Source organism: Mucilaginibacter sp. dw_454 (assembly GCF_018449775.1).
Classification (GTDB): domain Bacteria; phylum Bacteroidota; class Bacteroidia; order Sphingobacteriales; family Sphingobacteriaceae; genus Mucilaginibacter.
The window spans coordinates 1-230686 of sequence record NZ_JAAVVB010000006.1 but is presented as its reverse complement, the minus strand read 5'-3'; the positions used below and the strand labels follow the sequence as shown (position 1 = coordinate 230686).

Genomic DNA, 230686 nt, shown 5'->3' with positions numbered 1-230686 from the left:
GACAGCTGGCCAAACAGCATAGACGAAACCTATGCGCAAAAAGACTGGGGCTGGAAACAGAAATTTGACCTGGCAAGCATGACGGCTGATATGCTGGAGAATTTGAAGAAATAAGTCGCCGATATACGAAAAGATGAACAATTGTTCATCTTTTCGTATATTTGAATATGACCAAGCAAGCCATCATAGAACATACTATTGAGGTGATTAATCAATTACCTGAAGATAAGGCTGTGGAAATTGCCGAATTTGCCGATCTTTTAATTAAAGTAGCTAATAGAGAAGATAAAGCTATTGAACGTATGAAGAGAATACGTGAATTAAAAGAAGAATTAACGTTCGATAGCGATGTTCAGAGTTTAGCATCTGGTCAATCTTTTGATTTTTTAAAAGATGAGGAAGATCTTTATACCATAGCCGATCTAAAAGAAGTTTATGCCAAAAGGTGATATTATATTGGTTGCCTTCCCATTTACTGATTTATCTGCTACCAAAGTACGCCCTGCAGTTATCCTTACTGAAACAGACATAGATATAACGGCAAATTTTATCACCACCCAAGTGAAATGGCAGGAAAGCAAAGATTTATTGTTAGAAGTTTCACAAACTAATGGGCTTAAAAAACCATCATTAATTATTACAGGAAAAATCGCCACATTAAACAATTCTTTAATTTTAGGCCTTTTAGGTAAATTGACAAATGATGAGATCGACAAGCTTAATCAGAAACTCAAAATCGTATTACAGCTTGACTAGGCTCCCATTAATTCAATTCCTAACTAAAACATAAACATTATATTTGTACCTCAAAATCCTGCCTAAATAGGATTCATTAAGCATACTATGGGAAGAGCATTCGAATTCCGTAAAGAAAGAAAATTTAAACGTTGGGCCAAGATGGCCGTGCAGTTTACCCGTTTGGGTAAAGAGATAGTGATGGCTGTTAAAGCAGGTGGTGGAGATATAAACACCAACTCGCGCTTGCGTACTGCCGTACAAAACTCAAAGGCAGTTAACATGCCTAAGGACCGTGTGGAAGCCGCTATTAAGCGCGCCACCAGTCGCGATGAAAAAGATTACGAAGAGCTGGTTTATGAAGGCTATGCCGCACATGGTGTTGCCGTATTAGTTGAAACCGCTACCGACAATATTAACCGTACCGTTGCTAACGTACGCAGCTACTTTACTAAATACAACGGCGCGTTGGGTAAAACCGGGTCGCTTGATTTTATCTTTACCCGTAAGGCCGTATTTACTTTTGAGCCCGGCGACCGTGATCTGGAAGAATTGGAGTTTGAATTGATTGACGCCGGTTTAGAAGATTTGTTTGTTGAGGCTGATGAAGAAGGAAAAGACATCGGCGTACTGCATACTGCTTTCGAGGATTTTGGTAAAATGCAAAAAGCTTTGGAGGAAATGGGCTTAGAGGTAAAATCGGCAAAGTTAGAGCGTATTCCGCAATCTTTTAAAGACGTTACCGAAGAGCAAGCTGTTGATGTATTGAAGTTGATTGACCGTTTAGAGGAAGACGACGACGTACAGGCGGTTTACCATAATATGGCCGAGTAAAACATTATAACTGTCATTGCGAGGAACGAAGCGCAAGGACGCAAATAAATATAATATTCGCGATTGCCACGCTACGCTCGCAATGACAAAAAATTAATATATGCCACTATTCACCACACGCAAGCAAGAGAAAAAAGCTAAAGTTACTTTTAGTGATGGTTTGCTGTTGGTTGAGTTTGATGGCGGCAAATCGCAAGTGTTTCCATTGGAATGGTTCCCGGCGCTAAAAGCAGCCAGCGACGAGGAACGCGAGGACTGGGAACAAACAGACAAAGGCATACGGTTTAACAAATTAGATCTGGACATTACTATTTAGTAGAGACAGGAAACAAGAGTCAAGAAACAAGATATATGTTAGATATATTTAAGTCTTGACTCTTAATTCTTATATCTTACAAACAATGACTTTCGAAGAGTTTTTTAAAAAGAAGCGAATTGACCTGGCAGCCTTTCAACAAGGCGAGCCGGCGCTGTTTGCCGAATTTAAATTGCACTTTGAGCAAATGGGCGAAAAAAGTTTCGACCATACCAAGAAATACTGGTTCAATAAACTGCGCAGGCAATTCCATCTGGCGCCTGAAGAAAAACCCGAAAAGGCTAAAATCGAGAACCAACTGGCCGAACAAACGATAACCGAAGAGCTAAGTGAATTAAGTACACCTGCACCAAAAGTAGGATTTACACCACGCTTCAAGGCTGCTGTTAAGCCTGTCGAAGATAAGCCTGAAACTCCCGTAGCAGCAAATCCGGCGGCAGCCGAAACAGAGAAACCAAAAGTTGGCTTTACGCCTCGGTTCAAAGCCGGAGTAACTAAACCTGAGGAGGCTGCTGAAACTTCTGAAGGAAAAAAAGAAGAAACGCCTGTTGCTGAAGACAAACCCAAGATCGGGTTTACGCCACGTTTTAAGGCAGGCGTAACTAAACCTGCGGAAACCACTGCAACTGAAAATCCCGAGGAAAAGAACGAGGAGACTCCAACGGCCGACGACAAACCCAAGATCGGTTTCACACCTCGCTTCAAAACAGGTGTCACTAAAGCTGCTGAAACTCCTGCCGAAACAAAACCAGAAGAACCAATAGCATCAGAAGAAAAAACTGTTGAAGAAAAACCAAAAATCGGCTTCACCCCACGTTTTAAAGCTGGAGTTACTAAACAGACACCTCCCCCAACTCAAGAGTAAAATTTTGTTGTAACAATTCTGCTTATCCGGGATCTAAGTTTTAGAAAAAACTTAGCGTCATGAATTGGAAACTAAATTTTAAAAGGAATCCCAAAACAGAAAAAGCCAAAAAGTCAAAAACCCGCGAATGGGTTGATGCCATAGTTTTTGCCGTAGTGGTAGCAACTTTTGTGCGCGGCCTGCTGTTCTCGGCATATGCCATCCCTTCAGGCTCTATGGAAGGCACCGAACTTACCGGCGATTATTTGTTTGTAAGCAAGATCAATTATGGCCCGCGTGTGGCTAACACACCACTGGCTATTCCGTTTACCGAGCCTGTTATGTATGGTATAAAAACCTATTGGGACGCCCTGCAATTACCGTATTTGAGACTACCAGGCTTTGGCCACATCAAAAACCGTGATATCGTAGTTTTCAATAAACCTGATGAAGCGGGCCCTGAATATAATATCCCGGTTGATGAACGTACCACATTGATTAAACGCTGCCAGGCGATCCCCGGCGATCTGTTGGCCATAGTTAACGGACAAGTTTTCATCAACGGCAAAGAAGCACCAAACGCGCCTAAACAGCAAACATCGTACACCGTGGTGACTACGGGATTAAATATTAATCCTGATGTAATGCAGGATCTCAATATTTCTATCCGACAGCAATTAGCGCCGGATACTTTCGAAATGATCATGCCGGAGTCCGCAGCAACTACATTGAAAGGATATTCAAACATCAAAAGCATCACTCCGGTTATTGCACCCGCGGGTACGTACGATGCGGAGATCTTCCCGCATAATGAAAAGTTTAAATGGAATTTGGATAACTACGGCCCTATCCGTCTGCCCAAAAAAGGCTGGACAACGCCGCTGAATGATTCTACGCTCACTTTATATCGCCGTGCTATAGAAGTTTACGAAAACAATAAAGTGGCTGTAAATGGCAAAGAAATCCTGATCAACGGCAAAAAGGCCGACAGCTATACTTTTAAAATGGATTACTATTGGATGATGGGCGATAACCGCCATGACTCGTTAGATTCAAGATTTTGGGGTTACGTGCCAGAAGATCATGTTGTGGGTAAAGCCATGATAACTTTCTTTAGCACAGATTCTACGCAAAACATTTTTAACCGTATCCGTTGGAACAGGGTTTTAAGGCCGATTAATTAACATCTTTGTCATTGCGCGGCCGGAACGACGAAGCAATCGCACGCTGCAAAGTTCGCAATTGCCACGCTCCGCTCGCAATGACATATTGGATGGCTAGTTTAGCTTCTGCAATTTCAAAGAGCCGCGATTTTCTTTGAAGTAAGCATATGATCTTTTAATGTAGCTAATAATATCATAATCGCTCCAAATGCGGATATCTTCTACGTTAGGAGTGAAATTGAACATAAAGTCTTCCAGATCTTCGTCGGGCATATTGGTGATGTTTTTCACCAACACCTTATTGTAGCGTTTGGCAATTTCTATGTGCTCCATTTCTTCTTTAGAGTATTGCCTGAATTTACGTGCCTGCCCCGGGGCTTTACCAAACAATTCATACAAACCCGTTAGCGGCGAAGTTATAACAGACATTACACCCGGGTCGAGATTATAGTACTGCCCCTTTTTCTTATAGTTATCAAGCGCGTCGTTTAATTCCTGTTTCTTACTAACGTCTTTTACCGTAACCTCGTTCAGATGAATGATCTGCTGCAGGTAAATCGATTGGCTCGAGTAATTTTGCAGCACAATAATTTGTGCCGTATAATCAGTTTTTCTAAAAAGTAAGCTATCGCCAATGGCTGCCTGGATATGGAAACTGCCTAATTCATCGCTCAATGTTTCCGGAATGTTTTTGCGACTTAGATTACTAACAGCAGCATAGGAAATAGTAATGGGCGAGTTCTTTTTAAAGATTACTCCTTTTACCATTACAACTTGCTGTGCAAATACGCTAAGCGTTAAACAAATACAAAAAGCAGTTAAAATGCTAAGCCGGCGGTATGTGTGTGGGTTATTCAAGGATACAAAACTAAACATTGTATTTAAACGCGGTTGTAAAAAAATGTTAATTTTTAGCGCTTAATTAGGCTTATTTAACGGACTTACAGCTGTTTTAATATCCCGTTTACGGCTACTAAAGAAAAAAAACTATCTTTGCGCATGATAAAATCCATGACAGGATATGGAATTGCCAGTTTCGACTCAGGTAATACAAAATACACCGTCGAAATCAAATCCCTGAACAGCAAGTTTCTCGAACTGTCTTTGCGCCTGCCCAAAATCTTCTCCGAAAAAGAGTTCCAACTACGCACTGATTGCAGCAAGCAAATTGAACGTGGCAAGGTAAACTTATCCTTTAATGTGGAGCAAGCCAACACAGCACCCGTAAAAGCTGCCGGTATTGATACCGTACTTTTAAAAAACTATTACGAACAATTGAAAGCGGTTAGTATTGAACTGAACGAGCCAGCGGGCAACCTGCTGCAACTGGCCCTGGGTTTACCTGAGGTGGTGAAATACGACGAGGAAACGCTATCTGAAGATGAATGGAAAATTGCAGAGAAAACCTTTAACCAGGCCATGGCCGCTTTCCAGCAGTTTAGAAGTGATGAAGGCGGTGTACTGGAACAGGATCTGAGATTCCGCATTGACATAATTGCCCAAAATTTGAAACTAGTTGAGGTTGAAGAACCAAAACGCGTTCCCATTATCCGCGAAAGACTGAACCAATTCTTGTTAGAGGCTGCCGGTCGTGAAGCAATTGATCAAAACCGTTTCGAACAAGAGCTGATCTATTACATCGATAAGTTGGATATCACCGAAGAAAAAGTACGCCTAAAAACGCATTTAGATTATTTTTTGGAGACATTAAAGAACGCTGATGCTAATGGCAAAAAGCTTGGATTTATCTCTCAGGAAATAGGCCGCGAAATAAATACCCTGGGCTCAAAAGCTAATGATGCCAACATCCAGAAACTGGTAGTAGGTATGAAAGAAGAGCTGGAGAAAATTAAAGAACAACTATTAAACGTATTATAGAGTTCATAGTTGATGGTTTATAGTTCATAGCTGAACTTTAAGCCGGGACACCATGAACCATGAGCTATTAACCATGAGCCGAAACGGGAAACTCGTCATATTTTCTGCACCGTCAGGAGCCGGTAAAACTACCATAGTTAAGCACTTGCTTACCAAATTTCCTGAGCTGGAGTTTTCCATATCGGCCACCACCCGCCCGCCACGCGGCGATGAACAGGCCGACAAATCATATTACTTTATCAGCAAAGAAGAATTTTTACACCGCATAGCCAAAAAACAATTTGTCGAGTTTGAAGAAGTATACTCGGGCACCTTTTATGGCACCTTGCGTACGGAGATTGAACGGATCTGGAAAAGAGGCAAAACCGTAATATTTGATATCGACGTTGAAGGTGGCCTTCACCTTAAACGTAAGTACGATGGACAGGCCCTGGGCATATTTGTTCAGCCGCCATCATTAGAAGTATTGAAGCAACGTTTAACCGGCCGCGGTACTGATAGTGAGGATAAATTGAAGGAACGTTTTGCCAAAGCTGAAAAAGAGCTGAATTACGCGCCCAAATTTGATATTATCCTCAAAAATCACGATCTTCAGACGGCATGTGCAGAAGCTGAGCAGTTGGTGAAGAATTTCTTAGCGAAATAATTTGCAGTCTGCATCTTCAGGATCATATTTCCTGCTGATGTTGTTTAAAATTGCTTGATAAGCTATTAACTCCCCGGAAATTGACACCGGTTAAATTTGTCAATAGGTAACCCTCGACTGCAAAAATTGAAATGAAAATCGGATTACTTTTTGGTTCATTTAATCCCATCCATATCGGCCACCTTATCATAGCTAATTACCTGGCCAATCATACCGCGCTGGATAAAGTATGGCTGGTAGTGTCGCCCCAAAATCCGCTTAAAAAATATAGTGATCTAATCAATACTTACGATCGTCTTGAAATGGCGCGGCTGGCTACAGATAACGCCCAAAATATTGAAGTAAGCGACGTAGAGCTTAAATTACCGCAGCCATCATACACTATTGATACGCTTACCCATTTAAAAGAAAAATATCCACAGCACGAGTTTGCGCTCATTATGGGTTCTGACAATTTGGTGAGCTTACCAAAATGGAAAAACTATAAACTCATTCTGCGCGACTACCAGATCTTTGTTTATCCACGCCCCGGCTATGAAAATGCCGAACTGGCATCGCACCCGGCGGTAACCATTACCATGACACCGCAGATGGAGCTATCGGCAACTTTTATCCGTAAATCTATCGCCGAGAAAAAGAATGTACAATTTTTTGTGCCAGACCCGGTTTTGAAATTTATTGAGAGTAAGAGTTTGTATAAGTCGTAATCATTCACAAGTTGTCATTGCGAGGAGGAACGACGAAGCAATCGCACGCGTTCAAACTTTCTCCTTGCGATTGCCACGCTACGCTCGCAATGACAAATAATAAAGTATCCTTTACGGACTAACCTTTATCTTTGCCCCGTGAGCGAAAAAACCATCTTAAAACTGCAGCTACCTACCGACCCAACCTGGGTAAAGAATGTAGTGGAAAGCAATATCGAAGAGCTATTGATAGACCACGCCTATTGCGAACAGAAGGCGGCTACTAACGGCATAACCCTCATTGTGCAAAATCCAAACTTGAGCGACTTGGTAGCGCAAATGATCGACCTGGTGCAGGAAGAGATGGATCATTTTAAACGCGTGCATGAGATTATCCTGAAACGCGGTTTTGTATTGGGCAAAGAGCGTAAGGATGACTATGTGAATGAGCTACGCAAATTTATCATCATAGGTGGCGGCCGCGAGGCGCAATTGGTTGACCGTTTATTATTTTCGGCAATGATTGAAGCGCGCAGTTGTGAGCGGTTTAAGGTGCTGTCAGAAAATATAAATGACAAAGAACTTTCTGAGTTTTATCATGAGCTAATGATCAGTGAGGCTACGCACTACGCCATGTTTATTAACCTGGCTAAAAAACATGCGGTTACTATTGATGTAGACAAACGCTGGAAAGAGTTTTTAGCCTATGAGGCTGATGTAGTGAAGAACTACGGCAAATCTGAAACCATTCACGGTTAGAAGCGCTATATAGCGGCTTTAGCAAGCCCTACAACATTATTCAGGTAGTTATCCATTATCTCAATATCTACTACGTCATTAATTAAACCGATATGCATATCGGGCCGTACAATCAAGGCTTTCATTTTACCCCCGGTGATTTCAAATTGTTGAAACACGTGATTGTTTTTAGCTGATGGCGGCAGGTAAAAAAAGTTAAGCGTGCCGGTATAATTTTGTGTGATCCATTTGGCCAGCGTAAACAGGTCGAGCTCTTTTAGCTTCCCTAATACAATTAGTGTAAAGCCGGGCTTACTGCACCATTCGTGCAAATCGGTTTCTACTTCTTTCTTTTCGTCGAAGACTTTCAGGTAAGGTAGTCTATCGCCGGCTTTGATATTTTTCGCGCTGCTTAAATGTAAGTTTATTTTGCTGTCGCGATAAGAGATACCGATCTGCGATAACCGCTTAAAGAACACAGCGCGCAGGGTATCATTCTTCCAAAAGAATTTTAGTCCCCACGGCATTATCCATTTATTAAAGAACACCCAGAACCAGTTGGCTGATATAATAGTCTTAAAAAGTCGATCGGTAGTAGCTAACAACTCTTTGGCGACAGGCATACGTTCGGCAGCGTAGCTGTTTAAAATAGTTTCCTTTAGCTGGCCATTTACCACACCCGCCAGTTTCCAACCTAAATTATAAGCGTCCTGCAGGCCGGTATTCATACCCTGGCCGCCAACCGGCGAATGGATATGCGCTGCATCACCTATTAAAAAACAATTCTGCAATCTAAACTTATCGGCCATGCGATGATGCAGTTTATAGGTGGTGAACCAATGCTCATGCACTACCTTGATATCTATCCCGGTTATGGCTTTTAAATGCGGTAACACCTCTTCAAGTTGCAGATTGAACTTCCCTTCCTTGTCTTTAGTGAGGTTTCCTATGACGCGATAACCGTTATGTTCAGGCAAGGGAAAGAATGCCGACATGGCTCCCCTAGCCCGATACAATTGTACCTGCGTGTCTGTTAACTCCTCATTATCCAATTCCAGGTCGGCAAGGAAAAACTCGTTTGCATAAGTATCTCCGGTAAAAGGAATATTTAATTGCTTGCGTACAGTGCTGTGTGCGCCATCGGCACCAACTACATAGTCGCAGTTAAAGGTGGTGATATCAGTGCCCGATTGCAATTCTACCTCTACCTGTTGTCCGTTTTGTTTTAACGATACCAGTGTAGTGTCCCAATAAACCGGGCAACAGTTCAGTGTCAGAAAATCAAGCAGCAATCGCTCATTTTTGCTTTGCTGATATAGAAAAACGAATGGGAAAAGTGTTCGCCGCTCGCCCTCATCTATCAATGAAAGTGACGCTACTTCTTTACCGTCCTGATTAAGTACCATGCCGCCTGCCCGCTTACCGTCATGTAACGCGCGGTCGACAATACCCAACTGCCTGTATATTTCCAGCGAGCGGGCTTGTACCGCCAGCGCCTTCGACTGGTTGGTTGGCCCTTGTTTAATATCAATAATTACAGGCTGCACACCATTACGCAATAATTGTGCCGCCATCATAAGCCCCGAAGGCCCTGCACCGACAATTAAAACCTGGGTATGCTGCTGACTGATCACCTATAAAGAACGCGATAACAAGAAAATAGTTGGCTTTTTATGCAGATCAGGTACCTGTGTGCGCCACTCGGCTATGGTTTTGGTTTGCACAAACTCATCCGCCGAGGTAAGATTGCTGGCTATACAAAGTTTGGTTTTATTATCCCCGGTTTTCAAGATCTCTTCCAACAAAGGGTTATTACGAAAAGGTGTTTCGATAAATATCTGGGTTTGATTCAATCTGTCTGACAGGCCTTCCAGTTCCCGAATACGTTTGCTTCTATCCGCTTTATCGATAGGCAAATAGCCCTGAAAGGCAAAACTCTGTCCGTTAAACCCGGATGCCATCAGCGCCAGCAAAATAGAGTTAGGGCCAACTAAGGGTACTACTTTTATCCCACGCTTGTGCGCTTCGGCTACAATATCTGCTCCGGGATCGGCTATGCCCGGGCAGCCGGCCTCGCTCATTAGCCCGACATCTTTACCAGACTGTAAACCAACAAAAAACGGTTTGAGGCTATTAGTACGATTATGTTTACCGTAGTCATGCATAACCAATTCGCTTTGCGGGGTTTTCAATCCAGCTTCTTTCAGGAAACGGCGGGCAGTTTTCTCGTTCTCAACGATATATTCTTTGATATGATTAATGGTATCAACCAAATATGGAGTAAATGTTTTGGCCGCGGCATCTTCTGCAAGCGGTACGGGTATTAAAAAAAGAGTTCCTAAAGGCATGTTACAAAAGTGCGTTTTTTTTGTCTAACTTATAATTACCTTGAAACTTACATCATGACAACCTATAGGTCAAAAATCGGACTTGTAATCATTTTACCCGCACTGCCAATATTTCTGGGCATTTGTGCGCTTGACATTATAAATGATGATTGGTTTGCATTGTTCATTATTTTACTGATCGCCGGTTTTACAACGTATCTGTTTCGTACCACTTATTACACCATAAACGGCAATATGCTTAATGTGCGCTCGGGCTTTTTTGTTAATACGGACATTGATATTGCTAAAATAAAATCTGTAGCCGAAACAAACACCATGTGGAGTGCCCCTGCTTGGTCTATGGACAGAATTGAAATATTTTATAACACTTACGATAGTGTAGTGATCTCGCCACCCAATAAGGCCCAATTTATTGTTGACCTGCAAGTTATTAATCCCAATATCACGGTGTCATTAAACAATAAAAAATAACGAAAAAGCTTCGTGGGTATTGAATATTAAATATTTTAGTATACCTTGCAGTAATTTAATTCAATATTTTTTTATAATGGCAACAGGAACAGTAAAATTTTTTAATGACTCTAAAGGCTTCGGCTTCATCAAAACTGAAAGTGGCGAAGAGATCTTTGTACACGTATCAGGTTTAATCGACAAAGTTCGCGAGAACGACGAAGTGACTTACGAGCCACAACAAGGCAGAAAAGGCCTTAACGCGGTAAATGTAAAATTAGCTTAACACTAGATATATTAAGCGTATTGAAGCCCGGCTGTAACAACAGTCGGGCTTTTGTTTTTGTATATGAAATAACAAACGTCATCGCTAACGTGACATCTCTTCACCACCCCGCACGTCATCGTGAGCGAGGTACGAGTGTGACGATCTCTGAACGAGCGATTAAATCAGCGAGCCGGAGACTGCCACACTCGTACCTCGTTCGCAATGACGTGGTTAATAATATTGCAGAAAATTAAAAGGAATTAAATACCCAGCGCCTCGCAGGCTTTCTCGGCGGCAAGTTTTTCGGCGTTCTTTTTACTGAACTCCTTGCCCAGGCCCATGATCTGACCGTCTACACTGGCTTGTACGGTGAAAAGCTTGGTATTTTCGCCGTCGCCATTATCCACCAGGTCGAACGTTATATCCTTACTGTGGCGTTGGCACCACTCTATGAGTTTACTCTTAAAGTTAGTTTCGGTTTGCTCAAGTGTATGGATATCGATATGAGCTTTAATGATGTTGTTTACCAGGAAATGCCTGGTAAAATCATAACCCTTGTCCAAATACACCGCACCTATTAACGCCTCAAAAGCATCGCCCAACAAAGATCCCTGGCGGGTTGGGCCCAAAGCACGGTTATCGTACTCTATCAGCTGTTCAAAGCCAAGTTTGCGTGCTAATTGATTAAGGTTTACCCGGCTTACGATTTTTGAGCGCAATTCGGTCAGAAAGCCCTCATCTTCATAAGGATACAATTTAAAAAGCACTTCGGCCACTACGCTGCCTAAAACAGCATCACCTAAAAATTCCAGGCGCTCATTACTGTTCTTTACGCCTTTTTTTACGTTTTGCGCAGCAGATTTATGACGAAATGCCAACCGGTATAAAGACAAATTGCCCGGCACGAAACCGAGCAAATTCTTTAAAACCTTGACGTATTTTCTTTGAGGTGAAAAATAAAGCTTATATAACCGTCCAACAGGCATCCACTACTATTCTTCGTATTTTTTAAATATTACAGAAGCATTGTGACCGCCGAAGCCGAAACCGTTGCTTTGTACAATTCTAACATCGCGTTTTTGAGCCTTGTTAAACGTAAAGTTTATTTTAGGATCAAAGGTTGGGTCGTCAGTGAAATGGTTAATGGTAGGTGGGATAATGCCGTGGTTTAGCGCCAATATTGAAGCAATAGCCTCAATAGCGCCCGCAGCACCTAATAAGTGACCGGTCATTGATTTGGTTGAGCTGATGTTTATACGATAAGCATCTGCACCAAATACATCCTGTATAGCCTTAATTTCCTGCGGATCGCCAATTGGAGTTGACGTGCCGTGAACATTTACGTAATCAATATCAGCTGGTGTTACACCGGCATCCTCCTGGGCAAAGCGCATTACAGAGGCAGCGCCCAAACCATCAGGATGCGGAGCAGTCATGTGGTAAGCGTCAGCACTCATACCGCCGCCAATCATCTCAGCATATATTTTTGCTCCACGAGCTTTAGCATGTTCCAGTTCTTCCAGAATGATGGTACCAGCGCCCTCGCCTGCCACGAAACCATCGCGGTCAAGGTCAAACGGACGTGAAGCCGTTGCCGGGTCATCGTTACGTACAGACAATGCGTGCATAGCATTAAATCCGCCTATACCGGCTTCATTAATAATAGCTTCAGAACCACCACTGATAAACATATTAGCTTTACCCAAACGGATATAGTTAAAAGAGTCGATCAATGAATTGTTTGAAGATGCGCAAGCAGAAACTGTAGAGAAGTTTGGTCCACGCAGACCGTATTTAATAGAAATATGGCCCGGAGCAATATCGGCAATCATTTTAGGAATAAAGAACGGATTGAACCGTGGTGTACCGTCGCCTTTGGCAAAGTTGGTCACCTCGTCTAAAAATGTCTTTAAACCGCCGATGCCCGATCCCCAGATCACGCCTATACGGCTAACATCTAATTTCGAAAAATCTAAACCAGCATCTTTTACTGCTTCTTCGGTGCTATACAGGGCATATTGCACAAAAGGATCGAGCTTGCGCGCATCCTTTCTTCCTAAAAAAGCGTCCGCATCAAAGCCTTTAACTTCGCATGCAAATTTTGTTTTGAACAAGGTCGTATCAAAACTCTTGATCAAAGCTGCGCCACTTACTCCATTGATCAATGAGTTCCAATATTCTGGAACGGTATTGCCAATTGGAGTAAGTGCCCCAAGCCCGGTTACTACAACTCGTTTAAACTCCATCTAAATGAATTAAGGAGAGTTTATTTAACGTTTTTTTCAAGGTAAGCTACGGCTTGACCTACTGTGCCAATAGTTTCAGCCTGATCGTCAGGTATAGCCACGTTAAATTCTTTTTCAAACTCCATGATAAGTTCCACGGTGTCTAAAGAGTCAGCACCAAGGTCATTGGTGAAGCTAGCCTCAGGTGTAACTTCACTTTCGTCAACACCTAGTTTTTCTACGATTATAGCTTTTACTCTTGAAGCGATATCAGACATAGTTTTATTGTTTAATGATTAATAATTTCAGTGCAAAGAAAAATAAAATCTGTTAAATATCAAATCTAAAACTTTTTACTTTGATAGCTAACAAATTTTGAAAGCAAAAGGTTTCAATTTGTATTTTTGCCGGGCGCAAATGTAATCATAATTGAACAAGAAATTTTTAAAGTTTGAGATTGATCTGGATTTTGTTCTCATTGCAGTAACAACATCGTTAAAAGATTACCGCATTTGTTACCTTATTAACAAGTGTTTAAATTTTAATTTTATCAAAACTGATGACCTGGCGGTTGATATTCATGCCGGCGCGCCACAGGTATATTTTTCATTATATACCTATAACTGGGAGGCCAGCGAGACTGATTTCTTTTTTATAGCTAACAAAGGCACCGACGGTTACCTGATACCGGAGATGAAAAAGGCCGATTATTTTATGATGATTAAAAATTATATTGATGATAAGGACCTCGAAAATATAATTTCGACCCTAAACCGCATACCTGAAATTGTTGCGGCAGTAAAGATTGATCCTAAAAAAATAAAATCGCGCGAAAATCTCTTATTTTAACTTATTTTAGCGCCGAAATTTAAAAGTACCATAACGCATAAACATGCGTCATCCATTAAAGACAACCCCAAGAAAAAACTATGAATATACCGTATAACCGTACCAAGATTGTTGCCACCATGGGGCCTGCAAGCTCTAAAAAAGAAACTTTGCTGGCGATGATTAAGGCGGGCGTAAATGTTTGCCGTCTTAATTTTTCGCATGGAAAGCCCGAAGATCACAAGAAATTTGTTGACCTGATCAGAGAAATTAACGAACAGCATAAAACCAACGTTGCCATATTAGCCGATTTACAAGGACCAAAAATTCGTATAGGCCTGGTAAAAGACGGCGGCATACACCTAGTTAACGGTACTCATATTAATATTACTACTAAAGAGTGCATTGGCGACGACAACCAGATCTACATCACTTACGAAGCTTTCCCGAAGGATGTTCAGGCTAACGAAATTATTTTGTTGGATGATGGAAAGATCCAGATGCGCGTTATTGAAACCAATAAAATTGATACTGTAGTTTGCGAGATTGTACACGGTGGTATCCTGACATCGCGTAAGGGCGTTAACCTGCCAAATACCAAAGTATCTATCCCAAGCTTAACAGAAGAGGATTTAGTGAATCTGCAATATGCTTTAGAGTGGGATTTGGATTGGATAGGCCTTTCATTTGTGCGTAATGCCGAGGACATTATCGAATTGAAACAAGTTATAGCCCGCAGCGGTAAATCGGCTAAAGTTATTGCCAAAATTGAAAAGCCTGAGGCTATAGAAAATATCGACGCTATTGTTGCTGCTACTGATGGCCTGATGGTTGCCCGTGGCGACCTGGGTGTTGAATTACCTTTAGAGGAAGTGCCATTATTGCAAAAAATGATTGCCCGTAAAGGTCGTGCTGCATCAAAACCGGTTATTGTGGCTACACAAATGCTGGAGTCAATGATCACCACCCCGCGCCCAACCCGTGCTGAGGTGAATGACGTTGCCAATTCTGTATTAGACGGTGCAGACGCGGTGATGCTAAGCGGCGAAACTTCAGTTGGCGAATTCCCGCTGATAGTTATTGAGACTATGGCTAAGATCGTTCGTAACGTAGAAGAGCTAGGTTATCCATTTAACGCCGAAAGAGCAATTAACCCTGAAGGCAACGGTGCAAGCTACTTAAGCGACGCCGTTTGCGAATCGGCCGCCCACCTGGCTTCTCATACCAACGCCGTAGGTGTAGTATCAATGACTACCTCTGGTTATACCGCTTACCAGATATCCAGTTATCGCCCTAAAGCTCACACCTTCATATTTACGTCTAACAAACAACTGGTAAATGCATTAAGCCTGGTTTGGGGTGTACGTACTTTCTATTATGATAAAGTTGAAAGCACAGATCAAACTATTGCCGATGTAAATAACTTGCTGAAAGCTGAAGGATTAGTTAAACAGGGTGACGTAGTAATTAACACTGCTGCCATCCCTATTGTAAATCATGGCAAAACCAACATGTTAAAAGTAACCGTTATTGAGTAATCTGTTAACGGATTAGATACAAAAAGGGCTTAAAGATCAATCTTTAAGCCCTTTTTATTTTTAGTAAATACCTGCCTGGCAAACTAAATCTGATATTTTAGCCTTTCCGCTAAAATAAAAATCGAAGTATACGCGCACTATCCTCATGACTTTAATTTTAAATGTTGTTCCTATCTGTGACTATAGAAGTTCTTTAAGGTTTAAACTTAATTTTTTAACCTTTTATTATCACTAAGTTAACTTGTTTTAGATAAAAACGTATCGTTTTTGTTACAACATAGTTTTATTTACCCCAATGCTTATCCGGATTTGCCAAATCTCCCTTATAACACAAACCATCTTAACGCACCAAGGCACTTTTAAAGACACCTGCTTTATTTATAACAAAATACGACGCAATCCCATCTCCCTCAAAAAAAATCGCCCAGCGAGCTTCTATCCCGCATGATTGCCCCCCCCTTGCAATCCCGAAGAATATCGATGGGTTAAATCAATTATGACGGTCTTATAATAACAACCCTATTAACGCAAAAAGCGGGTTCGATAAAATCGACCCGCTTTTGTATTTTATATGATGATTAAATTCTTAGTGATCTAATCTGCCTTCGATTGCATCAACTGATGTGATACCAGCTTCTGGCAAACTACGGTGCGGACGGGTTAAGAAAGGTGACTCTTTAACAAAGATACCTTTGACTAATAAAGCCGCGCCCAATAAAACGTGTGGTAACCAAACCTGGCCGCAGAAAGCGTAAGTTAAAGGTAAAGCGAACAGGAATGAACCCATTAATACATCAACACAAGCTTGCATTTGTATAGGGAAAACATTCAGCTGTCTGAAACCAATTGGATTTTGGCTAAATATTGCCATGATCAGTTGTAACCATCCCATAATTATTGGCATAAATAAAGCCGCTGCAATGGTAACGTGCGAAAATCCGAATGCCCATGGCGATGCAATAAGTAATAGGGCCACTGCGTAGTTGATAAATCCGTAAGCTGATTTTGAAATGAATGGTTTCATTATATGTCGATATAAATATTTGTCTTACGGCAAAATTAATAATTTATGTATAACATCATTTGTTTAATTAAAAAAAATGATGTGTTAGGCTTCTGCCTCTTTTCTGTCGGTCAATTTTGAGGCCACAAATGAAAATAATCCTAAAACTAACCCAAACAAAATACCAAATGCCGGCCCAAAAAGCAGCATCATTTCGCGCGGATGCGTCCCCTTATACATGGTAACCATATCATGATGATGCGCGGCGTAGCTGTCATAAAAATAGCAATGCACAGCGGTTATCCATACGCAATTTACCAGGCTAACTAAAAAGCCATGTAAAAAGTACCTGCCCGGCGCACCCCGTGCTATCACAATGGCGCAAAACACAAAAATTATAATCCAAAAGCCAGGTTCGGCACGTTCAGATATCAATGACACGGTAGCAAAGGCCATAATCAGCCCAAATACAGAGAGTTGAAATATCAGTTTCCAGTTCATAATAGTTTAATTTGGTTATATAAATATAACTAATTAAAATCAATCAATTATATACAAAAAAGCCTGCGACCATTAAATGGCGGGCTTTTGATATTTAGGAATGAGGCTAAATCATATTACTATTACTTTGATTGAGCTGCCGGTAATTTAAATTCTACCGGTAAGTTATAAGAAACTCTGACAGCCATTCCATCGTTCATTACGCCCGGCTTCCACTTAGGCGATGTCTTCATCAACCGGATAGCCTCGGCCTTCATGGCTTCTGACGGTCCTTCTGTAGCTTTTATATGCGTCAAAGATCCATCTGGTTCAACTATAAGCGATAGCATAACTTTTCCGGTTAATCCTTTGTCCAAATCGTCTTTTGGATACCTGATATTTTCGCTGATAAAATCGCCCAATGCTTCGGCACCACCGGGAAACTCTACCTGACGAAACGGGTTGTCAAAAACTTTATTCTGATCTGTCTCTGTATTGAAACTCTGGTAAGCAAATTTTAACGGTATGGTATATATTGCTCTTACCGCTTGCCCGTCTTTTACGCCGGGTTGCCATTTAGTCGCACTCAATACCGTTACCACCCGCACAGCTTCCTGCTTTAAAGCCTCACTCGGCCCGCGTACAGCTTTTATATTTGACAGTGCGCCATCTGGCTCTACTACAAAGGTTACTATAACCGTGCCCTGGATGCCCCTATCCCTATCCTCCCTTGGATAACGAACAATCTGGCCTACCAGTTTGTAAAACGCCCCAATACCTCCGGGATACTCAGGCTGCGTATCAACTTGCGTATAAACAGTATCAACAATAGCGACGTGATTAGCTGGGCTAACCGCTTTGGCCGCGGTTGATGACCCTATAAATATCAAGCCAAATAATACGATTAACAAGCTACACGTAGCCGCTAAGTTTCGAGGTAAAGTTTTTTTAGCGTAATGGTGCATGCTGTAAGTTTCAAAGGTTTAGGTTATAAACTTAACCATTGTTATTCATCCAACAAAAAAAGCCTGCAACAACAGTCGCAGGCTTTTAATTATGAAGGGTTTTTTAGGTTATTGCTTTTTCTTAGAAGTAATGATGATTACACCATTTTTACCACGGTCGCCATATAATTTGATCGCTTTATCATCTCTCAAAACCTCCATCGACGCTATATTTTCTTGTTTAATTTCCGGTATGGCTTTACCGGGACCATATTCTACGCCATCAATTACATAAAGCGGAGAATTAGCCTTTGAATGAGCCTTTTTAAGCAGCGAGTCTACCCTGACACCTGATTTAGGGGCATTGTCCGACTCTTCACTAAGTGTAAAATTAATTGGCACAGTATAAGACACTCTTACCGACTGCCCATTGTCAAGTTTACCGGGAATCCATTTAGGCGACATGCTCAATACCCTGACAGCCTCGGCTCCCATTCTTTCAGAAGGGCCTCGTACAACTCTAATATCTGACAATGAACCATCTTTCTCAACCACGAAGGTTGCAATAACTCTTCCTGATACGCCGTTTTCTCTATCTTCTTTAGGGAAACGAATGTAATTGCTGAGAAACTTGCCAAAATTCTCAATGCCGCCCGGGAACTGGGGTTGTTTAGCTACTACGTTGTAAATTTTTTCGCCCGTTGGCGGCGTTGTCTCGTTATCGGTTGGGGTCAAAGTAAAGTTAACCGGCACCGCGTACGATACGCGCACTACCCGCCCGTTTTGAACGCCGGGCCGCCACTTAGGCGATTGTAAGAGCGCGGCAACAGCGGCTTGTTTCAATGTCTCACTCGGGCCACGTAAAGCTTTTATGGTAGATAAGGTACCGTCTTTTTCTACTACAAAAGTGCAGATAACTTTACCTTGTACTTTATTTTCTCTGTCTACCTGTGGGTAATGTACAGCTTTACTTAAAAACTGACCAAAGGCTACCATTCCACCCGGAAACTGAGGCGCTTTTTCTACTTGCGAAAAAACGTTATTTCCGGCGGGCACCGTGTCTGTCTGGTTAATATCGACGGCCACCGCTTTGACCGGTTTATTTTTATTTGATTCGATCTTATTTTCCACCGGAGCTTCCGAACGACTAGTCATGTCGTTAATTACGCTGGTAGCAGGAATTTGCAAAGCTTTTTCTGTTTTTTTGTTGATGACCTTAATAACCTTGCTATTACTTACCGTTGCCGACGATAAGATCAGCATCAAAATAAATAATGGAGCCGACAGGCCATATTTAGCCAGCATCATTCGGTTTGATTTATTTTTCTGTAGCATTTTAATACGTTCTTTTAAAAGCGAGTGATTGTAAAAAGGTGTAACCAGGTTGTGCTGATCTGTCTGAAAAGTTTGGCTCAGTAACAGCATGGCATAATCTACTTTGTCGGTACCCTGCTCTATTACCTGTCTGTCGGCTATAAACTCATGGATATATTTTATAGCAAAGCGATACAGGTACACCACCGGGTTGAACCAATTGATGATCATTACCAATTCGATGATCATAACGTCGACCGAATGCCATTGCCCGGCATGCACCTCTTCATGCTCGGCTATTACAGACGATTCAGAAACATTCTTGCCCAGGCTAATCTTCTTAAAGAAAGAGTACGCCGCCGATGGCGCGGGTTGGTCCATAGATCTCTTCAGGACAAATAGCTGCCAAAATAAGCGCAATACCAGAAATACCGTCACCGCAATATAAATAGCGTTAAATATCTGGCCCAGAGTTAAAGAGTTTTGCGCCGATACATTTGGTTTAACTGTAAAATTGTACACTGCGGCAGCCATGTTTCCGCCATAAATGGTGTCCTGTACCTGCTGCGTAATAAACAGATTCTTTACCCAGTTGGCCTGTATAATAGGGATACAGAACGACAGTATCGCCGCCGCCACCAGGTAAATGCGATTAAGTTGGAAAAATGTTTCCTTACGCAATAAAAACGCGTAAAAGCCGAAGAACAATACCAGGTAAAAGTTTACCAGTATTAAGTAATGCCACCAGGTCATAAGGTTTTGGTTTTAGGTTATTGTTTTTTAAGTTTCTCAATCAATTTCATGATCTCGTCGGCCTCCTTTAAATCAATCTTTTCTTTTTTAACGAAGTAAGAGAACATGTGTTGAACAGAATTATCAAAATACCCGGTCATCAACTTATCGGTTGCAAAGCTTTGGTATGTCTCTTTGCTGATGATAGGATAATACTCATGGCTTTTTCCATGTGCTGTGTAAGCTACAAAGCCTTTAGCCTCTAGTATGCGTATAATGGTTGATACCGTATTGTACGCCGGTTTAGGTTCTGGCAGGTGCTCCAACACATCTTTTACAAAGCCTTTTTCAATTTGCCAAAGTATTTGCATTAATTGTTCTTCGGCGCGGGTTAACTCTTTAATTTCCATGGATTTTTTATTTAATTATGCTAGGGGATTATAATCTTAAACGAAGTTATTAGTTATAAATGATATTTACAACTAATTTTTTAGTTTATTTTATATTGAATATTTTTTCAGCATCTTCGTTGTCTACTCTTTCAACCTGTATAAACTATAAATGGACATAACTTTTCACGGCGCCGCCCGTAATGTAACCGGCAGCAAGCACCTGGTACACCTGCAAGACGGCACCAGCATTTTACTGGATTGCGGTATGTTTCAGGGCATGGGCGAGAACACCGAAGGCCTGAACGAACACTTTGGCTTTAACCCTAAGAAACTGGATTACATGATCCTGTCGCATGCGCATATAGATCATTGCGGCTTGATACCGCGCCTGGTTGCCGAAGGATTTAACGGTACGATTTTCTGTACATCGGCCACATTAGACCTTACCCGTATTCTGCTGCTTGACTCGGCCAAGATCCAAATGAGTGACGCGGAATACAGCAACAAGCATCGGGCAAAAAAGGGCTTACCACTTGAAGAGCCTTTATATACTGATGAGCAGGCAACCGAGGCTTTGCGTTTGTTCAAGATTGTTGAGTATCATGAAGAACATGCCATTACCCCAGATGTTAAATTTCATTTTAGCGATGCAGGGCATATCCTGGGCAGTTGCGCAGTACACCTAACCGTGACCGAAAATGGCAAGCAAACCCATATTACTTTTAGTGGCGATGTTGGCCGCTATGGCGACCTGCTATTGAAAAGCCCGCAACGTTTCCCACAGGCTGATTATATCCTGTTGGAGTCAACCTATGGCGATTCTTTACATAAAGAGCTGGAGCCTATTGAGAATGCTTTACTGGAGGTGATCAAGCAAACTTGCCTGGTTAAAAAGGGAAAGGTTATCATCCCGGCATTTAGCGTGGGGCGTACGCAGGAGTTGCTGTATGCCTTGAATGGATTAGAGCTAAAAGGTATTCTGCCAGATGTGCCTTATTATGTAGACAGCCCATTATCAGACAAAGCAACACAGGTATTGAAAGACCATCCTGAGGTATATAATGATGGCGTAAAACGCGTTTTAAAAATTGACGAAGATCCGTTTGATTTTAAAGGCTTACGTTTTGTGCAATCAACCGAAGAATCCATTGCTTTGAATGACGACCCGCGACCTTGTGTGATCATATCATCATCAGGTATGGCAGAAGCCGGGCGGGTTAAGCATCATATTAAAAACAACATCGATAATCCTAAAACCACCATTTTGATTGTGGGCTATTGCGAGCCAAGCTCGTTAGGCGGGCACCTGATGCGCGGCGACCATGAGGTTTATATTTTTGGCGATAAGTATGAGGTGAAAGCCGAGGTGCGCTCCATCAAATCAATGAGCGCCCATGGCGATTATGAGGACCTGCTGCATTTCTTAAAATGCCAGGACCCGAAAAAGGTTAAAAAGATCTTCCTGGTGCATGGTGAGTATGAGGTACAGCAGCACTTTGCCAACACGCTAAAGGAGCATGGTTTCCATAATGTGGAGATACCGTATCAGCATCAGAAGATTGGGTTGGAATAATTAGAGATTTGCTTTAATCCCGGCAGTAAATGACTGGTTACCAAGTTGACGGCTCGCGCGGCTAGCTTATCGCTTTTATAACGCTCTTGGCCGCTAAGGCCCATTACTTTTTCCTTGATGAAAAAGTAACAAAAAATCAAGTCATACGCAAGGCTTCTTGGCTCAGGGCATTTGCGCTGCAAGCCGATAAAACCTGGGCAGAGGCCTGTTGCCGCCTGTTGTCGCACAAGCCTGCGCTTCAGGCAACATTCCTAACAGCCCTGCCGCGCACTTGGCCACCATTGTTTTATCAGCTTCGCCTGAAGCTCTGCGTCTGACGTCTCGTTTCATTGAAGATTCTACAAATTATGTGGAATCAAAAAAAGCGCGCGATGGCCTGTCAGCAAACCGGGCCTGGGAGTTTTGCCTGTGGGGGGAAGGTTTTTGCTGACTTGATTTTTTGGTTCTTTTTCATCTAAGGAAAAAGAACTAGGCCTTAGCGGCCATGAGCGCTATAAAAGCGACAAGTAAAGATCATATAAGCGCTATTTCTAGCAATGCGGGGTTAAATCTCTGACTTAATTCACCAGCAATTTATACCCCTTACCATGCACATTGATAATCTCCACAGTCGGGTCATCCTTTAAGTACTTGCGGATCTTGCTCAGAAAAACATCCATACTGCGGCCGTTAAAGTAGTTGTCGTCATGCCAGATGTGTAGTAGGGCTTCTTCGCGGGTAAGCACCTCGTTGCGTTTCAGGCAAAGCAATCGAAGCAGCTCGGCTTCTTTGGTTGATAATTTTTGTTGGGTTCCGTTTATGGTGATAATTTGGGTAGTATAATCAAACCCATATTTACCAATTTCAAACTTGCTGGGCTGAGCATCTTCTTTTTTGCCGGTTTGTTCCGTACGTTTCAATAGGGCATTAATGCGCAGCAGCAACTCCTCTATACGGAAAGGTTTGGTAATATAATCGTCGCCGCCCAGGGTAAAGGCCTCGGTTTTATCTTCGATCATGCCTTTGGCAGTAGCAAAGATAATGGGCACATGCGGGTTGATCTTGCGTACGTCCTTACCCAGCGTAAAGCCATCTTTTTTTGGCATCATCACGTCCAGTATCAGCAAATCATAGCTTTGTTTGGTAAAAGCCTGCAAACCTTCCTCGCCGTCTGTACATAAAACAACTTCAAATTTTCCTTTTAACTGCAGATAGTCTTGAAGCAATAAACCCAGGTTTGGGTCGTCTTCAACCAATAGAATTTTTTTCATGGCAGGCAGGTGTTGTGTGGTTTATGTATTATTAACGGCAAATGCTATGCAGGTGTTATGCACCCTGAAACTTCAGCTCAAATTCAGACCCTTTGTCTTTTTCTGAGCGCACATTTATAGTACCATTTAATCTTTTTACTATCGTGTTAACATAACTTAATCCCAAGCCAAAACCCTTTACGTTATGCACATTACCTGTCGGGATACGATAAAACTGTTCAAATATTTTAGCCTGCTGATCGCGGCTCATGCCTATACCTTTATCGGCCACCTTAATAACCACCTGCCCATTCTTATTAGAGCTGGCTATAGTAATATGCGGCCTGTCGGTACTGTATTTTATGGCGTTGTCTATCAGGTTATATAACACGTTCGAAAAGTGCAGCTCGTCGGCATTGATCACCGCGTTTTCGGCATCCAGCTCCATCACTACCTCGGCATCGCATTTTTGTAGCTTAAGCTGCATGCTGTCAACTACAATCCCAATCATTTCGTTAACATCAAGCGGCTTTTTTTCCAGCTTAAAGTCGTTCTTATCAATCTTAGCAATATTCAGTACCCTTTCAATATGGCTGCCCAGGCGCTCATTCTCTTCATAGATAATATTGGCCAGACGCGAGATGCGGCTTCTATCTACCGCCATTTCATTATCCTTTAAAGCCTCGGCAGCTATCATGATGGTTGATACCGGAGTTTTAAATTCGTGAGTCATGTTGTTGATAAAATCGGTCCGCATTTCAGAGATTTTTTTTTGGCGGATGATGGCGAATATGGTAAAGCCAAAGCAAAATATCAGTACCAGCAACAGGCCTCCGGTAACACCCATAGTCGCAGTCATGCGGCCCAATATAAGTGAATTTTTTTGCGGGAAGGACAACCTGATCATCCCGGGATCGTTGATCACTTCCTCTTTAAAGATCTGCGAACTGTAACTGTCAGACACATTAAATATGGGCCTGGCTCCCGTCTTATCCATTGCGGTCGAAAAGATTACTGAATCATTCTTGGCGGTAGATATCTCATAATTGAACGGCAACGGAATACCCTGGTTCTGCAATTCCATCCGGAGTAGCGTATCTACAAAAAACGGATTGTTGATCCGTTTGCGTAAAGGCTCATTCGTACGTTGATATTCTTCTAACACATTTTGTATCGCGTTATGATGGTTGCTTACCTGGGCGGTCTGCAATGAGTCGATTGCCAGTATTTTTTTTACCCGGTTAAGCTGGTCTTGCTTCTGCTTACGTTGCTGATCCTCAACCCAAAGCGGATTGATTGTTTTTTTGGTGATCAGCTGCTCACCGAGCTGAGGGTCAATATAGGCGAAGTGTTGAACGATGTATTTTTCTATTTTTTGATGCTTATTTACCGCATGTGGATCAGGCACCTTAATAACCGGTGTAAACCGGCCAACAGGCTCGCCATTTTCATCGGTATACGCTTCAAAATGTAGTTGGATATTGCTTTCCAGCTCGTCCAGGCGCTGGCTCATCAGCATATGTTTCAAACTATCGCGCAGCATGGCCAGTTTATGTTTACGGCGCAATTGTTTTTTGATGGCATCCTTATCGCCTGATAAAAAATGAACAACCGAATTGCCCTTATCAGAGATCTCGATAGTTTGTCCTTGTGGTACAGGCTTATCAGTTCCTGCCATTCGGCGGGCCTTGTCCATCAAAAAATTATTGGCATCCTGCTTTTTTAACTTTTCTACAACATTGCTCAGCGCCTCGTTAACCGAACGGTCAAAGAGTGTAGATTGCAGGTTGTAAGATTGCACCAGAAAGTATAGCTGCATAGCAATTACCCCTAAAAGCGCAAAGCCCATCAAGCCTATAATTATACGTATGCTACTCTTTTTCAACCTGCTTAAATTTCAGTAATAACAAAAATATCTTAAATATACCTACAAAGGGGCCTTTTAACAATTTTTAACATCTGTTGGAAAGGCGGGGACTCACCCCGACTTCGCTACGCTTGTCGACCCTCTCTTCCGCAAGCGGGAAAGAGGGTTATGTTATTTGATATCGAATAATGAATGCTGAATTTCTAAACCCTCTTTCCGCCAAAGGCGAAGAGAGGGTGGCCCGGCGAAGCGTCGGCCGGGTGAGTCCCCGCCGCCCCTAAACAACAAAATCCCGCTTCCGCGGGATTTTGTAATCGTTAAATGCTCTATAACAGTCTCTGCGACTAATTAAAATGGCAAATCGTCATCTTCTGGAGCCGAGCTGATATCAGCAGGAGCTGCGTATTCTGGTGCCGGGCTGCTGCCTGCGCCGCTAAGTACGTTTACTTTCCATAGTTGCATAGAGTTAAAATAGCTCTTTTTGCCGGTTTTGTCTGTCCATGGGCGGCCTCTTAAATTGAAGAAAACTTCAACATCATCGCCTACTTTAAGGGCGTCTATCAGGTTGCAGCGATCTTGTATAGCTTCAAATTTCAAGTACTCCGGGTATTGCGGATTCTCTACGTATTCAACTATTAGCTCTCTTTTCTTCAGTGCTTCGGTAACTTGCAGTGTCGGGAATATCTCGTGTACTTTGCCCTTAATTTCCATAAATTTCAAAATTAAAAACGTAAAGTTAACAGATAAAGATGTGTAAATTCACACATTATTGCGTAAGTTTTCCACACTAAATTAAGCAGTATTAATACCAATACTTTTTTAGAATAAAATGCAGATAATCAGTGTAATTAGCCGTAAAAATTCAATCAGAAGTTTATCGCTTTGCGTGGTATTAATGGTGGTAGGGTTGATGGCCTTCTGTAAAAAAGAAGCAGTAAAAGCGGTTGATGAAAGGCCCAATATCATTTTTATCTTAACCGACGATCAACGTTTTGACGCTTTAGGCGCCAGGGGAAACTCAATTATCCAGACACCCAATATGGATAAACTGGCCAAAGCCGGCATATTATTCAGGAACGCGTATGTTACCACCTCTATTTGCTGCGTTAGCCGTGCCAGTATCCTGACCGGGCAATACGAATCCCGCCATAACATCAATGATTTTAATACCGATCTTTCTGCACAGGCGCTGTCTCAAACCTATCCGGCTTTATTAAAGCACGCCGGTTATAAAATGGGTTTTATAGGCAAATTTGGTGTTGGTACAAGGCCACCCGGCCGTTTGTTTAATTATTGGGTAAATACTGAAGCAGGCGACAAGCTGCAACCCGATTATATCACGATAGGTAAAAATGGGCAACCTATCCATGATACCGATACCATTGGCCATGCTATACAAGAATTTTTAGGCGAATATGGCAGTAAGCAGCCATTTTGCCTTTCGGTAAGTTTTAAGGCCCCGCATGAGCAAGACGGCGATCCGCCTACTTATGTTGTGCAGCCACGTTATCAGCATTTGTATGATAATATAACCATACCCACGCCACTAACAGCAGCGCCAGAGTATTGGAACAAATTTCCGGATTTTTTTAGAACCGAAGAAAACTTTGGCCGCCTACGCTGGCACGGACTTTTTGGAACGCCCGAGCTGTTCCAGGAGAACGTTAAAAATTATTACCGGTTAATTACAGGCGTTGATGACGTACTTGGAGAGATGACCCAAAAACTGGAACAATTGGGCATCGACAAAAAAACCATCATTATATTAATGGGCGATAACGGCATGTTTTTAGGCGAACACGGTATGGAAGGCAAGTGGTATGGCTATGAAGAATCTATCAGGGTGCCGATGTTTATTTATGACCCGACAGCGCCAGGAAAACTGCAGGGTTATACATCCAACCAGATTGCGCTGAATATTGATATTGCACCCACTATTTTGGCTATGGCCGGTTTGAAAGCCCCATACGGCATGCAGGGCGTAAACCTGGAGGATATGCTGCAGGGCAAACTGCCCGCGCGCGAAGACTTTTTTTACCAGCATTATTATCTGGGTAGCCCCAGCATCCCTAAAGAAGAAGGTATAGTTACCAAAAGGTTTAAATACATGAAGTTTATTGAGCACAATTACGAGGAATTGTATGACATCCCGAATGATCCACATGAAACTACCAATTTGGCGAAGGACCCGAAATATATAGCTATACTTACTGATTTGCGGCAACGACTAAAGGATAGAAAAAAAGCTTCGTTCTAAGATTATGCTTGTATAAACAGATGCCTCACTGCGTATTTGCTTTTTATACGTACTTTTGCCGCCTATGTCAGTTTTCCAAACAGAGAGTAAAATCATCATCACCTGTAACAAAAGGTTGGCCCCATACCTGCAACAAGAAGTTGAAGAACTGGGCTTTACCCCTACCCGTGTTTTCCAAACCGGTATTGAACTACAGGCTACAGTTACAGAAACCATTAGTCTTAACTTAAACCTGCGCTGCGCCAGCCAGATCTTATACTCGTTGCACAGCTTTACCGCCGCCGGCCCGCAAGAGCTATATGACGAACTGGTTAAAATAGAATGGGAAACGTTGATTGACTTTAGCGGCTATTTCTCTGTGACATCAAACGTAAATAACGAGCATATTTTAACGCCATTGTTTGCCAATGTGAAGGTAAAGGATGCTATAGTCGACCGGATTAAATCTGTAAAAGGCATTCGCCCAAATTCAGGATCTGATGCTAATAAAACCGTAATACACCTTTACTGGCAAGACGACAAGGCTGAGATATTCCTGGATACATCAGGCGAAACCCTGGCTAAACACAGCTATCGCAAAATACCGGGTAAAGCACCTATGCTGGAAGCTCTGGCTACATCAACCATCATGGCTACCAACTGGGATAGGAAAAGCACATTTATTAATCCGATGTGCGGTTCGGGGACTTTGGCTATCGAGGCCGCTTTAATGGCTACCGATAAGCATCCCGGGCTGTTTCGTATGAACTATGGCTTTATGCACATTATGGGTTACGACGAGCAAATATTTTTTGCCGAGCGCCGTATTTTAAAAGATAAATCAAAGAAAGATATTGGTTTCAGGATCATCGCTACAGATATCTCTCAGGACGCAGTTGAAGTGTCTGAAAAAAATGCCCGCACGGCCGGTGTAGAACATTTGATAGAATTTAGTGTTTGTGACTTTGAAGAAACCCCGGTGCCCGAGGAACCCGGCGTAGTAATGTTTAACCCCGAGTATGGCGAGCGTTTAGGCGTACACACCAAACTGGAGGCTACCTACAAACGCATAGGCGACTTCATGAAGAAAAAATGCCTGGACTATCGCGGTTACATTTTTACCGGCAACCCCGACCTGGCTAAAAAGATAGGTTTACGTGCCGCAAGGCGCATTGAGTTTTATAACGGCAAACTGGATTGCCGTTTATTAGAATATGAATTATACCAGGGCAGCAAGCGCGAGCCCAGAGAGGATATTTAGTATGAAAAAGCTATTATTAGTTGCCACGATATTATTGACTGGTTTTTTTGCCCGGGCGCAAGAGACGCTTGCCTTTCCGTTTCAGGGTGGTAAGGATGTGATGAGCAAGTTTTTTAAAGACAGCGTAATCGTATCGCCCCAGTTAATTAGCCGCAGGGCCACCGGCACCGCGGTTTTTAAATTTACTGCCGATGAGAGCGGCGTTATCAAAAAAATCATCATTTATTATGCGGATGATATCACGCTCACGCAACCATTAATTGCAGCGTTAAAAAAATCAAATAAAAAATGGATCATTCCTGATCATGAAAAGGCGCATGATTTTATTATTCCTTTTAACATAACTTTCGTTCCTCCGGCTACGCCGCCAAACGGGCTGGCAAAGGCTGTTTATAATTTTTACACCCACCGCAAACCGGTAATTTCTTTTGACCAGGTTCCGCTTGACATGGCAACTTTATTGCCTACTGTAAGTATAAATTACGAACTGGGACAATAAAATTATTTTTTTTGTTAAAAAAATAAATCCAGACGCTTAAAACTTTCGTAGTTAGGGGTAACAACCCCTAAACACAACATGAGTAATAAGCTAAATGTAAAAATTAAAGCCATAGCGGCTATTATTAGAAAGAAACGCGAAGAAAGAAATTATACACAGGAATACCTGGCTTATAAGTTAAATATCTCGCAAAATGCGTATAGTAAAATTGAGCTGGGTTATACCAAAATCACTGTCGAAAGATTATTTCAGATAGCAGAGGTTTTGGAGATAAATGCGGCCGATTTATTAAATCCAGATCCAACAGAAAAGGCAACTTTACGTAACGGTACCGATTAGAGATTCTATATTTGCAGCACATTTGCAAATATGGAACACGCTACCATAATCAACAATACCATACAATTTGTTAAAGACACGCTAAAAAACGCCGAAGGCGGGCATGACTGGTGGCACATACACCGGGTTTGGACAAATGCTAAACACATAGCCCAGACTGAAAAAGTTGACCTGCTAACGGTAGAGCTTGCCGCCCTGCTACATGACATTGCCGACAGCAAATTCCACAACGGCGATGAAGAAATAGGCCCAACCACTGCGGGCAACTATTTAACCGGCATCAACATCGCCCCTACAACTACCTTGCACGTACAAAACATTATCAGGTACATGTCTTTTAAATCGGGCTTTGATAAACCTGTATTTCACTCGCCCGAACTGGCCGTAGTGCAGGATGCCGACAGACTGGATGCCATTGGCGCTATTGGTATAGCACGCGCCTTCAGCTACGGTGGATTTAAAGGTCGTGAGCTTTACAATCCCGAAATAAAACCTGACCCTAATCAAAGCAAAGTAGCTTATAAAAACTCTACTGCGCCCACCATCAACCATTTTTACGAAAAGCTATTACTGCTCAAAGACAAAATGAATACCGACACAGGTAAGCACCTGGCAGCGCAACGCCATGAGTTTATGGAAACCTACTTAAAGCAATTTTATACTGAATGTGATTTTAATTTTTAGACTTATCTAAAAAAATGATTAGCTTTGTCTAATTAATTAATTTATGAAAAAGTATTTACTCGCAATAAATCTATTTCTCGCTACTGCTTTATTAGCATCGGCGCAGGACACGCTTAAGAAAGAACGCTTCAGTTTTCATTTTCAGCAAACCATTATCACACAATACAAGCCTGCATTTGGCGCAAAATATACCGGCGACAATAGTTTGCAGACAGGCACAGAAACACAAAGCTCCATCACCTCTACCCTGTATGGCGGTGCTCGCTTATGGAAAGGCGCGGAAGCTTATTTTAACCCCGAGATCTCGGGCGGTTCTGGGTTAAGCAAAACATTGGGCGTGGCAGGCTTTCCTAACGGGGAAACTTTTAGAGTGGGGAGCGCTTCGCCATCTATTTATATCGGCCGCTTATATTTAAAGCAAACCTTTGGTTGGGGTAATGAAGTGGATACGCTACAACCCGATCTAAATCAATTAGGCGGGGTGCGCAGCAAGCGTTATCTATCAATCACCGCAGGTAAATTTGGCATGGCCGATTATTTTGACGGGAACGAGTTTAGCCATGACCCACGCACGCAGTTCATGAACTGGTCGCTGATGGATAATGGCGCCTGGGATTACCCGGCCAATACGCGTGGCTATGTGCTGGGCGCAGTGGCCGAGCTAGGCATGCCCGACTGGTCGCTAAGGTTTGCCTTTACGGCGTCTACAACGCAAGCCAACGGCGCAATTTGGGACCAACAGATTGGCAAAGCCAATACGCAGACTCTAGAGTTTGAGAAACGCTATACCATCAATGGCTTTAAAGGTACCACCCGTGTGCTGGGCTTTTTAAACAACGGCAAAATGGGCAATTACAATCAGGCATTGGCTTTGAATCCAACTGCGCCGAATGTAGATACAACACAGGCTTATGGCCGTCATAAATATGGGTTCGGCATTAGTGCCGATCAATACCTGAGCAAGAACTTCGGTGTATTTGCCAAAGTGAGTTATAACGATGGTCATACCCAAACCTGGTATTTTACAGAGATTGACCGCTCTGTAAGTTTTGGAGCCACACTTAAAGGCGCAGGATGGAATCGCAAAGATGATGAGTTAGCGCTTGCCTTCATTGGCAATGGCTTATCGACACCGCATCGCGATTACCTCGCTGCCGGTGGTTATGGTTTTTTGATTGGCGACGGCAAACTAAACTATGCTCCTGAAATGATTGCCGAGCTTTACTACAAAATCAATGCTTATCAGAATAAATTCTTTCTGTCGCCAGATTACCAGTTTATTGTAAACCCGGCTTACAATAAAGACCGCGGGCCGGTAAACGTTTTCTCTATCAGGGCTCACGTAGAGTTTTAAAGAGAGGGTAAGGCCTGTGCGATTCCCCTCTTGAGAGGGGTGGGAGGTGTCCTTTCGCACGTTTAACACACCCCTGCAGCCGCACTACCTAGCGCCCCCTCTCAAGAGGGGAATTTTAAATTATCAGCATTTAACCTGCTTTGGTACTGTTAATGTAAAAAAAGCGGGATAAAGTACCACCGCCACCACAATCATCGTTAATTCGCAATATGAAACGAATCGTCGCACTAGTAATACCCTTGTTAGTTTTAATTAATGTCGCGTTAGCGCAAAAAAGCAATATCTTAAAATCTGATGTTAAATTTCAGCTTAAAAATCTGGGCGTAAATACCGGCGGTACTTTTAAAACACTGCAGGCTACTATTAATTTCGATGCTGATAAACCGGAGACGGGTACCATTGAAGCTACGCTGGATGTAAACTCGGTAAACACCGATAACGACCTGCGCGACAATCACCTGCGCAGCGACGAATTTTTTGATGCTACCAAGTATCCGTCCATCGTAATGAAATCCATCTCCATCAAACATAAAGGCGGCGACAAATATGTGGGCCAGTTTAACCTCACCATAAAGAATCAAACCAAGCAATTTGAGATGCCTTTTACTTATGACACTGATGCAACCAGCGCAACCTTTAAAGGCGGGCTGAAATTAAACCGTTTAGATTTTGGCGTAGGTGGTAAAAGTTTGGTGATGAGTAATGAGGTGTCGGTGAGTATTGAGGTGCAGGTAGCGAAATAGCTTGATTATTTGCTTGCTTGTCGCTTGGTGACGCTCAATTGCCGCTAAGGCTGTGTCTTTTGTCTTGATACAAAAGTAACCAAAAACTAAGCGTAGCGACCTCATTCACACCATAAAAAAACAAACAACAAGTGGATAAATCAAGTCATACACAATGCTTCTTTGCGCTCTGGGCCTTTGCCCTGCAAATCAGGTAAAACCTGGGCAGGGGCCTGTTGCCGCCGTTTGTCGCACACAGCCCACGCTTCAGGCAACATTCCCGACAGCCCTGCAACCGCACTGGCCACCATTGTTTTACCTGCTTTCGCCCGAAGCTCTGCGTCTGACACTTCCCCCAATTTTATGCATACTGCTGCGTTAGGGATAGTAGCGGATACCGGCCTTGCGCTTAAGGCCTGTGGCGTATGAGCGGATAGCCCGGGCCGAAGGCAACGCCCTTATTAACCTCATAGTTATACAAGTCCTACTCAAAAATCATTATAACTTAATTAAATCAAAAACCAACCGCTAACCACTAATCACTAAAACCCGTATCTTCGTCAAAAACTTACATCAACATGAACGCATACAGCATCGTACAGCACCTGCACTCGGGTTTCAGGTACATTGTTCTCATTCTTTTTATTTACGCCATTGTGTCGGCCTTTGTGGGCTGGCTGGGTACCCGGCCTTATACTAATGGTAACAGATTGGTAAATTTGTTTGCCATGATCTCGGCGCATACTCAATTGTTAATTGGTATTGTGTTATACTTTTTAAGTCCGCTGGTGGCTTTTAACAGTACTACCATGAAAGATCCGACCACGCGTTACTTTACGGTTGAGCATTGGGTGATGATGATTATTGCCATAGCGGTAATCACCGTAGGGCATAGCAAATCTAAGAAATTGGTATTACCTGAGGCCAAGCACAGAATAATTGCGCTGTTTTATAGCCTTGCGCTGCTAATAATTATTGGCGCTTTAGCTGCCGGCAAAATTTCCATCTTTAAATAAGCGAAAAAAAAGTATAAAAAAAATTTGCTAATTCAATTTTCTTTATAAATTTGCGTCCACAATGATCAAAAAAGGAAATAACAAAAGCTGGTGGCACCATTTAATTGGCAGCCGGCTATCTTTTTGACCATTAGAGACTAATCAATTGTAAACCTAATACAAAGACCCGGCGACCCTCATTCGCCGGGTCTTTTGTTTTACAGCATTTTTTGATAACAACACAATGAAAAAATATAAGATTAATACCACTTACAAACAGCAGCTTGCCGACACTACTACCCCGGTAAGCGTATACTTGCGCTTAAGAGATGTTTTCCCTAACTCACTATTACTGGAGAGTTCTGATTACCACAGCCGCGAAAACAGCACCAGCTATGTATGCTGCGACCCAATTGCAAGCCTTACCCTGAACGACGGGCAGCTCAACAAACGTTTTCCAGATGGCAGTGAAGAAACTTTAGAGCCGGGAAACTTTGAGCTAATCTCGCAGATTACCGATTTTCTGGACAGTTTTGAAACCAATGCGCCGCCGGTAAAAATTACCGCCAACGGTTTATTTGGCTATTTCACGCATGAGGCTGTGGAACATTTTGAAACCATCCGCCTGAAAAAAAGTGATGATACTACCCGCAAGATTCCGGTGATGCAGTACAACATCTACCGTTATATCATAGCGATAGATCACTTTAAAAACGAGTTATACATCTTTCATAATCAGCCAGAGGGCGATAATGATACTGCAGGACTTGACAAGATCCATGACTTGATAAAGAATAAAAACTTCCCTGAATACTCTTTCCAAAGTAAATCAGAAGAAAAATCAAATCTGAAAGACGAGGATTTTATTGCGATTGTAGAGAAAATGAAAACGCATGTTTACCGTGGCGATGTTTTCCAGATTGTTCCATCAAGGGCTTTCTCCAAAGAGTTTACGGGTGACGAGTTTAATGTATATCGCGCTTTGCGCTCTATTAATCCTTCGCCCTATTTGTTTTATTTCGATTATGGTAATTTCAGGATCTTTGGATCATCGCCAGAAGCACAGATCACCATCAAGAATCGTCGCGCTACTATTTATCCAATTGCAGGAACCTTCAAACGTACCGGCGACGACGAGAAAGACGCAGAACTGGCTTACAGCTTAAAAAACGATCCGAAAGAGTCTGCCGAGCACGTGATGCTGGTGGACCTGGCCCGGAATGATCTGAGCCGCCATTGCGACCATGTAGAGGTGAAAGCTTTTAAAGAGGTGCAATACTATTCGCATTTAATTCACCTGGTATCCATGGTAAGTGGCGAGCTGCTGCCTGATGTACCTACTTTTAAAGTGGTAGCCGATACTTTCCCGGCTGGTACGTTAAGTGGTGCGCCAAAATACCGCGCTATGGAGCTCATAGACGCAAACGAGAACATTAAACGCAGCTTTTACAGCGGCGCCATAGGTTACTTAGGCTTTAATGGCGATTTTAATCACGCCATCATGATCCGCTCGTTTTTAAGTAAAAACAACACGCTGCATTACCAGGCAGGTGCCGGTATTGTAGCCGGATCTGTTGCAGAAAGCGAACTAAATGAGGTAAATAACAAAATTGCTGCCTTGCGCAGAGCTATAGAATTGGCAGAGACATTGTAATCGACCCAATTGTAACAAACTTGTAACAAAAGAATCTATAAGAACGTAATATCTATATCCCCTGTTAATTAAGCAGAAGGTGGAGGTGAAATATGGCAAATAAAATTTTAATTATCGACAACTACGATTCGTTCACGTACAATCTTGTACATCTTGTAAATGAAATTGGCCTGCAATGTGATGTTTGGAGAAACGACCAATTTAAATTAGAGGACGTTGACGCTTACGACAAGATCATCCTGTCACCTGGTCCGGGTATTCCTTCAGAAGCCGGTTTACTATTAAAAGTGATTGAAAGATACGCCCCAACCAAAAGCATTTTTGGGGTGTGCCTTGGTCAGCAAGCTATTGCCGAGGTGTTTGGCGGTACCTTATATAATTTAAAGCAGCCTATGCACGGCATTGCTACGCCAATTGCGGTAACTGACGATACCGAGCGCTTGTTTTTAGGCTTGCCACATGAGTTTAAAGTAGGCCGTTACCATTCATGGGTAGTTGATGAAAAATCAATGCCAGAGGTATTGACTGTGACCGCTATAGATGAAACAGATAATTCAGTGATGGCGCTACGTCATACTACTTACGATGTACGCGGGGTGCAGTTTCACCCGGAATCTATTTTGACCGAATTTGGCAAAGAAATGATGAAAAATTGGTTAGCTGGCGATGAATCAAAAAGTGGTAATTTAGCCGACGTTAATAAGATCGTATACAACTAAAAAAACACCCCACCGCCCGCGCGCTGTGGGCAGGCTTATGAATATCCTCGATAAAATTGTATTGAATAAAAGGGCCGAAGTTGCTTCGGCCAAAAGAGATACCAGTATAAAAGAGCTAGAGTCGTCGGCATTATTTTCTGTGCCGACGTACTCTTTTAAAGAATTTTTAACTGCGCCAAACCGTACCGGCATCATTGCCGAGTTCAAGCGTCGCTCGCCATCTAAAGGGATTATTAACGACCAGGTAGGTGTAGAAGCAGTAACCAGTGGTTATGCCGCTGCGGGCGCTTCGGCTTTGTCTGTATTAACGGACAAGGATTTCTTTATGGGTACTAAAACCGACTTGTTTAAAGCACGCCAGGCAAACCAGATCCCCATTTTGCGTAAGGATTTTATGATTGATGAGTTCCAGGTAGTTGAGGCCAAATCTTTAGGTGCCGATATTATTCTGTTAATCGCCGCCATACTCACTCCGCAGGAAATTGACACGCTGGCCAAACTGGCAAAAAGCTTGGGTCTGAATGTGTTGCTAGAGGTGCATAACCTAGAAGAGTTGGAGCGCAGTATCAATCCTAACCTGGATGCCATCGGCGTTAATAACCGCAACCTGGCAGATTTTACGGTATCTGTAGAAACTTCTTACAAATTGGCCGAACATATCCCGGCTGAGTTTATGAAAATTTCTGAAAGCGCTATTAGTAACCCTGACACGATTAAAGGATTGAAGAAGGCAGGCTTTAATGGATTTTTGATTGGCGAGAATTTCATGAAAGAGACTGACCCGGGTGCGGCGATGGCGGAGTTTGTGAAAGCATTGTAGCATTATTTGCCGCGCAATATTTAGGAGGCTCCGATGGAGCCTTTGCTATTATATGCTATTTCTACAAACACGTGGCTCCTATGGAGCCAGGTTGCTGATTAGAAAGCTCCGGAGGAGCATCCTGTTTGTAGATCGCAAAGATCTCAGAGCTTGACTCCTACGGAGTCTCCTTTTCAACAAATGCATTTGAATGTATTAACAATTTTATCTTTGTTGAACAACACATTAATATGAGCACCCAAATTCACGACGATCAAATTTTTGAAGATATTACCTTTGATAAAACGGTAGTCAGAAATGCGGAATACAATAACTGCACTTTCAAAAAATGTGATTTAAGTGAATGCGGATTTGCAGTAACTAAGTTTATAGACTGCCTTTTTGAAAACTGTAATTTGTCGATGATCAAGTTTGAGCGTACAACACTCAACAACGTAACGTTTAAGCATTGCAAATTACTGGGCGTTAATTTCAGCCCTTGCGAGGATTTTTTGTTTACCGTAAAGTTTGAGTCGTGCATATTGGATTACTCATCCTTCATGTTGAAGAAGATGCCAAAAACTTCTTTCATCAAGACCTCTTTAAGAGAGGCAACTTTTACTCAAGCTATTTTAACAGGATCGGCGTTTGATGACTGCAATCTTGCAGGAACCATTTTTAACAGAACCGATTTAACCGCGGTAAACTTTTCTACGGCACAGAACTACGTTATCGACCCCGAATTAAATACCATGAACAAAGCCATCTTCTCTGCTCATGGGCTGGAAGGCTTATTGTATAAGTATAACCTGAAGGTGGTGTAAATCCTTAATGCTTGATATTCTTATCTGCAAAGTCAAATACCTTTTGCATTAGCGGTGTAGAGCGCACACCCGGCAAGTTTTTACGAATCTGTAACTCCTGTACAGCAATCTCAATAAACAAACCATCAATAGCTTTTTGCGTGGCGTAGTTAGCAATATCCGGATTGATCTTTTTTACAAATGGGATTTTGTTGTAAGTAGATGCCAGCGTTGAGTAATACCTGGTAGCGTCAACCTTATCTAAGCTTACTTTAATAACCGGCTCAAATTTAGCGGATAGATCATTCGTCGTTGTCCGTTTAAAATATTGTGTGGCGGCATCTTGCTGGCCCAGTAAGATGTTGGTTACATCAGTCAGCGTCATGTGTTTTATTGCATCGACAAATATCGGCTTGGCTTGAATGGCCGCATCTTCTGCGGCGCGATTTAAGGATAATATCGCGTCATCGCACACTTTATTCAGACCCATTTTGCGTAAGGTTTTCTCTGCTTTTTGTGCCTCGGGAGGCAATAGGATCTTCACAGCCGCATTGCCAAAAAAACCATCGACAGCCGACAGCTGGGTAGCGCTCTTGATGGTCCCTTGTTCTAAAGCCTGCTTTAAGGCTGTACCAATTTCAAGATTACTAGGAATTATTTGGGCGATGGTTGACAACGTCAAACCGATAACCAACAACGGAAGGAGCAGCAATGATTTTTTCATGCTGCAAATTAGTAAAATCAGCTAAGATTAAACTCCGAAAACGCGTAGGAGAGCAAAAATTATTCCGGCTATAAGGGCCGAAATTGGGATGGTGATAATCCAGGCCCAAACCAGGTTAATGGTAACCCCCCAGCGCACTGCCGACACACGTTTGGTTAAACCCACACCAATAATTGAACCGGTGATAGTGTGCGTAGTTGAAACAGGGATACCAAAATGCTCTGTAAAACCCAAGGTAATAGCTGCAGCAGTTTCGGCGCTTACGCCTTCCAACGGGGTGATCTTAGTGATCTTGCTGCCCATGGTTTTAACGATCTTCCAACCGCCAGACATAGTGCCTAAAGCAATAGCCGAATAACAAGCCAGCGGAATCCATTCAGGCATTGCTGCGCCGGCGCCAATAATTTTGGATGATATTAAAGCCAGGTATAAAATACCCATAACCTTTTGCGCATCGTTAGTACCGTGGGCAAAGCTTAACAGGCCCGATGATATAAGCTGCAATGCTTTGAACCAACGCTCTGCAGCAGCAGGGCGGGCATTTTTACAGATATGCAGAATAATTATCGTAATAAGGTATGCGACAAACAAGCCAATAAACGGAGCAAGGACGATGTACAGGATGATAGGGATGATATAATGCATATTCACCGCCAGGAAGGCATTCGAACCCATGTACAACGCGTTGGTCATACCCGCGCCGGCGAAACCACCGATGAGTGTATGCGATGAACTTGAGGGGATACCAAACCACCAGGTAGTTAAGTTCCAGGTAATAGCAGCTACCAGGCCGGCCAGGATAACGTGTATATTCACAAAATCTGAAAAAACGATCTTGGAAACAAAGTTGGCTACCTTATGATCTTTCACTACAAAATACGCCAGGAAGTTGAAAGCAGCGGCCCAAACTACAGCCTGGAAAGGCGTTAAAACCTTAGTTGAAACAACCGTAGCAATCGAATTGGCTGCGTCATGAAAACCATTGGTGTAATCAAATATCAGCGCCAGCGCAACTACAAATACTAAAAGGGTAGTAACCATTTTATGTTTACAGGTTGATTAGGCGTTTTTAACTAAGATAGATTCCATAACATCTGCAGCATCTTCGCACATATCGGTAGCGGTTTCCAGGGCAGCGTAAATCTCTTTATATTTTATTAAACGGATAGCATCTTTCTCGTAAAGGAAAAGGTCGGCAACGGCGCGGTCAAATACATAGTCGGCCTGGTTTTCAACGCTGTTAATGCGGATACATGAATCGGCAATGGCGCGGACATTTTTCAGATCTTTCAGCTCTCGTACGGCTTTTTCCAGGTCGACACTGGCTTGTAATACTAACTCAGACAGCTTGCGGATATGCTCATTATAGTCTTCAATACGGTAAAGGTTCATGCGGTTAGCAGCACCCTGGATATAGTCGGCCACATCATCGATAGCGCTGGCTAACGAGTGAATGTCTTCACGATCAAACGGTGTGATAAAGTTCTTGCTCAGCTCCAGGTAAACCTGGTGAGTGATTTCGTCGCCACGATTTTCTAACTTGTCTATTTGCTTAAATAACTCTTCTCGGGTTGCCGGGTTGTTGCTGTTAACCGTCTCCACCAAAATAGTAGCCATGGCTACCACATTGTTTGATGCCTGCTCGAACAGAGGGAAAAATATCTTCTTATCTTTTGGTACAAAGTACTGGAAAATGCTGTTTAATGACATAACGTATATTAAATCTGTGTCAAAGGTATGTTTCCTATGTTAAGTTAATGTTAACTTTTCAATCCGGGGATGTGTGGGAACGGTATGTTTTGCTTTACTTTTTGCAGTGTAAAGCCAAAAGTTGAACCTACACCTTCGGTACTGCGCACATTAATAGTTTGCTGATGCGCCTCGACAATATGTTTAACAATAGCCAGCCCTAAACCTGAGCCACCTATTTGTCTTGAACGGCTGGTATCTGTACGGAAAAAACGTTCAAACAACCTCGGCAAGAATTTCTCTTCTATACCCATACCGTCGTCAGTCACTTCAATCAATACCTGGTCATGCAGATCGAACAAGGTAACCCAGGTATTGCCACCCTCTTTACCGTATTTAAAAGAGTTATCTATCAGGTTAACCAACACCTGTGTGATCTTTTGCCTGTCGGCGGTTACCTGTATCGGCTCGTCATATTTTTGTTTAAATATCAACTTAATATCGTGCTGTTGGCCTTTCAGCTCTAACGATTCGATGATCTCTTTAATCAAATCGTTGATCTTAAATTTGGTATAGTTAACCGGCAACTCGCCCGATTCTAGTTTAGAGATCTCATCCAGGTCGTTGATCAGATAACTCAAACGGTCAACATTTTTCGATGCTTTATCCAGAAATTGCCTGGCCATGTCCTTATCATCGAAGTCGTCGTCCTGCAAAGCTTCAATATAGCCCTGAATAGCAAAAAGCGGGGTCTTAAACTCATGCGAGATATTGGACAAAAAATCACGTCTGAATTTCTCCTGCGTGCGCAGCATGTCTATCTCCGTCTTCTTTTCGCGCGCCCATTCCTGCACCTCATGCTCCACGTCATTAATCGGGTCAGAACTCATGTGTTCGCCCAAGGCATCGCGGAGGTCGCGTCCCAGTTTAAGGTTGTGAATGAGCTTGTAGATCAGTTTAATTTTCGAGTAAACATACTTTTCAATCAGGTAGTAAAAAACAATAAAGCTGGATGTAATGGTGGCCACAAACGTAATGGCCATATCATAGAATTTATGCTGAAAATAGTAATTTACCGCCGAAATAGTGACAGCCACTGCCAGCGCATTTATAAAAACCAGTACCCGTAATTTCATAAAGTAAAGTTACAGATTTGTTATGATTAGCCACATTGGCAATATTGAGGGATTGTTAAGTTGAGGTTATGAAATTGGGGGTCGTTTGGTTGTCATTGCGAGCGAAGCGTGGCAATCGCGGACATTGCATCCTTGCGATTGCCACGCTACGCTCGCAATGACAAAGTTTACCAATCATCCCGCAAAACTAAACTTACCCATTAACACCTTCGGGTTATTGCCAATAACTAATGGTTCGCCTGCCAGTGCTTCATTACCCAGCAATGCAAAAAGTATAGCCTCTTTGGCATCGGGATTTATCCCCAGTTCGGCAGTGTCGGCAATATGAGCCTGGGCCAAATGAGTTTGCAGATATTGCATTACAAACGGGTTGCGTGCGCCACCGCCGCTTACAAAAACCTTCACACCTTCGGGCAGATATTTTTTTACAAAATCGACTATAGCTTTGCCGGTAAACGCGCTGAGTGTCGCTATAATACCCTGCGCACTGATATGGCTGGTGTCTGATCTTTCCTGGGCCTTGCGCACGTAATCTTCGCTGAACAGTTCAGGCCCGGTTGTTTTTGGTGCATCCTCGCCAAAGAAAGGATGTCTGAGTAACGAACTTAACAGCCCATCATCCACCGATCCGGAAAAAGCTATGGCCGAATCTTCGTCAAAAGCTTTATTAAAAAGACTGCGGCTAAAGGTATCTATCAAAGTATTTCCGGGGCCGATGTCCGAACAAAGCACTTTAGCCAGATCACCGTCGCCCGGCAAATAGGTTAAATTGGCTATACCGCCAATATTTAATAGTATTCTGTTCTCGCCCGCTTTGCTGCCTAACAAAACATCGCCATACAAAGCCAGCGGTGCGCCCTCACCCCCTGCCGCGATATGTTTCTGTCTGAAATCGCTTATCGTCAAGATGCCGGTTTTTACCGCGATGTGGTCACCATCGCCTATTTGTAATGTGGCGTTGGGGTAACCTTCCTGTCTATGCAAACGCTGCGGAGCATGGTATATGGTTTGCCCGTGACTGGCAATAAAATCAACTTCCGTGGGCTGGATGTTCCAATCTTTCAGTGCCTGCAGAATCAGATCAGCGTGATAATTACCAATAAAATCATTCAACAATACCACTTTCTCCAGGTCAACCTGCCGGCGCGAAAACACGGAGCGCACATCGTTTTTAAAATTATCCTGATATGGAACAGTGATAAACTGTAGCAACTCGCATTTAGTCTTTAAACCCGTTCCGGTAAATTTACAGAGCGCAATATCTAGTCCGTCTAATGATGTGCCTGACATTAAACCTATACCTATACGTTCGGTTTTTTGGGCTACTTGAACCAGGTGCTGTAAATTGCTGTTGAGTGCTGGCATAAACGTTTGATTAAGATGGGACGGGAGATGTCTCAAGATAAGAATTTAGCCATCATCATCCAAATAAAACCTTAACGTTCTATTCATACCGGCTCACTAAATTACGGGCATTAAACAAAACTTAAATTAATTATTAGCGATATTTGCCCCACCCATCCAACCTATTTATTATGGCCAGATTAAATTTATTAGAAGAAACCAGGTACGAAAAACTGCCGGTAACCGTATATCCAAACCCTACTGCAGGCGCTGTTGCTGTGGCACAACGCATAGCCAAATTAATTAAAGACAAGCAAACAAAAGGCGAGAAAGCGGTTCTTGGCCTGGCCACGGGCGTAACCCCGATTGCGGTTTATAATGAGCTGATCCGCCTGCATCAACAGGAAGGATTAAGTTTTAAAAACGTCATTACTTTTAACCTGGACGAGTATTATCCTATGCAGCCCACATCGGCACAAAGCTATGTGCTGTTTATGAACAAGCAATTGTTTGATCATGTGGATATCGACCGGGCCAATATCCATATCCCTGATGGTACTTTGGCCGAAGGCGATATTGCTGCTTTTTGCCTTAATTACGAAAAACAAATTGAAGAACTGGGCGGGCTTGATCTGCAAATATTAGGTATAGGCCGTACCGGCCATATTGGTTTTAACGAGCCGGGCTCGGCACCCAACTCGGGCACCCGCCTGGTTACCCTGGATGACCTGACCCGTACCGACGCCGCGCGCGATTTTGGTGGTAAAGAAGCAGTGCCTACCAAAGCTATCACCATGGGTGTAGGCACCATTTTCAAGGCTCGCGAGATTATTTTGATGGCCTGGAGTAAAAAGAAAGCGCCCATTATTAAGAAAGCAGTAGAAGGTGAATTATCTGGCGAGGTTCCGGCTACTTATTTACAACTGTCAGACCATGTAGAGTTTGTTTTAGACGAGCCTGCCGCATCAGAACTGACGCGGTTTGATACCCCTTGGTTAGTAAAAGATTGCGTTTGGAACAACGAGCTGAAAAAGAAAGCCGTGATCTGGCTCTCGCAAAAAACGGGCAAGCCTATCCTTAAACTTATAGAAGAAGATTACAACAGCAATGGCATGGCGCAACTGGCTACCGAACAGGGGCCGGTTTACGAGATCAACATCGACATTTTTAACCAAATTCAACACACTATAACCGGCTGGCCGGGCGGCAAGCCCGATGCCGACGACAGCCAGCGCCCGGAACGTGCGCTACCGGCTAAAAAACGATCTATTATATTCTCGCCTCACCCTGACGATGATGTAATATCGATGGGCGGCACATTTATCCGTTTGGTTGATCAGGGACATGATGTGCATGTGGCTTATCAAACATCTGGCAATACTGCGGTTTGGGATGATGATGTGTTGCGTTATATGGAATTTGCTATCGACTTTAACAAAAGTATTGGCGATGACATTAAAAAACTGCAGCACATTCATAATGATATGCGGGTTTTCTTTGAAACAAAACAGCCTAACCAAATAGATACACCTGAGGTACGTTCAGTAAAGGGCTTTATCCGCAAAAGCGAAGCCATTGCGGGTGCGCGCTATGCTGGCTTGCAGGATGATCATATTCATTTCATGTCGCTGCCGTTTTATGAAACAGGTAAGGTCACTAAAAATTCGGTAAGCCAGATAGATGTGCAAATGACCATCGACCTCTTACAACAAGTAAAACCACAGCAAATATTTGCCGCAGGCGATTTTGCAGACCCCCATGGTACCCACATTGTTTGTTTTAACATTATCCTTGCGGCATTGAATCAATTAAAGGCAACTGAAGATTGGGTTAAAGATTGCTGGCTGTGGATGTATCGCGGTGCCTGGTTTGAGTTTGCAACTTATGAGATCGAGATGGCGGTTCCGCTATCGCCTGATGAGGTGCTGCGTAAGCGTTACGCCATCTTCAAGCACCAGTCGCAAAAAGATCCGGCCGTATTCCCGGGCGAAGATGCCCGCGAGTTTTGGGTACGAGCTGAGGACCGCAATCGTGAAACCGCTGAAAATTACGATAAACTGGGCTTTGCGGAATATGCGGCCATGGAGGCTTTTAAGCGATATTATTTTTAGCGTTGTGGTTAGATCTTGTTTTATACGATTATATTTAGGCCATCAAAACCATCACAATGAAGTTACTAACTCGTCTGGTCCTATTTTTAATATGTTTCGTCTTATTTAATTCTTGCAAAAAACATGACGAAAATACACCACCAATTACAGCCAAGCTAAAGTATTTAACAAAGCAAATAAGTGTAGCAACCAGTATAATAGGCACAACTACCACTATCACTAATTATAATTATGATGATAACAAGAGGCTTGTTGCACAAGAAACCGGAACTACAGTTATCACTTATGCTTATGATAATAACGGAAATTTATCCTTAGTCACCTATAAAACCAACGACGAAATTGTATATACCCAGACATTTACCTACACGGATGGCAAAGTAAGCGCTGCAATTAGAAGGACTTATCAGAACGGGGTGGTGATGACTACGGATACTTATAGTTTTGTTTTTAGCGGTAATAATATAACAGAAATACATTCTGACGGCGATAATGGCCCTCAACTTTCTACTTACAGTTATGACACCAATAATGATATTGTCAGAGTAATTGCCAATACCCGAACAACTCTTTATACTTATGATGATAAAAAGAACCGATTTACCAATGTGCCGCCAACATTTAAAAATGTACTTATAGGTTCTGCCGAAATTTGCTCGCCTAATAACTTTACCAGTGTAGGTGACGGTTCAACCACTCAAATATATAATTACAACTATGATAGCGATGGTTATCCTACGGCTCGGTATTTGAATGCCGGATTTCAAACTTTCACATATTCCTATTTTTATACTGAGCTTTAGTTAAGAAACATTTAAATTAGGAGATTAGAAATCTCCTAATGACCAAAACGCAAAACAAAAGACTTTTATCCCTCGACATACTTCGCGGCATCACGGTAGCTGCCATGATCCTGGTGAATGATCCCGGCGATTGGGAGAACATCTATGCGCCGTTGGAGCATTCCAAGTGGAACGGTTGTACCCCTACTGATCTGATCTTCCCTACTTTTCTTTTTATAGTTGGGGTTTCCATCGTCTATTCTATGGAAACTAAAGCCGCCAATCCGGCTAATCATTTTAAAATGTTGCTAACGGCTTTAAGGCGCGGCATTGTTTTAATTGCCATAAGCCTGGGCATCCAATTAATTCTGCATCCGGGCTTTGAGCATCTTCGCTTTCCGGGCGTATTGCAGCGCATTGGGGTGGTGTTCTTTATCTGTGCGTTTTTGTATCTCAAAGCATCGCAACGCGTACGCGACTGGCTGTTTGTTATTCTACTGGTGGGCTATTATGTGTTGATGAATTTTGTGCCGGTGCCTGATACGCACGTGGCTAGCCTGGACCCGGAAACCAATATGGGCGCCTGGGTAGATAGGTTAGTATTTACCACCAACCATTTATGGAGCGAATCGCACACCTGGGACCCTGAGGGTTTGTTGGGGACGCTACCCGCTATCGCGACAGGCTTATTCGGCATCCGGGTAGGTACCTGGCTAAAACGTAAAGACCGCGACGATGCTGTAAAAGTTAGCTGGATGTTTTTGTATGGGGTACTTGCCATAGTGCTGGGCCTGGCCTGGGATCTGTTCTTCCCCATCAATAAAGCTTTATGGAGCAGCTCATTTGTACTATATGCCGGCGGCTGGTCAACCATTGCGTTAGCGGCTTCTTATTGGCTGATAGATGTGCAGGGCCGCACGCGTTTTACCACCTTCTTTTTACCATTTGGCGCCAACGCGATAACTGCTTACGTATTGTCAGACTTTGTTCCGCACTATTTTAATAAGATCAAGTTGGGCACCTCGTCGCTATACCAGATACTTTTTCAGCCTTATTTTTCGCCTAAAAATGCATCGGTAATTTTCGCTGTTTTCATGACTTTGTTAATCTGGATTTTGATGTGGATTTTATACAAACGAAAGATCGTTATCAAAGTATAAGCTCCTGCATTCATAAAGACGTAATATCCTGAGCTTCTATTAATAACATCCTGAAAATTAGAGAAGATAAACATCCCGATAATTTTTAACTATTCTCCGCGTTTTTGCATCTTAGCAGAAATAATATCCCAATCTTGAAATGAATTTTAAATCAACCTTTTTTTTAGCGGCTGCGGCATTGCTTTTTAGTACCGGTAATGTTGTTGCCCAGGTTAAAAAGAAAACTACTACTGCACATAAACCCGCGGCTACTGCAAGCGCCGCAAAACCAGGGGCAAAAACAAACGACCCAAATGTATTACCCATAGACCCTAATGTAATCATGGGTAAGTTGCCCAACGGGTTAACCTATTACATCCGCGGTAATGCGCAGCCAAAAGGTAAAGCGCAGTTGCTGCTGGTAAACAAAGTAGGTTCTGTTTTAGAAAGCGACGCACAACGCGGCATGGCTTTATTGGTAGAGCATATGGCTTTCCGCGGTACGCGCGATTTTTCAAAAAAACAGCTGGACAATTATTTAAGCAAACTAGGCGACAGATATGGCGCAGATACAAGCGCTTTCACCTCATTTGATGAAACCACTTACCAGTTAACCGTACCGACAGATACCGCTAAAGTATTTGCCGATGGGTTTAATATACTGGCTAACTGGGCCGCACACGTAAGCTTTGACCCAACTGCGCTAAACGAAGAAAAGAATATACTGATTGCACAAGCAGCAGCCGGTGGCAAAAGCCCGGAAGATAGATTGCAACAAGAAACTTTACCCACGCTATTAAATAATTCGCGCTATGGCTCAAGGTTGCCGGCGGGTACCGAAGCTACCTTAAAAGCAATTGATGTAAACGCGGCAAAAAGTTTTTACACCGACTGGTATCGCCCCAATCTGCAAGCTGTGATTGCCGTTGGCGATTTCGATCCAAAAAAGGTAGAAGAGATGATCAAATTTAGTTTTGCATCATTAAGAAACCCGGCCCCTGAAAAACCTCAGCCTCAATTTGCTGTACCGGCAACTCCGGGCACAACCATTAAATTGGCTACCGATAAAGGCTTTCCTTACACGTTTATACAAATCATTGTAAAACATCCGCAAGCAATTGTTAAAACACCGGCAGACGTTTTGCAAAACATACGTATTAACCTGTTTAACCAAATGATCAACAATCGTATAGCTGATCTGTCCAAAATACCGTCGCCTCCAATAAAATATGGACAGTCGGGCTACGCCGAATTTATAGGTAAACAGGACGCCTTCTCAACTATCGCGCTAGCCAAAACGCCGCAGGATTTAGAAAGTACCTTTAAAGCCGTTTTGGCAGAAACCGAACGCGCGCGCAAATTTGGCTTTACCTTGACCGAGCTGGAGCGCGCCAAGCAGAATGCTTTGGGCCAGGTCACTACAGCTTATTCGGCTAAAGACAGCTCGCCTTCTGCAAGTTTTGCCACCGAATATGACCGCAGCTTTTTAAGCAAGCAGGCCATCCCCGGTATTGATTATGAATACAGTTATTATGTAAACAACATCGGCAAAATATCAGTAGCCGAAATGAATGCACTGGCTGCCAGGCTAATTACTGATCAAAACCGCACTATACTTATCGAAGCCAACGATAGCGAAAAAGGCAACCTGCCTAACGAGCAAACCGTTTTAAAATGGATAGCCGATGCAGGCAGCAACCTTACCCCTTATGTTGATGATAGCGCTATGCCATTTATGGACAAAACACCTGCACCAGGTAAGGTTACAGATATAAAGGTAGATAGTACACTGCTGGTTGTTAACCTAACTTTGGCAAATGGCGCTAAAGTGATTTTAAAGCCCACTACGTTCGCCCAAAACCAGATCTTGATTGCGGCTTACGCTTTTGGCGGTACATCTTTAGCTGCTGATCAGGATTTCACCTCAGCTAACCTGGCCGGGCAGGTTGTGGGTAACAGCGGCGTTGCATCATTTACGCAGGCGCAGCTTGGTAAAATGATCGGCGATAAAAACTTTGCCCTAACACCTTACATTGGCGACATAACACAGGGTATTTCCGGTTATGCTTCATCTGATAATTTTGAGCCGGCCATGCAATTGCTTAATTTGTATTTTACCGCTCCCCGTAAAGATCCGCAGGTTTGGCAATCTTACATCGATGCAGCAAAGTCGGCAATAACTCGAACCGCTAATAATCCGGGTATGGTGTACCAGGATACCAGCATGGCTGTGTTAGGCGGTTACAATCAAAGAAGTATGCCCGCTACAGCCGACAAACTTAGCGCGGCCAGCCTTGACAAAGCGTTCGACTTTTACAAGGCCCGTTTTGCCGATGCCAGCAACTTTACTTTTACCATTACCGGCGACTTTACTGTTAAAGACATCATTCCATACGTTGCTACTTATTTAGGCAGCTTGCCAAGTACACATAGTAATGAGACATTTAAAAACCTGGGCATTCATCCGCTTGCGGGGCAAATCACTAAAACCGTTAACAAAGGCGCAAGTGATAAATCTACCGTACAACTGGTATTTAACGGCACTTATGAATACAACGATGCCGACAACCTGCAAATGGATGCACTGGAAGAAATCTTAAACATCCGTTTGGTTGATTCATTAAAAGATGGCACCGGTATTTACTCGCCAAGCGTACGCGCCAGTTATGTTAAAAATCCCGAGGGCAGATATAAATTGACGATCGGATTTTTAGCCGACGCCAACAATACAGATAAAGCCATAGCTTACGTACTCGCCGAAGTAAATAAGATTAAACAAAATGGACCTTTAGCTAGCGATACCAAACTGTTTGTTGATCGCGAAGCGCGTGCTGCACAATCGCAATACAAACAAAATGCTTACTGGCAAGCTGCACTAACCGCAGCTGCACAGAACCAACAAGATCCGGACAAAATTTTGAGCCGTATGCAGGCCCTGGAGCAGGTTAATTCGCAAATGCTTAAAGACGCTGCCAATAAATATTTAAACAGCAATAATTTAATTAAGCTGATATTACTACCTGAGAAAAAATAATCGGGCTGATTAAAAAATAAAAAGTCCTGCCCTTAAACGGAGCAGGACTTTTTTATTTACCCTCACAAAAGAATTAGTATTTTGTTAATTGAATGATGAGCTCCGGGCAAAAAGTTATACAGGAATGGTACCAGCAGAAAAACTGGCAGCAGTTTCCATTTCAGCGCGAAATGGAACGCGTTTACATGGCCGGCTTTTCGGGTTTGCTCAATGCGCCAACAGGCAGTGGTAAAACCTTCGCCCTCTTCCTGCCTTTCCTGGCTGATTTTATCAACAAACACCCCGACTATAAAACCCGGCAAAATAATGGCTTACAGATGCTTTGGATCACCCCTTTGCGCGCGCTCACCAACGATATCCGTAAAGCAATGCAGGAGGTTTGCGACGACCTGCAAATCCCCTGGAAAATAGCCACCCGCACCGGCGATACGCCCGCTGCCGAAAAAGCAGCCCTAAAGAAAAAACTACCGGAAGTATTACTCACTACCCCCGAAAGTTTACACCTGATGCTGGCCCAGAAAGAATATCCAAAGGTTTTTCAAAGTCTGCAGGTTTTGGTGACTGACGAGTGGCATGAGCTATTGGGTACTAAACGTGGCGTGCAGGTGGAGCTGGGATTGAGCAGGTTAAAACACCTCACCCCGGCCCTCTCCAAAGGAGAGGGAGTTGATTTGTTTGGTGGCGATGTTATTAGTACAAAACCAGATTTACCTGGATATTATACTACCGATGCGCTGAATTGGAATTCTAATATTGACAATGCAAAACAAAATCGACACAAGCCCACTGAAGCAGAGAATGTTTTATGGCAGATTTTACGTGGTAAGAAATTGGGCTGTAAATTCAGAAGACAACATCTTGTATTAGACTATATTCCCGATTTCATTTGCCTGGAGAAAAAATTAATTATAGAGGTTGATGGAAGATATCATAATGATCCCGAGCAACAACAATTGGATATATCTAGACAGAAGCACCTTGAACAACATGGTTACAAATTTTTAAGATTTACCAACAATGAAGTAATCTTTGACTCTGAAAACACAACCAGGAGAATACAGCAACAATTACTAATTGAGCCGGAATTAACTTCGCAAATTAGCTCCCTCCCCTTCGGGGAGGGCCGGGGTGGGGTCGCCGGCTTGCGTATCTGGGGCATCAGCGCAACCATAGGTAACCTTGATCAGGCTGCCGAGGTATTATTAGGTAACGATTTCCCGCCTGATAGGATTAAAATGGTGCGATCTAACCTGGACAAGAAGCTGGATATCCAGTCCATCATTCCTGAAAATATCGAGAATTATTCCTGGGCGGGGCATATTGGTTTAAAGCTGTTACCACAGGTAATGGAGATAGTCGCCCGGAGCAAAACTACCTTGATCTTCACCAATACCCGTTCACAGTCTGAGATTTGGTATCATGCTATTTTAGATAATTACCCCGAGTATGCCGGGGTGATGGCCATGCACCATGGATCGTTAGATAACGAGCTGCGCAACTGGGTAGAACAGGCCCTGCATGCCGAGGCTTTGAAGGTGGTAGTTTGTACGTCGAGTTTAGATTTGGGTGTCGATTTTCGGCCGGTAGATACGGTGATACAAATTGGCAGCCCTAAAGGCGTCGCCAGGTTTATGCAGCGGGCGGGCCGGAGCGGTCATCATCCCGGTGCAGTGTCACGCGCTTATTTTGTACCTACGCATTCGCTGGAGTTGCTCGAAGGCGCCGCATTAAAAGAAGCCATCAAACGCAAGATCTTTGAAAGCCGCGACCCGATGTTAATGGCCATGGACGTGCTGATTCAATATATGGTTACGCTGGCGGTGTCTGAGGGATTTAGGGCCGACGAACTTTTTCATGAAGTAAAAACCACTTATGCTTTTGCCGAGCTTACTCGCGGCGAGTTTAATCAACTACTGGACTTCATCACCAATGGTGGAAAAACATTGGCGCAATACGACGAATTTTTAAAGGTGGAAATTGAGAACGGTGTGTATAAAGTATTTAATCGCCGGGTAGCTATGCGGCATCGGCTCAGCATTGGCACCATTACCAGCGATATGAATATCCGTGTAAAGTGGTTAAGTGGCGGCAGCCTGGGTACGGTAGAAGAATCGTTTATATCGAAATTAAAACCCGGCAATACTTTTTGGTTTGCAGGCCGCAGCCTGGAGTTTGTTCGCATTAAAGAAATGACGGCCTACGTCAAAAAATCAAATGCTAAAAAAGGTATGATCCCGAGTTGGAACGGCGGGCGCATGCCGCTGTCATCGCAACTGGCAGCGGTTTTTAGAGACAAACTGGATGAAGTGGCGCATGGCATCGAAAAGGATATCGAGGTTAAAGTGCTTAAGCCGCTATTCAATTTGCAGCAAGAACTCTCGCACTTGCCACAAAGCCATGAGTTTTTGATCGAGTCGTTCAAATCGCGCGAAGGGCATCATTTACTGTTCTATCCTTTTGAGGGGCGGTTAGTGCATGAGGGCATGGCTTCGTTGCTGGCTTTCCGTATCTCGCGCGTTAGGCCCGCCAGCTTTTCCATCGCCATGAATGACTATGGATTTGAATTATTGACGGATGATGATGTAGCAATTGAAGAGATTTTAGAAGATGCCATTTTTTTTTCGATAGATAATTTACTGGAAGATATCCAACATAGCTTAAACGCTAACGAAATGGCGCGTCGCCGTTTTAGAGACATTGCCCATATTGGTGGGTTGGTGTTTACCGGCTATCCCGGTCAGCAGGTTAAGAATAAGCATTTGCAGGCATCCTCGTCTTTATTGTTCGATGTTTTCAGCGAGTATGAGCCGGATAACCTATTGGTGCGGCAAGCTTATAACGAGGCGCTGGCTTTTCAATTAGAAGAATTCAGGCTACGTGCGGCCCTGCAACGCATCCAAAAACAAAACATTATCCTAAAAACTGTAGAGCGCCCTACCCCATTTGCCTTCCCGATCATGGTGGATAGCCTGGGTCGCGAAAAGTTCACTACCGAGAGCCTGGAAGACCGCATAGCCAAAATGGCCCGTCAATACGGCGCCGAAGGTGTAGGCACAACCGAGAGTAAGAAAAAAGAGCGCAAACCGGGCATCATACGCAAAAAAGGACTTTAATAACCCACCTTCGCTATCGGTGGCGCATACATCATCCGGCGTTGAAAATATACATCCCAACTATGCTGCTGTTTATTGTCCAGTGAATGTTGGGTGTCCAGATCGTAATCTTTGTTTAATTGTTCGTATTTGGCATGAACGCGATCAAACAGTCTCGAAGCTTCTGCCTGGTAATTAGCGTCGAAACGTGTACGGGCGGCTTCTCTTAAAATCTCGGCCTGTTCCAGGCAAGCGATATTATAATGGCCCTGCTCATGTTTAAGCACACGCTCCATCATAGCAGGCGATATAATCCTGCTGTGATCGAGCCATGATTTATAGGGTTGCATGACCACCCGCACGTCGAAAGTTAGCTGATAGATATTGTTCTCGGCATGCACATGGTACCTAAACTCAACATCGCAGTTGGTATAGGCCACAGCATTGTCGCCTGCTGTGCGGGGTGCGCCTTTAAAATCGCTAACGCTTAATTGCCTGTAGCTTGACTGGGCAACGGCTAAATTATTGACGCACAAGCTTATGCCCAAGACGCACATCAATCCCACAAAATGACAGCTCATTAAATTAATAGTTTAAATATTTGCGTGTTGGACGACAACCAAACGCAAAGGTTTATTCTATTATTACAGCAATGAGCTAATTATTTTTTGATCTTATCTGATTGTAAAACGCTGAGACTCATCATCTCTTTCATGGTTTGTTGCATCTTGTCTGTCGAACCGTCCAGGAAGATCACATTGCCCTCTGAATTTTCTGCAAAGTGCTTGATAGATTCCGTCCACATGGTAAATAAAATTACCGAAGTATCCATGTGTGCAGACTCCATTTCTTTGGCAGCAACAGTCATACCCTTGGCCACTTCCTGGCGGAACAGCGCCACGCCCTGACCACGTAATTGCGATGCCTGACGCTCTGCCTCGGCCGAAATTTTAATAGCATTACCCTCGGCCTCGGCAGCTTTGGTTTTGGTGATCAGTAAAGCCTGGCCCTCATTTTCGGCAGCAGCTTTTAAGTTGTTTGATGCTACCACCTGGCTCATTGATTTCATGATCACGTCGTCGAAAGTAATATCATTCAATTGCAGATCCTGCAAATGGTAACCCCATGTTTCCAGGATTTGATCCAGTTGCTCTTTTACATGTTCTACAATGTCGCGGCGCAATATCAATACTTCTGATTGGCGCTTAGTAGCAACAAACGCACGAATTGAACCCTCAACGGTACGGATCAGCGCCTGCATCAGGTTACGCTCGTCCACAAACTTGAAGGCTACGTTTTTAATAGTTTCTTCCTGCTGATCTAACACAGAGTATAACAGCATTGCTTTAAAATAAACATTGGCCTGATCAAACGTCACAGCCTGAAACTCCAGTTCGACAGAGCGATTTTGGATGGATATTTTTGAATAGATAGCTTCTATCAGCGGCAGCTTAAAATTTAACCCCGGGGTTAAAATACGACGGTATTTGCCAAATACGGTAACAACCGCAATGGTACCTTGCTTAACCGTTACAAACGATGAAAAAACAACAATCAGTAAAATAAATATTAGAAAAAGCGAAACTATTTGACTTGTCATGACTTATAGATTTAGTTGGATAAATATAGAGTTATTTATTACTCGTTTTTAAAATAAACACTGCAATGAACGTTAAAAGAACATTTGGTACCATATTGACCATTTTAGGCATCATCGGGCTTATATATACCGGCGTTAGTATTATACAACACGATGGTAATTTTACTACGCTTACTGTAGTCGGCATTATAGCAATCCTTTTCTTTTTTACCGGGATAAGCCTTATTCGCAACACTAAAGACGAAGCTGCTTAATCTGATAGAAAAAAATCGCATTTGTTACAGTTGCACCCCATTTATTGTGGAAATGCGGGGATTATATCCCACGCAAAAAAGCTCTTTTTTGTGCTATTTTAATTTTTGAACTTAATTTTAAGAGTTATTACATTGGCGCTTGATTTGAATGATCTGTTATGATTAAACTTAAAAGCCATGCAATTAAAATCAAATTTAGGAATTGTACTAACTTTACTGGGCATTAACGGAATAACCTTTGCAATAGTAGGATTTTTCACGGCTTTTATAACCCGAGGCTTATTTGCAGGCACTACTTTATTATCCTGCTTTTTACTCCTGGCCGGCATTATGCTATTACGCGATCAGTTATCGCATCGTGTTGAACAATAAAAGATGAGTTAACACTTTGAGATATAATGCAGCACTTGCTGTATTAATAACCGTTTTAAAACTTTTAAACTTATAGTAGGTTGCTGTTTGTATACACACCGCATATTGGTGGAAAAATAGGCAACAAACGGTATTGATATTATATTATCTGATTACGATTTTTATCGAAATTTTCTGCCGATTTACTTTATCGAAAAAACGTAGCTTATAATTATGGAATCGAAATCCAGAACCAGCGCCAAATCAAAACTTATCGGAACAATATTAACATTGATAGGTGTGGCTGGCTTAGTTTATGCAGGTATGTGCCAGTTTATTGACGGAATGGATAAAAAGGCAGCCGCAGGTATTTTGTTATTATCTATCGTTCTTACTTTTATTGGCATAGGCCAACTCTATAAAAAGCATCCTGACGATTATTGATTCGACTATTATCTGTCGTATTTTTCCTCGTTTTTGATATCTGCAATTTACACCCTCTAAGATTTTATAGGCAAAAAAAATCCTCTCGCCAAACGACGAAAGGATAAATATCTGTTTCAGTTAATGTTTTAATTATTCGCCAGGATTCTCTTCGCCAATGGTTTCGGCTTCGCTGCTGGTACCCAACAATTCTTTTCTGAAGGCCGACAACACCCGGCCACCTTTATAAAAGTAGCGGCTGTAATAGTCGTCATCTAAACTGCTTACTGCAACACCTTTTGATGAAGCATGAGCAAAACGATTATTACCTAAATAAATGCCAACGTGCGAAATGCTGCGGCTGTGTATTTTGAAGAAAACCAGATCGCCTTCTTTTAATTCGTCTTTTTTAACCGGACTAACCATGCTAAAGATATCGCGCGAGTTGCGTTTGATATCAACATTAAATACCTGGCTGTACAAAGTTTTGGTAAAACCTGAACAATCAATACCTCTTTTAGTACCGCCACCAAAATGGTAAGGGGTGCCTATCCAATCGTACACAAAATTAAAAAGTTTCATGTTTGATGTTGCAGAAACCGCAACATGCATAATTTGAGAGAGATAATCTTTTGCTAAACTTTCCTGGTCGTCAGACTTGTCAGGTGTTGGGGTTGGAACACTTTTTGTTTGTGCCTGAGCCGCTAAAACGCTGAATAATAGGGCAATGGCCAGTACTGTTTTCTTCATTAATCGCTAGTTTTCGTTCTCTTTTACGGACAAATTGTCCTTTATGTTACACACTTTCGATTCGGTTGAATACAAAACTATCCATTTTTTCTAAAAGACCAAACAAAACCGGCATTTTATTAACATTTTTTATTTTTCCACCTTTGTCAACAACATCCGGCATAACAAGCGCCTATCAGTGTTAATATCAATGTACTGCCAATGTCATCATTTTATAATATTATTCAAACCCTCCGGCTCTTTGTCTGTATTAACAAGCACACCAATGTGCGTTGCGCCTTTATAAGTACATCTTTCTGCATAAAACTTCGCAACAAATACGTTGGGGTTTCGATAATTTGGAAGATATAATTAGATTTGCGCATTCTACAGCTAAATATAGATTGTTTAACAAATGAGTTCAATCGAAATAAACAAAGACACCTACTTAAAGTGGTATGAGTCTATGCTTTTGATGCGTAAGTTCGAGGAAAAAGCAGGACAGTTATACGGCCAGCAAAAAATAAGAGGCTTTTGCCACTTGTACATAGGCCAGGAGGCAGTTTTAGCCGGCGCGATGTCGGTACTGAAAAAGGGAGACAGCATGATCACCGCCTATCGCGACCATGCTCATGCTATAGCCCAAGGCGTAACGTCAAGCTCCATCATGGCCGAGCTTTATGGTAAAGCTACCGGATGCTCAAAAGGCAAAGGCGGCTCTATGCACATGTTTAGTAAAGAGCACCACTTTTACGGTGGCCACGGCATTGTAGGCGGGCAAATTCCGCTGGGTGCAGGTGTAGCTTTCGCTGAAAAATTTAAAGCTACCGACTTTGTTAACGTTACCTACATGGGCGACGGTGCCGTACGCCAGGGTGCCTTAAACGAAACCTTTAATATGGCTGCCTTGTGGAAACTGCCGGTAATATTTATCTGCGAAAACAACGGTTACGCCATGGGTACCTCGGTTGAGCGTACTACTATACAGACCGACATTTACAAATTAGGCTTGCCTTATGGTATCCCATCGTCGCCTGTTGATGGCATGGACCCTGTTGCGGTTCATAATGCGATGGACGAGGCGGTACAACGCGCACGTAACGGCGAAGGGCCAACCTTCCTGGAAATGCGTACCTACCGTTATAAAGGTCACTCGATGTCCGATCCTCAAAAATATCGCACCAAAGAAGAGTTGGAGAGCTATAAAGCAAAAGACCCTATAGAAGCGGTAAAAGTGGCGATCGAAAAAAACAAATACGCCGACGAACAATGGTTCGAGGAGATTGAAGCCAAAATTAAAGCTGAGGTTGACGCAGCAGTACAATTTGCTGAAGAGTCGCCATGGCCGGAAGCATCAGAATTATATACTGATGTTTACGCACAAAAAGATTATCCTTACATCAGGGACTAGTCTTTTAATTATTAAAATTTAAAATATCCTATTCATCCTATAAATATGGCCGAAGTAGTTAAAATGCCTAAGATGAGTGACACCATGACCGAAGGTGTTATTGCTAAATGGCATAAAAAAGTTGGTGACAAGGTAAAATCGGGCGATGTTTTGGCCGAGATCGAAACCGATAAAGCCACCATGGATTTTGAATCTTACCAGGATGGTGTTTTACTATACATCGGCATGGAAGAAGGCAAAGCCGCACCTGTTGACGCGGTAATTGCCGTATTAGGTAAAGAAGGCGAAGACTACAAAACGGCCTTAGAGGGCGCATCTGCCCCGGCTGCTGCACCTGTAACCGAAGAAAAAGCTGCCGTTGTTCCAGCCGCTGAAGCACCTGCAGCCCCTAAAGTTGATCTTTCAAGCATCCCGGCTACGGTTATCCGCATGCCTGCCTTGAGCGACACCATGACTGAAGGTGTTATTAATAAATGGAACTTTAAAGTTGGCGATAAAGTAAAATCTGACGACTCATTAGCTGATGTTGAAACCGACAAAGCTACCATGGAAGTTGTAGGTTACGAAGCCGGCACCTTATTATATATTGGCCCTAAAGAAGGCGAAGCTGCACCGGTTAACGGCATCATTGCTATTGTTGGTAAAGAAGGTACAGATATTACACCGTTGTTGCAAGATACCGGTGCTGCTGCGCCATCTGCCGCTCCGGCTGCTGCTGAAAGCACTCCGGCTGCTGCATCTGCGGCTCCTACCGAAGAAGAAAAAGAAATATCGCATAGCGATGGCCGCGTAAAGGCATCACCGCTGGCTCGTAAAATAGCTAAAGATAAAGGTATCGACATCAATGCTGTTAAAGGTACTGCCGAAGGTGGCCGTATTGTTAAAAAAGACATCGAAGACTTTAAACCTGGTGCCGCTGCTCCGGCTGCAAGTGCGCCTGCTGAAAGCGCTTCTGCACCAAGCGCTGCCCCGGCAAAAGCCGCTGCCGCGCCAATTGTGTTGCCAACCTTTACCGGCGAAGAGAAGTTTACAGAACGCCCGGTTACACAAATGCGTAAAGCAATATCACGCCGTCTGTCTGACAGTTTGTTTACCGCGCCGCATTTCTATGTGACGATGTCTATCGATATGGACCAGGCTATTGCTGCCCGTAACAAGATCAATGAAATTGCGCCGGTTAAAATATCATTTAATGATTTTGTGGTTAAAGCCTGTGCTATCGCTTTAAGACAACATCCTGCCATTAACTCGTCATTCCTGGGCGAGAAGATCCGCACCAACGAGCATGTACATATTGGCGTTGCGGTTGCGGTTGACGAAGGTTTGCTGGTACCGGTTGTTAAATTTGCCGATGGTAAATCATTAAGCCATATCTCTGTAGAAGTAAAAGAATTGGCCGGAAAATCAAAAGCCAAAAAATTACAACCTGCCGAAATGGAAGGCTCAACCTTTACCATATCAAACTTAGGTATGTTTGGTGTGGATGAGTTTACCGCTATTATTAACACGCCAAACGCTTGTATCCTTGCGGTTAGCGGTATCCAGGCTGTACCGGTTGTTAAAAATGGCGCAGTTGTGCCGGGTAATGTGATGAAAGTAACTTTAAGTGCCGACCACCGTGTGGTAGATGGCGCTGCTGCCGCTGCCTACCTGCAAACATTGAAGCAATTATTAGAAGAGCCGGTAAGGCTTTTAATATAATTTCGGATATCGGATTTTCGATTTCGGATTTAAAATTTAAAGCGATGGGTTTCAACCTGTCGCTTTTTTGTTTTATGGAGATTTTGGGTAATTTTATTAGATGGAGCCACCAGAAATAATAATCCGCAATGCTACAACGGCGGATATCCCGGCTATTCTCGAGATTTATAATGAGGTTATATTAAACACTACCGCCGTTTACAGCGAGAAGCCACATACCTTAGAGATGCGGCTAAACTGGTTTAACGAGCGTATAGCTGCAAATTTCCCGGTAATAGTGGCAATACAACAGGATACAATAGTTGGCTTTGGTAGTTACGGGCATTTCAGAATATGGCCATGCTACCGCTTCACTGCCGAGCATTCGGTTTATGTACATCAAGATCACCGGGGCAAAGGCATCAGTAAAATACTACTTACCCAATTAATAGCCCTGGCAAAAACCGCCGGCCTCCATGCGCTGATAGCGGGTGTAGATAGTAATAATGAGGTAAGTGTTAAGCTGCATCTTAAATTCGGTTTTACACAGGTGGCGCATTTTAAAGAAGTCGGTTTTAAATTTGGCAATTGGCTTGATCTGTTGTTTTTTGAATTGTTGTTGTGATGGGGTTTAAGCTTGAACCGTGTCATTGCGAGCGTAGCGTGGCAATCGCAAGCAGAAAAGCAAATGTACATGCATAGTTCGCGATTGCCACGCTTCGCCCGCAATGACAAATAGGAGATTTTTCTTATCTTTGCATCACAAATACTTCAATACCACACACCATGTGATTCTAACAGATAGACTATAGCTTATTTCCAGATCGAATACCATTCGGCTACAGTCATTCATTCCCTTTAAGAGATAATTAAAACCGCCGCCTTATTTTTGGCGGGTATGTTATAAAAATCAGGCATAGCCATAATTGTTGCTTTTTGTAACTTGGCACCCTGATTGATAAATCAATATTAATGAAACCAAAATTTTTTGATACTGCTGTGAAGCAGGAACGCGCAGTACTGGTTGGCGTAATTACCGCTAACGAGACAGACGAACGCGCAAAAGAATATTTAGAAGAACTGGCATTCCTGGTAGATACTGCCGGTGCTATTACCGAAAAGGTATTTACGCAAAAACTATCAAAACCTGACCGCGCTACGTTTGTAGGTTCCGGCCGCCTGGAGGATATTAAGGTATACGTGAAAGAAGAAGAGATAGATATGGTTGTTTTTGACGACGAGTTAACTCCTTCCCAACTGCGTAATATCGAGAACGAACTACAGGTTAAGATCTTGGATCGCAACAACCTGATCCTGGATATCTTCGCTAACCGCGCCCAAACCGCACAGGCTAAAACCCAGGTGGAGCTGGCCCAATTGCAATATTTGCTGCCGCGATTAACCCGTATGTGGACCCACTTAGAGCGTCAAAAGGGTGGTATCGGTATGCGCGGACCGGGTGAGTCGCAGATTGAGACTGACCGTCGTTTGATCTTGAATAAGATCTCGCTACTAAAAGAACGATTGAAACTTATCGACCGCCAAAATGAAACCCAGCGTAAAAATCGCACCCAAATGGTGCGCGTGGCCCTGGTAGGCTATACCAACGTAGGCAAGTCGACCATCATGAACATGATCTCGAAATCGGACGTGTTTGCAGAGAACAAGTTATTTGCTACGCTGGATACTACCGTGCGTAAGGTAGTGATTGAGAATGTGCCTTTCTTATTGTCAGACACAGTTGGATTTATCCGCAAGTTACCGCATGATTTGGTAGAGTGTTTTAAATCGACACTGGATGAAGTACGTGAAGCCGACCTGCTTGTACATGTAGTTGACGTCTCGCATCCAAGCTTTGAGGATCAGATCCGTGCTGTAAACGATACGTTGAAGGACTTAGGGGCAAGTGATAAACAGATGATCACGGTATTTAACAAGATAGACGCCTTCAAACCGATGCAAATGAACCCGGATGAAGAAGTGGAACCTGTTACGCTGGAAGATTTTAAACACAGCTGGATGGCCAAAAACAACAGTCCGGCTATATTTATATCGGCCACCGAAAAACAAAATATCGACGAATTCAGAGCGCTGCTATATGATTATATAAAGGATATTCATACAGACAGGTATCCTTATGATCATTTATTGTATTAAATTAAATGGTTTTTATAAAAGCTAGGGTGTCACCCTGAGCTCCGTCGAAGGGTGAGCGTAAAGGCCTACCCGCATGCTTCGAGAGCCTCAGCATGACACCTTTTTTATTTTTCGCCCTGTCATTTTGAGCATAGCGAAGAATCTTATACGCTTTGCTTATCGCTCATACAAGATTCTTCGCTATGCTCAGAATGACAAAAAGAATTTTATTAAGTCAGAAAAATATTGTGATTAATAGCCGGAATAATCTTTTTCTCCAAGGCCGTATCAAACAATAACCGTATCGCCTTGCGTCCCTCCTCGCCCAGATCGATGGAGTATTTGTTGACATATAAGTCAATATGCTTATACATTACCTCCTCACTCATTTCCTGCGCATGCTGGCGGATAAAATCTAATCCCGATTTTGGATTGGCAAAAGCAAACTCGACTGATTTACGTAATACGCGATTGATCTTATGTTGAATATCTTCGGGCAAATTGCGGTTAGCTACAATGCCGCCCAGTGGAATGGCGCAGCCGGTTTCTTTTTCCCAATAATCGCCCAGGTCGATGATCTTTTTCAGACCCTTTTCCTGGTAGGTAAAGCGGTTTTCGTGGATGATCAATCCGGCGTCTACACGCCCTTCTAAAACTGCGTTCTCAATATCAGAAAATACCAGTTCTATTTTGTTCGTTGCATCCGGGAAAGCTAATCCTAACAAGAAGTTAGCGGTAGTATATTTACCGGGGATACCGATTTTAACATTCGCTCCATCGGTTTTTAGTTTGGCTTCTAATACTGCTGGATCTTCCTTACAAATCAGCATCGGGCCAACGCCGAAACCCAGCGCGCTGCCGGCATCCAGCAATACATATTTATCTACTATATAGGCAAAGGCATGATAGCTTAGTTTGGTGATATCCAATTCGCCGCGAAAGGCTTTTTGGTTAAGCGTTTCCACATCGTCATAATGCACCTCGAAGTCCAGGCCCTCAGTGTCAATTTTATGGTGGATTAATGCGTCGAAAATAAAGGTATCGTTAGGGCAAGGCGAAAAGCCGAGAGTCAATTTCATGGCGGTGTGTTGTACGTTTTACGTTGGACGTTATACGTAAGAGCTATGCTAAGAAAACGTATAACGTATAACGCCCTACGTAAAACCTGCTGAAAACGTACAACGTAAAACGTCCCACGTAAAACCCCTTACAGCTCTTTCAATAAGTCCAGCGCAAATGTATTGAGATTTTTAACAGCAAGTCCTATCTGCCAGTTGTCGCGGTTACGTTTTTCGACATAATTTGACACTGCCCTGATTTGTACGCAAGGCACCTTCAATTCGCGGCAGGCATAGAAGAAAGCAGCACCTTCCATGCTCTCCAGTTGGGGCTTAACCCGGCTTGTTACTTCGGCTATGGTGCCCTCGTTGCCATGTACCGTATTAACCGTAATGGCCGACACTTTTTGTAAGCTTATCTTTTTAGTAAAATGCACTAAACTACTGGTTGGGTTAAAAATGCTGGCGCCTAAGCCCAATTGTTCTATATTAATGAAGCGAGTATCATCTTCGGCGCCTAGTTCGGCGAAGGTATCTTTGGTGATCTCTACCACATCGCCAAGTTTTATATTACGATCAAAGCTACCTGCAATGCCCAGGTTAATTACCAGGTTATATACGTTATGTGGTAAATGCTTGCCTAAGGCAAAAGCCGTTGGCACCATGCCTGCACCGGTAACCAGTACCGAGCAATTGGCTACCGACGCATGCCTTGGCACAAAAAGGTTATCCGCCTCGTCTGACTTTTGCATGCCGAAAGCTTGCATTAAAGGCTCAACTTCGGGCTGGGTGGCAACAACAATTAATATGCGCATGGTAGCTTGGTTTTTATGCTAATATAACTAATTTTTACCGGCAGTTTATGGATGCTAATGTCCTGCAAACTATAGGGTAACGTTATTTGTTACTTGCCTGTGGCAAACCGTATGCCGCAAAATAAAATTGCCAACTTAAAAGTTTTTATATTTGCGGCATTAAAATATGATGATACACATAACGCGCAAAGAACATTTTAATGCCGCACACCGCATGTACCGCGATGAATGGAGCGCTGAGAAAAATTTTGAGATGTTTGGCAAATGTGCCAACCCCAACTGGCATGGCCATAACTATAACCTGTTTGTAACCGTTAAGGGGCACATTACAGAGCAAACCGGTTACCTAATCGACTTAAAAGAGCTTAAAACTATCATTAACGATTATGTTATTGAGAAGCTTGACCATAAAAACATAAACCTGGATGTTGATTTTATGAAAGGCAAAATGGCATCGACCGAATTGCTTTGTATTGAGATCTTTAAACAACTGAAAGCACCAATTGAGGCTTACGAGGGTGTATTTTTGCATTCTGTAAGACTATTTGAAACTGAGAATAATTCGGCAGAATATTTTGGTGAATAAACCCTGACCATGATTAACGACAACAATATCCCCGACCGGGATGACGACATTTACGGTTACGAAAAGATTGACCGTTACAACCCCGAACTGATAGAAAACCTGTCTGTACATTATAAAGAAATTTTAAACCTGCTGGGCGAGCATCCGGGCCGCGAGGGGCTTTTAAAAACTCCTGAACGTGTAGCAAAGGCCATGCTATATTTAACGCAAGGTTATGATGCTAACCCAAAAGAGATCTTGAATTCGGCTTTATTTAAAGAAGAGTACAGCCAGATGGTAGTGGTTAAAGATATTGAGGTTTACTCGATGTGCGAGCACCACATGCTGCCATTTTTCGGCAAGGCGCACATTGCTTATATCCCTAACGGATACGTAGTGGGCTTAAGCAAAATACCACGTGTGGTTGACGCTTACTCGCGCCGTTTACAGGTGCAGGAACGTTTAACTAATGAGATCCGTGATTGTATCCAGGACGCGCTACAGCCGATAGGCGTGGGCGTAGTTATGGAGTGCCGCCACTTGTGCATGTGCATGCGTGGGGTACAAAAGCAAAACTCGGTTACTACAACCTCGGCCTTCTCAGGCGGATTTTTCCAGGAGAAAACCAGGTCAGAATTTTTACATTTGATATCGTCGAAATTGAGTTAGTGATCAGAGATTAGTTAATTAGAGATTGGGGCGTTAATTCACACAATCTTTTAGAAAAACTGTTATTAACTAATCTCTAACCGGCAACCAGATAAAAATCAACTAATCACTGATCAACCAATTACTAATCACCAACAATGAAAGCATACATTTTTCCAGGACAAGGCGCACAGTTTGTAGGTATGGGTAAGGACCTTTACGAGCAATCTGAACAAGCGCGTGAACTATTTGAACAAGCCAATGAGATCTTAGGTTTCCGTATTACAGATGTAATGTTTAATGGCACCGACGAGGATCTTAAACAAACCAATGTTACCCAGCCGGCTATCTTTTTACACTCAGTAATTTTAGCCAAAACGCTGGGCGATTTTGTACCAGATATGGCCGCAGGCCACTCATTGGGCGAATTTTCAGCTTTGACGGCTGCAGGAGCCTTATCATTCGAGGATGGTTTGCGTTTAGTTGCGGCGCGCGCTAATGCGATGCAAAAAGCTTGCGAGATCCAACCATCAACCATGGCCGCTATTTTAGGTTTGGATGATTTTACGGTTGAGGACATTTGTAAGCGCATCAGCGACGTAGTTGTTCCGGCTAATTATAACTGCCCGGGTCAACTGGTAATATCCGGCACTATTTCAGGCATCGACAAAGCCTGCGAGCTAATGACCGAAGCCGGCGCTAAAAGAGCGTTGAAATTAAACGTTGGCGGTGCGTTTCATTCGCCGTTAATGGAAGCTGCACGTGTTGAGTTGGAGCATGCTATTGTTCATACTACCATCAACAAGCCTGTTTGCCCTATTTACCAAAACATAGATGCCAAACCATATACCGATCCGGAAGAGATCAAAAAAAATCTGATAGCCCAGCTTACCGGTCCGGTTAGGTGGACACAAACTGTGGTTCGCATGATTGAGGACGGCGCTACTTCATTTACAGAAGTTGGCCCGGGTAATGTTTTACAGGGACTGGTTAAAAAGGTTGATCGCGCTATGCCTACCGCAAGTGCATCAATAGTATAAACATTTGCTCAATTACAACATAAATTTTTCAAAGCCGCAAACTAAAGCGGCTTTTTTTTATTTGTAAGTTTACCAACGTCTAAACATCTTATAACGCTTTTGAGTTACGCAGCAAAAATACGATTAATGCTGGCCCTGCTGGGCGCCAGTTTATTGCTAACGGCCTTAATAGTACGGTCGACGTATACTCCTGCTGTAAATTTATCTCAGACGGCTAAAATGCTCGAAAACGGTCTTCATCAAAAAGAAGATTATGTTAACAATGCCATCAACACACCTGCAGCACTAAATCGCTTTAAAGGCATCGCCAATAATTATGAAGACGGGCTAAAGTGTATCCAGGAGTTTACCGACGATCGCGGCATTTATGTCATCACCCTAAAAAACGATGAGGTTCAGTATTGGAGTGATATTGCCATTATTCCGCAAAATGTGGGTTTTATAAAAAATGGCTACTCGTTTATTAAGGGTCCTAACGGTTATTACGAGTCTATCAAGAAAAGCGACGGCAATTTTTCGGTAATGTTTCTCATCCCCGTAAAAACCAATTACGCCGTACAAAATCAATACCTGGAAAACGTTTTCGACAAGGATCTGCTCAAAGACAATAACATTGACATTGCAGATTTTACCGACAAGGATACCTATGCGGTACATAGCGTAGGTAAAACATACCTGTTCTCCGTTAAAGTAAAATCGAACGAGGTTAACTACCGCTTCTTTTATTTCGAGCTGGTGCTATGGCTCATGACCTTTGTGATCATTTGCTTGCTGGTGCAGAATATTTGCTCTTACTTCGTCAACAAGGGGCACTTATTCTTATCCTTTATTTTCCTGGCTTTGTTTGTTGTGGGGGTTAGATATCTTAACCTGCAATATAACTGGCCCAACTTTACCTACCGGCTTGACATTTTTAATCCGCAGTTATACTTCTCCAATAAACTATTTCCATCACTGGGCGATCTATGCATTAATATACTCCTGGTAAGCTGGCTGGTGGCTTTCATTTATCGCCAGCGTTTTAAACTCACTAAATATCTCCCCGGGAAAATTGGCGGATATGTTCTGGTAATATTCTGTATCGCCGTACTTATTGCCGTGGCTAATATAGCGATGAGATTGTTTTATGGCCTGGTTATGCGCTCAGACATCAATTTTGATGTCAACAACGTGCTTGGTCTGTCTGTGTACAGTTTGTGCGGCATATTAATGCTCTGTTTCAGTTTCTTCATTTTTTACTTGCTTGATGAAGTGTTTCAAACCATGTGCAGCCGGGTACCGGTGCCTGTAAAACATCAGCTTATTCTTTTAATAGCAGGCATGATTGCCGCTACCTGCTATTTTAGTATTAACAGGCATGAGTTTATAAGCTATTACATTTTTTGGGGGCTGATAGTCATTATACGGGGTTATGGCTATCACTACAACAACGGCCGCCCCACTACCTTTATGTTTGCCGGCGTATTGCTGCTTTGCGCTATGATTGCATCCATCAGCCTTAACCATTTCGATGATATAAAAGAAAAGGAAACCCGCAAAACACTGGTGCGAAAACTGGAGAACCCAACTGATTCAGTTGCCGACTATCTGTTTAAAAAAATAGAACGCCAGATAGTAAAAGACCCACTCATTACCAGCTACTTTAATGACACTTTACGCAATAACGATTACCTGCAAAATCGCTTACAAAAGCTTTATTTTGACGGGTATTTATCAAAATACGATTTTAAGGTACATGAGTATAGTGCCGACGAGAAACTATTATCATCTGACCAGGATTACCCGCTATCTGTTTATAAGGACATGGTGCTGTACAACTCGTTCAAGGTATCCAGCTATTTTTACCGCGCCAATCTGTCTTTTGGGTTTCAGAACTACTTTGCCATACTGCCGGTAACCCAGCAGGATAAGACTTTGGGTTCTATTGTAGTCGAGCTTAAATCAAAAGCGTTGCAAACGTCAGACTATTTCCCCGAACTGCTGGTTGATGGCCATTTGGAGGATAAAAACGATTTTAAAAATTACTCGTACGCTTTCTACTCAGACAATAATCTGGTGGCCCAAAGCGGCAATTATGTTTATAAAACCAGGCGTATCAATTACCAGTATCCGCTTAAAACATTTAATTATAAAACTACAACTAACGAGGGTAGTAACTGGTACCAAAAGTCGGTTACTTATAACCATCTTATCTATAAACCCTCAGAGCGTAATGTGATTGTGATCAGTAAAGAGGATACCGCTTTTATTGACGGCATCACTTCGGTTACTTTCTTTTTTATTATTCTGCTGTTGTTTAGCGTAATTGTGTTTGTGGCTAGCTGGGCCTGGCTGCGTATCAAGATCTTAACCATCACCAATAACAAAATTAAATGGGGTATCAAGATCACGCTGGATAAGATACTTTATAAGACACGTATCCAGTTCTCGATGGTGTTTGCAGTTGTGGTGACGCTGATTTTGGTGGGTATTGTTACCTACATATCTATCAGTTCGCAATACCAGGCGCAGCAGGACAAAATGATCCGCGACAGGATCATCAAGATTACCGATGTATTTGAAAATGGGCTGTTTGATAAATACATGACCCACATCAACGAGCAGAGCCAGCTTAGTTTCGACGCATTGGCAGCCTCTTATTCCTCAGACCTGGTATTATTTGACAGTCATGGTTCATTGCTGATCACTACCCAGCCCCGCATTTACGATTACGGGTTGATAGCCAAACGGATGAACGCACGTGCCTTCATCAATCTCTATAATGAGAAACGTTCTGACATTGTAAACGACGAAGTTATTGGTGGGCTGCATTATAAAACGGTGTATGCTTCTATCCGCAATATTAAAGGTCAAACTATTGCCTTTTTACAGTTGCCTTATTTCTCTAACCAGGCCGATTACCAGGAGCGCATAGGTTCGTTATTGAACATCATGATTGAAATTTACGCTATTATTTTTATAGCAATAGGTTTGTTTGCCGTAATCATTGCCAGGCAGATCACCAACCCACTCAGTTTTATTCAGCAAAGCTTGAGTAAAACCATTTATGGCAAAAAGAACGAACCCATTAAATGGGACAGCGATGACGAAATTGGCGCACTGGTGAAAGAATACAACAACATGATTGCCGCGCTGGAGGTAAGTGCTTCGCGGCTGGCGCAGTCTGAACGTGAAAGCGCCTGGCGCGAAATGGCCAAACAGGTAGCGCACGAGATCAAGAATCCGCTTACGCCTTTAAAGCTGGGCTTGCAGTTATTGGAAAAATCATGGCGCGAGAAAGATGCCAAGTTTGACCAGAAGTTTGAGCGTTTCAGCAAATCATTCGTAGAACAGATTGAAAGTTTATCGCAAATAGCCTCGGAATTTTCGGCTTTTGCCAAAATGCCGGATACACGGATGGAGCGTTTCAATGTATTTGAGGTAATTAACCAGGCGGTAACCATTTTTAAACAAACCGATAATTTTACCATCAATTACCAGGTACCCGAAACACCCTTTTTGGTATTGGCCGATAAGGACCAACTGTTACGCTGTTTTAATAACCTGTTAAAAAATGCTATCGAAGCGACACCGCCCGACAGAGCAGGCATACTGGATATTACTTATGAAACGGCGCAAAAACAAATCATGCTGGCCGTAAAAGACAACGGTAACGGTATACCAGAAGGTATGCACGAAAAAATATTCGAACCTAACTTTACCACTAAAAGCTCGGGCACCGGCCTTGGTCTGGCCTTTGTGAAAAACTCGGTCGAAAATGCGGGTGGCAAAGTGTGGTTTGAAACCGCTGCCGGCAAAGGCACCACGTTTTACCTAACCTTACCGGCATCAATTTAAATTTGACGATATATTTGTTAACCTGAAGACAAATACCTAAATTGGCAGTATAATAACTGCCTAAATATATCGTTATACTGGACTGTTAATTTAAACAAACAGATATTGATGAGATTTTTTCTTTTTTTAGCATTAAGCACGTTAAGCTTAACCGCGTCAGCGCAATTTTGGCAAAGTAACCCCAAACCTGTTCGTGAGCCTTTTTTATCCGCTGTACAATTCTCGTCATCGCAATCAATAAGCAATCAAATTCAAAAAGCTGTGTTACCGGCTGCGCTTGTTGCTATTCAGCTGCCTCGTTCTTCTTTTAATTTAGAGGCCGAAGAGGATGTAATTTTAAAACAGGCCAAGCATAACATGCGTTTCAGGGTTTATAACGATGCCAGCTATAACTTTACAGCGCTGGCAGTGCTTTATCTGCAGCAAAATCGTTTTTCTGAAGCCAAATGGTACCTGTTACAAAGTAACAATATAGCCAAACAGGGCACTGATACCCGCCACGTACTGGATAACCTGTATTTATTGGCCCAGATTAAAAGTGCTATTGGCGAACAGACTTTGGCCATGGCCGATTTACAGGAAGCGCGTGAGCTGGCCGTAGCAAAAGCTATGCAGCCAGACATTACCGTTATAGACAATAAAATAAAATTTCTTCAAACCAGTAAAGTTGCCGTGGTAAAAGCAGAACTACGCTATGCCGAGGCGGTAGAGCTGGAAAACAGCAAAGCAGCTGCTGCTGCCACCGCAAATAAGCACGCTTTATAACATTTACGTAAAATACTTAGCGCAATAACAAAACAGTAAAACATTATTGTAATATTGTTACTTGTTATTAGTCTTATATAAAGAGATGGTTAATTGACCATCTCTTTTTTTACATTAGCAATTTACAAATAGGCACAAGTATTGATGTACCATACAAGAACAACCGAATTAACGTTAGTAAAAGATATGTTTAAGAAATTTTATTTTGTGCTTGCCGTGGGCGCCGCTTTGGCTTGCCACGCTGCACCTACAGCCCCACCTAAAAAAGTACCCGGATCAAATAATTTAGAACCTACCGAGCAACAAAGCCTGGTATGTAAAACCGTAGCTAAATTTATAACGCAGTACAACTACAAAAAGGTTGATCTGAATGATTCACTGTCGGCAGTAATTTATGGCCGGTATATTAAAAGCCTTGACGAAACACATACCTACTTACTGGCTTCTGACATTCAGGATTTTGACAAATACAAAAACTCATTTAGCGATGATATCAAAAATGGCAATCTGAACGATGTTTTTTACATTTTCAATATTTTTCAGAAAAGATACCAGGAGCGTATTAAATACTCTATAGCCCAGTTAAGTAATGATTTTGATTTCAGTAAAAATGAATCATTCACTTACGATCGTACAGATCTGCCCTGGGTAGCCTCTCCGTCTGCAATGGATGCCGAGTGGACCAAACGTGTAAAATACGATCTGCTTAACTTAACCCTGGCTGATAAGGATGTCGCCAAAAACAAAGAGAAGCTTAAAAAACGCTATGAGGATCTGTTACTTCAAAATGGCAAGCTAAACGGTAATGACGTTTTTCAATTGTTTATGGATGATTTTACCGAAGCTATTGACCCACATACCAATTACTTTGATCCGTTTAATGCGGCTCAATTTAATATGGAGATGTCAAGATCTTTACAAGGTATTGGTGCTACGCTGCAAAGCAAGAACGAGTATGTAACTATTCAATCTATAGTTGTGGGCGGCCCGGCCGATAAAAGTCATCAACTTAACGTTGGCGACCGGATCCTGGCTGTAGCGCAAGGAAAAGACGGCGAGTTTCAGGATATCATCGGCTGGCGCTTAGATAACGCCATCAAACTAATTCGTGGCAATAAAGGCACCGTTGTTAAACTTAAAATACTGCCACAAAGCAAATCAGTTTCAGATCAGCCAAAAATTTTAGAATTAGTACGCGACAAAATTGTACTGAAAGATCAGCTGGTTAAGATAGAAGAGATTAAAACCTACAACAGCAACGGCAAAAACTTAAAAATAGGTATCATTAACGTGCCTGCTTTTTATGCCGACTTTAACGCTGCCCGTGCCGGCGATCCTAATTACCAAAGCACCACCCGCGACATGCGTTTAGTATTAGATACTTTGAAAAGTAAGGGCGTGGATGGTATTGTGGTGGATTTGCGCGAAAACGGCGGTGGCTCATTAAACGAAGCTATTTCATTAACCGGCTTGTTTATTAAAACCGGCCCGGTAGTACAGGTTAGAGATACGCAGGATCAAATTGACGTAAATAAAGACGAAGATCCATCGATAGCCTATTCAGGCCCTATGGCTGTTTTGGTAGATCGCTTTAGCGCGTCAGCCTCTGAGATCTTTGCCGGCGCTATTCAAGATTATGGTCGCGGTTTGATTATCGGTACGCAAACTTATGGTAAGGGTACCGTGCAAAACGAGATCGATCTTGATAAGGTGATCACCCCGTCAATTGCAGAAAAACTGGGCCTTACTGCGGGTGCTAAAAAACCGGAAGCAACAAGTGGCAGCACCAATCAATTTGGCCAGTTAAACTTAACCATTGCCAAGTTTTACCGCATCAGCGGAAATTCAACTCAGCATAAAGGCGTTATACCAGATGTTCAGTTCCCGTCATTAATTCCGTTAGATAAATATGGCGAGGATACCGATCCATCTGCCCTGCCTTTTGATATAATACCTAAAAGCGATTATGTTAAGGCAGGCGATTTGGCACCGGTAATTCCGACGTTAAATAAAATGCACACACAACGCATTGCAAACAGCGCAGCTTATAAAGCTTATGAGCAAACGGTTGCCGATTACAGAAAAAGCGAAAAAGAAAAATCTGTTACGCTTAATGAGCAGGACCTTAAAAAACAACGCGATGATGACGAGGCTAAAACCTTGGCTCGTGACAACAGCCTGCGCGTTGCCATGGGTTATAAAGCCTTAAAGAAAGGTGAAACCAAACCTAAAAACGAAGAGCTTGATCCGCTGAAAGTAGAAGCCGGCCAAATTTTGGTAGACTATATTAATTTGGATACCAAGGTTACTAAGGTTAATACGCCTGCTAAGACTTTTTAAGCAGCATTTAAAACAAATATTGAATCCCGGCCTACAAGCCGGGATTTTTGCTTTAATGCCAATTTGTATTCCTTTGTCCTTATTGGTGTTATCACCAACAAGTACCAAATTGCCAAACTCCATTATCCTACCCTCCACCCTCTCCGCCGCGTCATTGCGAGGAACGAAGCAATCTCTACAACAGACAGTCATTGTGTATAATCTCATTGGGCGACAGCCAACAACAATGACTTCTCATATTGATTAGCAAGTGTAGAGATTGCTTCGTTCCTCGCAATGACGGCTTTTAGAATAATTACTGCTCGTTGTTGGTGATGACACCAAAACGGCCAGTATCCTTGCCTTCAAAAGTTCTTAACCCTCTTTCAGCCAAAGGCGAAGAGGTACTGTCTAGCGAAGCATCGGCCGGGTGAGTAATCAGCGCGCGTTTTGCACTAAGGATTGCAGCGGATACCGGCCTTGCGCTTAAGGCCTGAAGGCGTATGATCCGCCTACAGGCGGACTGCCCGCTTCTATCAGCGGGAGCGCCATAATTACCTGACAGCGTCGACTCACCCCGACTACGCTTCGCTGGCCGACCCTCTTTTCCGCAAGCGGGAAAGAGGGTTGGCATTTTGCGTTAAAACCAATTCCCCTCCCGCTGGTTTACTTAAAATGGCTAAGAAACCCTTGCTTGAATTTACAGATAAAGGCATTTACTGCGATAAAGGCAGGTTTTACATTGACCCCTGGAAACCGGTAGATGATGCCGTAATTACTCACGCCCATGCCGACCACGCCTATTTTGGGCACAAGCATTACCTGGCGCACCACCTGTCGAGAGAGGTATTATATTATCGCCTCGGCGACATCCAATTGCAAACCGTTGAATATGGCGAAACCGTAGTCAAAAACGGCGTCAGCATTTCTTTATTTCCTGCGGGACATGTGATAGGCTCGGCGCAGATTCGGGTCGAATACCAGGGTGAGGTTTGGGTAGTGTCCGGCGATTACAAGACAGAGGACGACGGCATCTCCACGCCATTCGAGCCGGTTAAATGCCATCACTTTATATCAGAATGCACCTTCGGTATGCCGGTTTATCAATGGAAGCCACAGGTACAGATTTTTGACGAGGTAAATAACTGGTGGCGCAATAATGCTAATAATGGGGTGGCTACGGTTATTGTCGGTTACTCGTTAGGTAAGGCGCAGCGTATTTTACAAAATTTGGATTTGTCTATCGGCACAGTGTATACGCATGGGGTAATTGAGAATACCAACGAGGCTTTGCGCCGCAATGGTGTCATCCTAAATCCTACAGAAAGAATAACCTTAGATACCCCAAAAGAAGAAGTGCGCAACGGCATTATCATCGCCCCTCCATCATCGGTAGGCACACCCTGGATGCGCAAGTTTCAGCCTTATAGTTTTGGTTATTGTTCGGGCTGGATGGCTATCCGCGGCGCCAAGCGCCGTCGCGCTGCTGATCGCGGTTTTATACTCTCGGACCATGCCGATTGGGACGGACTGGTGAGCGCCATTGACGCTACCGGCTGCGAAAAGGTTTATTTGACGCACGGTTATACGGCTACTTTTACGCGTTATTTAAACGAGATTGGTTTTGACGCACATGAGGTACATACTTTATATGGTGATGATGAGGCGCTGGAATCGGTGCCATCTGAAGAACCGGTCGCCGATAGCTCCCTCTCCTTTGGAGAGGGCCGGGGAGAGGGAGAGGGGGTGAACTCATGAGAGCCTTCGCCCAACTTTTCCTCTCTTTAGACGAGACCAACAAAACCAACGAAAAGGTTAAGGTGTTAAAAGACTACTTTAACAGCGTACCCGATACCGATAAAATGCACATGCTGGCCCTGTTCACCGGCCGCAAACCTAAGCGCATTATCAATTCTACACAGGTGCGTACCTGGGCTACGGAGATCACCAATATACCTATCTGGCTATTTGAGGAGAGCTACCATGTGGTAGGCGACCTGGCAGAAACCATGGCCCTGCTGATGCCGCAAAATACCACGAGCATCAGCAACAAAACCCTGACGGACTGGATAGGCGAACTCAACGAATTAAGCGCCAAGACCGAAGAAGAACGCAAGCTCTGGCTTATTGACTCATGGGCGATACTGGACACGCAGGAACGTTTTGTGTTTAACAAATTACTCACCGGCAGCTTTCGCGTCGGGGTGTCTCAAAACCTGGTGATCAAGGCGCTGGCCGACATTACCAAGTTGGACGCAGCCACGCTTACCCACCGCATTATGGGCAACTGGGTGCCTGAAACATATACTTATGAGCAACTGATCCAGGAGCAAGGCGCTGCCGATGATATATCGCGCCCTTACCCTTTCTTTTTGGCTTACCCTATCCAGGAGACCTCGGAAGTGCATAAGTCGGCAGATGATTTAAAAAGTGCTTTAGGCGATGCCGCTGATTGGCAGGCCGAGTGGAAATGGGACGGTATTCGCGCACAGTTGATTAAGCGCGAAGGCAAGATCTTTATCTGGAGCCGCGGCGAGGATTTGGCGACGGAAAAGTTCCCGGAACTGCATCCCTTTCTAAACGATCTGCCCGATGGTACGGTGCTGGATGGCGAAATACTAAGTTTTCAAAACGGATTACCCATGCCATTTAATGTTTTGCAAACACGTATCGGTCGTAAGAATTTGAGTAAAAAGATCCTGGAAGAAAGCCCAGTAGCATTGATCGCCTACGACTGCCTGGAATACGCCGGCGAGGACATCCGCACCAAAACGCAAAGCGAACGCAGGCTCATTTTGGAGCAGTTACAATCGGCCACCAATTTCCCAGAGATCTTTAGGATCTCGGCATTGATTGATTTTGATAGTTGGGATGATCTGGCGACTGTCCGCACGCAATCAAGAGCGATGGTTGCCGAAGGCATTATGCTGAAACGCAAAAGCGCTACCTACCAGGTTGGCCGCAAGCGCGGCGACTGGTGGAAATGGAAGATCGATCCGCTGTCGGTCGATGCGGTAATGATCTACGCTCAAAAGGGTCACGGCCGCCGCGCCGATCTGTACACAGATTACACTTTTGCAGTTTGGGACGGAGATAAGCTGGTCCCTTTCGCCAAAGCCTACTCAGGTTTAACCGATGCTGAGATTAACAAGGTCGATTATTTTGTGAAGCGCAATACGCTGGAGAAATTCGGACCAGTACGCACGGTAAAACCGGAACTGGTTTTCGAAATAGGCTTTGAAGGCATTAACCGGTCTACCAGACATAAATCGGGCATCGCCCTCCGTTTCCCCCGCATCCTCCGCTGGCGCCACGACAAACCAAAAGAAGAAGCGGATACACTGGATAACTTAAAAGCTTTATTGGGCGATTAAAATGATTTAAAGCTTTTTTGGAGAAAATTAGTGCTTTATAGCGCTTTAAAAACATTCTTTTGTCATTGCGAGCGTAGCGTGGCAATCGCGAACATTGCATTCTCGCGCGCAATGACAAAAAATCTCAGTGAAACAAAAAATGACTTAAAAGTACTTTTTACTGTTTCATTTTGTTTCACTCAATTTTTACAATACATTGTATATCAATTAATTGATGCAAAAATCTGTTTCACTTGTTTCACCTATTGCACACACACGTGAAACAAAACAGTCGTCGCAGCTACTGCCACCCAAACCGTTCCAAACCAATGTCGCCACTAGCCCCACCCGCAATATAGATATGGTGATTGTATACCGCAGCACCTACGCCGTTCCGGGCTTTGTTTAGGCTTGGCGCGGGATGCCATTGGGTATCGGTTTCGGGATCAAGGTAGAATACGTCGGTTTGCGGTCCGTTGGGTTTGGTCCCGGTGGCGCGTTCGCCGCCTATATAAAAGATCTTGCCATCCAGGTTAACACAGTTGCCGCCGCCGGTGCCCATGGGTAGTTTGGCCGGTAACGTACTCCACTTACCCGTTTTAAAGTCGTAACAGTCCACGTCTAACACCACCTTATCAAAGAAAGACATGAAGTTGCCAGCATCGTGCAAACTGGTGTTGCGCCCGCCTATGGCATACAATTTATCTTTCACCACTACGGCCATGCTATGGTCGCGGATATGCGGCGCGTCGGGCAGGCTGGTCCAGGTATTGGCTTTGGGGTCGTACTCATCAAATAGGCCATTGGTGCCGTCGTGGTGCCCATGTAGAATACCGCATACCAAATACAGTTTGCCATTATGCACCGCGGCCCCCGCCCCGCCACGGCGGCGACCCTCAGGTAAACCTGCCAAAGCCTGCCAGTTATCGGTTTTGGTATCGTAAGCATACGCATTTGCCAATGGCACCTGGTTAGGGTAATTGCGATCTGAAAAGGCATCAAGCACATAAACCTTGTCGCCCAAACCAACCGCCTGGAAGTGGTGCATAATAGATGGGGCCATAGCCCCTTTAGTCCACGATGAGGTTGCCGGATCATAGATCCCGACCGGCTGTGCGGGTGCGTCGCCACCCACTAAATAGATCTTCCCTTTAACTGCGGCAAACCCACATTCATTGCGCGATGGCGGCGTATTGGTGGAAGGGATTAATGTCCAGGCACCGTTATCCATGGTACAAAATGCCACCATAACGAGTAATAGTAACGGCAGAGCTATGATCCGTTTTTTCATAATACAGGCTTATTGATATAAAGATCAACCTTTTATAGGGATATTGGTTTTGGCCAATAATCAAATTGCAATTCAGAGAGCAGATATCAGCTTAAGCCCGCGTATCATTACCATTATAAATACTCAGATAACTATCATAGCGCGATGGCTCGATCTCGCCGCGTTCTAAAGCAGCTACAACGGCACAGCCTGGCTCGTTAATATGCTGGCAGTTGTTGAATTTGCAATCGTGCATGCGCTCGCGCATTTCGGGGAAGAAGTGACTTAGCTCCTGCTTTTCTATATCGATAACACCTAGTTCCCGAATACCCGGTGTGTCTATAATAAAACCGCCCTGCGGCAGCTCAAACATTTCGGCAAAGGTAGTGGTGTGGGTGCCTTTGTCGCTCCATTCAGATACCTCGCTGGTTCGCAGATCTAACTTTGGTAATAAGGCATTGATCATACTTGACTTGCCTACGCCCGAGTGACCGGAGATCAACGTAACCTTATCGGCCAACAAAGCTTGCACCTGCTCAATATTGGTACCTTCAAGAGCAGATACCTCGTAACACGGATAGCCAATATTTTCGTAAACCGACTTGTAATCGGCCAAGATCGCTAAACCTTCATCGCTAAACAGATCAAGTTTATTAAAAACCAATTTAGCGGGGATATCATAAGCCTCGGCGGTAACCAGGAAACGATCTATAAACCCCAACGAGGTTCGCGGCGAAGCCAGCGTCACAATCAATAAAGCCTGATCAAGGTTGGCGGCAATGATCTGCCCTTGTTTAGACAGGTTGATAGACTTGCGGATGATATAGTTTTTGCGCTGATGCAGGTTGGTGATCACACCGGTTTGCTGCTCGGGTTCCAGTTCAAAATCTACCTCGTCGCCAACAGCCAACGGATTAGTCGTTACAATGCCCTTGGTTCTGAAGATCCCTTTTATCCGGCAGTCGTACCGCTGCTTATCAGGTGTTTGCACCTGGTACCAGCTTCCGGTTGATTTTATGACTAATCCCTGCATTTTGTGGTAAAGGTAAAAATTTAACCAAGCGCTGGGAAATTACCTGCGACATCTGCATAAAAATCCCGAACTTTAAGGCAATAACCCTTTCGCTTATGAAAATCGCGTTAGCAACACCTTCTTTTCCAAAATCAATAGCAGATGGATTGCAATGGCTTGAAAAACTAGCTAGCGAGGCGGCTATCCAAAAAGCAGAGATCGTTTGTTTTCCCGAATCGTTTATCCCCGGTTATCCGTATCCAGAATTTAATGTCGAAAAAGCCACAGCACGGCAATTAGAAACGGCTTTATCTACCGCGCGTCAGATAGCCGCCACTTATCAAATCGCCATCATATTGCCTATGGATTGGTACGCAGACGAAAGCTATCTAAACGTAGCCTGGGTAATATCCGCCAACGGCGAACTGCAAGGTTATCAAGCTAAAACTCAACTCGACCCCAGCGAGGATGACATCTGGAGGCCCGGCACCGAACGCAAACTATTTGAAATTAACGGGGTAAAATTCGGTATTGTGATCTGCCATGAAGGTTTCCGTTACCCGGAGCTGGTACGTTGGGCAGCGGTAAGAGGTGCGCAAATTGTATTTCACCCACACTGTGCGGGGAGTGATGAGGAAGGCAACTCACCTATTGAATGGGGCAGCATGGCTAACCCCTACTACGAAAAAGCTATGCTGATGCGGTCTATTGAAAACACCATTTACTTTGCCAGCACTAATTACAGTTTCCAATATCCCGATTCGGCAACATCGGTAATTAGCCCTTCGGGCGAGTGCCTTGCTTTTCAGCCTTATGGCGAACCGGGTATTTTAGTGGCCGACCTTGATTTAGCGCAGGCAACAGGACTGTTGGCAAATCGGTTTAAAGGTGATCTTTATCGTTAAAGCTGACAAAATCTGCAGAGTAGCTAAAAAATAAAATAATAATTCTTGTTTATTAGAAAATTAAGCATTTAATTTGCTGCCATAAGAAAATGATTATTACAAACATCACATCAACAACGATTACAACCACCGGCAATAGCCACGGAGGAAGATAATCGTATGGTGTAAAGACATAAAAAACACAACCACATGAGCGCCTTCCTCCACACAGAGGAAGGCGCTTTTGTTTTAAATAACCCCAATAATGAAGATTCTAAAATTTGGCGGAACATCCGTAGGTTCGGCTCAAAGTATTCAAGCCCTGTTAAACATTCTTAAACAGGAACACGAAAGTAACCAAGCCACTGCCGACAAACCGGTAGTTGTATTATCGGCCATGAGCGGCGTAACCAACCTGCTTATTGCCATGGCCGAGGAAGCATCCCATGGCAACGATTTTGCCAAGCAACTGGCTGAACTGGAAAAACGCCACTTTGAAGTGGTTAAAGCGCTGCTGGAAATTCGCGATCAAAACCCGGCCCTGACACGGTTAAAAATCAACTTTAACCAATTGGAAGAGCTATTGCAGGGAGTGTTGACCCTCCGCGAGCTAACCGCCAAAACCCGCGACCTGATTATCAGTTTCGGTGAGCGCTGTTCGACGCTGATGATTAGTAAGATTGCTGCACAGTATTTCCCGGCCGAGTTTGTGGATGCGTCGACAGTTATTAAAACAGACAGCTCTTTTGGTCAGGCTAAAGTGAACACCGGGTTAACTGAGCAATTGATCAAAGGCTTATATCAGGAAAATAAAGGTAAAACCTTGTTTGTTACCGGCTTTATAGCCAGTAATGACGAAGGGCAGATCACTACCCTGGGCCGTGGTGGCAGCGATTATACCGCAGCCATATTTGGCGCAGCGCTTAATGCCTCAGAGATCCAGATCTGGACCGACGTGAACGGTATGATGACCGCCGACCCGCGCATGGTGAAAAAAGCATTCTCTTTGCCCGAGCTTACTTATACCGAAGCCATGGAGCTATCCTACTTTGGCGCCAAGGTTATCTATCCGCCAACCATGATCCCGGCTTTTTTGAAAAAGATCCCCATCGTCATCAAAAACACTTTCGAACCCCAATTTGAAGGCACTGTTATTCAGCATCATTGCAGCCCCTCAAACCTGGCTATTAAAGGCATATCGTCCATCAATAACATTAGCATTTTAAATGTTGAAGGCAGCGGTATGGTGGGTAAATCAGGCTTTAGCGGCAGACTGTTTTCTTTGCTTGCCCGCGAGCAAATCAACGTGATATTGATTACCCAATCTTCATCAGAACATAGTATAACCTTTGCCGTTTCGCCGGGCGACACCGAGCGCGCAAGACAAGTCATAGAACATGAATTTGAATTGGAGTTACTGGCCAAAAAGCTGGAGCATGTGGAAATAGAAAAAGATTTAGCCATACTGGCGTGTGTAGGCGAGAACATGAAAGAGACCCCGGGTGTATCCGGAAAACTATTTCACTCGCTGGGCCGTAACGGGGTTAATGTACGCGCTATTGCACAGGGATCGTCAGAATATAATATTTCGGTTATTGTATCGTCGCACGATTTGGCTAAAGCTCTTAATGCAGTGCACGATGCTTTCTTTGTGCAGCTCACCAAGACCTTACACGCCTTTTGCCTGGGCACCGGCAACATAGGCAAGACATTATTCACCCAACTAAATGGCCATACCGCCTTCTTAGAAGAAAATAACGGCATCCAGGTAAAAGTGGTGGGCATAAGCAATACCCGTAAAATGATTTTCAATACCGATGGTGTTTCGCTAAGTAAATGGGAGGAAGAACTGGACCATTCAGGCGAGCAGGCTGATCTGTCGGCTTTCATAGCCAAAATGAAAAACATGAACCTGCCTAACTGTGTGTTTATTGACAACACCGCCAGCCCCAAACCCATTGAGTTTTATGAGGATGTTTTGAAGTCGACCATATCTATAGTTACCTGTAACAAGATCGGTAACTCGGCTTCGTATCAACAATATAAAATCTTCAGAGATACTGCACGCCAGCACGGGGTTGATTTCTTTTATGAAACTAATGTAGGTGCCGGTCTGCCTATTATTCGCACATTAAAAGATTTAATGAATAGCGGAGACCGGGTGCAAAAGATAGAAGCTATATTATCCGGCACTATATCCTTCCTATTTAACAACTTTAAAGGTGATGCTAACTTCCACGACACCGTAAAACTGGCGCAGGAAAAAGGCTATACCGAACCCGACCCACGCGACGACCTGCGCGGCACCGATTTTATGCGCAAAATGCTGATCCTTGCCCGCGATGCGGGTTACGCATTAGAAGCATCCGATGTATCTATACAAAGCATGCTACCACAGGCCAGTTTAGATGCAGCCTCAGTAGATGATTTTTACCAGACGCTGAAAGACGAAAACGCTTTTTTCGCCAACATCAAAGATCGCGCGGAAGCGGAAAATAAAGTACTCAGATATATTGGTAAGCTGGAAAATGGAAAAGCCTCCATTACTTTAGAAATGGTTGATGAACACCATCCATTCTATATGTTATCCGGCAGTGATAACATTATTTCTTTCACCACCGACCGTTATAAAGAGCGCCCATTAGTGGTAAAAGGTCCGGGTGCCGGCGCAGAGGTTACCGCTGCGGGTGTATTTGCAGATTTGATCAATGTGGGTGCTAATTAGTCGATTGAAATTTTTATGGAAAATAACATACAAGAAATGATAGCTACCGATAATTTAAAGGTAGGTGCCAGCATACAGGTTTTTGCTCCGGCTACTGTTGCTAACGTGGTTTGCGGTTTTGACGTTTTGGGTTTTGCCGTTAATGCGCCCGGCGATGAGGTTGTGATGCGTGTTACAAATAAACCGGGTATCACCATTAGTAAAATCACGGGGGATGACGGTCGCCTGCCGATGGACCCAGCTAAGAATACGGTGAGCGTAAGTGTTAAACATTATCTGGAAAGTATTGGTCGTACCGACTTAGGACTCGACATTGAGCTGCACAAAAAAATGCCGATTGGCAGTGGTTTGGGTTCAAGCTCAGCTAGTACGGTGGCGGGATTATTTGCCGCTAAAACTTTATTGGGCGATACAAGCGATCCGATCCATCAATTACCCTTTGCCATGAAAGGTGAAGAAATGGCCTGCGGACATGGGCATGCCGACAATGTGGCTCCGGCCCTGTTTGGTGGCTTTGTGCTTATCCGCAGTTATGAACCTTTAGACGTAGTGCGTTTGCCTCATCCAAAAGGTTTGTTTTGTGCGATTGTCTTTCCAGATGTAGATGTACCTACCCGCGAGGCCAGGCAGATCATCCGTACCAAAATCAATATGAAGGATGCGGTTACCCAGTGGGGCAATATTGCCGGCCTGGTAAGCGGCTTGTTTATGAATGATATTGACCTGATAGGCCGCAGTATGCAGGATGTGCTGGTAGAGCCGGTGCGCTCTATGCTGATCCCTGATTTTTATAAAATGCGCGAAATGGCTATGGAGCTGGGTGCAGTAAGTTTTGGTATTTCTGGTTCGGGGCCATCGGTATTTGCCTTTACCCGCGATGAGCAGACAGCTCATGCCATCACCCAAAAACTGCAGCAACATTTAACGGGCATTAAAATAGGATCAAACGGTTATGTATCGCCAATTAATGAGGCGGGGCCGAGGGTGTTGGGTTAAGTAAAAAGTCAAAATTAAAAAGTAAAAAAATGTCATTGCGAGGAACGAAGCAATCGCGCACTTTTCTCCTTGCGGTTGCGTCGTTCCTCGCAATGACAAATAAAATAAATCCGAAATCGAAATTTCGACATCCGATATTAAAAAATGAAATTCTACAGTACTAACAATACAGCATCACGCGTAAGTTTTAAAGACGCGGTTTTTAACAGTATGCCGCAGGATAAAGGGCTTTATATGCCGGTTTCTATACCGCGGCTGGATGATAAGTTTATCAATAACCTGGACAGCTATACGCTACCCGAAATTGCTTTTCATGTAGCTCAAAATTTATTAGGCGATGATATTCCGGCTGATGATTTGAAAGCGATCATTAATGACGCCATTAACTTTTATGCGCCGATAGTAAAGTTGGAAGACGATGTGTATGTGCTCGAACTTTTCCACGGACCATCATTAGCTTTTAAAGATTTTGGCGCACGCTTTATGAGTCGCGTCATGAGCTACTTTTTGGAGGAAGGCGAAAAGCAATTGGACGTTTTAGTAGCCACATCCGGCGATACAGGAGGTGCCGTTGCGCTAGGCTTTTTGGGCGTGCCCAATACCCGCGTAACCATTCTTTATCCCAAAGGGAAAGTAAGCGACATACAAGAGTTGCAGTTAACCACCAACGGGCAAAATATCCGCGCGCTCGAAATTGACGGCACTTTTGATGATTGCCAGGCGCTGGTAAAACAAGCCTTTACAGATCCGGAGTTGAATGCAAAATACCGTTTGACGTCAGCCAACTCCATTAATATTGCGCGGTTAATACCGCAGACTTTCTATTACTTTAACGCCTATGCACAAGCGCTAAAACAGGGTAAAAACAAGATTGTATTCTCGGTACCTAGCGGTAACTTTGGCAATATTGGTGCGGGGCTACTAGCCTGGAAAATGGGGCTGCCAGCGCAGCAGTTTATAGCGGCAACTAACGCTAATGATACCGTACCTCAATTTTTGAAATCAGGTGTTTACGAACCGAAGCAATCCGTGGCTACGCTGTCAAATGCTATGGATGTAGGCAATCCGAGTAACTGGATACGCATTGCCGATATGTTTAAAGAAGATCCTGCACAGCTCGGAGATTTAATTACCGGCTATAGTTTCAATGATGATGAAACACTAGCAGCCATCAAATCTATTTACGATCATTACAAATATGTAGTTTGCCCGCACACTGCAATAGCCTGGCAGGCGCTGAAAGATTATCAGCAAGACCAACATGTGGATGGTACAGCAGGTATTTTCCTTTCAACCGCGCATCCTTGTAAATTTCCTGATGTTTTCTCTGCGGAGATTGCAGAGCATATTGAAGTGCCGGAACAGGTAGCCTCTTTGCAGACTAAAGAAAAGCAGGCTGTTGCTTTAGGTAAAGACTTTGAAGTGTTTAAGGATTATTTGTTGAAGAATAGCTAAAAGAGAAAGGCTGCCAGATCTGGCAGCCTTTCTTTAAAATATGTCATTGCGAGCGTAGCGTGGCAATCGCGAATTAGCTTAACTTCCTTGTGATTACTTCGTCGTTCCAACCGCGCAATAACAAAAAAATACTACTTCCTCAACTTCTTAAACTCCGAGCCTTCTTTCCATTGCGGGAAAGTACTTTCAAAAGCCAGGCGTTTACCAAGTTGGAAAAACAGCTCGGTGTCTTCCAATCCGCCATCCAGATTCCAGGTACTGTCGTATTGATCGGCTGGTTGATGGTAGCGGGTAGCGGTGTACAAGTCGTCCATCTTCTTACCATATTCCTTACCTTTACCAATTACATCAATACCACCACCAATAGTAATTGACGGTACGCCAACTTTAGCAAAACTAAAATGATCTGACCTGAAATAATGACCCGCTTCAGGGTGCGTTTCGGGCGCCAGGTAACGGCCGGTTTTAGCTAATTCTGCTTTCAGATAGTCTTCCAGTTCTGACTCTCCGCTACCTGCAATGTTTACATCTTTTGTTTTGCCGATGTTGTTAATGCAATCTACATTGATGTTACCTACCGTTTTATCAACCGGATAAATTGGATTTTCGGCATAATATTCAGATCCCAACAAACCTTGCTCTTCTGCGGTTACAGAAAGAAAAACCACAGTTCTTTCCGGCGGAGTTTTCATTGCTTTAAATGCGCGGGCAACTTCTAAAATTGACGCCGTGCCGCTGGCATTATCTAAAGCGCCATTATAAATGGTGTCGCCTTTTGCATCTGGCTTGCCTACGCCCAGGTGATCCCAATGCGCGCTGTAAATAATATATTCATCCGGGCGTTTGGTGCCGGTAATTTTGGCAATTACATTATGTGATTTGTTGAACACAACCTTAGTAGTCAGCGTTTCGCTTAGTTTAACACCGGTATTAAACCCTTTAAACCCACGGTTATTGGCAGTATGCAGCACGCTGGTGTCTTTGCCGCCTGCCTGCAATATTTTAACAGCATTATCGTGCGTTATCCAACCCTGCAAAGCTAACTGGTAGTCATGGCTGGCTCTTTTATCTAAATGTAGCTTAACACCACCGTTTGAGGTTTGTACAACCTGGAACGGATATGACGCCGCGGCCGTATTATGCACAATGATACAACCCTTCGCTCCCTGACGCGCGGCTTCTTCAAATTTGTAGGTCCAGCGGCCATAATAGGTCATGGTTTTTCCTTTAAACATGGTAGTATCACCGGTTTCAAAACCAGGATCGTTTACCAGTACCATTACTATTTTGCCTTTAACATCGAGGCCCGCATAGTCGTCCCATTTATATTCCGGCGCTACTACACCAAAGCCGGCAAAAACAACATCGTCATTGTTAAAAGATTGTACAGTATCGGTACGCTCTGTCCACATCACAAAATCCTGGATATTTTTCAACTCAAAGCTGCCTTTAGCGGAGGTCACTTTAAGTGGCGATACAGATTTTGGGGTAATTTCTACCATGGGTACATCCTGCAGATAGCTGCTGCCATTACCCGGCTCCAGGCCAAATCTTTTGTAAGTACCTTGTAAATAGGCGATAGTTTTGGTTTCGCCTTCAGTGAAAGGGCGGCGGCCCTTATAATCATCGGCAGATATAGTGATGATATGACTGGCCAGACTGTCTTTGTTAAAAGCAGAGAGGCCATCTTGTTCGTCGACCACGGCTTTTTGGTGACACGAAAAAGCTGTTAAAGCCACACCCGCCACCAGCAAGTGTTGAATAGGTTTGATCATGTTAATTTTGATTTTAACGAATATATAAAATTACCCTTTGGCTTTAGTAGTTTTGCTTTGTAATTTAAGTGTGATGATCAAGAAGTTTTCTCTACAGATTTTTGTATTAACAACAGCAATTGCGGTAATAACCGGTTGTGGCAGCGGCAGTAAATTCGATCGTCAGAAATGGAGCTATGGTGACGGATTGGATTATCCTTTACGCAACGACATCTTGAATGATTTGCTGCAAAATCATCATATCAAAGGATTAAACTATCGCCAGGTAATTGATTCGCTGGGTAGCCCGCAGCGTCGTGATTCTTTGAAATTCAGTTACCAGATCTTAGATAACAGCTATGATTTCGCCCGTAAATCGCCTGCACATAGAAAAAGCCTGATTGTATATTTCAGTAAAGACTCGGTAGTTACACGCACCGAGGTTTATGAGCATACCGATAAAAAGTAAAATATTTTTAATCGAGCAGCTTCACTATTTTTTTAAGCCCATCTTCCTCGAACGGAGTCTTACGGATCTTGGCTATTAAAGACTTGTCGTCGTTATGATTTTTTTGAGCTAATAGTCCCAATTGGGCTTTGTAGGTGGGCACCTTCCGATCATCATCATAGCCTGCGTTAAAATAGTAAAACTTTAATTCCCGCAGGTCGCTATTCCTTTCAGTAATAAAATACCTGGTTTTTAAATCATCAGTTTGAGAAAAAAGACTAATGTTTTTTCCATGATATACTTCTTTTAAAAACAAAGTGGCCATGGCTGTAATCGTATCGAGTAAGGGCTCAATGTATGGGAATCGATTCTTATCCATACTGATGATTCCGTGATAACTTACATAATCAGCTTTACCGTTTATTTGAAAAGCCAACAATTGCTGGGCGCTATAGCTGAGATCACCTTCGGCCCGACTCGCTTTGAACTTGATATAAGTTGGTGTAAGATTTTTTTCAATAGAAATGTAACCCTCAAGCTTAGTACCATCTGATTTTGTAATACTGCCCGGCAAATATTCCTGGCAGAAACCAACAAAAGGCATCAATACAAATATCAGCAAATACAAATACTTCATTACGATAAGGTTTTAACTACAAGCTAATATATAAAATTTACCCGTAGTTTAAAATATCGCTTCTGCAATTCGTTTTGTTGGACCGGGATTGCCCATAGTATAAAAATGTAATACGGGTGCACCAACCTTAACTAGCTCTTTACATTGGTTGATCATCCACTCAATACCCACTTCTTTTACATCGGCTTCTGATTTGCAGGACTGTATGGCATCGCTCAAAGCATCCGGAATATCGATATGGAAGATCTTAGGCAAGCTAATCAATTGCTTTGATGAAGTAATTGGTTTCAAACCCGGAATAATTGGAGCTGTTATACCGGCTTCACGGCAGCTATTTACAAATTCAACGTACTTGTTGATATCGTAAAACATCTGGGTAACGATAAATTCGGCACCGTTATCCATTTTATGTTTCAGGTATTTAAAGTCGGTTTTCAAGTTGGGCGACTCAAAATGTTTTTCAGGATATCCGGCAACGCCGATACAAAAGTCAGCCTTAACCGCCTCATGCTCTTCGTGCAGGTATTTACCTTTGTTCATATTCACAACCTGCTCCAATAAATCAGTAGCGTAGCTATGACCGCCTACGGTTGGGATAAATGACGATTCAGTTTTACGGGCATCGCCACGCAATACCAGCACATTCTCAATCCCCAGGAACTGCAGATCAATCAACGCATACTCGGTCTCTTCTTTAGTAAACCCCCCACAAATTAAATGCGGAACTGCATCTACACCGTATTTATTCATGATAGCCGCGCAAACCGCAACCGTACCCGGGCGCTTGCGATAACTTACTTTTTCCAGTAAACCGTTAGCCTGCTCTTTGTAAACCGGTTCCTCGCGCGACGAAGTAACGTCAATAAACGGCGGTTTAAATTCCATCAACGGATCAATAGCGTTATAGATGCCTTGTATGCTTTGGCCTTTTATAGGCGGAAGAAGCTCAAAGGAAAATAAGGTTTTGCCATTAGCATTCTTAATATGTTCTGTAATCTTCATTTTGTGTGACAAGTATAATACTTTTCAAGCTCTTTTCCGTCCGTCATTGCGAGGAACGAAGCAATGACGCTTTACTATTTATTGATAATTAAGGTTTGGTCCCAGCCAACGTTCAACAGTTTCGATTGACATATTTTTACGTCGTGCATAATCCTCAATCTGATCTTTACTAATTTTATTCAGACCAAAATATCTTGATTGCGGGTGCGCAAAATAGAAGCCGCTTACCGATGCTGCCGGCATCATAGCCAGGCTTTCTGTTAATTGCATGTGTGCGTTATCTTCGGCTTTTAGCAGTTCGAACAAAGTGATCTTTTCGGTGTGCTCGGGGCAAGCCGGATAACCCGGTGCCGGGCGGATACCCTGGTATTCTTCTTTTACCAGTTCCTCTACCGTCAGCGCTTCACCGGCAGAATAGCCCCAGTACTCTTTACGTACCAGCTCATGCATTTTTTCGGCAAAGGCTTCTGCCAGTCTGTCGGCTAATGCTTTTGCCATGATGCTGTTATAGTCGTCGTACTCTTTTTCGTATTTAGCAACCAGTTCGTCGCATCCAATACCAGTGGTTACTGCAAATCCACCAAAGTAATCAGCCACACCGCTTTCTTTTGGAGCAACGAAATCTGACAAGGCGTAATAAGGTTCGCCTTTAACTTTCTCTGATTGCTGACGAAGCGTATGGATACGAGATAACAATTGTGCGCGACTTTCATCGGTATATAATTCAATATCATCGCCAACAGTATTAGCCGGCCAAAAACCAATTACACCGTTTGCTTGCAGCAAATTATTATCTACAATGTCTTTCAGTAACACTTGCGCATCGTCATATAATTTCTTAGCCTCAACGCCTACAAACTTATCGTCAAATATCTTTGGATAACTGCCGCGTAACTCCCAGGTATGAAAAAACGGCGTCCAGTCGATATAAGGCACCAGTTCGGCCAATGGATAGGCTTCAAAAACCTTTGTGCCGGTAAAGGCCGGTTTCGGTGCAACTTTGTCCAGGTCGATCTTGAATTTATCGGCACGGGCCTGCTCTAACGTCACAAAACGTTTGTCAGACTTTTTATTGGCATGGGCTTCGCGCGCTTTTTCGTATTCGTCTTTTATACCCTGGATGTAACTATTGCGAGTATCGCGGTTCATTAAGTTACTGCATACGGTAACACTTCTTGAAGCATCCAGTACATGGATAGCAGCGCCAGAATAATTAGGTGCTATCTTTACCGCAGCATGAATTCTCGAAGTAGTAGCACCGCCCACGATAAGTGGTATAGTAAATTCCTGGCGCTCCATCTCTTTGGCAAAATGCACCATCTCGTCTAATGACGGAGTGATCAATCCGCTCAGGCCTATAATGTCTACCTCTTGTTTTTTAGCTTCCTCGATAATACGTTGCGCCGGTACCATTACACCCAGGTCAATCACCTCGAAGTTATTACACGCCAGTACCACACCAACAATGTTTTTGCCGATGTCGTGTACGTCGCCTTTCACTGTGGCCATTAACACCTTACCGGCGTTGGCGCGGCTGCCGCTTGAATCTTCACCGGCATCAATAACGCGTTGTTTCTCCAGTTCGATAAACGGCAATAAATAAGCTACCGCTTTTTTCATCACCCGGGCAGATTTTACTACCTGCGGCAAGAACATTTTGCCCGCACCGAACAAATCGCCCACTATATTCATCCCGTCCATTAACGGGCCTTCAATCACTTCCAACGGTTTGGCATATTGCTGACGAGCTTCCTCTACGTCGGCATCCAGGTACTCTATAATACCTTTTACCAGTGCGTGCGACAATCGCTCTGCAACCGGCCCTTTGCGCCATTCTTCGTCGCGTACTATTTCTTTGCCTTTGCTTTTTACGGTGTCGGCATATTCTACCAAACGTTCAGTAGCGTCATCTCTTCGATTCAGCAATACATCTTCTACCAGCTCTAATAACTGTTTGTCAATCTCCTGGTAAACCTCCAGCATACCGGCATTAACAATACCCATATCCATACCAGCTTTAATAGCGTGATACAGAAACGCCGAGTGCATAGCTTCGCGCACCACATTGTTACCTCTGAAAGAGAACGAAATATTACTTACCCCACCACTTACTTTAGCGTATGGCAAGTTTTGTTTGATCCAGCGGGTAGCTTCAACAAAGTCTACCGCATAATTATTATGCTCCTCTAAGCCGGTAGCTACGGTTAAAATATTGGGGTCGAAAATGATATCCTGCGGAGGAAAACCAACTTCATTCACTAAAATATCATATGATCTTTTACAGATCTCAATACGGCGTTGCAGTGAGTCGGCCTGGCCCGTTTCATCAAAAGCCATTACTACTGTGGCGGCGCCGTAGCTTAATATCTTGCGGGCATATTCTTTAAATTTTTCTTCGCCTTCTTTTAACGAGATAGAGTTAACTATGCCCTTGCCTTGCACGCATTTCAATCCCGCTTCAATTACCGACCATTTTGACGAGTCGATCATGATAGGCAATTTAGAAATATCAGGTTCTGAGGCCACCAGGTTCAAAAACTTCACCATCACAGCTTCAGAGTCTATCATACCCTCGTCCATGTTAATATCGATCACCTGGGCACCGCCTTCAACCTGTTGTCGGGCAACGGTCAAAGCTTCCTCATAGTTTTCAGCCAGGATCAGCTTAGAAAACTTTGGCGACCCGGTGATATTGGTACGCTCGCCTACGTTGGCGAAGATACTTTCGGGGGTTAGCGTGATCGCTTCCAGGCCACTTAAGCGCATGTGCGGCTCAATCTCTGGAATCAAACGTGCAGGATATTTTTCGGCACGCTCTGCAATACACCTGATGTGATCGGGTGTCGTACCGCAGCATCCACCAACTATGTTTACCAAACCGGCTTTCATGAAATCGTCTACCTGGTGGGCTGTCTCGTGCGCGGTTTCGTCGTACTGACCAAACTCATTAGGCAAGCCAGCGTTAGGATAGGCTGAAATAAACACGTCAGCTTTTTCAGAAAGCTCCTGAATATGCGGGCGCATTTCTTTGGCACCTAACGCGCAATTCAAACCAACCGATAACAGGTTAGCATGACGCACCGAGTTCCAGAACGCCTCAACCGTTTGCCCCGATAGGGTACGGCCCGATGCATCGGTAATAGTGCCAGATATCATTACAGGTAAATGTTTACCGGTTTCGTTAGCATAACGATCTATAGCAAATAATGCCGCTTTGGCATTTAAAGTATCAAATATGGTTTCAACCAATAGCAGGTCAGATCCCCCGTCAACCAAACCGCGCACCTGGTCATAATAGGCATCGGCCAAATTATCAAAAGTAACCGCGCGATAACCCGGGTCATTCACATCTGGTGATAAAGAAGCAGTACGGTTAGTCGGGCCAACAGCGCCGGCTACAAAACGCGGCTTATGTGGTTCTTTGGCAGTAAACTCATCAGCAGCTTCTCTGGCTATCCGGGCGCCTTCATAGCTTAGCTCGTAAGCCAACTCTTCCATCTGGTAATCGGCCAGCGATATGATCTGGGTGCTGAAAGTATTGGTTTCAATGATATCTGCGCCTGCAGCTAAATACTCGCCATGAATGGCTTTAATAATATCCGGGCGGCTTATATTTAACAAGTCGTTATTTCCCTGCAAATCGGTCGGGTGATCTTTAAACCGCTCTCCACGAAAATCATCCTCAGACAATTGGTACCGTTGTATCATGGTACCCATTGCGCCGTCAATAATCAGTATACGTTTTTTTAATTCTTCTCTAATATCCATTTAAAGATGTGAGATTTGAGACGTGAGATTTGAGACTGAATTGCCGCAGATTGACGTCCTATCTAAATTGCTTTGATAAACGATCAATTGGATTAAAACCTGAGACTTATCTCAAATCTAATATCTCAAATCTCACGTCTAAAGTGGCTTACTTCGAAAAGTCGGGTGTTATGTTGACTTTCACTTATCTGTCCCATCTGCCAAGGGCAGCCTGAGTAGAATGTAGCACCTTGTAAAGTCACAGGTTGCTAAGACATCGCAGGGTCTAATCCCTCCGTCTTTCTCTATAAGCACAGCAAAGATGCGCAATAACTTGGTAATATACAAGTCACATTTCGGGCCAAAAATGCTTCTTTTTGATGAGTTAAGCAATTTGCTTAATTTGCTTGGTATTAGCAGTTTGCATAGCCAGATGGCCGTTATAAATACCACCCGTTTCAACCAGTAAAGTGCCGGTTTCAATATCGCCGGTTATCTTGCCGGTTCCCTTAATTTCAAGCGATTCTACCTTGATGTTGCCTTGTACGGTACCGTAAACAATCATTTCTTTGGTGTTTACACTGCCAACTATTAAGCCCTGTTCGCCTAATATTAAACCTTCGGTAACTTCTACATCGCCGTTAACACGGCCATCTATACGGGCTACTGCAGGTGCGGTTAAATTGCCGGCTACAATAGTGCCTTCGCTTATTAGCGTCGATATGGCTTGCAGATCAAGCGCCACCTTATCTTTTTTAGAAAAAACACCCATAGGTAGGTTACTTAGTTATTTAAGGTTAAAAATTTAACGGGATTAACAGGCTTGCCATCTTTACGCACTTCATAGTGTAAGTGATTTCCGGTTGAACGTCCGGTTGAACCAATTTCGCCTACTTTATCGCCAACAGAAAGCTGCTGACCAACTCTAACCGTAATCCGCGACAAGTGACCGTATAGCGTTTCGAAGCCATTTTCATGCGCCACACGCACACAATTTCCGTAGCCACCCATCCAACCGGTAGATACTACGCGGCCATTAGCAGTACAATGCGCTATATCACCACGATTACCTTTAAAATCAATACCGGGATGAAACTCGGCATGGCCAGAATCAAACGGGTCACTTCTAAAACCAAATCTTGAAGTCATTTCACTAATTCTGGGATAACCCATCGGCGTAAAAGCTACGCTATTAACCACGTGGGTCAGGTAGTCGTTATAAGCCATATACACTTCTTTATCAGTAAGCTTACCTGCAGCAGCATTGGCATCGCCACCTACCGCTTTGGTTGAAAACCCTTTTAGTCCGCGTTTTCTTAAATAATCATTAATGTTTTTCAGTTTACCCTCGATAGCCTGGATATAGCTTTGGGCAGAAACTTTTTCGCCTTGCTTTTGCATCTCTACCGGGATCTGTCCTTTAAGATTTACAATTTGCGTCAGCAATAGCTGTTTTTCATGCTCCTGCTGCTGTATGCTATTGCGCAGCAAAAATATCGATCCTACTAAAAGTGCTATTACTCCTACCAAACCCATTACATAATATTTTAGATGTGCGATGTGGCGGGTGCGTACTTGTATGGTTTTAGTTCCTTGCTTGTTTTTACTTAAAATAACAATGGTACTAACGTCTTTTGGCTTAATTTTCATTTACACGTATAAAAACTAGGGGCATGCAATTTATAAAAAGGCACTTATAAAACAACATTAATTTTAAACAAATTAACAACTTGATTGTATCGCCTTTGTCAACAAGATGTTATTATTACGTTTTTTAAACCATTGATGTTGCCGTTTTAGTATTTTTGTGAGCAATTAATTTGAAATAAGACACATTATGATGTACCCAGAATATTTAGTGACCCCAATGCGCGAAGAACTTACCCGCGTTGGCTTTCAAGAATTAAAAGATGCCGAAGAAGTAAAAAGCGCTATTGAAAGCGAAGGCACCGTATTTGTAATGGTAAACTCTGTTTGCGGTTGCGCTGCTGCTAATGCACGCCCGGCTGCACGCATGGCTGCTCAAAGCGAGAAACACCCAGACAAATTTGTAACCGTTTTTGCAGGTATGGAAAAAGAAGCTGTTGATACTGCGCGTAACTATATGCTGCCTTATCCTCCTTCATCGCCGGCCATGGCTTTGTTTAAAGATGGTAAATTAGTACACATGATTGAGCGCCACCAAATTGAAGGTCGCCCTGCACAAATGATTGCCGACAATCTGATTGGTGCGTTTGAGCAGTATTGCTAATTAGTGATTAGAGATTGGTTAATTAGAGATTAGTTAACCTTTGGAATATTTAAAGCCCGTTGTTTTGCAGCGGGCTTTTTGTTGATCACCCGGTAACAAATTCAAGCAGCCACAGTCTTACATTTTTAACTAAAAACTGTTACTTTCGCTTATTAACTGATAGAGTACCCTTTATGAAAAAAACCACATTGACCGGCCTGGTTGCCGGTATAGTTATTGCCGCAGGTTACCTTGCCCCGGCAATGGCGCAGACCCCGCAGGCCGAGAGCCCGGAAATGAAAATCTACCGTGCTACCCCACCCCGCATTAACGACCTTATCCACACTAAGCTGGACGTACGTTTCGACTACAAAAAACGCTATCTGTATGGAAAAGAATGGGTGACTTTAAGGCCGCACTTCTATGCTACCGACACACTGCGTTTAGACGCTAAAGGCATGGATATTAAAAACATATCCATCGTTAAAAATGGCCAAAACATTCCGCTTAAATACAAATACCAGGATAGCCTGAGCCTGGCCATTACGCTGGATAAAGTATATCACAATAACGATAGCTATACTGTATACATCGACTATACTTCAAAGCCTAATGAACTGCATGTAAAAGGGAGTGCGGCTATAAACGACGCCAAAGGTTTATACTTCATTAACCCTGACGGCACCGAGAAAAACAAGCCAACCCAGATCTGGACACAGGGCGAAACTGAAAGCTCTTCATGCTGGTTCCCTACTATCGACAAGTCTGAGCAAAAGACTACCGACGAGATAGCCATGACTGTGCCCGCTAAGTACGTAACGCTATCAAACGGGCGCCTGGCTTCTCAGAAAGTGAATGGCGATGGTACCCGCACCGACGTTTGGAAACAAGAGTTGCCACACTCGCCATACCTGTTTATGATGGCCGTGGGCGATTTCAAGATCTATAAAGACAAATGGCGCAACAAAGAGGTTAACTACTACCTGGAGCCAAAATACGCCCCCTACGCTAAAGAGATCTTCGGGCAGACTCCGGAGCTGATCGAGTTCTACTCAAAGACTTTAGGTGTCGACTTCCCATGGTACAAATACTCGCAGATCGTTGTTCGCGATTATGTGAGTGGCGCTATGGAGAACACCTCTGCTACCCTGCACGGCGAGTATGTACAGTTAACGCACCGCGAGTTGATTGATGCTAATTATGATGCCGGCCGCAGCACCATTGCGCATGAGCTGTTTCACCAGTGGTTTGGCGATTTGGTTACTGCCGAAAGCTGGAGCAACCTCACCGTCAATGAGTCGTTTGCTGATTTTAGCGAGATGCTTTGGGCCGAGCACAAATACGGCAAAGACGAAGCCGACGCGCATAGCCAAACCGCTTTGGTAGCCTACCTGTCTAACCCGGCTAACAAAACCAAGGACCTGGTACGCTTTCACTACAATGATAAAGAAGATGTGTTTGATTTGGTGACCTACCAGAAAGGCGGACGCATATTGAACATGCTGCGTAACTACTTAGGTTACGATGCCTTTTACAAGGGCCTGGGCATATACCTTAAAACCAACGCCTTCAAACCCGGCGAGGCACAACAGCTACGCTTAGCTTTAGAAGACGCCAGCGGCCGCGACCTTAACTGGTTCTTTAACCAATGGTACTACGGTCATGGCAACCCTAAGCTAAAGATCAGCTATAAATGGGATGACGCTGCTAAGAAAGAAACCGTTTACCTGGAGCAAACACAAGATGGTAACGCCTTTATCTTACCAATGGCTATTGATATCTACGCCGGTGGCAAGAAGGTACGTCATAACGTTTGGATGAATGATAAAGCTGACACCCTGACCTTTACATCAACTACGAAACCTGATTTGGTGAACGTTGACGGCGACAAGGTGCTATTAGCCGAGAAACGCGACACCAAGACACTTGCCGAGTACGTGTTCCAATACTTCAATGCGCCGTTATACCTTGACCGCTTTGAGGCTATAGACGCTGCTACGCCGGAGCAAGGCAGCGAAGGCGCCCGCAGGGTGATGCTGGCTGCACTGAAAGACAAATACTACGGCCTGCGCATTAAAGCCATCAAAGGGTTAAACATGAGTAATGACGATGTGCGCAATGCTGCCCAACCTATCCTGTTAACACTGGCCCAGTCAGACCCGAACACGCTGGTTCGTGCGGCGGCTATTTCGGTGTTGGGTAAGTTGAAAGCGTCGGGTATGTTGCCTGCGTTTACAGAGGCCTTGAAAAGCGAATCGTATGCGGTACAGGGCGCTGCTTTAAGCGCCATAGCACTGCAAGACCCGCAAGCTGCCCTGGCAGACGCCAAAGCTTTCGAGAAAGACAATAAAGGTGCCTTGACCCTGTCAATGATCCACGTATATGCAACCGCAGGCGGCGATGCCGAGTGGCCTTACGTATACAAGCAGTTCACAGAAAGCGAGATTCAGGGCAAATTCACTATGCTTAGAGAGTTTGCAGTCATGACCGCGGCAGTTAAAAACCCCGGGTATGCGCAACAAGGCATAGTCGCTATTAAAGACGCTGCCATTAAATACAAAGCATATGGCGTTGCAGGCCCTTTAAAACTGATGCTGCAAGATATCAAAACCAAACGCGCAGCCATGAACGACACGGCATCTGCCGACGCAGCCGACAAAGCTGTGGCCGACATTGACGCGAGTAAGTAAACCATAACGTTGCTATATAGAAAAGGGAGGCCGGTTGGTCTCCCTTTTTTGTTGGTGTTTAGGCGTTGTGATGGCGTTGCCTGCGGCCCGGGTTATCCGCTCATACTGCGCAGGCCTTAACCGCAGGGCCGGTATCCGCTTCTACCCCTAACGCGGGGACTCACCCCGACTACGCTGCGCTGGTCGACCCTCTCTTCGCCTTCGGCGGAAAGAGGGTTGTTTAATGCTTTATCATGTAGTTTACAACCCTCTTTCCCGCTTGCGGAAGAGAGGGTGATCGAGCGAAGCGATGATCTGGTGAGTTTACGTACGCTCAGTGACCCGTTGCTGTTTTGTTTCACGTGTGTATGTAACAGATGAAACAAGTGAAACAACATTTAAGTCCAATTATTTGATAATTAGATATTTATAAAAACAGAGTGAAACAAAATGAAACAGTAAAAAATACTTTTAAGTCATTTTTTGTTTCACGAGAGGTGGGGTGTTTTTGGCGTTTCCCCAGTTAAAATCGGGACCAGGCGAAAGGTTCGAAGGACACCTATGGGGTGTTTGAGTTTGCATCAGACAGCCGTTAAAACATTTAAAACGCTGCAAAAACAATTAAAAGCAGTTTGTTCTTTTTTTTAAAACGCGTTTAAAACGCTTAATTTTTTTACGGATTAAAACAGACCTCTTTACCACATTATGGAGCCTGGTCAGGTTAACCTTTACTAAGCTAACTAATATCAAAGATGCTACCGCAAGTGTCTCGCTTGTGGGTGAGGCGACGAGGCATTAAATACCCACAAGCGGGACGCTTGCGGTAGCTGGGGGTTTCCCTCCACTACGTCATTGCGAGGAACGAAGCAATCTCTACACACGCTAATCAACATACAAAATCTTAGTCCAACAACGAATCATATAAATCTTTCCATTCGGGATTCATCGAATTGATCAGTCGTTGTTGGTGTTTGCGGCTACTGCCTTTGAGTAGTTTTTCGGCGGCAATGGCTTCTTCGATGTGCGGGTAGAAAAAGTAATAGACCAACTTGTCGCAGTTGTACTTGGCGGTAAAGCTTTTGGGGGCTGTTTTGTTTTGTGATTATACACCCGGGCGGGTAATTCGGAGCTTACGCCGACGTATAAAACGCTGTGCATCTTATTGGTCATGATGTAGACGCAACCACCTCTTTGGAAAACCATGATGCAAAATAGTTAGTTTGTAAATATGCCAAAAACGGTTTTTGATGCTGAGCAATATTTTGATAGTTATTGCTGGCTGTCGCCAAATGAGATCTTTGCTTTTGACTTTCTGTTGTAGAGATTGCTTCGTACCTCGCAATGACGTGGTGGTTGGACTGGATGAAAAACCACTATTTTGCCACCTTGAAACTACTGCGCTTCGAAATAAAAAAATTTGGATGAAGTGATGCTAACATATCTTCTTTGTAGTTGGCACCTATTTTTAAGAAGAGATTGTTTTCCAAGATCACGTAATCGCCGTCAACCGAGTGGATCTTTGATTCGTTGACAAGATATGATTTATGAATGCGCAAAAATGATGTGTTCGATAACTTTTGCTCTAATTCTTTCATGGTTAGGTAAGTGACATACTTACTTTTTTCGAGGTAAATGGTCACATAGTTCTGGCAAGCCTCAACATAAAAAACATCATCATGATTCAGGCGGATCATCTTTCCTTTTGCTTCGCTTTGAATATAAAAATGCAGGGGCAGGTCATTGTGGAGCACTGGGTTTTTGCCCGATCTTACTTTATCTAAAGCGCGGTTTAACTGCGTTAAATTGATCGGGTTAATCAGAAAATCGACCGCCTTGTAGTTGAATGCCAGTACCGCATCTTCCGGGTTCCCGGATGTAATGATCAGTGAGGTATGATTCGTTATTAATTCGGGCAAATTGCGCTGATGGGCCGCGCACAATTCAATATTTACGATCACAGCATCCGGAAACTGATCTTTTTTAAGAATTTCTTCTAAGGCGATATTTGGATTTGCCTGACTGCCGACCAGTATAAAATCTGTATGATGATGTAAATAGTTGGCTATGTCATTCACTATCGCGCTTTCTTCGACCGCATACAATGAACGTGTTTCCGTTTTGGGAACGCGAGGTATCATATCTGTAAGATTGGTTTAAGTGTTAGTTTAGGTTTAAAACTAGTCAATTATACGAATATTATATGAACAAGGTTTGCTTAGCAGTTAAAATTTGTTCAAAAGCAAAGTGTTTATTATCAATAACTTACTAAATGTTTTTTATGCCATGCCAGCAATTTTGCACAAAGGCTGACAGGTGACCCCCATTTTTTGAGCGTTTGTGTATGCAAAAAGCTGTTTCGTCATGTCCAACCTTGCTTTTCATGTAATAAAACAAAAACGAATTTGCATTTTAGTTAATATTGAATAACCGAAAATTAAAAACATGAAAAACTTAAACACCACCACCAAAAAGGCTACTATGCCAAAACTGAGTCTGATTACTTTCGTAAACAGAACATTTCTTTACAGCTTATGCGCTGCATTATTTTTGCTTACCTGTTCACTATCAACCAGGGCTAAAAGCGTCAACTTACGCGTTTTTAAAGCAAACCCCTACACGCTGACCTCTTTAGGCCTGGGTGCTATCGCAGATTTCGAAAAATCTCACCGTGCCTTGCTTAACGGTACCAACAGCGGCTATGATTTTACTAACGCAAAAGACGAGCCTAATATTTTAGGTTTCACTTTACCAAACGTAACATCTATAAACAGTAGTGCGCAAACTGGTAGTTCTCCCTTTATTAATAATTTTGGAGATCCCTTTCATTCCGGTCCTGATGAGTGGTTTCACATCGTTGTAGCAGATGGCGGTTACTTAGACCTAACAGGTGGCACTGCTGATTTTGATAGCTTTTTCTATTTGTTAGCGTCTGATGGGACGACTGTGCTTACTACCGGTGATGATGGTGCTGGTTCGGGGATTGCTGGACACTCGTACTGCCAACCCAATATATCATATTACGTGAGTGCGGGTGATTATTATTTAGTAGTAGATGGTACCGACAAATTTGGTGCTGCAGTGAAGGGCGACATGAGTATTACCCTTCGTTTAACTCACTAATTAAGGTGAACTAAAAAAGATTGAATTTTTGATTATCCAAAAATAATTAAAGGCCGCCTCATAAGTTAATTATGGGGCGGCCTCTTTTGTTTTGATGCTTTGATTGATATTAACACACCACGCTGGCGCGAGTATGTAGCGCGGGAAATGAGCGCAGTGTACTTAGCAAACTATAAAGTCAGTATAGATACCCCGCAAGCGGGACGCTTGCGGTAGCTAGCGCTTGAGATCTACCCATCCCCCGCGTTAACGATGGCAGCGGATACCAGCCTGTGAATAAGGCCCTGCGCAGTATGAGCGAACAGAGTGGTCCGACTTCAGGCGGAAACGCCATTAATATTTCTACAGATCCTCCCCTCTATCAGCTTTCTTAACCGCATCCCCACAAAAAAATTATAAATTGCTGTAACCATTTTATTTTGCCGCAGTTTACAAGGCTATAATAACAAAACAAGGTCAATTACACATTGGACAACCTGAGCGATAATGCCATCATGATGAAAGTAAAAGCGGGCGACCTGGACGGTATGGGCTTGTTATTTGCAAGGTATCACCGCCAGTTATATGGCTTTCTTTTTCATATGACGTATCAGCGCGAAGCCAGTGAGGACATGGTGCAGCAGGTATTTTACCGGATGTTAAAATACCGTAACAGTTTTACCGGCAACGGCGAGTTTATTCACTGGATGTACAGCATTGCCCGCAACCTGTTAAAAGACCAGGGTAAACGTAAAATGCTGATCGTATCAAACACGGTAGATGAAATGGCCGACCTGTTGCCGGGGCATACCAATATTGAGGATGAGCTGCACCGCAAACAAGCCGCGCAGAATCTGCATAAGGCCATTGGGAAGTTGAGTGATGACCAACGCGAATTATTATCGCTAAGCCGTTTCCAGGAGTTAAAATACCAGGAGATAGCGCAGATACTGAACATAAGCGAGGGTGCGGTTAAAGTGCGGGTACACCGGGCAGTGTGCCAGTTAAAGGAGATTTACACAAAAATGGAATGTTAAACGGGATGGATATGGAATGTGAAAAATTAGAAGGGCTGTTTACAGGCTGGGCGGCCGGTAGCCTTACTAAAGCCGAAAAAGAGCAAATGGAGCGTCACCTGGATACCTGTGCCGGCTGCCGGGAAGAATTGGCAGGTATGCAGCTGTTATGGAGCACCATGGGCGATATGAAAGCGCCCGAACCGTCGGCAAATATGCAGGTTAAGTTTGAGGCGATGTTGAATACCTTTAAAGCAGACGCCGCCGAAAAACAGCGAAGGAGCCTTAAAGTGTGGCTTGGCCAACTATGGGCCAACCAGCCACGTTGGCCAATGTCCTACAATATTGCGGTAATACTGGTGAGTTTCTGCTGTGGATATTTTGTATTCATGGTAGGTAAAGGCGGCCAACAGACCGAACAGCTGCAGGCATTGAGCAGCCAGGTGCATGAACTAAAACAAACCATGACACTGGCTATGCTGGAGAATCCATCAGCATCCGAGCGGATAAAGGGCGTGAGTTATACTGCCGAAATGAAGCGCGTGGACCCACAAGTAATTGAAGCCCTGCTGACTACACTGGATAATGACCCTAATGTGAATGTACGCCTGAGTACCCTCGACGCTTTGACGCACCTGGTGAATTATCCGGATGTGCGCGCCGGGTTAATACGCTCCATAACCGAGCAAGACTCGCCGTTGGTGCAGGTAGCGATAGCCGATGTGATGCTGAAGCTGCAAGAGAAACAGTCGGTTGGCTCATTGAAAAAATTATTGAAACAAAAAGATCTGGACAATGGCGTCCGCGAAAAGATCAACGATACCATAAAGCATTTAATTTAAAACCATACACAATGAAAAAACTAATTTTGATCGCGCTACTGGCATGGTCGGGCCACAGTTTTGCCCAAAAACACGAATATACCACCCATATTAGCAAACAATTTAATGTTCAAAAAGGCGCGTCGGCCGGGGTGCTGTCGGTCTACAATGTATTCGGCGATGTAAAGATAGAGGGTTACAGCGGTAGCCAGGTAACAATGGATATAGACGAGACTATTGTGGCTGATAATGGTGCCGAGCTTGATCGCGCTAAAAAGGAATTTAAACTTGGTTTCGATCAAAGGGCCGATAGCATTTACGCCTACACCGCAGCGCCGTATGATAGTCGCCCGTACGTTTACCATCCGCATGATAGCGAGCATAATGAGCGCAAATACATTGTTAAATTGGCTTATACCATCAAAGTGCCTTATGATATAAATGTTATAGCCAGCACTGTAAATGATGGTGAAATAGATGTGAAAGATGTATACGGCAAACTGAAAGTGAATAATGTTAACGGCGGCATCAGTATCAAAAATGCCAAAGGCGTTACAGATGCCTATACGGTAAACGGACCGGTAACAGCTTACTACCTGGCGGTGCCATCGGCAGCTTCCAGCTATTATACAGTAAATGGCAAGGTAGAAGTGACTTTTCCGGCAGGACTATCGGGCGACATGCAATTCAAAAGTTTGAACGGAGAGTTCTATACTGATTTTACAGATATCGAAGCACTTCCAACCGAAGTGGTTAAGACCATAGCCAAGAAAAGTAACACTACAACCTATAAGCTAAATAAAAATACCGCCGTGCGGATTGGCAAAGGTGGCAAGCTTTTTAAATTTGAAACCCTGAACGGCGATGTTTACATTAAAAAAGCTTAATATATTTAAACACGTAACATGAAAAAAGTAAAATATATAGCGTTGATAGCAGCGTGCCTGCTGCTGTCTGCACGCATAATAATGGCGCAAACAAATAAAGAGCAACTGGTAGTACCCCTTAGCGACCCGGGCAAGCCTTACCAGATAAACGTAAGCCTGGTGCTGGGCAGCATCAAAGTGGTGGGTTACGACGGCAGGGATATTTTGATCAATGCAGAAAGCACGGCTACCGACGATAACGCCGTGAAGGGCGGCATGCATCGTATCACGCCGGCCAGAGTAGATGTTACTGCGCACGAAAAGGACAACGTGGTTGATGTAACTACCGGGAGGCCGCAAAGTCAGATCTCGTTAATCATCAAAATTCCGGCTAATGCTACCAGTATTAAGTTAAGTACGGTAAACGGCGGCACTGTCGAAGCCAGCAATATCAATGGAAAAATAGAGGTAAGTGATACCAATGGCAGTATAAAACTTATTAATGTTGGCGGCTCGGTTGTGGCCAATACCGTTAATGGCGATGTAGATGTAACCTTGCGCTACGCCGACCCTAAAGCGGCTATGGCCTTCACAACTTTAAACGGGCATATTGATGTTACCTTTCCCGCTTCATTTAAAGCCAACGCAAAACTACGCTCAGACCGCGGCGAACTGTACTCGGATTTTAATATGGTTACAGAAAAAAGCGTAGCAAAAACCACCAGGGACGCAAAAAATGGTTCATATCGTATAGCCATTGAAGATTGGGTAACTGGTAAGATAAACGGTGGCGGCCCCGAATTATTGATGAAGTCTTTCCTGGGTAATATCTTTCTGCGTAAGGGGAAATAAAATAAAGGCATCAACTATATTGACCCTGCCGGTTAGAGAATTAGGTTTAATTTAATATCGAACACCAAATGCCCAATGTCGAATAATGAAGAAAAATTTCGATGTTCGACGTTCAATATTCAGTGTTCGATATTATTGTTCTTAAACTGTTTTCGGTTTAAACTTATGCCCTATCAGCGCATAGAACAAAATCGCAGCGTAACAAGGCACCAGCACCCAATAGCCATGCGTGGCAGCTATACTTTTAGGCTGGCCGCTCAATACCAGTTTATCTACAATAAAGCCATATAACAACGGTATCAGTGCACCGCCGCAAATACCCATGATTAATAATGATGAGCCTATTTTGGTGAATTTACCTAGTCCGTTAATAGCCAGCGGCCATAACGCGGGCCACATTAATGCATTGGCAAGGCCCAATAAAGAAATGTATAAAACCGACTCATAGCCTGTTTTAAATATCGACATAACCGAAAACAATAAGCCAATAACGGCCGAAATGGTAAGCGCTTTCTCTTGCGTGATATATTTAGGGATGCAGATGATGCCAATGATATAGCCCAGGATCATGCCTACCAATGTACAGGTGGTAAAAAACTTAGCCAACGACAACTGGATACCCTGGCTTGCACCATAGCTGATCACCGAGTCGCCGGCCATAACTTCTACGCCCACGTATAAAAACAAAGTAACCACGCCCAGCAGCAAATGCGGAAACTGGAAAATGCTGGTTTGTTTAGTTATGGGTTGGGCCTTTTTTGGACTGTCGTCTTTTTCGGTGTCAATTTCGGGCAGGCCAGAATAATAGACCATTACTGCCAATACAGTCAGCATAACCAGTATTACCACGTAAGGTAATATAACACGATGCGCCAATTGGCTCAATATAGCTTCTTTAGCCGCTACGCTGAGCGTTAGGAGCTTTTGTTGTAGCTGGTCGGTATCTTTTAAAGTAATAGCGCCTAAAACAATTGGCGCTATGGAGCCGGCAACTTTATTGAAAATGCCCATAATACTGATGCGCCTGGCAGCACTCTCAATAGGGCCCAATATGGTAACGTAAGGATTTGAGGCGGTTTGCAAAATGGCTAAACCTGTGCCCTGTACAAACAGGCCGGTCAAAAACAAGCCGTAGATACGGGTTAACGCTGCCGGGATAAAAATCAATGCCCCCACGGCTATAATCAGTAAACCTACCGCCATGCCGTTTTTAAAGCCCGTTTTTTTGAGCACCAGGCCGGCCGGGATAGCCATAACCAGGTAGGCTATATAAAAGGCAAAGGCCACCAGGTACGACTCGAAGTTGTTAAGCTGGCAGGCTATCTTCAAATAAGGTATTAAAACCGAGTTAAGCCAGGTTATAAAACCAAATACAAAAAACAAGGCGGCAATGATGTAAATAGGGCTAATACCCGTGGCTTTTTCGGGGGTTGAGGTGGCGGCTTTGGCACTCATTACAGATCAGTCTTTTTAATTGAATTTCTGAATATAGGGAAAATCAGTTAAAGAAAATGAATTGGTGTAAAAATAACACTAAGTAATCATCTGATTGCTCATTTCCCTGTGCGAAATGAAATGATTGCTTATCGCTTTTATAGCGCTCATGGCCGCTAAGGCCTAGTTCTTTTTCCTTAGATGAAAAAGAACCAAATACTGAGCGTAGCGACCTCATTCACACAAAAAATAAACAACAGTGAATAAATCAAGTCAGCAAAAACCTTCCCCCCGCGGGGCCATACTCCCAGGCCCGGTTTGCTGACAGGCCATTGCGCGCTTTTTTTGATTCTTCAAAATCTGCAGATTCTGCAATAAGAGCAAAATCCGTCAGACGCAGAGCTTCGGGTGAAAGAGGCTAAAACAATGGTGGCTCTGTGCGGCTGCAGGGCTGTTAGGAATGTTGCCTGAAGCGAGGGACAATGCGCGACAACCGGCGGCAACAGGCCCCTGCCCAGGTTTTGCCCGATTTGCAGCGCAAAGGCCATGAGCGCAAAGAAGCATTGCGGGTGACTTGATTTTTGGTTACTTTTCATCAAGGAAAAGTAACAGCCTTAGCGGCAATTGAGCGCTACACGAGCGATAAGCTAAGCGAGCGATACGGAGATTGTCACGCTCGTACCTCGCTCACAATGACGGGGTGGTGAAATTATTTGACGGATATTCTCAACTAAAAATCTTTATTCAACAATTTCTCTAATTCAGCAAAGCTGATATTCATTTTAACACGGCCCTGTTTGGCATAAGAGATCTCGCCGGTTTCTTCGGAAATGATAATGGCTGAGGCTTCGTTGGCTTCGGTAACGCCTATGCCTGCCCGGTGGCGCAAACCAAATTGTGCAGGCAGGTCTACCTTATCTGTCAATGGCAAAATACAACTGGCAGATTTGATCTTATTCTCAGAAATTACCACAGCGCCATCATGCAGCGGACTGGTTTTTTGAAAGATACTTTCCAGCAGGCGTTTAGATATGCGGGCGTCCATTACCTCGCAGCTGTTCTGGTAAAACTGCTCATCGTAGTATTTGGTAAATACAATGAGCGCCCCGGTACGGGTTTGTTTAAGCGCTTTGCAGGCATCAATAATAGGTTTAATGCGCGCGTAGTTATTTTTTTCGGCCTGATTTTTACCGAAGAAATAGCGCCACCAGGCTTTGTTACGCTGCAGCGAGGCATTCTTACCCACCAACAGCAAAAAGCGCCGTATCTCTTGTTGAAACACGACTACGATGATGACTACAGCCACATCCCTAAAATAGCCCAATATATCGGTAAGTAACTGCATGTGCAGGAAACTCACCACAAAATACATCGCATAAATAACCCCCATGCCCAACAGAATGTTGACAGCAATGGTGCCGCGTATCAGGTTATATAACTGGTAAATTAAAAATGCTACCAACAATATATCCAAAACACTAAGCGGTGTTATTTTAAAAGGGCTAAGATCGAAAGCATGCATACTATGCTAAGGTAATATTTAGATATGAGATTTGAGATATTTGCTTAGCACTGAAATACCTCTTGACACCGATATGTTAATTAGGGAATATACGGCCCGCCAGGCACACCCCAGCCCCATTTAGGCATGGGTACATTAGGGTCCTCATCTGCCGAATCTAAATTGGAGTTAATAACGGCAATACGCGTACCCCACTCCAGGTAAGCCATAAAGGCCGAGCGAAATTCGGGATCGTCGGGCAGTTGCAGTTCATCGGCAGTTGCCAGTAATAGTTCCATCCAGCGTTTGCGGTGTTCTTGTGTCAGGTGTTTGGCCAGGTGTTTTTGGATCATCTGGAAATGGCTACCTTCAGCTTCACTGTAAAGTTTTGGTCCGCCTAAAACCTCGGCTACAAAATGAGCTACGTGTAAGCGGTGTTGTGCCGACATATGTTTGAAAACGGGTTCGAGGATATCGTCCATCAAAACCTTATCATAAAATTTATCGAATAGTGTAACGAAAGCAGGCATACCGCCGGCCCACTCGAATAATGACGGAACAGGTTTCTTGTCTTCCATTTTGTTAAGATTTTTGAACTTCGGCTTTCTTCGGAAAGAGCAATGACGCAACCATGCTGATCACCAGGATACCCAAAATAACCAATAGCGACCGGCCGGTAGTTAAACCTATCTCATCAACCCATTTAGCCAGCAACATTTTCAGGCCGATGAAAGCCAGTAATACCGCCAGGCCAACTTTAAGGTAATGGAACTTATCAATAATATTTACCAGCAGGAAAAACATAGAACGCAAGCCCATGATGGCAAAGATATTGGAGAAAAATACAATGTAAGGATCTTTAGTAACCGAGAATATCGCGGGGATAGAATCGACAGCGAAAACCAGGTCGGTAACCTCAATGATGAGCAGCACCAGGAATAGCGGGGTAATCAATTTCTTCTTGTCTATTTTGACAAAAAACTTGTCGCCCTCAAATTTAGGGTGCACCGAAAAATATTTGGAGGCCAGTTTTACTACTTTATGATTTTCAGGGTCAATGCTCTCTTCCTGGTTACGGTTCAGGAACATGGTAACGCCGGTATACACCAGAAATGCGCCGAAAAGGTACAAGATCCAATGAAACTGTTCGATCAAAGCAGCACCTACGAATATAAACAGGAAACGCATCAACACCGCGCCAATAATGCCCCATAACAATACCTTATGGTAATATTTAGGGTTAACGGCAAAGGCAGTAAATATCAGCACCATTACAAAAATATTATCTACCGATAGCGCATATTCAACCACATAACCGGTGATAAACTCAAGCCCCAGGTTTTTGCGGTATAGCGCTAAACTGCCCTCAAAATCATCCGGGTTTAATTTAAGCTGATGCAGGTGTTTAATATTGATGTCCTGCAGCGCAGCAAAGCTATCTATATGATGCAGCAGGTGGCCGTAGTTTAAAATCAGCACGTAAAAACCTAAAGCAAAAGCTACCCAAACGGCGCTCATAAATCCAGCCTGTTTCAGGCTAACGGGTTTATCAGACTTGCCAAAAAGGCCAAGATCTACCGCCATCATCAGGAAGATGAAAATCAGAAATCCGGCTATGAAATAAATTTCGTTTGTCACTATTTGTCGCGTTCTGTTGTAAATCTAACTAACTGTTCAAGGCCCCGTCGCGCATCCACATCCGGGAAGGTATTCAGGATCTCGAAAGCTTCGTCGCGGTATTTTTTCATTTGGGTTTCGGCATATTGCAGCCCCCCCGCCCGGTTAACGAAACTAATAATGAGCGCAATTTTTTCAGGCTCGTCATTATGGTTTTTCACCAGGTTAATCATCTGCTTTTTCTCATCGGCAGTGCAATTGTTTAGCGCATAAATAAGCGGCAAGGTTACTTTCTTTTCTTTAATGTCTATACCCAGCGGTTTACCTACATCATCTGTGCCAAAATCAAACATATCATCTTTGATCTGGAAAGCAATGCCAATTTTCTCGCCAAACGAACGCATTTTTTCTATGGTCGCCTCATCAGCACCTGCCGAGGCCGCGCCGCAAGCGCAACAAGCAGCTATCAATGAAGCAGTTTTTTGGCGGATAACATCATAATAAACCGGCTCGCCAATATCCATACGGCGTGCTTTTTCCATTTGTAACAGCTCGCCCTCGCTCATCTGCTTTACCGCTTCTGACACGATCTTGAGTAGCGTAAAATCGCCATTGTCTATAGAAAGCAGCAAACCTTTGGATAGCAGGTAATCGCCCACCAAAACAGCTATTTTATTTTTCCATAAAGCGTTGATAGAGAAAAATCCACGGCGCTGGTAAGAGTTATCCACCACGTCGTCATGCACCAGGGTGGCAGTATGCAGCAGCTCAACCAGGGCAGCGCCGCGGTGTGTCGACTCATTAATGCCGCCACAAAGGCTCGCCGAAAAAAATACAAACATGGGCCGGATTTGCTTGCCCTTACGTTTTACAATATAATGGGTAATACGATCAAGCAATGGTACTGAACTGCGCATGGAGTCTTTAAAGCGTTCTTCAAAGACGTCAATATCAGCAGCAATAGGTTGTTTGATCTCGTTAATGCTCAGCATTAAAATTCACAGGCTTTTTACGGACCAAACTGCCTGTTTGGCCAACGGTAACAAACATAAGCTAAAAAAATTTATCTGCATGAATACCCACATAAATTTTGACCGCAATTAAACCAATGCCGCTCAATTCCATCTATAATGATATACATGGACGTTACAGCGATATCGTAACTAAATGGTATTATAGTTTTTGGTTATTTTTTGTAAAAGCGGAGTGTTTAACAGGCACTTCGCTTTTTTTATGCGCTGCGATGCAGATTATTCTATCTTTGCGGACTTTGAATTAGTGGCCAGAGGTTGCTAATGAAAAATACGGAGAGGTGTCTGAGTGGTCGAAAGAGCACGCCTGGAAAGTGTGTATACGCCAAAAGTGTATCGAGGGTTCGAACCCCTCCCTCTCCGCCAGAAAAGCACAGTAGTACTCAATATTACTGTGCTTTTTTATTAGATTTTTTTAAGCACTATGATCAAATCCTAATGGTCATCAGCAAAAAGGATCAAACAATGGATCCTATGGCTTTACTTTCCAAAACCATCCAGTCACAATAACTTTTTTACTAACGTATTTAAGTAGCTATACTTTGCTATATTTAATATCTAAAGTAATTCACATTATATGACATTATTATCATCAAAGCCCTGGTTTGATTTTTTATTAAATATTAAAACAGCTAAGGAAGAACTGGGAAACCCTGATATAATCTGGTATAGAGGTGAGCAAGATGGGAGTAAGTATTTATTTCCAAGCATTATGAGATATGAAAATGGATTATCAATTGAACAATCGTCTTTTCATAAATTCAGGAGATTTGCAGACAAAATATTTCACACTAAAGAAAGTGAATGGGAAACGCTATTTGATATGCAACATTATAATATTCCTACGAGGTTGTTGGATTGGACAGAAAATTTTGGAATTGCCCTTTTCTTCGCAGCAAATTCATTTCGTCGGAAGCACAAGGAGGGTGCAGCAATGTATTTATTAAATCCATTAGAACTTAACAAACAGAGTGGCATAAACAAGATATATAAATTGCCATACGATGAAGCAGAATTCTCATATTCTGGAATATATTGGAATAAAAAACCTTTTAAAGCAACTGCACCAATTGCAATCGAACCCATTTTCAAAAATGATAGGATTTCAGCACAACGGGGAACATTTACGGTTCATAATGACATAGTTTATCATGATATATTATACTACAAACTTAATGAGAATATGCGAAAAGTGACTTTACCTGACGAAGCAATTAGTTCAGCAAAAGAGTTTTTATCATTAGCGAGTATCGATGAGTTTTCTGTTTTCCCTGATATGGCAGGGATTTCACAGTTTATAAATAAAACATCCCATTTGCAAAATTGGTCCCAGGAAACAAGGATTTAATTATTATTCAAGATTTCTTTAATTACATCCAAAATACCATCTAAGTGTTCTAATAGATTCCCGTTCACCCCGCAGTAAGGAATTTTGGAAGAAATACCAAAGGGTTGCCCGGACTTAACATAGGGTAAGTAATGCAACTTACTTCAAATTCTTGTGATCTGTTATTGCACCTTCAACCTGTTTCTTAATTTTATTTAGCACAACCTTGCGATTAATACAGTCATGAAAAATATCTTATTTCTAATAGCACTTTATTTTTTTAACAGTTATATGTTTAAATACCTTTGTAGAATTAAATTCATTTTTAAATAATTTTACTGAATTTAATTCATTAAATTCATAATATTGCAGAATGATAAGCGAAATAGAAATCAATCTGGATAAAACCGACTTCCACATTTTACGCCTGATGCAGGAAAACGCCCGGATATCAAATGCCGACATGGCCCGTGAGCTTGGCATGGCGCCATCAGGTGTGTTGGAGCGTGTGAAAAAACTGGAGCAAAAAAACGTGATCCAGCAATATACAACCCGTATTAACCCGGTTGCTTTACAGCAAAAATTACTGGCTTTTGTATTTATGAAGGCATCTGGTGGACCAGGCTATAATACAGCAACGCTGGAACTGGCCAAGATACCCGAAGTACAGGAAGTACATCATGTAGCCGGCGACGATTGCTATTTGGTAAAAATACGCACCTATGACTCTGCTTCACTAATGAGTATCATGCATAATCAATTTGCCAAAATACCTAACATTATTAGTACCAGAACTACCATAGTACTGGAAACGGTTAAGGAAGGACAACAATTAGTCATACCCGAAAAATAGGTATCACCATGGCCTTAACCCCTCCAAAATCCGCATCACCATTAATGCTTATCATCGCTTTTGCAACAGTTTATGTTGTTTGGGGATCGACGTACTTTTTTATAAAGATGGCTGTTGATGGGTTTCCACCATTGCTGTTAGGTGCCCTTCGCTTTTTTACCGCCGGCTTTTTGCTATTAACCTGGTGTAAAATTAAAGGTGAACAGATTTTTATAAAACGCAATATTATCCATGCCGCTGTTACCGGGTTTTTACTTCTGGTAATAGGTACCGGTACTGTAATCTGGGTTGAGCAAACACTCCCCAGCGCTATGGTAGCTATTATGGTGTCATCGGCCCCAATATGGTTTATATTGTTTGATAAACAAAACTGGCGTGTAAATTTCAAAAGTACGTCTACCATTGTTGGTTTAATTATAGGCTTTGCCGGTGTTGTACTACTGTTTAGCGAGCAAATACGTGGCTTGTTTGATTCCTCAACGGAGGTTTCGAAACTGCCCGGCATGTTGCTGATACTTATAGGAGCGATGTCATGGGCAGCAGGATCTCTATATTCCAAATATAACAACACCCAGGGCTCTGCATCTGTAAATACAGCCTGGCAAATGCTGGCCGCCGGTTTGATATTTTTACCGTCGAGCTTTTTAACCCACGAAGTGCAAGATCTGCAATGGCAGCACATCCCAACCCATAGCTGGCTTGCATTACTTTACCTGATAATTTTTGGTTCCATAGCTGCGTTTAGCGCCTATGTATGGCTTTTACAGGTTCGCCCGGCAACGCAGGTAAGTACTTATGCTTATGTAAACCCGGTTATAGCTGTTATACTCGGAGTACTATTTGCTCATGAAAGTATTACCCTTTTACAAGTAGGTGGCCTGGTGATCATTTTGGGCAGTGTGCTACTCATCAACCTAAATAAATATCGTAAAGAGAAGTAGACTAAAATTCAAGTATGGGTAACAGGGTTATTTACTCTTATATATTTCACGAATAATTCTTAAGATTTCTTGAAGGTGTTCTAATGGGTTCCCTTCATCTCCGCCTGATTACTGTAATTAACTGAGACTGATGAAGGAATATTAAGAAGATTGGTCATCGATCCGTTTATCAGGATTATCCTCTTTTTTCTTTGCCGGTTTAGCCGTCCCGAGGCTCTTCCCAAACCGGTAGGTAAAACTCAGCGTTGCTCTGGAACCTATCGTCCTTCGCTCAAAGTCCAGTAACAAAGCATCGCTTGTCCGTAAAAAGGCCCATTTGCGGCTGTTAAAAATATCGATGCTATTGAAGCTTAATGTAGCTTTATTCCCGGGGAAATCGTAACGCGCACCGGCATCCAGCCCAACGGCAGCGCGGTCATGGTCCTGGATGATTTGGTCGGCGGCACGGTAATCGGCGCGGAATTGTATGGCCAGGCTTTTTGCTAAAGCAATATTGTTAGTAATGTTCGCATTCCAGCTCAGCCCGCTATTGGCCGCGATACCGTACTGCGGCGCAGCATCATTCTGTCGTTCAAACAGGTTGGCATTGGCTGTCAAATCCCAGGCTTTGATCAAATCAAAGTGCCCGATCAGCTCCAGCCCTGTAGTCGTCGAACGCTTTAAGTTTTCAGCCCTGGTAATCGTCATATCGTTAACCGGATCACTTTGCACGTGTTTGATCACATTGTTCAGCCTGCTGTAATACAGGCTCGACGTAAAGGTCACGTTCTGCCAGATTTTATTATAGCCCAATTCCAATGAATTAATACTTTCAGGTATCAGGTTAGGATTACCGACCTCGTAATTGGTCGGGTCAGAAAAATCGGTGGAAGGATTAAGCTCACGAGCGGTCGGCCTGGTTGCCCTGCTGGTGAAGCTAAACAGCAATTGCTGCTGGTCAGCTAACTTTTGCGTTAAAAAAACTGAAGGATACAGCCCTTTGCTAGGTACTTGAATAGGTGTGGTGTAGGATGCAAACGGGATTAGCGGGATTACACTTATGGGCTGATATCCTAAAAAAGTGGCATCTAAACGGGCGTCTTCTCCCCGCAACCCTAACTCATAGCAAAAATCGCCAATCTGATCTTTGTAGTTTACATAAATCGAATGAATTTGGTTATGACTGCTAAACAGATCTGTAAAAGGTAAGTATAGTGCCGCAGAACCCGAAATACCTAAATCATAAGCATATTGATTATTGTTGCCTTTGCTGATCTGACCATGATAGCCTGCGCCAAATTGCCCGCTTTTTCCTATCGGTAATACATAGTCCGTTTGGATATTGAAATTGCTACCCGCGTTGTGCAAATCACTCTCTAAAGGGTCTGTTATTGTATGGTTGTCGTAAACTTGTAAGTTCCTTGAATCGCTGTGGGAATAGGCGAAATTAAAAGTCAGTTCCTCCTTATGTTTTTTAAAGTGCTGGCTATAATCAAAGTCTAATTCATAACTCTTGCCGTTGCTGTTGCTCGTGTTGTTTTGTGTGCTGGTTTGAACAGGAACGCGATTTGCGTCCAGGTTGTCTATATCTAAAAGTTCATCACGATGGGTGTTGCGCAGATTAAGGTTACCGGAGATGCTCAGTGTGCTTTTAGGCGATAAGAAATAATCCAGACCTGCTTTTAGATTTTGCGCTTTTGTCCTGGTGGTTGAGGGAAACAGCTCATTGGAAAAAACGGTTGAACTGGTGGGCTGCAAAAACGTTAAGTATTGATGGCCATTACTATAGGTAATCCCATCGCGAATACTGTAATTGCTGTAAAGGTTGATCTTACTGGTCTGGTAACTTAATGCGCCGCTGCCATTGTAATTATTGTGCGTGCCGCCGGAAAGCGTCCCCGATCCGTTAAACCCGGCCTTATTATTCTTCTTGAGCACAATATTAATAATCCCTTGCCCGGCTGCATCATATTTAGCGGACGGATTGGCAATCACCTCAACCGATTCAATTGAACTGGCGGGAATGGATTGCAGGATTTGAGTTACATCGCCACCCGCTATCAGTGATGGTTTGCCATCTACCAATACTTTCACACCTGTTGAGCCTCTTAAGCTTACATTTCCGTTGATATCAATTTGGAGCGTTGGCACATTTTGTAAAAGGTCTGCCGCAGTACCTCCCTGGCTCACCAAACTTTGATTCACTGAGAATATCTTTTTCCCATCTGCATTTTGCAGTGTTGGTTTCCTGGCGTTAACTATAATCTCGTTCAAGACCTTGTTTTTGGACACGCTCATTTCTAAAACACCCAAATCCAATAGGGTACTATCTTTAAGAACAATATTTACTTTACTCACCGAATCATAGCCAACAAATCGCACCTGTAAAGTATAGTTACCGGTTGGTAATTCATTTAATACAAAATTGCCGTTAATATCAGTTTGCGCAGCTTTAGAGGTTGTGCCGGTTAAGGCCACGGTTGCAAAGGGTATGGCCTCATGATTTCGAGCATCTTTTACGCTACCTCCTATTCTGCCGTTATTTTGGGCGCAGACGCTGCCGGCAAGGGCCAAAAGCAGGAATAAAAACAGAGTCTTTATCCTAATAGCTGTAGTCATGCTCATAACTAGTCGTTCCGTTGATGACGATGTTTTCATCATCATTTTGCACTTTTCCATCGATCTCAGCCTTGTAACTGATCGTATAGGCAGGAAGATTCGCAGCATTACCGAAATCCAAATGCACCCGTGTATCAGGCACCGGAGCGATAGATTGGATTACAAAGGTAGTTGTTGCGCCTGCCGGGAAACTGATTCCATCAAACGTAAGCAGCGTGGCATTTTGTTGCTGAACGCTATTGATGGTCCAGATGGTTTTATTGTTTGACCCGGCTGCATTAAATACCAGGTCAATTAGGCCGCGGTTGGTGGCTGCAACACCACCCGCCACCGTGATCGTGAATTTAACATTATGACCCGTGTTTGCCGGGCTGGTACCCGGGCTGCTTTTGCTACAGGCGTTTAAAAAGAAAAGCGCGGTAATTGCAAGAATGGATTGCTTAAAGTTTTTCATGATTTTAAAATTCGATGATAGCCAAAGCTGTGAGTTATCGATCTGATCTGGTAATCATTTCGACTGTATCACCGTAATTTCCAACCAGGGCACCGGATTATTCGACAGGTGCCTTTTTAGCCAACCGTCGGAATTTCCCCGGCATTGACGTGGAATCCGCGCCAAACGGTCTAAAGCGCTCGCACAAGGCCAAAAAGATTGTTATTTTTAACAAATGTTGATGCAGCTCGGAAAATTCAGATTCAATTTAATTCAGCTCCAGGTGTTAATCTGGATCAGTGTTTTGCTGCTGATCTTTTTTTCCCTGGTACCCATGGACGGGCTGCCTAAATCGCTGATATATACGCTGGTTAACGCTACCTCTTACGCGGTAATTATCTATGGCAATATCCTGGTGCTCTATCCGCTACTTTATGAAAAAAAGCGTGTTGCCGCTTATACTGTTTCGGTGGTGATTTTTCTGGTAGTAACGGGAATGTTAAGGGGTTATGCTTCCATTTCACTTTACCGACATTTTTTAGGATTAAAAATACCGCCGGCGACGGCGCTTACGCTATTGGGTTATGTTCCCGGAGGCGTATTGATCTATGTTTTGAGCCTGGTTTTCCGCATCGCTATCGCTTACTTCACGATCAAGCAACAGGCCGAAGAAATCATGTTGCAAAAAAGCCAGGCTGAGCTTAATTTATTAAAGTCACAAGTACAGCCGCATTTCCTGTTCAATACATTGAATAATATTTATTCCCGGGTTTATAAAGTAGACCCGCCCTCTGCGGGGCTGATCGGGCGGCTTTCTGACATCATGCGTTACTTTGTGGATGAAAGCCCCAAAGATGTGGTGCCGCTGGCTAGCGAAGTGGCCTTTATCGAAAATTATATGGCACTGGAGAAAATCCGTATCCGTCACGGCGCCTTCATCTATTTTGAAAAAGCATACGACCCCGAACTTCGCATCCCGCCAATGCTGCTGATGACCTTTACCGAGAATATTTTCAAGCACGGTATTGACAAGTCGCAAAAGCAAAACCCGGTCAACATTTCACTCATCCAAAAAGACGGCTTTCTGTTGTTCCGTACCAGCAATCGCAAAGTCATGACAGCGGCGGGCCCGAAAAACCATGGATTCGGCATTGCCAATCTACTTCAGCGACTGCAAATGCTCTATGGTTCCAGGTTTGAATTGCAGATCAATGATCAACCCGATTGTTATACCGCTTCTTTAAAAATACCGCTGCTATGAACTTAAGCTGTATCATCATCGACGATGAACCGGACGCCATTGACTTGCTGGAGCTACTGATCCGTCAAAGTACCACCTGGACGCTGAAAACCAAATGTTATAACGCACTGGAGGCTTTAGCTTATTTAAAAACAAACCAGGTGGATTTTATTTTTCTGGATATCAATATGCCGCAATTAAGCGGTATTGAACTGGCTGGCCTAATGCCTGCCGGAACCCAGATCGTATTTACGACCGCTTATTCGGAATATGCGCTTGAAAGCTATGTTTTTCCGACCATCGACTACCTGTTAAAACCAATCACCCTGAAACGCTTCCTGGGTGCCGTACAAAAAATAGAAAGACATTTTCTAAAGCCCGAAAGCCTGCCCCGGGCCGAAGCAACACCAGCCTACTTGTTTGTTAAATCGGGTAAAACTATCCGGAAGATAGTCTTAGCTGACATCTTGTTTTTCGCCGGCGAAAAAGACTACGTCAGTTTAGTTACAGTAACCGAAAAACTACTGATATACCGTCGGCTGAAAGATCTGGAGGCCCAGTTAAAACTGCCTTTTGTCCGGGTACACCATTCCTATATCATCAATTATGACCAGCTGGATAAAATTGAAGACAATCATATTTATATCGGCAACCAGCGCATCCCCGTCAGTGAAAAATTCAGAAAATACTTTATGGACCTCATCGACCAAAAGAAGCTTTAAATTAATTATTTCACCCAAGTGCGCATTACTATAATTAGTTGTTTTAATGTGCTATAAAAAAATGTGCAACATAAATTGCACTGGGCGGTCTAATCAACAATGAGCAATCAAAAGGAGGATAATTTAACCGACAGACACCTGGTAACAGCTGTGTTAAACGGCGATCGTCATGCTTTTGGTTTGATCATTAAAAAGACGGAAGGCCTGGTTGCACAAATGACCTTTAAAATGGTCAGCAGTCCTGCCGACCGTAAAGATATCGCGCAGGATGTTTATCTTAAGGTTTTTAAAAATTTACGTGGCTTTAAGTTTCAATCCAAATTATCTACCTGGATCGGTCAGATTGCTTATAATACCTGCCTCAATTATCTGGAGAAAAAGAAGCTGGTGCTCATAGACAATTTCGGAGAAGACAGCGAATCTCCAGGAAGCCGCTTTAACGAAGATGTTAGGAACGACACTGAAGAAAAGCTATTTAACAAGGAATTGGCCAATATGCTTCATACGGAGATTGAACTGCTTAAACCACTTCACAAAACACTTATTTCTCTATACCACCAGGAGGAACTAAGCTATTTAGAGATCGCCGAGATTACATCTCTGCCAGAAGGCACAGTTAAAAGCTATCTTTTCAGAGCAAGAAAAACGCTCAAAGAAAAAATCTTATTAAAACATAAAAGAAACGAGTTATGATAACAGCACATCTTACCGATGCGGAGATACAGCTTTATGTAGCTGAACCGGAAATGATCAATGATCAACTGAAAATACATATCCAGGACTGCGCAAACTGCCAGACGAGTGTTGCCAATTACCAATTGCTTTTTAATAGCATTCGCGATCAGGCAAAACCACAGTTTGATTTTGACCTATCTACCCTCGTTCTGGAACAATTGCCGGAGCCAAAGCCTGCATTTCCGTGGGCTGCCATATTGGTATCGGGTTTTTCTGTTTTATTGATTGCCCTATCAGCTATATTGTTCTGGCCGTTTATAGCCACGGTCATCAGGAGGACGCCAATGGTGCTGCCCGTTTCGGCAATTACCGCAGCGGTAGTTATCTTAATTTTCCAAGCCCTTGAAATGGTTAAAAACCATCAAAAGCAGATACATACACTTTTAGATGCAAAAACATTGCAACTATAACCCGGGTAACCGGTCTCATCAGGTATAAAAACAAATCAAAAAAACAATGAAAAAGATATATATAACCCTCCTGTTGTTTTCGGCCGCTTTAGGAGCACATGCGCAAAGCAATACCAATTTAATGAGCGACAAGGCCACTTTCGAAGAGTTTGTTCGTGATATCGTTATCCTGCTGATGATTTTTATGGTTACCAGTTTCGTCCTTTCGATAATCAGACTTATCCTGGACAATGGTCTTAAGAAAAAGATCGTAGAAATGGGGACACCGGAAACTGTAGTTTCACAGTTGATGGCAACCGGTAAAAACGAGGTCAGGAACAGTCTCAAATGGTTTTGCGCACTTTGCGGCATTGCTGTCGGGCTTGGCATCATCGGCTGTTATCATCTTTCGGATATCTATGCACTTATGGTCATTGCATTTTGTTTAGCGATAGGCTTTCTCGGTCATTTCCTTTTGGCCAGTCGACTGAATAAATAACAACACGTCCTCTATTCAAAAAATGGAAACCCTAAAGGGTATGGGAATGCTATGCCTGTTGGTATCAGTGATATTCTTGTCCGGGATTAAGCCGCCTCTTTTATTACTTAAATCGGCCCAGTCTCAATTTAATTAAAACACCTTTATGAAAATATTAGTCATGGCATTATTGGCCACAGGGCTTTTTTTTGCCCCAAATTTTCTAATCGCTCAAGCAATCAACGGTAAAATATCCGGAAAAGTTGCAGATGAAAATGGTCGCCCTGTCGAAGGCGCCACCGTATCTCTTATTCGGCTAAAAGATTCTGTGACCGTAAAGAATGGACTGATTGCTGCGGACGGGGCTTTTAATTTTAACGTAACCGATGCTGGCCTGTACTGTGTCCTGATTGCTTCCGTTGGTAAATTGCCTTATAAAAGCGATGAGATAACAGTTGATGCGCAGCACCAATTAATAGATTTAAACACCATCGCTATACAAACGTCCACCAAAAATTTAAAGGAAGTGGTGGTCACATCCAAAAAGGCATTCCTAGAGCAAAAGATAGACCGCACGATTGTCAATGTAGATGCACTGATCAGCAATGCAGGTACCACAGCGCTGGATGTGCTGGAAAAATCACCCGGCGTTGCCATTGATCAGGGCGGCCAAATCAGTTTTCATGGTAAATCTGGTGTAGCAATCTATATAGATGATAAACCGACTTACCTTTCAGGCAGCGACCTGGAAAATTATTTGCGCTCGATGCCTTCGTCGACCTTATCTCAAATAGAATTGATGACCAACCCGCCCGCCAAATACGACGCAGCCGGAACCGCCGGTATTATCAATATCAAAACTAAAAAAACTAAAGTGAAGGGATTCAACCTGGGGATGAGTATTGGTTTGCGTCAAAGCCGGTATTCGGCTACCAATAACAGCATGAATTTTAATTACCGGCAGGATAAGGTAAATGTGTTCGGCACCTTTGCTTACACATTCAGCAACGGTTATAACGATATTGATATCAACCGCAACTACTTTTATAACGCGGGGCAACCATCTGGGGCGTTTACTCAGAATTCTTACATCCGCACCATGAGCAGTGGTTACAATGCGAAACTGGGTGTGGACCTCTATTCATCTGAAAATACGACTATTGGCGTGCTATTTAACGGCGTAATTCGTTCGCCAGATCAATACAATAACAGCAAAGGTCAATTATTCGATGCTGTAGGCGAGCCTGATTCATCCATTTTATCAAAAAACAAGGAACTGGGCAAGTTCAAAAACGGCAGCGTTAACCTAAATTACAAGCATACCTTTAAAAAAGACGGACCTGAAATAACAGCCAATCTTGATTACCTGGCTTTTGCGACGGATAATAACCAAACATTTTTAAACCAAAGCCAGGCAGCAACAGGTTCGGTTTCTATGGATCAGCTTGATGGAAATCTTCCGGCAGCCATTCACATTTATTCGGCTAAGGCAGATTATAGCCAGCCATTAGCAGGTGGCTGGAAACTGGAATCTGGTGTAAAAAGCAGCTATACCAATACCGATAATCGGGCCAACTATTTCGACATCATAAACGGAAATGCAATCACGGACAATGATAAGACCAACCATTTTTTATACAGGGAAGCCATTAATGCTGGTTACATCAATTTAAATAAAGATTTTAAAAGACTAAGCATACAGGCAGGTCTCCGCATAGAAAACACAGATTCGCGCGGCCATCAGTTAGGCAACGCACTAAAGGCCGACTCTGCTTTTAACCGGAATTATACAGGTTTGTTCCCTACCCTTTATCTCCTGTATAAATTGGATACATTGGGCGATCATCAGTTAAAGATGACCTATGGACGCCGCATTGAACGCCCTTACTATCAAGACTTAAACCCCTTTATATCTCCACTGGATAAATATACTTTCTATATCGGAAACCCTTACCTGCTGCCTTCGTATTCGGCGAACTTTGAATTGGGCTACATTTATAAAGACAGGATCTCAGTAACTATGACCTATACTGACATCCGCGACCGATCAACGGAAACCATAGAGATCCTAAACGGCTATTATTACGACCGTCCGGGAAATATTGGCAGCACAAAATTGTATGACCTGAATGCAGATGCAAGTTTCGACCCGTCAAAGTGGTTTAACCTTGAATTGAGCGGAGATGTATGGCAGATTCGGCAGGCCAGCGATTTTTATACCGGTACATTAAACAGCCGTAGTACCAGTTTCCAGGGGCTGGCGGTACTGCAATTTAAACTATCAAAAGGATGGACTTTACAAACCGACGCTAAGTATCAAAACAAACAAACCGATGCCCAATTTACTTTGGCCGCAAGAGGTCGCCTTAATGTAGCCGCTTCTAAAACACTGTCGTCACGCGCTACATTAAAGTTCAGTATCAATGACCTTTTAAATACGAACATCAGCAAAGGAGTTATAAACAATCTGTATCAAACAAATGCCAGCTTTCGCACCCTTAAAGACTCACGTGCCGCATTGCTTGCCTTAAGCATGCGCTTCGGAAAATCAGTAAAGGATCAGCGCGAACATGATCAAACAGGTGCCGGTGAAGAAAACGACCGGGTGAAAAATTAATTTGATCTGGCGACAGTAAATATTACCGCCGTATTACCTATTTTTTGCCGCAATAAAATTTAAAAACACCAATTTGTACAGGTAAAAACAACTCCATCCGATTATAACGTGTGATCTAGCTGGTGCTATAGACAAAGTATATTATAATTGTAATGGTCTTTGACAACCTATCTAAACTACTTTTTAATAATCTGCTTTATTATTGCCAAAATCGCAGAAAGTTGTTCAATCCTGGTCTCCTTAACCCTGCTGAAAGTGAAAACAACCCGTTAAAACATTGATTTTAACGGGTTGTTAATTATACGTAGGAAATATTATTTGCGCTTTGATTATTTAAAAACAACAAACCATAGTGAATGGGTTAATTAACCCATTGTTTTTGTTCGATGCCCTTCATCGCGTTACTTTAAAATTATCTTCATTCGCGTATTATTCAACTTTATTCATTGCTCACCTGCTTTCTACAATGTTTCCTTGCGTTCCTTTTGCTGTAAGGCCTGTACGATCTGTAACCTTACCATTAGATATCTGAACAGCTATTCCCTTTTTTGATACAGCCGAAATATTGGTTAAAGGTGTTTCCCATTCTGGCGCGAGTATGCAGCGCGAGAATTGAGCGCAGAGTACTCGTGCCCCATTCGTTAGTAAATAATTGGGTTAGCTAAAATAACTTCATAAATCAGGGTAAATCCTTATCGGCAAAGTCACGAGTACGCCGGCTGGCGCCGGAGGCATTAAACGTAGCGATCGTGGCATTGCTCACATAATCCGGGTTGCCCAGCGTGCCGGTGGTATTTTGCTGCTGGCCGACTTCCGTGATCCGTCCCAACTGATCATAGCTGGTATAGCTCCAATTGCTGTTTGGCCGCTGTTTATCGTTCTGCGAGAACACCAATCTGCTCAGCAGATCATACCAGTAGCTGTTCGTCCCGCCATCCGGCGAAGTTTGCTGCGTGACCTGGTTGGTCGCATTATAGGCATAGGTGGTCTGCATCACCTGATTAGGATAAGTATCGATAAGCGATGTTTCATCGCTCGTGGCACTGTTGATCGTCGTCGGTGGCGCGCCCGGCGCAGGTACGTTGAAACGGTACCAGCCGGTATAAGTCAGATCGCTCGCCGAGAAGAAGATGTTGTTCGCATCGGTCGTGATCGTTGCCGGGCTGAGCAAATGGTTATACAGCAGCAAATGTTTCAGGCTCTGGATGCTGTCCGGTAGCGTTACCGAGCCGGTATTGGCTTTGATGGTAAAGCCGAAAGGTGCCGGCGTGCCCGCGGTGCTTACCGTAAGCTGATGGCCGTTCACCCAGATCTGCGGCGTGCTTGTCGCCGCACCCAGGTTATTGCCCTGCAGCACCACATGCGTAAACGGATACAGCGGCAACAGCGTGCTGATATCCACCTGGTAATGGCCCGTCGCCGGCAGTAGCTCGTAAGTACCTGCCAATGGCAGGGCTGCCGGGAAGACATCGATATTCAGTGTATTGCCCGCCAGGCCCACCTGGAAGAGGTACTGGTTGTCTGGCGTGCCCTCTATCCAGTGGTAATAGGTCTGGCTATTGTTATACAGCCACATCTCTACCGCGCCGGTACTTGCCGAAAGGGTGGCCGATAAGCTCGTCATCGCCGCGGGTAAACTCGATGCCGTTTCAGGGCCGTTATACGTATAGCTCACCGCCGCCGTGTCCTGATCGCGCGCCCGGTCGATATACCCAAACTGGTTATCGTTCATCAGCGTCACACCTTCCGGCGGTACCGTGATTTGCTTCTTTTGGGCGTTGCCTGCGGCCCTCGCTATCCACTCATACTGCGCGAGGCATTAGCCACAGGCCGGTATCCGCTGCTATCGCTAACGCGGCCGACCGCGCTGTTTTGTTTCACGTGCGTGTGCAACAGATGAAACATGTGAAACAGAATTCTTAGTTAATTATTTGATAATTAATTGCTTATAAAAATATAGTGAAACAGAATGAAACAAGAAAAATGACTTTTAGGTCTTTTTTTTGTTTCAACTTGACGTTTGGTAGGTTGTCATATTTCAAAGAACGTTGGCAATAATTGGCATACGCGACATGCGTGCGCCGGCTAAGAGTAAATTTTTCACATTCCATATTTATTGCTTTATAGGTGTTGAGCTACCCACATTTATCAAAAGCTTCTTGTACTGCGTCATATATCACTTGATTATCATCCAAACAGGAAACAACAATTTCCGATGATGGTAGATGATCAAATCTTCCCTTATTACCTATATTAATTGTAGGTAACAAGGATATTTCGTCATTATCCTGTGCGACTTCGCAACATTTGGCCCCACTATAAAATGCTTTTTTAGATTTAATCTCTAAATTCTTGGAAAAGAATTCATCGAACAATTTTAAGTCTTTAGGATGCGGAACAACATTTCCACTTTTATCTAGGGCACTAAACAACTTTTCGATGAGTTCTGAAAATAGGACATTCAAAGGGCTTTTAAAAAATGGAACTGACGCGATCCAAACACCGTCAGTAGTTTTGGATTGGCTATATATCCAATAATTGCTTTTAGTTTTTATAATTGATGCACTTTTTTTCATTATTGTACTTTTGTAATTTTTACATTAACCCCGTTTTGTGCTCCATATTGCCTTACTTGTTCCAGTACATTTAACTGCTCAGTGGTAGCCTTGCCATCTTGTATTGCAATATTTAATTCTCTTGACGTAATTTCTGATGCGTTAATTCTAAAACCGCCAAAATTATTACCCTCAAATTTAGCAACACTATTAACATATCCCTTAAGTCTGCTCATTAAATTTGAAGCATTTTGATAAGTTTGTGCTGTTAAATCTATACTTTTTATACTTGTTGCAACCCCATTTGCAAATCTATCAATTACCGGGAAATTTTTCGGCAGGTTTCCACCTAACGCACCTTCGATATCTAAGCCTCTGCTAAATTGAGATTGTTCAAATATTGAATAACTTCGAGCCTCTGCACTTACGCCTGCTCCTGCAGTTTCTCCTCCTGTATATAAAGATGCACCTAATACTAACGTGTTTTCATAGGTCTCCGGACTTTGCAAAGCTTTGCCCGCATCTTTGAGTTGCTGACTGAAAGGCGTTTTAGCTATATTTCTGTAGCTGTCTGATACATATTTTGAAGTTGACTTATATAGGTCTGTTCCCGCATTTTTAAAATCAGCAGGCAGGTTTTTAGGATGAAAAACAATTTCATGTGTCAGGCCAATAAATGAATTAACCAATCCAATACCTCCATTAACTAAATCTGCGGAAGAATTAGATACTACTTTAACTGCATTTACAGCTATATTGTCCCCATACTTAACTTTATCAAATAATGGAATTTGCGGTTCCCCTCCATTCAAGTCAGTGTAAATAATTGGGTTATCACCAGCAAATTGATAGGAAGAAAATTCCGGATATTGACGATATAACGGATCCACACTCAAAAACCGCCCCACCCTCGGATCATAAATCCTCATCCCATAATCCTGCTGGTTACCAACTCCCTTCACCTCATTATCATTCTCCTTCCCATTAAACCCGTACCTATAATTATTGCTTTGGGTAAACGTTCTACCCGGCATCAAGCCGCCAAAGGCGTAATATTCGTTGGCGGTGTTTACATCGGCATTATAATAATCAATACTGGTGCCGTTACTGCTGTGCTGCATCCGGTTATCACTGAGGGTAGCCAGTACGTTGCCCAGGTGGTTGCTCAGTTCGTATTCGCGTTTACCCGTGGTATCCCAAACGGCAGTTCCATTGGTTGTAGCTAAGTTTAACCTCGGTTGCCACAGGCCCAGTCTTGATGAACCATATAATTCCTGTTCTTTCCAGTTGGTGGTGCCTTGCTTGTTATCATACAGCGCCAGTGCGTTGCCTTGTGCATCGCGGATATACCAGGTGGTTATCCCGTTTGCCGTCTGGCTTGTTCTTTGGCCCGATGGGTCGTAAGTATAGCTGATCAGTCCCCTGCTGTTGGTGAGGTTTTGTATCTTGCCATACACCGTCCAGTTGATGTTGCTAATAGTATCTCTGACGTCAGCCGTCATATTGCCTATCGGGTCGTAGGTGTAGTTGTTGATGGCTTGATTGTTTAGTCCGTATGGATAGTTGTTGGTCGTGATTTTATTGGTAATATAATTTAGTTGGTTATTGCTTAGCCTGCCGTTGGCGTGGTTATAGTTATAGGTCAGGCTGTCCATCGCTGCAGCGGCGCCTTGATTGCGGATAGCCGTCAATATGTTACCATTACCGTCATACGTGAAAGCCTCGTTATAATCCGTTACCTGCGTAACGCCGGTGCTTACCTTGTAAACGTTGGTCGCCTTGATCCGGTTTAGCTGATCGTATTTATAGGTGTAATAATGCCAGGGGTCAGCAAGCTGCGGTATATTCATGCTCGTGGCAGCAATGTTGCCGTTGTACAGACCTTTGAAAGTAATTTAATTAAGTTTCAAAGAACAAAAAGGCACTTTTAGATGTTAAAAAGCAGATGATATCTTGGGTCTCGCCCGGTTGGGATTTGAGTCTATTTCTGTTAGTCGTACTTCTTCATCAAATCAATTATTGGCAGAAAATTGAGCTCATTTGCAAATGATGCCGGGCTTTTGTCTACTTTATTTTTATGATTTTTGTCTGCACCATTTTTTAAAAATAGTTCTAAAACATCCATACCTGTCAAATCCTTTCTGACATTGAATACAGCTGTCCATAAAGGTTCGTTACCGTATTTATCCTGAATATTTAGCTTGCCATTATATTCCAAAATATATTTAGCTATTTCATATTGATTATATACAGCACAATAATGTAGTGCAGTATTTTTTTTTATATCTTGTATATTAACGTCTATGCCGTTGTCAACTAGAAAACGAGCTAAATCATAGTTGCCATGTACAATTGCAATCTGTAAAGAGGACGTATTTTCAGAATCTACTGAATTGATCTGATATTTATTTTCTAAAATAAAGTTTTTAAAATCATTAATCTCAGATTGTTCTAATTTACCAAACGGACTTAAAAATTTCATATATTATTTATTAATCATGTTTACGTGATCTATTTTCGCTATGGTTTTCTGGTTTATAATTATCGGTATTATTATATTCATCTAGAAATTGTTTTTGGTTTATTTTACCTGATCTCAGATCTTGCAGTAACTTTTTATAGGTTCGACTATTAAGATGTCCCATATCCCATTGTCCTGCCCTTGGTTTACTTTTGTCCCAAGATAATGGTTCACCAGTATTTGGGTCTCTTACTACGCCATCCAACGAATTTTTAACTGCATTATCCCAAACTTTTTGAATAACAGCTGTTCTAAAAGTTGGCCTGTTCTTAGTATATCTTGCGGCCAGAGCTTCGCCGTTTTCGCTGGTAGTTTTTGCAACTAATATACTGCTTTCTTCATTTATCGTTTTATTAGCGATCTCATTACTAATCGGCTGTTCCAAGTTGATTGCCTTTGGCATCTCTATAGGAGTAGATAGCTCATGGAATAGCAATAATTGAGGAACTACTTCATAAGTATGCAAATCAGTAAGGGAAACACTTAGATCATGCATTTGTCTTTTAATAGGCGTCCTAGATATGTCATCCAATGAATGAAATGTATTATCTATAGCTTCATCAATTGGATTAGAGGCGTTTGGCTTTAATCCATCTATAAAAATATAATTGCCAACATCTTTACTAAGTGTTAATAAACCCCCTAAAGTTCCATTCCACAAAAAAGCCATCGTGTTAGTGCTACCATTTTTCAATGCATCGGTAAAAGTTGCCGCTTTAAGAACCGGCTGATAATCCCAATGATAATTGGTATTATCTTTTTTGAAAAATTCTTTTCCATCAAAATCAATTCCATCAATTGGCCTATCACTTGCGAACTGATACGAAGACAGCATTGGATATTGATTACTTATCGGGTCCACACTCAAAAACTTCCCTATCCTCGGATCATAAATCCTTATCCCATAATCCTGCTGGTTCCCCACCCCCTTCACCTCATTATCATTCTCCTTGCCATTAAAGCCATAACGGTAATTGCTGCTCTGGGTAAAAGTTCTACCCGGCATCAGGCCGCCAAAGGCGTAGTATTCATTGGCGGTGTTAACGTCGGCGTTATAATAATCAATACTGGTGCCGTTGCTGCTATGTTGTAGCCGGTTGTCGCTGATAGTGGCCAGTACGTTACCCAAATGGTTACTGAGTTCATACTCGCGTTTACCCGTGGTATCCCAAACGGCAGTTTCATTGGTCGCGGCTAAGTTTAGCCTCGGTTGCCATAAGCCTAAACGGCTACTTCCGTACAACTCCTGCTCTTTCCAGTTGGTGCTGCCTTGCTTGTTGTCGTACAGCGCTAGTGCGTTGCCTTGTGCATCGCGGATATACCAGGTGGTTATCCCGTTTGCCGTCTGGCTTGTTCTTTGGCCCGATGGGTCGTAAGTATAGCTGATCAGTCCCCTGCTATTCGTCAGGTTTTGTATTTTACCATACACCGTCCAGTTGATGTTGCTAATAGTATCTCTGACGTCAGCCGTCATATTGCCTATCGGGTCGTAGGTGTAGTTGTTGATGGCTTGGTTGTTTAGCCCGTATGGATAGTTGTTGGTCGTGATCTTATTAGTAATATAATTGAGCTGGTTATTGCTTAGCCTACCGTTGGCGTGGTTATAGTTATAGGTCAAACTATCCATCGCTGCAGCAGCACCTTGATTGCGGATAGCCGTCAAGATATTGCCGTTACCGTCATAGCTAAAAGCTTCATTATAATCTGTCACCTGTGTAACGCCGGTGCTTACCTTGTAAACATTCGTCGCCTTGATGCGGTTAAGCTGATCGTATTTATAGGTATAATAATGCCATGGGTCCGTCAGCTGCGGAATATTCATACTCGTGGCTGCTATGTTGCCATTATACAGGCCGTTGAAGCTTCCTAAGCTAGTTGGCGCAGTAGCAAAGGGATTGGTACCTGCAATATTATTGTAATCGTTATTGTAATAGTATAAGGCATAACCATAAGCATCCCTGGCTACTATTGACGAATCCCTGCCCATATCGAGGCTGCTTTGTACCGCCGTACTATTCACCCCTTTCAGCCAGCCTTGCAGCGTATAAGCATAGTCGGTGCCTTGCACTTTGCTGCTGCTGTCGCCCAGCTCCATCCTTCTCAGCGGACCATGTATATAATAGGAGTAAGCTGCGTCCATCTTTTTGTTGTTGGGCAGCAGCGTACTGTGGGTCAGTGTGTCGGTTATGGCTGTCGTACCGCTCCAGGCCAGGCTCAGGCGGTTATCGGCATCATAGCTGTACTGGTAGTAAAATGCATCAGGCTGGCCGTCCTGGTAACGCACGAAGTTTACTTTGCCGCTTACCAGGTCGTATTCATAGTCAATTCGCTTTAAGCCGGTATTCGTGCTGTTTTGGTACAGGCCATCCACCTGCTGCCACAGGGTTTTAACATTACCATCCAGATCATAATTATAATACGTGGCCCGCAGTACCGGGCTGCCCTGCGTTTCGGTATAAGTGCTGGCCGCTACGCGTTTTCTTAAGTTTGTTTGATTGGGTATCGTGGCGATGCCGTTGGTATTGCCGCTAACCGTCGGTACCGGGCTGTCATAATACGTATGGGTGATCTGGCTGTTGGTACCCGTGGCATTGAACGTAGCGATCGTAGCATTGCTCACATAATCCGGGTTGCCCAACGTGCCGGTGGTGTTTTGCTGCTGGCCGACTTCCGTGATCCGTCCCAACTGATCATAGCTGGTATAGCTCCAATTGCTGTTTGGCCGCTGTTTATCGTTCTGCGAGAACACCAATCTGCTCAGCAGATCATACCAGTAGCTGTTCGTCCCGCCATCCGGCGAAGTTTGCTGCGTGACCTGGTTGGTCGCATTATAGGCATAGGTGGTCTGCATCACCTGATTAGGATAAGTATCGATAAGCGATGTTTCATCGCTCGTGGCACTGTTGATCGTCGTCGGTGGCGCGCCCGGCGCAGGTACGTTGAAACGGTACCAGCCGGTATAAGTCAGATCGCTCGCCGAGAAGAAGATGTTGTTCGCATCGGTCGTGATCGTTGCCGGGCTGAGCAAATGGTTATACAGCAGCAAATGTTTCAGGCTCTGGATGCTGTCCGGTAGCGTTACCGAGCCGGTATTGGCTTTGATGGTAAAGCCGAAAGGTGCCGGCGTGCCCGCGGTGCTTACCGTAAGCTGATGGCCGTTCACCCAGATCTGCGGCGTGCTTGTCGCCGCACCCAGGTTATTGCCCTGCAGCACCACATGCGTAAACGGATACAGCGGCAACAGCGTGCTGATATCCACCTGGTAATGGCCCGTCGCCGGCAGTAGCTCGTAAGTACCTGCCAATGGCAGGGCTGCCGGGAAGACATCGATATTCAGTGTATTGCCCGCCAGGCCCACCTGGAAGAGGTACTGGTTGTCTGGCGTGCCCTCTATCCAGTGGTAATAGGTCTGGCTATTGTTATACAGCCACATCTCTACCGCGCCGGTACTTGCCGAAAGGGTGGCCGATAAGCTCGTCATCGCCGCGGGTAAACTCGATGCCGTTTCAGGGCCGTTATACGTATAGCTCACCGCCGCCGTGTCCTGATCGCGCGCCCGGTCGATATACCCAAACTGGTTATCGTTCATCAGCGTCACGCCTTCCGGCGGTACCGTGCGCACCAGGTTATCCGCCTGGTCGTAATAGTACAGCGTATAATGATACTCCTGCTGCACCGCCTCAAAATTAGCGTTCGCCTGCGCCAGCTTGCTGGTATTGATATAGCTCGTCCGGAAGTTTTGACGCTGCAGGGCGATATAATTAGCATAATCTGCAAGGCCGCTGTTAACCGCTGTCGACACCCCATTTTTTACGCAATCGTAAGGGTCGGCATTAATCGTACTATAAGGCAGCGTGTTGCACAGCAGCGCCGCTGTGCCCGTATCAAAGGCTGCATAACTGTCATAGGTGAGCGAAAAGCCCCATTTCTGGTTCATGTAATTGCTCAGGATGGTCTGATAGTTAGGGTCAGACATAGACAGTGTGCCGCCAAAGGCCGTGTTCATATCCGCCTTAGCCGTCACATACGCCGACCGCATCACACAGCCCTGCGAACCGGGATCTAAAAATACCGGCGGCGTTATATCATTCGCCAGTATAAACCGGCAATTGGTGCATGAGTTTTGCAGCGTGTCCAGGTCGGCATGGCTCAGCGTCATGGCGCTGCCATAGGTGCTCACCAGATAATTATACAGCGTTTGCCCCGCTGCAGTCGCCTGAGTGCTATAGTTTTGCAACATAGTGCACAGCGCAGCATTGCTGTTACTGATAGTTTTAGCCACAGACTGTTGCGGCGGACTATAAGGATACGGCGCACTGATCAGCCATGGGTTAAGCAGTGAGGTATAATGGCCGCCACCCAACAAAATACTTTGTATAGCCGGGCCAAAACCGGCATAAGGTGTAGTCAAGCCCGGAGGAAGCGTACTTGCCCCCATCGGGTGTGTTTGATCTCCCGCTTGTGAGCATATCGAAATAAATGCCGCTGTAAGGTTGTTGATCTGTGTAGACGTAGCACCCATGGCGGTAAGGCCCGGTTGCAGATTGCTTATCCAGGTAGCTGCATTGGCATCGCAAATACTCGCGGCTTGAGCCTGTATAGCAGCCAGCGCCGGACCAATAAGCGACGCACTATCAACCCCGGGCACATTACCGGCAGTAATACTCGAAACAACCGTAAAACGCGATATTTTAGTGGCATAAGCCGTTGGGCAACTACTTACCGGCGGCGGTTGCGGGTTGTTTACGCTAAAATCGGTACAAGCAGTCGCTCCTGAAAAGTTACTTATGTTTGAAAGCTCAAATACACAATGAAGTGCCATTTGACAGGCTTCGTGAAAAGAATTAATCGCCGAATAAGCAAATGAACCTGTATGTTGACCTGCTGGTATACCTACTACTGCTTCAAAGTCGTCTAAACCAATCTGGGTAAATTTAAGGAGTACGGCCACCGGGTTTACTGCATTTACCGGGTGTCCGGCTGCATCTGTAAGTGTTACGGTAGTACGCCCCCCCGAAAAATGCATGGTATGACACGTGTTTAGCGCGGTTCCATCAAATCCATCGGTAATATTTGCTATCCAGGTAGGGTCATTACCATAACTAGGCGGGCTGCCGCAATAAACGGTATCAATTTTAATTACACTTATTGGCACATCAGCGGGCACACAAAACGTTTGCTGGCTGCTGCCCGCATTTAATATCACAGAGCGGGTAAGCGTCCGGGCGCTATCAACGGAAGGGTAGTATAGCGTCACCGTCATCATCTGGCTTAGCGTACCGGGGTTATAAGTAACTACCGCCGTCTGCATGCCCCCGCTACAGGTTGGCGTGCCAACATAAGGCTGTACGCTAAAATCACTGATCGTTGGGCAGGTTCCCGGTAAACCGCTTACTACCGGCTGGCCTACCGGGCAAAGGGTACCGCAGGAAGCATTGCGCAGCAGGTCATAATATTTTTGTTTAAGCTGCAGGTAATTATCGCGGTAGGTGGTCCACTCACGGTCGGCAACGCGGCAGCTAACAGCGGGGGTGCATTGCGTCCAGTTGCTGTCAACCGGCAGGCCGGTATTAGTATTGCCTGTTTTATCTGCACAATACAATAAATAATCGTCAAAAGCTATCAGGCCTTTCACTGTCGCAGTGCTAAGGTGCATTACCTGGCTGCTGTAATTGCGCAGGTCGCTTTGCATTTGCGTTATATAGATATTCCCCGGTCCGCCTGGTACAAAGAATGGGTCGCCGCGCAATAACCAGTCTGCTGCGTTGGTATAGCTGTAATGCAGCGGCGGGCCAGCGGTAGGTATCGATGGCACATCCGATGCCCTGTTAAAATCTTGCTGCACCCTCATATCCCAACTTTCGTATGCCTGGTTGGCTATGCAAAATTGCAGTTTACAATATTCCGGGTGATATTTTAAAAAATACAACGCCCAGGCAGGCTGCCAGTAAGTAATCAGCTGCTGAACAGTAAAAGCCGCGTCATTTGGCGAGGTTATGGTACTATCCGGTAACCTGATTTCATTCTTTATATAAGTGGTATCGGTTGACGGTAAAACCGGAAACACCACGCGCCAGTTTTGATGCGCTGCACCCGGCAAAGTTTCTGTGAGTACGTTAATCTCCGGCTCCAGTGCATTACCGCTGGCATCAAACAAGGCATACTGCCCACCCGGCGATACATCGCCCTGCATAGCGTCCTGCGTTGAAGTACAAGGTGCATAACTACAATTAGCCTGTAAAGCATTGCAACTATCTTTCAAAGACGTATATAATGTGCCGGCCCATGTATTAAATGAAGTACCTGCGACACCTGCCGAGTCGAGTCCGACTGCAACACATTTAACTTTCAGCATTTGTACAAAATCTGCCTGGCCGCCCAGCAACGTTTCGCAGGTATGGCAATCGCTGTAGCATCCCGAAAGGTTCAGACTGTCGAGGTATCGTTTTTTAATATAATCAAACTGGTGCTCAATATACCCGCTGTCAAGCCCTTTACTGATAAAGGCATCTGTGTAAGCCTGTATCACATTATTATCAAACGCAAACTGAATATTGACATTGTATTCGCCTATTTGGTTTACAGGCACGTTCAATGCGCCGGTATAGAGAGTGGTATCGCCGGGGGTACTTACGGTGTCGCCAATTTTTATTGGGGTGCTTGTCTTTGCCACAATATCCCCGCAATCATCGCTTACAACGGCAGTCATTTTATAGTAACAATTACTGTAGATCTTAAATGTACCCGGGTATTTATTGATCAGTCTTTGGATACTAAATTTCAAGGTATCGGTACCGGTTACCGAAGCCAGGTAAGTGGTATTTGCTGTAAGTGCCAAAGCAGAACTGTTGTAGACAAACTGCTCAGGCTTTAAAATATGGATATTCTTACTCCCGGCGCTGTTAACGGAATGGTACGACGGAATTGTATCCAGCATTGCCGGCACCGTCCCGGTAAGCGCTGTAGCTACGGTCTTTCCACTGGCATTCAGATAAGATATACTGATCTGACCGTTAGGGTCCATCACCATGTTTTTAAGGTAATGTTCTGCATAGCCCGCATCATTGCCAAATAATTGATCAAGCTCCCATTGTTCGGGCTTGCCATAATAGTATTTGGTAGTTTTACTGGCTGCCGGCCCACCTGATTTACCCGGCTGAAATGCTGCCCCCACACCGCCCTGCGATTTGATACGCCCGGTATTATCGCCCGTATATTGGGTGACTGAAATTGGGTAGCCCGCCGCATCAGGAATATAATTATTTGTACTAATATTTAAATAATCATTTTGCGCAGAGTAGTACCGGGATGCTCCTGCCAATGTATTCAAAGGGTCGGGGTTAAGTTCGCAAGCAGCCGCAACGGTGCCTGCCACATTAGCAAAAGTGTAAGGCTGATTTAGGGCATTTACATTAAATTTCGGGATATAGTGGAGATACGGTGCAGTCGGGTCTTTATAAGGAGCAGGCAAGATACTGGCCGATGGCCGCCCAAAATCGTCATAGATATTTTCCTGAGCAAGGGCAACCTTGTCTGTATTGTTAATGGTTACGGTTTGCCGCCCGCGCAGGGTACCGTCAAAATAACTGATCACTTCTTTTTTCTTCCCGTCTTCGGCAAATGCCGCCGAATATTGCCAGTTTTGGTTTTGCTCATTCCAATTGAGCCGGAATATGGCGTAGAATCCGGCATTTTTGTAATCCCAATTACCGGCAACCCTTACGCCGGTTGTTTTATCGTATTGTATCTGCCGTATACGTACCAACATTATACTATCTGTAGATACAGCTGATAAGTTGAGGTTGCGGGCAGCCGTAGTGATCCTGCTGGAATTATTACGGAAGGCCTGCGCCAACGCAGTGCTTACAACTACATTATCGGGGATGGAAGGAGTGGAGGTACTATTTGAGATCACAGTAAAGTTGCTGTTGCCGCTGTTAATGGTGGTCCACTCCACATCATATTCATCTGCCGAGGCAAGCGGTGTCCAACTTAACTGCAGTTGCCTGGCACCACTATTCATAGTATATGCGGCACCAATATTGGTTGAAGCTGTAAACGGATAAAGCCGGTCAATTACAATAGCGGTATTTAATTGTACTGCCGATGCGGGTACTGTACCTGATGTGCCCGTTACCGTAACTATTACTTGATAAGCGCCGGGTATATTATATACATCTATGCCTTTATACTTTGCACCTTGCCCGGGCACATAGCTAACACTAAGCGAAGTATTTACCGTAGATAATGTACCGCCGGGACTTGTATAATATTGAATTTGAAGATTAACTGTATAACTAAAGGCAACGCTGATGAGTACGTTATCCATTACCTTTAGGGCAACCGTACTTTGTATTGATTTGGTTAGGTAAGTGCTCCAGTTAGGGTCAGAAAATTTACTGTCTTGCGTAGTATAGCTTGCACCGGTTGTAAAAGGACCGGTTAAATTATTTTGATTGGTTTCTATCCCGGCAAAACACTTGCCGGCAACGAGCATAAGCCCGCTGCTAAATCCAATCAAAATAAACAGGTGTATAATTTTACGCATCTAAAAAAATTTAGTAGTCCGTTTTTATTAACTGGTAATCTTTAAACTCCTTTGTCGTTTTCCATGTGCCGTTTACATGCTCAATCACATTGTTTTTTGAAAGATATCTGGTAACATCTGCCGTATTGTCCCAGGTGTTAATGCTTACATCCACTATCTTTTCGTTACCTGTTCTTAAAGGGTCATTAAAGTTGCTCAAGCGCATATACAGGCGTTTAATCTTCATATTTCGCCTGTTAAAGGTTAATGCATATTGCTTGCAGGTGATATGACGCTCGTTAATAAGTGATATGGTTTGCTCGTCGCCGGTTATTTTGCTGCTCAATTGATAATTTTCCGATCTGATGGTGGCTCCTATGTCGGCAAACTGTTTCAAGCCGGTATCGTAATTCACCGTTTTCTGCCTGGAAAACATAATCCTTTTAATGCCGTAATCTATGCACAGGTAAACACCCTGTTCATTCAGGGTAACTGTTTTACCCAACTGGTAATAAAACTCATCGGCCTGCTTACAAAACAAAAACGAAACATGGTTCATTCTATCTGCCGGGTTTGCTTTATCATTAATATCAATTATGCCGCCCAGCGTATAGTTACCTTTGATATCTCTCATTTTTTTACATAACAGTTCAAATTTGGCAAGTAATGCCTTATCGGGTTCGGCAGCATGCCGAAGCGTATCATTGCAAAACCCTGTACCATAAAAGGCAAATACTATGAGTGTCACCAGGTAAGCTGCCAGCTTTATTTTTATCGTTTTCAACATCTGCTGTAATAATTATGGCGTTGTATTGCGTCTATAGGTTGATCTGCTTTCTTTTAAGGTCATGATGCCTTTTTCGGTTTCCTTTTTCACTCTTACCAATAATCCCTCATCATCATATTCATAAAAAGTAGCAAAACCATTTTCATCCAGTTCGGCCATTAAACGCATGGTTTTATCATCATAAGCATAGCTTTTCATTTGCGCATCAAAAGGGTGCATGCGGATGTCGTCAACATATACCGTACCACCGGTGGGTATTATGGAGAAGTTGACCGTACCGCCAGTTCCTATTACCAACGACATGTCCATGGTGCCTTCTATCAGCTTCCAGCCCTCAACTACTGCTTTGCATTTCAGCGGAACATCCATATTATTCATGCTTAATGCAATATGAACGGATCTATCATTCGGAAAGCCGTCTTTCGTCCAGGCATTAAAAATGTATTTTTTACCAGTGTAGGGTTCAAACCCATTAGGGTACAAGCCTGTTATATTTTGTGTGATGTATTGTTTTTGACCATCAAATGCCAGGTAAGACACTGTTTTTTGATGAACCGTATCAATAATGGTTGACAGCGTAACACCATCCGACGGTAACAACACACTATAATTACCGCTGTGCGACATCGTATTTACTGCCAATTGTTTAATTGACTTGCGAGTTGATGGCTGTATAAACTCCCGGATATTACAGGTATCCGTATTGCCGGAATTGCCAAAAGTGAAATGGCTGTCTTCCAGGCTGGCCGCATAGATCTCCCGGTTCATGGCATTGGATGCCACGGCGGAAGGCAATTCGCCATTAAAATCAAAATTGGCAGCACTGAAACGGTCTAAAGCATCTTTATTTTCCAGTTGCTGCCCGTATTTATCGTATAGCGTTACTGTGTTAGCTGTTATCCAACGGAAGCCGTTAGGGTTTACCGTCCAGGTCCCAGCGTTTGCATACCAATAGGAATAAAAGCTATTGATATAGCCTGCATTTTTTACATTAACAGCCTGGTTGTTTAAGTTGCTTGAGAACGCGTAATTGCGGCTTTGCTGAAAAATTTTGGTTTGATAAGGCCGCCAGTTGCCAAGATAGCCTGTGATGTAGGGATTGACTACGGGCGATTCGGACAATTTTACATGATACCTAAGATTAAAAAATGGTGGCGGTGTTGTATCAATTACACATTGATTAACTGCCCCTGCCCAACTCTCATCAAAAGTAGTCGCCGAAGCATTAATTACCTTCATTGCCGTCAAATCACCATTGGTATTCAACTGCAAATGATTATCAACTGTAATCGGGCTATTCAAACTTACCAGTGTAGATGCTCCGGCCGTGAGCATATTGCGAAAGCCTGATCTTACTATTTTAACCAATGCCGGAGGATTATAGCTAGCATTGATATTACCGTTACGGTCAATCAGTTTCATGGTATTACCGCTGCCCGATGCCGCCTGGTTATAGATCACCCAGTAATGGATACCAGTACCGGTGTCCACTATTTCATCTCCGCCATGTAAATAGCTCACATAGCCGTTATAGATCTCGCCATTGGCATTGGTGGTAAATCCGCTGAAGGATACCCCTAGATTTTGGTAAGCAGCCCCCATCCCATTGTAGATCCAGTAAGCCGGGATATTGGTAGAGTATATGGGCTTTTTAAATTCGTTTTGTGTGCGGGTTACTACCGGCTCGCCGGTTAACGCATCATAGGCCAGGTCATCAGTGGTAATGGATGAACCGTTTTGGGTTTTAACCACTTTACTGAGAATGCCATAACTTTGTATCACCTTTATCGCGCATGCCGAGCGGAATAATTTGTAATCATTATTGTCATGAACCGGGAGATGCGGTACTGCAAAAAATGGCAAGAAAGGAAGTATCGGAAAAACATCGGCACCAATATTTATGGTTGTCCCTGTGTTATTGGACTCTTGCTGCCTAAAATCGGTAAAGAAATCTATATCACGACCCAGTACTTTTTTGGTTATTTGCAAGGTGACGGGATCTACAACATTTACGCTATTATTCAAGGTCATTATGCCGCCATTATCTTGCGAATTATAATAGTAAGCCGTAGAAGATATTACAGCACCCGACTGATCAAGAACCGTGGTGGCTTTAGTTTTACCATCCATATCATTCAATTCAACACTATAGCCTTGCGATAGGCTGAGTTCGTCTTTACTGTCTGACCTTGTTAAGGAATAGGTTGAACTTGGCCGGTTGGAACTTGGGATAACAGGCAATGCGGTTACCTTAACCGGAAAATCTTTGGTGGTATAAAATTCGTTTACAATATAGCCCGTTGCCGTTGACGGATTGCCGCTTTTGTCCAGATCATTTACCGTTACCTTACTATAAGTTACTGTTGGGGCAGGATATAATGATTCGCAAAAAGGCATTTCCAGGTCAAAGTAGTTATTGATAGCTCCCTTAATATTTTCTATGTAAGGCACAGGCTGTTTTAAAGCATTTTCATCATTCCCTACTGATGGCTCATAAGTGGCCACCCCACTGCTTATTGTTTTACCGTTATCAGTAGTGGTATAACTATACGCTTGCCCGTAAGACGATACCGGGTTTGCGCTATTAGAAACATTCCAGGTATCGCTGATCTGGATCTTCTTTACACGTGCCGCCCCGCCAATTTTAGATGCACCTGTAATGCCAAGTTTTACAAAACTGCTTCCAAGTAGAACTGTTGTTGCGTAGTTCCTGCTGTTAGCTTTCTGATAAAAACTTTGTTCTAGTTCGCTCAGGTTTTTAGCGGCATTTGCCACTGCTGTTACCGCTGCTAAAACACTGTTATTATTAGTTTGCACCCGGCTGTCGAAACCGGGATACGCGTAACGCGGGTACTCATTCTTCATGCGCTGCCAGGCACAAATGCTCATAGGGTTTACAGTTACACCGCTTTCTGTTATAGGCACCAACATAATGTTGGCTTTACCGGCAGGTGTTATACTAACGGATTTTACCTGGCAATAGGTGGGCACAAAATCATAAGGCATGGGGTTGGTAACCGTATAATTGCTGGTTACCATATTTACACAAAGCTTGGTATAAATATAGTTTGATCCGTCCAAAAAATTATTTTTAAACCAGGTGGTGGGGTCGGCGCCGGCAGGTGGTAAATTAGCCGTGCCTATATTCACTCTTATTCCGTTGATGGCATTTAGGGGCCGGGTAGCGTCTGTACTTGATGAGTCAACAATTAATGATTCTATCTTACTCATTACCATGGCCTTTTGGTTTTGTACATACGCATAATCTCCAGACTCATAAGCGATATTTATGATACCACCCGTAGGCAGTGTAACCCGGTTAAGTTTCCATAATGCACTGTTTTGATTGGTATAAGAGGTATCCTGATTAGTATAAGGATATTGCTCGTTTGCCAGCATATTGCTATTTTCTGTGGCGGGTTTGTAGATACCCCATCTATCTGTACTGTTATAAGCATATTGGGGTGTGCTGGCTCCATTATATTGGCTTGTGGTGGTATTATACTGAAAAACGTAAGGGTGATATTTGCCCTTATCAGAATTACCATACTCAAACCATACTTTAGCAAGCGTTAGCTTGCCCCCCAATTTTGAATTAAGACTTCCTGCATCTAATGAATTTGGAATGCCCCGGCACAGTTCATAGGTATATTGAAATTTAACAACTTTTATAGGCCTGGTCATATCGGCTTTAGAATAAAGCCTGATTTCGCGAAGGCATTTTTGTGTATTGCTTACGTCCCTGTTGCCATTTTGCCAACCAGCCACACCAAGCCCATCCCGGCGATCTTGAGTTATAAAATAAGCTATTTTAGTTTTTGATTCGATGGACTGCACATACCAGATTTCTTTTTTACCATAAACAATGGTGCCTTTATCGTCGTCAGGATCTGCAAGTAAGCCCCGGTTTGGCGTAGCCCGGCTATAAGGCGTACGCCATTTATAGTAATGAGACAGTTTTGAGTAATTAAATTTTATGGCGGTACCCAAATCGTCATCAGTAATCCCATCGCCGGTTTTATCTACGTAATCTGGTGAGAGTATTGCGGTTAACAAATAACTGGTTGCATAAGATGGTTTATGCTCTTTATGGTAATAATTATCAATACCATTAGGATCGCCCGTGGGGCTGGAAATGCCCGGCGGCACATCTACCAAATTATTAGCGTCTCTGGTAGCCGGATTAATGGCGAACGAATATTCATCCTGGTAAACATTATAAACCGGTATGCCATATACTGATCTTTTGCCGCCATCGTCTGTTACGGTCATTTCAGAGATATGATGCGGTTTATGTATGTAAACAGAATCAACACCGGTTGGATCAACCCGGGGTAAGTTCACGTGGGTTGGATCAGCAAGGAGCGTATCCCTGACATAACTAGTAGAATCGTTAAAGCCATAAACAGGTATAGTCTTATATAAACCTGCTTGTGATGCTTCAGCAGCGGTTAAATAAGAGATCATCGTACGATTAGGCCGACGCGATGTTTTTTTAATAGGCGAGGAAATAGTTATAGCAGACGGTCCGCTAAGGTTACCCGCATTTCGAAATTCTGAATTGGCGGTCATGGATTGCGTGGCCACTTCTAACGCCTGGCTACCGCCCAATCGATTATCCAGATCCTGGTCTTCTAAAGTTTTTTCACCCGTCTGTTTAAAATAAACATGCTGCGCTTTAGGATTGGTATAGTACGGGTTCTGAAAATCCCCATTCGCCAGGTAGTTATTATTCGTTGTCCATTTACTTGTGGAGGTGCCGGCATTCTGTTTGTAATAAGTAACTCCTCCGTGAAACCAGGAACCCAGGCCAATATCGCCACCCAACGTACTTACTGTCGAGCCATCCTCGGACTGGTTATCAAAAAAAATTCCGGAGCCACCACGGTATAGTCTAAACTGACCACTGCCTGACTGGCTGGTGTATGACCAACTATCCGGCATTGGTATAGGGATGGCAATATTGGGTATGGTTGGGATAACCGGGTTGTCGTTTTCGCGGATAAAGTCCATTACGGCATCCTGGTTATCTTTGCCACGTTCGGCATACAGGAACCCAAAGGCTGGTTTAGGGTTATAAATGGTTTTTACCTGGCGCACGTTTTTATAACCCGTGCCGCCTAACGACCCGAATATGCCAATGGCCGCGCCACCGACATCAAAACTAAATGAACCATAATCGGACGTATAAGGAACCTGGATGGAGGGAGAAACGGGTTCGGTATTATAGGTAATACTTGAACCGGCTACATCATAGTCACCTTCCCCGCTTTTAATAGTTTCGCCTTCGGCATTCTTTACATAATTACCAGCTCCGAAACTTTCACCTAAGGTTAACCCTTTTAATCCGGAACGTGTGTTATAACCAAAGGTGCCGGATAAGCCTGCTTTTAAAAATAAATTATCTGTCGAATTTTCTTTAACCGACAAAGATATATAGGGTGAGACAGAAGCATCTACGCCCGATTGCGTGTTAGACAGTACGCCAGCACCTAACCCCGCTGTAAGAGAACCGTCATTAGACATGGAGTAGGATATGCCTGCGTTTACGCCTAGCTCTGCGCCTAAACCTGTATAATTATCGCTAAAAATGCCAAAACTGAATGTTCCCTGCACCGCTGGAATTCCAAAAAGTTCGGCTTTTGCCGTTAGCCTGCCGCCAACTGTAATTTTAGGTTTAACATAATGATCTGTTTCTACTATGTCTCCCGAAAAATCATCCGGAATTCCGCGCACCTGCCTGTTAACAGCTCCGGGATTTAAGTTCCAGCCTAACCCAACCCAGCTAGCCTCATCATCGATACCCGTATTTCCCTGATAATTTAAATTAACCGGATAGCCGTCTATGTCAAGCAGTGGTATATTATATTTTAAATTACCGGATTGAAGATCAACCATATCGGTAACCCCGGCAACCTGAAAACCAGTGATTTCTGGCTGTGCCGGTCCAGAAGTAAGTGCATAAGATATAGTTGGGGTAACCATATTTGTTGCCCATATCGCTAATAAGCTCAGTGCAATTTTCTTTCTTTTGGTAAAAAGATTTATCATATACAATGCGGTTCAGGTAATTCGGTTATTTATGGTAAAAGTTTCAAGCTGTATTGTTTATGATTTAAATATCTGTCCTGGTAGATCAAGTTCCACTTACCGGCTTTAAGATCACTGCTATTAAATGACAGCAGGTACTCAAAGCTACCTGCTACCCCGTTAGCAATAGGTTGTACTATAGCTGAATAAATTTTTTTGTTATTCGCTACTATATAAAAACAGCTATCCATATTATACACCAAAGCTGTATTTTTATTGGAAATTAGTTTTTTGGCAGGAATGAGCCTGACTGCATAATCATGGGTGGCATCATCTTTCTGACCGTCTTTGATTTCTTTAAACTGGATAAGCAGGTCATTATCTATTATTTGCTGCGCAGATAGGTTACCCTGCCTGCATGCAAACATGAATAGCGCAATGGCGCCTAAAAATAGGATTGAAATTTGCTTCCTATAGAAATTCATGTTAATAGCCGTTAGTTGTGCTTTTGAGTAGTTATTTTAATTTTTAGCCAATGCCTTTGTTAAAGCCGTTAGCTCTATTTTGAGCTGGTCTATTTGCTGTTGCTGGTTTTGTTGTTCTTTTTTTAGTTTTCCATTCTCTGCTTGTTCTTGAATAACATACAGCGTTAGCTCCTCAATTTTTTGTGTCTGTAGTTTTACCACTTCGCCAAGGTTTAAACCATCTTTAGTTACTTCCTGTTCGGTTGGCATGTCCGGTAAATGATGATTTGCGTCGATGTAAATTTTTAAATCTGCAAGTGATGGCAGGTAATACGCGGGCTTGAAAACATAATCAGGCCAGTTGGCTAGTTCTACTTTTACTTGTTTAGAGCGGATGTTGCCATTGACTGAGAGCGCTTCGCGTGGGGTTGTAGTACCAATGCCCACGTTACCGCCAAAATAGTTTGTCCCGGAACCTGAATATAGCGCATAACTATGCGTTAATGTGGTATTTGTGCCTGCCAATGGCGGTCCGGCAATGTATACCGTTGAAGCATTAACATAAGTAATTCCTGAATTAGTGGCTGACAGCGTTGCCTGAGCAAAACTACTCACCATATTATTATTTACAGACGCATTTGCTGCCGTTGAATTATCAATTAAACTATTTTGTCCTACATAAAAGTAGCCGCCTACTACGCCCCACGCAGCCTGAGTTCTATTTCCGGATATTTGAAGCGCTGTTGTGGGACTCGATACACCTAATCCAAGATTACCTGCCATATAGTTAACAGCAGTACCCGACATGTATAGATTGTATCTACCCGTACCCGCACCTAAGTTACCGAAGAACCCATAATTATTCGTAGCTCCTACTAAGCTATTTCCAGCAGCAAAACCATACTGATTTGTCACAGTTGATCCGGCACCAATCGTTGATTGATTAGCTACATAATGATATAGATTACCTAAAGTGAAAGACGCTGCTTGAGTACTAAGTGAGGTTGAATACCCAAGAGCAGTGTTAGTAACATCTGATTGAATGTTTTTTGATGTATAGTTAGCATAAGCCGTAGTACTTATTCCATTAGCAGTTAAGCTACCTGCATTATATAACGATACATTTCCGGTAGGAGTTGAGTTAATACCAACGTTACCAACAAAATAATTAAATCCTAATAGACTTCTAATACCATAAGCAGTTACACCTGTATAACCTATTGTAGCTACAGTAATACTAAAACCACTGCCGGAACCTACTCCATCAAAAGAAGCAGCGGCACTTAAAGCGTCAGCTACTGTGTAACCTGTACCATTAGTTGTAATATTCAAAGTGGTAACTGCACCTCCTGCTACAACAATTGTAGCTATAGCCCCGGTTCCACTTCCTCCTGTTAACGGAACTAATGTATAAGTTCCATTGGTGTACCCACTTCCTCCAGTTAATGTAGACGTAGCTAGAACACCAGTTCCTGGATTAGTGAATGTTGGGTTTATATCTAATGCTACTAAGTTACCATTATTAGCTCCAGCTGGGATCGATTGATGTATATAAGTACCTCTACTAGTAGTCCCATTAGCTATACCTGCTAAATTAATATCTACTGCTGCATTAGTTAAAGTACTGGTACCTATTCCTAGTTGTCCGGCTAAGAAGTTTGGAGCTGCACCTGCCATGTATAAATTCCACCTGTTAGTCCCCGATGGAATAGCTCCATAAAATCCGTAATTGTTATTAGCACCTATTAATGTAGACGCTACTGCAAATCCATATTGATTAGTAACCGTAGAGCCTGCACCAAAGGTTCCTTGTTGTGCACTGAAGTGGTATAGGTTACCTACATTAAATGAAGCTGCCACAGTAGAAGTTCCTGTAAGAAAATAATAAGCAGTGGAGGTTACATCAGATTGTATAGTACCAGCTCCATAAAACCCATATGATGTCGTTCCTCCGGTTAAACCTAAACTATTATATAAAGTACTTGCTATCTGTATAGTTCCTAATCCGATATGCCCACCTGTCGGATTTATGAGTAGATTACCTACACTATTAACTGTAAATGAATTATAATGAGTAGGATCATAAGCTAAACGTAATTGCTCTGTGGTTCCAATGACATGCAAAAAAGCCGAAGGGGTGGTGGTGCCTCCAATGATAGCATGGCCGGAATTTAATGAATAATTGCCACTTGTTCCTATTTGGGCCCATTGAGCGTAGGATATTTGGGAAATGAGTAGCATTGCGCAGAACAATGAGCTAATTTTTTTCATGATAAGATTGGTTAAGTCGCGTACCGATATAAATATAATCGGTAATATCCAAACAATCAAGCAGTTGTTAATATAAATTACGCATTATATTATTGATTGATACTACTGTGATTATGATTATAATCAGCTAACGACGACGGGTGCAAATACAAATGATATCTGAATCTATCTAAGAGTCAAATGGAAAATCACAACAACATTTAAAAGTGACTACTCTATTTCAAGTAGGTTCGAATCCGTAGGCGTTCGCGACTAAATATCGCAACCATATAATTATCAGATAATTACAGAGAAAACGGCCTTAAAGGGATTAGTGAACTATGAATTAATCCCAGAACAACTTTTAAAAGTACCGGCATCAAAAATTATTGTTTTATTGATACAATCGCAGTAGCGTAATTTACTCCAGGACCGGTTTTTTCTTCAGTGACCTTTATCGGCTATCAAGTTAACAGGGTCGGCGGCGTGGTGATTTCCAAAACGATACGAGTATCTAATTTACCCTAATGCTTCTGCTTAACCTTCCGGCCATTAAACTTTTGCACTCTTTTCCTTGTTTTTGATCACGATCATTTTGACGATCTTATCATTTTTAACGGTAAAAAAATAATCAAGATAGGTTGGGTCTGGAGCTTTGGATTTATCGTAATTTCCGTCGGTAAGAGCGGTTACGAGAAAATCGCCGTAATGTTCAACAATTCCGTTTGCTTTAAACGTTACTTTTGGCTCGATAATTTCCTTATCAGCCCAATTCTTGATTTGATCTTTACCCCAGAAATTCCTGGCAAAATCGTTGACTAAGGCGTCTTCTGTAAAGGTGGAGAGATACGTGTCGCCGTCATGGTCATTAGTTGCTTTGATAAAGGTTTCGATAACTTGGGGTAATTTAATTTGCCTTGACATAGCTTTTAAATTTGATTAAATAATAGGCCAAAGTTACCAGGTATTTAACCTGTCGCTTAATGCCAAAAGGTCAAACTATTTAGCCATCAGCTCAAATTTCTCAACTGATACTCTTTTGGTGTAACTCCGTACTCTTTTTTGAAGGCAAGAATAAAGCTCGACTGATTGGCATAGCCAACTTGTGCATAGACCGAGCCGGGGCGTTCTTGCGGGTGTTTCAGGAGATTAGCAGCGAGATGCATTTTTTGTCGGGTTAACCATCGCTGGGGAGATGTGCCATAGATATTTAAAAACTTACGCTTGAAAGTTGAAAGACTGGTATTGCACAAAAACGCTAATTCATCCAATGAGATCGGGGTTGTAATATGGCTTTCGGCTGCCTTTCGTAATTGCATTTCCTCGTTATCTTTTGCGATCATCGATAACGATTGTAATTTTTCAGGATTGGTTTGAAACAGATATAATAATAGTTCTTCCAGCTTGAGTAGTTTAAGCTGATCTGATAGTTTCGCCGGTAATTCTAATAAAAGCAAAACTGAATTGACAAAGTTGCGGATGAATACATCTTGATGGTAAGTGATAAAAGGTTGTTTGGCATTCTCTTTTAAGCTCCCATTACTCCCGCTTGTATATTTGATCCAGAAGTCGGCTAATACTTCATTGGTAAAATAGATCGCCAGATTATGAAAAGGGCCTTGTTGCGGGAGTGCCTGAGAGATGAGAGAACTGCCTTTAGAAAGGATCATTATTTCGCCAGCCTCAAGTGATGTAATATTGTAAGCATCGATAATTGTCTTTTTCCCGGCTATGATAATATCGACCATGTTTTGATGAATGATGCTTTTATTATTCGCCGAACGGGTAGAAGACTGGTGAGAACGGATGATAACCGGTTTGCCTTGCTCTTCTGCTGAATTGAAATCGTCAGGAAGATTATAAATTACCAATGCCTTTCAGATTAGAGATTAGCAAATTTAAACAATTAAATGAATGCTTATTTATGACACATGTTTATTGAAGTTGGTCCACTTATTTATTGGGTCTCTCCTTTATAAATTTCTCTGATAACCCTGTCACCGGGATTCCATGTTATGCATATTCATTCTTCCTTATAGTTAAATAACTATAACTTTTGACAAATCGACGACCCATAGGCCCTTAAGCCCGGCATAGGTTAGCTTATCCATTATCGCACCGTCAAAGCAGACGGTTTTGAAAGCCCGGTAAGATTTGTTTGTTACGGAAAAAGGCAGGCGGAATGATACGTTCCTGAGCGTCGCCCCCGTAAATGAAACATCATTCAGCGCAGACTTGTCAAACTGGACACCAATGAAGGTATGCCCTTCAAAACGCATTCCTCGCAGGTCAGAATATTTGAAATCCACGCCGTTAAAAATGCAGTTCTCGAAGATGGTTTGTCTAAGGTCGATCATGGTTAGCTTCACACTGGTTAGTTCTACATCTTTAAATTTTGTACCGGCCAATGACGACTTGTTGAAATCGGTGCGGACAAGGATGGATTTGCGGAAGCTCGCATCCGTAAGGTCAGTGATGGAAAAGGTGCAGTCTGTAAGATTTGCACAGTCAAAATTGGCTTCCTGCGCATTGCTGACCTCAAATAAGCTTCCGCTCAAATCTGCGCCGGTAAAGTCGGTACCACGCAACGGGCTTGCTTTGAATTTTCCTTTATGGAGAATAACACCTGCGAAGTCACTCCCATCCAGGTTGACCGCAGTGAGATTGATCTGCACCCCGCGCTCCGGCGTGCCAGAGGGGTTAGCAATATCCTGTGCACTTTGTTTATTGTCACTGGGTTGCTTAGTAACATTTTCATCGTCTGCAGATTGGAAGTTTTCCGAAAAATAGTTCAGGTCAACGCCCAGGATTTCCGAGAGCCGGTTAAATGTAATAATATCAGGGCTTGATTCTCCCCGTTCCCATTTTCCTATTGCTTGCGGGCTGATAAATAGAAACCCGGCAAGTTCGACCTGGGACATGTTTTTTTTCTTTCGTGCTTCGGTAATTCTATTACCGATCGTTTTTGTATTTAGCATAGTAAAATCTTTTTATTTGGTTCGACACAGCAAAGGTATTCGGCCGTATTTCCAGAATCAAAAAAATGCAGATACTTATAGTTGTATTTATGCTACTTATAGTTGTTATTTAACAAACATAACATGCATCGAGATGATTTTTTAATATTTCATTTTGATGCATGTTTTCATTGCCTTTAAAGGGTCGAATATTTAAAAAATCTTTTTAAAGCCTAGAATCGAGGATTTCTGATAAGCTAACACAATTGACATGACAATGGCTGATTGCCATTAGTCGGACCAGGGAAATTACATTTTGTAATATCACGAAATGATCACTTACCGCTAATAGGATGCCTTTAAGCAAAAAGGCACGATCATATAACATTTGTACAAGAAGTATCAGCTTTATTGCAGGTTATGAACCTACAAACATCAGTTTTACTTATTGAAAATGAAAGAAATTCGGGCCAATACTACATCACATCAGCATATTTTGTATTTTGTTATCCTGGCTTACCAGGTAAGAAGTAAGTTTTTTCCGTGTCTACAGGGTAACCGCAAAATGTAGTCTTCTCATTAGATGCTCTTTATTTATTCGGGGTTGTGGATCAAACAATATAGCAGACTGTCCAGCAGCTTAATATAAATCGATATTCCCTCTGCTATTTCACAGGTAAAAATATACTCATCGGGCATATGCGAACGGGCCGAATCACCGGGACCCATTTTTAACGATGGTATTTCTAGCCAGCCCTGGTCAGAACTGGTAGGAGAATTGTAGGTTTTTAAGCCGATATTCATTCCCGCCCTTACCAGCGGATGCAGCTGATTCATACAAGACGGCTTGAATATGCCGGGCCTGGCTTCAACCTCGCAATGTGTGTGCTCTTTAATGATCCCCAAAACCTCATCAGGGGTATAACAATCACTTAACCGAACATCAACGGTAAAATGGCATTCATGCGGGACTATGTTATGTTGAATGCCGGCACCTATCTGGGTAACCGTCATTTTAACCGGACCCATAAAAGCTGATTGCTTGGGAAACTGGTAGTTGGCGAACCACTGCAGATCTGCGAGCGCCTTATATAGGGCGTTATCGCCCTCGTTCCGGGCAGCATGGCCCGCAATACCATGGGTCGAACAATCAAGTACCATACAGCCCATTTCTGCAGTGGCTAATTGCATACCGGTAGGCTCGCCAACAATGGCAAAGTCAAGCTTGCCCAATTCTGGCAACAACGCCTTTAATCCATTCGGGCCAAAGTTTTCTTCTTCGGCAGTAGCTGCAAAACACAGGTTATAAGCCAAGCTAGGGCTGTCGTAAAAATGAATAAAAGTTGCCATTAGAGCTACCAGGCAGCCGCCCGCATCATTGCTTCCGAGGCCATACAATTTCGCCCCTGCAATTTCAGGGAAATATGGATTTTTGGTGTATGCACCGTTAGGCTTTACGGTGTCGTGATGAGAGTTAAGCAGGATGGTGGGTTTATCCTGTTGGTAATACTTATTGAAAGCCCAAACATTATTGTGTAAGCGTTGAGTTGCTATCCCACGCTTTGCCATAAATGCATGGATCAAATCGGCGGTTTCACTTTCATTACCGCTCATTGAAGGTACAGCTATCAGTCTTTTTAATAACCAAAGCGCATCGTCTTCCAACCTGGATGCCTCCTGGTTGGAAAATGAGTTTTTAATTTCTTGTAACATGATGATCGGCTTAATTTTTATTGGGATTAAAAAGCATGGCGGTACACAAGCAGTTAACACGGCCGGTGCTCTGCAACAAGTCATAATTAACACAACTTTTGCAGCCATCCCAAAAGGGCGCTTCCTGCGCTATATCTGCATACGTAACTGGCTCGAAACCCAGCCTTGTATTCATTTTCATGATGGCTGCGCCTGAGGTGATACTAAACACCATCGCTTCGGGATATTTTCTGCGTGATAATTCAAATATTTGCTCTTTGATGGCAGAGGCAACACCCTGGTTTCGATGCTTAGGCGATACAATCAAACCGCTGTTCGATACAAATTTACCTTCGTCCCAACATTCAACATAAGAGAAACCGGCCCACTCTCCCTGCTCTGTCAAAGCGACGATGGCTTTACCCGTATCAATTTTTTCTATTATTGAGGCGGCTGTTCTTTTTGATATCCCAGAGCCTCTTACTATAGCAGAACTTTCCATTTCCTGGATAATTTCGTCTGCAAAAACCACGTCAGCCGGTATGGCTGACCTCACAATTATTCGTTCTTCGTCCATTTATAAAGTTTATTTCAGTCGCGACACTAATTGCCTTTAACTGTAATTATGTTGGTGCCAAAAGAATGCCCATTTGGTTTGTTAAGGTCAATTATGTGCTTTAAAGCGTTTAAACCCATAAAATTTATTTAACGGCCTGGATGTAGACTTAAAAACACTATCAATTTGAAAACCTTTTTTATCAAAATAAAAGAGTGCGGTTTTGGCCGCACTCTTAACTGGAAATCCTGATCAGGGGTTGTTTATATCTTATATAAATGGCTGCAGATTGATGCTGATTTTAACATCCGCTAAAAACAATTCTGTTATTTATTTTACCTGGTAGTTTCGTCAGATTTTCTATAAGCCCATCCAAATATGAGTGGGAAAACCCAAAGGCTGAATACCATCGCACAAAGGATACCTCCAATTACAACCCTTGCCAGTGGCCTTGAACTTTCAGACCCAATGCCATGAGAAATTGCGGCCGGCAACAAACCAATAGCGGCCATAAGCGCCGTCATCATAACCGGCCTTATTCTTGAATTTACGCCAAGTTTCATTGAGGCATAAAGCGATTGCTCCTGCCCTTTCATTTTTTCGAGATTCTGTTTAAAAACAGTCATTAGCAATACCCCATCCTGGATACAAATACCAAACAGTGCAATAAATCCGATACCTGCCGAAATACTGAAATTAGTCCCTGTGATCATCAATGCAATAATACCCCCTACTATAGCAAATGGCACATTCAGGAACACCAACAAGGCGTCTTTAAAATTCCTGAACATGACAAAAAGCAACAGGAAAATAAGCGCCAGACTTATCGGCACTACCTGCATAAGGCGTTTTCGTGCGCGCTGCTCGTTCTCGAAATCACCCTGCCACACCATGCGGTATCCCCGTTTCAATTTGACTTTTGCGTTTACTTTTTGCTGCGCCTCGGCAACAGTACTGCCCATATCCCGACCACTCACTGCAAATTTAAGGGTGGCGAACCGCTCGTTCCCTTCTCTTAGCAAATAACAAAGGCTTGTTTTTCTTGTTATACTTGCTATTTCCTTTATCGGCACCTTTGCCCCGCTTGCCGTAGGCACCAGCAGGTTGCCTATATCGCCAGTTGTTTTACGGTATGCTTCAGGGAAACGGATCCTGATGTCGAATGTCCTTACGCCTTCATATAAAGTAGAAGCCGCCTGGCCGCCTATAGCCATGGCAATTACTGTATTTGCATCGGCACTGGCCACGCCATACTGGGCCATCTTTTGCTGGTCAAGGGTAATATCTACTTCGGGCTGGCCGGTGTTTTTTATAACGCCCAGATCGTCCATACCCCTCACCCCTTTTAATATGTTGTAAATTTCCGCTATTTTAGGTTCTGAGTAATTTAATGAATCGCCGTATATTTTTACGCAAATAGAACCCTTAACACCCGAGATCGCTTCATCCACGTTATCCTCAATAGGTTGAGAGAAGTTAAGATCAAGGTTTGGAAATTTCGCCTGTATCTGTTTGATGAGTTCGTCCTTCGTGATCTTTGGTTTCCAGTCATCCTCGGGATACAGCTTTATATTAAACTCATCAATGTAAAAGCCCTGAACATCTGTTCCGTCATCGGGCCTTCCAACTTGCGAGATCGCAGACTGCACCTGCGGAAAAGTCAGCAATGTTTTACGTATTTGTTTTGCCATTTCTACTGATCTGTCGAGCGATATACTGTAAGGCAGCTCCACCCTTAACCATATCGCGCCCTCATCCAGTTTGGGCAAAAATTCACTGCCTAAAAACTTAAAGCTATATAAGCCGACGGCCATTGCGACTAAGGACAGCGTAACTACAGTTTTTTTGTATTTGAAGGCTTTTGTAAAACCCGACAGCATGAAGCTGGTTAAACCATGTACAAAAGGATTTTTCTTTTCATGTACATTTTTATTAAGCAGCATGCTGATAAGCACCGGCACCAGGGTAAGCGTGGTAATTAAAGCGCCAAGCAATGCAAAGCCAAGGGTATACGCCAGTGGCGAAAACATTTTTCCTTCTACCCGCTGAAAGGCAAACACCGGCAGCAATCCGGTGATAATGATCACTTTGGCAAAAAAGATGGTTTTACCAAACTGCGCGCCATTATCTGTGATCAAGTCTGTTTTAACCATTTTGTTAAAACGGTCCATCCCCATTTCACGGGCTTTATGATCGAGTACCACAAACATACCCTCCACCATGACGACGGCCCCGTCAATAATAATCCCAAAATCTACCGCGCCAAGCGAAAGCAGGTTGGCCGACATCCCCATAATGTGCAGGCAAATGAAGGCAAAGAGCAGTGCCATGGGGATAATGATAGCAACAATGAGCGTTGTTCGCCAATTAAACATGAACAATGAAACCAGCAAGGTTACCAGCAATATGCCCTCAATCAGGTTATGCAACACCGTATGGGTGGCGTAGTCTATCAGATTTGTCCTATCGTAAAAAGGTATTAATTTGGTATCAGCCGGCAGTATATTATTGTTGATGTTGTCAATTTCCTTTTTAACCGCGTTGGTTACTACGGTAGGGTTTGCATCTTTACGGATCACGATGATGCCTTGTACAACGTCTTCCTCGTCCGCTGTTTCTCTTTTGCCATCTTTATGAATTATTGCGTTGTCCCGCGCTATCCAGCCCAGCCTGGGCACATTTGTCAGGGATACGGTAGCCACATCCTTCACCAGCAGCGGTACGCCGTTGTTGTTACTGACAATGACATTTTCTATATCATGGGTATCCTTCAATAAGCCGATCCCCCTTACGGCAAAGGCCTGGTTATTTTCCGTGATGATGTCGCCACCAACATTAACATTGGTTTTTTGTAAGGCCGTAAATACATCTAATGGGGTTAGTCCCAGGCTGGCAAGTTTTCCCGGGTCGACCGTTATTTCATACATTTTTGATTTCCCGCCAAAGCCGTCGACTTCAGCAACACCCGGAACGGCCTCTAAGCGCCTTTCTATCACCCAGTCCTGCATGGTTTTTAGTTCGGTTGGGGCCCTTACAGAACTTTTAAGGGTGTACCTGAATACTTCGCAGGTGGGGCCTGTGGGGGGCTGTACCGAAGGGCTGACACCGCCTGGCAAATCGGCATTGCCTAATAAATTCATTATTTGCTGCCGCCCCTCAGGATCAGTTACGCCGTCTTCAAATTCTACCTTTATCAAACTCAATCCAAAAACAGTGATAGAACGCAGGCTCACCTTTTTCTGCACCGGGTTAAGGGCTATCTCCAAAGGGATGGTAACCAGTTTTTCAACCTGTTCGGCACTTTGACCCGGCCATTGGCTAATCACTACTATCTGGGTACTGGTAACATCAGGGTAAGCCTCTATAGGCATTTCCCTAAAAGTTATTATCCCAGCTATAATTAATACCCCTGAAAGAAATAAAACGAGATACTTATTTTTTAAGGAGAGGCTAATAATGCCTCTCAAAAAGTTGTTCATAATCTATGGATTATTTAATAATCTTCTGTTTAACTATTTAACGCGTTGTAGTAGTAAACCAGCAGCGCGTCTGAGCCTACTACTCTGTCGCCAGGCTTTAACCCACTTTTAATATAAGCCGTTTTCCCGTTGTTGGTTATCACCGATACCGGCCTTATCTCCACGTTATTTTTCCCTTTTATAATAACCACATAATATTGGCTGTTATCAAAAATCAGCGCACCGCTGGATATAGCTGTGGCCTGTTTATTTACAATGTTGTTGATTGCGATGGTTGCAAACATTTGTGGTTTTAATGCATAGCCCGGGTTGTCAAGCACCACTCTCATTTTCATCACTTTTGTCGTTGGATCCAGCACATTCATCAACTTACCTACTTTGCCTTTAAAAACCTTGTCGGGGTATGTAATTGTGGTTACCTCGACCTGATCGCCTTCGTGGACACTGTTTATATTGCTTTCGTAAACATTGGCCTGTACCCATACATCTTTCAAATCAGAAACGGTGAACATGTTGCCTCCGTTGTCTGTGCGGACAGTCATATCGTTTGTTACATTTTTTTGAACGATGAAACCATTAACGGGCGATTTAACCTGAAAATCGCCACTTTTATTATTACCGTTGATAGCCAATATTTTCTCTGCTGCTATCTTGGCCGCAACCGCTTGCTCATAAGCCACTTCGGCCGTGGTGATATCCACCTGCGACGCCAGGCCGCTTTTAAACAGTTCCTTTTGCTGGTCGAGCAGTTTGGCATTAAGCCGGGCATTTGCTTCGGCTGTAACCAGGGCGGCGTTGTAATTGGCAACTTCAGGGCTTCTAATGGTGCCCAATACCTGGCCGGCATGTACATAATCGCCGGGCATTACACGTACATCCTGGATATTACCACTTACCAGCGGAAATATGTTGGCAACTTTGTCGGTATTGTAATCTACAATGCCGTTAAATTTAATGGCATAGCTGATGTTAGATATTTTTGCAGTATCTATCGCCAGTGTCCGAAGTGTTGAATCAGGAATAACATAAGGCGCACGTACATCGCTGTGCTGCTCCTTTGGCCTGCAGGAAAACAGGTTTAAGAGCATAAAAGATGCAGTTAGGATGCTTATGCTGTTTTTAATGGTCTTATTCATGGGGATATCTATAAATAATTAGGATGATTATTGATTAAAAAAAGGTGTTCCGGTAACATAATTGAGCTGCTCGAGCGCATTGACACGACTTAGCCGGATGTTATTTAACTGTACCGCGTTTGTTTTATACGAGTCGTACAAATACAAAAACTCTATCAGTCCGATGTTCCGCACTTCATAATTTTTAACCACCTCCTTTATCAGATGGGTAAAATCTTCCCTAAATTTGGGATCGAAACTGTTACTGAGTTTTTCATATCGCGAAACAGTTAGGTAATTAACAGCTATATCATTTTCTACCTGATCTTGCTGGCCCTGTAATTGCACTTTGCCCTGGTCTATGGTTAATTGAGCTTGTTTAATGCCGCCCTGGTTGCGGTTAAAAAATGGCAGGTTAAATTCGATTCCCAGGTCGGTGAAATGCGGAACGGTTCCGCCGCGCCTGTCGTACCCCAGTGAAAGATTAAAATCGGGGACGGCAAGCGCCTTTTGATATTTTAAATTGATATCGTTGTATGCTACGGCCGATTTAGCCAATCTCAAATCGTAACGGTTACTATAAGCCGAGTCAAGCAGTTTTTGATAAGGCACTGTGGCCAAGAGATCTCTGCCATCCAGTTCATAATTATATTCCGCTTGAATGTAAGTTCCGGGCTTTGCCCTGATTAGTAATTGGAGCTGGCTTATGGATGTATCAATCCCTGCTACCAGGCTGGCCAGTTCGGCCTGCAATGAATATAATTGTGATTGGATACCCAAAACATCTTTTTCAGAAATGTTACCTTTTGCATTTTGTTCTTTGTAGGCCTTAAGTATCTTTTGTAAGGTATTAATCTCAGCATCGTATACTTTGGCGGATTCCTGCTGAAAGTAGATTGCAAAAAAATCACTACGCAGGGAAGCCTTCAGTGTCCTCAACAAATCAAAAAACTGATATTTCGCCTGGTCCACGCCTATCTGAGCTAGCTGTATGTTTTTATTCCGTTTCCCTGCAGTTGTAAACAGTTGAGAGATACCACCGGAGTATTCGCTTTGACCAGGGCTGTAATCAAAAAACCTATGGGTATCGGTATTATACAAGGCAGTAGCAATGCTGAAATCAGGGTTCGGAAAAAGTTTAGCCGTTATTACCTGAGCATCCGCAATACCAATATTGTAATGTTGGGCAATCAGTTGCAGGTTGCTCTTTAAAAACAGGTCTTCGGCCTGTTTCACGGTAAGTTTAAGTGTATCGCTCACCGGTTGCGCCTGCGCGTTTATTTCGGCCGACAGGAACATTAATCCCGAAAGCAATCCTATTTTGCAAAGTTTAATTAGCATGATTATAGTTTAGTTAATATAGCCGCGGGGGTTATAGTATTATCAGTTCAGATTCTGCGTTGAGATAAATACCGTTTGGTTTGAAATCGGAGTTCTCATGGTATAACGCACCCAGAGAAGAGGCCCCATAATTATCCTTATTCATAAAGATGATTTGATGCGGTTCCAATTTTTTTAATATCTGCTGATTATAAGAAACAGCTATGAGCTGGGCGCCATTCTTATTATATTTTGTCGAATTGAACAAGCCCAGGATCATGGTAATAATATAAGGGTGAAGCCTGGCATCAAATTCATCAATCCAGCAAGTTCCGCCATTAATCAATACCTCAACCAGTGGGCCCAATAGACCAATCAGCTTGCGTGCTCCTGATGACTCCTGCCTGCCCAGCTCAAATAAAACGTTATCAACGGGTCTGTTCCTGGCGTTATATTGCGTATAGTTTACTTTGAATTTTCCCGCAGGTTCATTGAGTTGTTTTTCAACTACCTTAAAGCCAAGGCTGGATTTATCGATAATCTCATTCATTAATGGCCTGTAAGTCGGGTGGGCAAACAATTGGGCGGTATAGTTTATATCATCTTCCAGACTGGAGCCATCATATACAATATTCCCGGCGAACCATTGGTGTAATTGCAATGCAAAATCGATGTTAAACTGTGCCAATACTGAAAGATACAGCGCGTTGCTTCTGGTCATTTCAGATAGCATTATCATTTTATGCTTGTCGGACGGCGCAAATCGTTTGATTAGCTCATACTCATTTTTTGTCCGGATAAATACCATTTCTTCCCGGCGCTTTTCGGTCAGGTAAAGCCATTCAGAGTGAATATCCTTGTTATTGCACTTGAACCCGTACCGGTAGCAGGTGTTACCAATGAGCATGGTACACTCAAAGAGGCTATGTTTATTTTCCGTTTCTGTGTTTAACCGGAATGGCTCGATGCTTTGCAGGTTTGAGCCCGCCGTGTCAGCAGCCGAATTCATAACCAAAGATCGCATCAGGCTAAAGCCGTTGAACAGATTGCTTTTACCGGCAGCATTAGCCCCCAGCAAAACCATGGATTTGAAGGCATAAACAGGCAGCCTATCTGCACCTGCGCACAAAATATTTTCTGCTGGCTGCCCGGCATATGGTACTTGAAGGGAAAGGGAAACGGCTTCTTTGAACGACCGATAGTTAGCTAACGTAAATTTTAGCAGCATATCTTTGTGTATTAAATGAGTTTGCTTTGGGATGAGACAGCTTAGTGAAGGGAATAAATGCTCACTTTATAAGAAATGCATTTATTCCCTTCAGGGCAATCGTTCATTTAGAAGAGCATTGATCGAATATATATTTCACCTTATATTCTTTTATAGCAGCGTCGTATTGTACCAATGCGTTATCTGATGAAAATTCAGCCTGTACCATATACCTGAATTTTGGATTTTCAGCATAAGTGTTTTGCAGGTTTTTGATAGAAAGTGGTTCAACTACGCTACTTGAATTACTGCTGTAATAAAAGGTTTCTACCGGCTTGGGGCCTTTACCTTCCTGAACTAATTTAGGGGCGCTATAGATGTAGAAATCTTTCGTATCTAATATTTTATACGCTGTATTATTAAAATACCGGTAATCCTGGCCGTTAGAACTATAGCCAAATACTTCGCTCTTTAATAAAACCTGCTTTTTACCATTATAGGTAACAACTACTTTGCTGCCTTCAAGAAAGCCGTTTAATTTAATGCTGTTTCCATTGCTTCCGTCAGTTGCAAAACTTAATTTGTGATTAACATAGTCGTCAGCAGTTAAATACAAACCTATCGACCGACTTTCGGCAATTGTTTTTTGGGAAAAAGATGCCATAATACAAATGGCGACCATTAGTTTAATTGTTTTCATTTTAATAATTTTTAATTGTTTTATAATCCGGGTATCATTAACGGTGAATGATACCCGGGTTTATCTAAGTTTTTTTTAAGGCCCTACAATAAATTAGCAGGCCCTTACTATTTTAAAATCTAACTATCAGAGCGAGTATAAACCGGCTGTCATTGTTTACCAGATCAAAAGGAACAAAATTTGGATTAGGTACGGTTTGTCCTTGTGCATTTACGATATTTGGCGGGTTCGGAATGTATGAGTTTGAATTGAAATTAGTTGCAGGATTGGTTTGATAACCATTGCCACCCGGCCCGGTAGTAACGCCACCTGGCCCATCGAAATAAGGGATATTCATAAAGCGGTGTACTAACTCAAAACGAAGTGTCATGAACTGATTAGGGCTATAGTCGATAGTGGTAGAGGCATCCCAACCGGCCATCTTTGAACCCGGTGTTGAAGCGGCTATAAATGAATCGGTAGCAAGCCCAGGAGGCACTATTGATAAATAACGGCTTGGGTTAGACATAACCCCGCCGCCTATAGTCCATCCCCATTTCATTTGGTCGCCGAACCACATCCTGTTGTATACCATAGCGCTCATGAAGTTAGACGCGTTTTTGCCAAAAGGCGAGAAAACGACATTTCCGGGAGCGGTACCGTTCTGAAAGCCAAAGTCGGCAGTGGCAGAGAATGCCATACGTTTAATGCCCGGCCCTTTTTTATCTGCTCCATCGAAATATAAATATTCTACAGAGTTGTCGGTATGATACCTTTTCACACCCGGTGCGCCGGCAACATCTGTTCCGAAATAGTTATTGGAAATGACCTTAGTACGTTGGTTGGGTTGGGTTACATATGCAAAACCTAAGCCCGGCATTTTATTAAACATGCCATAGGTTTGCCATCCGTTGATAATCCAAATTTCGACTTTGGTTTTTATACTGGTAAACATCTGGACGCGGATACCATTGAAGAACCATGGTGTATTGTCGGAAGTATAAGATGGTTGATACGACCAGTTTTCAAAGTTATTGTAAGACATTAAACCGATGTACGACATGAAAATACCCATATCAACGTTGATACCATGCATTGCGTCAAAATGATAACCACCATAGGCTTCACTTATGTAGCGATATGCGGTAGGCAGGTCATATTCACCCCTGTACGCGCTATAATCATTTCGTGGTACCGTAGTAACGCGTGTGCCAAATTGGGTCATAATACGCCCGCGTACATGATCATAATGGAAATCGCCCCCAATAGCCGCCATTGATAAATCAACCTCACCGTTACGTGCTAAAGCGGTTGATCCTGTTACCATATTATCGTTCGGGTGATTGGTCGACTGGGTATAGTTCATATCGAACGTAAAATCACCGGTGAAGTAGGCATTATCCAACAATTTATAAGATTGGCGGTTATTTCCGTTTAGCCACGAAAAGTCGGCATAGGCCAAAGGCGTCGCAGTTTCCATAGCTTTTTTAATAGAATCTGCTTTTCGGATGGAGTCTGATTTCAGTTTCCCCGAGTCGGCTTTCATCATATTAATAATAGGGGTATTCGTCTGGGCCGATGCCCGAAAAATACATCCTAACAATAAAATAACTGTAAATAGTTTTTTCATTTTTAAAATTTAAGAGTTAATAAAAAATAAGTTGATTTCATATTGAAACCGGCTATGCCACTTTGATGCCAATGAATATTATTTTTAATTAACTACTTAATAATAAGATACTTATTGAAAAAATAAGTAATATTTAACGGCCAAACCTTCTCAACCTCGGAAGGTATAATTCTCACAATGAAGCGAAATAGGAATTATCGGCTGCGGAGCCGGAGGGGAAATCAGAAAAATTAAAAATCTCAAAATAAATGAGATGCTAAAACCCGATATTTTGTGTTTTTAATAATTAAAACGTTTGCCGAAATCGTGAAAATAGAGGTGTTTTTAGAAATCTTCTCATTTTGAGAATAGAAAAAGCTGGCCTGTTACCAAGGTAACCGGGCAAGCACATCACGCAATCAAATTGAGAATAAAAAAGCCCGCCCGTTACCAAAGTAACCGGGCAGGCACACAACGCAATCAATCAAATTGCATTACCAGTAGCGCTCTTTAGAGCTTATATTCTTCCAATTTTCTATACAAGGTAGATAAGGCAATTCCCAACAATCGGGAAGCTTCTGCTTTATTTCCTTTTGACCGGGCCATTGCTTTACGGATATATTGACTTTCCAGGCCTGCCAGGTTAAGCGCCGAACTGAAGTTGTCGTGATCTTCCGAAAAAAAATCAAATTGAAGCAGATCTGACGTGAGGGTATCTGAACTGGCAATGATAACCACTCGTTCCATTACATTTCGAAGTTCTCGTATATTGCCTTTCCACTGATGATGCATCAGGACATTTAAAAAAAACTCGTCCATCTTTTTTACTTTATGGTTCAGTTTGGCTGAAAATTCTTTCAAAAAATGTTCGGCCAGCATTTCGATATCTTCTCTCCGTTCGCGCAGTGGAGGCAGGTGGATAGTAAATACGGCCAGGCGATAATATAGGTCAAGTCTGAACAAATTGTTTTCAGCTTCGTAATTCAGGTCTTTATTAGTAGCGGCAATAATACGCGCATTTACTTTCATGCTTTTTGAATCTCCGACACGATTAAAGGTCCCATCCTCCAAAACCCTTAGCAGTCGGGCCTGGAGTTCTAAATTCATTTCGCCTATTTCATCTAAAAAAAGCGTACCCCCATCAGCCTCTTCAAATAGTCCCTTTTTGTCTTTTAATGCGCCGGTAAAAGAACCGGCCACGTGCCCAAAAAGCTCGCTTTTTAACAAATCGTTTGAAAAAGAGCTACAGTTAACCGCTATGAAGGGCTTATGGCTGCGGTCGCTGGCCTCATGTATAGCCTGGGCAAATACTTCTTTACCGGTGCCCGTTTCGCCCAGCAATAACACCGTTGTAGGCGTTGGCGCAACTTTTTGAGCCAGTAAAACAGCATCTGCAGTAGCGGGTGATTTTCCCAAAATATCTTTAAAGGTATGATGATGATTCAGCCGCTTTTCCAGTTGATGAATCTTGAACTGCAAGTCGGCTTTTTCAACCGCTTTACTTACGATAGGAATAATACGATCATTATCATCGCCTTTCATAATATAGTCGAAAGCACCGTTTTTTATGGCTTTTACGCTATCCTTAATAGAACCAAATGCAGTCAGATTAATTACCTCTACAAAAGGGTGTATATCCTTAATTCGTTTCACCAGGTCAACCCCATTAGCATCTGGTAATTTAACATCGCTTATTACAACCCGTACGTCATGGCTGTCCATGTATTTTAATCCGGCCCTTGCAGACTGTGCCTGCAAAACATGATAGCCTTCCGCCTCTATAATTCTTGATAGTAATCCCCCAAATTTATTTTCATCTTCCAAAATCAGTATAGTTGACAGCATTTTATATATCGTCTTATTGTCCGGGGGTATTGAGGGTAGCTTTATTATAAATTAACCATAAACCCACTTGCCAAAAACATGCCTGATTAAAAAAAAATGCGTTTGTAGCTTATTTTAAGGGTAATTATACCCTTCACTATATTTTTCGCCCATAAAATACCCTCATTTTGACAGGGCTTTTTCCCAAAATGACGTTAAAGAAGAAGGTCAGATTGTTCTTTGCTGTTATCAACGGCTTTAACGTGTCAAATTGACCAGCCCATCTATCGAAATGGGAAACGCCCAAAGCAAAAGCAATTAAGCACTTTAATATATTAAATTGATTGTCAGCAATTTATTTATCAAATAAGTCTTATGCATTCTATGGCATATTACTTGCCCCCGGTATTTTATTTCTATGAGTATCAAAAATAATTTACGTGCGGGCATTGGTTTCCTTTTCCTGATTGCTTTGCTTAGTTCAGGTTTGTCTGCCTATTATTTAAATCGGCTTTCGAACGAGACGAAAGCCTTTCTAAGGGATAATTATGGTTCGCTGGTATTCATTGAAAACATTAACGAGGTACTTGACATACCGGGTGCTCCAAACGATAGCCAGTTAAATATAATTGAAAGCAATATAAGGGCTGAAGAACATAATATAACCGAGCCAGGAGAAAAGGCATTTGCCGATAGCCTGCGTGCAGATTTTAACCGTTTTAACAAAGCCCTACAAAAATCACTTCCGCTTGATGGGCTACGGTACAAAATGAAAAAGTCCATCCATGGCATTGTACGGGTTAATATGCAAGCCATAGAGCAAAAAAACAACAAGGCTAATTATACTGCCAGCAGGGCTATTATTATTGTGGCTTTAATCGATTCTTTCTGCTTTTTTATCACCTTACTGTTTGTAATACGATTTCCGGTTTATATTACCAAACCGATTAAAGAACTTAATGAAGGTATAGAAGAAATCTCGAATAAAAATTATGACAAGCGCCTGTTATTTACCTCTAAAAACGAGTTTCGTAGTCTGTCTGAAGCGTTTAATCAAATGGCGGCAAAGCTTTTTGCTTATGAGAACAGCAGCCAGGCTAAAATAAAACAGGAAAAGCTACGGGTTGAAACCATCGTAAAAAATGTAACAGATGCAATTATTGGCTTTGACGAAAACGAGCTGATTCTTTTTATAAACCCTATTGCCGTTAAATTATTAGGTGTAGAAGAAAAGGATATTATTGGCAGCACTACCGAAGAAGTGGCTTCGCAAAATGATCTGTTTCGTACGTTAACCGATAAAACAGAAGATCTGAACGACTTGAAATTATACCTCGATGGAGAACTTAGCTATTTTACGAAAGAGCTTTTTGAAATAGGTGTTCCGAATGAAGATTCAACAGAAGAAAATAAAAGCAGTTTAAAACGGAAAGGCTATTTTATATTGTTAAAAAACATTACCCGGTTCTATAAGCTTGATGAAGCTAAAACCAATTTTATTGCTACCATTTCGCATGAATTAAAAACGCCGATCTCATCACTTAAAATGAGTTTAAAATTAATGGAAGATAAGCGATACGGAACAGTTACTAAATTCCAGAAAGAACTTATTAATAATATTAATGACGATAGTAACCGTCTATTAAAGATTACAAGCGAATTGCTGGATATGGGCCAGGTTGAAACCGGTAAACTGTTACTTAATTTTGGAAGTACCGACCCTAAAAACATTATTAATTATACTTGCGGAGCTATCCGCTTTATTGCGGAACAGAAAGAGATAACACTTAATATTAAATGCCCTAAAAATTTGCCTGAGGTTTGGGCTGATCCGGATAAAACCGCTTGGGTGCTGATCAATTTTTTAACAAATGCTATAAAATACAGCCCACAGTCATCATCAATTGATGTCACAGTTAAAAAAAGCCCGCTGGCGAAGGTTGAGTTTTCGGTAAAAGACAGCGGAAAAGGAATTGATGAAATTTACCTGCCAAGAATATTTGAAAGGTATTTTAAAGTACCTGGCTCTGAATTTTCTGTTCCGGGTACTGGTTTAGGTTTAGCAATTGCAAAGGATTTTATAGAGGCGCAAGGCGGCGAAATAGGGGTGGAAAGCAAAATTGGCGAAGGCAGTCGTTTCTATTTTTTATTACCCGCCAGCTGATTTAAGCATCCTAATTTCTTGGGTAAGCAGAATTGAGATCTTATTTTTCGATGATTACTACTGCCGATGCTACGGCCTTAATATGCGTTAAAGAGACCATAATATTAGAAAGCCGAAACGAGTTAATGGTTAACCTGGTGGCACCCAGTAATACAATCGTGGGTTTGCCCAATTCATCATTGGTAATTTCAATTTCGTTAAAGGCGGTGCCATCCAGCCACCCGGTGCCAAGTGCTTTAAAAAAGGCTTCTTTCGCCGCAAAGCGGGCCGCGTAATGTTCAAATTTGTTGGCTTTGTTTTCGCAATAAGCTATCTCGTTTTCAGAAAAGATCATTTCTCTAAAACCGTTCTCCTTAATGATATTGCCCGCAACACGATCAATTTCAATAATATCTATACCTATGCCTGCTATCATTTCGGGTTGTTAAACGTTAACCTGTTTAATGGGGTTCTCATAGCTGCTATCGCTTTTATTATCTTCTAAAGATAAGGCAATTTGCTTAGCCGCCGGTTCTGTTGCAAACGATGCCACCATGCAGGTAACCAATATTAGTATAATGGTACCATTCAGAATGTTAGCGTCAATAATATGCTGCTTGTAGCCTATTAATATAATAGCCAACGTAGCTGCAGCGTGCGAGCTGCTTAATCCAAACATCAACTTACGCTGTGTATTTGAATATTTAAAAATCTGTTGGGTGAAAAAGGCAGCCAGCCATTTTCCGGCTAAGGCCACTATAGTTAAGCTAATAGCTACTACAATAGCTTCCCAGCCTGCAAAAAGCACATGCAGGTTAACCACCATGCCTACACTTATTAAAAAGAAAGGTATAAAAATAGCGTTACCTACAAAGTCGATATTTTTCATCAGCGCCGACGGTCGGGGTATCAGGCGATTAAGCGCCAGTCCGGCTATAAATGCACCAATTATGGGTTCAAGCCCGGCCAGCTGGGATAAAAAGGCCGAAAAGAACAAGCAGGTTAATATAAAAACATAATGAGTTGTTTTTTCTTTCTCGGGTATAGCCAAAAACCGTTTAGCTATATAGGGCACCAATAATACTACAATTAAGGTAAATATAATCAGAGAGACAATTAACTGAAACCAAAATGCCGGTGTTAAGCCGCCATTATTTGCGCCAATAATTACCGCCAGGATAATCAACACCGCGGTATCGGTCAATATCGTTCCGCCTACGGTAACGGCCACCGCTTCGTTTTTAGAAACCCCATACCTGCTTACTATAGGGTAAGCCACCAGCGTATGCGTGGCAAACATACTGGCCGTAAGCAATGAAGTGAGCAAAGGATATCCTAACAGCCAATAACACACCGGGAAACCGATGATAATAGGTATGGCAAAGGTAAACAGACCGAAAAGCAGGCTTTTATGTTTTTTGGCTTTAAACCCCGCCATATCCAGCTCTACACCGGCAATAAACATAATGTAAAGCAGCCCGATGGTTGAAAAAAGCTCGACAGCGGCATTCTTGGTTAACAAATTTGTGCCGTAGGGGCCAATGATAATTCCGGCCACAATAAAACCTACAATGCCGGGCACTCTGATCTTCGCCATGAGTATGGGCGAAAGCAAAATGATAAATAATATCAGCGTGAAAATTAGTACGGGGTTGGTAAACGGTATATGGAACTGCTGCGAAATGTGGTTCCAAATGTTATTACTCATCATTTAATTTTTAATAGGGATAAGATTATTGTCACCGTTTATCATCCTTTTGATTTGAGGCACTTTATTATTCTTTGTTGGATATAAGCCTCTTCCTGTTTGGTGGCTACTACTTTGGTTAAGGCTACCCGGTAAAAATGAAGCGCCCTGGTAAATTGACGCTGCTTAAACAGATAATCGCCGGTATGTACGTAGGCGTTATAATATTGCGGATTGTAAATAGTCAAGCTATCAATATCAACTTGCTTACCATCATTTATCCGTTGTTCCATATTGCGGTACGCCACAAAGTTTTGGTATGCTTTGGTTTTTAAAAAGGTGTCGGCAGCGATGGTGAGATCGCTTTCATTGATCTCCTGATCTTTTTTCATCCCACGCAACGCAAACACTTTATTCAAATCATAACAAATAAATTGCCCCAGCTGCCATGGCGAGGTTGAAACCCAAACCCGCAGCTTTTCCGGTTCAAAAACAACCGCATGGTGCGATATGAACTGGTTAAGCGCTTTCTCGTTGCCCAAACCTATATCGGCATTGTTCCACCCTTTACTGTCTCTTAAAATATTAACTGTTTTTTGAACCGAGTTTTTTCCATTCTTACTTAACAGCTCCATTAAATGTTGATAGCGATAAGGCGATGCGCTGGTACTCAGTTGTTCGATGTTTCCTTTAGACCGAACTAAACCGTCGCCCTGATAATGATTAGCGCAAACAATATAGTTAGTGTTTGGATCATATACATCCAGCGTGTCCGGCGTCTTTTCAATAACTACCGCTTTTTTGTCGTGGGCAGATGCCACCAAAAAAGACTCAGAAACAAACATCTTTCTTTTTTTTGCTATCGCGATAGCTTCATTGATGTTTTGCGCGTATTGCAAAATTTCGCGGGCCACCAGTGATACCGGGGTAGCTGCGCTGGTTGGCACGGTACTTTTTGCGGCGTTTATGGTTACACTTAAGCCCTGGTCATTCATACCGGATACGGCGCCAATAAAACCGCCCCAGGTAACCGTCATAAACTTATGGCCCTGCGCGGGATTGAAAAAAGCTACTATTTTTTCTTTTGCGAAATTATCATTCACATAAAAATCAAAATTACGGCCAACTATCATGGTGCCATCTTCGGACCGCTCGCCCCAGGTGCCAAACGAAGTACAGCCTACCAGCGCCAACCCCTGTAACGCGTGACCAATATCATGCGCTGCATGGTAATTGAGTATGCGCTGATAGTTAGAACCAATATATTGATACTTGTTTGAGGCCGATTTTGAAATACCGTAAATCTCTTCTTTGTCCTCTTCGGTAACGTTTTTTGCCAGGTCACGGTTAAACCAGCCCACAAAATATTTAAGGAATGAGCGGTAAAATGCCGACGGGATCATTTTAGCTATCTGGTCGGTAAAATAAACCTCCTGATTTACTACCTCTTCTTTGGTTAGTTTACCGTTAATTACGCCACGTTCAAAAGGTTGGCCTTCTACATACAATTCATACAAACCGCTTTTACTTTTGCGGAACCAATTGTTTTTTAACGTGTAAAAACCCGGCGAAGGTTCGCTGCGTTGCAATTGAAGGCTGCTTAAGTCTTTTGGTTTTGGCGGATACTCCAGCGCTACACAAAACAAATAAATAGCCAGGATAATGAACAAAGACAAAACCCCTCCAAAAAGGTATAACACGCCCTTTAATACTTTTTTGAAGAAAGTTGTTTTTTTAGGCATTGCGTATTTTGGTTACAATATTATCATCCCCCAAAAAGGCGCAACAGGTTACAATACCGCTCATGGCTGCACCTAAAATGCCATGCAGGTTTAAGTTTTGCCCGGTTAAATATAAGTTTGGCAGTTTAGTACGGGGCGAAATAAAGGTTTTTAGTGTATGCTTATAATCTTTAACAATGCCATATAATGATCCGTCATCATTACCAATATAATCGCGGTAAGATAATGGCGTGGCTACATAATATGATTTGATGCAATCTCTTATCCCCGGAAACTTACGTTCAACCGCGTCCAACAAAATCTCTGCCTTACGCTTTTTAAACTGGTTATAAGTTTCGCCGCGGTCATTAACACTCGATACGGTGTTAAACGTGTCTTTCCATTGCGCAACCTCTTCAAACCGCATGTAGCTTAAAACAGATAAGCCATCGGCGTATTCTTCAGATTTTGATGAGGCACCGCAAAATACCGCATAGCCAAGTGGCCAATTTTCTTCGGTATGTTCGGCGGTTGTCCATACGTAACCCTCCCGGCCGCAATAATAATTGTGTTTGATGTACTTAAAGGTATCCTTCTTAAAAACAATATTTAAAGTAAAAGCCGAGGTTGAATTCTCTAAACTTTTTAAGCGGTTACGATAAGCATTTTTAATAAGCGGGGTATCGGTAAGCTCCAATGTTTTAACCGGGTGCATGTTGGAGATAAAGTGCTTACCATATATCTTTTCGCCGTTGGCCAATTCAACATAGCTTGCTACCCCATTTTCTTCAACAATCTTTTTCACCTCGCAATTGCGGATTATTTTGCCGCCATTTTGCTTAATATTCTTTGCCATCAACTTAGCAATTTGCGAGCCGCCATCTACACATTTCCACGAGCTTTCAATATAGCTGTTCAATATCAGGGCATGTACGTACAGCGGTGTTTTGTCTGCCTGGCCGGCATATAAAGCATTGTTTGCGCCCAGTATGCCCCGCAGTTTTTCGTTGGTGGTAATTGAATCAATAAAAGCTTTGGTATCAATCTCCAAAATCGAAGATTTTTCGTTAAAACTGTCGGTCGACCGTAAATTGTATAAGGGAAATTTACTGCAAACCTCTTTTATTTTATCGCAATAGGTACGTAAGTTCTCTTCTTCGTCAGGAAAATGAACCAATAGTTTCTCGATAAAGTTCTCATAGCCTTGTGCAAACGCATACTCGGTATCATCACCCTCGATCAATATTTTATCAAACGCATCCAGATCCTGTTGCTGTAGTTTAAGCTTATCAACAATATCCAGGTATTTAAATATTTGATAAAGGTTTTGCCCTTTAGACAGGCCACCAAGGTAATGCACGCCCGAGTCAAAGATCACCTTATCGCGCACATAGGTTTGCAGCGATCCGCCTATTTGCTGGTTTTTTTCGAGCACGCAAACTTTATAACCCTCCCGGCTTAAAATATCAGCACATACCAGCCCGCCCATACCACTACCTATTACCAGGATATCAATATCTTCCATTAATTTAGTCCTTATTGTTTTATTATAAACACCTGGTTGCCCGGGTATATATTTTGCTCAATCGCCACACACTCCATATTATTAGTTGCCGCAATGGATTTCACCGGCAGGCTTGAGCCATTGTTTATTTTAATAATGATCGTTGCCCCGGGGTTTAGGCTACGCATACACTTTTCAATTAATGCTTGCTGATCGGCCAGCTGCATATTTCGTAATACATCTGCCAGAATTATAGCATCATAGGTTTCAAACGCAAACTCCAGTGCATCGGCAAAAATAAAGTTTATTTCGCTATCCTTACTAAAACAGTTGCCGGCCGCTTCAATTTTGTCCTCGTTACGGTCAATACCAATAAATTGCCTGTCTTTTGCTGCAAAATGCAACAGGTAAGTGCTAAATCCATAGCCGCAGCCTACATCAAGCATTTTACCCTCGCGCGGCAGCAAGTCATGAAAAAGCTGGTAGTTTCTCTCTCTCCGTAGTTTAAGTTTTAAGCGCCATTCCAGCAAGGGGCCTTTATAAAGGTAATTATATATCAATTGCTCTTTATAATAAGCAGGCTGCTCGGTATCAATACTCAGTTGCGCATATTCTGCTTTAAAATAACGGCTTATCAATTTTGTCCTTTCAGCAAAGCCGGTCCCAAACCGGGTGTCATCTTGCTTGATTCTTGGCAGGTATTTAATAGATATGGTTCCGTTCTTCAATAAGAAATCGCCCTTGGTCATAGTATAACCGGTTCCATGTATCACTATAGGTAAAATATCAATATTCAGCTGTTCTGCCAGGTAAAAGGCGCCTTTATGAAAGCGTTTAATATCACCTTCTACAGACCGTGTACCTTCCGGGAAAACCACTACAGAATAGCCATGTTTAACCCTGTCGGCTAATAACGCTAAACTATTCTCGGCGCCCTGTGCTACCGGGTAAAAATCGGCCATACGTGCAACGGCGCCAAATACCGGCGAATTCCAAACCCAATTATTAGTCAATAAAATAAGTTTAGGATGCAGCATCACCATCGACAAAATATCTAAAAAGGATTGATGATTGCTGATAATTACTGCCGGTTTCGAAAAATCTGCATACTGCGGGTTAATGATTTCCTTTTTAACATTAACCATGATATACATCATAGACCAGGTAAACTTTGACAGTATAAAATGGTAAACCAGTTTCCCTTTTTCTTTGTTAAACGGATTTAGCTTAAACAAGAAACCCAGTATGGTTAAAATAATGCAGCCCGTAACAAAATAACAGAACGCAAAAATGCTGACTACAAATCCGCTGAATGTCCATGGGAACCGTTTTTTCTCAACCCGGTTTTTTACCAGTATGTTAAACAAAAAGGGTATTAAAATTTGCGACATTAATACCACACAACTTATCCCGATTATAGAGATAAATGCGATGGACTTTAAAGCCGGATGTTTGGCAAACACCAGCACGCCCAAACCAACAATAGTAGTAATAGCCGACAGGAAAATAGAGGTTTTGTAGGATGACAGTACTTTTTTACCGGTTTCATACTCTTGCAGCAAGCCGTCCATGATATAGAGGCTGTAGTCATCGCCCAAACCAAAAATAAGCGCCGATATAATAATGTTTACAATATTAAATCCAATACCACATATCCCCATGATACCCAGTATCCAGATCCACGAAATAAACATGGGGATAAAAGATACCAGCGTTAACTCTATCCGGCCATAAGTTAACCACAGTACAATCAGCACCAATAACGACGACATTACGGCAATTTTTGTAAAGTCTGAATTGATAATGACTACCAGTTTATTGGTGAGGTATTGTTTATCAACTACGGTTACATTAGGGTTGTCTTTAAACGCATCATAAACGGCTTGTTTATTTTGTGGCGACGTTTGTACCAGCGTAACTACTGTTGAATGGCCGGGTTTTTCATTAATAAAATCGTCAAGAAAGCTCTTTCTTATTTCGGCCAGGTTCTGCTTGCCGCCAATATCATATTGCTTATTAAGCAGTGTTTCAAATTTATCAAATGCCGAGGGCTTAAAACTCATGGCTGCGCCCTGCTGCTGTAACGTTGCCAACAGTTGCTGTTTCTTTTCGGGCGTCCAGTAGTTGTTCCAGCGTTCTATTCTTTCTTTTTGTAAGGAGTCTGAAATAATGAGCGACGACACACCGGAGTATTTGATGACGATATTTTTCTGTTTAAGCGTTTCAATCTCGTCGGATAGTTTTTCATTATTGATCAATGCTTCATCCAGCGTTTTGCCCTCGGTAACCAGGTAAACAGATTGTAAGGAGAATTTATTGATGCGGTTAAGCTTAGTTTCGGCTTGTTTTATTTTGGGCGACATGTAATTCATGCCCGTCAGGTCAAATTCAAACTTTACATAGTTGGCTGTGTAGGTAAAAACTATGGTTAACAGAACAATGCCGGTAACTATAAATTTATTATACTCGGGGTTGTACGACGCTAATTTATCTATCCATGAAAACTGTATGATTTGATGGTGCTTTTGTTCCTTTTTAGTGGTAATAAACTGCGGCAAAAAAACCAGCGAACAAAACGAGGCACCAATTAAGCTAAAGGCGGCAAACAGACCCAAATCCTTCAGCATTTCAGACTGCACAAACTCCAGGCATAAAAACCCGCCAATGGTAGTGAAGCTGCCTATGGTTAATGGCAGCATCAGGTCTTTGATAACTTGTTCAACACTTTTGGTGTGCCGGTAATGGTTAAAAACATGCAGCGAGTAATTGATGGCTATCCCCAACACTACAGAGCCGGTACCCAAAGCAATAACCGACAGGCTGCCTTTAACAAAATAAATAATGGTTAGCGAAAACAACGCACCAAATAAAACTGGAATTAATATGATAAACGGGGCGCTTTTATTGCGGAAATATAATCCCAAAAATAACACCAACACAACTACGGTAATGGTGAGCGTTAGGTTGGTGTCTTGCCTTAGCTGGGCAGCATTACCTGCAAACCCTGCCACAGCACCGAAATAGGAAGCGTTTATGCCTTTAAAACTACCATCGTTTAAACTGGTAAATACACTGTCAAGCCCCTTCAAAAACACGGCATTTTTACCGGTATTATTGGGCGGATATACCGGCGTGATAAACAGCAGCAGTGTTTTATGATCCCTGGTAATTACATAATCATCATACAGTTCAAAATTTTTGTCGTATTGTAATTGCTGTAGTTTCTTTAGCCCGATAAACGATAGCCCCACCGGGTCATTCACAATAACTTTTTTAAGCGCAATACCGGCCGGCGAGGTGAGGATCTTGATGTCTGATTGCAGCGTTTCTTTAACCTTTGCGGGCGTTATAAGGGTATCAATAGTTAAGTAATCTTTACGGTTTAAATAAATAGGCAGGCGCTCGCTGATGGTGCCAAACAGCTGTAAAGCAATATCATCGTCAACCTTAAAGTTTACTTTTTTAATATATGGAGCCAGCTTTTGCTGTACCGTAGCGCCAAAGGCATCGGCATACGTTACCAGGCTGTCGGGCTTTTGGGCGGTAGTATCTTTTAACGATACCATGATCACCAGCTTATCAATAAACTTCGAGTTTTGAAAGATCTCGTTAAGCTTCTCAATCCTTTTGTCTTTCGGGATGATCTTGGAAATATCTTCCTCAAATTTTACCTGTAGGGCAAAGTAGCCGATAAATAAAAACGAGGCAGCAAAAACTATATAAAACGCGAGGCGCTTTTTTGAAAAGTAACTATAAATGTCAAGAAGTAATTTTTCCATGTGATAATGCCGGAGGCTAAAAAGCCGAAACTGCTTTCCGTTTAAATAGCTTAAGCAACACAAACGCTAATAATGTGGCCGCTAAACCTGCTATAATAGCCAGCGTTATGCTGCCGTAAATGTATTGTTCTAAATGCTGGCTTATCGCCTTTACAGACAGGTGGCTGCTAAAAGTTATGTCGGCACCTTTACTGCTAACCCAGTATCCGCCTGTTTTATAGCTCAGAAATACAATCAAAGGTATCATTGGGGGTATGCTGATGTTTGAAGCTATAATAACCAATGCTTTGTTAAGCTTAAATATTAGTGCAATAAACAGCGCAACAAATACCTGGAAACCCCATACCGGCAGTATGCCCGAAAAAACACCAACACCTATTGCCGCAGCCTTAAGCTGATCTGACTGATCAAAATCAAGTATCTGTTCAATCAGTGCTTGCCGGGCTTTTTTTTTTCCAAACATTGCCCTGAAAAAATCCCGTGGTTTGATATAAGCAAAGGCAATGATAACCAGGAAAGTATTTAAAACGCTTACACGGCTAAAATCCTGAAAAGGCCTGAAATGCGAAATTCGTGTTTCTTTCGGTTCGTAATGAACGGTAACCGGCACAGCATCCAACGCAATACCTTTCCAGGCAGCCCGTACCAGTACCTCAATTTCAAACTCGTATTTCCAGGTTATAAATTTGATATCTTTTAACAGCTGCAAAGGGTATAGGCGAAAACCCGATTGCGTGTCCGGGCAATTAATACCCGTTTCAACCTTAAACCAAAAGTTAGAGAACTTATGCCCGAAGCTGCTTTTACCGGGTATGGTGGCCTGGTCCATATTGCGCGATCCCACAATAATAGCATTGGGCGATGTATCCAGTTTATTGATAAATGACGGCAAATCGGTTGCAAAATGCTGCCCGTCCGAGTCGATGGTTATTGCATAATCATAACCTAACGATACCGCATGTTTAAATGCTTTACGCAGGGCCCAGCCTTTACCCACATTGTCCGGGTAACTAACCACCTGCAAAAATGGAAATGTGCCTATAATTTGCGCAGTACCATCAGTCGATCCATCATTTACAACGATAATATTTTTGGTATAAGCGGCTACGTTGTTAATAATTGTGGCAAGTGTGCCCGCATTATTATAGGTGGGTATTATAACACAAACCTTTAATCCGGCAAACTTTTCATTAATAATTGCTAAGTCGTTCATTCGATTAAATGATCTGTGACGGGCTGTTTAGTTTTGTCCAACAAATTTAATTAAGTTTCTCTTTTATATAGCATTGTTTGCAAATATTAGTCGTCTGCATTAAAATATTTATCTATTTTAGCATCAAAAAAGTTCAATCTATTGGTAACAAACCCCGGTCATCAATTAAACCTTTTCAATTAATCACAAGCTTTAAATAATACTTCTTTTTAAATACCAGCAACATGAAATGCGCATTAGTGACAGGTGGATCACGTGGGATTGGCAGGGCCATTTGTTATAAAATGGCCCAGATGGGTTACTACGTTTTAATCAACTACAAGTCTAACCAAGGCGAAGCCGACAAAACCCTTGCTCAAATAAAACAAGATGGCGGCGATGGCGAATTGTTAAAATTTGACGTGGCCGATAAAGTTGATATACAACAGGTTTTAAATGGTTGGATAGAGGCAAACACCGAAAAATACGTTGAAATCCTAATAAACAATGCAGGCGTTAAAGACGATGTATTGCTGATGTGGATGAAAGATGAGCAATGGGACAATGTGATCAAAACCAGTCTTGACGGTTTTTTTTATGTAACCCGATTGCTTATAAATGACATGCTGGTAAGAAGATATGGCCGCATAGTTAACGTAGTTTCTTTATCTGGTTTAAAGGGCTTGCCGGGGCAAATTAATTATTCGGCTGCTAAAGCAGGTGTTATAGGCGCTACCAAAGCATTGGCGCAAGAAGTTGGTCGCAGAGGCATAACGGTTAATGCGGTTGCCCCGGGTTTTATAAAAACCGATATGACCGAAGGGCTGGACGAAAAATCATTAAAAGCCATGATCCCGGTACACCGGTTTGGTACGCCCGAAGAAGTGGCACATGCCGTAGGCTTCCTGGCCTCGGCCGAAGCAGCCTACATTACAGGCGAAGTATTATCTATTAACGGCGGTTTGTATTCTTAAATTTAACCCGAATTTTAAGATTTATTTACTAAATAGTAGTATCTTTTGACGTTAATACCCCTTGTACTTTATAAATCGAAACCATTGACAATAAATAAGAGTGCTTTAACATGAATAGGGTTGTAATTACAGGCATAGGTATATATTCATGCATAGGTAAAAACGTTGATGAAGTAAGCAACTCACTTTACAAGGGCTTGTCGGGTATAATTCTTGATCAGGAACGTAAAGAGTTTGGCTACCGTTCTGCCTTAACCGGCTTTGTTGAAAGGCCAAATTTAAAAGAGCTTTTAGACAGGCGGTCACGCATTATGCTCCCCGAGCAAGGCGAATTTGCCTATGTTGCTACACTCGAAGCTTTGGCACAAGCCGGAATTGACCAGGGCTACCTTAATGAGCACGAGGTTGGTATTTTGTATGGAAACGATAGTTCGGCAAAACCGGTGATAGACGCTACTGATATTATTCGCGAAAAAAAGAACACGATGATGATTGGTTCCGGAGCAGTGTTTCAAACCATGAACTCGACCGTAACCATGAACCTGGCTACTATATTTAAGTTAAAGGGCATTAACTTTACTATCAGTGCTGCCTGTGCAAGCGGCTCGCATTCAATTGGGGTTGGATATCAATTTATAAAAAGCGGATTGCAGGACTGCATTATTTGCGGTGGTGCACAAGAAATTAACCGGTATGCAATGGGTAGTTTCGATGCTTTATCTGCTTTTTCTACTAACGAGGCCGATCCAACCAAAGCGTCGCGGCCTTTTGACCGGGGAAGAGACGGACTTATACCCAGCGGCGGAGCAGCAACTGTTATTTTAGAAAGCCTTGAATCGGCAACCAAAAGAGGCGCAAAAATATTGGGCGAAGTTGTTGGTTATGGGTTTTCATCCAATGGCGCTCACATATCTAACCCAACTGTCGAAGGCCCGGTTCGTTCGCTTTCGATGGCATTAAAAGACGCCGGTATCAACCCTTCAGAGGTTGATTATATAAACGCACACGCTACCTCTACCCCTGCCGGCGATGCCAGCGAGGCAAAAGCTATTTATGAAGTTTTTGGCGCAAGTAACCCTTTGGTTAGTTCAACAAAATCAATGACGGGGCATGAATGCTGGATGGCAGGCGCCAGCGAAATTGTTTATTCAATGCTCATGATGCAAAACTCGTTTGTTGCACCAAACATCAATTTTGAAAATCCTGATGAAGATTCGGCCAGGTTGAATATTGCAAAATATTCAATTGAAAAAAAAATAAATGTATTTTTGTCTAACTCCTTCGGCTTTGGAGGAACAAATTCATCCCTAATAATTAAAAATTTGGTTTAAACCTTACCTTAAGTGTGTGCAGTGTATGGAAAATGCAGAAATTATTGAAAAAATAAATACCTTTTTAGCAGAAGAGTTTGAAATCGACGCAGACAAAATGCTGCCCGATGCTAATTTAAAAGAAACGCTTGACCTTGATAGCCTGGATTATATAGACCTTGTGGTGGTTATTGAAAGTAATTTTCCATTTAAAGTAAAACCAGAGGATTTTGTAGGGATTGAGACTTTCCAGGATTTTTACAACTATGTAATATCCAACAGTAAAGTAAAAGAGCTTGCGTAATGCCCGCCTGGCAAGGTAAATCAAAAGGAAAGCCTTTAGGTTATAAAATATTTGTCAGTGTTTTAAAGATAGGAGGCGTTCGGCCTGCATATTTTCTATTACGCTTTGTCACTTTATATTACCTGCTATTTTCTTTCAAATCAACCAAAGTCATTTTTAATTACTTTCATAAAAGGCATAACTACGGTGCAATAAAGGCTGTTTACAAAACATATCAAAATTACAACTTACTGGGGCAAAGCCTTATTGATAAGGTTGTAATAATGTCCGGCATCCCTAACAAATTTACCTTTGACCTTGATGGGATTGAGAATTTGCATCAAATTGCAAGCCTACAAAAGGGTGGCTTATTGTTAACCGCACATATTGGAAATTGGGAAATAGCCACTCATTTATTGAATGATATAGATGCCCGCATCAACATTGTGATTTTTGATGGTGAAGACCAGGATATTAAAGAATATATAGAATCTGTAACCGGGAAAAAGCCTACAAACTTTATCGTTATTAAAAATGACATGTCGCACATTTTTAAAATAAATGAAGCACTGTCAAACAATGAGTTAGTATGCATGCCTGCTGATAGATTTATGGAAGGCAATAAAACGGTAACCATAAAAATTTTAGGCGCAGAGGCAAAATTTCCATTGGGCCCGTTTGCATTGGCATCCAGATTTAAAGTGCCTGTTTCATTTGTATTCGGGATGAAAGAAAGCACTTTTCATTATCATTTTTTCGCAAGCGAGATAAAAGAGTATTCAGATTTGGAGCGGGATGATTTATCACAGCAAATAATGACAGATTTTGTTGATAGCGTGGAAATTAAAGTAAAAAAGTATCCCGAGCAATGGTACAATTACTACAGCTTTTGGCAATAAGAAATGATTATATTGCACAAAGATACCCTATCACTTATTCCGCAAAGACCACCTTTTGTGATGATAGACCATTTGGTGGGTTGCGATGAGGATGGTACGCAAACAACATTCCGGGTTGAGCAAGAAAACGTACTGGTTTTCCATAACAAATTAAGCGAAGCCGGGCTGGTTGAAAACATTGCACAAACGGCAGCGGCCGGGGCGGGATACATTGCGCTAAAAAGCAACGAGCCCGTGTTAACAGGATATATTGGTGCAATTAAAAATTTAGAGGTTTTTGCACTGCCAAAAACAGGCGATGTAATTGAAACTACGGTAACTATTATAAATAAAGTATTTGACGTAACGATAATTGCAGGAAGCGTTGAATGCGACGGAAAGCTGTTAGCAAAATGCGAAATGAAAATGTTTATTGAAAAATTGAAATAGAACTAAAAATCACACTAATGAAAACAATGAAGCCTATCACTAAATTAAAATTCCTTATCGTCGCGCTGGCGCTTTCTACAAGTGTGCAATCAACCTTTGCACAATCAAAAGCGGATATTTTCGATCCAAAAGTACCTATTACCTGGCTTGGGGTTGATTATTCGCAAACTAAATTTATAGGTGCTGCTACAAGCAAGGATGTTGCCATATCGAATGATGAGTTTAGAGACACTTATGTTTCATCATGGAATTATCTGTTCATTAATGAGCAAAAAAAATATGACGTTGCCAAAGCAACAAATCGCGAATCTGTAAAGTATGCTATTGATGTAACTATACAGGCGAACAAGCAGCTGCTTAAAAAAGACTTCTATTCAAACAATCCGAGCGATTTCAGCCTGTTAAAAGAAGCTGATATAGTTAATCTGGTAAAAAATTATGATTTCCAGAAAAATGAAGGGATTGGTTTGATATTCTTTGTAGAAGGAATGAGCAAAGGTATTAGCTCAATGGGCGTATGGGTAACTTTTGTTGATATGAAATCAAAAACAGTTCTGTTTACCAAATATATGGCACATCCTCCAGGCGGTTTTGGGTTTAGAAATTATTGGGCTAAACCATTATACGGTACCTTACAAAACATAGGGGCTGATTTCAAAAAATGGAGTAAAAACTAATCATCAGTGTCGTTATTAACCATTGGGTAAGATAAGTTGAAAAAAGACTTAGTAAATACAATTGAGCAGGATATACGCTTTAGTGACGTTGACTCATTGGGTATAGTATGGCACGGCAATTATGTGCAATACTTCGAAGATGGCCGCGAAGCTTTTGGCAAGCAACATGACCTGCGTTATCTTGATTTTTATAAGCACGGTTATGTGGTGCCAATTGTAAGTATACAATGCGATTATAAACAGATCTTGCGTTACGGCGATAGGGTAATTATTGAAACCACCTATAAACCTTGCGAGCCTGCTAAAATAAATTTCACCTATCGTTTATTAAATGCGGCGACAGGCAGCCTGGTAGTAACAGGCTCAACCACTCAGGTATTTTTAAGCAAAGACGGTTTTACGCTTCAGCTATCAAACCCTGATTTTTTTTTGGATTGGAAACTGAAACACGAAATAATTTAACAACCTAACCCATTCCATAAAATGAACAGAGAGCAAGTAGACGTTTTGGTAATTGGCGCGGGCCCGGCCGGAACCGTTGCGGCTTCGATTATTAATAAAGCCGGTTTCACGGTAAAGATTGTCGAAAAGCAAAAATTTCCGAGGTTTGTTATAGGCGAAAGCTTACTGCCCCGTTGTATGGAGGCCCTTGATGAAGCCGGTTTCATTGAAGCCGTGAAAGCAAAGGGGTTCCAGGAAAAATTCGGTGCCAAATTTGTAAAAAACGGAAAGATCTGCGACTACTTTTTTGCAGATCAGTTTACCGCAGGCTGGAACTGGACCTGGCAGGTACCGCGCGCCGAGTTTGACAAAACCCTTGCGGATACTGTCGAGGAAATGGGCGTGCCGGTTTGTTACGAAACCACGGTGACAGGCATTGAATTTAGTGGCACAGATTCAATAACTACTGTTCAGGATATCGACGGTAATAAAACAGAAATTGCAGCCCGGTTTATTGTTGATGGCAGCGGTTATGGCCGTGTCATTCCACGCTTATTCAACCTGGATAAACCATCGAACTTACCCCAACGTAAAGCGCTGTTTACACACACTGTTGATCTGAACCGGTCTATGGATGATGAGCCAAACCGCATTACCGTTGTTGTACATCAGCCTGGTGTTTGGATTTGGATAATCCCATTCTCAAGCGGTGTTACCTCTGTAGGTTTTGTGGGTAATCCTGATTTTTTCGCTCAATACAGCGGCACTAATGAAGAAATACTGCGTGAGCTGATTTCGACACAGCCTTATTTAGCCAAAAGACTTGAAGGCGTTGAGTTTGTGTTTGATCCGCAAATTTTGCAGTCATGGTCAACCACCACCAATCAATTTTATGGCGACGGTTTTGTATTAACCGGCAACGTAACAGAATTTCTAGACCCTATTTTCTCATCGGGAGTTACCCTGGCTACGGTATCAAGCCAAAATGCTGCGCATTTAGTGATACGAACCTTAAATGGCGAAACCGTAGATTGGGAAGAAGAATATTCTAAACAAATTTTTCAGGGAGTAAATACCTTCCGCTCATACGTAATGGCCTGGTATGAAGGCACGCTTGATACCATATTTTTTGCCGAGAAACAAAATCATGAGGTTAAGAAAAAAATCTGTTCTGTCTTGGCGGGATATGTTTGGGACAAGGAAAACTCATTTGTAAAAAATCATGAAGTTGCATTACAAAAATTAGCCCGCACTATTGAACTGGAGATTTTGGCAGATGAAGAATTGTAGATTTAATAGCGTTAATATATGGATAAATTAATAGCCGATCTGAAAGAGCAGATTGCAGCCCAGTTAAAAATAAAGAATATTGAACCAAGTGACATAGGTGATGACGAGCCATTGTTTGGAGATAATTTAGGTCTCGATTCTTTAGACGTATTAGAGCTAATCGTTTTATTGAAACAGAACTATAAACTTAAGGTATCTAATGCCGAAGACGGGCCAAAAGTATTTCAATCTGTAAGAACTATGGCCGAATTCATCACGGCGAATCAGACGCAAAACGTTTAAAATGAATACTGCTGTTTTTGTTGTCGGTATGGGCGCAATTTCAGGAATTGGCAACAACGTAGCCGAGTGTCTGGCCGCATTGACGAATGGCGGGATGGGAATAGACAAAATCAAACATCTTCCAACCAATCACAGCGAGTTATTACCTTCGGCAGAAGTAAAATTGAGCAACTACGACCTGTCAGTAATTTCAGGATTGTCGCCTTCAATAAGTCGTACAGCCATGCTAAGCATGATTGCAGCTCAGGAAGCATGGGATGACGCTGATATTAAGCATATACCGGGTTTACGTACAGGATTTGTTTCCGCCTCAACCGCAGGCGGAATAGATAAAACCGAAAATTTTGCGGTAGATTTTCTAACCGATACCCGTAAAGGAAAGCTTAGAGATGTAATTAACCACGACAGTGGTAGTATAACTAATATTGTTGCTGATAAATTGGGGATCAAACATCATATCAGTACGGTCAGCACCGCATGTTCATCATCGGCCAATGCCATCATTTATGGTGCAAGGCTAATCAAACACAATATCGTAGATGTAGTGGTTGCCGGGGGAACGGATAGCCTTAACAGATTTACGCTTAATGGGTTCAATACTTTAATGGTGCTTGACGAACAATTATGCAAGCCATTTGATGAGAACCGAAAAGGCCTCAACCTGGGCGAAGGAGCCGGCTATTTAGTATTAACATCAGCACGTGTTGTATCCTTATTAAAAAAGGCCCCTTATTGCGCGCTAAGCGGTTATTTTAATGCTAATGATGCTTATCATCAAACATCAACGTCGCCCAACGGCGATGGGCCGTACAGGGCAATGTCTGGCGCACTCGCGGCAGCTGGCTTACAGCCCGAAGACATTGATTACATAAACCTGCATGGAACGGGGACTCAAAACAACGATATTTCTGAAGGTGCCGCTATAGAACGGTTATTTCAGTCGCATTATCCTAAAATGAGTTCTACCAAATCATTTACCGGGCATACGCTGGGTGCCAGCGCCGGTATAGAGGCGGTATTTTCTACCTTGGCTATACAGCATGGCGTTGTTTTCTCTAATCTCCGGCTACAAAAGCCCATGACGGCATTTTCCTTTGCTCCTGAAACTGTATTGTCAAGATCTCCTGATATCAGGAACGTGTTGTCAAATTCTATTGGGTTTGGCGGCAACTGCTCATCCTTAGTGTTTTCAAAAGTATAAAAGATGAAAGCCTATATCAGTTCAGCAATAACTATATCGCCACAAAAAACATTTAAAAACCCATTGTTTTTAGATGAGGTTGAAGTTTATACGGATAACCGTTTAACATGTATTGAGCCTGATTATAGTGAGGCAATTGACCCAAGGTTGATACGCAGAATGAGCCGCATTATAAAAATGAGTGTGGCAAGTGCACTGGCCTGTTTAAAAGAAGCAGCTGTAGCTATTCCGGACGCCATAGTTACCGGCACCGCTTATGGATGCCTGGAAGATACCAGCGTTTTTTTAAGTAACATGATTGAGTACAGTGAAGAGCCGATAACACCTACCGCCTTTGTACAATCAACACATAATACTATTGGTGCGCAAGTTGCCTTATTAATCAAATGCCGCCAGTATAATAATACATTTGTTAGCGGAGGCGCATCATTTGAAAACGCACTACTGGATGCCATGATGCTATTGGCAGAAAATGACAACTCCAATGTATTGGTAGGCGGAATGGATGAAATAACCGATATGAGCCATATTGTATTAAGCAGAATGGGTTTATATAAACGCAAACCGGCATCCAACCTTGACTTATTTAAAACAGCCTCGAAAGGGACCATAAATGGCGAAGGCGCCGCGTTTTTTCTATTAGCAAACAAGCCATCAAGCCGCGATCTGGCTTGTGTTGATGCGGTAACTACCTTTTACAAACCAACGGATATAACAGAAACAGCCAATTACATCAAAACCTTTTTAACAACGCGGGCCATCAATTGCAGCGATATAGATCTGTTGATAACCGGCAATAACGGCGACACAAAAAACGATGAAATTTACGCGCAAATACAGACTTCTGTATTGGCAGATATACCATCTGTCAATTACAAACATTTGTGCGGCGAGTATCCAACTTCTACCGCTTTTGCCGTGTGGTTAGGTTCAAATATTATAAAGAACAATGCCATCCCCGATGCATTAAATTTCAAGCCGATATCAAAAAGTAAGATCAACAAAGTCCTCATTTATAATCATTATCAAAATACTTATCATTCCTTAATTTTGCTTTCATCATGCTAAATTTCAGGAGGTTAAATATACTTTTTATCAGTTTGTTGTTGATAAGCATAGCTGCCCAACTAAAGTATGCTACGCCCTACTATATTTATATTATTTTACTGATTGCATATTCGTTGTTCTTGTTTTACGGATGCTATTATATAGGCTCAAACTTCTTTATCAGGGTGATATGTTCGGCACAAACCAACAGCAAGGTAGTTGCATTGAGTTTTGACGATGGCCCTGACGCTAAAAATACGCCCCAGATCTTACAAACGTTAAAAGACAATCATATACAAGCTGCTTTTTTTTGTATAGGCCGCCGCATAGCGCAAAATGAAGCCCTGTTAAAGCAGATTGATGACGAAGGGCATTTAATTGGTAATCATACCTTTTCTCACCATTTTTGGTTTGATATGTTCTCCGCAAAAAAAATGATGGATGATATGCAACTGATGGATGCGGCAATGCATAATGTAATTGGTAAAAACCCCAGGTTGTTCAGGCCCCCTTACGGCGTTACTAACCCCAATCTTAAAAAAGCAATTATCAATGGTAATTACATACCTGTAGGCTGGAGCGTTCGCTCGATGGATACCGTGATAAAAGATGAAAGCAAACTATTAAATAAACTTAAAAGGAAAATAAAGCCGGGCGCTATTTTTTTATTGCATGATACCAGCAATGCCACAGTGTCCATGCTGCCTGTACTGATAAAATATATTCAATCAAACGGATATGAAATAATAAGGCTGGATAAAATGTTAAATTTGCAACCGTATGCGTAAAATACTTTTGTTAATCTTTATTTTGATCTCGGGGTTTACTGTCAAAGCGCAGCTTGCCGGATATACCCCTGTTACCAATCTTGCCGAATTCAAAAAGCAGTTTGTAGTAATTGCCAACAAAACAGAATCCATAAAATGTGATTTTGTACAGGAAAAAAACTTGAGCATGCTCTCAGAAAAAATTGTATCGAAAGGAAAGTTCTGGTTCAAAAAAGATAATCTGCTCAGGATGGAGTATAACAAGCCATTTGAATATCTGATGATACTGAACAAAGACAACATGTATATAAAGGATGGTGCGAAGGAAAATAAAGTATCTACCAGATCTAACAAATTATTTCAGCAGATCAATAAAATAACCGTTGATTGTATGCAGGGAATGGTTTTTAATAACCCTGATTTTGTAGTAAAAGCGTACGAGAACAAAGCAAATTATGCCATTGAATTATCGCCGGCAGGCAAAGGCCTTAAAGAGTTTATAAAAACCATCAATGTAATTGTTAGTAAAAGCGATTACGCGGTAACTACAATTGAAATGGATGAAAACTCTGGTGATAATACCACACTCCATTTTACAAACAGAGAAGTAAATGCGGCTATTCCGGATGCGTTATTTGCTATTAGGTAGTTGCCTTTTTATATTGGGAAGCTGTTCTTCCGTTTATAAAAACTTAAAGCCTGCCACAGGCGATATCAACTACATTGAAAAATTCAAGCCAAATTTCACCTTGGCGCTTTATAAAGCCGAAATTGAGGTAACAAGTCATCATTTAAGTGGCTTATTGTTTATAAAGACATTGCCCGATAGCAGCGTCAGGATAGTATTCGCGAATGAAATGGGCCCCAAGCTTTTCGATTTTGAATTTAAACCTACCGGCGAGTTTAAAGTATATTACATTGTTAAGCAAATGGATAAAGGGCCGGTAATAAAGACTTTAAAAAAAGATTTTGAGCTGATATTGCTCCGCGGACGAAATGCAAAAACGGCTTATTTGCTTAGAGATGATAAGAGCCTGTATTATGTTTTCCCAAAGACCAAAGGAACCTACTGCTATATTACCGACTTAGCCGGCACCCAACTAACAACGATGCAAATATCATCCCCTTATAAACCGGTTGTGCAGGCTATCATGAAAAATTACACAAACGGTATTCCGGATACCATAGGCATCACCCACAAAAATTTTAACTTTACTATCGCTTTAAAAAGACTGGAAAGATAATGTTGAAGGACGGTTTTTTTTTGTTTACCCATTCACAAACAGAAGGGGATATTGTAAAATACGATATCAAACTTAACGCGGAGCATTCAATATTTGAAGGGCATTTTCCTGCCCAGCCTATTTTACCCGGCGTTTGCATGATGCAAATGGTGAAAGAGGTAGTAGAGACGCATATTAACAAGCCAACGCAACTGCTGAAGGCTAATGACCTTAAATTTTTAGCTTTTATTCGTCCTGATCAGGATAAATTGATCCAGATGGATCTGGAGATTAAAATGGAGGAGGAAAAGATCATCGTAAAAGCATCGTTACTTGACGAAGCCACCACTTTTTTCAAGTTCAAAGGAATCTTTGTACAGGAGCTTTAGATTGAAACAAAAAATTATTAAGCCGGGCGATTATCTTCAGGAGATAGGGTATCATTCATCAGCGGTTTAACAAGCTAAAAATACAATTATTGTATTGTCTGATTCTAAATAAGCTGTTATATTAGCGTCAACCCAACCCCTAATATATGCAGCACAACGTCCGATCCATTCGTCCATTTATTGGCGCCAAAGATTTTAAGGTGTCCAAAAGTTTTTATCGCGATCTGGGCTTCGAGGAGCGAATTATTAGTGCCGATATGTCGGGTTTCAGAATTGGAGAGCATACCTTTTACCTTCAAAATGCTGACATCAAAGATCGGACTGATAACACCACTGTTTTTCTGGAAGTAGGCGACGTAAATCACTATTGGAATGAGCTGAAAGCATTAAACCTGCCAGATAAATATCCCGATGTAAAGTTAACGCCTATTAGAATTTATGACTGGGGAAAAGAGTGTTTTTTGCACGATCCATCAGGCGTACTTTGGCATTTTGGCGAGTTTAACTGATCATGTTGCCAAAAACGGTAAATATATAACCCTTAAAATATCACAACTTTACCGTCGTTTAACCTTTTATGACGATGACCAGAAAAATACTTACAGGTTTATTACTCACCTTGCTTTTCTACGTACAGGCATCGGCACAAAAAGCTCCGCTGCCTTTCGGCAACTATATATCGGCCCGTGGCGGCCTGGCTAACACGCAGTACGCCATCAATACACAAAAAGAGTTAACGGTAGCTTTCCTGGGTGGCTCAATCACTTATAACCCCGGATGGCGGCAAATAGTGTGCGGTTACCTTACAGACCGGTTCCCAAAAACCAAATTTAAATTCATTGCCGCAGGCATACCGTCTTTAGGCAGCTTGCCTCATGCATTCCGTTTTCAGCGTGATGTGTTGGACTCGGGAAAAGTCGACTTGTTATTTCTTGAAGCCGCAGTGAACGACCAGGTAAATGGCACCGACAGCCTTACACAGGTAAAATCGCTGGAAGGTATTGTAAGGCATGCTTTAAAAAGCAATCCTTACATGGATATCATCATGATGTCTTTTGCAGATCAGGATAAAACCAATATTTATAAAAAGGGGAATGTGCCTACATCAGTAGCTAATCATGAGCTGGTGGCCGGGCATTATAACTTACCATCTATCAATTTAGCTAAAGCTGTTGCCGATAAATTGGCCAACCATGAATTTAGCTGGGAAAAAGATTTTAAGGATCTGCACCCTGCACCATTTGGGCAGCGGCTATATTTTGAGGCGATGAAAACGTTGCTGGCAGATCAATTAAATGCTGATAAGCAAACAAGCAAACCTGTTAAGCACGACCTCTCAAAAATCAAAATGCTTAATACAAGCAGTTTTACCAACGGCACTTACCTGGATATAACCAATGCACAACCTGATACCAACTGGACCCTCGATAAAAGCTGGACACCATCAGACAAATTGGATACCCGCCCGGGCTTTGTAAAAGTGCCTATGCTGGTAACAACCAAACCCGGCTCATCGCTTACTTTAAAGTTTAATGGAAATGCTGTAGGTATGGCCCTAATTTCCGGAGCAGATGCCGGTATAGTTGATTACGCAATTGATGGAGGTGTGGTTAAACACATTGACCTGTTTACACAATGGAGTACCTTTATCCACTTACCATGGTACATTTTATTTGACAGCGGTTTAACCCGTGGGCCGCACACTTTAAAGCTTACGGTAAGCAGTCAAAAAAATCCGGTTAGCATTGGCACCGCCTGCCGCATTGTACATTTCCTGGTAAACAAATAACAGGTACACACAACCTTAGCGTTGCAGTTTTATTTAATGGGCTGATATTTGGTTCGTTAAATTTATGTTATATTCGTTTTAAAATAAATATTTGTGAGCAACATTCATTTACTTGGGGACGAAGAACTGGTTGTGCTTTTAAAAGCCGGTAATGAACCCGCGTTCACAGAAATTTATAACCGTTATTGGGATAAGCTCTACGTACAAGCCCACCGCCTACTTAAAGATACTGATGCAGCCGAAGAAATTGTTCAGGATGTTTTTTTAATGATCTGGAAAAAACGTGCCGAACTGAATATCCAGGCACTTAAAAGCTACATGGGGGCCATGACCCGGTACGCCGTATATCGCTTTATATCTAAAGATAAAAGAACCAAACAGCACGAAAATATCATCGGTATGATCACTGCGGAAGCAGCCGCCGAAACAGATATCGACAATAAATTACTTTTAGAGATCGTCACCCAGTTATCTAACAAACTTCCTGAAAAATGCCGGCTGGTATTTCAATACAACAAACTACAGGATCAATCTCTGGCTGACGTAGCCGAGCAACTCAACATCTCCCAAAAAACTGCCGAGGGCCACTTAACCAAAGCATTACGTGTAATACGTACCAATTTGGGCAATGCAGTTAGCATTTTTCTTTTTTAAATAGCTACACCTCCCCTTAATTCGGCACATTCTGCAGCTAACTCCATTTTATTTTAAAAAAAATCATTTTGCACCGAGGGTATTTGGCGCCTGGCATACTCTATAGTATTAAATAGGGTTAGAAAAGTCTGCAATGAGTACAAATGAATTAAAAAGGCTGGCGCAAAAATATTTTGCCGGAACAGCATCTGATGAAGAGAAACAAATGCTTCACCAGTGGTATGATGAAACTAACGACGGTTGGATTGAAACGGTTAACACCGCGGCGCCCGAGTCTGAAGACGAGGTTAAGCAACGCATTTTCCGCGACCTGCAAAAACGCATTATGGCCGAGAAGAGCGAACAGGCCGTTCCTGCCACCAATAAGGGCAAAGTAAGACGTCTGATCATACAAATTGCTTCGGCAGCCGCAGTGTTGTTGGCCGTTTTCTTAATTTTCCGCCCGACTGATGAAAAAGCACTCCTTACACAAAAGCATATAGTAAGTGCCCCTATTAACAAGGTTATCAGCATTACGCTACCCGATGGCACCAAAGTATGGCTAAATACCGGATCGGTATTTAAGTATCCAAAAACATTTGGTGCAAAAGTGCGCGAAGTTGAGTTGCTGGAAGGCCGTGCTTTCTTTGATGTAAAGCACATGAATCACAAACCATTTATTGTAAGAACCAAGAGTGTAAATGTTACTGTTTTAGGTACTTCGTTTGATGTACGCGCTTACCAGCGCGAAGGCACTACCAAAGTAAGCGTAGTTACGGGTAAAGTTGGTATTACGATACCTAGCCAACCCACTAAGCCTGCTATATTCCTGGCCTCGCGCGAAGAGATAATTGTTAACCCCACAACTAAGTTTGTAATGAAAGAACCTGTGCGCGAAGCCGTGGTAAACCTATGGTGCAAAGATGTTTTGGTATTTGACCAAGAAAATCTGAATAACGTATTCAAGGCTATTGAGAAAAAATACAACACCAAAATTACGGTAGAGAATAAAGAATTATTAGACGAACGTATATCCATTAAGTTAGGCAATCAACGCCTTGACACTATTATGGAGATATTAAGCTTTACAAAACACTTTAATTATAAAATGGCCAATGACAGTACAGTAGTAGTAAAATAGCCCCTTCTTATTCGTAGTAGCTACGAAAAGAAAAAACCGGGAACATAAAATGTCCCCGGAGTAAGTTTTAGCCGGCTGGATACATGCTTGAGACCCATAAACAGCAACGGCTCAGTTTAATAATGAATTTAAACCAATACAAATATGAAGAATTTTTACGGCAAATTATTGCCCATAGTTCGAAAATGCATGCGCATTACTACAATTATAATTGGAATCCAGGTTTGTTGCACCATGTTATTGGCGGCAAAGGGTACCCGCGCCCAGGAAATGAGCCTAAATGCAGACAAAGAAAGTGTTAAACAAATATTTAAACGCATTGAACAACAGGCCAGTGTAACCTTTGTTTACGACGCGCAAATATTAAATAACCTGCCATCATTAACGTTGCATGTTAAGAAACAGCAACTGGCAACCGTACTTGCGCAATTGCAGCAGCAAACCCAGCTACAATTTAAAATGGTGGGTAATTTTATAGGTGTTGCGCAAACGCAAACCAGCATGCCGGTACTAAGTATGCCTAAAACAAGCGCTAACGCAACAGCCGACCCTATCACTATATCGGGTTCAGTAAGAGACGCAGGCGGCCAACCGCTTATCGGCGTAGCTGTCACTATTAAGGGTACTACAACCGGTACGCAAACCAATGTTAACGGGCAATTTTCTATTAACGCCAGTGTTGGCGATGTGCTATCATTTAGCTATATCGGTTATCTTTCAAAAGATGTTACCATTACAACACCAGCTTCATTAACTGTTTTACTGGACGAAGATTCAAAACAATTAAGCGAAGTGGTAGTAACCGCCTTGGGCATTAAAAAAGAACGCAAGGTTTTAGGTTATTCTGTCACCGAAATTAAAGGCGCAGAATTAACTCAGGCTCGCGAGCCAAACGTAATGAACTCCTTAGAAGGTAAAGTTGCTGGCTTAAACGTTACGCCTACCGCCGGTGGCCCGGGCTCATCATCGAACGTTATTATTCGTGGTGTATCCAGCTTAACTCAAACCTCACAGCCACTATACGTAATTAATGGCGTGCCCATGGAAAATAAGCCGAACGCTGCTCCTGGTCAACAGTACGACAACCAGTCTGACATGGGTGATGCTATTGGCAATATAAACCCCGACGATATTGAAACCATATCTGTTTTAAAAGGCGCGGCTGCTTCCGCATTGTATGGCTATCGCGGTAAAGCAGGTGTTATTTTGATCACTACAAAAAGCGGTAAAGGTAATGGCATTGAGTTTAACTCAAACTTTGTGGCCGAAACAGCTATAAACTCTACCCATTGGCAAGACGTTTATGGGCAAGGTGCAAATGGTGTAAAATCAGCAGATCAATTAAGTGCTTTTCAATCTGGCCAATCAAGCTGGGGTGCCAAGCTAGATGGTTCAAGCGTAATACAGTTTGATGGTGTTGCACGTCCTTACGTCGCTCAAAAAAACAATATCGCTAACTTTTACCGCACAGGCCAAACCGCTACCAATACTGTTGCTTTAAACAGAAGCTTTGACGGCGGGTCGGTACGTTTTTCAGCAAGCGATCTGGCTAACCAGGCCATCACTCCAAATTCAGGCTTAGGCAGGCAAACATTCAACCTTGCGGCCAACTATAACGTTACCAAACACTTAACGGTTGACGTTAGAAATAACTATATTTTAGAACAAGCACATAACAGGCCGTTTTTAAATGATGGGCCGGGCAACTCCAACTTCAACGTAGCTTTATTACCAACCAGCGTTGACGTTAATGTTTTAAAGAAAGCCACCAATGCCGATGGCAGCGAATATGGCTATTCAGGCAACACTTTTGCTACCAACCCCTGGTTTGCAGCCGAGAAATTTATCAACAATACTAAACGCGAACGCCTGATATCATCTGCTACGCTACGTTATAGTTTTGATGATGGTTACTTTATCCAGGCACGTGCTGCCAGAGATGCTTATAATGACCGCTTTACCGCGGTTGTACCTACCGGGACCGCCTATCGCCCATTAGGTTCATTATCAGAAAGCACCAGCAATTTCTCTGATTTGAATACCGACGTTTTATTGGGTAAGACATTCAAAATAAACGATTTTTCAATCATCCCTAATATTGGCGGTAGCTATCGTCGTACCAAAACAGAGTTATTTACTACCTCTGGTAATAACTTCCTTGTACCAAATGTATACGTTATTACTAACATCGCGCAGCTAAATCCATTGGTTTATACACCAATCGACCAGGAAGTTCAATCTTTGTACGGCACCCTGGAAGTTGATTATAAAAATTACCTTTACTTAACCGGCTCGGTTCGTAACGACTGGTATTCTACCCTGGCCACCCCGGGAGTGAATAATCCGTTAAACAAACTATATCCATCAGTAAACGGTTCATTTGTATTCTCTGAATTTGTACAAAACGATTGGTTGAGCTTTGGTAAAATTCGCGCCGGCTTTGCACAGGTTGGCCAGGCAGCAGACCCTAATTCAACCCAATTGGCTTATAACTTTAATGGTGCAGTAAATGGTAGCCCGTTGGGTGTTATAGCCAACGGTTCTGTTCCAAACAGCAGCCTGGTAGCATCATTAGCAACAGAACTTGAAATTGGTACAGAAATGCGCTTTTTCCGTGATCGCTTAAGTGTTGATTTTACCTGGTATAATAAGAATTCAAAAGACGAGATCCTTAACGCACCGGCTTCTATTACCTCTGGTTACGCAGGTGCCGTACTTAACATCGGTAAATTACAAAATCGCGGTATTGAAGGTTTAGTAACAGCTATACCTGTCAAATTTAGTGACTTCCAATGGACGACTTCATTCAACGGATCTATCAATGACAACAAGGTAATATCTTTAGCAGCCGGACAAACTACATTACCTATTGGTACTTCGCGTACAGGCAATGGTTTTACCCAGGATATTGTTGGTTTACCTGCCGACCAGATCATGGCACTTGACTACAAACGTGATGCCAATGGCCACATTTTAAAAGCTGATGGTACCCCCGTAACAAGTATCTCAGATGTTCCCGGCCAGGGCGCATTAAAGCCTTATGGCTCGGCTTACGCTAAATGGATAGCCGGTTGGAATAACCAGTTTAACTATAAAAGGTTTAACCTGTCATTCATGATTGACGGAAAATTTGGCGGAAAAATATTCTCTGCAACCGATTATTATGGATACTTCTACGGTTTGCATAAAGCAACTTTGGTTAATAGAGATGCCTTAGGTACTGCAGCTGCTGCTTACTACCAGTCTGTAGCTACTAACGTTTCCAGTCTGTTTGTTCAGGACGCAACCTTTATCAAATTCCGCCAGGCCACGTTGGGTTACAATTTCCCGGTAAATCTGGCAAACGGAGCAATCAAGAATCTGACGCTAAGCGTTGTAGCGCGTAACTTGTTCTATTTGATGAAAAGGACTGACAACATAGACCCTGAATCTGATTACACCAGCAGTGCCGAGGGTTTAGAGTTAGGTGGCGTTCCGGCTACCCGTACTTACGGTTTAAACCTGAGTGTTAAATTCTAATTATTAACTACTACTAATCTTTATTAAAGATGAAAAAGATATTTAAATACACTGCTCTTGCTTTGGTAGGTGTGGTTCTTTCAACAACGGGTTGCAGAAAGGATTTTGATAAAATAAACACCAATTCTGCCACTTACAACCAAAACAACTTCGATCCCAACTATGTGTTAACCAGTGCACAGTTAGGCTATTCTGGTAGTTCAGATTTTAGTTATGATACCTGGCGCGCTAACCTGATTTACTGCTCAACCATGATGCAGGGCTTTTCAACGGTTATCAGCTACTGGGCCGGCGATAAATATATTTTAAACGCTGATTATACTGCAGCCTATTGGGGCTTCGCAGGGGGTACACCAACTGCCGGCGACGGCGCATACCCTGAGCAGGTTAGGCCTATTGCCGACGTAGTTCAATCAACTGCCGACAAGCCACAATACAAAAACCTGCATCAAATTGCACGCATCATGAAAGCGCTTATTTTTGAACGTATAACTGATTTGTATGGCGACGTACCATATTCGCAAGCCGGACTTGGTTATTATGACAAAACCTATTTCCCGGTTTATGATAAACAACAAGCTATTTACATGGATTTGTTGAAGGAAATATCAGAAGCTACCACAGCTTTAGATCCAAATGGAGATAAACCAAGCGGTGATAAATATTATGGCGGCGATATAGCTAAATGGAAAAGATTTGGTAACACCTTATTGCTGCGCGTTGCTATGCGATTGAGTAAAGTAGACCAGGCAACAGCAAAACTTTATGTGCAAAAAGCTATAGGTAATACCATGACCAGCAACGCTGATGATGCTGCCTTTATGGGCGATGCAGCAGGTGGCCGTAATACCATTAACCGTAACAGCCAGATTTTATTAGGCGATGGCGGACAGGAGAACTATTACACCCGTTGGTCTAAAACGTTTATTGATTTCCTGAAAACCAATAACGACCCACGCCTGACTAAAGTTGCGGTAACCAATTTATATGTTGACGAAAATACTAAGGCTCAAAATCCGGCTGCTAATGCCACGGCTCCGGCACAAAAAGGCATGCCTAATGGCAAGGACCTCAGCGGTATTGCCGGACAGGATATCCGTCAGGATGGAAGCTTCACTACCTTTCCGGATTACTCATCACCAGCCCCTAATTTGATTAAAAGAGGCGGACCGACATTTGTGCTTACCTATGCCGAGTCTGAATTGTTATTGGCTGACGCAGCAGAGCGTTTTGGTTTAGGTGGCAGTGCGGCAGATCATTATAACAATGGCGTTGAAGCTTCGATGATGTATTTAGGCGAATATGATCCGTCATCGGCAGTAAGCAAAACTGATGCTGATGCCTATTTAGCTGCGCATCCGTATGTGCAGGCAAATGGCTTGGAAATGATTAATCACCAATACTGGACTTTAACCTGCACCATGCTTGATTTTTATGAAGCATGGTCAAACTGGAGAAGAACCGGTTTCCCTGTTTTAATACCTGTTGTTTATCCGGGCAATAATACTGGCGGAACTATTCCGCGCCGTTTCCCTTACCCTATTTCAGAGGCGGGAACGAATACAGCAAACTACAACGCAGCACATAATGCCGTTGTTGGTGGCGACTTGTTGACGTCTCGCGTGTGGTGGGATGCCAACTGATGTTTGATTGATGGATCCCCGCTGGTTTCTCGGCGGGGATTTTTTTTACTCCTTTTATCTTAAAATAAGCAAATAATTTATTTGCGCTGAATAACTATGGCCCGATTAAATCTCTTAGAAGAGACCCGTTTTGAAAAATTGCCGGTTACGGTTTATCCCGATCAGCAAATAGCATCCATAAAAGTTGCCCGCCGTATTGCCGATTTGATCATCGCTAAACAAAAAAATAATGAGCAAGCCATTTTAGGCCTGGCCACCGGCGTAACACCTATTAAGGTTTATGCAGAATTAGTGCGTATGCACAAACAAGAAGGTGTAAGTTTTAAAAACGTAATAACCTTTAACCTGGACGAGTATTATCCCATGCAACCCACATCGGCCCAAAGCTATGTAACCTTCATGAACGATAACCTGTTCAATCATATCGACATCGACAAAAACAACATACACATACCCGATGGCACACTTGCCCAAAATGATGTGGCGCAGTTTTGCCTGAAATACGAACAAAAAATAACCGCGCTGGGCGGCCTTGATCTGCAAATACTAGGTATAGGCCGTACGGGGCACATCGGTTTTAATGAGCCGGGTTCGGCACCTAATTCGGGCACCCGCCTGGTAACCCTGGACGATCTTACCCGCGGCGACGCTGCCCGCGATTTTGGTGGTAAAGAGAATGTCCCCACCAAAGCCATCACCATGGGTATAGGTACCATCTTCAAAGCCAACGAAATTATATTGATGGCCTGGAATGAAAAGAAAGCTGCCATTGTTAAAAAAGCGGTTGAGGATGAAATCTCTGGCGAAGTACCCGCTACTTACCTGCAATTATCAGACAATGTAGAATTTGTGTTGGACGAAGGTGCGGCATCTGCCCTAACCCGTTTTGACACACCATGGCTGGTAAAAGACTGCGAGTGGACCAACGACCTGAAAAAGAAAGCCGTGATTTGGCTGGCCGACACGTTGAACAAACCCATCCTCAAACTAACAGAGGATGATTATAACAACCATGGTATGGCGCAATTGGCCGTAACACAAGGCCCGGCATATAACATCAATATTGATATTTTTAACCAGGCACAGCACACCATAACCGGCTGGCCGGGTGGAAAGCCCAATGCCGACGATTCGCAACGCCCCGAGCGCGCAGTGCCTGCAGTAAAAAAAGTGATCATCTTTTCTCCTCATCCGGACGATGATGTGATCTCGATGGGTGGTACTTTCATTCGTTTGGTTGATCAGGGTCATGATGTGCATGTAGCTTACCAAACATCGGGCAATACGGCCGTTTGGGACGATGACGTATTACGGTACATGGAATTTGCTATCGACTTTAATAAAAGTATTGACGAGAGCGACGGCAAGTTGCAGTCAATTTATAGCGAGATGCGCGAGTTTCTGGCGCGCAAACAACCTAACGAAGTGGACACCACCGCTATCAGAAACGTAAAAGGCTTTATTCGTAAAACGGAAGCGATATCCGGCGCAAGATTTGCTGGCTTGCAGGATGACCATATTCATTTTATGGCGCTTCCGTTTTATGAAACTGGCAAGACCCGCAAGAATACTGTCGGCGAGGAAGACATCAACCTCACCATCCAATTGCTACAACAGGTAAAACCGCAACAGATCTTTGCGGCAGGTGATTTTGCCGATCCGCACGGTACGCATGTGGTTTGCTTTAATATCATATTGGAGGCTCTAAATCGCCTTAAAAAGACTGAAGCCTGGGTGAAAGATTGCTGGCTGTGGCTGTATCGCGGCGCATGGCATGAGTTTGCTACGCATGAGATTGAGATGGCTGTACCACTGTCGCCACAAGAGGTTATCCGCAAACGTAACGCTATCTTTAAGCACCAATCGCAAAAGGACAGACCGGTATTCCCCGGCGAGGATGCCCGCGAGTTCTGGGTACGTGCCGAGTACCGCAACCGCGAAACCGCCCGCTGCTATGATCGCCTTGGCCTGGCGGAATACGAAGCCATGGAAGCTTTTGTGCGCTACCGTTTTTAATCTAAACAATACCAGATCAACACTGTCGCTAGTTTGATGGTGTTGATCTATTATCTTATCTTTCCCTGAATTGCCCAATCAATGAAACACTTGCTGCACCCTTTACTCTTTATTGTCCTGCTATCGAACATCGCGTTAGCACAAAACAAATCCATTGATATCAGTAGCAGCTTAACGCTCAAGTGGGAGACATTGGAAAATAACTATAATAACAAGCCGCTGGCGCATGCGGTATTGACCATATCGGCCCAAGCTATCGCCCTGCCTGCTAAAGGCTGGAAACTCTATTTCAACTCTGACGAACCCGTGGTACCCGGCTCATTGACGGGAGATATTAACGTTACGCATGTAAACGGCGATCTGTATTACTTCTCTCCGTCTGCCAACTTTCAGGGGATCAAAGCCAATAGCGAATTAAATATTGAAATGGTGCTGCTGAACTGGCTCATCAATGTATCAGATACGCCTAAAGGATTTTATTTGGTTTGGGACGGTTCACCACAGGTAGGGCATCCGCTCAAAGCGCCGGTTCTAATACCATCTACCGAACCCAAGCAGTTAATGCGTGTACCTACCGACCAGGTGCCCGTAGCTACGCCACAGTGGGTTTATGAGCAAAATAAAAGCATACAGGACATACCCGCTGACAACTTAATTAGGGTATTCCCGACTCCTGATAGTTACCAGAAAACAGTAGCTACCTTTAAACTGGATGCAGGAGTTAAGATTGCCGCTGATCCCTTGTTTAATGCGGAGGTCAGGCTACTTAAAACAGAGCTGGCCAAGTTGTTAATAGCATCAAAGTCAACCGCCCTATCAGGGCAGATCAAACTGGTTAGCAAGCCCATGGCCGACGAGGCTTACGAACTGCAAGTCACTGACCATATCATCACCATTGCTGCATCATCAGCTGCTGGGATCTTTTATGGCATCCAATCTCTTAAAACTATGTTACCCGGAGCAGCCTGGCATCGACCGCAAAAAAACATTATGGTGCCCGGCGTTGCAGTTACTGATAAACCCCGTTTTGGTTACCGCGCCTTCATGTTGGATGTTGCGCGTAACTTTCAGCCTAAACAGGAGATCTTGAAAGTGCTGGATGCGATGGCGCTTTACAAACTCAATGTGCTTCACTTCCATTTAACCGATGACGAAGGTTGGCGACTGGAAATACCAAGCCTTCCTGAACTAACGGCAGTTGGCGCTAAACGTGGATATGCTGTTAGCGAAAGCCAAAACCTAATGCCTGCATTTGGCTCTGGTCCGGCAATAAACAATGCCTCGGGTACCGGCCATTACAGCAAGGCTGATTTCGAAGAGATATTGAGATATGCCACCCAAAGACACATTCTGGTGATACCGGAAATTGAAAGCCCGGGCCACGCGCGTGCTGCTATTAAGGCAATGGATGCGCGGTATCAATTCTATACCCAACAACATCAACCGGCCAAAGCTACCGAGTACTTGCTGCGCGATTTAGGTGATAGCTCAAGGTACACTTCGGTACAGTATTATGATGATAACGTAATTGACGTCGCTCTTCCGTCGACCTATAAGTTCATGGAAACGGTAACCAACGAGATTGAACGAATGTATGCTGATGCCGGTGCGCCGCTCAAGAGCATCCACTTTGGTGGCGACGAGGTGCCGGGCGGCGTTTGGGAGAAATCGCCGGCTTATTGGAGTTTGATGAAAGTTGATACTGCTATCAAAACAACTGATGACCTGTGGGGATACTACTATGGCCGCATTAACCGGATGTTACAAGCGCATCACCTATACCTGACGGCCTGGGAAGAAGCGGGCTCCAAAAAGGTTGTGCAAGGCGGGATAAAGAAAAGCATTATCAATGCCGACCTGCTTAACCAAAACCTGCACCTGGAGGTATGGAATAATGTGATAGGCTGGGGAGCCGAAGATCTGGCCTACAAGCTGGCCAACCAGGGTTATAAAGTGATTCTGTCGCCGGTAAGCAATCTGTATTTTGACATGGCTTATAACAAGGCATTTGATGAGCCTGGCTACTATTGGGGCGGCTACGCCGATGTAGACAAAGCGTTTAACTTCATACCGCTCGACTACTTCAAGAATACCACCAGAGGCCATTTAGGTGAGCCGCTTGCACCAACCTTCTTTGCGGCTAAAGAGCGGCCTACCGTTGTTGGTGCAGCCCATATAGCAGGCCTGCAAGGCGCTTTATGGGCCGAGACCTTACAAAGCCCACAACGCATGGAATATATGCTGTTGCCTAAACTATTGGGCCTTGCCGAACGCGCCTGGGCCAAAGACCCCGATTGGGCAACCGAAGCTGACACTGCCAAAAGCAATGCTATGTACAATGAAGCCTGGTCGCGGTTTGTAAATGTTTTGGGTAAGCAGGAGCTGCCAAGACTAAGCTATTACGCCGGCGGCTTTAACTACCGCATCCCGATGCCGGGCGCGATAGTTAAAGATGGTATGCTGACGGTAAACAGTCAGTTCCCCGGTTTGCAGCTACGTTATACTACTGATGGCAAAGCGCCAACAATGACAAGTCCACTTTACAAGCAACCTGTCCCCGTTAAGGGCATGGTGAAAGTAGCGACATTTGATAGCGCCGGTCGCTCAGGCAAGGTAGCTATCGTTCAATAACCCTATTTAACCAGCAGCGCCAATTGGCCGCGGTGATTACTTAAGTGATTGGTGCGGCTCAGCAATACATTCAGGCGGTTGCGGTGTGGCTCTTTGGCCAGGTCTTCGGCAGAGATATTAGCATGGCGGCCAAACCATTCTTCAGCCTTCAGCTTGTTGATGTGCCCGTTTAGCTTCTCATTAACCGCTGTCCATTGTTCGCGCAGTTGAGCTATTGACGGCAAATCTGCATGCTCTTTATCAGGCGATTGCACAAATACCGGGTACAATTCCGGATACAGCTCATCTCTCAATAATAACAACGACAGCATCTTGTCATGCACGGCAACTAAATGGCCCAACAGGTAAACACCCCGGTTCTTACCCGGCGATACTTCTTCCTGTAGCTGTTCATCCGTTAGCTTATCTAAAAGCTTCGAAGTGGCGGCTAGCTGTCCATTCCAGCTATCTACAGCCATCTTTACAAATATTTGATCTTGTTCCATGGTTAAAGGTTATTACAATGGCTGTAAAAATAGATGTTAAGTATTGACAAATTATCGCCTTAACGTAAACATAATATATAGTGACATTGGAGGGCTGTTTTGTTTCACGTGCGTGTGCAACAGATGAAACAAGTGAAACAGAATTTTATTACAAAAATCTATTAATCAATATATTACAAAAACAGCGTGAAACAAAATGAAACAGTAAAAAATACTTTTAAGTCATTTTTTGTTTCACGCTGTTTAACAAATCCTCATGGTGGGAAATCAACATAACCGACTGAAAAAAGCTTGTTAGTTCCTTTTTAAACATATAAATACTAATAACCGCTACACAACAAGCGGATAATATTGCTTACCTATCGTGTAGAGTCCCGATAGCTATCGAGAGCTTCATCATTCCTCCTCGCAATATCGCAACAAAAAAGGGTGTCATGCTGAGGCACTCGAAGCATAAGGGCAAAGGCCTCCGCTCACCCTTCGAGGGCCTCAGGGTGACACCCCTATTAAATCCCCCCTACTTATTAAAAAACGAATCCATCGTTTTCTGTCTTTTCGGATCGGGTTGCGGCTCTTGTTTGCTCTCCTGGTTAATTACCATCACGTTGCCTGTTTTAATGGTATCCCAGGTTGGCAGGCCTGGCCCGTTAGGGTTACCCGTTTTTACGAAATTTGTGAAGAAGTTTTGCATAGTTTCTGAGGTTTTAAAATCATCAGGTGTCCAGGCGTAAACTTTATTGGTTGGCAGGTTACCCAGCGCATATTCAATCTCTGAGGCATGCGCAGCACCCGGCGAATGATCTACTGTACCGGCGGGCGCATTAGCCTGTATCGGGCGACGTTTGTTAAAGAAATACCGGTATACCGGTTTGTGCCCTGTCTTGCCTTGCATATCAATAAACTTCCAGGTGGCGTAAGCGATAAAGCGATCTGAAGCCAGGTTGGTGGCCGCTTGCGCTACGTCCGCATCTGTTGCTGCGGGATAGGCGTCCAGAATGTCTTGCGCACGCTCATTATACATTTTCTTTACCGCAGTTCTATAATTATCTACAGTAGCATCCGCTCTGCCTAAAACATTACCCGGGCCACCCTCTGCCGAGTTCCAGCCAGCCAGTAAGGCCACATCCATTTGCTTACCTGCATCAAAAATCTTTTGTGGAGATTCAGGCAGGAAATAACCATCAACATCGCACTCAAAATGTGCGCGTTGCGATAATTTCAGCAAAGTATCCGCAGGAATTTTGCGCAGATCCGCCAATGAATTGGCGCCTATCGAAGTCGCGAATTTGACAGCAGCATGCTCGGCATCAGCCAAAGGTCTTGGCGATAAATTACCCAGTAATGAACCACTTTCGCCAATAGCTGCTCTAAATAAACCTTTTGACAGTGGCGACGCTACTTGTCCGCATACCGACATAGAACCAGCCGATTCGCCTGCAATGGTTACTTTATTAGGGTCGCCGCCAAAGGCCGCAATGTTTTTCTGTACCCAAACCAATGCCGCGTGCTGATCCATCAGTCCGTAGTTGCCTGATGCATGATGTGCAGATTCGGCAGTTAGTTCCGGATGCGCCATAAAGCCAAAAATGCCCAAACGGTAATTTACCGTAACGGTGATGATGCCTTTCTTAGCCAGCGCTTCGCCGTCATAACGATATTCGGAGCCATCGCCTGCCTGGAATCCTCCCCCATAAAAATAAACCAGCACGGCCAGTTTTTGTCCTTTAGCTTGCGGCGGTGTCCAAACATTCAGGTACAAGCAATCCTCCTTGGTGCCATCGCTCCTGAATTGCATATCGCTATAAATATAGCGCTGCATAGCCTGCGGACCAAAATGATCAGCCTTGCGCACACCGGTCCAGTTTTTGGGTGCTTGCGGCTCTTTCCAGCGCAAATCGCCAACCGGCGGCAAAGCAAACGGAACGCCTTTGTATGAAACTACGCCGCTGGCTTCGGTAACACCTTCTAATGTGCCGTTAGCCGTTTTTACCTGCGGATTTTGTGCATATACAGCCATGCCTAATAGTGTAAATACTATCGAAAATATTTTTTTCATGATTTTTAGTAGGATAATCGGTTAGAGCAAATTTAACATTTGCGGGCGCAAACGGGTCTGTATGTGTGTAAAATAGTTGGTACTATCGGCGGGGGACTCACCCCGACACCGCTCCGCTTGTCGACCCTCTCTTCGCCGTTGGCGGAAAGAGGGTGCTTAATAAAAGGAAAATTGTCATTCTGAGCATAGCGAAGAATCTTATCGAAGCGTACAAGATCCTTCGCTATGCTCAGGATGACAAAAAACTTATCCCCTGCGCTATCCGAAGTTTGCAACTTGGGTAGCGGATAACACTAATAAACTATACCGTCATTGCGAGGAACGAAGCAATCTCTACAACAGACAGTCAATAGGATAAATCTCATCGGCGACAGCCAACACGATAGTTGTGCACATTGATTAGCGAGTGTAGAGATTGCTTCGTTCCTCGCAATGACGGCTTTATTAAAATGCAGCTCCGTAGTGCGGGTAACCACACTAAAACAACAAAATAAACACCGACCCCTCATGCTCTACAGATTGCACCTGGATATTGCCCTTATGTAGCATCATAATCTGCTTACATAAACTAAGGCCTATGCCGCTGCCCGATTTACGGGTACTAAAAAAAGGAATAAAGATCTTATCAATCAGGTCAATCGGCATACCCACACCGTTATCGGCAATCTTAACGATGGGTTTATTATTGGGCGATAGCTCGGCGCTTAGGGTAATAGCCGGCTCGGGGCGATCTTTTACAGCTTCGATGGCATTTACCAGTAGGTTGATCAGTACCTGTTCAACCAGGTTCAGATCAATTTCAATAGCCATTTGCGTATCGCGCAGCACAATATTTAACTCGATATTTTTTTGCGCCAGGGTGGGCTGCATCAGGTTGTTCAGGTTCTCAAAAAGGTCGCGCACTAAAACCTGCTTTAAATCAAGCTTGGTAATTTTATTGAGGTTTCGATAGCTTTCGGTAAATTTTAACAGGCCCTCACTGCGGCGTTTAATGGTGTCTATGCCCAGCTCCAGGTCGTCCAGATCGGCATTATTGCGGGTTTCGGCACTGTAGCTTTTCAGGCGATTTTTCAGCGTGTCGGCCAGCGATGAAATGGGCGCTACCGAGTTCATGATCTCATGCGTCATCACATTCAGCAGTTTTTGCCAGGCTTTTGATTCAGTTTCATCCAGCGCTTCGCTGATGTTCTGGAAAGCCAGCAGACGATAGATCTTATCGTCGCTGCGCATTACGCTCACGGTCAATAAAATCTTTACCAGTTGTTTATTGCGCTGGATGGAAACTACCTTGCTGTCGCCGGGCTTTAGTTTCATAGCCTCGTTATACAAAGCCTCGTCGCGTTTTTTTAATGAGTCGATAGTCTTTAAATACGGAATGCCGAAGATCTTTTTAAACGACTCATTGAGCCAGCCTATCTGCCCGGTTTCTTCCTCGTAGGATATGATGCCGGTATCTACCAGTTCCAGGATCTTTTGCAGGTAATGGTATTGGGTCTCGCGTTCGCGGCTAATCTCTTTAAACGTGGTATTGATATCGTTAAAACCTTTACGCAGCGGCTTTAATTCGGTCGATGCCCTGCCGACATCAAAGTGGCGCGAAAAATCACGATAATGCACAGACTCGGCAAATTGCTGCACTTCCTGGTGTGTCTTTTTTTGATAGCGTAGCAGATCGGCCAGTACAAAACCCACCAGCGGTACTGCTATCAGCAAGTACACATATAAATGATTTACAACAATAATACAGCTACCCAGCAGCGTTAAAAACAGCAGAGCCACCCGTACCAATATGCGTAATTCGTAACCTTTAAATATCATATTTACTTAGTCGGCGGTATAGCGCAGTGCGTGTTAATCCCAGTTCTTTAGCGGCGCGGGTAATGTTGCCGCTATGTTTTTCTATAACGCGCAAAATGGTGGTCTTTTCCAGCATACTCAGCGGCATATCGTCCATTACTTCAACCTCTGCAGGTGCAGTTTCTATCGACGAAAATATCAGGTCGGCAGCCGAAAGCACATTACTATCTGCCATAATCACGGCGCGTTCCATGGTATATTGCAGTTCGCGCACGTTACCCGGATAATGATAGGTGCTGAGTTTTTGCAGCGCACTGTCATCAAACGTTATAGCCGGTTTTAAATATTTGGCAGCATATACACCTGCAAAATGCCGGGCCAATAGTTCAACGTCATCACCACGTTTGCGCAATGGCGGCATGGTTACTTCTACGGTGTTAATACGATAGATCAAGTCCTTACGGAAACGGTCATCATTGGCCAGCTCCTGCAAGGGCAGGTTAGTAGCGCAAATCAGGCGGATATCAATATCAACAGGTTTGTTATTACCCAGGCGGGTTACCTGCCGGTTTTGCAACACGGTAAGTAATTTGGCTTGTTGTCGCAGGGAGATATTGCCAATCTCATCCAAAAATAAAGTACCGCCATTTGCATCTTCGAAACGGCCGGAGCGGTCCTCCCGCGCATCGGTAAATGCACCCTTTTTATGGCCAAACAGCTCGCTCTCAAACAGGCTTTCGGTAAGCGAGCCTACGTCGACTTTAATAAATGGTTTGTTGGCTCGTAATGAACGCTCATGTATGGCTTTGGCAATAAGATCTTTACCTGTTCCGTTTTCGCCCAGTATCAGGATGTTGGCATCGGTCGGGGCTATCTTATTTACTTTTAAAAACACATCCTGCATTAATGGCGACTCGCCGTGCAGGGTAGTTAAAGTGGCGTTATTTTTTGGCGAAGATGATTTTGAAGCGCCATCGCTGTCTTTTTTATCCAGCAGATCTTTGATTACTTCAATCAACTTATCGTTGTGCCATGGCTTCACCATAAAATCGGCAGCACCTTCTTTGAGCGAGCGCACGGCCAGGTCGATATCGCCATAAGCTGTGATCATAATCACAATTGCATTGGGTTTCCACTCGCGGATCTTGCGCAGCCAGTATAAACCCTCATTGCCGGTATTAATGGCGCTGTTAAAGTTCATGTCCAGCAAAATAATATCAACCGTATTGCGCTGCAGCAGGCTGTTCAGATTTTCCGGATTTTTTTCGGTAATCACCTCCTGTGCTTCGGTCTTGAGCAAAAGCTTTACGGCCGTTAGCACGTCCGGGTCGTCGTCAACAATTAAAACAGTGGCTTTTTTGAGTAACATACAATACGTGAAATTACAATTAAATATAATAAGTATATTATGTTGGCTTTTGGCAATAATGTAACCATAACCGTAATTAACTGTAAAACAATTTTTTGTAGCCGAACCGGCAAAAACCACTGTATCAAAACCGAACACTTGCTGTGTCATAAACGAACGGAAAAATTTGAAATACAGCTATCATTTATTTGATTTACAGCAGGTTATATTGTGGCACGTTGTTGTATTGGCATACCGTATACAAATGTGATCTGAATAAAATACCGTGGATAGAATAATTGAAAAGAAAAAGTGGAATACCAAGCGCCTGTTAACTATAGGCGGCATAACCGGCCTTGTTTTATTAATAGGCGGCAGCATCTATTTTACCTCGGGTAAAAGCAAACTTTCTGTTGATACCGAACGCCTGACTATAAGCGAGGTTACTAAAGGGCCATTCGTGGTTACCATACCCGTTAACGGCGCGGTAATGCCCATTAACACCATATACCTTGACGCAGTTGAAGGAGGCCTGGTAGAAGCAAAATATATAGAGGACGGCACCAATGTTAAAAAAGGCGACCCCATACTGAAACTATCCAACACAGATCTGGAATTGAACCTGGCCAACCAGGAGACTGCGGTGTATGCGGCTCAAACCCAAATGCAGATCTCGCAAAATAATGCCGTATCAAACACCATCAATAAACTGAACCAAATGGCCGATGTGGATAATGCCTATACAGATGCCGAGCGGGTATATAAGCTGGATAAACACCTGTATGCCGAGAAAGCTATAGGCCAGCAGGAATACCAGCAGGCCGTTAATACTTACGAGTATCAATTGAATCGTAAAAATTTAACCCGCCGCATCCTGAAACAAGATACCGCCCTGGTTAAACAACAAGACAAACAAGCGCAGGAGCAATATGCGCAAATGAAAAACACACTCGACCTGATGCGCAAAAAGGTGTCCGACTTAACTGTCCGCGCGACGGTTGACGGGCAATTAACCTCTATGGACTCTGAAGTTGGACAAAACAAAAATAAAGGGGAACGTTTGGGTCAAATTGACGTCTTAACAGGGTATAAAGCAAGGGTTGATGTGGACGAGCATTATCTTCCCCAGGTATATATTGGGCTTAAGGGCACGTTTGATTTTGCCGGCAAAAGCTATACGCTGAAAATCAAAAAGGTATTTCCGCAGATTACTGCCAATAAGTTCCAGGTGGATATGGTGTTTGACGGCGCGGTTCCTACAGGAATTCGCCGCGGACAAACGCTGCAGATCTTGCTGGCGCTGAGCGACGAGACCAAACAAGTGCTTTTACCAAAAGGCGGCTTTATTGAAAAAACCGGCGGTAACTGGGTCTTTAAACTGAGCGCAGATGGAAAAACAGCTTATAAAGTCGACATCCAATTGGGCAGACAAAGCACCGATAATTATGAAATACTGCAGGGCTTAAAGCCTGGCGATAAAGTGATCACCTCAAGCTATGAAACTTTTGGCGACATACAGGAACTCATACTAAGTAAAAACTAAACCAAAAAATATTAAAAGCACCCCTTAGGGGTAGGAGGCTAAAAATGATAAAGATTACCGATCTGCAAAAATATTACCGCACCGAGGAGGTGGAAACCATCGCCCTGAACAAATTATCTATCGAGGTTAAAGAAGGCGAGTTTGTGGCCATCATGGGCCCATCGGGTTGTGGTAAATCAACTTTGTTAAATATCCTGGGTTTACTTGACGACCCGGACGGCGGCAGCTATTTATTTAACAGCATAGAAGTGGCCGATTTTAACGAACGGAAACGCGCCGACCTGCGCAAGCATAACATCGGTTTCGTGTTCCAGAGCTTTAATTTGATTGACGAGCTTACCGTTTTTGAAAACGTGGAACTACCATTGATCTATACCGGCGTACCGGCTTCAGAGCGCGTTGGTCGCGTAGAAAAAGTACTGGACAAGATGCAGATTATGCATCGCCGCAATCACTACCCGCAGCAGCTGTCGGGTGGCCAGCAACAGCGTGTGGCGGTCGCAAGGGCCGTGGTAAATAATCCAAAATTAATATTGGCCGATGAGCCTACGGGTAACCTGGACTCAAGCAATGGCAACGAAGTTATGGAGCTGTTGACAGATTTGAACGAACAAGGCACTACCATCATTATGGTTACCCACTCAGAGCACGATGCGCGCTACAGTCACCGCATTATTCGCCTGCTGGATGGTCAAACCGTAATGGAAAATATAATGATCTAAACACCAATACCTCTTTACAATTAGTTAGTTAAGTGCGCTTCCCGGTTCTTTCCCGTTATTGGGGAAGAACCACCAGGAAGGCTTTAAAAGCAACCTGCCATGATCAAGAATTACTTTAAAATAGCCTTCCGCAATATCAGTCGCAACCTGGGCTTCACCTTTTTAAATATTTTCGGATTGACGCTTGGCGTGGCGGCATGTCTGTCTATCTTTTTAATTGTACGCAACGAGCTAGGTTACGACGGCTTTAATAGCAAAGCAGATCGCACTTACCGCGTAACGTTAAACGCTATTGATTTTAACGCTAATGTTTCGATGGGGATCATCCCAACCATGCGCACCTATTTCCCGCAACTGGAGCATGCTACACAGGTATTTTATCAAAAGGATGTTACTTTAAAAATTGGCACAAATCATTTCTCTGAAAAGAATTATGTGTTTGGAGACAGTGAATTAGATAAGGTTTTCGATTACCAATGGCTGGCTGGCGATCATAACACGGCCCTTTCATCTCCTAACAGCCTGGTTTTAACGGAGAGCCTGGCTAACAAGTATTTTCCGCATGGTAATGCTATGGGGCAGGTTATTGAATTGGACAATAAAATCGCCAAAGTTACCGGCATCATCAAAGATCCGCCGACTAACACCAGCTTGCCTGTAGGCGTAATCTTATCTGTCAGTACATTCCAAAAACAAGTTGAAGGTATGTCTAAGCATTTTTGGGCAATCCCCGGCGGCAGCTACGCCTACATCGTTTTGCCTAAAAATTATTCAATACATACACTCGAAAAACTAATTCCAGGTTATATAAAAAACGTATGGGGCAAGGATGTCGATGCGACAGTGAAGATGCCATTGCAGCCTTTACGTGATATTCACTTTGATCAGCGCTATATCAATAACATCATCACCCCTACTTCAAAAGATACTTACTACGCTTTAATCGGCGTGGCTTTGCTCATTATTATTACGGCCTGTATCAACTTTATTAATTTGGCTACTGCGCGTGCTATTAAGCGCGCCAAAGAGGTTGGTGTGCGCAAGGTTTTAGGGGCAAGCCGCCCGCAACTGATTGGCCAGTTTATGGGCGAGATCACTTTGATGGTATTGGTATCAGTGCTGCTGGGTGTTGGCCTTTGCGCATTATTTCTATCGCAGGCAAATGCCTGGATGTCTGTCGATATCTCTCCCGATCAAATCTTACAGCCCCAGGTATTAAGCTGGATAGCGGCGATAGCTGTGGTGGTTATTCTATGTGCAGGGCTTTATCCGGCCTTTGTACAATCGGCTTTCCAACCGGTAGATTCATTCAAGAATAATTCAGGCACATCAACCAAAGGTTTGACTTTACGCAAGGGTTTGGTGGTCATGCAATTTACTATATCGCAGGTACTTATAGTCGGGACTCTAATTGTTGCGAGCCAGATGGACTTTTTCCGCAACCAGGATCTGGGCTTTAATAAGGATGCGGTGATAACTGTAAATATGCCCATAAAAGAAAAACGCGAAGTATTTCAACAGCAATTGGCCCTTATGCCAGGAGTAAAAGAATTTAGCGTTTCATCCGGGGCGCCGTCGTACAATGACTCATTCTCGCCCTTTTCTGCACCTGCTTTGGGCTTCCCAAAAACAAACGTTACCGAGATAAAATTTATCGACGAAAAATATACTGATATGTTTCAGCTGACCATGTTGGCAGGCGAAAAAATAACGCGCAAAGCGGATAATGACACGTTGCACAAAGTGGTAGTCAATGAAACTTTAATGCATGATCTGGCAATCCATGATCCGCAGAAAATGGTTAATCAACGCATTAACGTTAGCGGAGATATGGCTACAGTGATTGGTGTAGTCAAAGACTTTCAAAGCGAATCGAAACACAAGAAAAGAAGGGCTTGTGTTTTGGAATATGTACCTGGTATGTTTTTTAATGTCAGCATTCGTTTGCAATCTAAAAACATGCCGGCTACAATAGCCGCTATCGGTAAAGATTGGAGTACACTCTTTCCTGATGATGTATTCAAATATGAGTTTATTGACGAGCACATTGCTAAGATGTATCAGCAAGAGCAGAAGGTTTATGCCGCTTTCCAATTATTCTCCGGCATTGCCATACTCATTGGTTGCCTGGGCTTATATGGTCTGATTGCCTTCGCGGCATCGCAACGCACAAAAGAAGTCGGTATACGTAAAGTGTTGGGCGCGCCACTGCGCAGCATCATTGGTTTATTTACCCGCGAGTTTGCTTTTTTGATAGGCATAGCCTTTTTAATTGCCGCACCGCTGGGTTATTATATCATGCATAAGTGGCTTGAAAACTTTGCTTATCACATTCATATCGGTCCGGCAATTTTTGTGGTAGCTATTGCATCGTCAATGGTTATTGCGGCTTTAACAACCGCGCATCAAACATTAAAGGCCGCGTTGGCTAACCCGGTTAAAAGTTTAAGGAGCGAATAGATCATAAAATAAGCAGATCATGATTAAGAATTATTTAAGAAGCGCGTGGAGAAACCTTAAAAGGCACAAATTTATTTCGGGCATTAATGTGTTAGGATTGACAGTGGGTATAGCTTGCTGTTTGATCATTTTAACCTATATTATTAAAGAGCTTAGTTACGATACTTACAATGCTAACGCTAAAGACATTTACCGCGTAACCCGGATCTTTAAAGCAAACGATGGGTCGGTAAGCTTACACCTGAGCGCGGTTGCACCGCCATATGCGCATTTGTTGAAGAATGAGTTTCCGGATATTAAAAAAGTAACACAGATATACCCTATCGGCGGCGTAACGCTTCGTTATAAAGAGAAACTGCTTAACGAAAAAAACGCCTACATGGCCGATGAAAATTTCTTCGATTTTTTCACATCCAATATCCTGAAAGGCGATGCCAAAACCGCATTGAATGAGCCTTACAGTGTAGTAATAACCGAGGAGCTGGCTCGTCGGTATTTTGGCAATGAAGACCCTATTAACAAACAACTGCTATTTGATAACCAGTTAAACTTTAAGGTTACCGGCGTTTTTAAGGACCTGCCGGCTAACTCGCAATTTCATCCGGAGATATTAATGTCTTTCAGTACCCTGAATGATGAGAAAGTCTTTGGCAAAAAAGCGCTGACCAATTGGGGTAACAATTCATTTTACACTTACCTGCTGTTTCCGCCAAATTACAATGTGGCACATATCGCTGCTCAGTTGCCGGCATTTATTGATAAAGTGATGCCTGGCGGCCCAAATAATCATCCTTCTAAATACACCGAACTTACCCTGCAAAAATTCCTGGATATCCATTTAAAATCTCACCTGGATAGTGAGCTTGAAGATAACGGTGATATTAAACGGGTATACATATTTTCTGCAATTGCCCTCTTTATCCTGCTGATAGCTTGTATCAACTATATGAACCTATCAACTGCCAGATCTACGCTCAGGGCTAAAGAAATAGGCGTACGTAAAGTAATAGGTGCACAAAAGAAGGAGATCATTACACAGTTCCTGAGCGAGTCTGTATTGATTGCTTATGCTTCATTGATGCTGGCAGTATTAGCAACTTGGCTGGCGCTCCCCGCAATCAATCATATTGCTGATCTTGGATTGTCTTTCGGCAGCTTATTACAGCCTGACATCATTTTGGCGATAGCGCTTTTGCCTTTAGCCGTAGGCCTGTTAAGCGGCGTTTACCCTGCTATATTTATGTCGTCTTTTAACCCGGCTAAAGTACTGAAAGGCTTATTCAAAGCCGGCTCGGGTAGTTTATCATTTCGTAAGGTTTTGGTGGTTACCCAGTTTTCTATTTCCATTATACTGATCGTTGCTACCACCGTAGTATTACAGCAATTAAAATACATCCAAAATAAATCATTGGGTCTGAGTAAAGACCAGGTGGTAGCCTTAGGCAACGGTATTCCTGCAGAAACATTTGACGCTTTTAGAACTGATTTATTAAGAGACCCGTCAATCAGAGAAGTAGCACGCTCCTCCAGGTTTCCGTCCGACCGTTTGTTGGACGATCAAAGCATGTCTGTGATGGAGAATGGCAAATTGCAACCTGTACAGGCTGATGTTAAATATGTAAATACCGACTACGGCTTTGTGCCAACTTATGGCATCAAAATGGCCGCCGGCCGAAATTTTAGCCGCGATTTTGGAACCGATAGCAACAACTATATAATCAATGTCGCAGCGGCCAAAATGATAGGCTGGAAAACACCCAATGCAGCAATAGGCCATGACGTGAAATATGGCGACATCAGCGGAAAAATTATCGGTGTTACGAATGATTTTCACTTTGAATCATTACACCAGGATATTGTGCCCATGATTATGCGCATGCCCGCTTTCGGTAAAGAGAATTTTAGCAAGGTGGGTATCAAACTTGCCGGTAGCCATGCCAGCGCAGCTTTAAAAACCATTGAACAAACCTGGCGCAAATACCAGGCTAATACGCCTTTCTCTTATTACTTTTTGGATGAAAGATTCCAGAAACTATATACCGCCGAGCAGCAACAAGGCACCTTGTTTACCATATTTTCATTCATTGCCATATTTATTGCTTGTTTGGGTCTGTTCGGCTTATCAGCGTTTACCATATCGCAGCGCGTAAAAGAAATAGGCGTACGCAAGGTATTAGGCGCCAGCGTACCGCAGATCGTTATAGAGCTATCTAAAGATTTTCTGAAGCTGGTTATCGTAGCATCGGTAATAGCCTTGCCTATTGCCTGGTATGCCATGCACAAATGGCTGCTGGATTTTGCATCGCGCATTAGTATTAGTGTTTGGGTGCTGGTTATGGCCGGGACCGCCTCGCTGGTTATTGCGTTTATTACCATCAGTTTTCAATCTATCAAAGCCGCGTTAGCTAACCCGGTTAAAAGTTTACGAAGCGAATAAAACATTTAAATCGTCAAGCCATGATCAAGAATTACATTAAAGCCGCGTTTCGTACCCTCATCAAGAACAAGGCATACAGTTTCCTCAACATCTTTGGTTTGGCTATTGGTATAGCCTGCGCTTCGCTGATATTTTTATGGGTTGAGGACGAGGTGAATTTCGATAGCGTAAATGTTAAAAAGGACCAACTATATATCTGTCGCGAAAATGAAAAATATGATACTTATGTATTAACGCACTCATCTACGCCTGGCGTAATGGGTCCGGCTATAAAAACAGAAATACCGGGTGTGGCTAATGTATGCCGCACGTCAGAGGATCAGACTCCTTTACTATTCAGCGTTGGCGATCATTCGGTATATGCTTCTGGTAAATTTGCAGAGGCATCTATATTCAGCATGTTTACTTTACCTTTTGTACAGGGAAATGCAACTTCAGCCTTTGCCGAATTGAAATCGGTAGTAATTACAGAAAGTGCCGCCAAGAAATTTTTCGGAAACGACAAAAACGTAGTAGGCAGATCAGTCAGGGTTAGTAATCAAAGCGACTACATTGTGTCTGGGGTGATTAAAGACATTCCTTCAAACTCATCCATGCAATTTGAATGGATTATGCCCTTTAAACCGTATTACGACCGTAGCCCCTGGTTATGGAAATGGAGCAACTATTCGTTAACCACTTATGTGGAGTTAAAGCCCGGCGTAAATCCGGAATCGGTTAACAAAATACTATATAACTACATACAAAAACGTGTGCCCGAGGCTTTGGGGCATACCTTCTTGTTTTCAATGAACAACTGGCATTTACGTAACGCTTTTGACAATGGTAAAATGACAGGCGGTGGCCGCATAGAGTATGTGCATCTGTTTACCTTGATAGCCTGTATTATCCTGATTATTGCCTGCATTAATTTTATGAACCTGGCCACCGCGCGCAGCGAAAAACGGTCGCGCGAGGTTGGGGTACGCAAAGTGCTTGGCGCGGGCAAAGCAGCGCTGATTTTTCAATTTATTGGCGAGGCTTTATTTATGGCCTTTATTGCAGCGATGGTTGCTGTGCTGATTGTATTATTGGCACTGCCTGCGTTTAATTTATTGGTGCAAAAACAGCTTACTGTTGGGTTCAATAATCCCAATCATATTTTCGGTTTAATAGGCATTACGGTAGCCTGCGGCATAATTGCCGGTAGTTACCCTTCGCTGTATTTATCGTCGTTTAACCCTATCGCGGTTTTAAAAGGCATCAAATTAAAAAACAGCGGTGCCGCTTTTATTCGTAAAGGATTGGTGGTTATCCAGTTCAGCGTATCCATCGTCCTGATCATCTGTACGGTTATTGTTTATCAGCAAATACAACATGTAAAGGGCCGTCAGTTGGGTTTCAATAAAAACAACCTGATAGAAATGAACCTGCAGGGCCAGATGGCGGCGAACTATGATGTCATTAAACAAGATTTGATCAGCAGCGGTTATGCCCAAAACGTAGCACTGTCTGACCACTCTATTATATATGGCGGCAATAACACCGATGGTATGGAATGGACCGGCAAACCTCCCGGTTCAAAAGTTTTAATATCTACCCGCTATGTAACTCCCGAGTTTTTCGAAACGTCTAAGTTAACCTTACTGGAGGGCAGAAACCTTACCGTTGCAGATACCGGTAAACCAATACGCATGGTAGTAACCAAAGCACTCGAAAAGCTAATGGGCAAAGGCAGCGCGGTGGGCAAAACCATGCATTACCATGGCGATACAACTACTGCAGTCATAGTAGGTGTAGTTAATGATTATGTATACGGCAGCATGTACGATAAGCCAGATCCGGTTCTCTTCTTCACTACCAAGCCGCAAAATGCATCTGTAATGTATGTGCGCATCAATGGGCATAAAGACATTGAAAAAACGCTGGCCGCAATACAGGTTATAATGAAAAAGGACAACCCTTCTTACCCATTTGATTACCGTTTTGTCGACGATCAATTTAACCAGATGTTTTTAAGCGAAATGCTGATCAGTAAGCTATCGCGCGTGTTTGCTACGTTGGCTATTGTAATATCCTGTCTTGGTTTGTTTGGCCTTGCTGCTTATACAGCAGAGCGTCGTACCAAAGAAATAGGCATCCGCAAGGTTTTGGGAGCAAGTGTCGGCAGCGTTACTACATTACTTTCGAAAGATTTTTTACAACTGGTGCTACTATCTTGTTTAATAGCATTCCCAATAGCGTATTGGACCATGTTTAACTGGCTTAAAACTTATCAGTATCATATTAAAATACAATGGCAGGTATTTGCTATTGCGGGTATAGCGGGTGTATTAATTGCCTTTGCTACCATCAGTTTTCAATCTATCAAAGCCGCATTGGCTAATCCGGTTAAAAGTTTACGAAGCGAATAAACCCAGTATTATGTTAAAGAACTACATCAAAATCGCCTGGCGCAACATTGTTAACAAAAAGCTTTACAGCGCCATTAATATAATTGGCCTTACTGTCGGCTTAGCCGTTGGCTTATTGATATTGCTTTGGGTGCAGGATGAAACCAGCTACGATAAATTCAATACCAAAGTTGATCGCATCTATAAAGTAAATGCATCTATTGGAACCGGTGCCAGTAAACAGGTTTGGGGAGGCACCCCCGCGCCGGTGGCTTTTCATGCTGCGAAAGAAGTACCTGGCGTTGAAGCTGCAGTGCGGGTTGTCGGCGACATGGATTACAGCAAATTCAGATACAAAGACAAGCTGTTGCGCAGAACCGCTACAATGAAATTTGTTGATGATGCTTTCTTTACTGTATTTGATTACAAACTACTTAAAGGCGATCCTAAAAAACCTTTCCCTACAGATCAATCTATCATCTTATCTGTTACCGAAGCAAAAAAATATTTTGGCGATACCGACCCAATGGGAAAAGTATTAAGAGGCGATGATAAAGACCCCTATACGGTATCGGGTGTTATGGCAGATATGCCTGCTAATTCATCCATACAGGCTGATTATCTTTTCTCTATAAACGTTCGCAAAAAACAATATAACGGCAAGGGTATGTGGAAAGCAATGGATGAGGATTGGGGCGATTACTGGGCCGACACTTATTTATTATTGAAGGCTAACGCCTCGCCTATAGCCATTGCCGATAAACTGACCCGCATACATATGTCGTTGCAAAAAGGCATTAAACCAACCGATGGTGTTTTTCAGTTACAACCTTTGGCCGATATCCATTTGTATAACCCGGATCTCACATCTGCAGGAGCAGAAATTGTAAAGATTTTCAGTATTGTAGCTTTGTTAATATTGCTAATTGCCTGCATAAATTACGTTAACCTTTCAACCGCCAGATCGGTTTTACGCAGTAAGGAAGTTAGCGTGCGCAAAATCATAGGTGCTGAGCGTAAGCATCTTTTCTTTCAGTTTGTGTTTGAAACGGCTCTGTGTTTCCTAATAGCATTGGTTTTAGCTTTCGGGATAATCTATGCCATTATGCCGCTTTATAATCATATAGCAAACAAAGAAATGCACTTCGACCTGTTTAGTACCAGTGTTTGGAAGGTCATAGGTATTACTACTATTATTACGCTAGCCGCTTCAAGTATTTATCCGGCGATATTATTATCATCATTTAAACCTATCGACGCGTTAAGAAGCCGGGCCAGCGGCGTAGGCAGCGGTAATTTCAGAAAGGTTTTGGTGGTATGCCAATTCGCATTTTCTATTGGTTTGATCATTGGTACGCTGGTGATTAATCGCCAGCTGCATTATATCCAAACTACACAAGTAGGCTATGACCGCGACCATGTATTTACCGTGAATCTGTACAACAATATGTACCCACATCAAGATGCTGTTAAGGCTGAACTATTGCGTCACCGCGAAATAACCGGAGTAGCCGTTGGCGATAACATCGTAAACGGCGATTCATCCACCGGCGATACAGATTGGGACGGTAAGCCGGCAACTGCCAGCATGGTTATCCATCCGTTTAGTATTGATCAGGATTTTATCAAGGTTTTTAAAGTTAAGCTGATTGCGGGCAGCAATTTCACCGGCGAAAAGTCGGATACCTCTCACTATATCCTGAATGAAACGGCTATAAAAGAAGCAGGCATTAAAAACCCCATAGGTAAGCGCTTTAAACTATGGCAGCGCAATGGCATCATCATAGGCGTGGTTAAAGACTTCCATTTTGCATCCTTAAAACAAGTTATAGAGCCGGCTATCTTTTCTTATGCCGAAAAATCAGGACAGCTGTTTGTGAAAACTACCGGCAAGAACGCTGCCGCAGCCATTAATTTGGTAAAACAGTATCACGTACAATACAATCACGGCGACCCTCCGTTTGAATACAATTTTCTGGATGATGATTTTAATAATCTTTATAAAACCGAGCAAAGCACCAGCATGCTGTTCAGCATTTTTGCGGGCATAGCCATATTTATTTCATGCCTGGGTTTGTTTGGCCTGGCCACCTATACCGCACAGGTAAAAGTTAAAGAGATTGGTATTCGAAAAGTATTGGGCGCCAGTGTGCTTAATATCACCACCATGCTATCCAAAGATTTTTTGTTGCTGATTGTGATATCATTACTAATAGCATCGCCAATAGCCTGGTATGCTATGGATAAGTGGCTGGAGAGCTATGTCTATCGCATATCAGTTAATTGGATCACAATCGCGCTGGCCGGTGTCGGGGCCATATTAATTGCATTAATCACTATCAGCTTCCAATCTATCAAAGCCGCGTTAGCTAACCCGGTTAAAAGTTTGAGGAGCGAGTAAAATTGATCATTATGTTAAAAAATTATTTCAAAATAGCCTGGCGAAATATCAAACGCCACAAAGCATATTCGGCCATTAACGTTGCAGGTTTAGCCATTGGTGTGGCTGCATGCCTACTCATATTTGTCGTAGTGCAGTTTGAGCTGAGTTATGAAAAATTTCAGCCTAATTATAAAAACATTTACCGCATAGTTTTACAGCAAGACCTGGGCGATGGCATTAGCTATAGCGAGGGTACGCCCTACCCTATAACCGCCGCATTACGAGCCGATTTTCCGCAAGTAAAATTAGCTGCTTTAAATACTGCTTATAACAGCCAGTTTACGGTGCCTGCTAATGCCAACAATTTTGGCGCAGACAATAAAAAGTTTGTTGAAGAAATCGGCGTAATGTTTATGCAGCCCCAGTTTTTTGACATTTTCAAATACAAATGGCTCTCTGGCGATGCATCGGTATTAAATGCGCCTAATATGGTTGTCGTTGACAGAAGCACTGCTAAAAAATATTTTGGCGACTGGCAAAGCGCCACCGGCCGGGTTATCAAAATGGATAACCAGATCAACCTTAAAGTTGCCGGTGTTATTGAGGATGTACCAGGCAACAGCGACTTACCGTTGAAAGTGCTGGTATCGTACGCCACGCTAAAAACGCATTTACATGAGTATAATGCCGATGATTCCTGGAACACCGTTAGCAGTAATCACCAGGTATTTATGCTGCTACCGGCCAATGCCACAGTTAGTAACCTTAATGCGCAGCTAAAAGTATTTACAAAAAAACACTATGGCGGCAACGACAACGATCATAAAGTTCATTTTCTGCAGGCTTTGTCAGACTTGCATTATAATACCCGGTTTGGTAATTCTCTGGGCGATCATATCACCAACAAAGCTACCATCCGCACCTTATCATTAATTGCGGTTTTGATCATCCTGATGGCATCCATCAACTTCATTAACCTGTCTACCGCGCAGTCGGTTGGCCGTTCAAAAGAGGTTGGCATTCGCAAGGTGTTAGGCAGCAGTCGTGCGCAGCTCATTAAGCAATCACTGGGCGAAACCACATTGATTGTTTTGTTTGCTTTATTGATTGCTATCGCGATAGCAAAACTGGCCCTGCCCTTCCTTAAAAACATTGCCAGCGTGCCTGATGATATCAGCTTGTTTAGCATAGGCTCACTCCTGTTTTTATTAACAACTACCTTAGTGATTGTGCTAATCTCTGGCATTTATCCCGCCTTAGTAGTATCTGGTTTCAGGCCGGTGCTGGCGCTTAAAAATAAGATTACCGCAGCATCTGTTGGCGGGGTGCCGCTGCGCAGAGTGTTAGTAGTTGCGCAGTTTTCTATCTCGCAATTACTGATTATCGGAACTATCGTTGCCGTTAGACAAATGAACTATATTAACTCGGCCGATTTAGGTTTTAACAAAGAAGCGATACTCGTTATTCCGGGTAGTACAGATAGTGTTAGCCTGCAAAAATCAGCACCTTTTAAAGCCCAGTTATTACAAACGCCAGGCGTTAAAAATGTAACCTTTACGGCCGATCAGCCATCGTCGCAAAATAACTGGACCACCAACTTTTATTTCGACCATAATACCACCGATAAAAACTACCAGACGTCGCTAAAATTTGGCGATGCTGATTACTTTAAAACTTTTGGCCTGCGTTTTAAAGCGGGGCATGCCTATACCCAAAGTGATACAACTAATGGTGTTGTCATCAATGAAACCTTTGCGCAAAAAGTGGGTGTGCATGATTATAATTCTATTATTGGCAAGAGCGTAAAACTGGGTAATGGCCAATGGCGCCCGATAGTCGGCGTCGTTGAAGATTTTAAAACCAATACCATGCGCGATGCGGTGAGGCCTATCGTACTAGTGCAAAACAAAAAGCAGCAAGGCATTGTGGCAGTTAAGCTGAGCACCTCAAACTTTGCGGGGACCGTAGCTTCCGTTCAAAAGCAATGGGAGCACACTTATTCAGACTACGCTTACAGCGGCTACTTCCTCGACCAAAATATAGCTGAGTTTTACAAGCAGGAAAACCAACTGGCGCTGGTATATAAAATATTTGCCATGATAGCCGTTTTCATTTCATGCCTGGGCCTGTATGGCCTGGTATCATTCATGGTAGTGCAGCGCACTAAAGAGGTTGGCGTGCGTAAAGTTTTAGGCGCGTCTGTAAGCAGTATTGTTTACCTGTTCTCGAAAGAGTTTATGCTGCTTATTACCATATCCTTCATCATCGCTACACCTATAGCCTACTATATGATGAATAGCTGGCTGCAAAATTTTGTTTTCCGCATACCACTGTCGGTTGGTGTGTTTGTACTGGCGATAGTATCTTCCATGTTAGTGGCCTGGCTTACCGTAGGCTACAAAGCCGTTAAGGCTGCACTGGCAACACCGGTTAAAAGTTTAAGAAGCGAGTAATAGATAAAAACTATAATTATGATCAAAAACTATATCAAAACAGCTTGGAGAAATCTTTGGAAAAACAAGGTTTTTTCAGCGTTAAATATTATCGGCCTTGCTGTAGGTATGGCCGCCTGTATCGTCATTATGCTTTTTGTTTTTTATGAAAAGAGCTTTGATAACTTTCAAACCAAAAATGTATACCGGTTAAATGAGGTACAAACCTTTCCCGGCATGGCGGCGCAAAAAGTAGGGTTAAGCATGCCGCCCATGGGTCCAACTTTAAAGCACGAATTTCCGCAGGTAAAGAATTTCTCAAGGGTAAGGTGGCGTAATAAATATACGCTAACACACAACGACAACAAGTTATACCTGCCGCAAGTATTGGCGGTCGATTCGACCTTTTTGCAAATGTTTGATTTTGCTTTGATTAATGGCGACCGTAAATCGGCACTTGAAAAACCTAACAGCATTTTGTTGACAGAGTCTACAGCCAACAAAATATTTGGTACTACAGATGTAGTTGGTAAGACAATAGGCCATTACGGAGATGTTAAGCAAGACAGCCTGAACTTTGTAATCACCGGCATTTTAAAAGACGTTCCTAAAAACTCGCAAATACAGTTTGATGCGTTATACTCCATGAGCAGCAGTTACAAACCCACCGATTTGCTGGGTTGGGGCGGCAACTGGATGGATACCTACGTTGAGCTTAATGCCGGTACAGATGTAAAAGCATTCGAGCGTAAAATGCCGGCTTACCTGGTTAAATATTCTAACCGGCCAGACATTAATAAATTTTACCAGCTGTTTTTTCTTCCGTTAAGAGACATTCATGCAAATACCTCAGATATCGGTCTGGATTACATTAACTTCCGCAAATTTGACGGGCATTCTACTAATCTGTTTGCTATTATAGCATTGATCGTGCTTACCATTGCCTGCATTAACTTCATGAACCTGTCCACCGCGCGTTCTGCCGAGCGGGCTAAGGAGGTTGGCGTACGTAAATCAATAGGTGCCGGTCGCTTTGAATTGGCTGTTCAGTTTTTGGGCGAAACCGTTATGCTGGCGCTAATTGCTATGGTATTAGGTTTGTTGCTGGTTTGGCTCTCGTTACACTATATCAACCAACTTGCCGACCGCGAATTGAGCCTTAACTTCTTTACCAATCCCGGCCAGGCGCTGGCCATCATCGGATTTACCATTTTTGTAGGCGTTATCTCGGGTATTTACCCGGCTATCTATCTTTCATCTTTCAAACCGGTTAAAGTATTAAAGGGTAGTATCGAGACGGGCAAAAACAAAGGCACTTTCAGGAACATATTAGTAGTGGGGCAATTTACCAGTGCGGTATTTTTAATGATAGCCACCATTTTCGTAGTGAAGCAACTACACTTTATGCAGAGTCAAGACCCGGGCTTTACGCGCGAGCAAATTGTAACCGTACCGCTGGATGGTAATACCGATTCTAAATACGATCTGATCAAACAACAATTGAAGGCTAACGCATTGATTAGTGATGTTACCGCTTCGCAGGATGTTTTGGGCAGCCACCTGGATCAAACCGGTGTAACCTTCAGGCCTTCAAACGGCCCTGCCCGGGATTTTGGTTTGACGCAATTAGTGGTAGACAATAACTATTTGAAGCTGTTCAATATTAAACTGATTGAAGGCAAAGACTTCTCACCAGAAAGAGGCGCCAGCGGCAAGGAGTACATTGTTAACGAACAGTTGGCGCATGAGTTATTAAAAGATCAACCTAAAAACGCTAAACTATCTTCATTGATAGGCCAGCATTTTGGTCATGATTCGTTAGGTGTGATCACCGGGATCTCTAAAAACTTCAATTTCAACTCGCTGCATTACAAAGTAGAAACCATGTTTATGATTTATCAGCGGGATTGGGGATTTAGCCAGCTGTCTGTAAAAATAAACGGCAATAAGGCGGACGACGCGGTCGCTTTTATCAAATCAGTCTGGACAAAAAATTTCCCGGATCGCCCGTTCGAATACCAATTCCTGGACGACCATTTTAACGATGTTTATAAGGCCGACAACCAGGTAAGCAAGATCGTCGGTATATTGGCCGGCCTGGCTATTTTTATATCCTGCCTGGGCCTGTTTGGTTTGGCTTCTTACTCGGCAGAACAGCGGGTAAAAGAGATTGGCGTACGCAAAGTGCTGGGCGCATCGGTACAAAACATTGTGCTCATGCTATCCGGAAATTTCGTAAAACTGGTATTGATTGCTAATCTGCTGGCCTGGCCATTGGCCTGGTATGCCATGCACAAATGGCTGGAAACTTTTGCCTATCGTATTGATATTAAATTAAGCGTGTTTGTGCTAACAGCAGTACTTTCATTGTTTATAGCGTTGATCACTATTAGTTTCAGATCAATAAAAGCGGCTATTGCTAACCCTGTTAAAAGTTTAAGAAGCGAATAATGGGCAATATCGTATGATCAAAAATTATTTAAAGCTTGCCTGGCGCAGCATTATTAAACGTAAGTTTTATTCTATCCTGAATATTTCGGGCCTGGCAATAGCTATTGGCTGCGGGATCTTGATTTACCTGTATACCAGCTACCAGTTAAGTTTTGACCGTTACCATAAGCATCCCGAAAATATTTTCAGGGTGGTCTATGAGTTGCATTTCGAAAGAACAGAATATGATAAAGGCAGTTCTATCGCTGCCTATGACGCGTTACGTGTCGATTCGACTTATGTACAACAAGCAGCAGTATCGGTAAATAACCAAAGCTTTATTGTAAATGTTAATGGCGACGTTAACAAACGTTTCAAAGAAGATCAAAACATAGCCTTCACCAACTCGGCCTGGTTTAAAATGTTTAGTTACAATTGGCTTGAAGGCAATGCTTCTCAGTTGGATCAACCAAATACTGCGGCGCTAACACAAACGCAAGCCAAAAAATATTTTGGCGACGCTGATGCTGTTGGCCATACGTTAGAGATCAATGGGCAGCGCGTTAAGGTTATTGGTGTGTTGGCAGATGCTCCTTACAATACCGATTTAAAATCAGACATCTATCTTTCTTTTCTTTCTATAAAAAACCTACAGCCCAAAATTGAACCAACATTTTATACCGATTGGGGATATTTAAATCGTACCAACAGCTTATTCGTATCGCTTACCAATCCTGCTCAAAAAGCAACTGTAGAACAGCAATTAACAACTTTAACCAAACAACGGCTGGGTGCAGGTGCGCTTAATTACTATCACTTTAAATTATTGCCGTTGAGTGATATGCATTTTGACATGCGCTATGCAGGTAAGGTGCAGAAACCACTTTTAGTTATGCTGGTCATTATCGGTTTGCTGATCATCATTATTGCCGGCATTAATTATATTAACCTGGTGATAGCCGGGCAAACTCGTCGCAGCGTGGAGATTGGTACGCGCAAGATATTAGGCGGTTCAACCGGGCAGCTGTTTAGCCAGTTTATGATCGAGTCGTTATTAAATGTCCTGATAGCTATTGTAGTGGCTGTAGTGGGTGTTATACTTGTATTGCCGACGGTTAATCAATTACTGTTTGATGGCAACCCGGTACACATTCTGTCATACAGTCAAATGGTTTTGTTTTTGGCGATTATTTTGGTGGTGATTACTATTGGAACAGGTATTTATCCGGCTTTACTTTTAAGTCGCGCCAATATCTTCCAGGCACTAAAAAATAATGTGTTAAACGTAAAGGCGGGCGTGAGCCGCAGGGCCTTGGTATTGTTGCAAAATGTAGTAGCGCAGGTATTGATTATTAGCACCATTATTATTGTGATGCAGGTGCGGTTCTTAAAAAATACAGACACAGGTTTCGATCGTAAATTTGTGGTGATGGTGCCGGTGGGCGATGTGCCGCAAACCCAAAAAGATCTGCTGCGTCAACGCTTACAAAGCATTCCGGGTGTGCAGTCACTTACCTTTTGCAGCAAAGGGCCTTCAAGCGACAGTCAAAGAGGTGCCACCATGAAGTTTGCCGACCGCGGTTGGGAAAAATGGCCGGCGCGTTTTGCCATAGGCGACTCGGCTTACATGCACACGTTTGGCTTACACCTGCTGGCAGGTCGTAATATTCGCAGTAACACTCCTATTCCTGAATACGTAGCTAACCAAACCATGGTTAAAATGCTTCATTTAAAAAGCTACGATGAAATATTAGGTAAGAAGTTAGAGATTGATGGAAAGGGCATAATTGTAGGTGTGGTTAAAGATTTCAACGTGCGCTCATTGCTTGAGCCTATAGAACCATCCATTATACTCGAAAATCAGTATCTGCAACAAAACGTAGCCATTAAACTGTCCGGTAGCAAGTCTGAAACCGCATTGGCGGCTATCCAAAAAGAATATCTGCATACTTTCCCCGACCAGGTGTTCAGCTATCATTTTATTGATGACGAAATAGCCGATCTATACAAAACGCAGAGTCTCCAACAAAAGCTCATCTGGATGGCATCGGGGATTGCCGTTTTTATAAGCTCGCTGGGGCTATTGGGATTGATATCCATCATAACCCTTCATCGCACCAAAGAAATTGGCATACGTAAGGTTTTAGGCGCTTCTGTAACGCAGATCAGCATGTTGCTGTCAAAAGACTTCCTGGTGATAGTACTGGTTGCTATGTTTATCTCCTCGCCTGTTGCCTGGTGGATAATGCATAAATGGCTGGAGGGCTTTGCTTATCGTGTAGAAGTACAATGGTGGATCTTTGCCGTAGCCGGCGTACTGGCTATCGCGATAGCGTTTATAACTGTCAGTCTGCAATCGGTTAAAGCCGCGCTTGCAAACCCGGTTGATAGTTTGCGTAACGAATAAAACCGCCAAAAAACACTGTATCAAAACCGAACACCTACCGTGCAATAGCGAACGAGCCAGCATTCCAATTCGCAATAAAACAACTATAAATCAACCACTTATATAATTGGTACGTTAATTAATATATTGGCACCATGTTATCACTTAAAAATATATCTAAATACTATAAAGCCGGCAATTTAAAAACCAGCATCCTTAATAATATCAACCTGGATGTTGACGCCGGCGAGTTTGTATCTATCATGGGTCCGTCGGGTTCTGGTAAATCAACGTTGTTAAATATCATCGGCATGCTGGATGAGCCGACAGATGGATATCACTATTTCCTGAATCAGCCCATCCATCAGCTCAAAGAAAAGCAACGCCAGGCTTTGTACAAAGAAAATATTGGCTTTGTGTTTCAGGCCTATCATTTGATTGATGAGCTGACCGTTTATGAAAACATCGAAACTCCCTTACTTTATCATAACATCAAATCGGACGAGCGTAAAGCTCTGGTAGCCGATATGCTGGACCGTTTCCAGATCGTAGGCAAAAAGGATCTGTTTCCATCACAGCTTTCAGGCGGACAGCAGCAATTGGTGGGTATAGCCCGTGCGCTTATCGTCAGCCCTAAATTATTATTGGCCGACGAGCCTACCGGCAACCTTAACTCTAAACAAGGCGACGAGATTATGGAGCTGTTCAAGAAGCTGAATAAAGAAGAAGGTATGACCATTATACAGGTAACGCATTCTGAAAAGAATGCCGAATACGGATCGCGCATTATTAACCTGCTGGACGGGACAGTGGAATCATCAAAAAATGTTTAAAATGCGTAAATCAATAAAACGGTTATTACTAGCTGCAGTAGTATTATTGGCAAGTGAGGTAGCGCGTGCACAGCAAATGGTTACCGATAGCGTGCTAACCTTGCAGCAATGCCTTGATATCGGCATAAAAAACAATCTGCAGGTAAGACAAACCGAAGCTCAGATGGAAGCCAGCCGTATTTACTGGCAGCAAGCCCGCGAGAACCTGTTACCTACCATCAACGGATCTATAGATCATTCGTTAAGCGAGGGCCGCAGCTTAAACCCTTTCACCAATGGTTATTTAAATCAGTCTATTACTTCGGCTAACTATAATCTATCTGGAGGGTTGGTCTTGTCTAGTGGATTGACACTTCAAAATAGCATTCGCCAAACAGCTTTGGCTTACCAGGCCGGGCAGATGGATTTTGAACAAGCTAAAAATGATTTAACGCTAAAGCTGATCACTGCCTATTTACAAGTATTAAGCAGCGAAGACCAGCTTACACAAGCCAATACTCAAGAGCTAACTACTCAAAAGCAAGAAGAGCGCACTGAGTTGCTTAACAAAGATGGTGCAGTACCCCCATCACAGCTTTATGATTTGAGGGGCCAATTAGCTAATGATCAGATTGGCGTTATTAGTGCGCAAAATACGTTAACTGTGGCCAGGCTCGATTTGTTGCAGATCATGAATGTCAATTACCGCAAAGACATCCGTTTTCAGCGCCAGGCGATAGATGCTTCACCCACGGTTTATAATCAAACCGCCGATGACGTTTATAACATCTCATTTAACAACTTTGCACTCATAAAAGCCGGCATTTTACGTCGCCAAAGCGCCGAAAAAAATGTTGCGGTAGCTAAAGGCTACCTGTTACCTACGCTTTCTTTATCGGGCGGATTAAGCACCAATTATTCAAGCGCAGCCCAGCGGTCTTTGTTTGTTGATTCTGCTGTGGTGCCTACCAACCAGTTTATTCAAACACCGTCTGGCAGGCAATCGGTTTACACCGTGCAGCAAAATTATGCGAATCAAAATATCAGCTATGGCGATCAGTTCAGAAGTAATTACAGCACCGTAGTTAGCCTGGGGCTAAACATCCCTATATTAAATTATTTCCAGAACCGTAATAAAATAAAGCTTGCCAAAATTGACCTGCAAACACAACGGTATAATGAGCAAACCAATCAGGTGCAATTAAGAGTAAATGTAGATCAGGCTTTTGCTAATATGACGGCGGCCTATGATCGTTATCAATTACTTGTAAAGCAGGTTGACGCGTATACAGAATCATACAGGATTGCCGAGATACGTTTTGATGCAGGCGCTATAACCTCTGTTGATTTTATTATTGTAAAAGGCAATCTGGACAGAGCTAAAGTAAGCCTGATTAATGCCCGGTATGACTACCTGGTACGCACCAAAATTTTAGATTATTACCAGGGCAAGCTATCATTACAGTAGCACTCATTGATTCGTAAAGATCGTCGGCTATAAATTATTTACGTAGGTATCAAACAGATCGTACTGCGCACTGTACCAGGTGGTCATATAACTTGCTTCCGGATTCAAATCCTGAGTGATGTTATTCCATACTAAGCGCTCGCGGGCAAAAGCATTAGTATTAACCAATAAACTGCGATAAGTTTCAATACGCGCCGCAACAACAGATTTACTAAGCTGACTGCTTTTTAACGAGTTCCAGCGTTGTTTAAGCAAATCCTTAAAATTATTCGGGTTTAATTTCAATAATCGTTGATAAAGGTAATTGTTGCCGGCTTCAACCAGAGCGTTTGTCTCATGCCCCCCCGCTGCATCACCCCCCATGGTACCATCCAGATCCCATGGCGAGTAAAAGAAAGCCGGAGCTGTACGAATATCGTAAAAACTGAAATATGTATTTTTATTCTGATTATCCCAAGCCTCAAGGATATTCATAAAAATAAAGTAATCTACCACGTTGTTCAAATCAACTTTGGCGCTTATCTGTTTAATAAAATCGGCATCACTGGAAGTGCCTATAAAATTAATTTCATTGTATAGATAAGTCCAGTCTGGCGCAGGGCTATCTCCTAAATCAGGATACTCAAGTTCCCAGCCTTCCCATGTATCGCTGTTATTATCAAATGGTGCAACCGCTTGCAAATCGGTCTCGTCCGTCCAGTCTTTGGCTTTATACATATCACCGTATTGCTTTTTTATTTGCAATTGTTTACGGTCAAGTTTCTCAGTTAAGCAATATATACCATTATATTTTCCGTTTAAAAACACTTCGCTCATATAACCACGTGTGCCATTTAACGCAGTTGGCTCGCTGGCAATATAGGGTACGTTGTTAAAACTATTCCAAATATCCGTGCACAACCTGTTACGCATACGCGATTGGTCTATGTACATAGCGTCCAAAATCCAGTCGTTATCGTCTCGCAATCCCAAAAATGAAACATCTGTAGCGTTGTTAGCATTGTCGACGGTATGAATAGCAAAAGAACTTTTTGGATAATAACGGGATGTTTCCCCACGTAGTGAAATATTAATCTTAGAGACCGTTTCTATTTTACTATGCTGACTTTGGTAATCAGGGTCAATCACATCTAAAGTAGCGTTGATGTCATCGTCGCCTATTTGGGCACCTGCGGTTAACATTACTACAGGCATACCTGTGGCTATCAAGTTATATGTCGCTGTGATTTTATTATTAACCGCAGTAAGCGTGAGCTTGGTATTAGTAGCCAATGGTGTATTAACTATGCCACCATTTTTGATACGTACTTTATTGATGAAAACAGCAGCGGTAGTAGTGGTGTCGAAAGAAATTGTGTACCCGGTAAGTGTGGTACCCACCGCAACCGGATAGTAGTAGGACACACTTAGCGAGTCGTAGGCGCAACTGGCACCATTTATTTTCAAATTGATCAGTCGCGGGGCAGATGTAGGCGATGTAGGGCTAGTTTTTCCACCGCTGCCATTATTTAATGTGGTACTCTGCTTATTTTCATCAACAGCATTCTTCTTGCAAGCGCTTACAAGCAATACAATAACTGGCAAATACAATAAGTAAAATATTTTCATTGATAAGACGCGGGAGTTTTGTATATAAAATATAAGGCATTAAAGTACTATGCGGGTAGTACATGCGGTAACTAATAATCAAGACGTTTAAAAAGGAACACTAAGTTGCAGATTATCTGTTTATTAAAAATTAAAAGCAGATTAAAAATAAACCCGAGACAAATTTCCCGCGTCGAAAAAACTCATTAGGTGGTATAAATCTATATGATAGCTAAAGAATAATGCAGTTAACACAAAAACGTTACTGTAACAATTTAATATCCATTTAAAATTTAAGTGAATGAATCGCAGCGTATATAACTTATAATCAGCTTTTGGGGAGTTGAAGGACGGGGGCGTATTTACCCATAAGCAAAACAAGTTTCTTTTAAAAGGCCAACCAGAATATTACGCTGCAGCCAGGTTTAATCTTATTTGTGAGCGATACTTATTGAATATTGCTTTAAGAGCTAAATTCCAGGGTTAACAATTCAACTTAAAATTATTAAGGCAGGTTCAAAATGTCACAAAAAAAACCGGCTGCTTCAAGCAACCGGTTTAATATTTTTAAACAATTCAGCTTTTCTTATTTGAAGAAAGCCATTTCATCCATTTGGAATGCACTTTGGAAAGTTGATACAATTCTCCAACGAACCCAGCTAAATGCTGTTGGCTGCGGAATTGGATAGTACCACCATCTGTTGTATCGCTGAGCATCGCTGGTAGCGCCGGCATCAGTTGCCATGTCATAAAAACCTTTAACTAAGGTAATATGATCTAAAGTACTCCAGGCGTTACCATCATTCGATCCTTCGATATACCATTCTTTAGGGTCACGAGAGGTACCTGAGTCATTACCATTACATAAACCGTACAGTTTTATTACAACCGGTGCAGGAAACTGCAGTGTGTAAATTTCAGGTACAGGGAACGAAGCATAATAGCCAAACTTGGTTTTTATGTTACCGTCAATCAAATGCGGAGAGTTCTCGTTAACTTGATTAAAGTTCTCGTTTGATGAATGAGCATAAATACGTGATTGCGTAATATCAGTTGCAAGACCTTCTGTAGTTACGTTTTTGGTAATAGTTACAGAAGAACCTTTATCGCTGGTTACAGTCACTGAGAAACTATTAAAAGTACCTAACTGAAAAGTTACTATCGGATTCAAATCTGTACTGTGAGTAACAATCGCAGGATTTGCCCTGGCATCATTAAAAGTCCAGGCTATAGTTGCTATTTTTCCCTGAAATACAGCCGAGAATTTCAACTGACCAGTAACACCTGTTTTAGCAGTTGTTACTGCTAAAATCTTATCTGGATCGATTAAGATATCGGTGTACTTGTGTGAAAAATTGCCCGTGCTCGAAAATGCTTTCAAATCCGTGGTATACTTGCCCGGCGAAAGGAAAGTATGCGTAGGGCTATCATCAGTATTCAACGTATCATCGCCAAATCTCCACTCCAGTTTAGTGAAATTCTTTGATAAGTTATTGTATTTGAACGTAAATCCGTCTGTAGGATCTTGCGTAATAGTGTAGTCCGCTATCGGGTTTATAATTGTTGGATCCGCTGATATTGGTTCTACTTTCTTAGAGCAAGATGAGATTATTAGGGCTCCCATACAAAATAGCAAGCCCAGTGGTTTCGTTAATTCTCTCATAACAATAAATAGTTTAAATAAATTAGGAATATAAATTAGGGTTTATTTCTTAATTGGCTAAGCGGGTCATAATCATGCCGCGAACGTCATAATCAGCATTATCCCAGTACATTTTTATAATGTGGTAACCTTGGGTTAATACGTGATTGTAAAGATTCGGGCCTTGATTATTATAGTTAGAGGTATATATTACCGGCATCGGATCCGCATTTAGTCTCTGGCCATCCAGGAATAATGAGTAGAAACGACCTGTTGAGTTACCACCAATCATTGAATTGATTTGATAGTTACCAGTAGTCTCAACATTAATACTAAAGCTTAACCACTCGCCAGACGCTGTCCAACCAACTACAGATCTTGGAGTGTAGTCAGGGTTAACGTCAACATAGTCTGGGTTTCTCCAGCTACCGTCGCCATCTTTATTATTATCATCATGGTAAGCAACGCCTTCACCACCAAAGTCATAGTAAGCGCAGTAAATTGGGTCTGAAACAGCACCAACGGTACCTTTTATCAAGAACGGAGTACCGTAATATGGTCTGAAGAAGTTAGGATCCAGCACTGCATAAACTGTGGTAATTCTTGTAGGCGATACCTGGTACTTAGATGCATTTTTCAATGTAAATGCTACCGTAGGCAATGTATTTGACGGAGTAGCGGGTGCCGGTTGTACTGCCAATAACGTATTAATTTTGGTATTAAAACTTAATATAGCTGTATTAGTACCAGCAAGAATGGTTACTGTAGGATTATTAACAGAGATGTTTGCGTCAGGATATAAAACGCTATTGTTAGGTAAAACTCCGCTAGTAATTGCTTTTGTTACGCTGTCAGGTACAGAAACTGCATTAACCGTGAATTGGTCGCCGGGATCACCATTTAAAACCACCGGAATATTAACGGTAATGTTAAGCGAGCCAAGCGTATAATTTGCAGCAGCAGCATCAACAATAAACACCTTATTGGTTACTCCAAAACTAACGTCGTGAATTGATGCAGGATCAATTATATCATTAGTTTTAACTGTAAAAACCAACGCATTTTTACCGCTGGCAATTTGATTACCTTTAGTAGGCGCAGATACTTTAATTACAGCCGCCAGTGTTTTACCAAAACCAACCTCTAAAGCAGAGCGGCTAACAATAATATTAAAGCTAACAGAGCTAACACCAGCAGGTACAGTTATTTGTGGAGTAACAGCTGCTGCACCTGATGAAAAAGCTACAGTACCTGGCGCCAACACACCCGAAGTCACTAAATTTGCAACGGTATCAGTGTTAGTAGATAAGTTAAGCGTGAAAGCAGTGGCTGTTGGCTGCGAAAAAGTCACCGTAGTAGGAACGGTTAAACTTGCCCCAGTAAGTGTAAAGGTACTTGCAGAGGTTATGTCAATCCTTGAAGGTAATGAAGCATTAACCGTGGCAAAAGATTGCTCTTTTATTGCATCGGCTAACTTTTCATGTTGACAAGATGTGGCAATCATAGCAACTGCTCCAACAAGAGCGAATTGCAAGTGGATAAGAATTTTTTTCATTTCGTCTTTGAAATTAATAATACGTTAAGTAGTAAGAGCCCTTTTTAAGTGGCTCTTACTTTATATATTTTTCTTAGTTTGAAATCCAAACTTTACCGTCTAAGGCCCATGAGCTTTGGCGTGGTATATTAAACCAGCTCAAAATTTGGGTAGGAAGATCAGCGTTCTTCGGAACTAATAAACTCAAGTTAGTTGCTGCAGGAGAACAGATCAAATCATTAGTAAACTGATTCCATTTGTAACCGCCTGCTTGTTGTGCGCTTAAAGTAAAGTCTGCACCGATAGGGCCTTTATCATGAATCGTTGTACCTGTACCTTCATCCATTGGCCAGTAACCAATCAGGTAAGCAAAGTAAGGGTGACTTACGTCGATGCTCTGATCGCAAGCATATTGTTTAGCAACATTTTCTGGTAAAGCCGCTCTGAAGATTTTTAATTCTTTAAGATCGACATCAATCTTTCCAAAAGTAGATGGAGTTGTACCACCATCCATTTCACCCGGGGTATATCCTAAACGTAGTATAGAATTGTTATCCCCGTTAATGTCAGAACTAGGAGCTGGGTTACCACTTGCGTTGCCTTGATTTGGATCATTCTGTACTGTCCAACCGGTGGTCAATGGATTTGTTTGGCTATAACTACCTTTGTTACATATACCCGGTACACCATCTGTATACAGTCTGGCAAGCGTGGTACCGTCAGGTCTTCTTTCCATTACAGCAAGCAAATCATGCCAGGTGTCGCCGGTAAATTCCAAGCCGGCTATTTCTTCACCGTTAGCAACACTGTTTATACCAACCGGCATGAATCTCCACCTGTTTTGGAATAAACAGAAGTCCCAACCCGGGCTGTTGTTGTTACCACCCCAACCAGTTGACGGATTGCCGGAACCATTGTCTTTTTTCTTACCCATAAATCCAGGCCATGTGTAGTAATAATCGCCTCTGGATACGTTAACCGGGTTTTTATGTTTTTTAACTTTAACCTCAATTGAATAACTTGAATCGGCGAAATTAAACGCTTGAGATTTAAGCTGATCTGCTTGGGCTACACCTTGTTGAGGGTCGCCTAAAAACTCAACCGAATTACCGCTATAGCTATTACCCACAAAAGGCTTAGCAATGAAAGTAGGATTGAACGTTTGAGCGTAAATTATTGTAAATGTATTAGCACTGGTATTACTGAAAATAGTTTTGTCATCTTGACCAGCAGGAAGCGTAAATGCTCCACCTCTGTTAGAAGTAACAATAATCATCCAATTCTCGCTGCTGTAAGTTGTTCTTGATTTTAAAGCAGTTAAAATAGTACCTACCTGAGTATCAAACTTTTCGATCGCAGCTTTATAAGGTGCGTATTTATTGTCAAAACCTGAACCCGCAGCTTTACCAGCCGCTTCAATGTCCGAAAACTGTGCTACCACCATTTGGGCAGTGTCAGTCTTTATCAAATTAGCTGCCGCAGTTGTTAATGCATCATCGCCTGTAAACAGCTCAGAATCATCTGCACCTGTTGTTAAATTAGCTTTAAAAGCAGCCGACGTAGAAAGCGCAACCGAACGGAAGTTAGGTCTAACTGATTTTATTCTCGCAAATATTGGCTGATAAGTAGCCAATGCATTTCCGGCGAAATTTTCACTTAATACATTGTGTTTAGCTGGTAATACACCGGTAATCATATCTGCCCAGTTGGTGGCATCTACCTGGTTAGTGTCAGCCAATGAATTCCAGCTGTAAATAGCATTTGGTGTAAGACTATTGAGATTCGGGATATTCGCATCTCTTACAGAAGTACCTCTCGCCCCATCTGCGATAATATAAAGTACTTTTGGCGTCTTATACACAACACCTTGCCCAAAAGGAGGTGAAGGAGGTACAACTTTGTCAAAGTTATGATTACATGACACAACAGCCAAAGTCAATACAAAAAGTGATACACCAAGTAATTTGGCTTTAAAATTTTTCATATTATATAATTAATTTAAGTTCGTTCGGTTTATAGAAGCTACTATACCCTTGCGGCACAGTAGCTTAGAGAATTTGTTAACGCAAATGTAACAATT

At 42.9% G+C, this 230686-nt stretch carries 181 protein-coding genes, 1 tRNA gene and 1 riboswitch (1 of these 183 cut by a window edge); of the genes, 105 read left to right on the top strand and 77 right to left on the bottom strand.

The window, feature by feature from the left end:
- From HB679_RS17645 to lepB, 7 genes are all read left to right on the top strand, one after another.
- Window positions 1-114, top strand: partial view of an NAD-dependent epimerase/dehydratase family protein gene (locus HB679_RS17645; RefSeq protein ID WP_214073336.1) — the 3' end only. 831 nt of this gene lie to the left of the window's left edge; only the last 114 of its 945 coding nucleotides appear in the window; its start codon lies beyond the left edge, outside the window; its stop codon occupies window positions 112-114.
- Window positions 115-167: 53 nt separating this feature from the next.
- Window positions 168-449 carry a hypothetical protein gene (locus HB679_RS17640; protein ID WP_214073335.1) on the top strand — a complete coding sequence of 94 codons (282 nt, stop codon included), beginning with the start codon at window positions 168-170 and terminating at the stop codon, window positions 447-449.
- A complete protein-coding gene (locus tag HB679_RS17635) occupies window positions 436-756 on the top strand; it encodes a type II toxin-antitoxin system PemK/MazF family toxin (protein ID WP_214073334.1) in 321 nt (106 codons plus the stop codon). Before HB679_RS17640 ends, HB679_RS17635 begins: the two co-directional genes overlap by 14 nt.
- 87 nt (window positions 757-843) lie before the next feature.
- Window positions 844-1569, top strand: a complete 726-nt coding sequence (locus HB679_RS17630) for a YebC/PmpR family DNA-binding transcriptional regulator (protein WP_214073333.1) — start codon at window positions 844-846, stop codon at window positions 1567-1569.
- 100 nt (window positions 1570-1669) lie between these two features.
- Window positions 1670-1885, top strand: a complete 216-nt coding sequence (locus tag HB679_RS17625) for a DUF2442 domain-containing protein (protein WP_214073332.1) — start codon at window positions 1670-1672, stop codon at window positions 1883-1885.
- 85 nt (window positions 1886-1970) lie between these two features.
- Entirely contained in the window at window positions 1971-2750 is a 780-nt protein-coding gene (locus HB679_RS17620; protein ID WP_214073331.1) for a hypothetical protein, read from the top strand.
- A gap of 59 nt (window positions 2751-2809) precedes the next feature.
- Window positions 2810-3913 (top strand): signal peptidase I, encoded by a 1104-nt coding sequence (lepB, locus tag HB679_RS17615; RefSeq protein WP_214073330.1) that lies wholly within the window; start codon window positions 2810-2812, stop codon window positions 3911-3913.
- A 93-nt stretch (window positions 3914-4006) separates the two neighbouring features.
- Here the strand turns inward: lepB and HB679_RS17610 are convergent, their stop codons facing one another.
- On the bottom strand, window positions 4007-4660 hold the full coding sequence (locus HB679_RS17610) for a hypothetical protein (RefSeq protein WP_214073329.1): 654 nt from the start codon (window positions 4658-4660) through the stop codon (window positions 4007-4009).
- A gap of 243 nt (window positions 4661-4903) precedes the next feature.
- Here HB679_RS17610 and HB679_RS17605 point away from each other — a divergent pair, with 243 nt between their 5' ends.
- The 4 genes from HB679_RS17605 (at window position 4904) to HB679_RS17590 (ending at window position 7861) form a co-directional block, all read left to right on the top strand.
- Complete coding sequence (locus tag HB679_RS17605; protein WP_214073328.1) at window positions 4904-5770, top strand: YicC/YloC family endoribonuclease; 867 nt, start codon at window positions 4904-4906, stop codon at window positions 5768-5770.
- A gap of 52 nt (window positions 5771-5822) precedes the next feature.
- Window positions 5823-6416 (top strand): guanylate kinase, encoded by a 594-nt coding sequence (gmk, locus tag HB679_RS17600; RefSeq protein WP_255547650.1) that lies wholly within the window; start codon window positions 5823-5825, stop codon window positions 6414-6416.
- Between the two features lie 131 nt (window positions 6417-6547).
- Window positions 6548-7123 carry a nicotinate (nicotinamide) nucleotide adenylyltransferase gene (gene nadD, locus HB679_RS17595; protein ID WP_214073327.1) on the top strand — a complete coding sequence of 192 codons (576 nt, stop codon included), beginning with the start codon at window positions 6548-6550 and terminating at the stop codon, window positions 7121-7123.
- 138 nt (window positions 7124-7261) lie between these two features.
- On the top strand, window positions 7262-7861 hold the full coding sequence (locus HB679_RS17590; RefSeq protein ID WP_214073326.1) for a tRNA-(ms[2]io[6]A)-hydroxylase: 600 nt from the start codon (window positions 7262-7264) through the stop codon (window positions 7859-7861).
- A gap of 5 nt (window positions 7862-7866) precedes the next feature.
- Here HB679_RS17590 and HB679_RS17585 read toward each other — a convergent pair whose 3' ends face one another.
- Both HB679_RS17585 and HB679_RS17580 read right to left on the bottom strand, forming a co-directional pair.
- On the bottom strand, window positions 7867-9474 hold the full coding sequence (locus HB679_RS17585; protein ID WP_214073325.1) for an FAD-dependent monooxygenase: 1608 nt from the start codon (window positions 9472-9474) through the stop codon (window positions 7867-7869).
- Complete coding sequence (locus HB679_RS17580) at window positions 9475-10188, bottom strand: SAM-dependent methyltransferase (RefSeq protein ID WP_214073324.1); 714 nt, start codon at window positions 10186-10188, stop codon at window positions 9475-9477. It lies immediately after the preceding gene.
- A 54-nt stretch (window positions 10189-10242) separates the two neighbouring features.
- Here HB679_RS17580 and HB679_RS17575 point away from each other — a divergent pair, with 54 nt between their 5' ends.
- Together HB679_RS17575 and HB679_RS17570 are read left to right on the top strand one after the other, a co-directional pair.
- A complete protein-coding gene (locus HB679_RS17575) occupies window positions 10243-10659 on the top strand; it encodes a PH domain-containing protein (RefSeq protein ID WP_214073323.1) in 417 nt (138 codons plus the stop codon).
- A 76-nt stretch (window positions 10660-10735) separates the two neighbouring features.
- Entirely contained in the window at window positions 10736-10924 is a 189-nt protein-coding gene (locus HB679_RS17570; RefSeq protein ID WP_214073322.1) for a cold shock domain-containing protein, read from the top strand.
- Between the two features lie 242 nt (window positions 10925-11166).
- On the opposite strand, the gene rnc is transcribed toward HB679_RS17570, so the two are convergent.
- From rnc to HB679_RS17555, 3 genes are read right to left on the bottom strand one after another with little or no spacing between them, the layout of a single operon-like run.
- Window positions 11167-11892, bottom strand: coding sequence for a ribonuclease III (gene rnc / locus HB679_RS17565; protein ID WP_214073321.1), 726 nt, complete (start codon window positions 11890-11892; stop codon window positions 11167-11169).
- Between the two features lie 6 nt (window positions 11893-11898).
- A complete protein-coding gene (gene fabF / locus HB679_RS17560) occupies window positions 11899-13152 on the bottom strand; it encodes a beta-ketoacyl-ACP synthase II (protein WP_214073320.1) in 1254 nt (417 codons plus the stop codon).
- Between the two features lie 20 nt (window positions 13153-13172).
- Window positions 13173-13409, bottom strand: a complete 237-nt coding sequence (locus HB679_RS17555; protein WP_031266521.1) for an acyl carrier protein — start codon at window positions 13407-13409, stop codon at window positions 13173-13175.
- Window positions 13410-13560: 151 nt separating this feature from the next.
- On the opposite strand from HB679_RS17555, the gene HB679_RS17550 reads away from it, so the two are divergent.
- Both HB679_RS17550 and pyk read left to right on the top strand, forming a co-directional pair.
- Window positions 13561-13980 carry an IPExxxVDY family protein gene (locus HB679_RS17550; RefSeq protein WP_214073319.1) on the top strand — a complete coding sequence of 140 codons (420 nt, stop codon included), beginning with the start codon at window positions 13561-13563 and terminating at the stop codon, window positions 13978-13980.
- Window positions 13981-14060: 80 nt separating this feature from the next.
- Window positions 14061-15497 (top strand): pyruvate kinase, encoded by a 1437-nt coding sequence (gene pyk, locus HB679_RS17545; RefSeq protein ID WP_214073318.1) that lies wholly within the window; start codon window positions 14061-14063, stop codon window positions 15495-15497.
- Window positions 15498-16083: 586 nt separating this feature from the next.
- Here the strand turns inward: pyk and HB679_RS17540 are convergent.
- The 5 genes from HB679_RS17540 to HB679_RS17520 form a co-directional block, all read right to left on the bottom strand.
- On the bottom strand, window positions 16084-16521 hold the full coding sequence (locus HB679_RS17540; protein WP_214073317.1) for a hypothetical protein: 438 nt from the start codon (window positions 16519-16521) through the stop codon (window positions 16084-16086).
- An 84-nt stretch (window positions 16522-16605) separates the two neighbouring features.
- Window positions 16606-17001, bottom strand: coding sequence for a hypothetical protein (locus tag HB679_RS17535; protein ID WP_214073316.1), 396 nt, complete (start codon window positions 16999-17001; stop codon window positions 16606-16608).
- A 122-nt stretch (window positions 17002-17123) separates the two neighbouring features.
- Entirely contained in the window at window positions 17124-17891 is a 768-nt protein-coding gene (locus HB679_RS17530) for an energy transducer TonB (RefSeq protein ID WP_214073315.1), read from the bottom strand.
- 162 nt (window positions 17892-18053) lie between these two features.
- Entirely contained in the window at window positions 18054-19991 is a 1938-nt protein-coding gene (locus HB679_RS17525; RefSeq protein ID WP_214073314.1) for a M56 family metallopeptidase, read from the bottom strand.
- A gap of 17 nt (window positions 19992-20008) precedes the next feature.
- Window positions 20009-20380, bottom strand: coding sequence for a BlaI/MecI/CopY family transcriptional regulator (locus HB679_RS17520; protein WP_214073313.1), 372 nt, complete (start codon window positions 20378-20380; stop codon window positions 20009-20011).
- A 151-nt stretch (window positions 20381-20531) separates the two neighbouring features.
- On the opposite strand from HB679_RS17520, the gene HB679_RS17515 reads away from it, so the two are divergent.
- Window positions 20532-21935, top strand: a complete 1404-nt coding sequence (locus HB679_RS17515) for an MBL fold metallo-hydrolase (RefSeq protein WP_214073312.1) — start codon at window positions 20532-20534, stop codon at window positions 21933-21935.
- A gap of 557 nt (window positions 21936-22492) precedes the next feature.
- Here HB679_RS17515 and HB679_RS17510 read toward each other — a convergent pair.
- From HB679_RS17510 to HB679_RS17500, 3 genes are all read right to left on the bottom strand, one after another.
- Window positions 22493-23185: a response regulator transcription factor gene (locus HB679_RS17510; RefSeq protein ID WP_214073311.1), complete on the bottom strand. Its 693-nt coding sequence runs from the start codon at window positions 23183-23185 to the stop codon at window positions 22493-22495.
- A 55-nt stretch (window positions 23186-23240) separates the two neighbouring features.
- Entirely contained in the window at window positions 23241-25049 is a 1809-nt protein-coding gene (locus tag HB679_RS17505; RefSeq protein WP_214073310.1) for a HAMP domain-containing sensor histidine kinase, read from the bottom strand.
- A 330-nt stretch (window positions 25050-25379) separates the two neighbouring features.
- Entirely contained in the window at window positions 25380-25742 is a 363-nt protein-coding gene (locus HB679_RS17500; RefSeq protein ID WP_214073309.1) for a DUF3127 domain-containing protein, read from the bottom strand.
- Between the two features lie 118 nt (window positions 25743-25860).
- Between HB679_RS17500 and HB679_RS17495 the strand changes: the two genes are divergently transcribed.
- The 7 genes from HB679_RS17495 to HB679_RS17465 all read left to right on the top strand — a co-directional run bounded on the left by HB679_RS17495 (window position 25861) and on the right by HB679_RS17465 (window position 32147).
- Window positions 25861-27288 carry a sulfatase gene (locus tag HB679_RS17495; RefSeq protein ID WP_214073308.1) on the top strand — a complete coding sequence of 476 codons (1428 nt, stop codon included), beginning with the start codon at window positions 25861-25863 and terminating at the stop codon, window positions 27286-27288.
- Window positions 27289-27352: 64 nt separating this feature from the next.
- The gene (locus HB679_RS17490; protein WP_214073307.1) at window positions 27353-28528 is read left to right on the top strand and encodes a class I SAM-dependent RNA methyltransferase; all 1176 of its coding nucleotides are present in this window, start codon (window positions 27353-27355) and stop codon (window positions 28526-28528) included.
- Between the two features lies 1 nt (window position 28529).
- A complete protein-coding gene (locus tag HB679_RS17485; protein ID WP_214073306.1) occupies window positions 28530-29027 on the top strand; it encodes a hypothetical protein in 498 nt (165 codons plus the stop codon).
- Window positions 29028-29105: 78 nt separating this feature from the next.
- Window positions 29106-29366, top strand: coding sequence for a helix-turn-helix transcriptional regulator (locus tag HB679_RS17480; protein ID WP_214073305.1), 261 nt, complete (start codon window positions 29106-29108; stop codon window positions 29364-29366).
- A gap of 30 nt (window positions 29367-29396) precedes the next feature.
- Complete coding sequence (locus HB679_RS17475) at window positions 29397-30050, top strand: HD domain-containing protein (protein WP_214073304.1); 654 nt, start codon at window positions 29397-29399, stop codon at window positions 30048-30050.
- A 43-nt stretch (window positions 30051-30093) separates the two neighbouring features.
- Window positions 30094-31404 carry a carbohydrate porin gene (locus tag HB679_RS17470; RefSeq protein ID WP_214073303.1) on the top strand — a complete coding sequence of 437 codons (1311 nt, stop codon included), beginning with the start codon at window positions 30094-30096 and terminating at the stop codon, window positions 31402-31404.
- Window positions 31405-31613: 209 nt separating this feature from the next.
- Window positions 31614-32147, top strand: a complete 534-nt coding sequence (locus HB679_RS17465; RefSeq protein ID WP_214073302.1) for a YceI family protein — start codon at window positions 31614-31616, stop codon at window positions 32145-32147.
- Between the two features lie 140 nt (window positions 32148-32287).
- On the opposite strand, the gene HB679_RS17460 is transcribed toward HB679_RS17465, so the two are convergent.
- Window positions 32288-32476, bottom strand: a complete 189-nt coding sequence (locus HB679_RS17460) for a hypothetical protein (protein ID WP_214073301.1) — start codon at window positions 32474-32476, stop codon at window positions 32288-32290.
- Between the two features lie 228 nt (window positions 32477-32704).
- On the opposite strand from HB679_RS17460, the gene HB679_RS17455 reads away from it, so the two are divergent.
- The 5 genes from HB679_RS17455 to HB679_RS17435 all read left to right on the top strand — a co-directional run bounded on the left by HB679_RS17455 (window position 32705) and on the right by HB679_RS17435 (window position 37117).
- Window positions 32705-33142 carry a cytochrome B gene (locus HB679_RS17455; RefSeq protein ID WP_214073300.1) on the top strand — a complete coding sequence of 146 codons (438 nt, stop codon included), beginning with the start codon at window positions 32705-32707 and terminating at the stop codon, window positions 33140-33142.
- A gap of 223 nt (window positions 33143-33365) precedes the next feature.
- Entirely contained in the window at window positions 33366-34775 is a 1410-nt protein-coding gene (locus HB679_RS17450; RefSeq protein ID WP_214073299.1) for an anthranilate synthase component I family protein, read from the top strand.
- 92 nt (window positions 34776-34867) lie between these two features.
- Window positions 34868-35494, top strand: a complete 627-nt coding sequence (locus HB679_RS17445) for an aminodeoxychorismate/anthranilate synthase component II (RefSeq protein WP_214073298.1) — start codon at window positions 34868-34870, stop codon at window positions 35492-35494.
- A gap of 37 nt (window positions 35495-35531) precedes the next feature.
- Complete coding sequence (gene trpC, locus HB679_RS17440) at window positions 35532-36314, top strand: indole-3-glycerol phosphate synthase TrpC (RefSeq protein WP_214073297.1); 783 nt, start codon at window positions 35532-35534, stop codon at window positions 36312-36314.
- 230 nt (window positions 36315-36544) lie between these two features.
- Complete coding sequence (locus HB679_RS17435) at window positions 36545-37117, top strand: pentapeptide repeat-containing protein (protein WP_214073296.1); 573 nt, start codon at window positions 36545-36547, stop codon at window positions 37115-37117.
- A 4-nt stretch (window positions 37118-37121) separates the two neighbouring features.
- Here HB679_RS17435 and HB679_RS17430 read toward each other — a convergent pair whose 3' ends face one another.
- The 5 genes from HB679_RS17430 to HB679_RS17410 form a co-directional block, all read right to left on the bottom strand.
- Window positions 37122-37820 carry a DUF4197 domain-containing protein gene (locus HB679_RS17430; RefSeq protein ID WP_214073295.1) on the bottom strand — a complete coding sequence of 233 codons (699 nt, stop codon included), beginning with the start codon at window positions 37818-37820 and terminating at the stop codon, window positions 37122-37124.
- 27 nt (window positions 37821-37847) lie between these two features.
- Window positions 37848-38861 carry an inorganic phosphate transporter gene (locus HB679_RS17425; protein WP_214073294.1) on the bottom strand — a complete coding sequence of 338 codons (1014 nt, stop codon included), beginning with the start codon at window positions 38859-38861 and terminating at the stop codon, window positions 37848-37850.
- Between the two features lie 18 nt (window positions 38862-38879).
- Window positions 38880-39530 (bottom strand): DUF47 family protein, encoded by a 651-nt coding sequence (locus tag HB679_RS17420; protein ID WP_214073293.1) that lies wholly within the window; start codon window positions 39528-39530, stop codon window positions 38880-38882.
- Between the two features lie 50 nt (window positions 39531-39580).
- On the bottom strand, window positions 39581-40645 hold the full coding sequence (locus tag HB679_RS17415) for an ATP-binding protein (protein WP_214073292.1): 1065 nt from the start codon (window positions 40643-40645) through the stop codon (window positions 39581-39583).
- Window positions 40646-40819: 174 nt separating this feature from the next.
- On the bottom strand, window positions 40820-42010 hold the full coding sequence (locus HB679_RS17410; RefSeq protein ID WP_214073291.1) for an anhydro-N-acetylmuramic acid kinase: 1191 nt from the start codon (window positions 42008-42010) through the stop codon (window positions 40820-40822).
- Between the two features lie 170 nt (window positions 42011-42180).
- Here HB679_RS17410 and nagB (HB679_RS17405) point away from each other — a divergent pair, with 170 nt between their 5' ends.
- The 5 genes from nagB (HB679_RS17405) to HB679_RS17385 all read left to right on the top strand — a co-directional run bounded on the left by nagB (HB679_RS17405) (window position 42181) and on the right by HB679_RS17385 (window position 52168).
- Window positions 42181-44100, top strand: a complete 1920-nt coding sequence (nagB, locus tag HB679_RS17405; RefSeq protein WP_214073290.1) for a glucosamine-6-phosphate deaminase — start codon at window positions 42181-42183, stop codon at window positions 44098-44100.
- 56 nt (window positions 44101-44156) lie between these two features.
- Window positions 44157-44903, top strand: a complete 747-nt coding sequence (locus HB679_RS17400) for a hypothetical protein (RefSeq protein ID WP_214073289.1) — start codon at window positions 44157-44159, stop codon at window positions 44901-44903.
- A 38-nt stretch (window positions 44904-44941) separates the two neighbouring features.
- A complete protein-coding gene (locus HB679_RS17395) occupies window positions 44942-46042 on the top strand; it encodes a heparan-alpha-glucosaminide N-acetyltransferase domain-containing protein (RefSeq protein ID WP_214073288.1) in 1101 nt (366 codons plus the stop codon).
- A 139-nt stretch (window positions 46043-46181) separates the two neighbouring features.
- Window positions 46182-49055: a M16 family metallopeptidase gene (locus HB679_RS17390; protein ID WP_214073287.1), complete on the top strand. Its 2874-nt coding sequence runs from the start codon at window positions 46182-46184 to the stop codon at window positions 49053-49055.
- Window positions 49056-49147: 92 nt separating this feature from the next.
- Window positions 49148-52168, top strand: a complete 3021-nt coding sequence (locus HB679_RS17385; RefSeq protein WP_214073286.1) for a ligase-associated DNA damage response DEXH box helicase — start codon at window positions 49148-49150, stop codon at window positions 52166-52168.
- Here HB679_RS17385 and HB679_RS17380 read toward each other — a convergent pair.
- Both HB679_RS17380 and HB679_RS17375 read right to left on the bottom strand, forming a co-directional pair.
- Entirely contained in the window at window positions 52165-52728 is a 564-nt protein-coding gene (locus HB679_RS17380) for a DUF922 domain-containing protein (RefSeq protein WP_214073285.1), read from the bottom strand. The two genes, HB679_RS17385 and HB679_RS17380, sit on opposite strands and share 4 nt — an antisense overlap.
- Before the next feature lie 80 nt (window positions 52729-52808).
- Complete coding sequence (locus HB679_RS17375) at window positions 52809-53747, bottom strand: SPFH domain-containing protein (protein ID WP_214073284.1); 939 nt, start codon at window positions 53745-53747, stop codon at window positions 52809-52811.
- A gap of 65 nt (window positions 53748-53812) precedes the next feature.
- Here HB679_RS17375 and HB679_RS17370 point away from each other — a divergent pair, with 65 nt between their 5' ends.
- From HB679_RS17370 to HB679_RS17360, 3 genes are all read left to right on the top strand, one after another.
- Window positions 53813-54001: a hypothetical protein gene (locus tag HB679_RS17370; protein WP_214073283.1), complete on the top strand. Its 189-nt coding sequence runs from the start codon at window positions 53813-53815 to the stop codon at window positions 53999-54001.
- Between the two features lie 177 nt (window positions 54002-54178).
- Complete coding sequence (locus tag HB679_RS17365) at window positions 54179-54373, top strand: hypothetical protein (protein ID WP_214073282.1); 195 nt, start codon at window positions 54179-54181, stop codon at window positions 54371-54373.
- A 213-nt stretch (window positions 54374-54586) separates the two neighbouring features.
- On the top strand, window positions 54587-54796 hold the full coding sequence (locus tag HB679_RS17360) for a hypothetical protein (RefSeq protein WP_214073281.1): 210 nt from the start codon (window positions 54587-54589) through the stop codon (window positions 54794-54796).
- 132 nt (window positions 54797-54928) lie between these two features.
- On the opposite strand, the gene HB679_RS17355 is transcribed toward HB679_RS17360, so the two are convergent.
- Window positions 54929-55525, bottom strand: a complete 597-nt coding sequence (locus HB679_RS17355; protein WP_214073280.1) for an NlpC/P60 family protein — start codon at window positions 55523-55525, stop codon at window positions 54929-54931.
- Window positions 55526-55919: 394 nt separating this feature from the next.
- Between HB679_RS17355 and pdhA the strand changes: the two genes are divergently transcribed.
- From pdhA to hflX, 4 genes are all read left to right on the top strand, one after another.
- A complete protein-coding gene (gene pdhA / locus HB679_RS17350; RefSeq protein WP_214073279.1) occupies window positions 55920-56915 on the top strand; it encodes a pyruvate dehydrogenase (acetyl-transferring) E1 component subunit alpha in 996 nt (331 codons plus the stop codon).
- Window positions 56916-56960: 45 nt separating this feature from the next.
- Window positions 56961-58616 (top strand): pyruvate dehydrogenase complex dihydrolipoamide acetyltransferase, encoded by a 1656-nt coding sequence (locus HB679_RS17345; protein ID WP_214073278.1) that lies wholly within the window; start codon window positions 56961-56963, stop codon window positions 58614-58616.
- Between the two features lie 100 nt (window positions 58617-58716).
- Entirely contained in the window at window positions 58717-59220 is a 504-nt protein-coding gene (locus HB679_RS17340; RefSeq protein WP_214073277.1) for a GNAT family N-acetyltransferase, read from the top strand.
- A 347-nt stretch (window positions 59221-59567) separates the two neighbouring features.
- Window positions 59568-60752: a GTPase HflX gene (gene hflX / locus HB679_RS17335; RefSeq protein ID WP_214073276.1), complete on the top strand. Its 1185-nt coding sequence runs from the start codon at window positions 59568-59570 to the stop codon at window positions 60750-60752.
- A 209-nt stretch (window positions 60753-60961) separates the two neighbouring features.
- Here hflX and HB679_RS17330 read toward each other — a convergent pair whose 3' ends face one another.
- Both HB679_RS17330 and mqnB read right to left on the bottom strand, forming a co-directional pair.
- On the bottom strand, window positions 60962-61810 hold the full coding sequence (locus HB679_RS17330) for a 1,4-dihydroxy-6-naphthoate synthase (RefSeq protein ID WP_214073275.1): 849 nt from the start codon (window positions 61808-61810) through the stop codon (window positions 60962-60964).
- A 128-nt stretch (window positions 61811-61938) separates the two neighbouring features.
- Entirely contained in the window at window positions 61939-62604 is a 666-nt protein-coding gene (mqnB, locus tag HB679_RS17325) for a futalosine hydrolase (protein WP_214073274.1), read from the bottom strand.
- A 169-nt stretch (window positions 62605-62773) separates the two neighbouring features.
- Between mqnB and HB679_RS17320 the strand changes: the two genes are divergently transcribed.
- From HB679_RS17320 to HB679_RS17285, 8 genes are all read left to right on the top strand, one after another.
- Window positions 62774-63190 carry a 6-carboxytetrahydropterin synthase gene (locus tag HB679_RS17320; RefSeq protein ID WP_214073384.1) on the top strand — a complete coding sequence of 139 codons (417 nt, stop codon included), beginning with the start codon at window positions 62774-62776 and terminating at the stop codon, window positions 63188-63190.
- A 9-nt stretch (window positions 63191-63199) separates the two neighbouring features.
- Entirely contained in the window at window positions 63200-63838 is a 639-nt protein-coding gene (folE, locus tag HB679_RS17315; RefSeq protein ID WP_214073273.1) for a GTP cyclohydrolase I FolE, read from the top strand.
- Between the two features lie 137 nt (window positions 63839-63975).
- The gene (gene fabD, locus HB679_RS17310; RefSeq protein ID WP_214073272.1) at window positions 63976-64857 is read left to right on the top strand and encodes an ACP S-malonyltransferase; all 882 of its coding nucleotides are present in this window, start codon (window positions 63976-63978) and stop codon (window positions 64855-64857) included.
- 99 nt (window positions 64858-64956) lie between these two features.
- Window positions 64957-68694: an ATP-binding protein gene (locus HB679_RS17305; protein ID WP_214073271.1), complete on the top strand. Its 3738-nt coding sequence runs from the start codon at window positions 64957-64959 to the stop codon at window positions 68692-68694.
- A gap of 108 nt (window positions 68695-68802) precedes the next feature.
- A complete protein-coding gene (locus HB679_RS17300; RefSeq protein ID WP_214073270.1) occupies window positions 68803-69459 on the top strand; it encodes a hypothetical protein in 657 nt (218 codons plus the stop codon).
- Between the two features lie 186 nt (window positions 69460-69645).
- On the top strand, window positions 69646-71799 hold the full coding sequence (locus HB679_RS17295; protein WP_214073269.1) for a carboxy terminal-processing peptidase: 2154 nt from the start codon (window positions 69646-69648) through the stop codon (window positions 71797-71799).
- 654 nt (window positions 71800-72453) lie between these two features.
- A complete protein-coding gene (locus HB679_RS17290) occupies window positions 72454-73536 on the top strand; it encodes a ligase-associated DNA damage response exonuclease (protein WP_214073268.1) in 1083 nt (360 codons plus the stop codon).
- Window positions 73533-75152, top strand: a complete 1620-nt coding sequence (locus HB679_RS17285) for an ATP-dependent DNA ligase (protein ID WP_214073267.1) — start codon at window positions 73533-73535, stop codon at window positions 75150-75152. Before HB679_RS17290 ends, HB679_RS17285 begins: the two co-directional genes overlap by 4 nt.
- A gap of 280 nt (window positions 75153-75432) precedes the next feature.
- Here HB679_RS17285 and HB679_RS17280 read toward each other — a convergent pair whose 3' ends face one another.
- Window positions 75433-76422, bottom strand: a complete 990-nt coding sequence (locus HB679_RS17280) for a kelch repeat-containing protein (protein ID WP_214073266.1) — start codon at window positions 76420-76422, stop codon at window positions 75433-75435.
- A 91-nt stretch (window positions 76423-76513) separates the two neighbouring features.
- The gene (gene rsgA / locus HB679_RS17275; protein ID WP_214073265.1) at window positions 76514-77434 is read right to left on the bottom strand and encodes a ribosome small subunit-dependent GTPase A; all 921 of its coding nucleotides are present in this window, start codon (window positions 77432-77434) and stop codon (window positions 76514-76516) included.
- Window positions 77435-77529: 95 nt separating this feature from the next.
- On the opposite strand from rsgA, the gene HB679_RS17270 reads away from it, so the two are divergent.
- From HB679_RS17270 to thrC, 4 genes are all read left to right on the top strand, one after another.
- Window positions 77530-78318, top strand: a complete 789-nt coding sequence (locus tag HB679_RS17270; RefSeq protein WP_214073264.1) for a carbon-nitrogen hydrolase family protein — start codon at window positions 77530-77532, stop codon at window positions 78316-78318.
- 244 nt (window positions 78319-78562) lie between these two features.
- Complete coding sequence (gene thrA, locus HB679_RS17265) at window positions 78563-81022, top strand: bifunctional aspartate kinase/homoserine dehydrogenase I (RefSeq protein ID WP_214073263.1); 2460 nt, start codon at window positions 78563-78565, stop codon at window positions 81020-81022.
- Window positions 81023-81037: 15 nt separating this feature from the next.
- A complete protein-coding gene (locus HB679_RS17260; RefSeq protein WP_255547649.1) occupies window positions 81038-82018 on the top strand; it encodes a homoserine kinase in 981 nt (326 codons plus the stop codon).
- 144 nt (window positions 82019-82162) lie between these two features.
- Window positions 82163-83473, top strand: a complete 1311-nt coding sequence (gene thrC / locus HB679_RS17255) for a threonine synthase (protein WP_214073262.1) — start codon at window positions 82163-82165, stop codon at window positions 83471-83473.
- A 131-nt stretch (window positions 83474-83604) separates the two neighbouring features.
- On the opposite strand, the gene HB679_RS17250 is transcribed toward thrC, so the two are convergent.
- Entirely contained in the window at window positions 83605-85248 is a 1644-nt protein-coding gene (locus HB679_RS17250) for a M28 family metallopeptidase (RefSeq protein ID WP_214073261.1), read from the bottom strand.
- A 37-nt stretch (window positions 85249-85285) separates the two neighbouring features.
- On the opposite strand from HB679_RS17250, the gene HB679_RS17245 reads away from it, so the two are divergent.
- The gene (locus HB679_RS17245) at window positions 85286-85696 is read left to right on the top strand and encodes a hypothetical protein (protein WP_214073260.1); all 411 of its coding nucleotides are present in this window, start codon (window positions 85286-85288) and stop codon (window positions 85694-85696) included.
- A 7-nt stretch (window positions 85697-85703) separates the two neighbouring features.
- Here the strand turns inward: HB679_RS17245 and HB679_RS17240 are convergent, their stop codons facing one another.
- The 5 genes from HB679_RS17240 to HB679_RS17220 all read right to left on the bottom strand — a co-directional run bounded on the left by HB679_RS17240 (window position 85704) and on the right by HB679_RS17220 (window position 92711).
- Window positions 85704-86312, bottom strand: a complete 609-nt coding sequence (locus HB679_RS17240; RefSeq protein WP_214073259.1) for a hypothetical protein — start codon at window positions 86310-86312, stop codon at window positions 85704-85706.
- Window positions 86313-86360: 48 nt separating this feature from the next.
- Window positions 86361-87314 (bottom strand): methylenetetrahydrofolate reductase [NAD(P)H], encoded by a 954-nt coding sequence (gene metF, locus HB679_RS17235; protein ID WP_214073258.1) that lies wholly within the window; start codon window positions 87312-87314, stop codon window positions 86361-86363.
- Window positions 87315-87392: 78 nt separating this feature from the next.
- Window positions 87393-91082 carry a methionine synthase gene (metH, locus tag HB679_RS17230; RefSeq protein ID WP_214073257.1) on the bottom strand — a complete coding sequence of 1230 codons (3690 nt, stop codon included), beginning with the start codon at window positions 91080-91082 and terminating at the stop codon, window positions 87393-87395.
- Window positions 91083-91263: 181 nt separating this feature from the next.
- A riboswitch (SAM riboswitch) is annotated at window positions 91264-91375 on the bottom strand.
- Between the two features lie 71 nt (window positions 91376-91446).
- The gene (locus tag HB679_RS17225) at window positions 91447-91833 is read right to left on the bottom strand and encodes a polymer-forming cytoskeletal protein (RefSeq protein ID WP_214073256.1); all 387 of its coding nucleotides are present in this window, start codon (window positions 91831-91833) and stop codon (window positions 91447-91449) included.
- 11 nt (window positions 91834-91844) lie between these two features.
- Window positions 91845-92711, bottom strand: a complete 867-nt coding sequence (locus tag HB679_RS17220; RefSeq protein WP_214073255.1) for a M23 family metallopeptidase — start codon at window positions 92709-92711, stop codon at window positions 91845-91847.
- 190 nt (window positions 92712-92901) lie between these two features.
- On the opposite strand from HB679_RS17220, the gene HB679_RS17215 reads away from it, so the two are divergent.
- Together HB679_RS17215 and HB679_RS17210 are read left to right on the top strand one after the other, a co-directional pair.
- On the top strand, window positions 92902-93312 hold the full coding sequence (locus HB679_RS17215; RefSeq protein ID WP_214073382.1) for a BrxA/BrxB family bacilliredoxin: 411 nt from the start codon (window positions 92902-92904) through the stop codon (window positions 93310-93312).
- Between the two features lie 173 nt (window positions 93313-93485).
- Complete coding sequence (locus HB679_RS17210) at window positions 93486-95981, top strand: M1 family metallopeptidase (RefSeq protein WP_255547648.1); 2496 nt, start codon at window positions 93486-93488, stop codon at window positions 95979-95981.
- Between the two features lie 933 nt (window positions 95982-96914).
- Here the strand turns inward: HB679_RS17210 and HB679_RS17205 are convergent.
- Window positions 96915-97163, bottom strand: coding sequence for a GIY-YIG nuclease family protein (locus tag HB679_RS17205; protein ID WP_255547647.1), 249 nt, complete (start codon window positions 97161-97163; stop codon window positions 96915-96917).
- Window positions 97164-97333: 170 nt separating this feature from the next.
- Window positions 97334-98098, bottom strand: a complete 765-nt coding sequence (locus HB679_RS17200) for a response regulator transcription factor (RefSeq protein ID WP_214073254.1) — start codon at window positions 98096-98098, stop codon at window positions 97334-97336.
- 304 nt (window positions 98099-98402) lie between these two features.
- Here HB679_RS17200 and HB679_RS17195 point away from each other — a divergent pair, with 304 nt between their 5' ends.
- From HB679_RS17195 to HB679_RS17175, 5 genes are all read left to right on the top strand, one after another.
- Complete coding sequence (locus HB679_RS17195) at window positions 98403-99080, top strand: pre-peptidase C-terminal domain-containing protein (protein WP_214073253.1); 678 nt, start codon at window positions 98403-98405, stop codon at window positions 99078-99080.
- A 494-nt stretch (window positions 99081-99574) separates the two neighbouring features.
- Window positions 99575-100096 (top strand): RNA polymerase sigma factor, encoded by a 522-nt coding sequence (locus tag HB679_RS17190; RefSeq protein WP_255547646.1) that lies wholly within the window; start codon window positions 99575-99577, stop codon window positions 100094-100096.
- A gap of 11 nt (window positions 100097-100107) precedes the next feature.
- Window positions 100108-100917: a zf-HC2 domain-containing protein gene (locus HB679_RS17185; protein ID WP_214073251.1), complete on the top strand. Its 810-nt coding sequence runs from the start codon at window positions 100108-100110 to the stop codon at window positions 100915-100917.
- 11 nt (window positions 100918-100928) lie between these two features.
- Entirely contained in the window at window positions 100929-101783 is an 855-nt protein-coding gene (locus HB679_RS17180; protein WP_214073250.1) for a hypothetical protein, read from the top strand.
- A gap of 18 nt (window positions 101784-101801) precedes the next feature.
- Window positions 101802-102614: a DUF4097 family beta strand repeat-containing protein gene (locus tag HB679_RS17175; protein WP_214073249.1), complete on the top strand. Its 813-nt coding sequence runs from the start codon at window positions 101802-101804 to the stop codon at window positions 102612-102614.
- A 141-nt stretch (window positions 102615-102755) separates the two neighbouring features.
- On the opposite strand, the gene HB679_RS17170 is transcribed toward HB679_RS17175, so the two are convergent.
- The 5 genes from HB679_RS17170 to HB679_RS17150 form a co-directional block, all read right to left on the bottom strand.
- Window positions 102756-104069 (bottom strand): sugar MFS transporter, encoded by a 1314-nt coding sequence (locus tag HB679_RS17170; RefSeq protein WP_214073248.1) that lies wholly within the window; start codon window positions 104067-104069, stop codon window positions 102756-102758.
- A 709-nt stretch (window positions 104070-104778) separates the two neighbouring features.
- Complete coding sequence (cdaA, locus tag HB679_RS17165; RefSeq protein WP_214073247.1) at window positions 104779-105570, bottom strand: diadenylate cyclase CdaA; 792 nt, start codon at window positions 105568-105570, stop codon at window positions 104779-104781.
- An 80-nt stretch (window positions 105571-105650) separates the two neighbouring features.
- Window positions 105651-106127, bottom strand: a complete 477-nt coding sequence (locus tag HB679_RS17160; RefSeq protein ID WP_214073246.1) for a group II truncated hemoglobin — start codon at window positions 106125-106127, stop codon at window positions 105651-105653.
- Window positions 106128-106131: 4 nt separating this feature from the next.
- On the bottom strand, window positions 106132-107187 hold the full coding sequence (locus tag HB679_RS17155; RefSeq protein WP_214073245.1) for a TerC/Alx family metal homeostasis membrane protein: 1056 nt from the start codon (window positions 107185-107187) through the stop codon (window positions 106132-106134).
- Entirely contained in the window at window positions 107187-108158 is a 972-nt protein-coding gene (locus HB679_RS17150) for a polyprenyl synthetase family protein (protein ID WP_214073244.1), read from the bottom strand. Before HB679_RS17150 ends, HB679_RS17155 begins: the two co-directional genes overlap by 1 nt.
- 314 nt (window positions 108159-108472) lie before the next feature.
- Between HB679_RS17150 and HB679_RS17145 the strand changes: the two genes are divergently transcribed.
- The 4 genes from HB679_RS17145 (at window position 108473) to HB679_RS17130 (ending at window position 111318) form a co-directional block, all read left to right on the top strand.
- A tRNA-Ser gene (locus HB679_RS17145) sits at window positions 108473-108563 on the top strand.
- A gap of 211 nt (window positions 108564-108774) precedes the next feature.
- Window positions 108775-109545, top strand: coding sequence for an FRG domain-containing protein (locus tag HB679_RS17140; protein ID WP_214073243.1), 771 nt, complete (start codon window positions 108775-108777; stop codon window positions 109543-109545).
- A gap of 352 nt (window positions 109546-109897) precedes the next feature.
- Window positions 109898-110377, top strand: a complete 480-nt coding sequence (locus HB679_RS17135) for an Lrp/AsnC family transcriptional regulator (protein WP_218625327.1) — start codon at window positions 109898-109900, stop codon at window positions 110375-110377.
- A gap of 8 nt (window positions 110378-110385) precedes the next feature.
- Window positions 110386-111318 (top strand): EamA family transporter, encoded by a 933-nt coding sequence (locus HB679_RS17130; protein ID WP_214073242.1) that lies wholly within the window; start codon window positions 110386-110388, stop codon window positions 111316-111318.
- Window positions 111319-111459: 141 nt separating this feature from the next.
- On the opposite strand, the gene HB679_RS17125 is transcribed toward HB679_RS17130, so the two are convergent.
- Together HB679_RS17125 and HB679_RS17120 are read right to left on the bottom strand one after the other, a co-directional pair.
- Complete coding sequence (locus HB679_RS17125) at window positions 111460-113976, bottom strand: outer membrane beta-barrel family protein (protein ID WP_214073241.1); 2517 nt, start codon at window positions 113974-113976, stop codon at window positions 111460-111462.
- Window positions 113900-114370, bottom strand: coding sequence for a hypothetical protein (locus HB679_RS17120; RefSeq protein WP_214073240.1), 471 nt, complete (start codon window positions 114368-114370; stop codon window positions 113900-113902). The genes HB679_RS17125 and HB679_RS17120 overlap by 77 nt, the downstream gene beginning before the upstream one ends.
- Window positions 114371-114590: 220 nt before the next feature.
- On the opposite strand from HB679_RS17120, the gene HB679_RS17115 reads away from it, so the two are divergent.
- The 6 genes from HB679_RS17115 (at window position 114591) to HB679_RS17090 (ending at window position 120530) form a co-directional block, all read left to right on the top strand.
- A complete protein-coding gene (locus tag HB679_RS17115) occupies window positions 114591-115610 on the top strand; it encodes a sensor histidine kinase (RefSeq protein WP_214073239.1) in 1020 nt (339 codons plus the stop codon).
- The gene (locus HB679_RS17110) at window positions 115607-116311 is read left to right on the top strand and encodes a LytTR family DNA-binding domain-containing protein (RefSeq protein ID WP_214073238.1); all 705 of its coding nucleotides are present in this window, start codon (window positions 115607-115609) and stop codon (window positions 116309-116311) included. The genes HB679_RS17115 and HB679_RS17110 overlap by 4 nt, the downstream gene beginning before the upstream one ends.
- Before the next feature lie 99 nt (window positions 116312-116410).
- On the top strand, window positions 116411-117004 hold the full coding sequence (locus HB679_RS17105) for a sigma-70 family RNA polymerase sigma factor (protein ID WP_214073237.1): 594 nt from the start codon (window positions 116411-116413) through the stop codon (window positions 117002-117004).
- On the top strand, window positions 117001-117456 hold the full coding sequence (locus tag HB679_RS17100) for a hypothetical protein (protein ID WP_214073236.1): 456 nt from the start codon (window positions 117001-117003) through the stop codon (window positions 117454-117456). The genes HB679_RS17105 and HB679_RS17100 overlap by 4 nt, the downstream gene beginning before the upstream one ends.
- A gap of 46 nt (window positions 117457-117502) precedes the next feature.
- Window positions 117503-117934, top strand: coding sequence for a hypothetical protein (locus tag HB679_RS17095; RefSeq protein ID WP_214073235.1), 432 nt, complete (start codon window positions 117503-117505; stop codon window positions 117932-117934).
- A gap of 145 nt (window positions 117935-118079) precedes the next feature.
- Window positions 118080-120530 carry a TonB-dependent receptor gene (locus HB679_RS17090; RefSeq protein WP_214073234.1) on the top strand — a complete coding sequence of 817 codons (2451 nt, stop codon included), beginning with the start codon at window positions 118080-118082 and terminating at the stop codon, window positions 120528-120530.
- A gap of 679 nt (window positions 120531-121209) precedes the next feature.
- Here the strand turns inward: HB679_RS17090 and HB679_RS17085 are convergent.
- From HB679_RS17085 to HB679_RS16985, 21 genes are all read right to left on the bottom strand, one after another.
- Complete coding sequence (locus HB679_RS17085; protein WP_214073233.1) at window positions 121210-122262, bottom strand: hypothetical protein; 1053 nt, start codon at window positions 122260-122262, stop codon at window positions 121210-121212.
- A gap of 403 nt (window positions 122263-122665) precedes the next feature.
- On the bottom strand, window positions 122666-123106 hold the full coding sequence (locus HB679_RS17080) for a hypothetical protein (RefSeq protein WP_214073232.1): 441 nt from the start codon (window positions 123104-123106) through the stop codon (window positions 122666-122668).
- On the bottom strand, window positions 123106-124935 hold the full coding sequence (locus tag HB679_RS17075) for an RHS repeat-associated core domain-containing protein (RefSeq protein ID WP_214073231.1): 1830 nt from the start codon (window positions 124933-124935) through the stop codon (window positions 123106-123108). The genes HB679_RS17080 and HB679_RS17075 overlap by 1 nt, the downstream gene beginning before the upstream one ends.
- Window positions 124936-125075: 140 nt before the next feature.
- A complete protein-coding gene (locus HB679_RS17070; protein ID WP_214073230.1) occupies window positions 125076-125567 on the bottom strand; it encodes an ankyrin repeat domain-containing protein in 492 nt (163 codons plus the stop codon).
- Window positions 125568-125577: 10 nt separating this feature from the next.
- A complete protein-coding gene (locus HB679_RS17065; protein WP_214073229.1) occupies window positions 125578-134154 on the bottom strand; it encodes a GH-E family nuclease in 8577 nt (2858 codons plus the stop codon).
- Window positions 134155-134164: 10 nt separating this feature from the next.
- Complete coding sequence (locus HB679_RS17060) at window positions 134165-134920, bottom strand: hypothetical protein (RefSeq protein ID WP_214073228.1); 756 nt, start codon at window positions 134918-134920, stop codon at window positions 134165-134167.
- A 12-nt stretch (window positions 134921-134932) separates the two neighbouring features.
- Window positions 134933-140971: a hypothetical protein gene (locus tag HB679_RS17055; RefSeq protein WP_214073227.1), complete on the bottom strand. Its 6039-nt coding sequence runs from the start codon at window positions 140969-140971 to the stop codon at window positions 134933-134935.
- A gap of 29 nt (window positions 140972-141000) precedes the next feature.
- On the bottom strand, window positions 141001-141435 hold the full coding sequence (locus HB679_RS17050) for a hypothetical protein (RefSeq protein ID WP_214073226.1): 435 nt from the start codon (window positions 141433-141435) through the stop codon (window positions 141001-141003).
- Window positions 141436-141471: 36 nt separating this feature from the next.
- Window positions 141472-143685: a hypothetical protein gene (locus HB679_RS17045; RefSeq protein ID WP_214073225.1), complete on the bottom strand. Its 2214-nt coding sequence runs from the start codon at window positions 143683-143685 to the stop codon at window positions 141472-141474.
- A gap of 531 nt (window positions 143686-144216) precedes the next feature.
- Window positions 144217-144588: a hypothetical protein gene (locus HB679_RS17040; RefSeq protein WP_214073224.1), complete on the bottom strand. Its 372-nt coding sequence runs from the start codon at window positions 144586-144588 to the stop codon at window positions 144217-144219.
- Window positions 144589-144674: 86 nt separating this feature from the next.
- Window positions 144675-145535: an AraC family transcriptional regulator gene (locus HB679_RS17035; RefSeq protein WP_214073223.1), complete on the bottom strand. Its 861-nt coding sequence runs from the start codon at window positions 145533-145535 to the stop codon at window positions 144675-144677.
- A gap of 168 nt (window positions 145536-145703) precedes the next feature.
- Window positions 145704-146642, bottom strand: a complete 939-nt coding sequence (locus HB679_RS17030) for a pentapeptide repeat-containing protein (RefSeq protein WP_214073222.1) — start codon at window positions 146640-146642, stop codon at window positions 145704-145706.
- A 573-nt stretch (window positions 146643-147215) separates the two neighbouring features.
- Entirely contained in the window at window positions 147216-148334 is a 1119-nt protein-coding gene (locus HB679_RS17025; RefSeq protein WP_214073221.1) for a M20 family metallo-hydrolase, read from the bottom strand.
- Between the two features lie 10 nt (window positions 148335-148344).
- Window positions 148345-148890, bottom strand: a complete 546-nt coding sequence (locus HB679_RS17020) for a GNAT family N-acetyltransferase (RefSeq protein WP_214073220.1) — start codon at window positions 148888-148890, stop codon at window positions 148345-148347.
- 314 nt (window positions 148891-149204) lie between these two features.
- Entirely contained in the window at window positions 149205-152348 is a 3144-nt protein-coding gene (locus tag HB679_RS17015) for a CusA/CzcA family heavy metal efflux RND transporter (protein ID WP_214073219.1), read from the bottom strand.
- A 29-nt stretch (window positions 152349-152377) separates the two neighbouring features.
- Entirely contained in the window at window positions 152378-153484 is a 1107-nt protein-coding gene (locus HB679_RS17010; protein ID WP_214073218.1) for an efflux RND transporter periplasmic adaptor subunit, read from the bottom strand.
- A 27-nt stretch (window positions 153485-153511) separates the two neighbouring features.
- Complete coding sequence (locus tag HB679_RS17005) at window positions 153512-154804, bottom strand: TolC family protein (RefSeq protein ID WP_214073217.1); 1293 nt, start codon at window positions 154802-154804, stop codon at window positions 153512-153514.
- 31 nt (window positions 154805-154835) lie between these two features.
- Window positions 154836-156011, bottom strand: a complete 1176-nt coding sequence (locus HB679_RS17000; RefSeq protein WP_214073216.1) for an ATP-binding protein — start codon at window positions 156009-156011, stop codon at window positions 154836-154838.
- 103 nt (window positions 156012-156114) lie between these two features.
- Entirely contained in the window at window positions 156115-156690 is a 576-nt protein-coding gene (locus tag HB679_RS16995) for a hypothetical protein (RefSeq protein WP_214073215.1), read from the bottom strand.
- A gap of 112 nt (window positions 156691-156802) precedes the next feature.
- Window positions 156803-158299, bottom strand: a complete 1497-nt coding sequence (locus tag HB679_RS16990; protein ID WP_214073214.1) for an outer membrane beta-barrel protein — start codon at window positions 158297-158299, stop codon at window positions 156803-156805.
- A gap of 489 nt (window positions 158300-158788) precedes the next feature.
- Window positions 158789-160123 (bottom strand): sigma-54 dependent transcriptional regulator, encoded by a 1335-nt coding sequence (locus HB679_RS16985; RefSeq protein WP_214073213.1) that lies wholly within the window; start codon window positions 160121-160123, stop codon window positions 158789-158791.
- Window positions 160124-160520: 397 nt separating this feature from the next.
- Here HB679_RS16985 and HB679_RS16980 point away from each other — a divergent pair, with 397 nt between their 5' ends.
- Window positions 160521-162266, top strand: coding sequence for an ATP-binding protein (locus tag HB679_RS16980; RefSeq protein WP_214073212.1), 1746 nt, complete (start codon window positions 160521-160523; stop codon window positions 162264-162266).
- Window positions 162267-162306: 40 nt separating this feature from the next.
- On the opposite strand, the gene acpS is transcribed toward HB679_RS16980, so the two are convergent.
- From acpS to HB679_RS16950, 6 genes are read right to left on the bottom strand one after another with little or no spacing between them, the layout of a single operon-like run.
- The gene (gene acpS / locus HB679_RS16975; protein WP_214073211.1) at window positions 162307-162681 is read right to left on the bottom strand and encodes a holo-ACP synthase; all 375 of its coding nucleotides are present in this window, start codon (window positions 162679-162681) and stop codon (window positions 162307-162309) included.
- 9 nt (window positions 162682-162690) lie between these two features.
- Window positions 162691-163953, bottom strand: a complete 1263-nt coding sequence (locus HB679_RS16970; RefSeq protein WP_214073210.1) for a cation:proton antiporter — start codon at window positions 163951-163953, stop codon at window positions 162691-162693.
- A 41-nt stretch (window positions 163954-163994) separates the two neighbouring features.
- Window positions 163995-165674: a C45 family peptidase gene (locus HB679_RS16965; protein ID WP_214073209.1), complete on the bottom strand. Its 1680-nt coding sequence runs from the start codon at window positions 165672-165674 to the stop codon at window positions 163995-163997.
- Entirely contained in the window at window positions 165667-167178 is a 1512-nt protein-coding gene (locus tag HB679_RS16960) for an NAD(P)/FAD-dependent oxidoreductase (protein WP_214073208.1), read from the bottom strand. Before HB679_RS16960 ends, HB679_RS16965 begins: the two co-directional genes overlap by 8 nt.
- A gap of 11 nt (window positions 167179-167189) precedes the next feature.
- Window positions 167190-170936 (bottom strand): trifunctional MMPL family transporter/lysophospholipid acyltransferase/class I SAM-dependent methyltransferase, encoded by a 3747-nt coding sequence (locus HB679_RS16955; protein WP_214073207.1) that lies wholly within the window; start codon window positions 170934-170936, stop codon window positions 167190-167192.
- Between the two features lie 16 nt (window positions 170937-170952).
- The gene (locus HB679_RS16950; protein WP_214073206.1) at window positions 170953-172149 is read right to left on the bottom strand and encodes a DUF2062 domain-containing protein; all 1197 of its coding nucleotides are present in this window, start codon (window positions 172147-172149) and stop codon (window positions 170953-170955) included.
- A gap of 224 nt (window positions 172150-172373) precedes the next feature.
- Between HB679_RS16950 and fabG the strand changes: the two genes are divergently transcribed.
- The 23 genes from fabG to HB679_RS16835 all read left to right on the top strand — a co-directional run bounded on the left by fabG (window position 172374) and on the right by HB679_RS16835 (window position 196712).
- Window positions 172374-173102, top strand: a complete 729-nt coding sequence (gene fabG / locus HB679_RS16945) for a 3-oxoacyl-ACP reductase FabG (protein ID WP_214073205.1) — start codon at window positions 172374-172376, stop codon at window positions 173100-173102.
- Between the two features lie 110 nt (window positions 173103-173212).
- Window positions 173213-174433 (top strand): beta-ketoacyl-[acyl-carrier-protein] synthase family protein, encoded by a 1221-nt coding sequence (locus HB679_RS16940; protein ID WP_214073204.1) that lies wholly within the window; start codon window positions 173213-173215, stop codon window positions 174431-174433.
- Window positions 174434-174458: 25 nt separating this feature from the next.
- Window positions 174459-174716, top strand: a complete 258-nt coding sequence (locus tag HB679_RS16935; protein WP_214073203.1) for a phosphopantetheine-binding protein — start codon at window positions 174459-174461, stop codon at window positions 174714-174716.
- Complete coding sequence (locus HB679_RS16930; protein ID WP_214073202.1) at window positions 174716-175594, top strand: hypothetical protein; 879 nt, start codon at window positions 174716-174718, stop codon at window positions 175592-175594. Before HB679_RS16935 ends, HB679_RS16930 begins: the two co-directional genes overlap by 1 nt.
- Window positions 175595-175597: 3 nt before the next feature.
- Window positions 175598-176023, top strand: coding sequence for a 3-hydroxyacyl-ACP dehydratase (locus HB679_RS16925; RefSeq protein WP_218625326.1), 426 nt, complete (start codon window positions 175598-175600; stop codon window positions 176021-176023).
- Between the two features lie 17 nt (window positions 176024-176040).
- Window positions 176041-176700 carry a hypothetical protein gene (locus tag HB679_RS16920; protein WP_214073201.1) on the top strand — a complete coding sequence of 220 codons (660 nt, stop codon included), beginning with the start codon at window positions 176041-176043 and terminating at the stop codon, window positions 176698-176700.
- Window positions 176701-176736: 36 nt separating this feature from the next.
- Window positions 176737-177162: a thioesterase family protein gene (locus tag HB679_RS16915; RefSeq protein WP_214073200.1), complete on the top strand. Its 426-nt coding sequence runs from the start codon at window positions 176737-176739 to the stop codon at window positions 177160-177162.
- Between the two features lie 21 nt (window positions 177163-177183).
- The gene (locus tag HB679_RS16910) at window positions 177184-178431 is read left to right on the top strand and encodes an NAD(P)/FAD-dependent oxidoreductase (protein ID WP_214073199.1); all 1248 of its coding nucleotides are present in this window, start codon (window positions 177184-177186) and stop codon (window positions 178429-178431) included.
- 18 nt (window positions 178432-178449) lie between these two features.
- Window positions 178450-178713 carry a phosphopantetheine-binding protein gene (locus HB679_RS16905; protein WP_214073198.1) on the top strand — a complete coding sequence of 88 codons (264 nt, stop codon included), beginning with the start codon at window positions 178450-178452 and terminating at the stop codon, window positions 178711-178713.
- A 1-nt stretch (window position 178714) separates the two neighbouring features.
- On the top strand, window positions 178715-179914 hold the full coding sequence (locus tag HB679_RS16900; RefSeq protein ID WP_214073197.1) for a beta-ketoacyl-[acyl-carrier-protein] synthase family protein: 1200 nt from the start codon (window positions 178715-178717) through the stop codon (window positions 179912-179914).
- 3 nt (window positions 179915-179917) lie between these two features.
- Complete coding sequence (locus HB679_RS16895; RefSeq protein ID WP_214073196.1) at window positions 179918-180982, top strand: beta-ketoacyl synthase chain length factor; 1065 nt, start codon at window positions 179918-179920, stop codon at window positions 180980-180982.
- Window positions 180976-181749, top strand: coding sequence for a polysaccharide deacetylase family protein (locus HB679_RS16890; RefSeq protein ID WP_214073195.1), 774 nt, complete (start codon window positions 180976-180978; stop codon window positions 181747-181749). Before HB679_RS16895 ends, HB679_RS16890 begins: the two co-directional genes overlap by 7 nt.
- On the top strand, window positions 181742-182377 hold the full coding sequence (locus HB679_RS16885; RefSeq protein ID WP_214073194.1) for an outer membrane lipoprotein carrier protein LolA: 636 nt from the start codon (window positions 181742-181744) through the stop codon (window positions 182375-182377). The genes HB679_RS16890 and HB679_RS16885 overlap by 8 nt, the downstream gene beginning before the upstream one ends.
- Entirely contained in the window at window positions 182340-182972 is a 633-nt protein-coding gene (locus tag HB679_RS16880; RefSeq protein WP_214073193.1) for a hypothetical protein, read from the top strand. The genes HB679_RS16885 and HB679_RS16880 overlap by 38 nt, the downstream gene beginning before the upstream one ends.
- Window positions 182972-183340 carry a hypothetical protein gene (locus HB679_RS16875; RefSeq protein ID WP_214073192.1) on the top strand — a complete coding sequence of 123 codons (369 nt, stop codon included), beginning with the start codon at window positions 182972-182974 and terminating at the stop codon, window positions 183338-183340. Before HB679_RS16880 ends, HB679_RS16875 begins: the two co-directional genes overlap by 1 nt.
- Window positions 183341-183486: 146 nt before the next feature.
- Window positions 183487-183849, top strand: a complete 363-nt coding sequence (locus HB679_RS16870; RefSeq protein ID WP_214073191.1) for a glyoxalase — start codon at window positions 183487-183489, stop codon at window positions 183847-183849.
- Window positions 183850-183923: 74 nt separating this feature from the next.
- Window positions 183924-185129 (top strand): SGNH/GDSL hydrolase family protein, encoded by a 1206-nt coding sequence (locus HB679_RS16865; RefSeq protein WP_214073190.1) that lies wholly within the window; start codon window positions 183924-183926, stop codon window positions 185127-185129.
- Between the two features lie 93 nt (window positions 185130-185222).
- Complete coding sequence (locus tag HB679_RS16860) at window positions 185223-185783, top strand: sigma-70 family RNA polymerase sigma factor (protein WP_214073189.1); 561 nt, start codon at window positions 185223-185225, stop codon at window positions 185781-185783.
- 133 nt (window positions 185784-185916) lie between these two features.
- Window positions 185917-186903: a FecR family protein gene (locus HB679_RS16855; RefSeq protein ID WP_214073188.1), complete on the top strand. Its 987-nt coding sequence runs from the start codon at window positions 185917-185919 to the stop codon at window positions 186901-186903.
- Between the two features lie 144 nt (window positions 186904-187047).
- Window positions 187048-190422, top strand: coding sequence for a SusC/RagA family TonB-linked outer membrane protein (locus HB679_RS16850; RefSeq protein WP_214073187.1), 3375 nt, complete (start codon window positions 187048-187050; stop codon window positions 190420-190422).
- 29 nt (window positions 190423-190451) lie between these two features.
- On the top strand, window positions 190452-192065 hold the full coding sequence (locus tag HB679_RS16845; protein WP_214073186.1) for a SusD/RagB family nutrient-binding outer membrane lipoprotein: 1614 nt from the start codon (window positions 190452-190454) through the stop codon (window positions 192063-192065).
- Window positions 192066-192161: 96 nt separating this feature from the next.
- Complete coding sequence (gene nagB / locus HB679_RS16840; RefSeq protein ID WP_214073185.1) at window positions 192162-194081, top strand: glucosamine-6-phosphate deaminase; 1920 nt, start codon at window positions 192162-192164, stop codon at window positions 194079-194081.
- A gap of 81 nt (window positions 194082-194162) precedes the next feature.
- The gene (locus tag HB679_RS16835) at window positions 194163-196712 is read left to right on the top strand and encodes a family 20 glycosylhydrolase (RefSeq protein ID WP_214073184.1); all 2550 of its coding nucleotides are present in this window, start codon (window positions 194163-194165) and stop codon (window positions 196710-196712) included.
- Window positions 196713-196714: 2 nt separating this feature from the next.
- Here HB679_RS16835 and HB679_RS16830 read toward each other — a convergent pair whose 3' ends face one another.
- From HB679_RS16830 to HB679_RS16815, 4 genes are all read right to left on the bottom strand, one after another.
- A complete protein-coding gene (locus HB679_RS16830; protein ID WP_214073183.1) occupies window positions 196715-197197 on the bottom strand; it encodes a DinB family protein in 483 nt (160 codons plus the stop codon).
- Between the two features lie 517 nt (window positions 197198-197714).
- Complete coding sequence (locus HB679_RS16825; RefSeq protein WP_214073182.1) at window positions 197715-199253, bottom strand: carboxylesterase family protein; 1539 nt, start codon at window positions 199251-199253, stop codon at window positions 197715-197717.
- Window positions 199254-199730: 477 nt separating this feature from the next.
- A complete protein-coding gene (locus tag HB679_RS16820) occupies window positions 199731-201071 on the bottom strand; it encodes an ATP-binding protein (RefSeq protein ID WP_214073181.1) in 1341 nt (446 codons plus the stop codon).
- Complete coding sequence (locus tag HB679_RS16815) at window positions 201061-202419, bottom strand: sigma-54 dependent transcriptional regulator (protein WP_214073180.1); 1359 nt, start codon at window positions 202417-202419, stop codon at window positions 201061-201063. Before HB679_RS16815 ends, HB679_RS16820 begins: the two co-directional genes overlap by 11 nt.
- A 265-nt stretch (window positions 202420-202684) precedes the next feature.
- Here HB679_RS16815 and HB679_RS16810 point away from each other — a divergent pair, with 265 nt between their 5' ends.
- From HB679_RS16810 to HB679_RS16760, 11 genes are all read left to right on the top strand, one after another.
- On the top strand, window positions 202685-203941 hold the full coding sequence (locus HB679_RS16810) for an HlyD family efflux transporter periplasmic adaptor subunit (RefSeq protein ID WP_214073179.1): 1257 nt from the start codon (window positions 202685-202687) through the stop codon (window positions 203939-203941).
- Between the two features lie 44 nt (window positions 203942-203985).
- Window positions 203986-204663 (top strand): ABC transporter ATP-binding protein, encoded by a 678-nt coding sequence (locus HB679_RS16805; protein ID WP_214073178.1) that lies wholly within the window; start codon window positions 203986-203988, stop codon window positions 204661-204663.
- A gap of 99 nt (window positions 204664-204762) precedes the next feature.
- Entirely contained in the window at window positions 204763-207123 is a 2361-nt protein-coding gene (locus HB679_RS16800; RefSeq protein WP_214073177.1) for an ABC transporter permease, read from the top strand.
- A gap of 19 nt (window positions 207124-207142) precedes the next feature.
- The gene (locus HB679_RS16795; protein ID WP_214073176.1) at window positions 207143-209560 is read left to right on the top strand and encodes an ABC transporter permease; all 2418 of its coding nucleotides are present in this window, start codon (window positions 207143-207145) and stop codon (window positions 209558-209560) included.
- 20 nt (window positions 209561-209580) lie between these two features.
- Window positions 209581-211953 (top strand): ABC transporter permease, encoded by a 2373-nt coding sequence (locus HB679_RS16790; protein ID WP_214073175.1) that lies wholly within the window; start codon window positions 209581-209583, stop codon window positions 211951-211953.
- A 10-nt stretch (window positions 211954-211963) separates the two neighbouring features.
- Window positions 211964-214333 carry an ABC transporter permease gene (locus HB679_RS16785; protein WP_214073174.1) on the top strand — a complete coding sequence of 790 codons (2370 nt, stop codon included), beginning with the start codon at window positions 211964-211966 and terminating at the stop codon, window positions 214331-214333.
- A gap of 11 nt (window positions 214334-214344) precedes the next feature.
- Window positions 214345-216768 carry an ABC transporter permease gene (locus HB679_RS16780; RefSeq protein WP_214073173.1) on the top strand — a complete coding sequence of 808 codons (2424 nt, stop codon included), beginning with the start codon at window positions 214345-214347 and terminating at the stop codon, window positions 216766-216768.
- An 18-nt stretch (window positions 216769-216786) separates the two neighbouring features.
- On the top strand, window positions 216787-219198 hold the full coding sequence (locus HB679_RS16775; protein WP_214073172.1) for an ABC transporter permease: 2412 nt from the start codon (window positions 216787-216789) through the stop codon (window positions 219196-219198).
- Between the two features lie 13 nt (window positions 219199-219211).
- The gene (locus HB679_RS16770) at window positions 219212-221584 is read left to right on the top strand and encodes an ABC transporter permease (protein WP_214073171.1); all 2373 of its coding nucleotides are present in this window, start codon (window positions 219212-219214) and stop codon (window positions 221582-221584) included.
- A gap of 134 nt (window positions 221585-221718) precedes the next feature.
- The gene (locus tag HB679_RS16765; RefSeq protein WP_214073170.1) at window positions 221719-222396 is read left to right on the top strand and encodes an ABC transporter ATP-binding protein; all 678 of its coding nucleotides are present in this window, start codon (window positions 221719-221721) and stop codon (window positions 222394-222396) included.
- A gap of 1 nt (window position 222397) precedes the next feature.
- The gene (locus HB679_RS16760; protein ID WP_255547644.1) at window positions 222398-223843 is read left to right on the top strand and encodes a TolC family protein; all 1446 of its coding nucleotides are present in this window, start codon (window positions 222398-222400) and stop codon (window positions 223841-223843) included.
- A 27-nt stretch (window positions 223844-223870) separates the two neighbouring features.
- On the opposite strand, the gene HB679_RS16755 is transcribed toward HB679_RS16760, so the two are convergent.
- The 4 genes from HB679_RS16755 to HB679_RS16740 all read right to left on the bottom strand — a co-directional run bounded on the left by HB679_RS16755 (window position 223871) and on the right by HB679_RS16740 (window position 230590).
- A complete protein-coding gene (locus HB679_RS16755) occupies window positions 223871-225451 on the bottom strand; it encodes a CotH kinase family protein (protein ID WP_214073169.1) in 1581 nt (526 codons plus the stop codon).
- 565 nt (window positions 225452-226016) lie between these two features.
- Window positions 226017-227054, bottom strand: coding sequence for a PKD domain-containing protein (locus tag HB679_RS16750; protein WP_214073168.1), 1038 nt, complete (start codon window positions 227052-227054; stop codon window positions 226017-226019).
- An 88-nt stretch (window positions 227055-227142) separates the two neighbouring features.
- A complete protein-coding gene (locus HB679_RS16745) occupies window positions 227143-228627 on the bottom strand; it encodes a hypothetical protein (RefSeq protein WP_214073167.1) in 1485 nt (494 codons plus the stop codon).
- A 73-nt stretch (window positions 228628-228700) separates the two neighbouring features.
- Window positions 228701-230590 carry a DUF4983 domain-containing protein gene (locus tag HB679_RS16740; protein WP_214073166.1) on the bottom strand — a complete coding sequence of 630 codons (1890 nt, stop codon included), beginning with the start codon at window positions 230588-230590 and terminating at the stop codon, window positions 228701-228703.
- Window positions 230591-230686 lie beyond the last annotated feature (96 nt).

What these genes read in the sequence shown, in the direction of transcription:
- HB679_RS17640 (WP_214073335.1), top strand. Translation starts at nt 168, where the DNA reads ATGACCAAGCAAGCCATCATAGAACATACTATTGAGGTGATTAATCAA.
- HB679_RS17635 (WP_214073334.1), top strand. Translation starts at nt 436, where the DNA reads ATGCCAAAAGGTGATATTATATTGGTTGCCTTCCCATTTACTGATTTA.
- HB679_RS17630 (WP_214073333.1), top strand. Translation starts at nt 844, where the DNA reads ATGGGAAGAGCATTCGAATTCCGTAAAGAAAGAAAATTTAAACGTTGG.
- HB679_RS17625 (WP_214073332.1), top strand. Translation starts at nt 1,670, where the DNA reads ATGCCACTATTCACCACACGCAAGCAAGAGAAAAAAGCTAAAGTTACT.
- HB679_RS17620 (WP_214073331.1), top strand. Translation starts at nt 1,971, where the DNA reads ATGACTTTCGAAGAGTTTTTTAAAAAGAAGCGAATTGACCTGGCAGCC.
- lepB (WP_214073330.1), top strand. Translation starts at nt 2,810, where the DNA reads ATGAATTGGAAACTAAATTTTAAAAGGAATCCCAAAACAGAAAAAGCC.
- HB679_RS17610 (WP_214073329.1), bottom strand. Translation starts at nt 4,660, where the DNA reads ATGGTAAAAGGAGTAATCTTTAAAAAGAACTCGCCCATTACTATTTCC.
- HB679_RS17605 (WP_214073328.1), top strand. Translation starts at nt 4,904, where the DNA reads ATGACAGGATATGGAATTGCCAGTTTCGACTCAGGTAATACAAAATAC.
- gmk (WP_255547650.1), top strand. Translation starts at nt 5,823, where the DNA reads ATGAACCATGAGCTATTAACCATGAGCCGAAACGGGAAACTCGTCATA.
- nadD (WP_214073327.1), top strand. Translation starts at nt 6,548, where the DNA reads ATGAAAATCGGATTACTTTTTGGTTCATTTAATCCCATCCATATCGGC.
- HB679_RS17580 (WP_214073324.1), bottom strand. Translation starts at nt 10,188, where the DNA reads ATGCCTTTAGGAACTCTTTTTTTAATACCCGTACCGCTTGCAGAAGAT.
- HB679_RS17575 (WP_214073323.1), top strand. Translation starts at nt 10,243, where the DNA reads ATGACAACCTATAGGTCAAAAATCGGACTTGTAATCATTTTACCCGCA.
- HB679_RS17570 (WP_214073322.1), top strand. Translation starts at nt 10,736, where the DNA reads ATGGCAACAGGAACAGTAAAATTTTTTAATGACTCTAAAGGCTTCGGC.
- rnc (WP_214073321.1), bottom strand. Translation starts at nt 11,892, where the DNA reads ATGCCTGTTGGACGGTTATATAAGCTTTATTTTTCACCTCAAAGAAAA.
- fabF (WP_214073320.1), bottom strand. Translation starts at nt 13,152, where the DNA reads ATGGAGTTTAAACGAGTTGTAGTAACCGGGCTTGGGGCACTTACTCCA.
- HB679_RS17555 (WP_031266521.1), bottom strand. Translation starts at nt 13,409, where the DNA reads ATGTCTGATATCGCTTCAAGAGTAAAAGCTATAATCGTAGAAAAACTA.
- pyk (WP_214073318.1), top strand. Translation starts at nt 14,061, where the DNA reads ATGAATATACCGTATAACCGTACCAAGATTGTTGCCACCATGGGGCCT.
- HB679_RS17540 (WP_214073317.1), bottom strand. Translation starts at nt 16,521, where the DNA reads ATGAAACCATTCATTTCAAAATCAGCTTACGGATTTATCAACTACGCA.
- HB679_RS17535 (WP_214073316.1), bottom strand. Translation starts at nt 17,001, where the DNA reads ATGAACTGGAAACTGATATTTCAACTCTCTGTATTTGGGCTGATTATG.
- HB679_RS17525 (WP_214073314.1), bottom strand. Translation starts at nt 19,991, where the DNA reads ATGACCTGGTGGCATTACTTAATACTGGTAAACTTTTACCTGGTATTG.
- HB679_RS17520 (WP_214073313.1), bottom strand. Translation starts at nt 20,380, where the DNA reads ATGGAAATTAAAGAGTTAACCCGCGCCGAAGAACAATTAATGCAAATA.
- HB679_RS17515 (WP_214073312.1), top strand. Translation starts at nt 20,532, where the DNA reads ATGGACATAACTTTTCACGGCGCCGCCCGTAATGTAACCGGCAGCAAG.
- HB679_RS17510 (WP_214073311.1), bottom strand. Translation starts at nt 23,185, where the DNA reads ATGAAAAAAATTCTATTGGTTGAAGACGACCCAAACCTGGGTTTATTG.
- HB679_RS17500 (WP_214073309.1), bottom strand. Translation starts at nt 25,742, where the DNA reads ATGGAAATTAAGGGCAAAGTACACGAGATATTCCCGACACTGCAAGTT.
- HB679_RS17495 (WP_214073308.1), top strand. Translation starts at nt 25,861, where the DNA reads ATGCAGATAATCAGTGTAATTAGCCGTAAAAATTCAATCAGAAGTTTA.
- HB679_RS17490 (WP_214073307.1), top strand. Translation starts at nt 27,353, where the DNA reads ATGTCAGTTTTCCAAACAGAGAGTAAAATCATCATCACCTGTAACAAA.
- HB679_RS17485 (WP_214073306.1), top strand. Translation starts at nt 28,530, where the DNA reads ATGAAAAAGCTATTATTAGTTGCCACGATATTATTGACTGGTTTTTTT.
- HB679_RS17480 (WP_214073305.1), top strand. Translation starts at nt 29,106, where the DNA reads ATGAGTAATAAGCTAAATGTAAAAATTAAAGCCATAGCGGCTATTATT.
- HB679_RS17475 (WP_214073304.1), top strand. Translation starts at nt 29,397, where the DNA reads ATGGAACACGCTACCATAATCAACAATACCATACAATTTGTTAAAGAC.
- HB679_RS17470 (WP_214073303.1), top strand. Translation starts at nt 30,094, where the DNA reads ATGAAAAAGTATTTACTCGCAATAAATCTATTTCTCGCTACTGCTTTA.
- HB679_RS17465 (WP_214073302.1), top strand. Translation starts at nt 31,614, where the DNA reads ATGAAACGAATCGTCGCACTAGTAATACCCTTGTTAGTTTTAATTAAT.
- HB679_RS17455 (WP_214073300.1), top strand. Translation starts at nt 32,705, where the DNA reads ATGAACGCATACAGCATCGTACAGCACCTGCACTCGGGTTTCAGGTAC.
- HB679_RS17450 (WP_214073299.1), top strand. Translation starts at nt 33,366, where the DNA reads ATGAAAAAATATAAGATTAATACCACTTACAAACAGCAGCTTGCCGAC.
- HB679_RS17445 (WP_214073298.1), top strand. Translation starts at nt 34,868, where the DNA reads ATGGCAAATAAAATTTTAATTATCGACAACTACGATTCGTTCACGTAC.
- trpC (WP_214073297.1), top strand. Translation starts at nt 35,532, where the DNA reads ATGAATATCCTCGATAAAATTGTATTGAATAAAAGGGCCGAAGTTGCT.
- HB679_RS17435 (WP_214073296.1), top strand. Translation starts at nt 36,545, where the DNA reads ATGAGCACCCAAATTCACGACGATCAAATTTTTGAAGATATTACCTTT.
- HB679_RS17430 (WP_214073295.1), bottom strand. Translation starts at nt 37,820, where the DNA reads ATGAAAAAATCATTGCTGCTCCTTCCGTTGTTGGTTATCGGTTTGACG.
- HB679_RS17425 (WP_214073294.1), bottom strand. Translation starts at nt 38,861, where the DNA reads ATGGTTACTACCCTTTTAGTATTTGTAGTTGCGCTGGCGCTGATATTT.
- HB679_RS17420 (WP_214073293.1), bottom strand. Translation starts at nt 39,530, where the DNA reads ATGTCATTAAACAGCATTTTCCAGTACTTTGTACCAAAAGATAAGAAG.
- HB679_RS17415 (WP_214073292.1), bottom strand. Translation starts at nt 40,645, where the DNA reads ATGAAATTACGGGTACTGGTTTTTATAAATGCGCTGGCAGTGGCTGTC.
- HB679_RS17410 (WP_214073291.1), bottom strand. Translation starts at nt 42,010, where the DNA reads ATGCCAGCACTCAACAGCAATTTACAGCACCTGGTTCAAGTAGCCCAA.
- nagB (WP_214073290.1), top strand. Translation starts at nt 42,181, where the DNA reads ATGGCCAGATTAAATTTATTAGAAGAAACCAGGTACGAAAAACTGCCG.
- HB679_RS17400 (WP_214073289.1), top strand. Translation starts at nt 44,157, where the DNA reads ATGAAGTTACTAACTCGTCTGGTCCTATTTTTAATATGTTTCGTCTTA.
- HB679_RS17395 (WP_214073288.1), top strand. Translation starts at nt 44,942, where the DNA reads ATGACCAAAACGCAAAACAAAAGACTTTTATCCCTCGACATACTTCGC.
- HB679_RS17390 (WP_214073287.1), top strand. Translation starts at nt 46,182, where the DNA reads ATGAATTTTAAATCAACCTTTTTTTTAGCGGCTGCGGCATTGCTTTTT.
- HB679_RS17385 (WP_214073286.1), top strand. Translation starts at nt 49,148, where the DNA reads ATGATGAGCTCCGGGCAAAAAGTTATACAGGAATGGTACCAGCAGAAA.
- HB679_RS17380 (WP_214073285.1), bottom strand. Translation starts at nt 52,728, where the DNA reads ATGAGCTGTCATTTTGTGGGATTGATGTGCGTCTTGGGCATAAGCTTG.
- HB679_RS17375 (WP_214073284.1), bottom strand. Translation starts at nt 53,747, where the DNA reads ATGACAAGTCAAATAGTTTCGCTTTTTCTAATATTTATTTTACTGATT.
- HB679_RS17370 (WP_214073283.1), top strand. Translation starts at nt 53,813, where the DNA reads ATGAACGTTAAAAGAACATTTGGTACCATATTGACCATTTTAGGCATC.
- HB679_RS17365 (WP_214073282.1), top strand. Translation starts at nt 54,179, where the DNA reads ATGCAATTAAAATCAAATTTAGGAATTGTACTAACTTTACTGGGCATT.
- HB679_RS17360 (WP_214073281.1), top strand. Translation starts at nt 54,587, where the DNA reads ATGGAATCGAAATCCAGAACCAGCGCCAAATCAAAACTTATCGGAACA.
- HB679_RS17355 (WP_214073280.1), bottom strand. Translation starts at nt 55,525, where the DNA reads ATGAAGAAAACAGTACTGGCCATTGCCCTATTATTCAGCGTTTTAGCG.
- pdhA (WP_214073279.1), top strand. Translation starts at nt 55,920, where the DNA reads ATGAGTTCAATCGAAATAAACAAAGACACCTACTTAAAGTGGTATGAG.
- HB679_RS17345 (WP_214073278.1), top strand. Translation starts at nt 56,961, where the DNA reads ATGGCCGAAGTAGTTAAAATGCCTAAGATGAGTGACACCATGACCGAA.
- HB679_RS17340 (WP_214073277.1), top strand. Translation starts at nt 58,717, where the DNA reads ATGGAGCCACCAGAAATAATAATCCGCAATGCTACAACGGCGGATATC.
- hflX (WP_214073276.1), top strand. Translation starts at nt 59,568, where the DNA reads ATGAAACCAAAATTTTTTGATACTGCTGTGAAGCAGGAACGCGCAGTA.
- HB679_RS17330 (WP_214073275.1), bottom strand. Translation starts at nt 61,810, where the DNA reads ATGAAATTGACTCTCGGCTTTTCGCCTTGCCCTAACGATACCTTTATT.
- mqnB (WP_214073274.1), bottom strand. Translation starts at nt 62,604, where the DNA reads ATGCGCATATTAATTGTTGTTGCCACCCAGCCCGAAGTTGAGCCTTTA.
- HB679_RS17320 (WP_214073384.1), top strand. Translation starts at nt 62,774, where the DNA reads ATGATACACATAACGCGCAAAGAACATTTTAATGCCGCACACCGCATG.
- folE (WP_214073273.1), top strand. Translation starts at nt 63,200, where the DNA reads ATGATTAACGACAACAATATCCCCGACCGGGATGACGACATTTACGGT.
- fabD (WP_214073272.1), top strand. Translation starts at nt 63,976, where the DNA reads ATGAAAGCATACATTTTTCCAGGACAAGGCGCACAGTTTGTAGGTATG.
- HB679_RS17300 (WP_214073270.1), top strand. Translation starts at nt 68,803, where the DNA reads ATGAGATTTTTTCTTTTTTTAGCATTAAGCACGTTAAGCTTAACCGCG.
- HB679_RS17295 (WP_214073269.1), top strand. Translation starts at nt 69,646, where the DNA reads ATGTTTAAGAAATTTTATTTTGTGCTTGCCGTGGGCGCCGCTTTGGCT.
- HB679_RS17290 (WP_214073268.1), top strand. Translation starts at nt 72,454, where the DNA reads ATGGCTAAGAAACCCTTGCTTGAATTTACAGATAAAGGCATTTACTGC.
- HB679_RS17285 (WP_214073267.1), top strand. Translation starts at nt 73,533, where the DNA reads ATGAGAGCCTTCGCCCAACTTTTCCTCTCTTTAGACGAGACCAACAAA.
- HB679_RS17280 (WP_214073266.1), bottom strand. Translation starts at nt 76,422, where the DNA reads ATGAAAAAACGGATCATAGCTCTGCCGTTACTATTACTCGTTATGGTG.
- rsgA (WP_214073265.1), bottom strand. Translation starts at nt 77,434, where the DNA reads ATGCAGGGATTAGTCATAAAATCAACCGGAAGCTGGTACCAGGTGCAA.
- HB679_RS17270 (WP_214073264.1), top strand. Translation starts at nt 77,530, where the DNA reads ATGAAAATCGCGTTAGCAACACCTTCTTTTCCAAAATCAATAGCAGAT.
- thrA (WP_214073263.1), top strand. Translation starts at nt 78,563, where the DNA reads ATGAAGATTCTAAAATTTGGCGGAACATCCGTAGGTTCGGCTCAAAGT.
- HB679_RS17260 (WP_255547649.1), top strand. Translation starts at nt 81,038, where the DNA reads ATGGAAAATAACATACAAGAAATGATAGCTACCGATAATTTAAAGGTA.
- thrC (WP_214073262.1), top strand. Translation starts at nt 82,163, where the DNA reads ATGAAATTCTACAGTACTAACAATACAGCATCACGCGTAAGTTTTAAA.
- HB679_RS17250 (WP_214073261.1), bottom strand. Translation starts at nt 85,248, where the DNA reads ATGATCAAACCTATTCAACACTTGCTGGTGGCGGGTGTGGCTTTAACA.
- HB679_RS17240 (WP_214073259.1), bottom strand. Translation starts at nt 86,312, where the DNA reads ATGAAGTATTTGTATTTGCTGATATTTGTATTGATGCCTTTTGTTGGT.
- metF (WP_214073258.1), bottom strand. Translation starts at nt 87,314, where the DNA reads ATGAAGATTACAGAACATATTAAGAATGCTAATGGCAAAACCTTATTT.
- metH (WP_214073257.1), bottom strand. Translation starts at nt 91,082, where the DNA reads ATGGATATTAGAGAAGAATTAAAAAAACGTATACTGATTATTGACGGC.
- HB679_RS17225 (WP_214073256.1), bottom strand. Translation starts at nt 91,833, where the DNA reads ATGGGTGTTTTTTCTAAAAAAGATAAGGTGGCGCTTGATCTGCAAGCC.
- HB679_RS17220 (WP_214073255.1), bottom strand. Translation starts at nt 92,711, where the DNA reads ATGAAAATTAAGCCAAAAGACGTTAGTACCATTGTTATTTTAAGTAAA.
- HB679_RS17215 (WP_214073382.1), top strand. Translation starts at nt 92,902, where the DNA reads ATGTACCCAGAATATTTAGTGACCCCAATGCGCGAAGAACTTACCCGC.
- HB679_RS17210 (WP_255547648.1), top strand. Translation starts at nt 93,486, where the DNA reads ATGAAAAAAACCACATTGACCGGCCTGGTTGCCGGTATAGTTATTGCC.
- HB679_RS17205 (WP_255547647.1), bottom strand. Translation starts at nt 97,163, where the DNA reads ATGGTTTTCCAAAGAGGTGGTTGCGTCTACATCATGACCAATAAGATG.
- HB679_RS17200 (WP_214073254.1), bottom strand. Translation starts at nt 98,098, where the DNA reads ATGATACCTCGCGTTCCCAAAACGGAAACACGTTCATTGTATGCGGTC.
- HB679_RS17195 (WP_214073253.1), top strand. Translation starts at nt 98,403, where the DNA reads ATGAAAAACTTAAACACCACCACCAAAAAGGCTACTATGCCAAAACTG.
- HB679_RS17190 (WP_255547646.1), top strand. Translation starts at nt 99,575, where the DNA reads ATGATGAAAGTAAAAGCGGGCGACCTGGACGGTATGGGCTTGTTATTT.
- HB679_RS17185 (WP_214073251.1), top strand. Translation starts at nt 100,108, where the DNA reads ATGGAATGTGAAAAATTAGAAGGGCTGTTTACAGGCTGGGCGGCCGGT.
- HB679_RS17180 (WP_214073250.1), top strand. Translation starts at nt 100,929, where the DNA reads ATGAAAAAACTAATTTTGATCGCGCTACTGGCATGGTCGGGCCACAGT.
- HB679_RS17175 (WP_214073249.1), top strand. Translation starts at nt 101,802, where the DNA reads ATGAAAAAAGTAAAATATATAGCGTTGATAGCAGCGTGCCTGCTGCTG.
- HB679_RS17170 (WP_214073248.1), bottom strand. Translation starts at nt 104,069, where the DNA reads ATGAGTGCCAAAGCCGCCACCTCAACCCCCGAAAAAGCCACGGGTATT.
- cdaA (WP_214073247.1), bottom strand. Translation starts at nt 105,570, where the DNA reads ATGCATGCTTTCGATCTTAGCCCTTTTAAAATAACACCGCTTAGTGTT.
- HB679_RS17160 (WP_214073246.1), bottom strand. Translation starts at nt 106,127, where the DNA reads ATGGAAGACAAGAAACCTGTTCCGTCATTATTCGAGTGGGCCGGCGGT.
- HB679_RS17150 (WP_214073244.1), bottom strand. Translation starts at nt 108,158, where the DNA reads ATGCTGAGCATTAACGAGATCAAACAACCTATTGCTGCTGATATTGAC.
- HB679_RS17140 (WP_214073243.1), top strand. Translation starts at nt 108,775, where the DNA reads ATGACATTATTATCATCAAAGCCCTGGTTTGATTTTTTATTAAATATT.
- HB679_RS17135 (WP_218625327.1), top strand. Translation starts at nt 109,898, where the DNA reads ATGATAAGCGAAATAGAAATCAATCTGGATAAAACCGACTTCCACATT.
- HB679_RS17130 (WP_214073242.1), top strand. Translation starts at nt 110,386, where the DNA reads ATGGCCTTAACCCCTCCAAAATCCGCATCACCATTAATGCTTATCATC.
- HB679_RS17125 (WP_214073241.1), bottom strand. Translation starts at nt 113,976, where the DNA reads ATGGAAAAGTGCAAAATGATGATGAAAACATCGTCATCAACGGAACGA.
- HB679_RS17120 (WP_214073240.1), bottom strand. Translation starts at nt 114,370, where the DNA reads ATGAAAAACTTTAAGCAATCCATTCTTGCAATTACCGCGCTTTTCTTT.
- HB679_RS17115 (WP_214073239.1), top strand. Translation starts at nt 114,591, where the DNA reads ATGCAGCTCGGAAAATTCAGATTCAATTTAATTCAGCTCCAGGTGTTA.
- HB679_RS17110 (WP_214073238.1), top strand. Translation starts at nt 115,607, where the DNA reads ATGAACTTAAGCTGTATCATCATCGACGATGAACCGGACGCCATTGAC.
- HB679_RS17105 (WP_214073237.1), top strand. Translation starts at nt 116,411, where the DNA reads ATGAGCAATCAAAAGGAGGATAATTTAACCGACAGACACCTGGTAACA.
- HB679_RS17100 (WP_214073236.1), top strand. Translation starts at nt 117,001, where the DNA reads ATGATAACAGCACATCTTACCGATGCGGAGATACAGCTTTATGTAGCT.
- HB679_RS17095 (WP_214073235.1), top strand. Translation starts at nt 117,503, where the DNA reads ATGAAAAAGATATATATAACCCTCCTGTTGTTTTCGGCCGCTTTAGGA.
- HB679_RS17090 (WP_214073234.1), top strand. Translation starts at nt 118,080, where the DNA reads ATGAAAATATTAGTCATGGCATTATTGGCCACAGGGCTTTTTTTTGCC.
- HB679_RS17085 (WP_214073233.1), bottom strand. Translation starts at nt 122,262, where the DNA reads ATGAACGATAACCAGTTTGGGTATATCGACCGGGCGCGCGATCAGGAC.
- HB679_RS17080 (WP_214073232.1), bottom strand. Translation starts at nt 123,106, where the DNA reads ATGAAAAAAAGTGCATCAATTATAAAAACTAAAAGCAATTATTGGATA.
- HB679_RS17075 (WP_214073231.1), bottom strand. Translation starts at nt 124,935, where the DNA reads ATGAATATACCGCAGCTTGCTGACCCCTGGCATTATTACACCTATAAA.
- HB679_RS17070 (WP_214073230.1), bottom strand. Translation starts at nt 125,567, where the DNA reads ATGAAATTTTTAAGTCCGTTTGGTAAATTAGAACAATCTGAGATTAAT.
- HB679_RS17065 (WP_214073229.1), bottom strand. Translation starts at nt 134,154, where the DNA reads ATGCGTAAAATTATACACCTGTTTATTTTGATTGGATTTAGCAGCGGG.
- HB679_RS17060 (WP_214073228.1), bottom strand. Translation starts at nt 134,920, where the DNA reads ATGTTGAAAACGATAAAAATAAAGCTGGCAGCTTACCTGGTGACACTC.
- HB679_RS17055 (WP_214073227.1), bottom strand. Translation starts at nt 140,971, where the DNA reads ATGATAAATCTTTTTACCAAAAGAAAGAAAATTGCACTGAGCTTATTA.
- HB679_RS17050 (WP_214073226.1), bottom strand. Translation starts at nt 141,435, where the DNA reads ATGAATTTCTATAGGAAGCAAATTTCAATCCTATTTTTAGGCGCCATT.
- HB679_RS17045 (WP_214073225.1), bottom strand. Translation starts at nt 143,685, where the DNA reads ATGAAAAAAATTAGCTCATTGTTCTGCGCAATGCTACTCATTTCCCAA.
- HB679_RS17040 (WP_214073224.1), bottom strand. Translation starts at nt 144,588, where the DNA reads ATGTCAAGGCAAATTAAATTACCCCAAGTTATCGAAACCTTTATCAAA.
- HB679_RS17030 (WP_214073222.1), bottom strand. Translation starts at nt 146,642, where the DNA reads ATGCTAAATACAAAAACGATCGGTAATAGAATTACCGAAGCACGAAAG.
- HB679_RS17025 (WP_214073221.1), bottom strand. Translation starts at nt 148,334, where the DNA reads ATGTTACAAGAAATTAAAAACTCATTTTCCAACCAGGAGGCATCCAGG.
- HB679_RS17020 (WP_214073220.1), bottom strand. Translation starts at nt 148,890, where the DNA reads ATGGACGAAGAACGAATAATTGTGAGGTCAGCCATACCGGCTGACGTG.
- HB679_RS17015 (WP_214073219.1), bottom strand. Translation starts at nt 152,348, where the DNA reads ATGAACAACTTTTTGAGAGGCATTATTAGCCTCTCCTTAAAAAATAAG.
- HB679_RS17010 (WP_214073218.1), bottom strand. Translation starts at nt 153,484, where the DNA reads ATGAATAAGACCATTAAAAACAGCATAAGCATCCTAACTGCATCTTTT.
- HB679_RS17005 (WP_214073217.1), bottom strand. Translation starts at nt 154,804, where the DNA reads ATGCTAATTAAACTTTGCAAAATAGGATTGCTTTCGGGATTAATGTTC.
- HB679_RS17000 (WP_214073216.1), bottom strand. Translation starts at nt 156,011, where the DNA reads ATGCTGCTAAAATTTACGTTAGCTAACTATCGGTCGTTCAAAGAAGCC.
- HB679_RS16995 (WP_214073215.1), bottom strand. Translation starts at nt 156,690, where the DNA reads ATGAAAACAATTAAACTAATGGTCGCCATTTGTATTATGGCATCTTTT.
- HB679_RS16990 (WP_214073214.1), bottom strand. Translation starts at nt 158,299, where the DNA reads ATGAAAAAACTATTTACAGTTATTTTATTGTTAGGATGTATTTTTCGG.
- HB679_RS16985 (WP_214073213.1), bottom strand. Translation starts at nt 160,123, where the DNA reads ATGCTGTCAACTATACTGATTTTGGAAGATGAAAATAAATTTGGGGGA.
- HB679_RS16980 (WP_214073212.1), top strand. Translation starts at nt 160,521, where the DNA reads ATGAGTATCAAAAATAATTTACGTGCGGGCATTGGTTTCCTTTTCCTG.
- acpS (WP_214073211.1), bottom strand. Translation starts at nt 162,681, where the DNA reads ATGATAGCAGGCATAGGTATAGATATTATTGAAATTGATCGTGTTGCG.
- HB679_RS16970 (WP_214073210.1), bottom strand. Translation starts at nt 163,953, where the DNA reads ATGAGTAATAACATTTGGAACCACATTTCGCAGCAGTTCCATATACCG.
- HB679_RS16965 (WP_214073209.1), bottom strand. Translation starts at nt 165,674, where the DNA reads ATGCCTAAAAAAACAACTTTCTTCAAAAAAGTATTAAAGGGCGTGTTA.
- HB679_RS16960 (WP_214073208.1), bottom strand. Translation starts at nt 167,178, where the DNA reads ATGGAAGATATTGATATCCTGGTAATAGGTAGTGGTATGGGCGGGCTG.
- HB679_RS16955 (WP_214073207.1), bottom strand. Translation starts at nt 170,936, where the DNA reads ATGGAAAAATTACTTCTTGACATTTATAGTTACTTTTCAAAAAAGCGC.
- HB679_RS16950 (WP_214073206.1), bottom strand. Translation starts at nt 172,149, where the DNA reads ATGAACGACTTAGCAATTATTAATGAAAAGTTTGCCGGATTAAAGGTT.
- fabG (WP_214073205.1), top strand. Translation starts at nt 172,374, where the DNA reads ATGAAATGCGCATTAGTGACAGGTGGATCACGTGGGATTGGCAGGGCC.
- HB679_RS16940 (WP_214073204.1), top strand. Translation starts at nt 173,213, where the DNA reads ATGAATAGGGTTGTAATTACAGGCATAGGTATATATTCATGCATAGGT.
- HB679_RS16935 (WP_214073203.1), top strand. Translation starts at nt 174,459, where the DNA reads ATGGAAAATGCAGAAATTATTGAAAAAATAAATACCTTTTTAGCAGAA.
- HB679_RS16930 (WP_214073202.1), top strand. Translation starts at nt 174,716, where the DNA reads ATGCCCGCCTGGCAAGGTAAATCAAAAGGAAAGCCTTTAGGTTATAAA.
- HB679_RS16925 (WP_218625326.1), top strand. Translation starts at nt 175,598, where the DNA reads ATGATTATATTGCACAAAGATACCCTATCACTTATTCCGCAAAGACCA.
- HB679_RS16920 (WP_214073201.1), top strand. Translation starts at nt 176,041, where the DNA reads ATGAAAACAATGAAGCCTATCACTAAATTAAAATTCCTTATCGTCGCG.
- HB679_RS16910 (WP_214073199.1), top strand. Translation starts at nt 177,184, where the DNA reads ATGAACAGAGAGCAAGTAGACGTTTTGGTAATTGGCGCGGGCCCGGCC.
- HB679_RS16905 (WP_214073198.1), top strand. Translation starts at nt 178,450, where the DNA reads ATGGATAAATTAATAGCCGATCTGAAAGAGCAGATTGCAGCCCAGTTA.
- HB679_RS16900 (WP_214073197.1), top strand. Translation starts at nt 178,715, where the DNA reads ATGAATACTGCTGTTTTTGTTGTCGGTATGGGCGCAATTTCAGGAATT.
- HB679_RS16895 (WP_214073196.1), top strand. Translation starts at nt 179,918, where the DNA reads ATGAAAGCCTATATCAGTTCAGCAATAACTATATCGCCACAAAAAACA.
- HB679_RS16890 (WP_214073195.1), top strand. Translation starts at nt 180,976, where the DNA reads ATGCTAAATTTCAGGAGGTTAAATATACTTTTTATCAGTTTGTTGTTG.
- HB679_RS16885 (WP_214073194.1), top strand. Translation starts at nt 181,742, where the DNA reads ATGCGTAAAATACTTTTGTTAATCTTTATTTTGATCTCGGGGTTTACT.
- HB679_RS16880 (WP_214073193.1), top strand. Translation starts at nt 182,340, where the DNA reads ATGCGGCTATTCCGGATGCGTTATTTGCTATTAGGTAGTTGCCTTTTT.
- HB679_RS16875 (WP_214073192.1), top strand. Translation starts at nt 182,972, where the DNA reads ATGTTGAAGGACGGTTTTTTTTTGTTTACCCATTCACAAACAGAAGGG.
- HB679_RS16870 (WP_214073191.1), top strand. Translation starts at nt 183,487, where the DNA reads ATGCAGCACAACGTCCGATCCATTCGTCCATTTATTGGCGCCAAAGAT.
- HB679_RS16865 (WP_214073190.1), top strand. Translation starts at nt 183,924, where the DNA reads ATGACCAGAAAAATACTTACAGGTTTATTACTCACCTTGCTTTTCTAC.
- HB679_RS16855 (WP_214073188.1), top strand. Translation starts at nt 185,917, where the DNA reads ATGAGTACAAATGAATTAAAAAGGCTGGCGCAAAAATATTTTGCCGGA.
- HB679_RS16850 (WP_214073187.1), top strand. Translation starts at nt 187,048, where the DNA reads ATGAAGAATTTTTACGGCAAATTATTGCCCATAGTTCGAAAATGCATG.
- HB679_RS16845 (WP_214073186.1), top strand. Translation starts at nt 190,452, where the DNA reads ATGAAAAAGATATTTAAATACACTGCTCTTGCTTTGGTAGGTGTGGTT.
- nagB (WP_214073185.1), top strand. Translation starts at nt 192,162, where the DNA reads ATGGCCCGATTAAATCTCTTAGAAGAGACCCGTTTTGAAAAATTGCCG.
- HB679_RS16835 (WP_214073184.1), top strand. Translation starts at nt 194,163, where the DNA reads ATGAAACACTTGCTGCACCCTTTACTCTTTATTGTCCTGCTATCGAAC.
- HB679_RS16830 (WP_214073183.1), bottom strand. Translation starts at nt 197,197, where the DNA reads ATGGAACAAGATCAAATATTTGTAAAGATGGCTGTAGATAGCTGGAAT.
- HB679_RS16825 (WP_214073182.1), bottom strand. Translation starts at nt 199,253, where the DNA reads ATGAAAAAAATATTTTCGATAGTATTTACACTATTAGGCATGGCTGTA.
- HB679_RS16820 (WP_214073181.1), bottom strand. Translation starts at nt 201,071, where the DNA reads ATGATATTTAAAGGTTACGAATTACGCATATTGGTACGGGTGGCTCTG.
- HB679_RS16815 (WP_214073180.1), bottom strand. Translation starts at nt 202,419, where the DNA reads ATGTTACTCAAAAAAGCCACTGTTTTAATTGTTGACGACGACCCGGAC.
- HB679_RS16805 (WP_214073178.1), top strand. Translation starts at nt 203,986, where the DNA reads ATGATAAAGATTACCGATCTGCAAAAATATTACCGCACCGAGGAGGTG.
- HB679_RS16800 (WP_214073177.1), top strand. Translation starts at nt 204,763, where the DNA reads ATGATCAAGAATTACTTTAAAATAGCCTTCCGCAATATCAGTCGCAAC.
- HB679_RS16795 (WP_214073176.1), top strand. Translation starts at nt 207,143, where the DNA reads ATGATTAAGAATTATTTAAGAAGCGCGTGGAGAAACCTTAAAAGGCAC.
- HB679_RS16790 (WP_214073175.1), top strand. Translation starts at nt 209,581, where the DNA reads ATGATCAAGAATTACATTAAAGCCGCGTTTCGTACCCTCATCAAGAAC.
- HB679_RS16785 (WP_214073174.1), top strand. Translation starts at nt 211,964, where the DNA reads ATGTTAAAGAACTACATCAAAATCGCCTGGCGCAACATTGTTAACAAA.
- HB679_RS16780 (WP_214073173.1), top strand. Translation starts at nt 214,345, where the DNA reads ATGTTAAAAAATTATTTCAAAATAGCCTGGCGAAATATCAAACGCCAC.
- HB679_RS16775 (WP_214073172.1), top strand. Translation starts at nt 216,787, where the DNA reads ATGATCAAAAACTATATCAAAACAGCTTGGAGAAATCTTTGGAAAAAC.
- HB679_RS16770 (WP_214073171.1), top strand. Translation starts at nt 219,212, where the DNA reads ATGATCAAAAATTATTTAAAGCTTGCCTGGCGCAGCATTATTAAACGT.
- HB679_RS16765 (WP_214073170.1), top strand. Translation starts at nt 221,719, where the DNA reads ATGTTATCACTTAAAAATATATCTAAATACTATAAAGCCGGCAATTTA.
- HB679_RS16760 (WP_255547644.1), top strand. Translation starts at nt 222,398, where the DNA reads ATGCGTAAATCAATAAAACGGTTATTACTAGCTGCAGTAGTATTATTG.
- HB679_RS16755 (WP_214073169.1), bottom strand. Translation starts at nt 225,451, where the DNA reads ATGAAAATATTTTACTTATTGTATTTGCCAGTTATTGTATTGCTTGTA.
- HB679_RS16750 (WP_214073168.1), bottom strand. Translation starts at nt 227,054, where the DNA reads ATGGGAGCCCTAATAATCTCATCTTGCTCTAAGAAAGTAGAACCAATA.
- HB679_RS16745 (WP_214073167.1), bottom strand. Translation starts at nt 228,627, where the DNA reads ATGAAAAAAATTCTTATCCACTTGCAATTCGCTCTTGTTGGAGCAGTT.
- HB679_RS16740 (WP_214073166.1), bottom strand. Translation starts at nt 230,590, where the DNA reads ATGAAAAATTTTAAAGCCAAATTACTTGGTGTATCACTTTTTGTATTG.